Annotated in this window: 200 protein-coding genes, 1 tRNA gene and 18 pseudogenes (2 of these 219 cut by a window edge); 102 read left to right on the forward strand and 117 right to left on the reverse strand. The window is 61.8% G+C overall.

Going from position 1 to position 228,789, the window contains the following annotated elements; genetic code table 11:
• A protein-coding gene (locus tag AACG97_RS15920; RefSeq protein ID WP_197885718.1) for a GNAT family acetyltransferase crosses the window boundary here: on the reverse strand, positions 1–213 show its beginning. Its footprint begins 396 nt before the window's first position; the window shows 213 of its 609 coding nt (coding positions 1–213); it begins with the start codon at positions 211–213; its stop codon lies beyond the left edge, outside the window.
• Between the two features lies 1 nt (position 214).
• Complete coding sequence (locus AACG97_RS15925; RefSeq protein ID WP_023103882.1) at positions 215–622, reverse strand: ketosteroid isomerase-related protein; 408 nt, start codon at positions 620–622, stop codon at positions 215–217.
• Positions 623–776: 154 nt separating this feature from the next.
• Here AACG97_RS15925 and AACG97_RS15930 point away from each other — a divergent pair, with 154 nt between their 5' ends.
• Positions 777–1,682: a LysR family transcriptional regulator gene (locus AACG97_RS15930; protein ID WP_197885717.1), complete on the forward strand. Its 906-nt coding sequence runs from the start codon at positions 777–779 to the stop codon at positions 1,680–1,682.
• Between the two features lie 242 nt (positions 1,683–1,924).
• On the opposite strand, the pseudogene AACG97_RS15935 reads toward AACG97_RS15930, so the two are convergent.
• From AACG97_RS15935 to AACG97_RS15945, 3 pseudogenes are all read right to left on the reverse strand, one after another.
• Positions 1,925–2,165: pseudogene (locus AACG97_RS15935) on the reverse strand (acetaldehyde dehydrogenase); the annotation flags it as partial.
• A gap of 85 nt (positions 2,166–2,250) precedes the next feature.
• Positions 2,251–3,138, reverse strand: a pseudogene (locus AACG97_RS15940) (LysR family transcriptional regulator).
• 57 nt (positions 3,139–3,195) lie between these two features.
• A pseudogene (locus AACG97_RS15945) lies at positions 3,196–4,298 on the reverse strand (IS5 family transposase).
• Positions 4,299–4,424: 126 nt separating this feature from the next.
• Between AACG97_RS15945 and AACG97_RS15950 the strand changes: the two are divergent.
• From AACG97_RS15950 to AACG97_RS15965, 4 genes and pseudogenes are all read left to right on the forward strand, one after another.
• Positions 4,425–4,550 (forward strand): hypothetical protein, encoded by a 126-nt coding sequence (locus AACG97_RS15950; RefSeq protein ID WP_263975076.1) that lies wholly within the window; start codon positions 4,425–4,427, stop codon positions 4,548–4,550.
• Positions 4,551–4,710: 160 nt separating this feature from the next.
• Positions 4,711–5,850: a glutathione-independent formaldehyde dehydrogenase gene (locus AACG97_RS15955; RefSeq protein ID WP_009681502.1), complete on the forward strand. Its 1,140-nt coding sequence runs from the start codon at positions 4,711–4,713 to the stop codon at positions 5,848–5,850.
• Positions 5,847–6,308 (forward strand): annotated as a pseudogene (locus tag AACG97_RS15960) (transposase); the annotation flags it as partial. The gene AACG97_RS15955 and the pseudogene AACG97_RS15960, both read left to right, overlap by 4 nt.
• A 63-nt stretch (positions 6,309–6,371) precedes the next feature.
• A protein-coding gene (locus AACG97_RS15965; protein ID WP_197885610.1) for an IS3 family transposase occupies positions 6,372–7,522 on the forward strand; the annotation gives its coding sequence in 2 pieces (ribosomal slippage) (positions 6,372–6,606 and positions 6,606–7,522; 1,152 coding nt in all).
• Between the two features lie 96 nt (positions 7,523–7,618).
• On the opposite strand, the gene AACG97_RS15970 is transcribed toward AACG97_RS15965, so the two are convergent.
• From AACG97_RS15970 to AACG97_RS15985, 4 genes and pseudogenes are all read right to left on the reverse strand, one after another.
• Positions 7,619–9,064 (reverse strand): NAD-dependent succinate-semialdehyde dehydrogenase, encoded by a 1,446-nt coding sequence (locus AACG97_RS15970; protein ID WP_023662275.1) that lies wholly within the window; start codon positions 9,062–9,064, stop codon positions 7,619–7,621.
• Positions 9,065–9,436: 372 nt separating this feature from the next.
• Positions 9,437–10,415 (reverse strand): annotated as a pseudogene (locus AACG97_RS15975) (IS5-like element ISPst5 family transposase).
• 216 nt (positions 10,416–10,631) lie between these two features.
• Positions 10,632–11,951, reverse strand: coding sequence for an MFS transporter (locus tag AACG97_RS15980; protein ID WP_060546732.1), 1,320 nt, complete (start codon positions 11,949–11,951; stop codon positions 10,632–10,634).
• Between the two features lie 202 nt (positions 11,952–12,153).
• Positions 12,154–12,948: a phytanoyl-CoA dioxygenase family protein gene (locus AACG97_RS15985; protein WP_197885609.1), complete on the reverse strand. Its 795-nt coding sequence runs from the start codon at positions 12,946–12,948 to the stop codon at positions 12,154–12,156.
• Between the two features lie 103 nt (positions 12,949–13,051).
• Between AACG97_RS15985 and AACG97_RS15990 the strand changes: the two genes are divergently transcribed.
• A complete protein-coding gene (locus AACG97_RS15990) occupies positions 13,052–13,945 on the forward strand; it encodes a LysR family transcriptional regulator (protein WP_197885608.1) in 894 nt (297 codons plus the stop codon).
• 145 nt (positions 13,946–14,090) lie between these two features.
• Here AACG97_RS15990 and AACG97_RS15995 read toward each other — a convergent pair.
• Positions 14,091–15,069 (reverse strand): annotated as a pseudogene (locus AACG97_RS15995) (IS5-like element ISPst5 family transposase).
• A gap of 149 nt (positions 15,070–15,218) precedes the next feature.
• On the opposite strand from AACG97_RS15995, the pseudogene AACG97_RS16000 reads away from it, so the two are divergent.
• Positions 15,219–16,310 (forward strand): annotated as a pseudogene (locus AACG97_RS16000) (IS630 family transposase).
• 345 nt (positions 16,311–16,655) lie between these two features.
• On the opposite strand, the gene AACG97_RS16005 reads toward AACG97_RS16000, so the two are convergent.
• From AACG97_RS16005 to AACG97_RS16035, 7 genes and pseudogenes are all read right to left on the reverse strand, one after another.
• Positions 16,656–17,585 carry an electron transfer flavoprotein subunit alpha/FixB family protein gene (locus tag AACG97_RS16005; RefSeq protein ID WP_197885606.1) on the reverse strand — a complete coding sequence of 310 codons (930 nt, stop codon included), beginning with the start codon at positions 17,583–17,585 and terminating at the stop codon, positions 16,656–16,658.
• A gap of 2 nt (positions 17,586–17,587) precedes the next feature.
• Positions 17,588–18,337, reverse strand: a complete 750-nt coding sequence (locus tag AACG97_RS16010) for an electron transfer flavoprotein subunit beta/FixA family protein (protein ID WP_086976056.1) — start codon at positions 18,335–18,337, stop codon at positions 17,588–17,590.
• A gap of 121 nt (positions 18,338–18,458) precedes the next feature.
• On the reverse strand, positions 18,459–19,121 hold the full coding sequence (locus AACG97_RS16015) for a 3-oxoacid CoA-transferase subunit B (protein WP_086976163.1): 663 nt from the start codon (positions 19,119–19,121) through the stop codon (positions 18,459–18,461).
• 15 nt (positions 19,122–19,136) lie between these two features.
• Complete coding sequence (locus tag AACG97_RS16020; RefSeq protein ID WP_197885605.1) at positions 19,137–19,796, reverse strand: 3-oxoacid CoA-transferase subunit A; 660 nt, start codon at positions 19,794–19,796, stop codon at positions 19,137–19,139.
• Between the two features lie 63 nt (positions 19,797–19,859).
• Positions 19,860–21,167 carry an OprD family porin gene (locus tag AACG97_RS16025; protein ID WP_086976165.1) on the reverse strand — a complete coding sequence of 436 codons (1,308 nt, stop codon included), beginning with the start codon at positions 21,165–21,167 and terminating at the stop codon, positions 19,860–19,862.
• A gap of 126 nt (positions 21,168–21,293) precedes the next feature.
• The gene (locus tag AACG97_RS16030; RefSeq protein ID WP_046482474.1) at positions 21,294–22,118 is read right to left on the reverse strand and encodes an HpcH/HpaI aldolase/citrate lyase family protein; all 825 of its coding nucleotides are present in this window, start codon (positions 22,116–22,118) and stop codon (positions 21,294–21,296) included.
• Between the two features lie 88 nt (positions 22,119–22,206).
• Positions 22,207–22,290: pseudogene (locus AACG97_RS16035) on the reverse strand (hypothetical protein); the annotation flags it as partial.
• Between the two features lie 46 nt (positions 22,291–22,336).
• Here AACG97_RS16035 and AACG97_RS16040 point away from each other — a divergent pair.
• The 7 genes from AACG97_RS16040 to AACG97_RS16070 all read left to right on the forward strand — a co-directional run bounded on the left by AACG97_RS16040 (position 22,337) and on the right by AACG97_RS16070 (position 27,159).
• The gene (locus AACG97_RS16040) at positions 22,337–23,305 is read left to right on the forward strand and encodes a DUF932 domain-containing protein (protein WP_086976060.1); all 969 of its coding nucleotides are present in this window, start codon (positions 22,337–22,339) and stop codon (positions 23,303–23,305) included.
• A 79-nt stretch (positions 23,306–23,384) separates the two neighbouring features.
• Entirely contained in the window at positions 23,385–24,389 is a 1,005-nt protein-coding gene (locus AACG97_RS16045; protein WP_024947377.1) for a YqaJ viral recombinase family nuclease, read from the forward strand.
• 90 nt (positions 24,390–24,479) lie between these two features.
• Positions 24,480–25,430, forward strand: a complete 951-nt coding sequence (locus AACG97_RS16050; RefSeq protein ID WP_024947378.1) for a recombination directionality factor — start codon at positions 24,480–24,482, stop codon at positions 25,428–25,430.
• Positions 25,402–25,899: a RadC family protein gene (gene radC, locus AACG97_RS16055; RefSeq protein WP_024947379.1), complete on the forward strand. Its 498-nt coding sequence runs from the start codon at positions 25,402–25,404 to the stop codon at positions 25,897–25,899. The genes AACG97_RS16050 and radC overlap by 29 nt, the downstream gene beginning before the upstream one ends.
• 9 nt (positions 25,900–25,908) lie before the next feature.
• Entirely contained in the window at positions 25,909–26,088 is a 180-nt protein-coding gene (locus AACG97_RS16060) for a hypothetical protein (protein WP_197885604.1), read from the forward strand.
• Positions 26,037–26,348: an SDR family oxidoreductase gene (locus AACG97_RS16065; RefSeq protein ID WP_171949058.1), complete on the forward strand. Its 312-nt coding sequence runs from the start codon at positions 26,037–26,039 to the stop codon at positions 26,346–26,348. The genes AACG97_RS16060 and AACG97_RS16065 overlap by 52 nt, the downstream gene beginning before the upstream one ends.
• A 400-nt stretch (positions 26,349–26,748) precedes the next feature.
• Positions 26,749–27,159: a VOC family protein gene (locus AACG97_RS16070; protein ID WP_060709358.1), complete on the forward strand. Its 411-nt coding sequence runs from the start codon at positions 26,749–26,751 to the stop codon at positions 27,157–27,159.
• A 316-nt stretch (positions 27,160–27,475) separates the two neighbouring features.
• Here AACG97_RS16070 and AACG97_RS16075 read toward each other — a convergent pair whose 3' ends face one another.
• The 9 genes from AACG97_RS16075 to AACG97_RS16115 all read right to left on the reverse strand — a co-directional run bounded on the left by AACG97_RS16075 (position 27,476) and on the right by AACG97_RS16115 (position 37,640).
• Entirely contained in the window at positions 27,476–28,225 is a 750-nt protein-coding gene (locus AACG97_RS16075) for a fumarylacetoacetate hydrolase family protein (protein ID WP_071535535.1), read from the reverse strand.
• Positions 28,222–29,658 (reverse strand): dihydropyrimidinase, encoded by a 1,437-nt coding sequence (gene hydA, locus AACG97_RS16080; RefSeq protein WP_086976062.1) that lies wholly within the window; start codon positions 29,656–29,658, stop codon positions 28,222–28,224. The genes AACG97_RS16075 and hydA overlap by 4 nt, the downstream gene beginning before the upstream one ends.
• 154 nt (positions 29,659–29,812) lie before the next feature.
• The gene (locus AACG97_RS16085) at positions 29,813–30,574 is read right to left on the reverse strand and encodes an SDR family NAD(P)-dependent oxidoreductase (RefSeq protein WP_019751962.1); all 762 of its coding nucleotides are present in this window, start codon (positions 30,572–30,574) and stop codon (positions 29,813–29,815) included.
• The gene (locus AACG97_RS16090) at positions 30,567–31,490 is read right to left on the reverse strand and encodes an allantoinase PuuE (protein WP_176393844.1); all 924 of its coding nucleotides are present in this window, start codon (positions 31,488–31,490) and stop codon (positions 30,567–30,569) included. The genes AACG97_RS16085 and AACG97_RS16090 overlap by 8 nt, the downstream gene beginning before the upstream one ends.
• The gene (locus tag AACG97_RS16095; RefSeq protein WP_197885603.1) at positions 31,487–32,443 is read right to left on the reverse strand and encodes an NAD-dependent epimerase/dehydratase family protein; all 957 of its coding nucleotides are present in this window, start codon (positions 32,441–32,443) and stop codon (positions 31,487–31,489) included. The genes AACG97_RS16090 and AACG97_RS16095 overlap by 4 nt, the downstream gene beginning before the upstream one ends.
• On the reverse strand, positions 32,440–34,098 hold the full coding sequence (locus tag AACG97_RS16100; protein WP_197885602.1) for an ATP-binding cassette domain-containing protein: 1,659 nt from the start codon (positions 34,096–34,098) through the stop codon (positions 32,440–32,442). Before AACG97_RS16100 ends, AACG97_RS16095 begins: the two co-directional genes overlap by 4 nt.
• On the reverse strand, positions 34,095–34,940 hold the full coding sequence (locus AACG97_RS16105) for an ABC transporter permease (RefSeq protein WP_086976071.1): 846 nt from the start codon (positions 34,938–34,940) through the stop codon (positions 34,095–34,097). The genes AACG97_RS16100 and AACG97_RS16105 overlap by 4 nt, the downstream gene beginning before the upstream one ends.
• Positions 34,937–35,977, reverse strand: coding sequence for an ABC transporter permease (locus AACG97_RS16110; protein WP_017736610.1), 1,041 nt, complete (start codon positions 35,975–35,977; stop codon positions 34,937–34,939). The genes AACG97_RS16105 and AACG97_RS16110 overlap by 4 nt, the downstream gene beginning before the upstream one ends.
• 67 nt (positions 35,978–36,044) lie before the next feature.
• A complete protein-coding gene (locus AACG97_RS16115) occupies positions 36,045–37,640 on the reverse strand; it encodes an ABC transporter substrate-binding protein (protein ID WP_019751968.1) in 1,596 nt (531 codons plus the stop codon).
• 474 nt (positions 37,641–38,114) lie between these two features.
• On the opposite strand from AACG97_RS16115, the gene AACG97_RS16120 reads away from it, so the two are divergent.
• On the forward strand, positions 38,115–38,846 hold the full coding sequence (locus AACG97_RS16120; RefSeq protein ID WP_225786236.1) for a GntR family transcriptional regulator: 732 nt from the start codon (positions 38,115–38,117) through the stop codon (positions 38,844–38,846).
• Here the strand turns inward: AACG97_RS16120 and AACG97_RS16125 are convergent.
• The 4 genes from AACG97_RS16125 to AACG97_RS16140 form a co-directional block, all read right to left on the reverse strand.
• Positions 38,774–39,784, reverse strand: coding sequence for a hypothetical protein (locus AACG97_RS16125; RefSeq protein ID WP_225786237.1), 1,011 nt, complete (start codon positions 39,782–39,784; stop codon positions 38,774–38,776). The two genes, AACG97_RS16120 and AACG97_RS16125, sit on opposite strands and share 73 nt — an antisense overlap.
• A gap of 99 nt (positions 39,785–39,883) precedes the next feature.
• Positions 39,884–40,582: an inovirus Gp2 family protein gene (locus AACG97_RS16130; protein WP_197885616.1), complete on the reverse strand. Its 699-nt coding sequence runs from the start codon at positions 40,580–40,582 to the stop codon at positions 39,884–39,886.
• Positions 40,583–41,065: 483 nt separating this feature from the next.
• Positions 41,066–41,296, reverse strand: a complete 231-nt coding sequence (locus tag AACG97_RS16135) for a helix-turn-helix transcriptional regulator (protein ID WP_086976073.1) — start codon at positions 41,294–41,296, stop codon at positions 41,066–41,068.
• Between the two features lie 53 nt (positions 41,297–41,349).
• Complete coding sequence (locus tag AACG97_RS16140) at positions 41,350–42,726, reverse strand: hypothetical protein (RefSeq protein ID WP_197886436.1); 1,377 nt, start codon at positions 42,724–42,726, stop codon at positions 41,350–41,352.
• Positions 42,727–42,885: 159 nt separating this feature from the next.
• Between AACG97_RS16140 and AACG97_RS16145 the strand changes: the two genes are divergently transcribed.
• The gene (locus AACG97_RS16145; RefSeq protein ID WP_086976077.1) at positions 42,886–43,539 is read left to right on the forward strand and encodes a hypothetical protein; all 654 of its coding nucleotides are present in this window, start codon (positions 42,886–42,888) and stop codon (positions 43,537–43,539) included.
• Positions 43,540–43,661: 122 nt separating this feature from the next.
• Here the strand turns inward: AACG97_RS16145 and AACG97_RS16150 are convergent.
• The 12 genes and pseudogenes from AACG97_RS16150 to AACG97_RS16205 all read right to left on the reverse strand — a co-directional run bounded on the left by AACG97_RS16150 (position 43,662) and on the right by AACG97_RS16205 (position 54,668).
• A pseudogene (locus AACG97_RS16150) lies at positions 43,662–43,968 on the reverse strand (type II toxin-antitoxin system RelE/ParE family toxin).
• Positions 43,965–44,180 (reverse strand): ribbon-helix-helix domain-containing protein, encoded by a 216-nt coding sequence (locus AACG97_RS16155; protein WP_086976081.1) that lies wholly within the window; start codon positions 44,178–44,180, stop codon positions 43,965–43,967. Before AACG97_RS16155 ends, AACG97_RS16150 begins: the two are co-directional and overlap by 4 nt.
• A 529-nt stretch (positions 44,181–44,709) precedes the next feature.
• Positions 44,710–44,799, reverse strand: a tRNA-OTHER gene (locus tag AACG97_RS16160).
• Between the two features lie 480 nt (positions 44,800–45,279).
• The gene (locus AACG97_RS16165) at positions 45,280–45,486 is read right to left on the reverse strand and encodes a hypothetical protein (RefSeq protein WP_225786238.1); all 207 of its coding nucleotides are present in this window, start codon (positions 45,484–45,486) and stop codon (positions 45,280–45,282) included.
• Between the two features lie 13 nt (positions 45,487–45,499).
• Entirely contained in the window at positions 45,500–45,709 is a 210-nt protein-coding gene (locus AACG97_RS16170; RefSeq protein ID WP_081951370.1) for a hypothetical protein, read from the reverse strand.
• Positions 45,710–46,311: 602 nt separating this feature from the next.
• Positions 46,312–46,896 carry a TetR/AcrR family transcriptional regulator gene (locus tag AACG97_RS16175; RefSeq protein WP_047149901.1) on the reverse strand — a complete coding sequence of 195 codons (585 nt, stop codon included), beginning with the start codon at positions 46,894–46,896 and terminating at the stop codon, positions 46,312–46,314.
• 106 nt (positions 46,897–47,002) lie between these two features.
• Positions 47,003–48,013: an alpha/beta fold hydrolase gene (locus tag AACG97_RS16180; RefSeq protein WP_197886434.1), complete on the reverse strand. Its 1,011-nt coding sequence runs from the start codon at positions 48,011–48,013 to the stop codon at positions 47,003–47,005.
• Between the two features lie 69 nt (positions 48,014–48,082).
• Entirely contained in the window at positions 48,083–50,422 is a 2,340-nt protein-coding gene (locus tag AACG97_RS16185; RefSeq protein WP_197886433.1) for a membrane-bound PQQ-dependent dehydrogenase, glucose/quinate/shikimate family, read from the reverse strand.
• A 130-nt stretch (positions 50,423–50,552) separates the two neighbouring features.
• Positions 50,553–51,767, reverse strand: coding sequence for an MFS transporter (locus AACG97_RS16190; RefSeq protein WP_225786239.1), 1,215 nt, complete (start codon positions 51,765–51,767; stop codon positions 50,553–50,555).
• A 188-nt stretch (positions 51,768–51,955) separates the two neighbouring features.
• The gene (locus tag AACG97_RS16195) at positions 51,956–52,675 is read right to left on the reverse strand and encodes a 4'-phosphopantetheinyl transferase family protein (protein WP_225786240.1); all 720 of its coding nucleotides are present in this window, start codon (positions 52,673–52,675) and stop codon (positions 51,956–51,958) included.
• Entirely contained in the window at positions 52,675–54,369 is a 1,695-nt protein-coding gene (locus AACG97_RS16200) for an aldehyde dehydrogenase family protein (RefSeq protein WP_197885286.1), read from the reverse strand. Before AACG97_RS16200 ends, AACG97_RS16195 begins: the two co-directional genes overlap by 1 nt.
• Entirely contained in the window at positions 54,366–54,668 is a 303-nt protein-coding gene (locus tag AACG97_RS16205; RefSeq protein WP_197885287.1) for a hypothetical protein, read from the reverse strand. Before AACG97_RS16205 ends, AACG97_RS16200 begins: the two co-directional genes overlap by 4 nt.
• 164 nt (positions 54,669–54,832) lie before the next feature.
• Here AACG97_RS16205 and AACG97_RS16210 point away from each other — a divergent pair.
• Positions 54,833–54,988, forward strand: a pseudogene (locus tag AACG97_RS16210) (type II toxin-antitoxin system PrlF family antitoxin); the annotation flags it as partial.
• A pseudogene (locus AACG97_RS16215) lies at positions 54,988–55,323 on the forward strand (type II toxin-antitoxin system YhaV family toxin); the annotation flags it as partial. The pseudogenes AACG97_RS16210 and AACG97_RS16215, both read left to right, overlap by 1 nt.
• A 188-nt stretch (positions 55,324–55,511) precedes the next feature.
• Here the strand turns inward: AACG97_RS16215 and AACG97_RS16220 are convergent.
• Positions 55,512–56,453: an AraC-like ligand-binding domain-containing protein gene (locus AACG97_RS16220; protein ID WP_115294276.1), complete on the reverse strand. Its 942-nt coding sequence runs from the start codon at positions 56,451–56,453 to the stop codon at positions 55,512–55,514.
• A 354-nt stretch (positions 56,454–56,807) separates the two neighbouring features.
• Between AACG97_RS16220 and AACG97_RS16225 the strand changes: the two genes are divergently transcribed.
• The 10 genes and pseudogenes from AACG97_RS16225 to AACG97_RS28090 form a co-directional block, all read left to right on the forward strand.
• Positions 56,808–56,981: a hypothetical protein gene (locus AACG97_RS16225; protein ID WP_225786241.1), complete on the forward strand. Its 174-nt coding sequence runs from the start codon at positions 56,808–56,810 to the stop codon at positions 56,979–56,981.
• Positions 56,981–58,039, forward strand: coding sequence for an aliphatic aldoxime dehydratase (gene oxdA, locus AACG97_RS16230; RefSeq protein ID WP_115294275.1), 1,059 nt, complete (start codon positions 56,981–56,983; stop codon positions 58,037–58,039). Before AACG97_RS16225 ends, oxdA begins: the two co-directional genes overlap by 1 nt.
• 92 nt (positions 58,040–58,131) lie before the next feature.
• Entirely contained in the window at positions 58,132–58,998 is an 867-nt protein-coding gene (locus AACG97_RS16235; RefSeq protein WP_009685492.1) for a transporter, read from the forward strand.
• A 38-nt stretch (positions 58,999–59,036) separates the two neighbouring features.
• Positions 59,037–59,561 carry a group I truncated hemoglobin gene (locus tag AACG97_RS16240; RefSeq protein WP_009685493.1) on the forward strand — a complete coding sequence of 175 codons (525 nt, stop codon included), beginning with the start codon at positions 59,037–59,039 and terminating at the stop codon, positions 59,559–59,561.
• Positions 59,562–59,730: 169 nt separating this feature from the next.
• Positions 59,731–61,245 (forward strand): amidase, encoded by a 1,515-nt coding sequence (locus AACG97_RS16245; protein ID WP_197885290.1) that lies wholly within the window; start codon positions 59,731–59,733, stop codon positions 61,243–61,245.
• 74 nt (positions 61,246–61,319) lie between these two features.
• Positions 61,320–61,901 (forward strand): nitrile hydratase subunit alpha, encoded by a 582-nt coding sequence (gene nthA, locus AACG97_RS16250; protein WP_009685495.1) that lies wholly within the window; start codon positions 61,320–61,322, stop codon positions 61,899–61,901.
• A gap of 40 nt (positions 61,902–61,941) precedes the next feature.
• The gene (gene nthB, locus AACG97_RS16255) at positions 61,942–62,604 is read left to right on the forward strand and encodes a nitrile hydratase subunit beta (protein WP_009685496.1); all 663 of its coding nucleotides are present in this window, start codon (positions 61,942–61,944) and stop codon (positions 62,602–62,604) included.
• Positions 62,601–63,890 (forward strand): GTP-binding protein, encoded by a 1,290-nt coding sequence (locus AACG97_RS16260; protein WP_197885292.1) that lies wholly within the window; start codon positions 62,601–62,603, stop codon positions 63,888–63,890. The genes nthB and AACG97_RS16260 overlap by 4 nt, the downstream gene beginning before the upstream one ends.
• Positions 63,877–64,875, forward strand: a pseudogene (locus AACG97_RS16265) (PAS domain-containing protein); the annotation flags it as partial. The gene AACG97_RS16260 and the pseudogene AACG97_RS16265, both read left to right, overlap by 14 nt.
• 30 nt (positions 64,876–64,905) lie before the next feature.
• Positions 64,906–65,163, forward strand: a pseudogene (locus AACG97_RS28090) (methyl-accepting chemotaxis protein); the annotation flags it as partial.
• A 77-nt stretch (positions 65,164–65,240) separates the two neighbouring features.
• On the opposite strand, the gene AACG97_RS16270 reads toward AACG97_RS28090, so the two are convergent.
• A complete protein-coding gene (locus tag AACG97_RS16270) occupies positions 65,241–65,351 on the reverse strand; it encodes an AraC family transcriptional regulator (RefSeq protein WP_318782797.1) in 111 nt (36 codons plus the stop codon).
• An 801-nt stretch (positions 65,352–66,152) separates the two neighbouring features.
• Between AACG97_RS16270 and AACG97_RS16275 the strand changes: the two are divergent.
• Both AACG97_RS16275 and AACG97_RS16280 read left to right on the forward strand, forming a co-directional pair.
• Positions 66,153–66,338: pseudogene (locus tag AACG97_RS16275) on the forward strand (type II toxin-antitoxin system PrlF family antitoxin); the annotation flags it as partial.
• Positions 66,338–66,460: pseudogene (locus AACG97_RS16280) on the forward strand (toxin YhaV); the annotation flags it as partial. The pseudogenes AACG97_RS16275 and AACG97_RS16280, both read left to right, overlap by 1 nt.
• Positions 66,461–66,462: 2 nt before the next feature.
• Here AACG97_RS16280 and AACG97_RS16285 read toward each other — a convergent pair.
• Positions 66,463–66,912, reverse strand: a complete 450-nt coding sequence (locus tag AACG97_RS16285; protein ID WP_144188497.1) for a winged helix-turn-helix transcriptional regulator — start codon at positions 66,910–66,912, stop codon at positions 66,463–66,465.
• 98 nt (positions 66,913–67,010) lie between these two features.
• Between AACG97_RS16285 and AACG97_RS16290 the strand changes: the two genes are divergently transcribed.
• From AACG97_RS16290 to AACG97_RS16305, 4 genes and pseudogenes are all read left to right on the forward strand, one after another.
• The gene (locus AACG97_RS16290; RefSeq protein WP_197885294.1) at positions 67,011–67,952 is read left to right on the forward strand and encodes an aromatic alcohol reductase; all 942 of its coding nucleotides are present in this window, start codon (positions 67,011–67,013) and stop codon (positions 67,950–67,952) included.
• 174 nt (positions 67,953–68,126) lie between these two features.
• Positions 68,127–69,470, forward strand: a complete 1,344-nt coding sequence (locus tag AACG97_RS16295) for a chloride channel protein (protein ID WP_225786242.1) — start codon at positions 68,127–68,129, stop codon at positions 69,468–69,470.
• A 223-nt stretch (positions 69,471–69,693) separates the two neighbouring features.
• Positions 69,694–70,272: pseudogene (locus AACG97_RS16300) on the forward strand (GNAT family N-acetyltransferase); the annotation flags it as partial.
• A gap of 27 nt (positions 70,273–70,299) precedes the next feature.
• Complete coding sequence (locus AACG97_RS16305) at positions 70,300–70,659, forward strand: cupin domain-containing protein (RefSeq protein ID WP_177433779.1); 360 nt, start codon at positions 70,300–70,302, stop codon at positions 70,657–70,659.
• A gap of 31 nt (positions 70,660–70,690) precedes the next feature.
• Here AACG97_RS16305 and AACG97_RS16310 read toward each other — a convergent pair whose 3' ends face one another.
• From AACG97_RS16310 to AACG97_RS16320, 3 genes and pseudogenes are all read right to left on the reverse strand, one after another.
• Positions 70,691–71,107 carry a DUF6691 family protein gene (locus AACG97_RS16310; protein WP_115294269.1) on the reverse strand — a complete coding sequence of 139 codons (417 nt, stop codon included), beginning with the start codon at positions 71,105–71,107 and terminating at the stop codon, positions 70,691–70,693.
• A 1-nt stretch (position 71,108) separates the two neighbouring features.
• On the reverse strand, positions 71,109–71,534 hold the full coding sequence (locus tag AACG97_RS16315; protein ID WP_054889761.1) for a YeeE/YedE family protein: 426 nt from the start codon (positions 71,532–71,534) through the stop codon (positions 71,109–71,111).
• A gap of 147 nt (positions 71,535–71,681) precedes the next feature.
• A pseudogene (locus tag AACG97_RS16320) lies at positions 71,682–72,158 on the reverse strand (universal stress protein); the annotation flags it as partial.
• A gap of 309 nt (positions 72,159–72,467) precedes the next feature.
• Between AACG97_RS16320 and AACG97_RS16325 the strand changes: the two are divergent.
• Positions 72,468–72,704: a hypothetical protein gene (locus AACG97_RS16325; protein WP_115294268.1), complete on the forward strand. Its 237-nt coding sequence runs from the start codon at positions 72,468–72,470 to the stop codon at positions 72,702–72,704.
• 338 nt (positions 72,705–73,042) lie between these two features.
• Here AACG97_RS16325 and AACG97_RS16330 read toward each other — a convergent pair whose 3' ends face one another.
• The gene (locus tag AACG97_RS16330; RefSeq protein ID WP_029885619.1) at positions 73,043–74,590 is read right to left on the reverse strand and encodes a sensor histidine kinase; all 1,548 of its coding nucleotides are present in this window, start codon (positions 74,588–74,590) and stop codon (positions 73,043–73,045) included.
• A 248-nt stretch (positions 74,591–74,838) separates the two neighbouring features.
• Positions 74,839–75,021, reverse strand: coding sequence for a hypothetical protein (locus AACG97_RS16335; RefSeq protein WP_009685512.1), 183 nt, complete (start codon positions 75,019–75,021; stop codon positions 74,839–74,841).
• A gap of 368 nt (positions 75,022–75,389) precedes the next feature.
• Here AACG97_RS16335 and AACG97_RS16340 point away from each other — a divergent pair, with 368 nt between their 5' ends.
• Together AACG97_RS16340 and AACG97_RS16345 are read left to right on the forward strand one after the other, a co-directional pair.
• Positions 75,390–76,397, forward strand: a complete 1,008-nt coding sequence (locus tag AACG97_RS16340) for a zinc-binding alcohol dehydrogenase family protein (RefSeq protein WP_115294267.1) — start codon at positions 75,390–75,392, stop codon at positions 76,395–76,397.
• 139 nt (positions 76,398–76,536) lie between these two features.
• Positions 76,537–77,394: an SDR family oxidoreductase gene (locus AACG97_RS16345; protein WP_009685514.1), complete on the forward strand. Its 858-nt coding sequence runs from the start codon at positions 76,537–76,539 to the stop codon at positions 77,392–77,394.
• Between the two features lie 28 nt (positions 77,395–77,422).
• On the opposite strand, the gene AACG97_RS16350 is transcribed toward AACG97_RS16345, so the two are convergent.
• Both AACG97_RS16350 and AACG97_RS16355 read right to left on the reverse strand, forming a co-directional pair.
• Positions 77,423–79,495 (reverse strand): hybrid sensor histidine kinase/response regulator, encoded by a 2,073-nt coding sequence (locus AACG97_RS16350; protein ID WP_178097511.1) that lies wholly within the window; start codon positions 79,493–79,495, stop codon positions 77,423–77,425.
• 206 nt (positions 79,496–79,701) lie between these two features.
• On the reverse strand, positions 79,702–81,300 hold the full coding sequence (locus tag AACG97_RS16355; protein WP_197885297.1) for a histidine kinase famiy protein: 1,599 nt from the start codon (positions 81,298–81,300) through the stop codon (positions 79,702–79,704).
• A 212-nt stretch (positions 81,301–81,512) separates the two neighbouring features.
• Between AACG97_RS16355 and AACG97_RS16360 the strand changes: the two genes are divergently transcribed.
• Entirely contained in the window at positions 81,513–82,736 is a 1,224-nt protein-coding gene (locus tag AACG97_RS16360; RefSeq protein WP_029885622.1) for a zinc-dependent alcohol dehydrogenase, read from the forward strand.
• A 27-nt stretch (positions 82,737–82,763) separates the two neighbouring features.
• Here AACG97_RS16360 and AACG97_RS16365 read toward each other — a convergent pair whose 3' ends face one another.
• The 3 genes from AACG97_RS16365 to AACG97_RS16375 form a co-directional block, all read right to left on the reverse strand.
• A complete protein-coding gene (locus AACG97_RS16365) occupies positions 82,764–83,288 on the reverse strand; it encodes a hypothetical protein (protein WP_115294265.1) in 525 nt (174 codons plus the stop codon).
• 59 nt (positions 83,289–83,347) lie between these two features.
• The gene (locus AACG97_RS16370; RefSeq protein ID WP_009685520.1) at positions 83,348–83,506 is read right to left on the reverse strand and encodes a hypothetical protein; all 159 of its coding nucleotides are present in this window, start codon (positions 83,504–83,506) and stop codon (positions 83,348–83,350) included.
• 119 nt (positions 83,507–83,625) lie between these two features.
• On the reverse strand, positions 83,626–83,922 hold the full coding sequence (locus tag AACG97_RS16375) for a DUF6555 family protein (RefSeq protein ID WP_009685521.1): 297 nt from the start codon (positions 83,920–83,922) through the stop codon (positions 83,626–83,628).
• A 188-nt stretch (positions 83,923–84,110) separates the two neighbouring features.
• On the opposite strand from AACG97_RS16375, the gene AACG97_RS16380 reads away from it, so the two are divergent.
• The gene (locus AACG97_RS16380) at positions 84,111–84,575 is read left to right on the forward strand and encodes a hemerythrin domain-containing protein (protein WP_009685522.1); all 465 of its coding nucleotides are present in this window, start codon (positions 84,111–84,113) and stop codon (positions 84,573–84,575) included.
• Between the two features lie 41 nt (positions 84,576–84,616).
• Here AACG97_RS16380 and AACG97_RS16385 read toward each other — a convergent pair whose 3' ends face one another.
• Together AACG97_RS16385 and AACG97_RS16390 are read right to left on the reverse strand one after the other, a co-directional pair.
• On the reverse strand, positions 84,617–85,726 hold the full coding sequence (locus tag AACG97_RS16385) for a Gfo/Idh/MocA family protein (protein WP_115294264.1): 1,110 nt from the start codon (positions 85,724–85,726) through the stop codon (positions 84,617–84,619).
• A gap of 138 nt (positions 85,727–85,864) precedes the next feature.
• Positions 85,865–86,089, reverse strand: coding sequence for a hypothetical protein (locus AACG97_RS16390; protein ID WP_009685524.1), 225 nt, complete (start codon positions 86,087–86,089; stop codon positions 85,865–85,867).
• A gap of 193 nt (positions 86,090–86,282) precedes the next feature.
• On the opposite strand from AACG97_RS16390, the gene AACG97_RS16395 reads away from it, so the two are divergent.
• The 3 genes from AACG97_RS16395 (at position 86,283) to AACG97_RS16405 (ending at position 88,763) form a co-directional block, all read left to right on the forward strand.
• Positions 86,283–86,426, forward strand: coding sequence for a hypothetical protein (locus AACG97_RS16395; RefSeq protein WP_158622665.1), 144 nt, complete (start codon positions 86,283–86,285; stop codon positions 86,424–86,426).
• A 91-nt stretch (positions 86,427–86,517) separates the two neighbouring features.
• Positions 86,518–86,859, forward strand: a complete 342-nt coding sequence (locus AACG97_RS16400; RefSeq protein ID WP_064314493.1) for a hypothetical protein — start codon at positions 86,518–86,520, stop codon at positions 86,857–86,859.
• Positions 86,860–86,975: 116 nt separating this feature from the next.
• Positions 86,976–88,763 carry a thiamine pyrophosphate-requiring protein gene (locus AACG97_RS16405; protein WP_125854262.1) on the forward strand — a complete coding sequence of 596 codons (1,788 nt, stop codon included), beginning with the start codon at positions 86,976–86,978 and terminating at the stop codon, positions 88,761–88,763.
• Positions 88,764–88,841: 78 nt separating this feature from the next.
• On the opposite strand, the gene xth is transcribed toward AACG97_RS16405, so the two are convergent.
• From xth to AACG97_RS16420, 3 genes are all read right to left on the reverse strand, one after another.
• A complete protein-coding gene (xth, locus tag AACG97_RS16410) occupies positions 88,842–89,636 on the reverse strand; it encodes an exodeoxyribonuclease III (protein WP_009685527.1) in 795 nt (264 codons plus the stop codon).
• Positions 89,633–89,875 carry a hypothetical protein gene (locus AACG97_RS16415; protein WP_009685528.1) on the reverse strand — a complete coding sequence of 81 codons (243 nt, stop codon included), beginning with the start codon at positions 89,873–89,875 and terminating at the stop codon, positions 89,633–89,635. Before AACG97_RS16415 ends, xth begins: the two co-directional genes overlap by 4 nt.
• A gap of 178 nt (positions 89,876–90,053) precedes the next feature.
• On the reverse strand, positions 90,054–90,326 hold the full coding sequence (locus AACG97_RS16420; protein WP_047149911.1) for a PepSY domain-containing protein: 273 nt from the start codon (positions 90,324–90,326) through the stop codon (positions 90,054–90,056).
• Positions 90,327–90,504: 178 nt separating this feature from the next.
• Here AACG97_RS16420 and AACG97_RS16425 point away from each other — a divergent pair, with 178 nt between their 5' ends.
• Entirely contained in the window at positions 90,505–91,044 is a 540-nt protein-coding gene (locus tag AACG97_RS16425) for a type 1 glutamine amidotransferase domain-containing protein (protein WP_197885299.1), read from the forward strand.
• A gap of 73 nt (positions 91,045–91,117) precedes the next feature.
• Here the strand turns inward: AACG97_RS16425 and AACG97_RS16430 are convergent, their stop codons facing one another.
• Positions 91,118–92,005 carry a MerR family transcriptional regulator gene (locus AACG97_RS16430; RefSeq protein ID WP_197885300.1) on the reverse strand — a complete coding sequence of 296 codons (888 nt, stop codon included), beginning with the start codon at positions 92,003–92,005 and terminating at the stop codon, positions 91,118–91,120.
• Positions 92,006–92,158: 153 nt separating this feature from the next.
• Between AACG97_RS16430 and AACG97_RS16435 the strand changes: the two genes are divergently transcribed.
• From AACG97_RS16435 to AACG97_RS16465, 7 genes are all read left to right on the forward strand, one after another.
• Complete coding sequence (locus AACG97_RS16435; protein ID WP_125854260.1) at positions 92,159–92,605, forward strand: PAS domain-containing protein; 447 nt, start codon at positions 92,159–92,161, stop codon at positions 92,603–92,605.
• Positions 92,606–92,705: 100 nt separating this feature from the next.
• Positions 92,706–93,128 carry a nuclear transport factor 2 family protein gene (locus AACG97_RS16440; RefSeq protein ID WP_009685533.1) on the forward strand — a complete coding sequence of 141 codons (423 nt, stop codon included), beginning with the start codon at positions 92,706–92,708 and terminating at the stop codon, positions 93,126–93,128.
• Positions 93,125–93,877: an SDR family NAD(P)-dependent oxidoreductase gene (locus AACG97_RS16445; RefSeq protein WP_009685534.1), complete on the forward strand. Its 753-nt coding sequence runs from the start codon at positions 93,125–93,127 to the stop codon at positions 93,875–93,877. Before AACG97_RS16440 ends, AACG97_RS16445 begins: the two co-directional genes overlap by 4 nt.
• A 3-nt stretch (positions 93,878–93,880) precedes the next feature.
• On the forward strand, positions 93,881–95,128 hold the full coding sequence (locus AACG97_RS16450; protein ID WP_232554966.1) for an NAD(P)/FAD-dependent oxidoreductase: 1,248 nt from the start codon (positions 93,881–93,883) through the stop codon (positions 95,126–95,128).
• Positions 95,125–95,934 carry a DUF1365 domain-containing protein gene (locus AACG97_RS16455; RefSeq protein ID WP_225786245.1) on the forward strand — a complete coding sequence of 270 codons (810 nt, stop codon included), beginning with the start codon at positions 95,125–95,127 and terminating at the stop codon, positions 95,932–95,934. The genes AACG97_RS16450 and AACG97_RS16455 overlap by 4 nt, the downstream gene beginning before the upstream one ends.
• Positions 95,909–97,171, forward strand: coding sequence for an SAM-dependent methyltransferase (locus AACG97_RS16460; protein ID WP_029887146.1), 1,263 nt, complete (start codon positions 95,909–95,911; stop codon positions 97,169–97,171). The genes AACG97_RS16455 and AACG97_RS16460 overlap by 26 nt, the downstream gene beginning before the upstream one ends.
• Complete coding sequence (locus tag AACG97_RS16465; RefSeq protein WP_033690927.1) at positions 97,171–97,659, forward strand: DUF2878 domain-containing protein; 489 nt, start codon at positions 97,171–97,173, stop codon at positions 97,657–97,659. Before AACG97_RS16460 ends, AACG97_RS16465 begins: the two co-directional genes overlap by 1 nt.
• On the opposite strand, the gene AACG97_RS16470 is transcribed toward AACG97_RS16465, so the two are convergent.
• The 12 genes from AACG97_RS16470 to AACG97_RS16525 form a co-directional block, all read right to left on the reverse strand.
• Positions 97,600–97,779, reverse strand: a complete 180-nt coding sequence (locus AACG97_RS16470) for a DUF2256 domain-containing protein (RefSeq protein WP_009685540.1) — start codon at positions 97,777–97,779, stop codon at positions 97,600–97,602. The two genes, AACG97_RS16465 and AACG97_RS16470, sit on opposite strands and share 60 nt — an antisense overlap.
• On the reverse strand, positions 97,776–99,302 hold the full coding sequence (locus AACG97_RS16475; protein WP_009685541.1) for a cryptochrome/photolyase family protein: 1,527 nt from the start codon (positions 99,300–99,302) through the stop codon (positions 97,776–97,778). The genes AACG97_RS16470 and AACG97_RS16475 overlap by 4 nt, the downstream gene beginning before the upstream one ends.
• Positions 99,303–99,310: 8 nt before the next feature.
• Entirely contained in the window at positions 99,311–99,616 is a 306-nt protein-coding gene (locus AACG97_RS16480; protein WP_009685542.1) for a DUF6482 family protein, read from the reverse strand.
• Positions 99,613–100,155, reverse strand: coding sequence for a DUF3833 domain-containing protein (locus tag AACG97_RS16485; RefSeq protein WP_029887143.1), 543 nt, complete (start codon positions 100,153–100,155; stop codon positions 99,613–99,615). Before AACG97_RS16485 ends, AACG97_RS16480 begins: the two co-directional genes overlap by 4 nt.
• 1 nt (position 100,156) lies before the next feature.
• Positions 100,157–100,699, reverse strand: a complete 543-nt coding sequence (locus tag AACG97_RS16490; protein WP_029887142.1) for a chalcone isomerase family protein — start codon at positions 100,697–100,699, stop codon at positions 100,157–100,159.
• A gap of 83 nt (positions 100,700–100,782) precedes the next feature.
• Positions 100,783–102,147 carry a sensor histidine kinase gene (locus tag AACG97_RS16495; protein WP_033690926.1) on the reverse strand — a complete coding sequence of 455 codons (1,365 nt, stop codon included), beginning with the start codon at positions 102,145–102,147 and terminating at the stop codon, positions 100,783–100,785.
• Positions 102,144–102,806: a response regulator gene (locus AACG97_RS16500; RefSeq protein ID WP_054903833.1), complete on the reverse strand. Its 663-nt coding sequence runs from the start codon at positions 102,804–102,806 to the stop codon at positions 102,144–102,146. Before AACG97_RS16500 ends, AACG97_RS16495 begins: the two co-directional genes overlap by 4 nt.
• Before the next feature lie 2 nt (positions 102,807–102,808).
• Positions 102,809–103,450 carry a hypothetical protein gene (locus AACG97_RS16505; protein WP_029887140.1) on the reverse strand — a complete coding sequence of 214 codons (642 nt, stop codon included), beginning with the start codon at positions 103,448–103,450 and terminating at the stop codon, positions 102,809–102,811.
• Entirely contained in the window at positions 103,447–104,253 is an 807-nt protein-coding gene (locus AACG97_RS16510; RefSeq protein WP_115294255.1) for an SDR family oxidoreductase, read from the reverse strand. Before AACG97_RS16510 ends, AACG97_RS16505 begins: the two co-directional genes overlap by 4 nt.
• Positions 104,240–104,920, reverse strand: coding sequence for a TenA family transcriptional regulator (locus AACG97_RS16515; protein WP_115294254.1), 681 nt, complete (start codon positions 104,918–104,920; stop codon positions 104,240–104,242). The genes AACG97_RS16510 and AACG97_RS16515 overlap by 14 nt, the downstream gene beginning before the upstream one ends.
• Positions 104,921–104,928: 8 nt before the next feature.
• Positions 104,929–106,380, reverse strand: a complete 1,452-nt coding sequence (locus AACG97_RS16520) for an AMP-binding protein (RefSeq protein WP_125854254.1) — start codon at positions 106,378–106,380, stop codon at positions 104,929–104,931.
• Entirely contained in the window at positions 106,370–107,047 is a 678-nt protein-coding gene (locus tag AACG97_RS16525) for a thermostable hemolysin (RefSeq protein ID WP_125854253.1), read from the reverse strand. Before AACG97_RS16525 ends, AACG97_RS16520 begins: the two co-directional genes overlap by 11 nt.
• 168 nt (positions 107,048–107,215) lie before the next feature.
• Between AACG97_RS16525 and AACG97_RS16530 the strand changes: the two genes are divergently transcribed.
• The gene (locus AACG97_RS16530; RefSeq protein ID WP_225786246.1) at positions 107,216–108,271 is read left to right on the forward strand and encodes a HEAT repeat domain-containing protein; all 1,056 of its coding nucleotides are present in this window, start codon (positions 107,216–107,218) and stop codon (positions 108,269–108,271) included.
• 78 nt (positions 108,272–108,349) lie between these two features.
• Positions 108,350–109,966, forward strand: a complete 1,617-nt coding sequence (locus AACG97_RS16535; protein ID WP_125854251.1) for an ATP-binding protein — start codon at positions 108,350–108,352, stop codon at positions 109,964–109,966.
• A gap of 5 nt (positions 109,967–109,971) precedes the next feature.
• Here the strand turns inward: AACG97_RS16535 and AACG97_RS16540 are convergent, their stop codons facing one another.
• Entirely contained in the window at positions 109,972–112,044 is a 2,073-nt protein-coding gene (locus AACG97_RS16540) for a hybrid sensor histidine kinase/response regulator (RefSeq protein WP_232554965.1), read from the reverse strand.
• A 240-nt stretch (positions 112,045–112,284) separates the two neighbouring features.
• On the opposite strand from AACG97_RS16540, the gene AACG97_RS16545 reads away from it, so the two are divergent.
• A complete protein-coding gene (locus AACG97_RS16545; RefSeq protein WP_197885685.1) occupies positions 112,285–113,091 on the forward strand; it encodes a CSS-motif domain-containing protein in 807 nt (268 codons plus the stop codon).
• A gap of 22 nt (positions 113,092–113,113) precedes the next feature.
• On the opposite strand, the gene hppD is transcribed toward AACG97_RS16545, so the two are convergent.
• Positions 113,114–114,190 carry a 4-hydroxyphenylpyruvate dioxygenase gene (gene hppD / locus AACG97_RS16550; protein WP_115294249.1) on the reverse strand — a complete coding sequence of 359 codons (1,077 nt, stop codon included), beginning with the start codon at positions 114,188–114,190 and terminating at the stop codon, positions 113,114–113,116.
• A 311-nt stretch (positions 114,191–114,501) separates the two neighbouring features.
• Here hppD and AACG97_RS16555 point away from each other — a divergent pair, with 311 nt between their 5' ends.
• The gene (locus tag AACG97_RS16555) at positions 114,502–116,088 is read left to right on the forward strand and encodes an EAL domain-containing protein (protein ID WP_197885684.1); all 1,587 of its coding nucleotides are present in this window, start codon (positions 114,502–114,504) and stop codon (positions 116,086–116,088) included.
• Positions 116,089–116,121: 33 nt separating this feature from the next.
• On the forward strand, positions 116,122–117,009 hold the full coding sequence (gene rarD, locus AACG97_RS16560; RefSeq protein ID WP_009685559.1) for an EamA family transporter RarD: 888 nt from the start codon (positions 116,122–116,124) through the stop codon (positions 117,007–117,009).
• Here rarD and AACG97_RS16565 read toward each other — a convergent pair.
• A complete protein-coding gene (locus AACG97_RS16565) occupies positions 116,972–118,543 on the reverse strand; it encodes a TerC family protein (protein ID WP_054903822.1) in 1,572 nt (523 codons plus the stop codon). The genes rarD and AACG97_RS16565 overlap by 38 nt on opposite strands.
• A gap of 309 nt (positions 118,544–118,852) precedes the next feature.
• Here AACG97_RS16565 and AACG97_RS16570 point away from each other — a divergent pair, with 309 nt between their 5' ends.
• Positions 118,853–119,434, forward strand: a complete 582-nt coding sequence (locus AACG97_RS16570; protein ID WP_197885683.1) for a LysE family translocator — start codon at positions 118,853–118,855, stop codon at positions 119,432–119,434.
• 37 nt (positions 119,435–119,471) lie between these two features.
• Here the strand turns inward: AACG97_RS16570 and AACG97_RS16575 are convergent, their stop codons facing one another.
• From AACG97_RS16575 to AACG97_RS16585, 3 genes are all read right to left on the reverse strand, one after another.
• Positions 119,472–120,272 carry an AraC family transcriptional regulator gene (locus tag AACG97_RS16575; RefSeq protein ID WP_009685562.1) on the reverse strand — a complete coding sequence of 267 codons (801 nt, stop codon included), beginning with the start codon at positions 120,270–120,272 and terminating at the stop codon, positions 119,472–119,474.
• Between the two features lie 38 nt (positions 120,273–120,310).
• Positions 120,311–121,429, reverse strand: a complete 1,119-nt coding sequence (locus AACG97_RS16580; RefSeq protein WP_125854249.1) for a glycosyltransferase 61 family protein — start codon at positions 121,427–121,429, stop codon at positions 120,311–120,313.
• Positions 121,430–121,500: 71 nt separating this feature from the next.
• Positions 121,501–122,655 (reverse strand): hypothetical protein, encoded by a 1,155-nt coding sequence (locus AACG97_RS16585; protein WP_009685564.1) that lies wholly within the window; start codon positions 122,653–122,655, stop codon positions 121,501–121,503.
• Positions 122,656–122,978: 323 nt separating this feature from the next.
• Between AACG97_RS16585 and AACG97_RS16590 the strand changes: the two genes are divergently transcribed.
• From AACG97_RS16590 to AACG97_RS16605, 4 genes are all read left to right on the forward strand, one after another.
• On the forward strand, positions 122,979–126,803 hold the full coding sequence (locus tag AACG97_RS16590; RefSeq protein WP_197885682.1) for a leucine-rich repeat domain-containing protein: 3,825 nt from the start codon (positions 122,979–122,981) through the stop codon (positions 126,801–126,803).
• A gap of 144 nt (positions 126,804–126,947) precedes the next feature.
• Positions 126,948–128,567 (forward strand): NADP-dependent glyceraldehyde-3-phosphate dehydrogenase, encoded by a 1,620-nt coding sequence (locus tag AACG97_RS16595; RefSeq protein WP_029887123.1) that lies wholly within the window; start codon positions 126,948–126,950, stop codon positions 128,565–128,567.
• Between the two features lie 155 nt (positions 128,568–128,722).
• A complete protein-coding gene (locus AACG97_RS16600; RefSeq protein ID WP_225786249.1) occupies positions 128,723–129,904 on the forward strand; it encodes a hypothetical protein in 1,182 nt (393 codons plus the stop codon).
• 99 nt (positions 129,905–130,003) lie between these two features.
• Positions 130,004–132,772, forward strand: a complete 2,769-nt coding sequence (locus tag AACG97_RS16605) for an amino acid adenylation domain-containing protein (RefSeq protein ID WP_225786250.1) — start codon at positions 130,004–130,006, stop codon at positions 132,770–132,772.
• On the opposite strand, the gene AACG97_RS16610 is transcribed toward AACG97_RS16605, so the two are convergent.
• Positions 132,769–133,248: an isochorismatase family protein gene (locus AACG97_RS16610; RefSeq protein ID WP_009685570.1), complete on the reverse strand. Its 480-nt coding sequence runs from the start codon at positions 133,246–133,248 to the stop codon at positions 132,769–132,771. The genes AACG97_RS16605 and AACG97_RS16610 overlap by 4 nt on opposite strands.
• Before the next feature lie 177 nt (positions 133,249–133,425).
• On the opposite strand from AACG97_RS16610, the gene AACG97_RS16615 reads away from it, so the two are divergent.
• Both AACG97_RS16615 and AACG97_RS16620 read left to right on the forward strand, forming a co-directional pair.
• Positions 133,426–134,289 (forward strand): sensor domain-containing diguanylate cyclase, encoded by an 864-nt coding sequence (locus AACG97_RS16615; RefSeq protein ID WP_115294242.1) that lies wholly within the window; start codon positions 133,426–133,428, stop codon positions 134,287–134,289.
• Between the two features lie 6 nt (positions 134,290–134,295).
• Positions 134,296–134,970 carry a class I SAM-dependent methyltransferase gene (locus tag AACG97_RS16620; protein WP_197885679.1) on the forward strand — a complete coding sequence of 225 codons (675 nt, stop codon included), beginning with the start codon at positions 134,296–134,298 and terminating at the stop codon, positions 134,968–134,970.
• 63 nt (positions 134,971–135,033) lie between these two features.
• Here AACG97_RS16620 and quiC read toward each other — a convergent pair whose 3' ends face one another.
• Positions 135,034–136,941 (reverse strand): 3-dehydroshikimate dehydratase QuiC, encoded by a 1,908-nt coding sequence (gene quiC / locus AACG97_RS16625; RefSeq protein WP_009685572.1) that lies wholly within the window; start codon positions 136,939–136,941, stop codon positions 135,034–135,036.
• A 291-nt stretch (positions 136,942–137,232) separates the two neighbouring features.
• Between quiC and AACG97_RS16630 the strand changes: the two genes are divergently transcribed.
• Positions 137,233–138,606: an MFS transporter gene (locus AACG97_RS16630; protein ID WP_054881118.1), complete on the forward strand. Its 1,374-nt coding sequence runs from the start codon at positions 137,233–137,235 to the stop codon at positions 138,604–138,606.
• Between the two features lie 33 nt (positions 138,607–138,639).
• Here AACG97_RS16630 and AACG97_RS16635 read toward each other — a convergent pair whose 3' ends face one another.
• From AACG97_RS16635 to tam, 4 genes are all read right to left on the reverse strand, one after another.
• On the reverse strand, positions 138,640–140,052 hold the full coding sequence (locus tag AACG97_RS16635; RefSeq protein WP_125854244.1) for a DOPA decarboxylase: 1,413 nt from the start codon (positions 140,050–140,052) through the stop codon (positions 138,640–138,642).
• 164 nt (positions 140,053–140,216) lie between these two features.
• Positions 140,217–141,161 carry a LysR family transcriptional regulator gene (locus AACG97_RS16640; protein WP_054903811.1) on the reverse strand — a complete coding sequence of 315 codons (945 nt, stop codon included), beginning with the start codon at positions 141,159–141,161 and terminating at the stop codon, positions 140,217–140,219.
• Between the two features lie 115 nt (positions 141,162–141,276).
• Positions 141,277–141,987, reverse strand: coding sequence for a YebC/PmpR family DNA-binding transcriptional regulator (locus AACG97_RS16645; RefSeq protein WP_009685578.1), 711 nt, complete (start codon positions 141,985–141,987; stop codon positions 141,277–141,279).
• Between the two features lie 153 nt (positions 141,988–142,140).
• A complete protein-coding gene (tam, locus tag AACG97_RS16650) occupies positions 142,141–142,917 on the reverse strand; it encodes a trans-aconitate 2-methyltransferase (RefSeq protein ID WP_115294240.1) in 777 nt (258 codons plus the stop codon).
• A 111-nt stretch (positions 142,918–143,028) separates the two neighbouring features.
• Between tam and AACG97_RS16655 the strand changes: the two genes are divergently transcribed.
• On the forward strand, positions 143,029–143,208 hold the full coding sequence (locus AACG97_RS16655) for a hypothetical protein (protein ID WP_009685580.1): 180 nt from the start codon (positions 143,029–143,031) through the stop codon (positions 143,206–143,208).
• A gap of 3 nt (positions 143,209–143,211) precedes the next feature.
• Here AACG97_RS16655 and AACG97_RS16660 read toward each other — a convergent pair whose 3' ends face one another.
• A complete protein-coding gene (locus AACG97_RS16660; protein ID WP_225786252.1) occupies positions 143,212–144,624 on the reverse strand; it encodes an amino acid permease in 1,413 nt (470 codons plus the stop codon).
• Positions 144,625–144,949: 325 nt separating this feature from the next.
• Here AACG97_RS16660 and AACG97_RS16665 point away from each other — a divergent pair, with 325 nt between their 5' ends.
• A complete protein-coding gene (locus AACG97_RS16665; protein ID WP_054881119.1) occupies positions 144,950–146,374 on the forward strand; it encodes an aminotransferase-like domain-containing protein in 1,425 nt (474 codons plus the stop codon).
• A gap of 440 nt (positions 146,375–146,814) precedes the next feature.
• Here AACG97_RS16665 and AACG97_RS16670 read toward each other — a convergent pair whose 3' ends face one another.
• From AACG97_RS16670 to AACG97_RS16680, 3 genes are read right to left on the reverse strand one after another with little or no spacing between them, the layout of a single operon-like run.
• Positions 146,815–147,837, reverse strand: a complete 1,023-nt coding sequence (locus AACG97_RS16670; protein ID WP_047150259.1) for a histone deacetylase family protein — start codon at positions 147,835–147,837, stop codon at positions 146,815–146,817.
• Positions 147,837–149,078, reverse strand: a complete 1,242-nt coding sequence (locus AACG97_RS16675) for a Zn-dependent hydrolase (protein ID WP_115294239.1) — start codon at positions 149,076–149,078, stop codon at positions 147,837–147,839. The genes AACG97_RS16670 and AACG97_RS16675 overlap by 1 nt, the downstream gene beginning before the upstream one ends.
• A gap of 30 nt (positions 149,079–149,108) precedes the next feature.
• On the reverse strand, positions 149,109–150,413 hold the full coding sequence (locus tag AACG97_RS16680) for an MFS transporter (RefSeq protein ID WP_009685588.1): 1,305 nt from the start codon (positions 150,411–150,413) through the stop codon (positions 149,109–149,111).
• A gap of 172 nt (positions 150,414–150,585) precedes the next feature.
• On the opposite strand from AACG97_RS16680, the gene AACG97_RS16685 reads away from it, so the two are divergent.
• Positions 150,586–151,494, forward strand: a complete 909-nt coding sequence (locus AACG97_RS16685; protein WP_009685589.1) for a LysR family transcriptional regulator — start codon at positions 150,586–150,588, stop codon at positions 151,492–151,494.
• Between the two features lie 160 nt (positions 151,495–151,654).
• A complete protein-coding gene (locus tag AACG97_RS16690) occupies positions 151,655–152,197 on the forward strand; it encodes a WYL domain-containing protein (RefSeq protein ID WP_009685590.1) in 543 nt (180 codons plus the stop codon).
• A 15-nt stretch (positions 152,198–152,212) separates the two neighbouring features.
• Here the strand turns inward: AACG97_RS16690 and AACG97_RS16695 are convergent, their stop codons facing one another.
• Positions 152,213–153,094, reverse strand: a complete 882-nt coding sequence (locus tag AACG97_RS16695; protein ID WP_009685591.1) for a LysR family transcriptional regulator — start codon at positions 153,092–153,094, stop codon at positions 152,213–152,215.
• A gap of 191 nt (positions 153,095–153,285) precedes the next feature.
• On the opposite strand from AACG97_RS16695, the gene argC reads away from it, so the two are divergent.
• Both argC and AACG97_RS16705 read left to right on the forward strand, forming a co-directional pair.
• On the forward strand, positions 153,286–154,227 hold the full coding sequence (argC, locus tag AACG97_RS16700) for an N-acetyl-gamma-glutamyl-phosphate reductase (RefSeq protein ID WP_009685592.1): 942 nt from the start codon (positions 153,286–153,288) through the stop codon (positions 154,225–154,227).
• Between the two features lie 81 nt (positions 154,228–154,308).
• Positions 154,309–154,995, forward strand: a complete 687-nt coding sequence (locus tag AACG97_RS16705; protein ID WP_009685593.1) for a GNAT family N-acetyltransferase — start codon at positions 154,309–154,311, stop codon at positions 154,993–154,995.
• Positions 154,996–155,055: 60 nt separating this feature from the next.
• Here AACG97_RS16705 and AACG97_RS16710 read toward each other — a convergent pair whose 3' ends face one another.
• The 5 genes from AACG97_RS16710 to AACG97_RS16730 all read right to left on the reverse strand — a co-directional run bounded on the left by AACG97_RS16710 (position 155,056) and on the right by AACG97_RS16730 (position 159,544).
• Positions 155,056–155,811 (reverse strand): ABC transporter permease, encoded by a 756-nt coding sequence (locus tag AACG97_RS16710; protein ID WP_009685594.1) that lies wholly within the window; start codon positions 155,809–155,811, stop codon positions 155,056–155,058.
• Positions 155,811–157,016, reverse strand: coding sequence for an ABC transporter substrate-binding protein (locus AACG97_RS16715; protein ID WP_144188543.1), 1,206 nt, complete (start codon positions 157,014–157,016; stop codon positions 155,811–155,813). Before AACG97_RS16715 ends, AACG97_RS16710 begins: the two co-directional genes overlap by 1 nt.
• A complete protein-coding gene (locus tag AACG97_RS16720) occupies positions 157,003–157,824 on the reverse strand; it encodes an ABC transporter ATP-binding protein (protein ID WP_225786253.1) in 822 nt (273 codons plus the stop codon). The genes AACG97_RS16715 and AACG97_RS16720 overlap by 14 nt, the downstream gene beginning before the upstream one ends.
• Positions 157,821–158,885: an acyl-CoA dehydrogenase family protein gene (locus AACG97_RS16725; protein WP_197886322.1), complete on the reverse strand. Its 1,065-nt coding sequence runs from the start codon at positions 158,883–158,885 to the stop codon at positions 157,821–157,823. The genes AACG97_RS16720 and AACG97_RS16725 overlap by 4 nt, the downstream gene beginning before the upstream one ends.
• Before the next feature lie 98 nt (positions 158,886–158,983).
• Positions 158,984–159,544: a carboxymuconolactone decarboxylase family protein gene (locus AACG97_RS16730; protein ID WP_009685599.1), complete on the reverse strand. Its 561-nt coding sequence runs from the start codon at positions 159,542–159,544 to the stop codon at positions 158,984–158,986.
• A 101-nt stretch (positions 159,545–159,645) separates the two neighbouring features.
• Here AACG97_RS16730 and AACG97_RS16735 point away from each other — a divergent pair, with 101 nt between their 5' ends.
• Together AACG97_RS16735 and AACG97_RS16740 are read left to right on the forward strand one after the other, a co-directional pair.
• Positions 159,646–160,557: an AraC family transcriptional regulator gene (locus AACG97_RS16735; protein WP_009685600.1), complete on the forward strand. Its 912-nt coding sequence runs from the start codon at positions 159,646–159,648 to the stop codon at positions 160,555–160,557.
• A gap of 276 nt (positions 160,558–160,833) precedes the next feature.
• Positions 160,834–162,459, forward strand: a complete 1,626-nt coding sequence (locus AACG97_RS16740; RefSeq protein ID WP_033690930.1) for a methyl-accepting chemotaxis protein — start codon at positions 160,834–160,836, stop codon at positions 162,457–162,459.
• A 447-nt stretch (positions 162,460–162,906) separates the two neighbouring features.
• Here the strand turns inward: AACG97_RS16740 and AACG97_RS16745 are convergent, their stop codons facing one another.
• Positions 162,907–164,313: a purine-cytosine permease family protein gene (locus tag AACG97_RS16745; protein ID WP_064314766.1), complete on the reverse strand. Its 1,407-nt coding sequence runs from the start codon at positions 164,311–164,313 to the stop codon at positions 162,907–162,909.
• 316 nt (positions 164,314–164,629) lie between these two features.
• Between AACG97_RS16745 and AACG97_RS16750 the strand changes: the two genes are divergently transcribed.
• The 10 genes from AACG97_RS16750 (at position 164,630) to AACG97_RS16795 (ending at position 173,654) form a co-directional block, all read left to right on the forward strand.
• A complete protein-coding gene (locus AACG97_RS16750) occupies positions 164,630–165,115 on the forward strand; it encodes a flavin reductase family protein (RefSeq protein WP_009683734.1) in 486 nt (161 codons plus the stop codon).
• Positions 165,116–165,189: 74 nt separating this feature from the next.
• On the forward strand, positions 165,190–166,230 hold the full coding sequence (locus tag AACG97_RS16755; protein ID WP_009683733.1) for an LLM class flavin-dependent oxidoreductase: 1,041 nt from the start codon (positions 165,190–165,192) through the stop codon (positions 166,228–166,230).
• A gap of 274 nt (positions 166,231–166,504) precedes the next feature.
• Positions 166,505–167,101, forward strand: coding sequence for an amino acid synthesis family protein (locus AACG97_RS16760; protein ID WP_029613156.1), 597 nt, complete (start codon positions 166,505–166,507; stop codon positions 167,099–167,101).
• A 68-nt stretch (positions 167,102–167,169) separates the two neighbouring features.
• Positions 167,170–168,003 (forward strand): alpha/beta fold hydrolase, encoded by an 834-nt coding sequence (locus AACG97_RS16765; protein WP_115294232.1) that lies wholly within the window; start codon positions 167,170–167,172, stop codon positions 168,001–168,003.
• On the forward strand, positions 168,000–169,481 hold the full coding sequence (locus AACG97_RS16770) for an aldehyde dehydrogenase (RefSeq protein ID WP_054912259.1): 1,482 nt from the start codon (positions 168,000–168,002) through the stop codon (positions 169,479–169,481). The genes AACG97_RS16765 and AACG97_RS16770 overlap by 4 nt, the downstream gene beginning before the upstream one ends.
• 13 nt (positions 169,482–169,494) lie before the next feature.
• On the forward strand, positions 169,495–169,980 hold the full coding sequence (locus AACG97_RS16775) for a flavin reductase family protein (RefSeq protein ID WP_047150252.1): 486 nt from the start codon (positions 169,495–169,497) through the stop codon (positions 169,978–169,980).
• A 151-nt stretch (positions 169,981–170,131) separates the two neighbouring features.
• Positions 170,132–170,521, forward strand: coding sequence for a carboxymuconolactone decarboxylase family protein (locus AACG97_RS16780; protein WP_009683727.1), 390 nt, complete (start codon positions 170,132–170,134; stop codon positions 170,519–170,521).
• A 90-nt stretch (positions 170,522–170,611) separates the two neighbouring features.
• The gene (locus AACG97_RS16785) at positions 170,612–171,358 is read left to right on the forward strand and encodes a GntR family transcriptional regulator (protein WP_009683726.1); all 747 of its coding nucleotides are present in this window, start codon (positions 170,612–170,614) and stop codon (positions 171,356–171,358) included.
• Between the two features lie 22 nt (positions 171,359–171,380).
• Positions 171,381–171,944 carry an NUDIX hydrolase gene (locus AACG97_RS16790; protein WP_054905968.1) on the forward strand — a complete coding sequence of 188 codons (564 nt, stop codon included), beginning with the start codon at positions 171,381–171,383 and terminating at the stop codon, positions 171,942–171,944.
• Between the two features lie 297 nt (positions 171,945–172,241).
• A complete protein-coding gene (locus AACG97_RS16795; RefSeq protein WP_115294231.1) occupies positions 172,242–173,654 on the forward strand; it encodes a purine-cytosine permease family protein in 1,413 nt (470 codons plus the stop codon).
• 138 nt (positions 173,655–173,792) lie between these two features.
• Here the strand turns inward: AACG97_RS16795 and AACG97_RS16800 are convergent, their stop codons facing one another.
• Entirely contained in the window at positions 173,793–174,497 is a 705-nt protein-coding gene (locus AACG97_RS16800) for an NUDIX hydrolase (RefSeq protein WP_047150249.1), read from the reverse strand.
• 138 nt (positions 174,498–174,635) lie between these two features.
• Here AACG97_RS16800 and AACG97_RS16805 point away from each other — a divergent pair, with 138 nt between their 5' ends.
• On the forward strand, positions 174,636–175,286 hold the full coding sequence (locus tag AACG97_RS16805) for an isochorismatase family protein (RefSeq protein ID WP_009683721.1): 651 nt from the start codon (positions 174,636–174,638) through the stop codon (positions 175,284–175,286).
• Positions 175,283–176,482, forward strand: coding sequence for a nicotinate phosphoribosyltransferase (gene pncB, locus AACG97_RS16810; RefSeq protein ID WP_054905965.1), 1,200 nt, complete (start codon positions 175,283–175,285; stop codon positions 176,480–176,482). Before AACG97_RS16805 ends, pncB begins: the two co-directional genes overlap by 4 nt.
• A gap of 164 nt (positions 176,483–176,646) precedes the next feature.
• Here pncB and AACG97_RS16815 read toward each other — a convergent pair whose 3' ends face one another.
• The 3 genes and pseudogenes from AACG97_RS16815 to AACG97_RS16825 form a co-directional block, all read right to left on the reverse strand.
• Positions 176,647–177,909: an OprD family porin gene (locus AACG97_RS16815; RefSeq protein WP_115294230.1), complete on the reverse strand. Its 1,263-nt coding sequence runs from the start codon at positions 177,907–177,909 to the stop codon at positions 176,647–176,649.
• Between the two features lie 96 nt (positions 177,910–178,005).
• Positions 178,006–179,358: pseudogene (locus tag AACG97_RS16820) on the reverse strand (MFS transporter).
• 758 nt (positions 179,359–180,116) lie between these two features.
• A complete protein-coding gene (locus AACG97_RS16825) occupies positions 180,117–180,989 on the reverse strand; it encodes a LysR family transcriptional regulator (protein WP_115294228.1) in 873 nt (290 codons plus the stop codon).
• Between the two features lie 110 nt (positions 180,990–181,099).
• Between AACG97_RS16825 and AACG97_RS16830 the strand changes: the two genes are divergently transcribed.
• Positions 181,100–182,161 (forward strand): YeiH family protein, encoded by a 1,062-nt coding sequence (locus AACG97_RS16830; protein WP_115294227.1) that lies wholly within the window; start codon positions 181,100–181,102, stop codon positions 182,159–182,161.
• 127 nt (positions 182,162–182,288) lie between these two features.
• Positions 182,289–183,662: a nucleotide 5'-monophosphate nucleosidase PpnN gene (ppnN, locus tag AACG97_RS16835; protein ID WP_054913755.1), complete on the forward strand. Its 1,374-nt coding sequence runs from the start codon at positions 182,289–182,291 to the stop codon at positions 183,660–183,662.
• A 444-nt stretch (positions 183,663–184,106) separates the two neighbouring features.
• Here the strand turns inward: ppnN and AACG97_RS16840 are convergent, their stop codons facing one another.
• A complete protein-coding gene (locus AACG97_RS16840) occupies positions 184,107–185,252 on the reverse strand; it encodes a GGDEF domain-containing protein (RefSeq protein ID WP_197885743.1) in 1,146 nt (381 codons plus the stop codon).
• A gap of 291 nt (positions 185,253–185,543) precedes the next feature.
• Positions 185,544–186,872 (reverse strand): CDP-diacylglycerol--serine O-phosphatidyltransferase, encoded by a 1,329-nt coding sequence (pssA, locus tag AACG97_RS16845; protein WP_144188556.1) that lies wholly within the window; start codon positions 186,870–186,872, stop codon positions 185,544–185,546.
• Positions 186,873–187,052: 180 nt separating this feature from the next.
• On the opposite strand from pssA, the gene AACG97_RS16850 reads away from it, so the two are divergent.
• Positions 187,053–188,060, forward strand: a complete 1,008-nt coding sequence (locus AACG97_RS16850; RefSeq protein ID WP_115294224.1) for a GlxA family transcriptional regulator — start codon at positions 187,053–187,055, stop codon at positions 188,058–188,060.
• Positions 188,061–188,118: 58 nt separating this feature from the next.
• On the opposite strand, the gene AACG97_RS16855 is transcribed toward AACG97_RS16850, so the two are convergent.
• The 3 genes from AACG97_RS16855 to katG all read right to left on the reverse strand — a co-directional run bounded on the left by AACG97_RS16855 (position 188,119) and on the right by katG (position 193,221).
• Positions 188,119–189,453, reverse strand: a complete 1,335-nt coding sequence (locus AACG97_RS16855; protein ID WP_115294223.1) for an MFS transporter — start codon at positions 189,451–189,453, stop codon at positions 188,119–188,121.
• A 141-nt stretch (positions 189,454–189,594) separates the two neighbouring features.
• On the reverse strand, positions 189,595–190,806 hold the full coding sequence (locus tag AACG97_RS16860; protein ID WP_029886918.1) for a M24 family metallopeptidase: 1,212 nt from the start codon (positions 190,804–190,806) through the stop codon (positions 189,595–189,597).
• Positions 190,807–190,962: 156 nt separating this feature from the next.
• Entirely contained in the window at positions 190,963–193,221 is a 2,259-nt protein-coding gene (gene katG / locus AACG97_RS16865) for a catalase/peroxidase HPI (RefSeq protein ID WP_009682410.1), read from the reverse strand.
• A gap of 363 nt (positions 193,222–193,584) precedes the next feature.
• Here katG and AACG97_RS16870 point away from each other — a divergent pair, with 363 nt between their 5' ends.
• Positions 193,585–194,493 carry a LysR family transcriptional regulator gene (locus AACG97_RS16870; RefSeq protein ID WP_009682409.1) on the forward strand — a complete coding sequence of 303 codons (909 nt, stop codon included), beginning with the start codon at positions 193,585–193,587 and terminating at the stop codon, positions 194,491–194,493.
• 12 nt (positions 194,494–194,505) lie between these two features.
• On the opposite strand, the gene AACG97_RS16875 is transcribed toward AACG97_RS16870, so the two are convergent.
• The gene (locus AACG97_RS16875; RefSeq protein ID WP_029886916.1) at positions 194,506–195,384 is read right to left on the reverse strand and encodes a DMT family transporter; all 879 of its coding nucleotides are present in this window, start codon (positions 195,382–195,384) and stop codon (positions 194,506–194,508) included.
• 247 nt (positions 195,385–195,631) lie between these two features.
• On the opposite strand from AACG97_RS16875, the gene AACG97_RS16880 reads away from it, so the two are divergent.
• A complete protein-coding gene (locus AACG97_RS16880) occupies positions 195,632–196,456 on the forward strand; it encodes an aldo/keto reductase (RefSeq protein ID WP_125855352.1) in 825 nt (274 codons plus the stop codon).
• A 103-nt stretch (positions 196,457–196,559) separates the two neighbouring features.
• Here AACG97_RS16880 and AACG97_RS16885 read toward each other — a convergent pair whose 3' ends face one another.
• From AACG97_RS16885 to AACG97_RS16920, 8 genes are all read right to left on the reverse strand, one after another.
• Positions 196,560–198,050, reverse strand: a complete 1,491-nt coding sequence (locus AACG97_RS16885; protein ID WP_225786257.1) for an efflux transporter outer membrane subunit — start codon at positions 198,048–198,050, stop codon at positions 196,560–196,562.
• The gene (locus AACG97_RS16890; RefSeq protein WP_197885745.1) at positions 198,047–201,154 is read right to left on the reverse strand and encodes an efflux RND transporter permease subunit; all 3,108 of its coding nucleotides are present in this window, start codon (positions 201,152–201,154) and stop codon (positions 198,047–198,049) included. The genes AACG97_RS16885 and AACG97_RS16890 overlap by 4 nt, the downstream gene beginning before the upstream one ends.
• The gene (locus tag AACG97_RS16895) at positions 201,151–204,249 is read right to left on the reverse strand and encodes an MdtB/MuxB family multidrug efflux RND transporter permease subunit (protein ID WP_047149881.1); all 3,099 of its coding nucleotides are present in this window, start codon (positions 204,247–204,249) and stop codon (positions 201,151–201,153) included. Before AACG97_RS16895 ends, AACG97_RS16890 begins: the two co-directional genes overlap by 4 nt.
• On the reverse strand, positions 204,246–205,565 hold the full coding sequence (locus AACG97_RS16900) for an MdtA/MuxA family multidrug efflux RND transporter periplasmic adaptor subunit (protein WP_054905889.1): 1,320 nt from the start codon (positions 205,563–205,565) through the stop codon (positions 204,246–204,248). The genes AACG97_RS16895 and AACG97_RS16900 overlap by 4 nt, the downstream gene beginning before the upstream one ends.
• 539 nt (positions 205,566–206,104) lie before the next feature.
• Positions 206,105–206,605 carry a thiol peroxidase gene (tpx, locus tag AACG97_RS16905; protein ID WP_054881982.1) on the reverse strand — a complete coding sequence of 167 codons (501 nt, stop codon included), beginning with the start codon at positions 206,603–206,605 and terminating at the stop codon, positions 206,105–206,107.
• Positions 206,606–206,814: 209 nt separating this feature from the next.
• Positions 206,815–208,095, reverse strand: coding sequence for a serine/threonine transporter (locus AACG97_RS16910; protein WP_029887942.1), 1,281 nt, complete (start codon positions 208,093–208,095; stop codon positions 206,815–206,817).
• 238 nt (positions 208,096–208,333) lie between these two features.
• Complete coding sequence (locus AACG97_RS16915; protein ID WP_054912301.1) at positions 208,334–209,530, reverse strand: amino acid aminotransferase; 1,197 nt, start codon at positions 209,528–209,530, stop codon at positions 208,334–208,336.
• 530 nt (positions 209,531–210,060) lie between these two features.
• Positions 210,061–211,086, reverse strand: a complete 1,026-nt coding sequence (locus AACG97_RS16920; protein WP_009687028.1) for an Ldh family oxidoreductase — start codon at positions 211,084–211,086, stop codon at positions 210,061–210,063.
• A gap of 142 nt (positions 211,087–211,228) precedes the next feature.
• Between AACG97_RS16920 and AACG97_RS16925 the strand changes: the two genes are divergently transcribed.
• The 11 genes from AACG97_RS16925 (at position 211,229) to AACG97_RS16975 (ending at position 223,822) form a co-directional block, all read left to right on the forward strand.
• Entirely contained in the window at positions 211,229–212,101 is an 873-nt protein-coding gene (locus AACG97_RS16925) for a MurR/RpiR family transcriptional regulator (protein ID WP_197886607.1), read from the forward strand.
• A 22-nt stretch (positions 212,102–212,123) separates the two neighbouring features.
• A complete protein-coding gene (locus AACG97_RS16930; protein WP_009687025.1) occupies positions 212,124–212,876 on the forward strand; it encodes a transporter substrate-binding domain-containing protein in 753 nt (250 codons plus the stop codon).
• A 144-nt stretch (positions 212,877–213,020) separates the two neighbouring features.
• The gene (locus tag AACG97_RS16935; RefSeq protein ID WP_197886606.1) at positions 213,021–213,740 is read left to right on the forward strand and encodes an ABC transporter permease; all 720 of its coding nucleotides are present in this window, start codon (positions 213,021–213,023) and stop codon (positions 213,738–213,740) included.
• Positions 213,737–214,447, forward strand: a complete 711-nt coding sequence (locus AACG97_RS16940) for an ABC transporter permease (RefSeq protein ID WP_009687023.1) — start codon at positions 213,737–213,739, stop codon at positions 214,445–214,447. Before AACG97_RS16935 ends, AACG97_RS16940 begins: the two co-directional genes overlap by 4 nt.
• 16 nt (positions 214,448–214,463) lie before the next feature.
• Positions 214,464–215,708, forward strand: coding sequence for an NAD(P)/FAD-dependent oxidoreductase (locus AACG97_RS16945; protein ID WP_225786258.1), 1,245 nt, complete (start codon positions 214,464–214,466; stop codon positions 215,706–215,708).
• A gap of 21 nt (positions 215,709–215,729) precedes the next feature.
• On the forward strand, positions 215,730–216,512 hold the full coding sequence (locus AACG97_RS16950; protein ID WP_009687020.1) for an amino acid ABC transporter ATP-binding protein: 783 nt from the start codon (positions 215,730–215,732) through the stop codon (positions 216,510–216,512).
• 467 nt (positions 216,513–216,979) lie between these two features.
• Positions 216,980–217,783, forward strand: a complete 804-nt coding sequence (locus AACG97_RS16955; RefSeq protein WP_115294214.1) for a gamma-glutamyl-gamma-aminobutyrate hydrolase family protein — start codon at positions 216,980–216,982, stop codon at positions 217,781–217,783.
• A gap of 387 nt (positions 217,784–218,170) precedes the next feature.
• The gene (kdgD, locus tag AACG97_RS16960; RefSeq protein WP_009687018.1) at positions 218,171–219,082 is read left to right on the forward strand and encodes a 5-dehydro-4-deoxyglucarate dehydratase; all 912 of its coding nucleotides are present in this window, start codon (positions 218,171–218,173) and stop codon (positions 219,080–219,082) included.
• A 104-nt stretch (positions 219,083–219,186) separates the two neighbouring features.
• The gene (locus AACG97_RS16965) at positions 219,187–220,551 is read left to right on the forward strand and encodes an MFS transporter (protein ID WP_115294213.1); all 1,365 of its coding nucleotides are present in this window, start codon (positions 219,187–219,189) and stop codon (positions 220,549–220,551) included.
• Positions 220,552–220,630: 79 nt separating this feature from the next.
• Positions 220,631–222,184 carry a galactarate dehydratase gene (gene garD / locus AACG97_RS16970; RefSeq protein WP_197886567.1) on the forward strand — a complete coding sequence of 518 codons (1,554 nt, stop codon included), beginning with the start codon at positions 220,631–220,633 and terminating at the stop codon, positions 222,182–222,184.
• Between the two features lie 57 nt (positions 222,185–222,241).
• On the forward strand, positions 222,242–223,822 hold the full coding sequence (locus AACG97_RS16975; protein WP_115294212.1) for an aldehyde dehydrogenase (NADP(+)): 1,581 nt from the start codon (positions 222,242–222,244) through the stop codon (positions 223,820–223,822).
• 21 nt (positions 223,823–223,843) lie between these two features.
• On the opposite strand, the gene AACG97_RS16980 is transcribed toward AACG97_RS16975, so the two are convergent.
• Positions 223,844–224,593 (reverse strand): FadR/GntR family transcriptional regulator, encoded by a 750-nt coding sequence (locus AACG97_RS16980; protein WP_009687013.1) that lies wholly within the window; start codon positions 224,591–224,593, stop codon positions 223,844–223,846.
• A 194-nt stretch (positions 224,594–224,787) separates the two neighbouring features.
• Here AACG97_RS16980 and AACG97_RS16985 point away from each other — a divergent pair, with 194 nt between their 5' ends.
• Both AACG97_RS16985 and AACG97_RS16990 read left to right on the forward strand, forming a co-directional pair.
• Entirely contained in the window at positions 224,788–225,438 is a 651-nt protein-coding gene (locus AACG97_RS16985) for a DUF998 domain-containing protein (protein WP_197886566.1), read from the forward strand.
• A gap of 74 nt (positions 225,439–225,512) precedes the next feature.
• Positions 225,513–225,842 carry a hypothetical protein gene (locus tag AACG97_RS16990; RefSeq protein ID WP_047149831.1) on the forward strand — a complete coding sequence of 110 codons (330 nt, stop codon included), beginning with the start codon at positions 225,513–225,515 and terminating at the stop codon, positions 225,840–225,842.
• Between the two features lie 474 nt (positions 225,843–226,316).
• Here the strand turns inward: AACG97_RS16990 and AACG97_RS16995 are convergent, their stop codons facing one another.
• Both AACG97_RS16995 and AACG97_RS17000 read right to left on the reverse strand, forming a co-directional pair.
• Complete coding sequence (locus AACG97_RS16995) at positions 226,317–227,609, reverse strand: PQQ-dependent sugar dehydrogenase (protein ID WP_029885639.1); 1,293 nt, start codon at positions 227,607–227,609, stop codon at positions 226,317–226,319.
• Positions 227,606–228,034: a DUF2231 domain-containing protein gene (locus AACG97_RS17000; protein ID WP_173889746.1), complete on the reverse strand. Its 429-nt coding sequence runs from the start codon at positions 228,032–228,034 to the stop codon at positions 227,606–227,608. Before AACG97_RS17000 ends, AACG97_RS16995 begins: the two co-directional genes overlap by 4 nt.
• 397 nt (positions 228,035–228,431) lie before the next feature.
• Between AACG97_RS17000 and AACG97_RS17005 the strand changes: the two genes are divergently transcribed.
• Positions 228,432–228,789, forward strand: partial view of a histone-like nucleoid-structuring protein, MvaT/MvaU family gene (locus AACG97_RS17005; RefSeq protein ID WP_197885874.1) — the 5' portion only. It continues 56 nt past the right edge of the window; only the first 358 of its 414 coding nucleotides appear in the window; the start codon lies at positions 228,432–228,434; its stop codon lies off the right edge, out of view.

Consider the following 228,789-nt stretch of genomic DNA (forward strand, 5'->3'; position numbering starts at 1 on the left):
CGCACCCACGACCACGTCATCAGCGAGCGCGAGTACCAGCAGGCTGTCTGCCGAACGGGCGTACATAGCGAGGTAGTGCTTCTCGTATTCGGTGTCGCCCTCGTACAGGTAAGGAAAGCTGCGGAAAACGCTCGCCCGCAGGCCTGCCACGGCATCGAACCATTCGGCAATGTCCGGACCACGACGAACCAGCACCTGCACGTCGCTGGTCATTTCAGGCGTCCCCTCCAACCTGTGCGATCCAGTCGCCGAGATTGTAGTAGTTGGTGACACGAGCGATCTTGCCATCGCGGATCTCGAAGAACGCGCCGCCCGGCAGCACGTAGCGCTGGCCCTGGGCTTCCGGCAGCCCGTCGTCCGTGACTTTGTATTCGCCATGCACCACGTACTCCGCGCCTGCACACAGGCCGTCGGCGCTGACCATCACTACGATCCCGCGCAGTTGCTCGCCATAGCAACGGTCCATGCGCTGCAGGAAGGCGCGGAAGGCTTCGCGACCGACCTCACGAGCGCCCTGGTTCAAGTCGTGCGCGACGTCATCGGTCAACATTGACAGCATGGCCTCGCGGTCGCCGCGGTTGAAGGCGTCGTAGTAGGCAGTGATGAGAGTCGCAGCGTTCATTCGCGTTCCTTATTGGGTTGTTCGGAGCGGAGCATTCCGGGGTGTTGTCAGTCTGGGCAACCGCGCCTCCCTTGTATATGGAATTGTTGCGATTTTATAATTCCACAATCTGAAACAATCAACGAACAGCGAAATCGGCCATGAGGCGTGCGTCATGAACAAGGAACTGGAACTACTGCGCATCTTTCGGGTGGCGGCCGAAAGCAGCAGTTTTCGCGATGCGGCCGTCCGGCTGGGGACTTCTCCGCAAGGTGTAACCCGTGCCATCCAGCAACTGGAGCAACACTACGGCGAGGTGTTGTTTCATCGAAGCACGCGCCAGGTGCGCATCACCGCCTTCGGCGAAGGGCTGCTAGACCAAGTGCGCCCCGCATTGGAGCGGTTCGAGGATCTGTGGCGAACGCCTGGCTCCGACCAGCAGGCCACTCTGTCCGGTACGGTTCGCATCACCGCACCGCACAGCTTGGGCACCAGAGCGGTGCTACCGGCACTGGAGCGCGTGGCCGTGCGTCATCCCGGCATCACGCTGGATGTGCGCCTGTCCGATCGCATCAGCAATACGGTTGACGAAGGGATTGACGTCGGGATCAGGGTCGGATTCATGCGCGATAGCCGCTTCGTCGCACGCAAGGCCGCCGACATGAGACTCCCCATCGTTGCCGCTCCGCGCCTGATCAAGAAAGTGGGCGTACCTGCAAAGATCGATGCGCTAAGCAGTCTGCCAGTTACCGTGGGCTTGGATATTAATACCGGCCGTCCCTGGCCTTGGCACTTCAAGGCGGGACGCCAGTGGACACCTACCGCACCCACTCTCGTCGCCGACAATGCCGACATGGAAATGGGAGCGGCGCTGGCCGGGATCGCGTTCGCGCAGCTGGCGGACTACATGGCCGCCCCCTACATTGCCAGCGGGAAGCTCGTGCGAGTGCTGGAGAACGAAGAACCTCCGGCATGGGGGTTGTACGTCTATCGGCCTCAGCGTGGCCCAATTCCGGGAAGGGTTCGAGCGGTATTTGATGAAATGCTGGTCGCCGTTGGATCGTTGCCAGCTTTGCGCTGACACGTCGCAAGACGCTGTAGGGCACACACCTTGGAAAGCGGGGCACTGAGCCTCGGTGGCTCACCCCTCCGGTTGAATGGTAATCCCCCCACTAACCGAACTGGCCAGACTCTTTACTACCAGCATTTATGCAAAGCGAAGCAAATGAACGTGGTTTGAAGAGCACAGGGGAGAATGGTTTTTGTCGGAGACAAACACCATTCGTTGGAACGAAGTCATCAAGATGTGTCTACCGGACGCTTACGGTAGCCCGGCACATAGGCCTGCACAGCGGCGACCATTTCCTCAAATAGAGGCTTCGACGACAGCTTGGCCGGTAGCCTCCGACAGTACGAACACGGTGTCGCGCATCATCAGCGGTGGCTCGATCGGATTCATGATGATCGCCTTGCCGTTAGCTACACCGCCGATCAACTCGATGGCTTTACTGGTGGTTTCGGTGAACTCATCAATGTTGGCGCGGGTGCCGGGACCTGCGGATTTCTGATCGAGGCAGAGTCGCCGAAGAGGTCCGGCCTCTACCAAGGCATCCAGTGCTGCTTGAGATTGTCGCCCATCAGCGATGCGTTTAAACGGGGTGGGCCGCGACCCACTCTTTGAGATGAGCAACAAAACTGAGAACGGTCGGAGCGATGTTTTCTCTTGAAGGGTATACCGCATAGATTCCCACCGGCGGCTCAATGGCCCAATCGGAAAATGCCTCCACCAGCTTTCCTGAATCAAGATCATCTCGTACATGCCAGTCCATCAGCAGCGCTACGCCATGCCCATCTATTGCCATCTGGCGAACCACTTCCCCCAAACTGGATGAAAAACGTTTGCGTATTTTGCATGTTTTATTAACGCCTTCTCGGGACATGGCCCAACTGGAATCTTTTCCCACGATGAGGCCGTCCAGCGTGGTCAAGTCTTTTGGAGAGGTAGGCATACCCTGTTTTTCCCAATAATGGGGGGGCAGCGCAAATCAGACGTCGGGACGAGAAATCCTCTGCGCAATCAGGGATGAATCGGCCATTACTCCGTGCCGAATCGCAAGGTCGGTACCATGGGCGGCCAAATCAACCAGTTGATCTGTCGGGTGTAGATCAACGATAACGCCAGGGTAGCGTTTGAGATAACTGCTCACGACGCTCGATAAATAACCTTGGGCAAATGTCGCAGAAGCGGTTATGCGTAGATGACCGGTAATCTCGATTTTCTGGAAAAATCCTCGCTCGGCCTTTGCGACGCTTTCGAGGATGCTTAGCGCGTGCTGATAAAGCTTCTCACCGTCCGAAGTGGGGCTTAGCTTGCGGGTGGTGCGATTGAAAAGTCTGCGACCAACGCTGTCCTCAAGGGCCAGAAGACGCTTGCTTGCGCCTGCGGCAGTCATCCCCATTCGTTCGGACGCTGCGCGGATGGAACTCTCCTCGAAAACAGCAATAAACAATCGCAATTCATCAATGGAATCCAGCATTTATTACCAACCAAAAGGACCGAAAGATTCAATAATTCTAGGAGGGTGTAGACAAAATCATGTGGTGAGTCGGCGCGCGAGTATTCGTGCCTCGGCCAACCACACCCATGCCTCGCTTACCGCAAAAAGACGGTCGTGGTGCATGATCAGTCGCCGAGCCCTCTCATTCCAGGCATGAGTTCGCTCCACCACCCATCGCTTGGGCATGACCACAAATCCAGCCTGAGCAGGTTCCACGGAAAATAGATCGCCTTGCTCCGAGTGCCATTGCCCTGTTCTTCTGTTGTTCGGCCCACGGATCACTTGAACATCGATCGCGTGCATTTGATGTGTGCGTTGCGCCCATTTTCCTGCATACGCACTATCAACAAAGAGCGTGCCCAGTGACGGATACTTTTCCTTCGAGTAGGCCACCGCATCATCCGCCGCGTCCCGATCCTGAACGCTTGCAGCACTGATACTCACAGCCAGCAGCAGGCCCAACGTATCGACGATCAACTCCGTTTACGGCCCTTCACTTTTTTGCCTGCGTCGTAGCCGCCGTCACCGCCTTGAGGAGAACTGCGGGTCGATTGTGAATCCAGGACAGCCGCTGACGGGCTGTCAGCGCGTTCTTCCCGCTCACGCCATTGAGCCCGCAAGCGATCATGCATTTGCTCGAATTTGCCTTGAGCGCTCCACCGGCGGAAGGTCTTGTAGACATTGTCCCAATGAGGAAAATCGCGGGGTAGCATTCGCCATGAGCACCCCGTGCGTACCACATAGCAACAGGCCTCCAGCAACGTCCGCCGAGAATGAAGCGGCGGCACCCCTCGTCCGCCCTGGCTTTCAAACAGGTCGGCGACCAGTGCCCACTCGGTATCTGTCAAACAACTGGGATATAGCTGTTCCGGCAGTTGGCGTCGGTGGCTTTCATTGTAGCCATACGATTTATTAGGTTCAGGTGACTGAAAACTACCCTTGGCCCGCTGCTTTACACGCGTAATCCCTGCCAGTTTCAACGCTTTTGCAAAGGTGTCGGGATGCGCAGCGATACCGGTTTCGGCAAGGAATACGAGCGCCAACTCGGCTTGGCTGGAATAGGGATGCGCATGAGCGAGCCTCACCAGCACGGGATAGTGCTCGGCGGCAATCGAGCGAGGACGTCCGGTTTTAGGCATGGCTTGAAGGCTACTCAGACAGGGGAGCGGAAGTTTAATTTATTTTGTCTACACCCTCTAGGGAAGGTCTGAAAAAGACTTCCCGAATCTGGTGAATTACGCCGATCCCGCCAGCCGAGTTTTTCCATGAAGCAGATGACCTTCGCCGACGCCGAGTACGCCGGCAAGCGCAAGCAGACCCGTAAGGAATTGTTCCTGATCGAGATGGATCAGGTGGTAGCCATATTGCTTCTATGGCGTTCAACTGTCTAAGTTCGTCACGAGCTGCAAATTCAAGGGCCGCCACGCGCGGGCGACGGCATCACCACTCGTCTGGTCATAGCTCGATTTGTGGAACATACGTTCGTAGAACTAAACAGATATCTCGTAAGCAGACGAAACCACCTCATCGTCGCTTGAACGGGAGAGTCTAATGAAAGCCATCGTTTACAACGGGCCACGCGACGTCAGCGTGCAAAATGTCCCAGACGCCAAGATCGAAAAACCTACCGACGCCGTAGTGCGCATCACCACTACCAATATCTGCGGCTCTGACCTGCATATGTACGAGGGCCGCACCTCGATGGAGACGGGACGTGTTTTCGGTCACGAGAACCTCGGGGAAGTCATCGAAGTCGGCGCCGGCGTAGATCGCATCAAGGTAGGTGATCGCGTCTGTTTGCCATTTAATATCGGCTGCGGTTTCTGCGAAAACTGTGAAAAAGGTTTGACCGGTTTCTGCCTCACGGCCAACCCCGGCAGTGCTGGTGCTGCTTACGGGTTTGCCGATATGGGCTCATACCAGGGTGGTCAAGCAGAACTGCTGCGTGTGCCATATGCGGACTTCAATTGCCTGGTGCTGCCAGAGGATGCGCAAGAGAAAGAAAACGACTACGTCATGCTGTCAGACATATTCCCCACCGGATGGCATGCCACTGAACTGGCTGGCCTGATGCCGGGTGAAAGCATCGCCATTTACGGTGCAGGGCCAGTGGGCCTGATGGCAGCTCATGCCGCGATGATCAAAGGCGCCTCGCAAGTGTTCGTGGTCGACAACCATCCGGATCGATTGAAATTGGCCGCGCAGATGGGGGCCACGCCAATCAACTCCCTGGAGAAAGAGGCGGTTGATCAGATCCTCAACCTGACTCACGGCAAAGGCACTGATCGAGGTTGTGAGTGTGTGGGGTACCAGTGCTGTGACAAACACGGCCATGAGGTCAATCACCTGACGATGAACAACCTGGTAGCTTCCACCAAGGCCACGGGTGGCATCGGCGTCGTCGGGGTGTTTGTTCCTCAGGATCCGGGCGCGAAAAATGAACTGGCGAAGGAAGGTAAAATGGCCTTCGATTTCGGCGCGTTCTGGTTCAAGGGCCAGCAGATACGCACCGGGCAAGCCAACGTCAAAGCCTATAACCGCAGGCTCGCGGAGCTGATCCAGCACGACCGCGCCAAGCCTTCGCAGATCATCTCTCACAGCCTGAAATTGGCGGAAGGGCCCGATGCGTACAAGCATTTCGATGCGCGAGATGAGGGTTGGACAAAGGTCATTCTGAAGCCGGCAGCCTGATCGAACAGCTGTATGGATCTGACGCCCTGACGATATCGCCGGGCGTCAGCCCAAAGACCCGCCTACTCGCGCTTACAGTATGGCCGCTATGTATTTACCGACCACATACCACCTGTCGTCCGCTCGAAATGCGAGCGCGGTTGTTGCGCAAGATGATCAAGGGAAAAATGGTAAGCGTACTGACTTCGATGGTCGACCCGCTGCGCTTTCCGGGTGGGGAGATCGTCGACCTTTACAGTCAACGCTGGGAAATCGAGCTGGGCTATCGGGCGATCAAGCAGAGACTGCTGGGCGGCGAATATACCCTGAGAAGCAAGACGCCAGAGATGATCGCTCAAGAGCTATGGGGTGTGCTGCTAGGCTACAACCTTTTGCGCTACCAGATGGTACTGATGTCCAGGCAGTGTCCCGGTGTGTACCCCTGCGAAATGAGTTTCACTGCCTGCAGTTGGGCCATCTGAATCGCCCCTGGTTTCGTAGACACCTCCAAGCCTCATAATGAGGCCCAAATAGGAGGTGCCATGAGTCGTCAGCGTTACCCCGAAGAGTTCAAGATCGAAGCGGTCAAGCAAATGACCGAGAAAGGCAAACCCGTCGCCGATGTCGCCCAGCGCCTGGGCATGTCCGTACATAGCCTTTACGCCTGGATCAAGGTCTACACCAAGCCCCAAGAGCAGCGTCAGCAAGACGACGATCAGCAGGCCGAATTGCGCAAGCTACGCGCTGAACTCAAGCGCGTGACTGAAGAGCGAGACATCTTAAAAAAGGCCGCCGCGTACTTTGCCAAGGAGTGCGGCTGAAGTACGCCTTCATCAAGAAGCACTCGACTGATTACCCGGTGCGGCGCCTTTGCCAAACCCTCAAGGTGCACCCCAGCGGCTACTACGCCTGGCTGGCCGAGCCTCAATCTGCCCGAGCAAAAGAAGATCAACGTCTGCTTGGCTTGATCAAGCACGCTTGGCTAGAAAGCGGAGGTGTATACGGCTACCGCAAAATTCACGATGACCTACGTGAGCTGGGAGAGGAATGCGGACGAAATCGAGTCGGGCGCTTGATGCAGGCGGAGGGGCTGCGTTCGCAAACGGGCGATCGGCGGCGTCCAGGGTTTTACGGTGGAAAACCAACAGTGGCCTCGCCCAACCACCTCGCGCGGCAGTTCAAGGTCAGTGAGCCGAACAAGGTCTGGGTGACAGATATCACTTACATCCGCACCTATGAAGGATGGCTCTATCTAGCGGTAGTGCTGGATCTGTTCTCACGCCAAGTAATTGGTTGGTCAATGAAGCCAAGGATGTGCAGCGACCTGGCTATCGACGCAATGTTGATGGCTGTGTGGCGACGCAAGCCACAGCAGCAAGTGATGATTCACTCAGATCAAGGTAGTCAGTTCAGTAGCTCAGATTGGCAAAGCTTCTTGAAGGCTAACAATGTAATCAGCAGCATGAGTCGGCGGGGAAACTGCCACGACAATGCCGTAGCCGAGAGCTTTTTCCAACTTTTGAAGCGGGAGCGCATCCGACGAAAGATCTACACAACCCGTGAAGAAGCCCGAAGTGATATTTTCGATTACATCGAAATGTTCTATAACCCTAAACGCCGACACAGCAGTGCTATGCAGCTGTCTCCAATAGAGTATGAGAAACGCTATTTCCTGAGCTTGGAGAGTGTCTAGGAAACCAGGGGCGATTCAGAGAGATACAAGCCTGGACTGCATTGGAGGCTCACAATCGAGCCCCCAACACACGCCGCCTTAGGAAGACGTGAGGTCTCAGGCGGTCATTACGGTGACCGACTTGGTGACCAGGTACGGCTCAAGAGCCTCTGGGCCACCTTCCGAGCCGTAGCCCGAGTCTTTAACACCGCCAAACGGCATTTCAGGAACCGGAGTCGAAGGCTGGTTGATCCAGAGCATGCCCACTTGGAGAGTTTGGGTAAGAAGGTGAACGTTGCGATATGAACGCGTGAAAGCATAACCGCCCAGGCCGAATGGGAGACGGTTGGCCTCAGCTATCGCTTCCTCAATATGATCGAATCCACGTACAGCTGCGATCGGACCAAACGGTTCTTGAGAAAGCACTTCAGCATCCAACGGAACATCTGCTAGAACAGTTGGGGCGAAGAAGTTGCCTGTCGAGCCGATTCGCTCACCACCAGTCGCTACCGTCGCGCCCGATTTACGTGCGTCTTCAACCAAACCTGCGATTGCCTCTACTCGACGAGCATTCGCTAGAGGCCCATAGTTAACTCCATCTTCGAGGCCATTACCGATTTTGAGGCCTTCAGCGTATGCGACCATGCCTTTCACAAAGGCATCTTTGATGCTGTTATGCACCAAGAATCGTGTCGGGGAGATGCACACCTGACCGGCGTTCCGGAATTTAGAGGCGCTTGCCACCTGGATAGCTAACTCCAAATCGGCATCCTCGGCGATGATCACTGGTGCGTGTCCACCCAGCTCCATCGTCGCCCGCTTCATGTGCAGGCCAGCCAGGGCAGCCAACTGTTTACCGATCGCAGTGGAACCGGTGAAGGTGATTTTGCGGATCACTGGGTGCGCGATAAGGTATTTGGAGATCTGGTCGGGGTTACCGTACACCAGACCGATAACTCCCTTTGGTACACCTGCGTCGGCAAATGCACGAATCAGTTCGGCTGGTGAACGCGGGGTCTCTTCAGGAGCCTTCACCACGAAAGAGCAACCTGTTGCCAATGCAGCACAGAGCTTACGAACCACCTGGTTAACCGGGAAATTCCATGGCGTAAAGGCTGCTACCGGGCCAACTGGCTCCTTTACGACAATTTGGCTAGCGTTGATATTGCGAGGAGGAACTACACGACCATAAACGCGACGACCTTCCTCGGCAAACCACTCAATGATATCTGCCGCAGAGTTGACTTCGATACGCGACTCCAGCAATGGTTTGCCCTGCTCTTGAGTCATGTACCGGGCGATCGTTTCGGCCCGCTCCCGAATGATGGAAGCGGCTTTGCGCATGATGGCAGATCGCTCGTATGCAGGTACATTACGCCAGACATCGAATCCAGCCTGTGCCGCATTAACAGCTTGTACAAGGTCACCTTCAGACGCATGGGCAACGGTACCAATTCTCAAACCGGTTGCGGGGCTAACAACATCAATAGTTGATCGACCTTCAGCATCACGCCACTCTCCATTGATGAAAAGTTGAGTATCTGGGTACGTCTCATTAATCATAAATCACCTTTTTAATTGTTAGCTGAGTGCCTAGACCCTTGCGGTATCATGGCATGTGATTCGCGGTGAATCCGCCTAAAAATACACGGCAATCAAGACAGTTTAAAACTGACTCGCAGAATCATTAAAACGACTTTTTTTCCTTCATCCAGTCCTTATCATTGCAAAACCAGGTCTACCCTTATCCTAGAGCCAGCCAAGGATTATCAGATCCACGCAAGCTTTAGGGATGGTCTGAAGTAGTCAGGTATTTCTGGCTGACTCCAGCCCTTGCCGATTTCAAAACGGTAATTCGGCTAAAAAACGATCAAATCATCCCCTCTTTCCGGATTTATAGCCGGCGCGAGCACCTCGCGCCGGCCATTTCCCGCATTACAGACGCACCTCTCCTGCATTCGTCAGCAAATGTCGGCGCGCCATCCACAGGTTCGACAGCGCGAACAGTGTCACCAACTGCGCGGTGTTCTTCGCCAGGCCACGCAAGCGTGTCTTCACGTAGCCGAATTGGCGCTTGATCACCCGGAACGGGTGCTCGACTTTGGCGCGCACCTGGGCCTTGGATTTCTCGATCTTGCGCTTGGCTTTGTACAGCGCACTGCGCTTACTCAGCTTCTTGTACGTACTGCGGCGGGCCGCAATCTGCCAGATCACCCCGGCCTTCATGTTCCGGGCGTTTCTCTACGCCGGTGTAACCCGCGTCGGCGCCGACCCTGTTTTCCTTTCCATGCAGCAGTTTGTCGACCTGGGTAACGTCAGCAACGTTGGCTGCCGTCCCCACCACGCTGTGCACCAGACCTGACTCGGCATCCGCGCCGATGTGAGCCTTCATGCCGAAGTAATACTGATTGCCCTTCTTGGTCTGGTGCATTTGCGGGTCACGCTTACCGTCCTTGTTCTTGGTCGAACTCGGCGCATGGATCAGCGTGGCATCGACGATGGTGCCCTGGCGCAGCGACAGGCCCCGATCGCCCAGGTAACCATTGATCACCGCCAGAATCCCGGCCGCCAACTCGTGCTTCTCCAGCAGGCGACGGAAATTGAGGATGGTGGTTTCGTCGAGAATACGCTCTAGGTTCAGCCCGGCAAACTGGCGCAAGATTGTGGTCTCGTACAGCGCCTCCTCCATCGCCGGATCGCTGTAGCCGAACCAGTTCTGCATCAAATGTACGCGCAGCATCGCCATCAGCTGATACGCCGGACGACCACCTTCACCCTTGGGGTAGTGCGGCTCGATCAGGGCAATCAAACCCTTCCACGGCACCACCTGATCCATCTCGATCAGGAACAACTCTTTGCGGGTCTGCTTGCGCTTGCCGGCGTACTCGGCGTCGGCGAAGGTCATTTGCTTCATCGGGAAACTCGGGCAACGGGATCGGCGTATTTCACCAGATTCGGGAAGTCTTTTTCAGACCATCCTTAGTCCCACTGAGCCCTGATAGGCATAACGACTCGCGGCCTAAGCCAATCAGTACATTGCCCAGCAATTGGGGTATTGCGCAGTTGAGGGCCATCCGTAGCCAAGCCCCGTCGAGCTTGGCTGAGGGGCTCGCTAGGATTCGGTCTTTACCTATGAGTTTTGGGGCGTAGTTGTGCTGACCTCGGGAGTTCGCTCATTGTCGGAAGAGTCGACTCGCTTTCTGACTACCAGGGCATATACCGCCGCCGCGATCAATGCGATGCCTGCGCTGATGAGAAATGCCGTCACAAACGAATGCGTACGGTCCACCACAACCCCTGTGATGAACGGGGCAAACGACCCTCCAAAGTAGCCGCCGAAGTTCTGAATGCTCGCCAGGGAGGCAGACTGATGGCGAGGGACAATAACAGTGACCAGCGCCCAGCTGGCGCCGCAAGCCATCTGAACGAAGAACATGGCCAAGGAAAGGTATGTCATTGCCAGGACCAAGTTAGGCGTGAAGGCGGCTGGCACTGTGAAGGCTGCACCTCCCAAGAGCCCAATGCAGATAGGCCATTTGCGGCTATTGATGGGCGAAGCGCCACGCGCCAGTAGGGCGTCAGCGATGAAGCCGCTCAGCACCATTCCGAGCGTGCCGACCAAGTAGGGGATCGATACAAGCCAGCCAGTATCTGCAAGAGAAAGGTGTCGTTCGCGTTCCAGGTAAGCAGGGAGCCAGGTCAGGTAAAGCCAGAGCATGTAGATGATGCCGGCATTGCCGACGATCATTCCCCAGGTTGTGCTGGACAAAAACAAACGCCGCCACTCTGCCATGGTCAGCTTCTGCTCGCCGATCATGCCAGGCCGCTTATCGTCCAGGTACTCCAGCTCCTCATGGGTCAGATCAACACTTTTCCTGTCCCGGTAAATGATGTACCAGCCGATGGACACCGCGATGCCAAAAGCGCCCATGATCATGAACATTTCACGCCACCCGAAGGTGATGAGTAGGGCGGTCAATATTGGTGGCGCCAGGGCCGGTCCAATTGTGGTGGATGCGATGAAGATACCAGTAGGTCGACCTCTTTCGTGGGTGCCAAACCACTCGCTGACGACCTTCATGCCGGCTGGAAAGTTGGGGGCCTCTCCGACACCGAGCGCGATCCGCGCGATTACAAACTGGGTGAGGTTGGTCACCAGACCGCCACAGAACTGGGCTGTGGACCACACGAACATGCCGAGGCCAAGCATTACCCTGGCTCCCAGCTTGTCCAGCAGAATCCCAACCGGCAGCTGTGAGAATGCATATGCAAATGAGAAAGCGGACAACAGAAGGCCCATCTCGGAGGCCGACAGTCCCAGATCCTGAGAGACTGAGTGGTTTGCGATGGACAGGGTACTCCTGTCTAAGTAGTTAACGACACCGGCTATCAGCAGTAGAGAGATTGCTGTGGTTTGGATTCGCGATAATCTTTTTGTTTTAGTAATCATGTCAGTTCCTTTGTTCTTGATTTGGACATGAGAAATATTGCGCACAAGGCGTTCCAAAAGGTGCCCTTAATGGGCAGCCTTCCTTGGCATGAGGTATCAAGGTAATCAGGTTTAATGGCCCATCCGGTGGGCATTACAACGAGGCGTTGTGCCTGAGGTTTTCTTCAGGGTGAATCATGTCAGGCACAAGCGGTGAGGCGGATTAGCTATTCAGAATATCGTCAGTGCCGACTTCGAGAGTGGTGAAGTTTCTTGCGCGAACGTAATCTGGTCGTGGGTTTTCAACGTCTTTGGGCTTGTTTTGGCTCGCGTTGTAGACGACATATGCTTGCCAGCGGTCCACGCCGGACAGGTTGTGGCCGGATGCATGAACGATATTTGCATCAAAGAACACCACCGTACCAGGCTTCCCAATAATTGGGACTGCCTCTTTGTGGGATGCCAGGATATCCAGCATGGTCGGCTTAGGTACGACGTAGAAGCGATAGCCTGTGGCCTCGTCGAATGCTGGATCCAGCGAGCCAAGCTTGTGGCTGCCAGGGATGAAGTAGAGGCACCCACCCATTTCTGAAGGCTCATCGAGCATGATGAGAGCGGTGGTCATCTGTGGTTCGGCGACACCGTCAATGTGCCATGTGCCAAAATCCTGGTGCCATTGCCACACGGAGCCATCAATGGCCGTCTTCAGGTTGCACTTGGTGTGATAAACGTAAAGATTGGGATCTTCGATGAGTTGCTGCGCTGGTTCCAGCAGTCGTCCACACTTCACCGCAGTTTGGAAAGCTGGAGAAATAGTAGGGCTCTCAGGGTCGTGAACTTTGTAAATAGTCTTGGCGATGCCGCCGTTTTTCTCGCGAACAAGATGGTCGGTATCAATGGTTTGGATTCTGCGAAGTTCACTCTTCATCTTTTTGACTTCTTCTTCGCTAAACAGCGACGGAAGAACAACAAAGCCATTGGTTTTATATTCAGCCAGCTGAGTCTCGGTCAGTTTCATAGCCTATTTTTCCTGTTTTTGGTATGATGGTTCACACTAAACCCAAGGCGATTGGAAGTAAAAGATTAAAAAAGTCGCCTACCAATACCTAGGAGGTACCGTGATGGAGCTTCGTCATTTGCGATATTTTTTGACTGTCGCGAAGCACCTAAACTTCACTAGGGCAGCAGAAGAACTTCATATGGCTCAGCCGCCACTGAGCCGACAGATCAGAGAGCTTGAAGAGGAGATTGGCCTCTCCCTGTTCGAGCGGCGGGCAAGGCGTGTCTACCTATCGCCTGCGGGTGAGGTGTTTGCTGATCGCGCCCGTAAAATTCTTGCGGCGACGGATGCTGCGGTGATCGATTCCCAGCGAGCTGCACGGGGCGAGATCGGTCATATCGCGGTCGGGTTTTTCGAGCACATAGCTTATACGCTGCTTCCGCCTTTGCTACGCGAGTACAAGTCACGACATCCCTCCGTAGCTGTTGAGCTTCGGTGGTTCACGTCAGCTGAGCAACTGGCGGCGCTCGACAGAGGGGACATCGACATTTCCTTCGTGCGCCAGGTACCTGAGCATACGGGCTATCAGAAAAAGCTGGTGATGCAGGAGCCCTTTTACGTAGCGATCGCAGCAGATCACCCATTGGCGAAGCAGAAAAGCATCTCGATCAAGGATTGTGAGGGGCTTCGGGTGATCAACTACAAGCGAAACGTTGCCCCTGATTATCACGACACCATCAATGATCTCTGTGCGCTGGCAGGGTTTAGCCCTTCGCCTGAATACGAAATGGGTCAGATTTACGCATCGCTGGGCCTGGTTAGCTGTGGTTTCGGTGTCACCATCGTTCCCGCATCCGTTCAAGGAACTCAGCTGAACAACGTCGCCTATCGACCGTTGTCTGAGCGGCATGTGAGTAGCGAGCTTTACCTAGTCTGGAAGGACGAAGTCCCTTCCGCAGCGTTGTGCAGTTTCGCTTCCCTCGCGAAAGAAATAGCGCTCGACATCGTGGATTAGGGATGGTCTGAAGTAGTCAGGTATTTCTGGCTGACTCCAGCCCTTGCCGATTTCAAAACGGTAATTCGGCTAAAAAACGATCAAATCATCCCCTCTTTCCGGATTTATAGCCGGCGCGAGCACCTCGCGCCGGCCATTTCCCGCATTACAGACGCACCTCTCCTGCATTCGTCAGCAAATGTCGGCGCGCCATCCACAGGTTCGACAGCGCGAACAGTGTCACCAACTGCGCGGTGTTCTTCGCCAGGCCACGCAAGCGTGTCTTCACGTAGCCGAATTGGCGCTTGATCACCCGGAACGGGTGCTCGACTTTGGCGCGCACCTGGGCCTTGGATTTCTCGATCTTGCGCTTGGCTTTGTACAGCGCACTGCGCTTACTCAGCTTCTTGTACGTACTGCGGCGGGCCGCAATCTGCCAGATCACCCCGGCCTTCATGTTCCGGGCGTTTCTCTACGCCGGTGTAACCCGCGTCGGCGCCGACCCTGTTTTCCTTTCCATGCAGCAGTTTGTCGACCTGGGTAACGTCAGCAACGTTGGCTGCCGTCCCCACCACGCTGTGCACCAGACCTGACTCGGCATCCGCGCCGATGTGAGCCTTCATGCCGAAGTAATACTGATTGCCCTTCTTGGTCTGGTGCATTTGCGGGTCACGCTTACCGTCCTTGTTCTTGGTCGAACTCGGCGCATGGATCAGCGTGGCATCGACGATGGTGCCCTGGCGCAGCGACAGGCCCCGATCGCCCAGGTAACCATTGATCACCGCCAGAATCCCGGCCGCCAACTCGTGCTTCTCCAGCAGGCGACGGAAATTGAGGATGGTGGTTTCGTCGAGAATACGCTCTAGGTTCAGCCCGGCAAACTGGCGCAAGATTGTGGTCTCGTACAGCGCCTCCTCCATCGCCGGATCGCTGTAGCCGAACCAGTTCTGCATCAAATGTACGCGCAGCATCGCCATCAGCTGATACGCCGGACGACCACCTTCACCCTTGGGGTAGTGCGGCTCGATCAGGGCAATCAAACCCTTCCACGGCACCACCTGATCCATCTCGATCAGGAACAACTCTTTGCGGGTCTGCTTGCGCTTGCCGGCGTACTCGGCGTCGGCGAAGGTCATTTGCTTCATCGGGAAACTCGGGCAACGGGATCGGCGTATTTCACCAGATTCGGGAAGTCTTTTTCAGACCATCCCTAGTGTCCTGAGCGGTTAGTTCGATTATCGAAAAACATGTCGATATACTGACCAGACTTCGATCTCACTGAGCAGTAGTGCGCATGGCCAAACCCGCCGCCCCATTCGTTTTAACGCCGTCTGACCAAACCACACTACAAGGCTGGTCGCGGATGGGCTCGCTGGCACAACGTCTCGGGCAGCGGGCCAGAATTCTGCTGTTATTGGCGGATGGATTAACGCCCAAAGACGTCAGCCATCAGCTCCAGGTCTCAGCGCCGGTGGTGTTCAAATGGCGAAAGCGCTATCTGGAGGCGGGTCTTGAGGGCTTGAACGACCTGCCTCGAAGTGGCCAGCCTCGCAAGCTCAGCACTCAAAAAATGAAGGAGATTCTTACCCTGACCACCCAGCGCGTGCCTCGTGAGGCGACGCATTGGAGTGTGCGCTTGATGGCCAAATATGCCGCCGTTACGGCTTGGCAAGTGCGACAAGTCTGGGCCGCTTCCGACCTTAAACCCCATCGTTTGAAAACGTTCAAGATCAGCAACGATCCGCATTTTGCCGATAAGGTCGTCGATGTCGTCGGGCTTTATCTGAACCCGCCGGATAACGCCATCGTGCTGTCGGTTGATTAGAAAACCCAGATCCAGGCACTGGATCGCACACAACCGATGTTGCCGCTACGCCCTGGCCAGATCGAGCGACGCACCCATGATTACAAACGCCATGGCACCGCCAGTCTGTATGCCACTTTTGACATCCTGACCGGCCAGGTTATCGGGCGGATAACCCAACGCCATCGGGCCAAAGAGTTTCTGGCCTTCCTGCGACAGATAGACCGCGCGACGCCCGCAGAGCTTGACCTGCATGTGATTCTGGACAACAGCTCGACGCACAAAACACCGGCCATCAAACAATGGCTGGAGAAGCACCCGCGTTTCAAACTGCACTTCACGCCGACCAGTGCTTCGTGGCTGAACGCCGTGGAAGGCTGGTTCGCGCAGCTGGAAAGGCGAGCACTGTATCGGGGTGTTTTCACCAGCGTGGCCGAACTGAAAGCGGCTATTCGTCAATTTATCGAGGCCCACAATGACCTTTCGGCGAAGCCCTTCAAGTGGAACAAGACGGCTGAATCCATCATTAGCTCTGTGAACAAAGCAAAGCTGGGAGCGATAAAAAATAAGTTATTGAATTAACCGCTTAAGACACTAGTCACGGATAGGCAGCCCTCCAGCCTCACTTGTCTCCCATCATCCATCTCAGCGTGGATATTCTCTTGCGGATGAACCTGCTCGCAAAACACCGCAGCAACGGCAAAAAACAGGCCAAAAGCAGTCTGACTGCTGAATAAAGATTCCCCCGCATACACTCACGCTAAGGATGGTCTGAAAAAGCCCTATCTTCAAAAATTAACCCCAGGAAATACGCGGCCTCCAGACCGATGATTTTCCAAAAAGTGGGCTTTTTCAGAGTTTCCCTAAAGAAATTGAAAGCTGCAGCGGGATTTGAACAGGTGCGCCGCTACAGCAGGTCAATCAGAATCAAGCAGTCAAAACCAGTTCCGGAATGGCTTCGAACAGGTCCGCCACCAGGCCATAATCCGCCACCTGGAAGATTGGCGCTTCTTCGTCCTTGTTGATCGCCACGATCACTTTGGAGTCTTTCATACCGGCCAGGTGCTGGATCGCGCCGGAGATACCGACCGCGATGTACAGCTGTGGAGCAACGATTTTGCCGGTCTGACCGACCTGCATGTCGTTGGGGACGAAACCTGCATCGACCGCGGCCCGCGAAGCACCGACAGCAGCGCCCAGCTTGTCGACCAGGGCGTACAGGTGTTTGAAGTTGTCGCCGTTCTGCATGCCGCGGCCGCCGGAAACGACGATCTTGGCAGCGGTCAGTTCCGGACGATCAGATTTAGCTAGCTCTTCGCCAACGAAGCTGGAAGTGCCAGCGTCGTGGGCCGCCGCCACGGTTTCAAGCGATGCCGAACCACCCTCAGCAGCCACCGGGTCGAAACCGGTAGCACGCACAGTGATCACTTTGACCGCAGCGTTCGACTGAACGGTAGCGATGGCGTTACCGGCGTAGATCGGGCGCTTGAAGGTGTCAGCGTTTTCGACCGTGATGATCTCGGAGATCTGGTCAACGTCCAGCTGAGCGGCAACCCGCGGCAGGATGTTTTTGCCATTGGATGTGGCAGCCGCCAGGATGTGGCTGTAGCCAGCGCCGAGTTCGGCAACTAGCGGCGCTACGTTTTCCGGCAACTGGTGAGCGTAGGCAGCGTTATCGGCCACCAGCACTTTTGCCACGCCAGCGTTTTTCACCGCGGCTTCAGCCACGGCGCCAACGCCCTGACCTGCAACCAGTACGTGCACGTCACCGCCGATTTTGGCAGCAGCGGCCACGGTGTTCAGAGTGGCCGGAGCCACCGCTTTGTTGTCGTGTTCAGCGATTACCAAGATAGTCATGATCAGATTACCTTCGCTTCGTTTTTCAGTTTCTCGACCAGTTCAGCCACCGACTTGACCTTGATACCCGCGCTGCGTGCAGCCGGCGCTTCGACTTTCACGGTCTGGTTGGTGGAGGCGGTGGAAACGCCCAAAGCGTCCGGAGTCAGCACTTCGAGAGGCTTCTTCTTGGCTTTCATGATGTTTGGCAGGGACGCGTAACGCGGCTCGTTCAAACGCAAGTCGGTGGTGACGATGGCCGGCAGTTTCAGGGAAACCGTCTGCGCGCCGCCGTCGACTTCGCGGGTCACGGCAACGCTGTCGCCGCTGATTTCGACTTTGGAGGCGAACGTGCCCTGACCGTAGCCGCTCAATGCCGCGAGCATCTGGCCAGTCTGGTTGTTGTCGCTGTCGATGGCTTGTTTGCCAAGGATTACCAGCAGAGGCTGTTCCTTGTCAACAACAGCTTTGAGCAGCTTGGCAACGGCCAGCGAAGTCAGATCTTCAGCGGATTCGACGAGGATGGCGCGGTCGGCGCCCAGCGCCAGCGCGGTGCGCAGTTGCTCTTGAGCGGTGGACGGGCCGAGGGAGACGACGACGATTTCAGTCGCAACACCTTTTTCTTTCAGGCGTACGGCTTCTTCCACTGCGATTTCGCAGAACGGGTTCATCGACATCTTGACGTTGGCGAGGTCGACGCTGGAATGGTCCGCCTTGACGCGAACTTTCACGTTGTAATCGACCACGCGCTTGATGGCTACAAGGACTTTCATGGCAGGTTCCATTCAATAAAGTTGACACAAGAAAATCAGTGATGGTCACGCTGTTCTATAACACCATGGACCTTAAAATCGGCCAGGCGCCGGTATCCAAGCCGCTCTTCCCCAGGGTAACCTACCGGCTTTGCACCGCTGAAAAATCAAGCCCCAACGCGGTGACTTCTTGTAAGTATTCCGCGCTGACATCATCAGCAAGCTCGACAACTTTTACCTGTCCATCTGCCAATTCGAACGTTGCCAGTTCTGTATAAACTCGGCTGACACAACGCAGGCCCGTCAGGGGATAGGTGCACTCTCGGACAAGCTTGCTCACACCGGTTTTATCCAGATGCTCCATCATCACGAAAACTTTCTTTGCACCGATGGCTAAGTCCATCGCGCCGCCCACACCGGGTATGGCATCAGCTTTACCCGTGTGCCAGTTTGCCAAGTCTCCGGATTGCGAGACTTGAAACGCTCCCAAGACGCAAATATCTATATGCCCGCCCCTCATCATGGCAAATGAATCCGCGTGATGAAAAAACACACTCCCCGGGTCTATTTGTATTGCTTCCTTTCCGGCATTGATCATGTCCCAATCTTCCTCACCCACGGGAGCCGCCTGCCAACGTCCCAATACTCCATTTTCGCTGTGTAGAAAAATTTCCTTATCTCTTGGCAAATGATTCGCCACCAGCGTTGGTAAGCCTATACCAAGGTTCACATAAGCGCCTTCGGGGATATCCCGCGCCACCCGACGCGCAATTTCAATTCTGATATTTTCTTTCAATTTATTAATCTCCACAAAGAAATACTATCTAAGAACAAGGGTTTTAACAAAAATGCCAGGCGTCACGACGACCTCTGGATCCAGTTCCCCGAGTTCATAAATTCGCGCGACCGAAGCAATGGTATGCTTCGAAGCCATTGCCATGACCGGGCCAAAATTGCGGGCGGTTTTGCGGTAGACCAAGTTTCCCCAGCGATCACCGGCTTCTGCATTTATCAAGGCGTAATCGACGTGAATGGGTAACTCAAATACATAGTTCTTTCCGTCTATCTGCTTGGTTTCCTTACCTTCTGCAAGCAAGGTGCCGTAACCTGTGGGGGTGTAGAATCCGCCAATACCACAGCCAGCAGCGCGTAATCTTTCCGCCAGGTTGCCCTGAGGCACCAACTCCAGCTCGATCTTGCCGGCTCGATAAAGTGACTCAAATACATGTGAATGGCTCATACGGGGGAATGAACACAGTATTTTTCGAACTCGACCAGCTTTGAGTAGAGCAGCCAGACCCGTTTCGCCATTGCCAGCATTATTGCTGACAATTGTAAGGTCTTTGGCACCCTGATCGATAAGGGCTTCTATAAGTTCTTCAGGCTGACCCGCACCACCAAAGCCGCCGATGGCAATCACTGATCCATCTTCTATAGCGGCAACTGCCGCCGCCATACTTAACGATATCTTATTAATCATTGAACGCTCCCATTATGAAAATAAAAATTTGGCAGGGCTATGACGCTGCGGAATTTCTGTCTATTACCAAATTTTCAATGAATAAGTGGCTATCAGGCGATTTTCGTTGATGTTGCGGTAGCTGCTGCCAACACCGCTACCGTAGTTGTTGCGAACCATGCTATTGGTCCATTTCAATCCAACGGTTTTCAAAGGGCCTTGCTGGATGACGTAAGCGAATATGATGTCGCGCTCCCATTCTTTACCGTCATTGTCAGAATAGTCAGCCGCTTTGGAAAAGTTATCACCGGACAGATAACGTGCGGTCAACGTGAGTCCGGGAATACCGAGGCCAGCGAAGTCATAGTCGTAACGAGCCTGCCATGATTTTTCATCTTTATTGGCGAAGTCGTTGTACTGCACATAGTTGACCAAGAATGGATCAGTACCGTTGATGAACGCATAACCGGTGTCGCCGCTCATTTTCTGGTAGCCCAGGCCGAACGCGTGAGTACCCAGGCTGTAAGTGAACATGGCATTGAATGCCTGGTTATCGACGTTACTTTGGCCGTCGTTATTGGAGCGGGCGAAGCGAATATCTGACTTCAGCGACTGTTTATCGCCGATGGGAAAGGAATGCTTCAACGTCAAAAAATGCTGGTGATAGACATCATCCAACGCGGCGTAATGATAAGTAGTGCTAAGGGTATCGCCCCACGCGTAACTGCCCCCTAATACATTGAACCCATCCGATTTTACCGAACTGGTGGACGCGTTTACTCCGCGACGGGCACCGCTTGAGAGTTGCATGTCTTCAAAGTCGCTGGAGTTACGATTTTTGACTTGGGTAATACGCAGCGCATCGACGGTCAGATGGTCGACTTCCTGAAAGGTCAATGCGCTGCCGCGAAACGTCTGAGGCACCATGCGACTGTCGCTGTAACCGAGCACAGGGTATCTGGGCAACAGGGTGCCCATCTTCAGCACGCTCTTCGACACACGAGCCTTGGCCGTCAAACCTAGTTTGGAGTATTCGTCCTCGGCTTCCCCGGTTTCCTTGTCGACCAGCGACAGGCCTGTGCTCGGCCGCACTGCATGGCCATTGCGAGCGGCAGTTGCGTTTGAGTCAAGGTTAAGCACCACCATGCCCAGCACATCCACCCCAAAGCCAACCGGCCCCTCGGTAAAGCCGGACTCCATGCGTAAGATGAAGCTTTGTGCCCATTCATTTTGATTGGCGTTGTCGGTATCAGGAAAGTCACGACGGAAGTTAAAGTTGCGCATATCGAGTGACGCCTTGCTTTCCTCGATAAATCCCGACGCGTCAGCCGGCGGAATGATACTGCCTATAATAACCGCTGCGGCGGCCACACTAATTATTGTTTTATTCATCGCTATTTCCACACTCATACCGTTTTGCTTTTGTAGTTATTTATCGGGATGAATCCATGCGCCGACCGGACGCTGATATCGAGCGACGCCTCGGCTGATGCAGTACATACCGGAGGAATAAAATACTTAGTTGCTATTACCGGCCCGCTGCATCACGCATTTGGCGCGAGCTATAACAGGGGCATCCACCATGTTTCCATCCATGACAAATACGCCTTCGCCCAATGCACTGGCCGACAGCACGCGTTTGGCCCAATCCAGTTCTTCCACAGTCGGAATCAGGGTCTCATGCACCACCGAAACCTGCTGGGGATGGATGCACAACAAACCGCCAAAGCCCATGTCACGGATATCCGCAACGCGTCGGGAGAATCCCTCCTGGTCTTGAAAGTTCGGGTATACGCTGTCCAGTGGCGCTGCCAGCCCTGCTAATTTCGAATGCAAAATCACGGCATAACGCACCTGGTCGATGAGCCGCTCAGCGGCTTCAGTACCATTGGCCATGCCTAAATCCAGGCCAAGATCCAGAGCGCCATAAGTCAATCGTTCGACATTCGGCACAGCGGCTATGGCCTGGATATTAGCCAGACCCAGCGCACTTTCTAGCAACGGCCACACCGGTTTTCCAGAACTGGCAACCAGGCGTACTTGGTCGGCAGTTTCTGCCTTCGCCAGCATTATTCCCTTGACGTTTGACAGGCGTTGGCACATTTCCAGCTGCGCTGTGTGCTCTGGGTGACCTGAAGCGTTTATGCGCACCAAAACCTGAACATCCAAATTTGCTTCCAGAAACGCTTGAAGATTAAGTCGAGCTTCTGTCTTCTGCGTTTGCGCCACGGCGTCTTCCAGATCGACGATTACCACATCCGCCCCGGTAGCGATGGCTTTGCTCACGCAGTCCAGTCGTGTGGCCGGGACAAACAGTGCAGTTCGAATGATGGTCGAAGTCATAGGGACGAGTTCCTTGAGTGAAGCCAAACAGGCTCGAAGCGCGAGCCAGGTAGGCCGGGTTAATGAGGCACAGTTTGGGTTTCGGCACTCAAAACGACCGTGGAAGTTCCAGCAGGTGCTCAGCCACATAGGACAAAATCAGGTTGCTCGAGATCGGCGCCACCTGGTACAGAATGCACAGCGCTTTATGCCGGCTATTGCTCAAAGGAATATCTCCCATGGCTCATCAAATCGAACAAATGGCTTATGTTGGAACTACTCCCTGGCACGGCATGGGCAACAATCTGCCGCGCAAACAATCCATTGAAGTCTGGCAGCGCGAAGCCGGTATGAACTGGCAAATCTTGGAAAGCCCTGTGCATTTCAAGTCGGATGCCGTCGGCCACCTGGGTGCCATCCACTCCTTCCCTGAACAGAAGGTCCTCTACCGCTCAGACACCAAGGCACCGCTGTCGGTGGTCTCGCAGCGCTATCACACGGTGCAGCCCCGAGAGGTGCTCGAATTTTATCGTGACCTCACCGAGGTTTCTGGCTACGAGTTGGAAACGGCTGGCATACTCAAGGGCGGTCGCAAGTTCTGGGCGCTGGCGCGTACCGGGCAAGGCGTGGCGCTCAAGGGCAACGACCAGGTGAATGGCTATCTACTGCTGGCGACGTCCTGCGACGGCACCCTGGCCACCACCGCCACGCCGACCACCGTGCGCGTGGTGTGCAACAACACCCTGACCATAGCCCTGGACGGCACCAGTCGGGCGATCAAGGTGCCGCACAACACTCGCTTCGATCCCAAGGCCGTGAAGAAGCAACTCGGTATCGCCGTCTCGCAATGGGACGACTTTATGTACCGCATGCGCACGCTGGCCGAGCGCAAGGTCCAGTGGCATGAGGCACTGGGGTTCCTTATGAATGTGCTATGCGAGACCAGCCCGACCGGCGCTCTGCCGGAGCAACTGCCCAACGAACGCGCTCTGCGAAAGATACAGGAGCTTTATGAAGGCCGTGGTCGCGGTAGCCAGCTGGACTCGGCACGCGGCACCGCCTGGGGCTTGCTCAATGCCGTGACCGAGTACGTCGATCACGAGCGCCGGGCACGCAGCACGGAGTATCGCCTCGACTCTGCATGGTTCGGCCAAGGCGCCCAGATCAAGCAACGCGCCTTGGATACAGCCCTGCAACTGGTTGCCTGACCTTTTACCAACCCCACCCCATAACGCCCGACCCGCTTCGTTGCAGGTCGGGCGTTTCTATTTCTGCAAGGTGAATGCTATGAAAGCCACTTCATTGAATCGCAACATCAGCAAGCCTCGTCCGGCTCTGCGCTTGGTAAGCACCAAGGAACTGCCACGCGAGGACTGGCTGCAGATCCGCAAGCAAGGCATCGGCAGCTCTGATGCGGCCGCTGCCGTGGGTCTCAACCCCTATAAATCGCAGCTGGAACTCTGGATGGAGAAGACAGGCCGCGATGCCGGTATGCCCAAGGCTGATCCTCTGGATGAGGAAAGCCCGATGTACTGGGGCAACGTGCTGGAGCCCATCGTGGCCTGGCATTACAGCAAGCGCACGAAGAACAAGGTACGGCGCATAAACGCTGTGCTGCAGCATCCTGATCCGGAGTTGCCCTGGATGCTGGCCAACATCGACCGTGAGATTATCGGGGCCGACGATGTGCAGATCCTCGAATGCAAGACAGCCGGCATAAACGGGGCACGCCTCTGGAAAGAGGGCGTGCCGGAGTATGTGCAGCTGCAGGTGATGCACCAGCTCGCGGTCACCGGCAAGCAGGCGGCAGATGTGGCGGTGCTGCTGGGTGGTCAGACACTGGAGATCCACCGCATCGAACGAGACGAGCAGATGATCGCTCGTCTGATCGAGCTGGAGCGGCAGTTCTGGCACTACGTGGAAACTGATACGCCGCCACCGGCCGATGGCACGGCTTCGGCTGATTCAGCGCTGCGCAGCCTCTACCCGGAGGACAACGGCCAGGTCATCGACTTCAGCCAGCATGCTGGTCTATCAGCGGCTTACATCGAGCTGAAAGCTGTGCGTCAGTCGATTGCCGACAAGGAAAAACGCGAGTCTGAGCTCAAGCAGATGCTGCAGCAGGCCATGGGCGATGCAAGTCGGGCGGAGTTCTCCAGCGGCTATGTCAGCTGGCGCAAGGCCAAGGACAGTATCGGCCTCGATGTCACGCAGTTGCTCAAGGACAAGCCCTACCTGCAAGCCAAGTACCCACTGCTGAAACCAGGTGCACGGCGCTTCTTGGTCGGCTGAAACCGAACTCTTCCATCCCCTCCATCCCCTTGGCAGTCCATGCAGTTCGCGCTGCGTGGCTGGCCTTTTTTCATTTTCAGGAGACTCACCATGCTCAAAGGTCTGGCTATTACCCCGCCTGTACTCGGGCGGATTTCCATCGGCAAGGTCATCGAGAAGAACGGCAAACGCCTGCCGGAGAAGGATGACCAATTCACTATCACGTCACAGGTGCAGGGTAAGGACGGCTGGCTGCTGCACCCGCTCAATGACGAGCTGCGCCAGGGCAAGGACGACAAGCTGCGCAGCATTCCGGTACGCCTGCTGTTCAACGAACCGGAGCTGAATTTTCGCGCCGACTACACCTTGTTCGACCGCCAGTCCGGACGCCCGCTATGCGTGGGCAATGGCGAGACCTGCAAGCGCGTCACTCAGGACGGCATGCAGTCGCTGCCCTGCCCTTCGCCGGATGCCTGCCCGCTGGCCAAAGGTAATGCCTGCAGGCCCTACGGCCGGCTGAACGTGGTCATTGGTGATGACGATCCGCTGGGTAGCTTCGCGTTCCGTACCACCGGTTTCAACAGCATCCGCACCCTCGCCGCCCGGCTGCATTACTTCCAGGCCATCTCGGGCAATCGCCTGGCGTGCCTGCCGCTGGAGTTGCGACTACGCGGAAAGTCCACCCGGCAAAGCCACGGGACGCCGATCTTCTACGTCGACCTGACGGTACGCGGCGGTATGGAGATGACGGAGGCGCTGCAGGCCGCCAAAGAGCTCAATGCACAGCGGCAAGCAGCAGGATTCGATCAGGCCGCCTTGGATGAAGCGGCGCAGCGTGGCTTTGGCAACGGGGCTTTCGAGGACAGCGAGGAAGATGCTGGTGCCGTCGCCGAGGAGTTCTACCCCGCCGAAGAAACCTCATCTTCAGCCACCACCACTCCCCAACGCTCGGCGAAAACCAGCCTGGCCGAGAAGCTGGACGCGCAAGCCCAACGCCATATCCCACCGACCGATCACCATCAAGGAGCCCAGCATGCGCCTGCACAAGCTGAAGGCCAGTGAATCGACCGGCACCTACCTGGTCGAGTCGCCGGTCACCGAAACCGACATCCTGCTGATGGCCCGGCAGTTGGCGAATCTGCGTCTGCGCCGAGGGCGCGCACTGACCTCACCGAAGGAAGTGTTCAGCCACCTGCAGGCGCTGCTGGGCGATTACGAGCATGAAGTCTTCGCCCTGCTTCTGCTCGACAGCCGGCATCGGGTGATCGTCTTTCACGAACTGTTCCGGGGCACCCTGGACAGCGCCAGCGTCTATCCCCGGGAAGTCGTCAAGGCTGCCCTGGAGCACAACGCCGCGGCAACCGTGCTGGTCCACAACTACCCTTCCGGTGATCCGGAACCCAGCCAATCAGATCTCACCCTGACTCACAAACTGCAGGAGGCCCTGAACCTGGTCGGGGCACGAACCCTGGACCATATCGTGGTGGGCCACGAGGGCTGCGTATCGCTGGCGGAACAGGGCTACCTGTAAGGAGGCTGCATGAAGCTACTACGGATCTTTGCCGCCGTGTTCATGTTCGCCGGCATCCTCGCGGGCTGCCTGACCCTTCTGCTGCTGGTACTTCTGATGGTGCGCTTTCCACCACTGCTGATTGCCGTGGTGCTGGCATGCTGGATCGTCAATCGGTTGCTGAAATCTTCACGAGGAGCACCTCGGTAAGCGGCATAATCAGTATGGGCAGTCGCAAGGCTGCCCATACTGGAACAGGAGTATTTTCTTTTTTCCCCTGTTCATCGGGCAATGCTGAATTTCTGGCAGTGTTTGACCAAGCCTCGCAGCCTTATGACGAACAGAGAACCCTGGGCCGCATCGGCCAAGCAGACGAGATTGGGGCCGCCGTGCTCTTCCTGGTGAGCGATGCGTCGAGCTACGTCAACGGCGCCGAACTGTTCGCGGACGGCGGCGCCTCTCAGACCTGAGCAGGCCACCAACCATTCGCTCCGGTTAACGCCGCCCCTTAGGTGGATTTCTAAGGAAGCTGCATCGGTGTAGTGCTAGTGCGGATGCTGGACCGTCGCCGTGGTGTCGTGTTGCCGGTGCGGGTATACGTAGAGCCTCCAGGCGGAACCCCGGTAGCGTGTAAGGACTGACGCAAAGGGATCAGCAGATAGGCCATGCTCTAGGTGCCGCTGCGTACACATACATTCTTGGCACCGAACAAGTTCATTTGCTGGATCGGCCGCGACCTTTGCTATGGCGGCATTGTCCTCACGCTGGCCGGCGACGTTGCTTCTGGCGACCTTGGGAGACGGACCAATGCGGCGCCCGCGGCCAATGTGAGCTTGACCTACCTAACTTCAACTTCCTTAGGACACTCTGATGGATGAATTTTCTGGTTCGTTAATCGATCATCTGGGTATTGGTGTTTCGGACATTTCACATGCTCGCGCCTTCTACGAACAAGCGCTGAAGCCGCTGGGGATTACACTCCTCGCGAGCATAGAAGCCACCCCTCCGCAATCAGCTTCTCGGAGATTGGGCTTCGGCTCTTCTGGCAAGCCATTTCTCTGGGTGCATGCCACCACCTCCCCTAGCATCGGGGCGCATATAACTTTGATCGCCCAGAGTCATGAGGCAGTCGACGCGTTCCATGCGGCCGGGCTGGTCGCTGGGGGTCAAGACAACGGAGCGCCAGGAATCAGGTCCCATTACCACGCCGGATATTACGCGGCCTATGTGCTAGGCCCTGATGAGGTAAATCTGGAAGCCGTCCGCCAAGCATCAGATTGAGAGCTTCAGCTACGAACGAAGTAGCTGCCCGGGGCGTTATCGTTGATTCCAGAAAATTCGGCTTGATGCGCACCGACTAATCGGCCATTTCCTGCAAAGACTCAGCTATCTGAGTCCCTGTTTTAGGGTTTTGTCGGGGCGTTTTTTCCCACGCCGACAGAATTGAACTGTCGGAAACCAGAGGCTGGCTTACCCTTTACCTTCAGAACCTCTCGCGCAGCATCGCCATCAGATTGCGCGGTTCGCCATAACTCCTCGCATTCCATAAACGCCATGTTTCAACGCTCTCAGGGCGGGTGGCAGCTTCAAGTCGCCTCTAAGCGGGTCCTGTTGAGAGCAATACCTCTCCTAATTCTGGAAATTTAATTTTCACATTTGCGACTGGCGGGGCCCAAAAAAGGCCTGTCCAGCTTCCTGTGGCGATCAGATCACCAGCCCTCAAGGGCCGGTTCTGCGATGCAGCATGCCTCGCCAACCACGGCAGCGAGGCCAGTGGATCAGTGAAGGGATGGCTTCCAACATCAACTATCTGCAGCCGCCCATCCACCCAGACCTCGACTGCCTGCTGCGACCAGTTTGCCGGAGGCTGAGTCGCTTCGCCCAGCACCAATGCGCGGTTGAGTTGCTGATCAGCCAGGCGAAGCAAGGGATGCGCCTGCTCTCCCTGTTGAAAGCGGGTATCACACAGCTCGATCCCGACATGCCATGCATCAATCGCTTCATAGGCTGCTGCATGATCGGAATCGCCATCGACATCTCGCCCAAGTCGCACGATCAGCTCACCTTCGATGCCGAAACGGCTGCAATAGCCCTCAGGGACCGCCCAACCCGATAAATGAATGGAGTGGCTCGGCACGCGCGCAGTGCTGACCAGCCTTCCAGGGCTGCCGCCAAGCTTCCACGCAGTCTCCGACGAGTCACCGAACCAGCCAAGCTCGGCGGCGACAAGTTCCTGAACCTGGTAAGCATCGGCTTCAGTCAGCAAACCAAGCCCGTCATATGGCACATTACGCCGCTGTCGCCATGCGCGGACCAATGCCGCCGCTACCTGGGTCGCGCCGTTCATAGCGGCAGTTCATGCGGGCGACGACGAGTTTGAGCGGGAGCAGGCTTCTGGCACGGTAAAAACTTCCCGCGGCCCGCGGCGCCTCTTGGTTCGCCGTCCCAAACGACCTCTCCTCGTGCCAGCGTTATGGCCGGCCATGCACTCAACTGCATACCTTCATAGGGGGTGTAATCCACATTGTGGTGCAGCATGTCGTTGGTAATGCGTACTGGCTCACCTTCGTTCCAGATGACCAGGTCAGCATCGGCGCCAATTGCGACGCTGCCTTTGCGTGGGTACAAACCATACATTTTTGCGGCATTGGTGGATGTGAGTGCGACGAAACTCTGCGGGGTAATCCGGCCTTTGCGAACACCTTCGGACCAGAGAAGCGCCATTCGCGTTTCGATCCCAGGAATACCATTGGCGACTTGTTCAAACGTCGGGCTTTCACCATGGGCTTTTTTACCGTCGTGGCCTTCGTACCGGAACGGCGCATGGTCCGATGAAAACACCTCGAATGAACCATTTTCCAGGCCGTCCCAGATGACCTGCTGGTTGGCAGGATCGCGCGGTGGTGGGCTGCAGATGCATTTCGCGCCTTCAAAGCTGTCGTCGCATCCGAGCGAAGCCGCCGTCAGGAACAGATACTGAGGACAGGTCTCGGCGTAGACCTTCAGGCCTTTGCTCTGCGCCCAGCGAATCTGCTCGACTGCGTCACGACCAGACACATGGACGATCAGAATTGGCACATCCACCAACTCGGCCAATGCAATCGCTCGATGCGTGGCCTCACGCTCAACCAGCATGGGCCGGGACGTGGCGTGATAACGGGGCGCGTCCAGGCCTGCAGCCAGCAGGCGCTCGGTAAGCCAGGCGATGCAATCGCTGTTCTCGGCATGCAACATCACCATGGCTCCTTCCCGACGTGCCACCGACAGCGTCTCGAGAATTTCCCGGTCACCGAGCTTCAACGCGTCGTAGGTCATGTAGATCTTGAACGAGGTATAGCCCTCGGCAATCAGAGCGGGCAACTCCCGTTGCAGCACATCAGGCGTGGGGTCAGTCACGATAAGGTGGAATGCGTAATCGATCACCGGCTTGTCGCCAACTCGCCGATGGTAGTCCTCGACAGCGGCACGCAAACTCTCGCCTTTCTGCTGGCAGGCAAAGGGAATGACCGTGGTAGTGCCACCGCAGGCGGCAGATACGGTGCCACTGTAGAAGTCGTCCGCCATGACAGAACCGTCGCCGGTCGGCTGATCCAGGTGCACATGGCTATCGACGCCCCCCGGCGTAACGTGCCGCCCCGCCGCGTCAATCTCTTTCAATCCAGTGGGCAAGTCAGTCGCCAGTGAAACAATTTGTCCATCACGAATGCCGATGTCGCAGGTAAAAATGTCAGCGGCTGTAACCACGCGGGCATTACGGATAACAGTGTCCAGAATTTGCATATCAACCTCTTTCAAGCAGGAGCCAGCCACCGTTATTCCGGGCGTAGCAAGCCACGCCCGGGTGCTCGAAGCGTTCGAACCTACGGGTGGTATCTGGAATCACGGGTTCACATTGCGTCGCTCGAATGCCATGCCTCGCGCGCGCATTACGTAGTCAGAGCATTACATCGCCGCCATTGGGGGACAGTGTTTGCCCGGCATAAAATGCGCCAGCGCTCGAAGCCAGGAGCAAAGCGGTAGGTGCGATTTCATCTACCTGGCCGAAGCGCCCCACCGGCAACTGTGCTTTCTTGGCCTCAAGCCATTGCGCGCTGTGATTGCGCAACAAGTCGGTATCGACCGGCCCCGGCGCAATCGCGTTGACCATCACATTGTGTGGCGCACCCTCATAAGCCAGTGCTCGGGTAAACCCCACCACCCCGGCCTTCGCCGCACAATAATGCGCCAGCCCTGGCGCGCCCTTGTATGCCAGTTGTGAAGCAACGTTGATGACGCGGCCATACTGGCGTTCGAGCATCCCGGCGAAAAAGGCGTGAGTGACCAGCATCGTCCCGCGCAGATTTATCCCGATGATACGATCCCAATCCTGATCATCGGTCTTGGCAAATGGACGGTCGCCGCCACCCACACCGGCCGAATTGACCACGATGTCGACCTGCCCCAAACGCTCCTGCGCCCAGGTGCAGAAACGGTTTACCGCCGCCGGATCAGAGACGTCGCATTCGCTGGCGTGTAGTTCAAGGCCTCGCGAGCGCACGCGATTCTGGAACGCCTCGGCATTCTGATGATCTGCCACATGGCAAATGGCAACTTCTGCACCATGCTCCAGAAACAATTGCGCAATCGCCGCACCGATTCCCCTGCTTGCGCCGGTGATAACAGCCTTGCGGCCCGAAAGATCAAACACGTTACTCATGACCGACTCCCAGTGTTCCAGCGGGATGGACGCTCTGCCAGTGGTTGGCAATATCGATGCGTCGAGTGATCCATACGTCAGGGAAACTCAAAACGTAATCGAGGAATCGCTCCAATGCAGCTGCCCGGGCCGGATGCCCCACCAAGCGCAGGTGCAGACCGACCGACATCATCTTGGGTTGGGTTTCTCCTTCCTTGTAGAGCATGTCGAACGCATCTTTGAGGAAGCTGAACCATTGGCTTCCGGTACTGACGCCAGCGGCGAACTGTCCGTCGTTGTTGGTTAACGAATACGGGATGATCAGGTGGGGTTTGCCGCTTACCTGGGTCCAGAACGGTAACTCGTCCCCGTAGTAATCCGAGTCGTAGGTGAACCCGCCCTCCTCGACCAGCAGCCGACGGGTGTTGACGCTCGGGGAGTAGCGGCAATACCAACCCTGGGGCCGAACGCCCGTTGTACGCTCAAGGGATTCCACCGCTTTACGGATGTGCTCGCGCTCCTGTTCCTCGCTGAGCTGGTAGTGCTGGATCCACCGCCAGCCGTGGGAGCACACATCGAAGCCCGATTCGCGGATGGCTTCACAGGCATCCGGATTACGCTCCAGGGCGAGCGCGCAGCCATAGATGGTCGCTGGCAGGGAACGCTCCTGGAACAGGCGCATCACCCGCCAGAAACCCACTCGGCTGCCATATTCGAATAGCCCTTCAGCGGCCAGATCCCGGCCCTTTACACCGGTATTGAGGCCGCTGCTTTCGGTGAACCACGTTTCGCTACTGTCCTCGCCGTCCTGAATGGACGGCTCCGAGCCTTCCTCATAGTTCATGACGAAATTCAGTGCGAGTCGGGCGCCCCCGGGCCATTTAGGATCAGGAGGATTACGGCCATAGCCGACAAAATCTCGTTGAAGATCACTCATGCTTTCTGCACCTCGAAACTATGAGGAAGGTGAGTCGATTCCAGCCAGCGCGCGTACGCTTGAATGCCGTCATCAAGGGATATTTTTGGCACGTAACCCAGGTCACGGCGCGCCGCATCAATACTGAATTTCTGCTGGAATTCATCGACAGGATCCGCGCCCGGCTCAAGGACGATATCGGCACCGGGAAAGATAGTGCGCACGACCTGCGCGATCTCTTCAAGCGTTACACGGGTGTCGCCGGTGACGTTGTAGGTGGTGCGTGGCAGCACGGGGGCATCCAGCGCACAAAGCAAGCCCTGAACGGCGTCTTCAACGTGAATGAATTGCCTGGGGAAGTCCGCTCCGAAAGACATTCGGGTGGCGCGCCTGGCCAAGGCATCTTCAATCATCTTACGAATCACACAGTCAGTGGTTCTCCCCGGGCCGTAGACCCAGGACAGTCGAACACTCGCCGCAGACAGCCCATACTGTTCGGCGTAGGCCGTGGTGATGTACTCGGAAGAAACCTTGCTGGCACCGTAGAGGCTGCCTGGCTTGAGTAAAACGTCTTCGTAAACGGGACCCGACTCGACCACCCCATAAGCACTGGTCGAGGAGCAATACACAAAGCGCCGAACAGCGTGAACACGCGCCAACTCAAGTACGTTGGCGGTACCGACAATGTTCACTTGCACCATCGAATACGGCGCATCACGCGCCACCATTGGCCCGGAAAACGCACCGCAATGAATGATGGAATCGATTCCATCCAGAGCGATGGCATGCAGGCGATGGATATCGCCAAGGTCGCACGCTGTGATCTTGACCCCCTCCTGGGTGACCGAGGCGAGCCGATCCAGTGCCAGCACCGGTCGGCCCTGCTCGACCAGACGACGCACCACCTGGCGACCTACCAACCCTGCCGCTCCGGTGACCAATACCGGTTTGCTTATCGATTGATCGAAACTCATGCGCGCAGCTCCGCCTGTGGGGCGCGCATTGGCGCCTCTTCTCGGACCTCGATAGGCAGTTCGGCCTCGAGCAGCTTGCGGGTATAGGCCTCCTTCGGATTGGCAAAAATCTCCTCCGTCGGGCCTTGCTCGATGATCTTGCCGTGGCGCATCACGGCAACGTAATGCGCCAATGACCGGACTGAGTTCAAATCATGGGTAATGAACAGCGCCGACAGCCCCATACGCTTTTGCAAATCCCGCACAAGGTCGATGATCTGCGCTCGAACCCGAATGTCGAGTGCCGTTGTCGGCTCATCGAAAATCACAAAATCAGGATTGACCGCCAAGGCCCTGGCCACGCCTACGCGCTTCTGCTCGCCGGCCGTCAGCTCATGGGGGTAAACATCTGCCTTGGCCCTGGATATGCCAACCAGATCGAGCAACTCCAAAACCCGCGCCTGTTTGGCCGCGCGGGTCAGCGGTGCGCCCAACTTGAGAGGCTCGGCAACGAGATCGCGCACCCGCCACCTGGGGTTAAGCGCCACATAAGGCTCCTGGAACACCATCTGCATCCGCCGGCGCACGTTTCTGAACTGCTTATCAGAGAGGGTCAGTGTTTCCTGGCCATCGAACCGGATCGAGCCCGAGTCCGATTGCAGTAAACGAACCAGGCATTGGCCGGTCGTGGTTTTGCCGGATCCGCTTTCCCCAACCAGGGCCAAGGTCTCCCCTTTGCGGATGGTCAGCGACACATGGTCTACCGCGCGAACCGGCTCAGTGGAGCCCTCCACATGGAACAACTTCACCAGGTTCGTGACCTCTAGCAGCGGTGCAGCCTCGGCGCCGGGTTGTGCCGGCTGGCCATCCATCGGCAACGGACGTACACGGGCTGCCTCCAGCAACTCCCGGCTATAGGGATGCTGAGGACCATCGTTAAGAAAAGAGCGGATGGTGGTGAGCTCCATCAAACGCCCGGATTTCATGATGCCGACCCGATCGCAGTAGCTGGCCACCATGCCGAGGTCATGGGTAATCAGAACAACCGCCAGCCCAAGCTCACGCCCTTTTTTCACTAGCAGGTCCAGCACCTGCAGTTGGATCGTTGCATCAAGCCCCAGGGTCGCATCATCGGCGAGCAGAATTTTCGGTTGTGCGATCAACGCCATGGCGATTACCACCCGCTGCGCCATACCACCGGAAAGCTCATGCGGGTAGGCGTGCGCTCTTTTCTCAGGATTCACAATTCCGACTTGCTCAAACAGGCGAATTGACTCCTGCCATGCGTCTTTTTTGTTGATCCCTCGATGGGCCCGAAGAACTCTGGCGATTTGCTCGCCCACCTTCACTACCGGGTCCAGCAACGATTTAGCGTTGGTTCCGATCAGCGCAACCTCGCCGCCTCGATAGCCGCGTCTTTGCTGCGGTGTCATCGTGGAAATCGCGTGCCCGTTGACCCGTATCTCGCCGTCAACAATGCATCCGTCGCCTGGCAGCATGTCGATAATGGCGCGCGCAAGAAGCGACTTTCCTGCACCTGTCTCACCAACAATGCCGAGAATCTCCCCCTTCTTCAGCGAGAAACTCACTTCCTGTAAGGCAGGCGGCATTGATCGGTCCGAAAACCCGACGCTGATGTTGCGTACCTCAAGTAAGGGTTCGTTGGTGTTTGTCATGAGGAGCTCCTTGTCTGCGGGTCGAACAGTTGCTTGGCCGCGTCTCCGAGAAGCGCAAACGTCAGTACTGAAAAAACGATGGCGAGCCCTGGAAACAGCGCGACCCACCAGATACCCAGGATCATTTGCTGCGCGCCGTTGCTGACCATCAGACCCCATTCCGGAGTAGGCATGCGCACGCCGGCACCGACGAAGGACAGGCCCGCCGTCAGCAGAATGGCCATGCCGATGCTGATGGATATCTGCACGATGGCAGGCGTCAACGCATTTGGCAGGATGTGCTGGAACATGATTGCGCTGTCCGCGGCACCACTGCATCTGGCCGCGGCAATAAACGGACGATCACGCAGCGACAAGACTTCAGCCCGGATCAGCCGGGCGAAGACCGGTGTGAAAAGTACGGCCAGCACAATGGCAACGTTCCATATTTCCTGGCCCATGACGGACACCAGCACCATGCCCAGCACAAACACAGGAAATGACTGGATAAAGTCAAAAAAACGCATCGCCAGGGAGCTGCCCCAGCCTTTGTAGTAGCCAATGGCGAGCCCGAGTGGAACGCCAATGACAAAGGCGATGGCCACGGCGGTCACGCTGATCAGAAGGTTGATTCGGGTCGCGAAAATGACACGGGAAAAAATGTCCATGCCGGACACATCGGTGCCGAAAAAATGAATCAACGATGGCTCTTGCAGTGCATTTATCGGATCAGCGGTTTCCGGCGAGTAAGGGGCAATCCATGGCGCAAAGATGATCGCCACAAACTGAATAGCCAGCAGCACCAGGCCGATGATCAAGGTTGCCTTGCCGGCAACGCTACGCTGTGCAGATAGCGGTCTCATACTTCAATCCTCGGATCAGCAATGCCGTACAGAACATCTACGACGGTGTAAACGATGAGAATGAAAGCGGCAGCGACCAGCACAAATCCCTGTAACGCGGGGTAATCGCTGTTCATGACAGCGGATACCGCGTACTGCCCGAGGCCGCCCCAGGCGAAAATCGTTTCAACCAGAACCGCCGCGCCCAGCAGAAAACCGAAGAGAAAACCGACCATGGTGATGATCGGTGGCAGGCTGTTGCGCATCGCGATCCGAACCAACTGCCATTCAGAAAGACCGCTCGCCCGTGCATGACGAATGAACTCGCTGCGGTAGTTATCGGCGAAAACAATCTGGGTCATCTTCATCAACGCGCCGGCGTTGACGATGGTCAGCGTAAGCACCGGCAACCACAGGCGGCCGACAGCCGAGGCGAATGCGGCGGTATCACCGGCAAGCAACGTGTCTATGGTCAGAAACCCGGTAACGGCTGGCGGCGCAGTGAGTATCGGGTCCAGCCTGCCGAACGGTGCGGGAGCAATGCCGGCGACATTGAACAGAAAGTAGATGAGCAGCAGACCCACCCAGAAGTCAGGCACCGCGCCCGCCGCCAGGCCGTAGACCTTGCTGAACCGATTGATCATTCCGTTGGGCTTGGTCACTGCAACAACCGCAAGCACCACGCTCACCATGATCGTCAGAATCATTGCGTAGGTAATCAGCTCGAGCGTTGCCGGCACCCGGTCGAGCAAATCAACGGCCACAGGGTTGGAGGTGAACATCGACGTTCCCAGGTCACCGTGAACGACCGTTGAAAGGTAGCTCGTGAACTGCGACCAGATGCTGCCGTTGAGGCCCAGCCGCTCGCGCAGGCTCAGAATCTGCTCGGGCGTGGCCATATTGCCTAGCATCAGCAGGGCCGGGTCACCAGGCAGTAAACGAATCAGCAGAAACGTGGCAAGCAGCACGCCAAACATCTGCGGAACAAGAATAGTCAGCCTGGCCAGTACGATACGTAGTGGGCGAGGCAGCGACCGCAATGAATTGCTAAGTCTCATACTGGTTTCCTTGCAAGTAGTCTTGCGCAGCTAGCGGGGCAAAGCACCACCCCGCTGCTGGCTCTACTTATTTCTTGTAGAGGTCGTACCAACTGTTGCTGTTGGGCGTGTACCAACTGAAACCAGCGACATTGGCGCGGGTGGCCAGTTGGTAGCCTGGATTCATCAAAAACACCCAAGGCGCCTCGTCCACAACAATTTGCTGGACGCGCTTCATGCCAGCATCCCTCGCCGCCTCGTCCGTGCTCGACAACGCGTCGTTGATCAGCTTGTCGACTTCGGCATTGTTGAATTTCGGGTAGTTGATAAGTGAGGCGCTGTTAAGCCAGAGATTCGCCACATAAGCCGCATCGGGGACAATGGCCATGTCGCGGAAGAAATACATGGGGATCGTGCCCTTGGAGTACTTCTCCACCAGCGTCGAGGCGGGCAACTTCACCAGTTCCACGTCAACGTTGGCGCGGGCGAACGCGGTCTTGAGGATGACGGCAATCTCTTCCTCGATCTGATCACCGGTACGGTAGCCAAGCTGGGTTTTGAAGCCCGATTCCTGGCCCGCCTCTTTCAACAGTGCCTTGGCCTTCTCCACATCCTGGGTGTACGTGAAATATTCATCGGTATAGGACGGATAGATTTCAGAGATCGGGCTCTTGGTTGCCCGTGCCTTGCCGTAATACACCGCCTTCAGAATATCTTCGCGCGGCACCAGATAATTCAACGCCTGGCGAACCTTGGGGTTATCGAACGGAGGTGTGGTGTTGTTCATTTCAACGCGGTGAATGTAGTTGCCAAACACCTGCCAAATCTTCAGCTGAGGATTCTTCTCCAGCATCGCCAGCTCACGTGGCGAAAGCCATTCGGCTACATCCACGGCCCCAGCTTGCAGTGCTGCCAGGCGGTTGGCCGATGTCGGCATTTCGCGGAATATGATTTTCGAAAGACGCGGCACGCCCCGGTAATAATTCGGGTTGGCTTCGTACACCACCTCCTGGCCTGACTGGAATTTCGTCACCTGATAGGGCGCGAACGAGGCCGAGTGAGTGGCCAGCCAACTGGATGCGTAAGGGTCGTCACTGGTGACGTTCTTGCGGGCAGCAGTGGCGTCCAGAATGCCGAGGTCATTGTTGACCCAGATTCGCTCGATCAGCGGAGAGGTCTTGGGCAAGGTGACCGTGACGGTCATTTCATCCTGCTTCTTGAACGCTTCTTCAAAGGATTTGATGCCGAGGATCTGGCTCATGTACCAGCGGAAATTCGCGTTCTTGTTCCAGCCCCTTTCGAACGACCACATCACATCGTCGGCGGACAGGGTGTTGCCCGCTGCGCTCTTGACGCCACTGCGCAAATGAAAGGTGATCGAGGTTTTGTCGTCTGCCACCGTCCAGCTTTCAGCCAGCGCCCCCACCAGCTTGTCGAAGTTTTCCACCTGCACACCGTCGACGACCTTGGTGTCGTAGGCCAGCAGGCGCTCGTAGATGTTGCGCTTGGCTTCGTGGGTGGCTTCGGTCGGCGGATATTCCTGATCGAGCGACTCAGGCGTGCGAGGGCCTGCAACCACCAGGATGGCGCTCGCATTCTGGGCAAATGCATTCGGAGCAACAGCCCCACCAAGTAGCGAAACGACTGCCAGCGCCTGCGCAGCGGGCCTCAGAAGGAACCGCATTATTTTCGTATTCATAGGATGGGATTTTTTGTTGGAGGTGATTGAGTAAGCCCTTCTCAAATACGAAGACGTGATGCCAATAAACTTATGGCTCACCTCCCCCGCTCTAGAATGGCTGTCTATGGCTTGGGCAGTGAGAGAATCGATAGCTGACATGCGGCCCCAAGATTGTTGCTAAACAATTTGAAATTGTGACAATCACATAGCAATCCATGTGCCATCGGTGTGACAAAACCTCGTTCCCGGTTTGAACGTCAATGACAATAGTCTTACAGGCCCCGAAATCAGGAACTTCACGATGTGCAATGGGGTAAGCCAACAGCCAGTCAAGCACCAACCAACCCTGGCCGAGCTCTTGCTCACTCTCGGTGCGCCCCCATGATTCGTGGTCATTCGAGGTGCACATTTGAACAATCCCAGGTAATTCTGTGACAATCGCCAATTCTTTGGTAACAAACCATGCAGACGGCACCCATGCTCATCGACGACTCACCCACAGCACGTCCTCGCAAAGCCGGCACTACTGGCCAGATTCTTGGAACAGCCGAGAAACGCGACACCATTTATGAACGCATCCTGAATGCGGTGATGGAACACCGGCTCATCCCTGGTACCAAGCTTGTGGAGGAGAAGCTTGCCAGCGTATTTGAGGTCAACCGCACCCGCATTCGCGAAGTGCTCGCCCGGCTCGCACATGAAGGTGTTGTCACCACGATTCCCAACCGTGGCGCGTTCGTAGCCAGTCCGTCTGTAGAGGAAGCTCGGCATATATTTAACGCACGCAGGATTCTGGAGCCGGCGCTAATTCGGACACTCGTAGCGCACGCGGGTGAAAACCAGATCACTCAACTCTATGACCATGTGGCCCTAGAGCGCGCTGCTCGGGAAAACAATGACAAGCGCGCGGTTATTCGCTTGTCTGGAGAGTTCCACCTACGGATCGCAGAAATGGTCGGCAGTCCCCCACTTTTGAAACTTATGCGAGAGCTGTCTTCGCTGACCTGTCTGATCATCCTGTTGTACGACGCGCCCAATGTGCCGGCATGCCCAAACCATGAGCATCTTGAGATCGTGAACGCTATCAAGTCAGGCGAAACTGAGGAGGCGGTCAGGCTCGTGATAGAGCACCTGAATCACATCGAGAACACGCTGGATCTTTCGATAGGGGAAGAACAGGAAGTGGATCTGGACGAAATCTTCGGTTGAACGGTACGAAATTGGGAAGATATTCCGAACCCCTCCTTGCAGAGCATTAAGGTCCATCCCACAACGGTGTTTGCCGCTCCTTCGACACCCGGTTCTAGCTGGTAACGGCATTCAGGGTCGAAGCAGAACCAGTCGATGAAATCTTCGTAGTCGATCCGCTCTTGGGTGGCCCCGATCAAAAGGGCTAAAGACTCAAGATTTTGACGACATTTCACCACGTCAGAATTGCTGGATCCGGGAAAGATAATCGGTGACAGGTGCCGTTTCAGCGATTGTCCGAGTCGTGATTCGCTCAGGCGGAAATCGTCTTCCGAGCAAGCACGGAGCTTGTTCAGAATAATGCGGTTGTAGACCTTCCACTGCTGACCGGAGCGATCAGCGGGCACATCTTCCGCAAAGGCCTCATAGGCCAGAACACTGAGGTAGGAAAACAGCTCCAGCAGCGATAAATGCTCAAGCTGTTTTTCGGCACTGGCAATCAGTTCATCAAAGGGCTTGAGCTGATCAAGCAATCGATCACAGACACCGAAGAATACTTGCCAGTCATCTCCTGTGAGCGCCGCACGCAGGGCAAGCCAGAGGGGCGACTGGGCACGCTCAAACAGCTTCGAGTAGCGAATCACCCATCTGAGGGTTTCCGGGTTATGGCTGGCAAAGTGCAATAGCAGCTCGATGCTGACTGCATTATCGAAATGCAGCACCCGGCTGAGTGCCAGGCTAGCGAGCTCGGATTGAGCAACCGCATCCGCATCAAGCCAAAACGAGGCCGTTACCAGGCCTTGTGCACGCTCAAGTGCTGACTGGTTCTTACCAGCCGGGCGCTGGTCGAGGAAATGATGCAGGCTCTCATCAAGAGCACGGCCCTTACTGAGCTCTGACTGATTCCGTTCGTATACCGACTGGTAATGCCGTCGGCAGCGCTCTCCATTTTCCGTCATCCCGCAGCGCTCTCGTCAGCATTCTATTCCTGGCCGGAGCCTAAACCATCGGCCGGCCAGGATTCCATGGGCATGACACTACTGCGCAGTAGGTAGCCACTACCCTCGGCTAGTGCCGAATCCCCGCTGACGATCCCCGTAGGACTTGGTCGCTTTCTTACACAGGTAGCTAGCCCGGTAGAACAGATCATCCAGCTCATCGCCCTTGCCTTGACGCTTTACTCGATCGATCAGGTACTCAGCATTCTTCGGGATGTGCACCAGCCCCGTCATCAGGTCGACTGGTAGCCCCAGCGCACCTGCCCAGGACTCCTCGATACGGCTGATCATGTTCACCCGGTCTGACCCCAGACGCCCGATGGTATAGTAGGCATCGCGGTTCAATAGGATCAGCAAGTGATAATGTTGCCGGCCGGCCTGACCGATCTCTCTCGACCAGACATACCGTACTTTGCAACCGCGCGAGCAGCCACGCTCAGCCACCCGCTCCTGGTGGTACTGGATCTTCTTTGTAAACGATTCGAAGAAGCGGCTGATGACCTGGTTCGTATAGGCGTAGTCGGGTAGCTCGACACCCTGAGGCAGGCGGAGATCCACCCTGTAGGCCAAGACCCTCGGATACTCAGCCAATGCCAGGTCGATAGTGCGCTGGAGATCAGACAGGTACTCCCGAATAAAGGGGCCTACTTCGCTCTGTATGGGAAAGCCCTCGAAGGTATCCCCGTAGTGCAGATGGAGGTTGGTATTGTCAGGGTGACGGAGTGGGTAGCGTGGGGTGGGTTCGGTATCGTTGAGCATGGTTATGACCTCTCGTTGGTTGAGTTTCATAACCAGTGCCTGCTGTGTACTTTTTAACCGTTACCTGTCCTCGCCTGATCCGTTGGTTGGTCCCTCTGGATACGCTGTAGTGTTGGCCTCTCAGGTGGTGGATCAGTGTCCGACTCTCTGTGTAGGTTAGTGAAGGCTGCTACTCGGTTAGGCCTGAACCCTTCGGGTGGTAATAGCTAGTAAAAGCATATTACCCACACCGCAACTGACCGCTCCGACTGGCTCGGGAAAATCCACCCCGCTCACCAAGCCACAGCGTCAGTATTTGCTGAAACCGTATTCCGGAAAAAAACCAGACCCAGTGCCATGAGGATCAATGCCTAGCCAGCGTCTGCCGGAACGATGGGAGCAATATCGCTCCGACTTTCTGAAGATCGTCGACCCGCCCAGAATCAGACTGCTGGCATAAGCGCCATGACCAGCCGTAGCCAGTCATGGCGCAGAAGATCATTTCTAGCTAGCCGCACTCAGATGGCCGGTGGCACGCACTCGTGCTCCCTCAGCCAGATCACGATCCTCGATCCGTGCCAAGATCCAGTCGTGCACCTCGCTTTCCACCCAGCCGACACAGCGGTCGCCCAGCGAGACCGGCTTCGGGAAGGTGCCTTCCGAAATGTACTTGTAGATGGTAGACCGGGCCAGGCCAGTCGAATCGATTACTTCTTTCAGGCGGATGATCCTCATGAACGGGCTCCTCGTATTCGTTCAGAGGATTGGCGGGGGTAGTAAAATTTGAACTACTTCATTAGCAACCGCTTGGCCGGGTAAGACGCGAGCCCGTAGTGAATCCGCGTAACCAGGTCCATATCAGCCTCTCCACTGTACGACTCGGGGTTAACGACACCGGGCCTTTCCTCCAGCAACACCGTGCACTCGGACAGCCACTCCGGAGGTGGCCGCAATAGCACCGTAATGATCGAATATCCCGTGCCCTGTAAAACCGGCAGTATGCTCAAGCCTCCCGAATCGAACTCGATCCAATCTGCCTGCCCGAATCTTGACCTGTAATCCCGAGCAATCTTCAGCACCTCGCCGTGAAAATATCTGATGATAGCTTTCCAATCTTTGTCAGCATCGTCCTGGCCACCTTCGGGCATGGATGACTTTCGCAAGGCTCCCTCGATCCTTTCTCGAACCCAGCCACCGTCGACAAAACCTTTTGTTCCGAGCTCACGCCAGTGACGAGCAAGCAATTCGGATGCATATTGCAGGAGCATGAATTGAAGAAGCCTGAACACCACTCCCCTCTGTCCAGCAAGAAAGCGGATCACAGCCAAGGGTGTTTCAGTTCGTACCCCGCTGCCATGTTTGCTTACGCGAAGAACATCTCTCCATAGGCTTTCCTCATGTGAGACACGCCTCTCATCTTCCCAGCCCAGTCGATGCACCACGACGGCACAGTTTCGCTTCAATCCAAATGCTGGATGGTTCAGGTTGAGAAAATAGGTACTCGAGATCTTCCCAGCCCTGAAAACCGAGCTTGATGCTCCCGGCACGTAGGTACGAATCAGCCCCACTGCCAGCAACCGCTTGAGCCGATGTTTCAAACTCTCGGCATCGAGCCCCGTCAGTCGGATTAACTCCAGATTGCTTACCCCGGTCACCTGCCCGAAGCTATCAGCACGCACCAATAACGTTCCCAGCAGCAATCGGTTGGATGCACTCAAGCGGCCGCGGGCGCCTGGCGGCGCCGGACTTCCAACCTTGCTCAGCGCCGCACTCTTCGCTTCAGTCTTGGACACTGCTCCCAGCATCTCTACTGTCAGATCGTCTCCAGAGAACAGTCGCTCAAGGAGCTTGGCGTGTTCCCGATATGAGCTTTTCTTTTCCGCCAGCAGCGCAAGCTCTGCGGCATCGATCCGGTAAGTGACTGCCGGTCGCCCCCGCCCCACCCCTCTCGACAGTCGGCATATCGCACCGCAAGAAACGAGCTCGACGAGGGCGCCGCTCACCATCCGCTCCGAGACATGGAGCCATTTGGCCATTGCCTTGGCATTGCCGGGAATCGTGTCAGCACCATCGCGCAAAGCACGGCAAGCCATTGCTTCCAGCAGAAACCTTGCCTCTACCCCACAACCCGTCAGACTCACGCTCATGCAATCGATAATCAGCAAAGCTTAAATCCTTCGACAAATAAATAACAGTTTATACACCCTGTACAAAATATCATAAATAAATATATAACAAACGCTTAACGTTACCGTAACGCCACAAAAACCATTGCAGGATGCCCATAACAGGATTACAAAGAAGGCATCTAGACAGAGGGTGGAATGGTGACTGAGGACAATACGACTTGGCTGCGCCGAAACGAGTGGGAGTGGGCGGAAGCCTATTTGCGCAAGCGCGCCCCCAGAGACATCTTCCTGGGTCGATTCGACAACCCGGGCTACGCCAGAACGACACAGATCATCAAGGATATCGAACAGACCACGGAAGGAATAAAACTGATCGAGCGCTTGAAGAACGCTCTACGACAGCGTAGATACCGCTCGCCGAGCAACGGCAGGAAGGCATGCACCTTCTCCCTTCCGACCAAGACCGTGACGAGGCTCCGCCATCTGGCCAACAAGCACGATCAACCGGAAACCTCGATAGTCGCTGCACTCATCGATGGCCTGTACGACATGACCAAGACGCAGCAGGCGCGGGAAGAGCAGTTGAAGAAAACTGCCCAAATCGAGCGACAAATAGCCAACCAAGCGAAGTCCCTGCTCAAGGCCCAGTTGGAAGAGGCTATGAAGCACCTGGAACGCCAAGTCGAGCTTGTCGTCATGTGGGAACTGTCTCTGGAGGCAGCTCAACCTCCTTTCGAAGGTGATGAAACGCAAGCGCGACTCGAGGTAGAGAAAAGGATGAAGGGCGTTCAAAGAGAACTACGCATCATTGCAACCAAGCACGCGCTTACCAGTGAAAGGCTGATCTGACCTTCTGCACCGCCCACCCGATCACAAATGGGTAGATATAGCCTATTAAGCTGTGCTGAACCCAGCGATGGCCTTTATAGATGACCGTCTGCTTGCAGCTAATGAGAGAGGCTTTCCATCAATCATCCAGGAATGTCCCTCACCCCATGTAAAACGCGCCATACATCGACATGGTCAACGCGCTCAACGTAGAAAACCAGATAGGGATAGCGCTTCCGCAGCCAGTAGAGCAACCTTGACAAATCCAGCTCATGAACGTACCGAGGTATGCCCGAGGCCGGGTGGCGGCTGATGTGGATGTAGGCATTTTCCAGGGCATCGATAAAACCGAGTGCAGCCTGCTCGGCCTGCTCACCAAGGTAATAGCTGATAGCGTCTTCTACGTCTTGATTGGCAAGAGCCCAAAGAAATGACGGGCTTGGCCCTCATCCTTGAGCCTTAAGAATCTTGGCGCGTAGAGATTCGAAATAGTCACCATCCGCAGGCGCAACTGGGCCTGATTCAGCGCCAGCCAGTAGCAAGCCTCGCAGATGCTGCCGATCCTGATCCTTGCGAATCAGCTCTCGCACATATTCACTACTGGTGCTGTAGCCTCGCTGACTGACCTGATCATCGAAAAAGGACTTGAGAGCATCTGGCAGAGTCCGTGCTTGACAAAATCCGCCAAATCATAACCCTCCAGCCCTGCCTCGCCAGTTACTCGACTCGATAAATCATACAAAACCGCCATCACAAGGCATTTACTTCAAGTGGGTACAAACATGGGTAGAAAAACAATCACCCACAAAAAAGCCCCGTTTTCAGGGGCCTTAATGAGAAATTTGGCGGAAGCGTAGAGATTCGAACCCGAAAGCTGCCCACGCAGAACACCAGCCGATTACTTCACGTCCCTCCTATGCATGTCCGGCCACCGACTACGCCGGCGTTTAACCGTCCTCCCACCGCACAGCCCCGACAACGATTTACCCTCTGGCGAAGCGGGCTAAGCGATATCAAATCTCGGACCGTAGGAGAACGGACGTTATCGGGCCGCTCGAGTCGAAGGCGCCGCGTAAGCAGACTGCTGGTTATCGGTGGGGTAAAAAGTGGGGTAAAAAGACAGACGAAGAAAAACAGTGGCCCATAAAAAAATCCAGTCACCGCTAAGTGACTGGATTTCTTGGAGTTTTTTGGTCGGGACGGAGTGATTCGAACACTCGACCCCTTGCACCCCATGCAAGGATGAGGGAGCAAAGACCAATTACCCTGATCGCCGCCCCAAATCAGTGAGGACAAGGTGCTCTCAAAATTCCCAAGTTGCACAACATCTAGCGGTGCGCACCCTCCCATGCGCGCTTTGCGGAGCACAGACAGACTCCCTTGGAACTCTATGGATCTATAACTGGAGCGGGAAGACAGTCTCGAACTCAGGGACGCGTTATTGCAAATGTTATGCTCCATCAAGCCCCGCCATAGCTGTTCCTCGAGAGCCTTCAGGTAGCTAAAGGATAGCGACGGGGCCCAGAGTGAGCGTCTGCTATCGACCCATAGCGGCCGGTGGGCACAACCGCAATCTCTGTGGGAGCGGGTTTACCCGCGAACACCGGCATAGCCGGTGCCATCCACCGCGGCGCTTGCTTCGCGGGTGAACCCGCTCCCACAGGTTGCGTGTCGGCCTTACTTAATCCGTTATTCTCCAATGTCCGCCATGGGTCGAAAGCAGACATTCACAGGACGTACAATCTCCCGCGTAAGTGCCAATCAGTGAGTGGTTCCGCCACCACGGCCAAAAGCTCTCATTTGGTAGTCAGTTACAGCTTGGAACAGAGACTCAGCTATCACGCGTAATCTTTCCACCTCTATTGCAGGCGCGCGAGCATCCTGAGCTTCGTGGTACCGGCGCATTGCCTCAACTGCCTCCGTGTAGGCTGGGTGGTTGGGCGGCAAAATCTTAGACTGCTTGGGCATCAGTGCCTCGATGTCAGTGAATCGATTCAGACGGACTGCCGGCTTCCAGCAACTGGAAATCCACTACCGCATGATAAAGAAAGTCGGCCAACACTCTAAGCCGCTCAACTGTCTCTCGAGATGCCCCGCTATCTTGGGCGTGCTGATGCGCCCTTATCGCAACAAGGGCTTCGCGTAGTAGCGGCTCGCCGGCTTTGGCCGTGCCTTCCAAGGTTCGCTTCATGCTCCGACCATTCTGTTCTGTTCAGCCATTATAGGGTTATCGCAAGAGATTGAGCGCCGCTTTCGTTCCGGCTTTCTCGCCATGGAGGTACACTTAAGCTCAAGGTGATCCACCTTAACCGCTGTCAGAAATCGCCATTCTCGATCACGCATCCTGCTGGGGGTATCGCGGGTATTTTTGGGGGTACATTTATGGTTTTTCGACCCTGAAATACCGCTCTAGAGCCATGTCCAAATGTTCTTCGGGGATCCCAATAGTTTGGGAATGGGTTCCACAGAGATCCAGAAATTACAATAAATTCATTAGCTTAACTTAAACTCAAGCCCAATGCCGCCCGTCGTATTCCGCCGATTTCCAACGCGTCTGCGGGTTTTTGGGTACTTTTTCTGTTTCGAAAAAAGTACCCGCACATCACGACTTCCCTCCCTACGCCCGGACTGCGGCGAAAACTCAGCGATGCTTTCCTGCGCGCCATTGCCGAACCCGGCAAGTACGCTGATGGCGGGGGCGCTGTCGACTGGCCACTAGGTACCACAGAACAAAAAACGATTGCAGCCCGGAACAAAGATGGGGATGTCTACCTGGCCGTAGCTTTGAACGAGTCACCTTACCAGCAAGCCATCCAGTAACAAACTCAACGCCACTCCACCCTCGGCCAGGCGTGCCTGGCCCTCTTCGGCCTCGGCGATCCAAAACGCAGCCTCGGCCAGGCTGCCGTAGATCAGTGACGCCAGGGCATGCGGGTTGACAGGCACGACAATGCCCTGCTCTATCAGGTTGGCGATCAGGTGTTGCAGCGAGTCCACGCAATGGCGTTGCGCATCCGGCGACGCACCGCCCAGCACCGCCCGGGCGTCACGCAGGACGATGCGCTGGATCGGTGGTTCGACGGCCATTTCGAGGTAGGCGTGGCAGCGCCGGCAGAAACCCTCCCAGGCATCTTCGGCGCTGTCGGTGATCGCTCGCAAGCGTGCGTCCATTTCAGCGTCGAGTTCCGCCACCACGGCCGCCAGCAAGCCTTGCTTGTCGCCAAAGTGGTGATAGAGCGCCCCCCGCGTGAGCTGAACCTGGGCAGTCAGGTCATCCATCGAGGTCTGCGCATAGCCGCGCTCGCCGAACAGCTGGCGCGCGGTGGCCAGCAAGGTGGCACGGGTTGCTTCCATTTCGGCACGGGTACGGCGAGCCATCCGGCGGTTTCCTTGTTCTGCGGCATGACGGGAGCATCGTCGTCGATGCGATCCCGGCATTCTCACGGCCTGCTGGCGCCGTGACAAGCGCGCCAGCACCGCGGGCTCAACGTGCGAGCAGCTCGCTGATCGCGCGCTCGATCCCCTGGGTATCGGCATCGTTCAGGCCCTCACCGGCCACATGGCCCCAGTCGGACTCAAGCACGCGCAGCTCGGCACGGGCGATGCCGCGAGCCTCCTGCTCGGCATCCAGCACCGGGAAATACAGGTCGCTGGACGACGGCATGATCACCGTGTCGGCCTTGATCGCCGCCAGTGCCTGGTCGATGTTGCCGCGATAGCGCGGGTTGGCACTGATGTCCGCATGCTGCCCCATCCACAGCTGGGCGAGCAGGTCGTTGGCATCACGCTTAAGGAACCAGCCCTCCCAGAAGTCGATCAGGAAGTCCTCGAGCGAGGCATAACCCAGCACCCGCTGGTCCAGGCGTTCACGGTAGAACGCCTGGGAGAAGCCCCAGCCGGCATAGATACGCGCCGCGACCCGCAGGCCACGGTGCGGCGGCTGGTCATAGAAGCCCTGGTCGAAGGCCGGGTCGAGTTCGATCGCGGCCCGCACGCTGTCGAAGAATACCTGGAAGTGCCGCGACGTCCGTGCAGCGCTCTGGAAGGTGAACAGCCGTTCGACCTGGTCAGGATAGGCCGCCGCCCACTCGAACGCCTGGGAACCGCCCAGCGACCAACCGATGGCCAGGCGGATCTTGCCGATGCCGAAGCGTTCGCTCAGCAAGCGCTGCTGCTGGATCACGTTGTCATGCACGGTGATGCGCGGGAAGCGATTGCCGTTGTGCGGCGCCGGCGTGTTGCTGGGGGAACTGGACACACCATTGCCGAACGCGTCAGGCACGACAATGAAGTACTTGTTCGGGTCCAGAGCCCGGCCTTCGCCGATCAGCCACGCGGTGTCGTCATGGGTGGCGGCGAACGACGTCGGGTAGACGATGACATTGTCCTTTGCGGCATTGAGTTCACCGTAGGTCTGGTAGGCCAGCCTGGCTTGGCGCAGGCACCGGCCGGACTGCAGCTGGATGTCACCCAGTTCGAAAATTTCTGCGTTCATGAATCGCGCTCCCTCGGCCAGGCCGAGTGCAAGGGTCGAATGGGGCCGACTGCCGGCCCCGGTTATCGGTCAGGGCAGGCGGTAGGCGATGACGTAGTCGCCACGCGCCTTGCCGGGGCCTTGGGCGCCGCCAGCGGTCACCACCACATACTGGCGCCCGCTGCGGTTGCCCTGGTAGCTGATAGGGGTAGCCTGGCTGCCGACGGGCAGTCGGCCCTTCCACAGCACATGACCGGTGCGGCTGTCCATGGCCCGCAGGTAGTGGTCCATGGAGCCTGAGAAGAACACCAGCCCTCCCTGGGTGACCAGCGGCCCGCCCATGGTGGGCATGCCGATGGGCATCGCCAGCCCCGGCAGCCCTCCAGGCAGCGGCGTATCCTCGGTGCTGCCCATGGGCACCTGCCAAGCGATCTGCCCTGAGTTCAGGTCGATCGCGGTCAGGGTCCCGTAGGGCGGGGCGATGCAAGGCACGCCCAACGGCGAGGTGAACATGCCGTGGATGACGCCATAGGGTGCGCCGCGCTGCTCGGCATAGTTGCCCGATGCGCCGGTGGGGTTGTAGCCGGCCGCCAGGGCCTTCTCGTGTTCGATGAACTGTGCCCAGTGGGCGATGCGGATGTCATTGACCAGCAACAGGCCAGAGGCTTCGTCGACCGCGCCACCGCCCCAGTTGATGCCGCCGTAGTAGCCGGGGTACATCAGGCTCTTGCGGGTGCTCAGCGGGGTAAAGTCACCGACGTAGTGCATCCGCTTGAACTGGATACGGCAGTACAACTGGTCGAGGGCGGTCATGCCCCACATGCGTTGTTCGGTCAGGGGCGCATATCCCAGCGACACACTGGAGTACGGCTGTTGTGGCGCCGGCCGCTGGCCAGCGGGCGCGCCCTCGGCACTGACCGTGCGCGACTCGACCGGGAAGACTGGCCGGCCATCGCGCCGGTCGAGCACGAAGACCTGGCCGGTCTTGGTCAGCACGATGACAACGGGGGTGGTATCGCCATTGCCGGTGGGCAAGTCGTGGAGGATGGGCTGAGCGGCCACGTCGTAGTCGTGCAGGTCATGATTAACCGTCCTGAAGTGCCAGCGGTCGATCCCGGTGCGCACGTCGATAGCGACCACCGAGGCATTGTAGGTTTCGGCCGCCAGGGAACGGTCCGCGCCCCAGAAGTCAGGGGTCTGGTTACCCGTAGGCACGTAGATCAGGCCGAGCGCCGGGTCGTAGGACGCAGTCCCCCAGAAGTTGGGCGTCTCATCCGGGTAGACTTGCCCCGCCGGCAGCGGTTTCCCGCGCTTCGGTGCGGCGGGGTCCCAGGCCCAGACCAGCTTGCCTGTGCGCACATCCCAGCCGCGCACCACACCTGAAGGTTCACCACGAGCGGCCCAGTCCTGCATACGTGCGCCGGTGACGATCACGTCGCCTGCCACCAGGGGTGCCGATGTCGGGTAATAGGAAGCCTTGGCCGGTTCGCTCAGCCCCGTGAGCAGGTTGACCTGGCCATTCTCGCCAAACCCAGGGCACACCGCGCCGCTGTGTGCGTCCAGCGTGATCAAGCGGGCGTCGAGGGTGGTCAGCACGATGCGCGTGCGGCACAGGGCCTCGCTTTTTTCCACCTCGCCGGCGGGCGCTTGCCAGGACGCCAGGCCACGGCAACGCTGCCATTCCTTCGACTGGGCCTGGGGGTCGTAGGCCCATTTCTGCTCACCGCTCTCGGCGTCGACCGCTACCACCTTGCTGTAGGGCGTGCAGACATACAGCAGCTCGCCGAGCTTGATCGGCGTACCCTGGAACGCGGCCTCGCCAACGGGCAGGTCACCGGTGCGGTATTGCCAGGCCACTTCCAGGCCGGCGACGTTCGAGGTATCGATCTCGCTCAGCGCGGAATAGCGGCTGCCACGCGTGTTCTGGCCGTATTGTGGCCAGTCGGGGTCGCCCGCCTCAAGGGAGGGTTCGCCCGGCGCCGCCTGCGCCACTTCCACGCCAGGCAGCGCAGCGCTCCCCGGATGCGGCTGGAAAGCGCCCAGCCCACCGACCAGCAGCACACCGAGCAACACCGGCAGCAGCCGGTTGCGCACGGCGCGCGCCCCAGCCAAGCCTGCGGTGTCGCGAAGTTGCGGGTAACAGGCGGTGACGATGCACGCCACCACCAGGAACATCGCCACCCGCGGCACCCATTGCCAGTAATCGAGGCCTACTTCCCACCAGGCCCATGCCACGCTTACGGCCAGCAGCGCCAGGCTGACACCCAGCGCGTAGCGGCGCTGCCGCCACAGCCCCAGGGCGACGGCGCCCAGCATCAGCCCAGCCAAGGCATAGAACCCGCTGCCGCCCAGCATCAGCAACCATACGCCGCCAACCAGCAGCGTCACGCCGATCAGCGCCACGCCGCCCGACAGTGTGCGGGTGAACATCCGTGTACCCCTCATGCCCTCTCCCCAATTCTGTAAAGACCTTCCAGGCGCGAGCACGCCTCTCCTGCGACGGGAGACGTGCACGTACATGGTGTGGAACGCCCGGGCGTGACGCCGCCCGGGCCGTGCGTCATTTTGCGCCGTTGGCCTGGGCGGCCAGCGCTTCGGGCTTGTGCCCGCCCATGCCCAGCGCCAGCAGCAACCCCAGTGCGGCCAGGCCGGCCGCCAGCCACAGGTTGGTGGTCAGGCCCAGGCCATCGACGGTCTGCCCGCCTGCCCAGGACCCCAGCGAAATGCCGACGTTGAATACGCCGACGTACAGTGCCGTGGCAATTTCCACCGCGGCGGGCGCCGCCTTCATCATCCAGGTCATCAGACCCACCGACACCCCGCCGTAGGCAAGCCCCCAGGCCAACAGCACCAGGCTGCCACCGAACTGATTGGCACCGATGCCGAGAAACAGCAGCGGGGTCAGCAGCAGCCCGACGGCGATGGCCACCAGGGTGAGCGTGGTGCGTCGCGCAGCGATGATGCCGGCCAGGAAATTGCCGATGATGCCGGCGATGCCATAGGCGAACAGCAAGGCGCCGATCCACTGCGGGTCGAAACCGGATACCGAGAGCAGTAATGGGCGCACGAACGTGAACGCCATGAAGTGCCCGGCCACCAGCAACAGGGTCAGTGCCAGGCCCGCCTGAAGCTTGCGATTGCCCAGTTGCTCGGCGAACTGGCGCAGTGTCACCGAGCCGTGCACCGGCAATGACGGGATGACCGCTAGGTGAATCAGCAACACCAGGGCACTGAGTATCGCCATGCTGCCGAACGCCCAACGCCAGCCAGCGAAGTCACCGATCAGCGCCCCCAGCGGCACGCCCAGCACCGAGGCGGCCGCCACCCCACCGAAAATGATCGAAGTGGCCAGGCCGATCGATTGCCCAGGTACCAGGCGTGCGGCCAGGCCGCCGGCAATGGCCCAGATCCCGCCCATGCAGAACCCGACCAGCACCCGCGCGGCCAACATCCAGGCCATGCTCGACGCCAACGCCGAGGCGACATTGGCGACCACCAGCAAGCCCAGCAGGCCGCAGAGAATCCAGCGGCGGTCCAGATTGCCCGCGGCCATCACCACCAGCGGTGCGAAGAAGGCCGCCAGCAAGGCTGGCAAGGTGATCATCAGGCCAGCGGTGCCCGTCGTGGTACCCAGCGTTTCGGCGATGGTGGTCAGCAGGCCGACCGGCAGCATTTCAGTGGTGACCACGGAGAACGTGGCGAGCCCGACGGCCGCGACCGCCAGCCAGGGGTGGCGGACGTTCGGTGCACTGGCGGTGTTTTCAGATGCGCTCATGATTGCAGATCCCTTGAATGAAAATCAGGCGTCGCCGATGACTCGAGGCCCGGTGGCGCCCACGGATGATTCGAACTTCCCTGCGACAAGGCGTAGGTGCCCTGCCGGCATCATACATACAGGATGTATGTAAAAAGACACTACCACGCCTCCCAGGCCCCTACAACAGCCCACCCGTCGGACGTTGCTCAGCCAGCGCGCGGTCGCGTCGACGCCGCGTGGTCGATGGTCAGCAGCATGTACAGCGTCTCGCCCTGCACGGCCCAGCTACCGTGAAACACATGGCCATCGGAAAACCTTTCGCCCAGGCGCTGCGAACGCAGCGCCAGCTCGAAACGCCCTTGGTCGTCCCAGTCGGTCAATTGCGCTTCGTCCATTTCCAGCTCCACGTGGCAAAGCGGAAATACTGCCTTGTAGAAGGCTTCCTTGGCACTGAAGCACAGGTAGAAGAACCGCAGCGCCTCGTCACCCCGCATCCGCTGGAAACGCTCGCGTTCCTCCGGGTGCATGGCATGCTCGGCCATCTCGGACAATTCCGGGTAGCCGACCATGTCCTCGATATCGATGCCCAGGCCAAGACACAGCCCGGCATCGGCCACGCACGCCAGCGCCAGCTTCCGGGTGTGCGATATCGACCCCACGGTGCCCAGCGGAAAACGCGCGTAACGATAAGGCCGGGCAATCGGCAACCAACCCTGCTCATGGCCCAGCGCCCCCAGCGCCGCCGCCGCACACACCCTGCCACCGGCGAACTCGCGCCGGCGGGGCGCCAGTGCCGGGCCCAGCCAGCGAGCGTCATGCAACACCGCGTCACACGGCGTGCAGTAGCCCTCCAGGTCCAGGGCGAACAGCGCCAGCCCCGCCGGGGGCGGCCCCCGGAATGGCCAGACCGGCTGCGCCTCACGCATCACAACAGCTTCCTCTGCTCGGTCATGCGCAATCGGGCGTGGTAGTAGCCCGGCGCGCCATAGGTGACATTGGCCGCGGCCCCTGTGCCGCCACCATGGATATCGGTGAACACTGCGCACTGGCTGATGTAGAAGTTCTTGCAGAAGTTGATCGACAGCAGCGCCCCCATCTCCTGCGAAACCTGGCGCAGCGCATGCTCCACCCCGGCATCGACGGTATACAGGCCAAGGCCCAATGCGCCATGGTGCTGACCAATGACGCGCAGTTCCGCAAGCAGGGCCCGCAGGTCAGGCGGCTGGACCAGGAACGACACCGGCCCGCGGATTTCCCGGCCATAGTGTTCGACGCTGCTGGCAAAGCCCTGGCGCACGGCAATCAGTGAAGGCGTGACGATGCAGGCGCGTGGGTAATCGGGGTCCTGTACAGCTTCGGCGCGGCGCAGCACACGGGCGAAACGGGCGCCTTCACAGGTGCGGATCTCGGCCAGGCTCTGCGCGTCCAGCAATGCCCCGAGCAGCTCGCGGGCACTGGGGAAGCGCGCCAGCACCTGCTCCACCCGCTCGACCAGGTCACGTTCGAACTGCGCCACCGACACCACGCCGTCCGCCAGGCGTATGCCTTCAGGCAGCACGTACAAGGTCTGTGGCGAGGTGCACAGCTGCGCCGAAAACGAGCACAAGCCAAAGGCCAGATTCTCGAGCATGCCGTCGTAGTCGTGGGTCGAATGCAGGAACACCGGCGTCTGGGCGCTTTGCTGGGTCATCACCCGCGCCTGCCAGGCATGCTGGCGCAGCCAGCTGCCGAACTCCGCCGCGCCCATGTAGTCGATCAGTCGCACGTCGGGGTGCAGCGCCGCCTGCCGATAGGCGGCCGGGTCGTCGCTGTGGAACAGGTTGACGATGTCATGGGGCACACCGACCTGCGCACAGGCCGCCTTCAGTGCCTTGACCGTCAGGGCCATCGGCAACACCGCCTGGTCATGGCCGACGACCACCACCGGGCAACCCGCCGCGAGCGAAGCGAACAACCCGGGATAAGCGCCCCAGGTCGGCACCACCCGTCCGGCGTAGACCAGCGACAGGCCCACCGGCATGGTCGCGAACTGGCGTGACAGGCGTTGGCTGGCGCCCTGCCCCACCACCAGCTCTGCCTCGAACCCGCCACTCAGTTCGCGAGCCGCCGCCAGCACCTGGGCCACCGACTCCAGCGCACGTGCCTGGGCGTGCACCGCATTGGCGTGAAACCCCATGAACAGGCCATGCCCACTGGTGTGCATGCCGACATGGGCAAACAGGAAGGTATCCTCGTGCAGGCGGGTGATGACCTCGCACAGCAAGGCACAACGCAGGCCGATATCGAGCTGCTGCCACTTGCGCTTGGCCGCCTCGGCCCGGCACGCCAGCAGCGGGAATGCTTCGACCCGGTAGCGGATACCCAGCTCGAAGCCGTAGGGCGAGCGTTCGCCACCTGCCCAGCGCGGGTCCACGTCGGCCGGCACCTGCGGGGTGACGTGGAACGGCGCGTCGAGCAGGCGCCTGAAACGGCTCTCGCCTTGCTCTATCTGTGCACTGTCGTAGTCGCCCAGCTCATCGGAAAACGGGCTGAACGGCTGCCGTGTGCGCACGGCCTCGATGGCCGCCTCCAGCAGTGGCCCATGTTGCGCCTGCCAGGCCTTGAGCTTGCGCGCGTTCATGCGGCGCCGTCCGTTTCCACGGCAGTGGCAAAGGCTTTGCGGCCCGGCATCTGCGCACTGAACAAGGCATCCAGCTCGCGTGCGCCCTGGGTGCGCGCCATGCGCACGAACTCGGCGGCGTCCGCACCGACGCAGTAGTGCGTGTCAGGCGCCGCGCAGCTCAAGACCTCGAGGATGACCTGGGCGAAATCTTCCTCGCTTGTGGTCGCCTGGCTTGCCAGCGCCTCGCTGGCTTCGAGAAACGCACCGAACGACGGCCCGTAGATGCTTCGAAACGGACACTGACCCGGATGAAGCATTTCGCCGAATTAGCGGGCTGGGCAAGCTTGGGTGAGGAATTGTTCGAGGCAGGGTTTAGTGTCGAACAGGAAGCGCCTTAGGGTCTGTACGCAATCCCGAGAAACCTATCATATCCTTGGAAGTGGTGTAACTCATCCTGCGGCGCTATTGAGCGTCCTCCCCGCCTGCCATCGTTGCGTTCCTGGGTTTGCTGGAGGCTGATATCCGAAGCGGACGCAACCTCACTACCCTGTCGGAAGGCTTGGCGCAAACCATGCTCGCCAACGCAAATCGCTCCGTTAACCTGGACGAAGATATCGACGGTGAGGTCGCGATCTGATGCTACGACATGGCTGGACACTGTTGTTCCATGAAGGTGTGACTTTACAGCTACGCAAATTGCAAGAAGCCGCCGCCCGAGCCGAGCAGAACGACCCGCAAGGTTTTGAGAGCAACGCCAACGTGAAGCTGTTTCGGGCATTGAGCCATCTGATCATGGAGGCTGTACCGGCCGACCCGGGCCGTGATGAGTTCCGCCAAGGCAACACGCTGGGCACTGCCTAACGGCATTGGCGCCGAGCAAAAATCGGCAGGCGCTTTCCGCTGTTCTTTAGCTACGACTCAAGATCCAAGGTCATCGTCTATGCACGGGTCAACGACGAAAATACCCTACGGAGATCCCGATAGCTTGTGACTGACTTCCACTGAGATCCATAAGTCTCTGCAGCGAGCCGCAATCTGCAAGAGCACCAGCCTTGTGTCAGGCTCCGCCCACTTCTCCTCGGCGGTATAGCCCAACCTGGCATGACCGAGCTTCAAGGCCGATAATACGCAGCCTGGTCTTTACCTTGAGGGCGCCGGACTTACCCCCTACTCCGCCGCAACAACGAATGCGGCGCTTCTCCAAAAGCCTTCCGAAACGCATGACTGAAATGCGAGAAATCGGAGAACCCGAATTCCAGCGCGGCCTGGGAAACACTTCTTACCTGGCCGCGTTCGATCGCTGCGCGGCTGGCGTTGAGCCGTTCCTTCCAGATTTCGGCGACCGGGGATTTCTGGTGCCGGGCAAACGCCCGGGTGACCGTGCGCGTCGATACGTGGTGGGCCACGGCAATCGACTCGATCGACAGTTCCGGTTCGGTCAGGTGCCGCTGGATGTAGTTCATGATCCGCCCGTAAAGGTCCAGCTCTTGATGGGTGGTCTTGAGGTCCTGCAGCTCCAGGCTGAGCACTAGCAAGTCGATGATGGTACTGGAGTAGCGCCGGGAGATGCTTTCGTTCTGCAGCAACGCGGCGGAACTGGCGGCCTGGCCGATCATCTGCCGTAGCGGAATCACTCCGGGGCGGGACTCGTCCAGCACCCGCGCGGTGAGGTCGGCGATGCCTGGCAGGCGCTGCGAGAGCAGCGGTCGGGGGATGCGGATCAGGTGGTTTTCGGTACCACCCAGGCTGAAGCGGAACGGTTGGGATGCGTCGTAAAGAAACACACTGCCGGTCGTCAGGCTGGCCTTGCGCGTGTGTTGTTCGATTTCGCCGTAACCGTCGAGGGTGAAACCCAGCCAGATATCTTCGGCTGGATCGCCGCGCAGGTGTTGCTCGGAACGCACCCAGTGGTGCAGTGGCGAAGACAGGGTGGTGATGTCCAGGGGGCCAATTCCGTGGACCTGTAGCGCACCCTCGAAATTGCTCTGCAACGAGGGTTTGCTGTCCGCCGACAGGCAATGCCGGCAGACCACTTCCCGCCAGTAGTCGAAGCGACGGGCTGGCGAAACGGTAAGGGTGGAATAGTGATTGGTCTCAGCCATGATGGCGCTCACCTTGATGCTACTACTTGAGGAACGAAGCACTGTTACCGAGGTTGCGACAGGCAATATCCACGCCAGCGCGACTCACTGGCGCGGGCCGTGGCCAACCCGGCCTGCGGTGTGGATGCCGCGGCGGCGTCCATCGCAAAAGCCCCTCTTGCGTCTGCCCATTCCGGGGCAAAAACCCATTTTATCCCTGTGCATTGCACCATCGCGGTTCGTGTCCTGGCGGGTATTTTCGCGCTGTCTTTACCAACCAAACGGTTGTCCTGACCAACAAAGCGACGCTGTTGTGGCGTACCTAACGTTGACCTCACGGCATTTCCAGCAACCTGCGCCGATGAGGTAAAGCCCATGCGAGTTCAACAACAACAACAACGAATGGTCGACGAGTTCAGGTGGCTGCATATGCGCGACCTGGCGCCCGAAGAGTTTTTGTCGTGGCTGATCGAGTGGGGAACGTGCGCGTTGCGTGCCCGTGGTAATGCCGAGCGTGTGCCCGAAGCCAAAATAACAAGGAGCCTGTGATGGAGTCCGCAATCGACAAACACCTCAAGTGCCCGCGCACCTTGTCGCGCCGGGTGCCTGACGATTACCAGCCGCCGTTCCCGATGTGGGTCGGTCGCGCTGACGCGCAGTTGACCCAGGTGGTGATGGCCTACCTGGGTGTGCAGTATCACGGCGATGGCCAGCGCGAGCGGGCCTTGCAGGCGCTGCGCGAGATCGTCGCCAGCTTCAGCTTGGCCGACGGCCCGCTGACCCACGACCTGACGCACCATGTCGATAGCAGCGGCTACGACAACCTGATGGTGGTGGGCTACTGGAAAGACGCCAGGGCGTATTGCCGCTGGATGCGCTCGGCCGAGGTGGATGGCTGGTGGAGTTCGCCGCAACGCTTGAGCGATGGCCTGGGTTACTACCGCGAGATCAGTGCGCCGCGGGCCGAGCAGTTCGAGACCTTGTATGCATTCCAGAGCGATCTGCCCGGGGTCGGGGCGGTCATGGGCAGCATCAGCGGCGAGATCGAGGAGCACGGTTACTGGGGCTCGATGCGCGACCGCTTCCCGGTGTCGCAAACCGACTGGATGAACCCGGACGGCGAGCTGCGGGTGGTGTCCGGCGACCCGGTCAAGGGCGGGCGGGTGGTGGTGGTCGGCCACGACAATATCGCCTTGATTCGCTCGGGCCAGGACTGGGCCGCGGCTGACCAGGCCGAGCGCTCGCTGTACCTGGACGAGATCCTGCCGACCTTGCAGGACGGCATGGATTTCCTGCGCGATAACGGCCAGGCGTTGGGCTGCTACAGCAACCGCTTCGTGCGCAATATCGATGCGGACGGCAACCTGCTCGACAAGAGCTACAACATCGGTCACTGGCGCTCGGTGGAAAAACTCGAACGCTGGGCGGAATCCCATCCGACCCATCTGCGTATCTTCGTCACCTTCTTCCGGGTGGCCGCGGGGCTGCAGAAGTTGCGGCTCTACCACGAAGTGTCGGTGTCGGATGCGAGCAGCCAGGTGTTCGAATACATCAACTGCCACCCGCACACCGGCATGTTGCGCGACGCCCAAGCAAGCGCCAACTAACCAACGAACTCCACGTTTAGCCCTGCACCTGTCGTTGTTACGACAGCGGGGCTCTTTTTGCCCGCGTTTTACCACCAAGAAGGACTTGGGTCATGAAACAACTCCGTTACCTGATGCTTGCGGCGGCCGTGCCGTGCCTGTCTGCGCAGGCAGTTGAAGTTTCGCCGGGGGATTATGAAGTGCTGCCGGCGGATAAAACCATCGGTGTAGTCTATTACCAGCATTCCACTACCGACAGTGCCTACGCCCAGGGCCACAAGGTCAGCTCCGACTTCAACCTGACCTCCAATGTCGGCATCCTGCGTTTGCTGCACGTCTTTAAATTGACCGACCGGCTGACCATCGAGCCGCAGTTCCTGCTGCCGTTCGGCCATGTTTCCAGCGGCGGTGACGCCTCGGCCCTGGGCAGCGCCAGCGGCATCGGCGACCTCATTCTCACCGCGCCGCTCAAGTACCGCCTCAACGAGGCCAACGACACGGTCGGCGCCACGGTCTACCTGGTCGCACCTACCGGCAACTACGACCGCAAGGACGCGCTGAACCTGGGCGAGAACCGCTGGAAAGTGGATCTTCAGGCCGCGTACATCAAGCACTTCGGCGAGAAGTGGGCGCTCGACCTGGTGGGCGATGCGATCTGGTATGGCGACAACGACGACTTCGGCGCCAACTCGGTACGCCGCGAACAGGAGACGTCCTACGCCGCGCAACTGATGGGGCGCTACATCATCGACCCGGGTACGTCCTTGGCAGTCGGTTTTGGCCACACCTGGGGTGGGGAAAACCGGATAGACGGCACCTCCCAGGATGACCGCGGCAAAACCACCAACTTCCGCCTAACCGCCACCAAGTTCTTTACCACCCAGGACCAGTTGCAGATGCAGCTGGGGCGTGACCTCGCGGTAGAAAACGGGCCGAAGGAAAACTTCCGACTGAACCTCAGGTACGTCCGGGTCTTTTAACCGCCTGCACATTCCCAGCTGAAACGGAGCATTCGAACATGACTGAGCCAAACGCTTCCACCGAGCAACAACCTTCGCTGTATACCCGCCTGGGTGGCTACGACGCCATTTACCAGTTCGCCGGCGCGGTATTGCGCAAGACCATGGCCCACCCGGCGATCGGCCATATCTGGGCGCATATGTCCGAGTCGACCTTCCAGAAGGAACACATCAACTTCGTCGATTTCCTCGCGCAACACTGGGGCGGCAGCGCCAAATACCGCGGGCGGGACATGGTCACCGCACACCGCGGCATGGGGCTGACCGAGGTGCACTGGCAAGCCACGCTGGATTGCCTGGAGGAGTGCTACAACGACTACAACCTGGCGCCGGAGCTGCGCAAGGAGGTCAACGATTTCCTGGTCAAGTTCAAGCCCGCCGTGATCGGCAGCCCGTCCTACCGCGACGTGGTGCTGGCCAACCCGACGATGGACCCGGCCAAGGGCATGAATAGCGTCGGCGTGGTCTGGCCCGCACGCGGCGATGCGGCCGGGCAGGCCGGGGTGCCCAAGCTGGAGCAGTAGGCCTGCGACCTGGCGCAACGCAGTCCTGCTCAACACAGCGACTGTCCTGCTCAACCAAGTCGGCTCCCCGCGCTGGCGCTAGGTTAGTACCAGGCCCAACCGCGGCGAGCCCACGAACCGCTAATTGCCGGCCCCTTGGCCCGGCACCGGAAAGGAAAAAGGACACCCCATGGCCATCACCCGCCCGACGCTCGAACAACTGCAGGCGCTCGCCAGCCGCCTGCACATGCAACTGACGCCCGAGCAAGCCAGCGAGTACCTGGCGCTAATGCAGGGCAGCCTCGACGCCTACGACCTGGTCGATGAGCTGCCGGACTTCACGCCGCTGGTGCGCTACGAGCGCACGGCGGGTTATCGCCCTTCCAGCGTGGAAAACCCGCTGAACGCTTGGTACTACCGCACCGAGGTGATGGGCGCCAGCAGCGGCATACTGCTCGGCAGGACGGTCGCGCTCAAGGACAACATCTCGCTGGCAGGCGTGCCGATGATGAACGGCGCCTCGCCACTGGCCGGTTTCGTGCCATCGTTCGACGCCACCGTGGTGACGCGCCTGCTCGACGCAGGGGTAACGATTCTCGGCAAAGCCACCTGCGAACACTATTGCCTGTCTGGCGCCAGCCACACCTCCGACCCGGCGCCCGTGTACAACCCGTTGCGCCCCGGCTTCAGTACCGGCGGCTCGTCGTCGGGCAGCGCGGCGCTGGTCGCGGCGGGCGAAGTTGACCTGGCGGTGGGCGGTGACCAGGGCGGGTCGGTGCGTATTCCTGCGGCCTGGTGTGGCATCTACGGCATGAAGCCGACCTTCGGGCTGGTGCCCTATACCGGGGTAATGGCCATCGAGGCCACCTTCGACCATGTCGGCCCGATGACCCGCAGCGTGCGCGACAACGCACTGATGCTCGAAGTGATGGCCGGTACCGACGGGCTTGACCCGCGCCAGGGCGCGCCGGAGGTCGATAGCTACAGCGACTACCTTGGGCGCGGTGTCGGCGGGCTGCGTATCGGCATCCTCCAGGAAGGTTTCCAACTCGCCAACCTTGATCCGCGGGTGGCCGAAACGGTCCGCGGCGCCATCGCCCGGCTCGAGGCGTTGGGCGCGGTGGTCGAGGAGGTGTCGGTGCCCGAGCACACGCTGGCGGGCACGTTGTGGAACCCGATCGGCTGCGAAGGCCTGACCATGCAGATGATGCACGGCAACGGCGCGGGCTTTAACTGGAAGGGCCTGTACGACGTCGGCCTGCTCGACAAGCAGGCCGGCTGGCGGACCCAGGCCGACGCCCTGTCGCCTTCGCTCAAGCTGTGCATGCTGGTTGGCCAGTTCGGCCTGGAGCACTACCACGGCCGTTACTACGCCAAGGCCCAGAACCTCGCGCGCTTTGCCCGGGCCGGCTACGACAAGGCACTGCAGCGCTACGACCTGCTGGTGATGCCGACCGTGCCCATCGTCGCCCAGCCGCTGCCCACGCCGGATTGCTCGATCACCGAGAATGTCTCGCGGGCACTGGAGATGCTCGGCAACACCGCCGCACAGGACATCACCGGCCACCCGGCCATGTCCATCCCCTGTGGCCTGGTCGACGGCCTGCCGGTCGGGCTGATGCTGGTCGGCAAGCATTACGCCGAAGGCACGATCTACCGGGCCGCGGCAGCCTTCGAAAACGCAGTGGACTGGCGCACGCTGTAGGCGCTGCGCCCCTGCAAAAACAACCAAAACAGCAATAACCACCGATAACCGTGTCGAACGAGAGGAGTAATCCCATGACGGCAACCTCAACCCCTGGCGAGCGGGCGCGGGCACTGTTTGCAGTGCTCAAGAACAAGGACCTCATTCCCGAGGGCTACATCGAACAGCTCACCGAACTCATGGAACATGGCTGGAGCCCGGAAAACGGCGCGCGCATCGTCGCCAGGGCCTGGGTCGACCCGCAGTTCCGCGAACTGCTGCTCAAGGACGGTACCGCCGCCTGCGCCCAGTTCGGTTTCACCGGCCCGCAAGGCGAATACATCGTCGCCCTGGAAGACACCCCGCAGGTCAAGAACGTGATCGTCTGCAGCCTGTGCTCCTGCACCAACTGGCCGGTGCTGGGCCTGCCGCCGGAGTGGTACAAGGGCTTCGAGTTCCGTGCGCGGCTGGTCCGGGAGGGGCGTACGGTACTGCGCGAGCTGGGCACCGAGTTGCCCGACGACGTGCTGGTGAAGGTCTGGGACACCAGCGCCGAAAGCCGTTACCTGGTGCTGCCGCAACGGCCCGCGGGCTCGGAGGACATGAGCGAAGAGCAGTTGCGGCAACTGGTCACCAAGGACGTGCTTATCGGTGTCGCCGTGCCCCGGGTTGGCTGAGCCGGTCCACCCACTTCATTCACCTTCCGGAGTATTCAATATGGATGGCTTCCACGATCTCGGCGGTTTCCAGGGCTTTGGCAAAGTGCCCCATCGCATCAACAGCCTGAGCTACAAGCAGGTATTCAAGCAGGACTGGGAACACCTGGCCTACAGCCTGATGTTCATCGGCGCCGATCACATGAAGAAGTTCAGCGTCGACGAAATACGTCACGCGGTCGAACGCATTGATGTGCGCCAGCATGTCGGTACCGAGTACTACGAGCGTTATGTGATCGCCACCGCCACGTTGCTGGTCGAGACCGGCGTCATCACCCAGGCCGAACTGGATGAGGCGCTGGGCTCGCACTTCAAGCTGGCCAACCCCGCCCACGCGAAAGGGCGCGCGGCGATCACCGGGCGAGCGCCTTTCGAAGTGGGCGACCGGGTCATCGTGCGCGATGAATACGTGGCCGGGCATGTGCGCATGCCGGGGTATGTGCGCGGCAAGCAAGGCGTGGTGCTGCACCGCACCACCGAACAGTGGCCGTTCCCGGATGCGATCGGGCATGGCGACCAGAGCGCTGCGCACCAACCGACCTACCATGTCGAGTTTCGCGTGCGCGACCTGTGGGGCGATGCCGCAGACGATGGGCGGGTGGTGGTAGACCTGTTCGAAAGCTACCTGGACAAGGTCGAAGGTTCGGGAGCGGCGCGCCCATGAGCAATAGCGCCCAGGCGGGCCGACTGCCGGTGACGGTCCTTTCGGGCTTCCTCGGCGCAGGCAAGACGACTTTGCTCAACCATATCCTGCGCAACCGCCAGGACCTGAAGGTGGCGGTTATCGTCAACGACATGAGCGAGGTCAACATCGATGCCTCCGAGGTGCAGCGCGAGGTTGCGCTGCACCGTGGCGAGGATGAATTGATCGAGATGAGCAACGGCTGTATCTGTTGCACCCTGCGCGCCGACCTGCTCGAGCAGATCAGCGCGCTGGCGCGCCAGCAGCGCTTCGATTACCTGTTGATCGAGTCCACCGGGATTTCCGAGCCGATGCCGGTCGCCGAGACCTTTGCCTTTCTCGACACCAACGGCTTCAGCCTTAGCGAGCTGGCGCGCCTGGATACCCTGGTGACGGTGGTCGATGCCAGCCAGTTCATGGCCTTGCTCGACTCGGCCGAAACCGTCGCCCGTGCCGACGCCACGACCGATACCCCCAGGCGCCCACTGGCCGATCTGCTGATCGAGCAGGTCGAGTACGCCAATGTGATCCTGGTCAACAAGTGCGACCTGGTCGATGAGGCCGGCTACCAGGCGTTGCGGGCGATTCTGGCCGGACTCAATCCGGGGGCGCAGATCCTGCCGATGGTCGCCGGCAACGTAGCGCTGTCGAGCATCCTTGGCACCGGACTGTTCGATCTGCCCAGCCTTGCCGGAGCACCTGGCTGGATGAAGCAGATGGACGCGCACGACACGCCGGTAGCCGAGTCGGACACCTATGGCGTGGTCTCGTGGGTGTTTCGCGAGCGCGCCCCGTTCCATCCGCAACGCTTGCTCGAGTTTCTTGCCCGTCCCTGGCGCAACGGTCGGTTGCTGCGCAGCAAAGGCTATTTCTGGCTCGCCAGTCGCCACCGCGAAACCGCACTGCTGGTACACAGCGGCAAGCAATTCCAGTGGGATTACGTGGGGCATTGGTGGCGTTTCATCGACCCGTCGCAATGGCCGCAAGACAAATATCGCCTGCAGGGCATCACGGCCAAGTGGGACAGCATCGTCGGTGATTGCCGCCAGGAACTGGTGTTCATCGGCCAGGACCTGGACATCCAGGCGCTGCAACGCGAGCTCGACCACTGTCTGTTGAGCCCACAGGAAATCGCCAGTGGCCCGTCGGCCTGGCCAGCGTTGCCCGGGGCGGCCGACTTCGACAGCCAGGCCTTGTCGATACGGCAGGCGCAGGCACCGTCGGCTGATGCCGCCATACAACCGGAGGTGTCGCATGCTGTTGTTTAATCGCACCAGCCGCTGGGTGTTGGCCCAGCTGGCCGACCGCCTGGAGCAGCCCGACCAGCCGAGCGCGCCGTTGTCTTCGGCCAATCCGCTGTTGCGGCGGATCCTGGCAGGCGTGGAGCGCGTGCTGCAGGAGCGACGGGAACTCAAGGAACAGGCTCGCGCGCTTGCTTCGCAGGTCAGCCAGCTGGAGCAGCGCCTGGCTGAGCGCGAGGCACTCGTGCAGCAACTGGAGGCGCGCTGGACACTGGTCACCCAGGGCGCGGATGAGTTGTTCTGGCAACTGCAGCCAACGACCGCCGCCACCCCGACGCCGGACTGTGCCATACAGTGGACAGGCTCGGCCTCGCTACAGGCGCCACGCCTGGCCCGGTTTGGGCAGTGGAGCGAGCAACTGCACCCTGCCGACCGGCAACCCCACATGCAGGCACTGGCCCGGCACTTGGCCGATCGCAGCGGGCGCACGCCGTTTGCGCTGGACGTGCGTATGAAACCAGCGGCCGGCGGTGACTATCGCTGGTGCCGGATCAGCGGCAGTTCGCAGCGCGACGCCCACGGTGTCGCGGTGGCCACGGCGGGCACCCTGCGCGACATCCACGAGCAGTACCTGCGTATCCAGGAATTGGAGCTGGCCGCTGAACGTTTCGATATTTCCCGCGAGATGCTTCACGACGGCCTATGGGATATCGAAGTGGTGGCGGGCGATCCGGCCAACCCGGGCAACACCATCTGGTGGTCGTCGCAGATGCGCAGGCTGCTGGGCTGCAGCACCGTCGAAGAGTTTCCCAATACCCTGGAAAGCTGGACCTCACGCCTGCATCCCGACGACAGCGCGCGCGCCATTGCAGCCTTCGTCGCCCACGTGGAAGACCACAGCGGCAATACCCCGTTCGATGTGGAATATCGGCTCAAGCACCAGAGCGGCAACTACCGCTGGTTCCGCGGCCGCGGGCAAACCCGCCGGGGTCAGGACGGGGCACCGCTGCGGGTAGTCGGGGCTATCACCGATATCCATGCCCGCCATGAGGAAAGCACCATTCGCGAGGCCCAGGCGCAACAGCACCAGGTGATGCAGGAGACCCTCGCCAAGCTTACCCATATCGTCGCCACCATCCAGGGTATCGCCAGCCAGACCAACCTGCTGGCCTTGAACGCCGCCATCGAGGCAGCGCGGGCAGGTGAAGCCGGACGCGGTTTTGCTGTGGTCGCCGACGAGGTGCGCAAGCTGGCCACGCGCACCAGCCAAGCCACTCAGCAAGCGGCGCAGATGATCGACAACTAACCGAGCGCGATGGACCAATAACGGTGCTTCGTGATCGCTCTACAGCCTCGCGTTGCATCTGTAGCAAAGTATCAACGCAGGGAGGAAAAATACTGGGTAGGCGATTTACCCAGCGCTTTCTTGAACATCGTGATAAAAGCGTTAACAGAGTCATAGCCCAGAATGCCCGCCACACGCTGCACGGATACCCTTCCGCCAATTGACTCAGTGCGATCATCAAATGCAACTGTTGGCGCCAGCGCCCGAAGCTCAGCCCGGTCGTGCTCTCTACCAGCCTTGCCAGCGTTCGTTCGCTGGTTGCAAGCCTAGTGGCCCCCTCGCGCAAAGTGGTTCGGTCACCGGGATCTGCAAAGAGCGCATCTGCGATCTGTTTGATCTTGGGGTTGTCTGATATTGGCAGGTGGGCTCAACGAACAGAAAGCAGGTACGGGCGTTTTCGGTTACGCGGCAACTGTGCGACGTGCCGCCGGGGATCCATACGGCGTGCTGGGGAGGTACAAGCCAGAGTGGCTACTTCTACCTGGGGGACGGCGTGAGCATCAGCCGGCACAGAGCCCCACAAACACTTCCCCATTTGAGCAACCTCCACCGCAGTGAAGCAGTGAAGCAGTGAAAACGTTGCTATGGATATTTGCCTGCGTTGAGTTGCCCTTCGACTGCGATCCAATGCGAACTGATTATCTGGGTCCGGTTAATGGCTGAACTTCAATACAAGCATCCATACATCGCTTGCACAGTTCTCACTACCTGGGCGATCACACAGCCCTAGGGGTTGCGCTGTCGCGCAGAAATCCCAATTCGTAAGCGCCTCGCGGGTTGTATGGGAGCGGGCGTGTCGAGGCGTCGAACAGCCGCGAAGAATCCAACGCGGTAGCTGGCACCGGCTACGCCGGTATTCGCGGCGGTTCGACGCCTCGACATGCCCGCTCCCACAAGCCCCCGCTAAATCAATAAGTTGTGGGTTGTTATGTGAGAGGCGCCGAATCAGCCGCGTAGAGACCACCCATGAAGACCCTGCCATCAGTGCATTCCTGGGTTTGCTGGAGGCTGATATCCGAAGCGGACCCAACCTCACCACCCTACAGGAAGACATGGCGCAAACCATGCTCGCCAACGCAAACCACTCCGTAAACCTGGACGAAGATATCGACGGTGAGGTCGCGCTCTGATGGTGCGACATAGCTGGACACTGTTATTGCATGACGGTGTGACTTTACAGCTACGCAAATTGCAAGAAGCCGCCGCCCAGACCGAGCAGAACGACCCGCAAGGTTTTGAGAGCAACCCTAACGATTATTCCGGATCAAAGCGTGCCGGGGTGGGGATTTGCCAGGCGGGCTTTCTGTCATCTTGACTGTCGAAAGCGCGACGCGCCGCGCGAAATTCCTCAGCGTTTTCGACAACCCACATCCAAACGGGGGACATCCGTACCAACAGTTCCATCCCCAGCGGCGTCAGCTCATATTCGACGCGCGGCGGAATGTCCCCGAACTCCCGTCGAAGCAGTAATCCATCCCGTTGCATGGCGCGGAGCGTTTTGGTCAGCATTCGCTGGGTCACCCCGGTCATCTGCCTTTTTATCTCGGCGTGGCGCATCGAGCCGTACACACCCAAGGCATGCAGGATGCCCAATGACCATCGGCTACCTGCGTGAGCGAGGACTTCCCGCCTGACGCCATCATCCTCTTCTCGGAGCGTTTGGCAGATAGCTTCTGCCTGGCTCAGAGCATCCTGATTAGCCATTTATTCCTCCCAGGTGTCACACGTGTGCCTTCTTACGAGTACGGCTTGGCCATGCCAGCATTCGCTCATTGTACAGGCCTTACACCTCAGGAGAAATCATGATCGAAACAACCCCGCTATCCCCTCAATCCATTCTGGTTCTCGGCGCCGGTGAACTGGGTCTCCCGGTGTTGCGCAACCTCGCGCGAGTGGCCAAACGCGCACCCGGCTCCCAAATTAGCGTTCTTCTCCGGGGCTCGACCATCAACACCCAGGTGCCGGAGAAAAAGGCCGAAATAGACGAGCTTCGGGGGCTGGGCATTCAGATGGTCACTGCGGATCTGGTGAACGATTCAATTGAACACCTAGCAGGCGTGTTCGCCGGGTTCGATACCGTCATAGGCTGTGCCGGCATGGTCGCGGGTCGGGAAACCCCCATGAAGTTGGCAACAGCAGCGCTGAGGTCGGGCGTGAAGCGCTACTTCCCGTGGCAGTTTGGTGTGGATTTCGAAGTGATCGGTCGGGGCAGCCCCCAGGATCTTTTCGATGCTCAACTCGACGTACGCGAGGCGCTTCGCGCGCAAGATAAAACTGAATGGGTAATTATCTCGACGGGCATGTTCACCAGCTTCCTTTTCGAGCCCGTGTTTGAAGTCGTCGATTTCGACAATGACACCGTTAACGCTCTCGGCGGTCTCGAGAACAGCGTGGCGCTGACTACCCCAGACGACATCGGCGCTCTCACGGCGGAAATCGTCTTCTTCGAACCTCGCTTGCGCAACGAGATTGTCTATCTTGCAGGCGACACGGTTTCGTATGGGCAAGTCGCGCACATCCTCGAGCACGCGCTGGGTCGTCCTTTCAAAACCAACGTGTGGACTGTCCCGCACCTGATGGACGAATTGAGAAAAGACCCTACTCATCACATCAAAAAGTACCGTGCTGTATTCGCTCAAGGCAGAGGGGTGGCTTGGCCAAAAGCGGTAACCTTCAACGAACAGCCGGGGATTCCAGTAACCACCGCAGAGCAGTGGGCTCGGGCGAATCTTGCGAGCAAGTGAGCGCGACGACAGAAGCTGGCTTGCGAGAAACGCCTCGGCTCGACAGGGGATGCTGAACGACGAAAAGCCCAAGCCTATCCACACAGCACATCCGATCCCTGCGCCGTATTTGAGTAGGCCAGCCTGCGAAAACACGCCATACTCACGGCTTTACAACTCAGCCATGTGTGGGCAATGTCCGAACCCAGCCGTCCAGTCCCTTCCCTCTTTCGTCATTCACGCTGGCGAGAATGGCGTCAGCGGCTGGCGTTCTGGATCGGGGCGCTGCTGGTAGGGCTGGTTGCACTGGCTTTTGCTTGGCTGGCCGACGAGGCCTTCGCCTCGTTCAAGCGCTTGGTGGTCCGGGCACCCTGGGCTCCCCTGCTGATAACCCCAGTGGGTTTCGCCCTGCTGGCCTATCTGACGCAACGCTGGTTTGAGAATGCCAAAGGCAGTGGTATTCCCCAAGTCATCGCTGCCCTGGAAATACCCTCTCGACGGCTGCGAGCCCGGTTACTCTCGCTCCCTGTGGCTGCCGCACGCATGAGCCTGACTTTGGGCGCGCTGCTGGTCGGAGGCTCGGTTGGCCGCGAAGGCCCCACCGTGCACATCGGCGCGGCTGTGCTCTATACCTTTGGCCGGCGCCTGGGCCTGCATGGCCGGCGAACAATCGCAGGCCTGGTGCTCGCCGGCGGCGCAGCAGGTATCGCAGCGGCCTTCAATACCCCATTGGCGGGCATTGTGTTTGCCATCGAGGAATTGAGCCGCACGTTCGAGCAACGATTTAGCGGGCTGGTGCTCACTGCGGTACTGATCGGCGGCGCCGTCACCCTCGGCTTGATGGGGCATTACGCCTATTTTGGCGAAATCAGCGGTCGTGTGCCGACGGGCTGGGGCTGGAGCGTCGTACCGGCTTGTGCAGTGCTGGGTGGGCTGCTGGGTGGCTTTTACGCCAAGCTTGTGCTGCCAACCGACAAGGGATTGCTAGGCCGCCTATGTGCGGCACGCGGGCGTTATCCCGTGCGTTTCGCTGCGTTCTGTGGGCTGTTGCTGGCCACTTTGGGGCTCGTGTCTGGCAATCATGTATTTGGCACTGGGTACGAAGAAACACGCGCTTTGCTTGAAGGCCAGCCCATCACGGACTCAAGCTTTCTGCTGTGGAAGTTCTTGGCCAATGTCGTTTCCTACCTCTCCGGTATTCCTGGCGGTCTGTTTTCGCCCTCGCTCAGCATAGGTGCGGCATTTGCGCCCGTGTTGGGTTTGATCCCCAGTGTCGACCCGCAAGCATGCGCACTGCTCGGCATGGGTGCCTACCTGGCGGGTGTCACGCGCTCACCACTCACTGCCTCGGTCATCGTGCTTGAACTAACGCACAGCCCGGACCTGGCCATTCCCATGCTGGCAGCGACACTGATGGCCGCCGCCATCTCTGGCTGGGTATCGCCCGTCTCGCTCTATCATGCTCTGGCCAGGCAGATCATCGACAAGCTGCAGGTTCCGGCGCCGGCCGTTTCCAAACCTGGCGCTCGCGAGCAGTGAATAATCCTGCTTTTCCCGCCTGATGACACGCGCCTGGGACTCGAGCATCCGGGCCGAAAAATTGGTGTTGGCCAAGGTCCTGACCAGCGGATGCACCCAAGTGCATGTTCGTACCGTCGCGCATTGTGCCGACAGTGTTCGCCTGGAGCATCATGCCCGCCTTGCAAAGCACCTACCCTCCCCCGGTCAACGGTGTAAACCCGCCACCCCGCCACCCGATCCCATGGAAGCCCTGGACATGCTTACCCACTTCAGACCTGCCGAGGCCTCGGACGCGCCCGATATCGCGCGCTTCTTTCAACTGACATCAGAAGGCATGGCCGATTACATATGGAGCAAGCTGGCCGCGCCGGGAGAAGCATTGCTGAGTGTGGGCGCGGCTCGCTATGCCAGGGAACAGGGCGATTTTTCATACAGGAATTGCCTGATGGCCACCTGCGAAGGTCGCGTCATCGGCATGATGCACAGCTATGCACTGCATGCGGCCCCTGACCGGCAGGTCGAGACAGACCCGGTACTCGCGCCTTACGCCGACATGGAAATACCCGACACCCTGTACATCTCCAGCCTGGCCCTGGATGAGGCCTGGCGCAGCCAGGGCCTGGGCGTGCAGTTCCTTCGCCACGCCCAGCAACGCGCCGAGGACCTCGGCTTGCAGGGCCTGTGCCTGATCGACTACGCGGAAAACCACGGTGCACGGCGCTTCTACGAACGCCATGGCTTCAAGATCGTGAAAACCTGCCAGATCGTGCCGCACCCGATGCTCGCCGTCACCGGCGAAGCCTATTTAATGTATCGCCCTAACCCCCAACCCGCACGAGAAATAACCATGACCCAGAAACTGACCGTGTTCCGCGAAATGGATATCCAACCGGTGCGCGACCTGCCCTTCTTCGAAGAGGTGGTGGAAGGCGACCCGCACACGCTGACGTCCAAGTACTACCACGATGAACCGCAAGGTCGTATTTCCGGCGAATGGGAGGCCAGTACCGGAGCGTGGCGTATCGACTACAAAGTCTGGGAATTCTGCCATGTGTTGAGCGGGCGCTGCGTGATCGAGCTCGACGGCTGTGCGCCGGCCACCCTCGCCGCTGGCGACACGTTCATCATCGAGCCCGGCGCCAAAGGCAAGTGGACTGTGCTGGAGGACATGAAAAAGAACTTCGTGATCCTCGTGCCCGCAAACTAGTCGGCGCAGGCGCGTGGGCGCGCCTGTCAATTCAGCGGCGTGACGCTTCCACGGCGCTGAATACCAGCATGCCCACGAGCATGGCCGCCACGAACAGCCAGGCTTGCCAGTAGCCGCCAACCAGCAGCACCAGTGCCGGGCCCGGGCAGATGCCAGCGATCCCCCAACCGACCCCAAACATGAGGCTGCCGCCCACCAGCCGCCGGTCGATGTCGCGCCGCGTCGGCAACTGCATCCGGCCACCCAGCAACGCCACGCTGTGCTGCCGCGCCCAGGTCATGGGCAGCAAAGCGATGCCGATGGCGCCAACCATGACCACCGCCAGCGAGGCATCCCAGCGCCCGGCCAGGTCGAGAAACCCGAGCACTTTCGCGGGGTTTGCCATGCCGGATAGCAACAACCCCAGGCCGAACAACACGCCAGCCAGAAAACCACTGAGCCGCTGCATGTCAGTTACCTGCCAGCACATGACGAAGGATATAGACGGTGGCAAACCCGGCCACCATGAAACTCAGCGTTGCTACTGCCGAGCGCGGCGACAATCGGGAAAGGCCACACACACCATGGCCGCTGGTGCAGCCTGCGGCGTAACGGGTGCCGAGGCCGACCAGCAGCCCGGCGACCACCAGCCACCCGGGCGAAACCGTAAAGTGCGCGGGCGGCAGGGCCGTAAACAGTTGCCACAGCAACGGCGCGGCGAGGATGCCGAGCAGGAACGACGCTTTCTCGCCACGCCCCTCTCCGCCACGTTGCAGCAACGACCCGAGCAGGCCGCTAATACCCGCGATACGCCCATTGGCCACGGCAAACAGCGCAGCAGCCAGGCCAATCAAGGCGCCGCCTGCCAGCGCCGTCCAAGGGGTGAAATCGTTCATGCACAGCGCCTCGAAGAATGCCACGTAAGGGAAACACCGACGTCGACATTATGGCATTGCTGGCAGGCAGCCTCCATTGACGGTCGCGAACAGTGCCTGTGCCAACGCACCGCAGGTGCTGTCGTGCAGCCCATCACAACTGCCAAGTCAACCTTGAGAACGCTCGGGCGAGATCACCAGCACACTGGACGACACGCGGTGCAGTACCCGTTCGGCCGTACTGCCAATGAACCAGCCAATACCGCGGTGGTGATAGCTGCCCATCACCAGCACGTCGGTGTCATGGTTGTCCATGAACAGGGCCAGCGCCTTGGCCGGGTCACCGATGCGCATATGGCGGTGCTCGGCCGCTATGCCGTTGCGCTCGGCCAGCGCCTGGAAGGCATCGCTCTGGGCTTCATGAAGTGTGTGCGCCAAGTTGGAGTCGAACAGGAAGGCGTGTTCCCGACTACCGTCGGCGTCCAGGTACATCGAGCCCAGGTCGTAGGCATAGAGCAACTCGATTTGCGCATTGCACTGCAAGGCCAGTTTCAGCGCCTCGCTGATGATCTGGTCATTGAAACCCTCGATCTGACCCTCTGGCCTGGACAAGTCCACCGCCGCCAGGATGGTGCGGGGCCATGCTCGGCAGACTTGACGTTTGTCAACTGACGCGCTCACGACAACGGCATTCATCCCAACGCGGGTATTTGACGCAGATCAACCGGTTGCCGGACGCCAGTCACAACCTGACCCCATCGCAACGCCCTCACCCGTCAGGCAAGGTATCGTCAACCTGCGCGGCAGCCTGGTGGAAACACTCGACATGCCGGCTCTGCTGGCCCTGGAGAAAGGCGAGCCTGCCAATGGAAGACTGCAAGCCCTGACCGTGCCATGCTAGATACGCTGATGGCAGTAGCGCCGCTGCTGCGCAATCGATAGAGGTTCACTAGCATGGACGACCCACTCGCCAAACTCGACCACTACATCGAAACCCTCGGCCCCATCGCCGATGCCCTCGAGCAGCAGGTTGGCCCCTGCCCCGGTACGCGCCCAGCGCTGATCGCGTGGCTGATGGAATGGAAGGGCAGCCACCCGGCACACAGTAAAATCGAGGCTGATCCGCCCTGCTTGCCTGCCAGCCTGAAAGCGGCCTACCGCCAATGGGCGAAACTGCAGGCCAGCGAATAAAGGTAATCAGCCCGCTTAGCGATTGCCGCAGGCCGCTGCGCACGGAGCATTGCGAGGTTACCTGCGGTCGCACGCTGCTGGAGACCGATGGCGACCTCAGCCAGTATCTGTACCCTGCCGAGGTCACCCGCCCGGGCTTGTCAGTACTGCCCGCCGAACACCGGCCCGAATACAGCTCGCCGCCTGCGGCCGGGCTATACAGCTGCGTAGGCTGGGGATTTGCGACCTACCATGAGGCTGAAGATACGCGCTGCTGCGAACGTTGTGGCCATGGCGTCTGGTCGCCGGCCCTGGACGCCTTGCCCAGCCGATAAGGCAGGCTGCCAAAGCCGGCAAGGCTAGAGCTTGAAGCGGACATGAATACAGCTCTTGCTGGCCTGGCGGTCGATGGTCACCGCGGCGCTACCATACCCGGAATAGCTTTTGACCAAGCGCATACCCAGGCCGGTGCCCGTCGGCTTGGGGTAGTTGTCCGGGAAGCCATCGCCTTCATCGCGAACGGTGAGCAATGCATGGTCGCCTGCATGCTTGACCAGCACCTCAATGGTGCCTTTGCCGTACTTGAGCGCGTTGGTGATCAGCTCGGAGATGACCAGGCCCAGGGGCGCCATACGCTCAGGCGGCAGCACGAAATCATCTGCCTCCAGAACGATCTTGCGGTCTGCCAAGGCCTTGCCCAGATCGCCGAGCAATGCATTCAGATATTCTTCAGCATGCACGCCTTGGTCTTCAGCGGTCTGGTACAGCCGCTCGTGAACACTGGCAATGGTGACTACCCGGCCAGCCGCGGTTTCAAGCTGCAGCTTGACCGCCGCGTCGGCTGCCAGGTTTGCCTGCAGCAGCAGCAGTGTGTTCACCAGGTGCAAACTGTTCTTGACCCGATGATGAATCTCCTCCAGATAGAGGTCGCTGCGGTCTTGCCTGGTGTTCTGCGCCTCGATCAGGGACAGCAGTTGGGCCTCGTACTGATGCCGTGCGGTGATGTCGCGCGAAACGGCGATCACTCGCTCAACCTGGCCATTCACGCCCATGATCGGCGCCACCGTCACATCCCACCATTTCGGCTCAGTAGCCGATAACGGGCAATACGCTTCGAACCGAATGGTCTCGCCAGCGCCGACTTTACACAGCGCCTCCCACACAATCGACCTCGATTCCTCTGGCCACAGCTCATGCCAGCGCTGGCCTGTGACTTCGGCAGCGCTGGTGTTCATGAAGGTCAGGCCAGCTTCGTTCATGAATTCGATGTGCCCGTCGGCAGACATGATCTCCACCCAGTCAGGGCTGGCATTGAGGATCGTCTCGGAATAGGGGTCGGGGTGAGGCGCCTCGACCCCTGCGGCAATCCGTTCGGCAGCCAGTGAAATGACGGTAGCGATCCCTTCCAGGAACACCAGGTCGCTTTCCACGAAATCCTCACCATTGCTGCTGTCGGCCTCAAGCACGCCGAATGGGCCGAGTACACCGCGAATCGGTACATTGATCGCGCGCTCGATACCGTATTTTTTCAGCAGCTCAGGGGTGCGGAACCTATTTTCCATGCCCAGATGGTTCGACAGTACCGGCCTGTAGGTGGCCAGCGCATACCCTGCCGGGCTGGCTTCATCTGCACCCACGGTAGCCCTGCCGATGTCTGCAGCATCCCAGCCAACCCCATGGGACAGGACGAAACCGTCGCCGTCCAATTCAGGCTGGAGCACCTTGGCGTAGCGCGTATTCATGCCCTCGGCAACCACTTCACAGGCGCGCGTCAGCAGCAGGTCGAGTTCTGTGACCTGCAACGACACCACGCCAAACTCGACAACCAGCTCATGTTGTCGGTGAAGGCGTGCATGGGTTCGATTCAAGGCTGCACGGATCGTTTCGTCCGTAGGTAGCTGCTGCATAGGGTTCCCTTTGTAGTGTGCAGGAACGCGTCCAGCCTCCATACGCGGCGAAGGCGGTTCGCTTACCGCCCTCCTACGATAGCCGCTAATCGATGTACGCGCGCCAGTGCTCGCCCCGCTGCGCCAGCGTAGGGCTGGACTTCAATGGTCACTTTACGCGGTAAATTCAGGGGGCGGTGCATATTATGACGAGGCGTGCAGCAGCGCTGTGCCTGTTCAGCCGGTGGGTGGCGCCCCCTGCAGCGTTGCTACAGCTCATACGGGGTGGCCATGGGCCGCGTAGCACGCTGGCTCAAACCTTCTACTGCGGTAACCCGGGCAATTTCAATACCATTGCGCACGATGACAACCACCGTGCCATAGATGACTTGTTCGAGGATGTACTCAAGGCTGGTCTGGGCTTCGGACAGGTCATATTTGACGTGGTGCACGATGGCGTTCCTTTTGGGAGGTTCGATTGGGGTGAGATTCACCCCGCAGGCAAGCGGCCCGTGTAAGGCCACATGCTGGTCAATATGATGATGCGCCCGCCGGGGAATGTGCTGCCTAAAAACGCCACCGCCGAAAAGATTTTCGATTGTTTATTCTGATTCTCCAGAATTTGCACATTATCTATTCATGTAAGTGAATGCCTGATCACTTCACAGCCCCATCAGGGCAAGCGCAAACCGGGGCCGGGTCGCGAGGCCCTCAATGCATTTTCACGCCTGCAGAGAAAGTCTTGCTTCATGCAGGCTGTTTTTCCAATCAATTGAAATGCTTAGCCTGCACCCACTTTCCCAGCCTCTGGATACAACCCATGAAAGCCGTCGTCTATACCCAACCCGGTTTGCCCATTCAGGACCCACAGTCGCTCTACGACACAGAATTGCCCGCGCCCCAGGCGGGTGCCAGGGATCTGCTGGTCGAGGTCAAGGCCATTGCGGTAAACCCGGTCGATACGAAAATACGGGCAAGCCGTGGCGGCCAACAGCCACAGGTGCTTGGCTGGGACGCTGTCGGGGTTGTGCGCGAGGTGGGCCCTGAAGTGACGTTGTTCAGACCCGGCGACGAAGTGTTCTACGCCGGCGCCATCGACCGCCCGGGCAGCTACAGCGAGCTGCATGTTGTTGACGAGCGTATCGTCGGGCACAAGCCCCGTAGTTTGAATAACGCTGATGCTGCGGCGTTGCCGTTGACCTCCATCACCGCCTGGGAGTTGCTGTTCGACCGCCTGGGCATTGCAGAGCAGGCTGGCCAAGGGCAAAGCCTGCTGGTGGTCGGCGCTGCCGGCGGGGTGGGTTCCATCCTGATCCAGCTTGCCAGCAAGCTTACCCAATTGACGGTGATCGGTACCGCCTCCAGGGCTGAAAGCCAACAGTGGATCGAGGAACTGGGTGCGGATCATGTCATCGACCACACCCGGCCGATCGCCGCTCAGCTTGCAGCGCATGAACTCGAGTGCGTGGATTATGTGATCAGCCTGACGCACACCGATACCTACCTGGGCCAATTGGTAGAAGTGCTTCGCCCACAAGGCAAGCTGGCGCTGATCGACGATCCGGCGCAGCTGGATGTCGTGCCCCTCAAACGCAAGTCACTGTCGCTGCATTGGGAGCTCATGTTCACCCGCTCGCTGTACCAGACCGACGACATGATCAAGCAACATCATCTGCTCGAACGTGTCTCCAGCCTGGTCGACAAGGGCGTGCTGCGGACAACCCTGGGCGAGCACTTCGGTGCAATCAATGCCGAGAACCTCCGGCGTGCGCACGCCGTCATCGAGAGCGGCAGGGCCCGGGGCAAGATCGTGCTGGAAAGCTTCTGACCGGAGCGCGAAGCAATCGCGCCTTGGTTCACGAGCAGGGGTGGCACCGCTCGTCGCTTCCTCGGCGCATTGGAACCAACGCGCAGGTACCAGCCTCCTCGAACGGGTATGAGCATTCTCAACTGCAGGAGCTTTTACCATGCGCGACTACCCTACCCCGCCGTTCCCGTCTCAACCGCAGAGCGTTCCTGGTACGCAGCGCAAGATGGAGCCATACCCGGATTGCGGCGAGCAGTCCTATACCGGCCATGGCCGGCTTGCAGGCAAGATCGCCCTGATTACAGGGGCCGACAGTGGCATCGGCCGGGCGGTGGCCATCGCTTATGCCCGGGAAGGTGCAGATGTTGCCATCAGCTACCTCGACGAGCATGAGGATGCGCAGGAAACCGCACGCTGGGTCGAGGCGGCAGGCCGCCAATGCCTGCTGCTGCCTGGTGACCTGGCGCACAAGCAACACTGCCAGGCCATCGTGGCCAAGACCGTCGAGCGGTTTGGCCGCATCGATGTCCTGGTGAACAATGCCGCGTTCCAGATGGCCCACGAAACCCTGGAGGAAATTGACGATGATGAATGGGTGAAAACCTTCGATATCAACATCACCGCCATTTTCCGCATTTGCAAGGCGGCGTTGCCTTCCATGCCCAAGGGCAGCTCGATCATCAATACCAGTTCGGTGAACTCCGACGACCCCTCCCCCAGCTTGCTGCCGTATGCGGCGACCAAAGGTGCCATCGCCAACTTCACGGCCGGCCTGGCGCAGTTGCTGGGCAAAAAGGGCATTCGCGTGAACAGCGTAGCCCCGGGGCCCATCTGGACCCCGTTGATTCCGGCGACCATGCCCGATGAGGCGGTCCGGAACTTCGGCTCCGGCTACCCCATGGGGCGCCCTGGGCAACCCGTCGAGGTTGCGCCGATCTACGTGCTGCTGGCATCTGACGAAGCCAGCTACATCAGCGGGTCGCGCTATGCCGTGACAGGTGGTAAACCGATTCTTTGAGGGCAGAGCCGCCCTGCCAACCCCGGCATTATCCTTCGGGCTGCGCGCCCAGCATGGCATGTACCCTGGCCACCAGTTCGTCTACGGCGAAAGGCTTGGTCAGTAAAGCCGATGGGTCGCGCAGAAGCTCGTGCTCGAACAATGCCGGGTTGGTGAAACCCGTCATGAAGATAACGGGCAGCGCCTTGCGAATCTGGCGGCTGGACGACGCCATCTGAAGACCGTCAATGCCGCCAGGCAGCCCGACATCCGTTACCAGCAAATCGATGCGTGTGTCGGAAGACAACAGCTGCAAGCCCGCCTGGCTATCCGCCGCCTCGATGACCGTACACCCCAAACCGCCGAGCACATCACTGACGAACAGGCGCACGGAGGGTTCATCGTCAACGACCAGTACAGTACGGTCAGACCATCGGCCACACAGGCCATGCTCGAGTGCTGCACGGCCCGCCAACTGCGGCTGGCCCCTCTCTGCCGGCAGGGACAATTCAACCCGCGTCCCTACCCCCTCCTCAGAACTGATCCTTACCTGGCCACCCGATTGCTTGGCAAAACCGTAGACCATCGACAAGCCCAGCCCAGTGCCTTCGCCTATCGACTTGGTGGTGAAGAACGGCTCGCACGCCTTGGCGAGCGTATCTGCACACATGCCCATGCCGTTGTCGTTGACGCTGATGGTCAGGTACTCGCCTGGCTGCAGTTCGGCATCCAGCCCAGGGCCTGCCTCCAAGGTATGGTTGGCCGTGGCGATCGTGATCGTGCCAGGCTTCTGCGCCAGGGCATCGCGGGCATTGATGCAAAGGTTCAACAGGGAGTTTTCGACCTGTACCGGGTCAACCAGGCACGTGGCCAACTGCGCGTTCAGATTGACCTTGAGGGCAATCGACGGTCCGACCGTGCGGCTGATAAGGTCCTTCAAACCCTCGACCAGCTCATTGACATCGGTGCGCACGGGCAGCAACGGCTGCCGACGGGAAAACGCCAGTAACCGGTGGGTCAACGCTGCGGCCTTCTGCGCTGCCCGGTGCGCGACTTCGAGGTAGCGCTCAACGTCTGCAGTGCGCCCAGCCTTGCCGCGCATCCGGGCAAGGTCAAGGCTGCCAATGATGCCTGCCAGCAGGTTGTTGAAATCGTGGGCGATGCCACCAGTGAGCTGACCGATGGCTTCCATTTTTTGCGCCTGGCGCAGTGCCTCCTGCGCCGCCTCACGCTCGGCAACCGCTTCGCAGACCCGCTTTTCCAGCGTGCGGTTCAGCTCCAGCAGTTCAGCTTCCGCCTGCTTGCGCCCGGAAACGTCAATCGATGAGCCGATCAGGCCGATGATCTGCCCGGCTTCATCGACCAGCGGGGCCTTGACTGATAACCAAGTGGTTGCCGAGCCATCGGGCATGTCGACCCGCTCTTCAACCTGCACGGTCTTGCCGCTGCCCATCACCAGCCGATCCGTTTCCATCACCTGGCGCGCCTGGTCCTTGTCTTCCAGGAACTCCAGGTCGGTCTTGCCCAGGTAGAATTCGGGCGGTTTGCCAATCAGCTGCGTCGCGCCGTGGTTGGCAATCAGCATCCTGCCGTCGAGATCCTTGGCGTAGACCACGCCCGGCACGGCGGCCGTGAATGTGCGCAACAGCGCCGAGACCCGATCGCGTTCCGCTTCGGCGGCCCTGCGCGCTTCGATGTCCATGAGCACACCCGGGAACCGCACGGCTCGCCCGCTATGGTCCAGCTCGGCATGGCCGTTGGCTTCGATCCAGTGGTAGACACCCTCCTCGTTACGCACGCGGTATTCACAGCGAAACGCTCCGCCGTTGGCCACTGCCCGCTGGATATCCTGATGCACCCGCTCACGGTCATCGGGGTAAATCGCCGAAAACGCTTCAGCCAAGGGGATGCCGGCCTGACACTGCTGCGCAGGAATGCCGAACGAACGGGAGAAACGCTCGTCTGCAGTGACCCGATCGTTGGGAATATCCCAGACCCAAGTACCGACGATAGCGGCTGCCTCCAGCACAAGTCGCAATTTTTCCGAGGAATCATCTGCAATAGAGAGTAATTCAGAACGGGTATTCAATGCCGACGGTGCGGCAACCCCCTCTTTATTCATGATTCACCTCTGTGGGAGCGTCATAATCCTGGCAATGTCGGCAGCCGCTGCTCACCGACATGTGACGCTGGTACAGGTCACGGACCAGGCTGTAGACGAAGGTGTACAGAGCCTATGACCCTAGCGCAAGTGTTGGACCACAAGCAGGTGCAAACAATTCAATAACTTGCAAGGGCTTGCTCAGTCGTGCAGCCGCTGGCCGCGGCTCAGGTGACGCCGGTAGGCCCATCCAGCACCTGCCTGACCCGCCGTGCCAGGTCATGGGGCTGGCAAGGCTTGGATATCACCTCGAACTCCGAGCCGCCGATGTCGGTGCGCTCGATCGAATTTTCAGCATAGCCAGTCGTGAGCAATACCTTGATCTGCGGTTGCAGCCTGCGCACCTCCCGGGCAAGCATGACGCCGTTCATGCCGCCTGGCATGATCAGGTCGGTGAACAACAGGTCGTAGCGCTCGCCAGCCTGGATAAGCTTCAACGCTTCCCGCGCATTGAGCACCATGTCGGCTGCGTAGCCGTAGTCCTCGAGCACCATTTTTGCCAGCTCTGCCACATCCGGCCGGTCTTCCACGATGAGGATACGCTCTGAGCCCCCACTGCGTTCGGCGGTCTTCACGGCGGGCTGCTGGACGACCTTGGCGTCGTCGACGGGGAAGTACAGGCGCAGGGTCGTGCCTTCCCCCTCTTCGGTGTAGATGCGCGCAGCACCCCCGGATTGCCTGGCGAAGCCGTAGACCATCGACAGGCCCAGCCCCGAGCCCTTGCCCTCTTCCTTGGTGGTGAAAAACGGGTCCATGACGCGGTCACGGATGCTGGCCGGCATGCCTATACCATTGTCGGTCACGGACAGGCTGACATAGTTGCCGGGCAAAAGGCCGTCGAAGGAATGGTTGATGTCGGTGACCAGCACATTGCGGGTTTCAATGAACACGTGCGGGCGCTTGCGCCCTATCAGCGCGTCGCGCGCGTTCATGAAGATATTGAGCAGTGCCACTTCGGCCTGCGTGGGGTCGATGCGGCAATTGTGCAGGTCGGCCTCGAAGTCGAACTCCACCAGAACATCGGCGCCGAAGGTCCGCTCCATCATGGGCCGCAGGTCCTCGACCAGGTGGTTGAGGTTGAGCACGCGCCCATGCAGTTTCTGCTTGCGGGCGAAGGCCAGCAACTGCTTGGTCAGCGTGCTGGCGCGCTCCACCGCCGTCTGCGCGTGCCCCACACTGCGGCGGATGCGATTGAGGTCGACCTGAGTCTTGTCAGCCTCATTGGCGATCAGCCCCAGGTACCCACCCATCACCTGCAACAGGTTGTTGAAATCGTGGGCGATGCCGCCGGTAAGTTGGCCCAGCGCCTCCATTTTCTGGGCCTGGCGCAAGGCGTCCTCGGCATCGCGACGGCGACTGACGTCCAGTTGCGAGGCAAAGTGATAAATCAGGTCGCCGCGCTCATTGAAGATCGGCGAGATGAACAGCGCGTTCCAGAAGCTGGAGCCATCCTTGCGGTAATTGAGAATTTCCGTGGCGATATCCACACGCTGTTCGATGCTCTCACGCAAGGTTGCGACCACCTCGGTATCGGTTTCCGGGCCTTGCAGGAACCGGCAATTGCGCCCGAGGATCTCTGCCAGCTCATAGCCGGTCATGTCGAGGAACGCCCGGTTGGCGAAAATGATGGGGTTATCGTCACGGTTGGGATCGGTGACGATCATGGGCATCCGCGTGGTTTCCACGGCCGCGAAGAACATGTCGTGGGGCAGCTCGGAAATATCCCCTGAAGCCTGGTTACTGACGCGGGCCTTTTTACTGCTCACGGAAAACTCCTCGATCATTACCGATGCAGGTCCAATCTGGACAACGACAGCGGGCAGATTGCTCAATGCAGACAGCAGCGCTGCCGGGCCTGCGCTGCCGGCGCATGTGGCCCACCGAATTTGCCAATAAATTGCCGTTTCTGAACATTGCCGACTTGCCGAGTTCCCCGGCATGGACCATCTTGAAAGCAGCCACCGCAGGAGTCGTATCCATGAGAGCACTGACTTACCACGGGCCACAGGACGTTCGCGTCGACAATGTTCCGGATCCCATCCTCGAGCACGACGACGACGTCATCTTGCGAGTCACCGCCACAGCCATTTGCGGTTCTGACTTGCACCTGTACCACGGCAGGATTCCGGAGACCGAAGCTGGCGACATTTTCGGCCACGAATTCATGGGCATCGTCGAAGAAACCGGGCGCGGGGTTACCCACTTGCAGGTCGGTGACCGCGTGGTGATCCCGTTCGTGATCGCCTGTGGTAGCTGCTTCTTCTGCCAGCTCGACCAGTTCGCCGCCTGCGAAACCACCAACCGAGGCCGCGGCGCCATCGTCAACAAGAAAAGCATCCCACCCGGCGCCGCCCTGTTCGGTTACAGCCACCTCTACGGTGGCGTGCCCGGCGGCCAGGCCGAGTATGTGCGCGTGCCGAAGGCCAATGTCGGCCCGTTCAAGGTGCCGACGGCACTGTCCGACGACAAGGTGTTGTTCCTCTCCGATATCCTGCCCACCGCCTGGCAGGCGGTTACCAACGCCCAGGTGGGCCAGGGTTCGACGCTGGCGATCTACGGTGCCGGGCCGGTCGGGCTGCTGAGTGCCGCCTGTGCGCGGATGCTGGGCGCCCAGACCATCTTCATGGTCGATGCCAACCAGCACCGCCTGGCCTTCGCCCACGACACCTATGGCGTAGTGCCGATCAATATCGAGGACGACGACGACCCGGCCGACAGCATCATCCGCCTCACCCCGGGTATGCGTGGGGTAGATGCCGTGATTGACGCGGTGGGTTTCGAAGCCAAAGGCAGTACCGCCGAAGCGGTGTTGACCGCACTGAAGATCGAGGGCAGTAACGGCAAGGCGCTGCGCCAGAGCATTGCCGCTGTACGCCGCGGGGGCATCGTCAGTGTGCCGGGGGTATACGCCGGGTACGTACACGGGTTCATGTTCGGCGATGCCTTCGACAAAGGCCTGACCTTCAAGATGGGCCAGACCCATGTGCAGAAGTTCCTGCCCGAACTGCTCACCTGTATCGAGAACGGGCGCCTGCAACCCGAACTCATCGTGACCCATCGCATGGCCCTGGAGGAGGCGGCCTTCGCCTACAAGATGTTCGATCAGAAGAGCCACGACTGCCGCAAGGTCATACTGGTTCCAGGTGCTGCGCCAAGTAACCTGGCCGCGAGCGTTGGCACAGGGTTACCACGCCATCGTTGAGGCGAGGTCTGCTACCGGCGGCGTTGCTCAGGCCAGCTGGATGAACACCGCATAGGCACCCAGGATCAGCCAGAACACCAGGAATATCCACGGTGTACGCAGCGAGAACAACAGCGACTTACGGTGCCCGGCCTGTGATGTTTCCGTCTCACTGAACAGAGGCGACTCGTCATAGGCCAGGCCCATCAACGGCTCGCTGCGCAGCAAATGGCTCTGTTTGAGTTGCCAGTGCTCGATGATGCGATAGGCCGCGCGGATACCGGGCCAGGCATTGAGCGAGCTGAGTATGCCAAGCAGGGCCAGAAACGGCGGCACCATCAGGGTGAACATTTCGCCCCAGCTCTGGTTGAGGTTACCCATCGATGACACGAACGCGATGACCAGAAATGACTGTGCGGCCAGGTAGGCGTCGGTGCGGTTGGCAAGAATACTGGTCTCATACTGGATTTCACCGCGATAGAAATCCAGCCGCTCCTTGGGTGAGCCGAACATATGGGCGTTGTGCGCGCTGACCTCATGCTCCGGCGTGGTGGGGGTTATGATGCGCGGCACAGGTCGGCTCCTGATGGGTGAGATCTAATGAACCCTGGCGGTTGCAAGCACGCCCAGCCTCAGGCGCCGTGCTCACCCTTCTCGCGCGCTTCCTTCTGGGCGGTGGAGTCATGCGAAGTGCCCCCGGAGCCATCCGGGCGCTGGGCATCGTTGTCGCGCTCCTGTTCGCCGGTGGTTTCGGCCTGCTCGGTGGCTTTGTCCTTCTCTGACGCTGTCATGGTGCTTATCCTCTGCTGTGTGGTGGTAATGAGGGCCGGTAACATGAATCTGTAGCCCCCGACGAAGTTAAGCGAGTCTTGCCAAAGCAGGATCAACGGCAGGCGGCGTGCAGGCGGTATCAGCTTTTGCCCGGCCCGCCATTCGAGAACTTCTTCACATCAATGGGCTGGGCAACGAACTCCGGGCCATCCCCCGAGGCGCGCCAGCGCACATTCCCGATGCCATAGCGCTCAGCCATGGGGCGGCTGACCTTCTTGATCGTGTGCTGGCCAAAGCGGGGAATGATTCCTACGCCTGCATCACAGCTCGCCCAGTGCCAGGCCTCGGCGTTGTCCATACGCCCCAGGCGGATAATGAAGGTGCGGAATTCACCGTGAAGCTCATACTCGATCACATACAACTGCTGCCCTGCCATTGGACTCTCCTCCATCGATTCAGGTTAATGGAGTGAACCGACGCTAGAAAATTCAGAAATTTTTGACCACTTGGTCATTCCCCTGCTCAGTATGCCGGTTCGCTGATCAACCGCATTGAACCTTGCCGCTTGCCGCTGGCTCAACACTTCGCGACCGTGACCTTTTTCCCGCCTATGAGGGGTACCACATGAACGCAATCGAACTGTTGATCCAGGACCACCAGTTGGTGAAGAAACTGCTCGAAGAACTGTCCTCGACTACCGAGCGCGCGGTAAAGAAGCGTGCCGAGCTGCTTGCACGGATCAAGCAGGAAGTCGACATCCACACGGCCCTGGAAGAAGAGATCCTGTACCCGGCGATCAAGCAGGCCGGTGGCAAGGAAGAGGCCAAGATGTATTACGAGGCCAAAGAGGAACACCGCACTGTCGACTCGCTGGTCATCCCGGACTTGCTGCACACCGAAACCGGCACTGTAGAGTTCGCCGGCAGGGTCAAAGTGATGAAGGAGCTGCTCGAACACCATATTGAGGAGGAAGAAAGCGAGCTGTTCCCCACTGCCCGGAAGCTGTTGGGCAAGCAGGAGCTGGAGGAAATGGGGCTGGCCATGGAGGCGCAGAAGAAATTGCTCAAGGAAGAGCAGCGAGCGGCCTGACCTTGGCCTGCGCGCCCTCCCCGGGCGCGCAGCCACCGGCTTTATTCAGTAGGCGATTCAGTGTTGATCATCGGTGCCGCCTCTGCCAGCGCAAAGGCCCGGCGTTGCTCACGCCGACGGGCAAACGCACGCGCAGGCAACGGCTCCAGGCGCTGTGGCTGGCCAGTCAGCAAGGCGCGCTCGATTGCCGCCACCACCCGCACGTCGCGCCAGCCTTCCTCACCGTCAGGTTCCGGCATTTCGTTGCGCAGAATGCAGTCGGAGAAATAAGCGGTCTCCCCGGCAAACTGGTCGACAATCGGGTTGACGTGCACACGCGTTTCGCCACCGATCGTGGCACGGTAACTGATAGCGACCCCTTCCCCGTAGCCGAAGCAAGGCGAAGCTTCGATCTCGCCTTCTGTACCCAACAGCTGGAAGCGTTCGGTGTCTGGCAACGTGTAGCTGACGGTGAACTGCGCCAGCCGCTCTTCGGGAAAGCGCAGGCTCACAGTGACCGTGTCCCAGGTTTGCAGGGTGCTGCCCGGCGAGTGGACCCCCGCCGCGCTGACCTCGATCGGTTCGGCATTGAACAACTGGCGGACCATGTTCAGCGGATAAGGGCCCATGTCGGGCACCGGCCCGGCAGCAAAACCGTTCTGTGCCCGGTGGTTGCCAGGTTTGACCCGTTGGGTGAAGGTTGAGGTAAACAACCGCGGGTCGCCGAAATGGCCTGCATGCACACGCTCGATCATGTCCAGCGTGCCAGGCTCGCAGTGCAAGCGGTAGGCAATCATCAGCTTTGCCCCCGAGCGGTTCGCCGCCTCGATCATCGCTTTGCAATCCGCCTCGCTGGTGCCCATCGGCTTTTCCAGCAGCACGTGGATACCGGCCTCCAGTGCGGGGATCACAAATTCGCGATGGCGGAAATTAGGTGTAGCAACATACACCGCGTCCACCTCACCGGCGCTTAACAGCGTCGCATACTCCTCGTAGGCATAGGCTTTGAGCCTATATTGGGCGGCCAGGTGAGCAGCCTTCTGCGCATCGCCGGTGACCAGTGCGGTGATTACCGAGTTGTCGGTCTGGCCGATGCCGGGCATGAACGCGCCTTGGGAAATCGAACCACCGGCCACTACGCCATAGCGGATCTTGCCTGCTGCGGTAGGCATTGAGCTGTTCCTTTTCATCGGGATGGTTGAGCGCTTGAGCCATCAATTCGGGCGAGCCGATGGGTGGAGAAAATCCAGATATCGGCCTGCCCCAGGGCTGGATACGTGGTCCTGATCAGAACCGTGACGTGCGTTTGATCATTCGCGCAGCTTTCCATCGACCTGCGCCAACTGCCGCTTGATGGCCTCGGTTTCTGCTTCCTGCTCTTTGATGGACGTGGGCGTAATCACCTTGTCAACCGCTTCGGTCTTGGGGTCGGGTTTCTCGAGCACAGGCCCAGGCACCTGCTCGCCACGTTGTGCCTCTTCCGAGGAAACGGGGCGTGGAACCTTGTCGCCGGTCTTGCCATCGGTGTGTTTCATGAGTTTCTCCTCAGCTACGTCAGGTGTATTCAGAAGAGCATGCAGGCTGGCAAAAGTTTGATTTGCCTTCCCTCAAGGCCAAGCGCCGGCGTTGCCGAATGGTCAGTTCGTGTACCCATGGGCAGATTGAATGGAACGGTCAACGCGGCCACACCGCCTAACGCCGTACCCACTCACCCACAGGAGAACCACCATGATCGACCCTTCTCATCCCGACCCCTATGTTGACGAGATACCCCACAACCCCGGCGAGCCGGTACCCGAACCCGAGCCACCGAGGCAGGCGCCCGATTGGCCGGAAGACCAGGTTCCGCCTGAGGAACAGTCCGACGGTTGAATCCAGCGTTGCGCCATCCGTCGGCAGCAACGCACGGGAGGTGCGCTGACCAGGACCAAATAAAGGTGATCAACCTCGATGGAGACTCACCATGAAGACTCACAAGCCCCACACGCTGTTTTTGGCGCTATGCCTTGGAGCCAGTGCGCCGCTGGCCCTGGCCGCCACCGACATGAATAACCAGCGTGCCCCTGCTACCCACACGGATGACAGCGGCCACATGAACGGCAACGGCGGCGCTACCGGGTCCGGCACACCAAGCGATGGCATGGGTACCGGCGCCGGCGGTACCGACAGCAATGACACGGATAAAACAGGTGGAGATGGCACCACCCAGGGCTCGGGTAGTGGCGGGACAGGGAACGGCACCGGAATGGGTCAGGGTGGCGGATCTGGCACAGGTGGCAGCGGCGGGAATGGCGCCGGTGGTTGAGCCAGCCAGCCGTAGCGCGGTATGTGCCCACTCGGGTGGCCCGCGCGCACTCACTTGAAACTTTACCGCCAGCTGCTCAGTCCAGACCCCTATCGATCACGCCTAGGGGGAACATGATGAGCAGCACAGTAGGTGACTTTCTGGTGGAGCGTCTGCACCAATGGGGTGTGCGGCGTATTTTTGGCTACCCTGGCGACGGTATCAACGGGGTGTTCGGTGCCTTGCGGCGGGCTGAGGGCAAGATCCAGTTCGTGCAGGCACGGCATGAGGAAATGGCCGCATTCATGGCCAGTGCACACGCCAAGTTCACCGGTGAACTTGGCGTGTGCATCGCAACTTCCGGCCCAGGCGCTTCGCACCTGCTGACGGGCTTGTATGACGCGCGCATGGATCACCAGCCGGTTCTGGCGATTGTCGGCCAGCAGGCGCGCGCCGCGCTCGGCGGGCACTATCAGCAGGAGCTCGACCTGGTGTCGATGTTCAAGGACGTTGCCGGGGCCTTCGTGCAGCAGGCGTCAACGCCAGCGCAAGTGCGGCACCTGCTTGACCGCGCGGTACGCACTGCCGTCGGCGAGCGCCGGGTTACCGCTGTCATTCTCCCCAACGACTTGCAGGACCTGCCCTATGAGGACCCACCGCGTGCCCACGGCACCGTGCACTCCGGCGTTGGCTACAGCAAGCCCAAGGTGGTGCCGTTCGCAGCCGACCTGCAGCGCGCCGCAGAGGTGTTGAACGCGGGGCGCAAGGTGGCGATACTGGTGGGAGCAGGCGCGCTGCAGGCCAGCGAACAGGTGATGGCGGTGGCTGAAGCACTGGGTGCTGGCGTGGCCAAGGCGCTGTTGGGCAAGGCGGTATTGCCCGACGACCTGCCGTGGGTGACCGGGGCGATAGGCCTGCTAGGCACCGAGCCCAGTGCGCACCTGATGAACGAATGCGACACTTTGCTGATGATCGGTTCCGGCTTCCCCTACGCCGAATTCATGCCCAAGGAAGGCCAGGCCCGTGGCGTGCAGATCGACCTGCAGCCGGACATGCTCAGCTTGCGCTACCCGATGGAAGTCAACTTGGTGGGGGATGCCAGCGAAACACTGCAGGCCCTGCTGCCGCTACTGGAGCACAAGACCGATCGGCGCTGGCGGGCCAAGGTCGAAGGCTGGCGCGGCAAGTGGGACAAGACCTTGGCCAAGCGGGCCATGGCCAAGGCAGACCCCATCAACCCGCAGCGGGTCGTGCACGAACTCTCCCCGCGCCTGCCCGACCATGCCATTGTCACCAGCGACTCGGGTTCCTGCGCCAACTGGTATGCCCGCGACCTCATGGTGCGCCAAGGCATGCAGTGTTCGTTGTCAGGGGGCCTGGCGAGCATGGGCGCGGCGGTACCTTATGCCATCGCCGCCAAGTTCGCCCACCCGCAGCGTGGCGTGGTCGCGCTGGTAGGTGACGGCGCGATGCAGATGAGCAACCTGGCCGAGCTGATTACCGTTGCCAAGTACTGGCAGCAATGGGACAACCCCCAGTGGATCTGCGCGGTGTTCAACAACGAAGACCTCAACCAGGTCACCTGGGAACAACGGGTCATGGAAGGCGACCCGAAGTTCGAGGCTTCACAGTCAATTCCGGATGTGCCTTATCACCTGTTCGCCATCTCCATCGGCCTGCAGGGTATCTACGTGGAGCGGGAGGCGGATATCGCCGACGCGTGGGAGCGGGCGCTGGCGGCTGACCGGCCTGTGCTGATCGAGTTCAAGACCGACCCGAATGTGCCTCCCCTGCCCCCACACATCAAGTTGGAGCAGGCCAAGAACTTCGCCAGCAGCCTGCTCAAGGGCGACCCTGACCAGGCCGGGGTCATCGTGCAGGCGGCCAAACAGGTGCTCAGCTCGGTGCTGCCGGGCAAGAAGTAACGCACCACGTGACTGCGCTACCGGAATGGGCCTCGGCTGTTCCGGTAGCCACCGAGGCAGAGCGCTTTGCCCGTTGCCTCAGTTGCGGCGGCGGCCGCCCAATTCGACCCACACAGGGGCGTGATCGCTGGCCTTGGCCTCATTGCGCACCCAGGCATCTACCCCCGCCCCTTTCAGGTAAGGGGAGAGCTCGCGGTTGAGCAGCAGGTGGTCGATGCGCAGCCCGGCGTTACGCGCCCAGTGGTTGCGGAAGTAATCCCAGAAGGTGTACACGCGCTCGTCCGGGTACAGGTGGCGAACGGCATCCGTCCAACCTTGCGTCAGCAGATGCTCGAAACAGGCACGGGACTCTGGCTGCAACAAGGCATCCTTGAGCCAGGAACGTGTGTCGTAAATGTCCAGGTCCGTGGGCACCACGTTGAAATCACCCGCCAGGAGCGCTGGGTGCCCATTGGCATAGAGCGTTCGCGCATGCTGGATCAGGCATTCGAACCAGCGCAACTTGTAATCGAATTTCGGCCCAGGCTGCGGATTACCGTTGGGCAGATACAAGCACCCGACCAGCACCCCATGCGCCGCTGCTTCCAGGTAACGGCTCTGGGTGTCGTCCTCCATGCCTGGCAGGCCACGGCGCACCTCCAGCGGCTCGCTGTCACGCGCCAGAATGGCCACGCCGTTCCAGGCGGGCTGGCCCTGATAAACACAGCCGTAACCTGCCGCTTCAATTTCCTGGCGCGGAAACTTGTTATCGGCGGCCTTCAACTCCTGCAGGCAGGCGATGTCGGGCCGTTCGCGCTTCAACCACTCCAGCAACGCAGGCAAGCGACTGCTGATGCCATTGATGTTGAACGTGGCGATGCGGAGGTTTTTCATGCGTCAGGGTCATTCACGTGGGCCTGAACTGCGTCTTCCAGCGCTCGCACATGGGCTTCGTCGGCCAGTGCCTTGAGCGCCAGCCAGTCGTCCCAGTCGAGTGTGCCATCGTCGCGCAGTGCCTCGGCGGTGCGCAGCAGTTCATGGTGGTAGGCGTCTGGCGATTCGCTGCGGTAACTGACGTCGTCGTACTGCGCGTACCACGCTGCCAGCTCGGGAATGCTGCGTTCGATACTCATGGCGCTGCCCTCGCTCAATCATTATGGGTGAGAGCACCTCGAGCGCGCGATGTTCAGTCCGGGTGCATCGGCGGTAGAGCGCGGCCGGTCACTGCGCAACAGAACGGCGCAGGAACCGGCCCCAAAAAAAACCCGTGCTCCAGGCACGGGCCGCTCAGTGAGCAACACCCGCTCTGGATCAGTTATCCAGTTCGTCCTTGACGACCTTGCCGTCGCGCGGATCGACCTTGAACTCGTACTGCTTGCCATCGGCTTTGATGCCCTCACCTTCCCAATGGCCGTCATCGGCCTCGATCTTGGTGATTTGCGTGTAGCCAGCGCCCTTCAGCGTCGCTTCCGCCTGGTCTTTGCTCACCTTCCAGTCAGCACCAGGCTGGTCCGCCCACGCCGCCGTACTGCCTAGCGCGGTCGCCAGCGCCAGGCCAGTGAACAGTCGAGTCATCGTCTTCATCGCCAACATCCTTTTTCATGAAAGTTAGCGGTACGACTGGCGGCCGCACCTCAGCGTTCAGTTTTGTTTCGGGGGCATGGATGCGATGTCATCAGCCAGCACCGCCGGTGAATTGCGTTGGAACTTCGCGGCGGGACGATGGCCTCTTTCTCAGGCCTATCGAAAACGGAGAATCACGATGTACGACAAACTGAATGGCAAACGCGTGGCATTCCTGGTGACTGACGGTTTTGAACAGGTCGAGTTGACCGGCCCACGTGAAGCCCTGGAACAAAAAGGCGCGGTGGTCGATATCCTGAGCGAAAAGGACGGCACGGTACGCGGCTGGAACCATGACAAACCGGCTGACGAGTTTACCGTGGATGCCACCTTCGAGAGGGCGCAGGTGGACCTGTACGACGCCATTGTGTTGCCGGGCGGGGTGCAGAACTCCGATACCATCCGCCTGATCGAGGGCGCGCAAGCGCTGGTGAAAAGCCACGCTGCGGCAAACAAGCCACTGGCAGTGATCTGCCACGGGGCCTGGCTGCTGATATCGGCGGGCCTGGTAAAGGGCAAGCGGATGACCAGCTACCAGACCTTGCAGGACGATATTCGCAACGCCGGGGGCGAGTGGGTGGATGAGAAGGTGGTGGTAGACGGCCACCTGATCAGCAGCCGCAAGCCGGACGATATCCCGACCTTCAACGATCAGTTGATCAAAGCACTGAGCGAATGAACCGCGTCAGCCAAGGCAGGCTGAGGTCGCGTTGATGCTGTGAGTTTTGCGCACCCGGTCATGCAGCGGGTGCTCAAAGCTCCAACCGGCCTGCCAGCAAGGCACTCAGCACCCCGGCAAGGTCATCGCCCTGTTCATCCAGCAGCCGCAAGGGTATGCCTTGCAAGACCGATTGTGACCCGGCGAGGTCCGCACCGACCAACGCCAGCGGGCACGCGACATCCATCTGCAAGGCGCGCAGCTGGCGGGCCAGTGTTGCGCTCACCGAGCCCTGTACGGCAATCACCAACGCTGCAGGCTGCACGGCGGCGCAGACCAGCGCCAGCTCTTCCAGTGGCTGATCACAGCCAAGCACGTCAATGCGCTGTTGCTCGCTGCTCAGCAACAGACCGGTGCACAGCAACTGCGCTTCAGCATGCCCTTCAGTGCCCGCCATTATCACGCGCGGCGCATTGGCCTGGTTCATCTGCAGGCGCATCAGTAGGCGCGCACGCAAGAAATTATCGAAGAACACCCATTGGCTGCGTTGGCCGAAGGCTCGCCCGGCGGCCAGTCGCTGCCAGACCGGCATCAGCACTTCGCGCAGCACCGTCGCCTTGGGCAACAACGTGAACAGCTGGCCATGCAGCGCATCCAGCGCTTGGGCATCGAACGCCTGGGTAGCACGCAGCAGCGCTGCGCGCCATTCGGCAAAGGCCGAATCCGACTGCACGGCGGCTTTCGGCTGGGCGGCGAGGCGCTCACCGACCTTGCTGATCGGCAGCCCATGGTTGGTCCAGTGCAGAATGTCGCGGATACGCTGCACGTCCTCGGCCGTGTACAGCCGGTGACCACCGTCGGTGCGCTGCGGGCGGAGCAAGCCATGGCGCCGCTCCCAGGCGCGCAGGGTCACCGGGTTGATGCCCGTCAGGGTGACCACATCGCGCATGGGCAGCAGGTCGGCTTGAGTAGTATCAGTCATTGCACGGGTCGTCCGGGAAGTGCCCCATTCTAAACCGATACACACCTTCTGCGCAGTGCCGAACTGGGTCATCATGCAGCAAACTGCGCGCGAAGCCCTGCACAGAGGCTACGCTGCGCTTACTGAACATGACATTTGCGTAGGTAGCGCTACATGATCACTGCAAAACTCCTGCAACTGATGGTCGAGCAATCCAACGACGGCATCGTCGTAGCCGAGCAGGAAGGCGAAGACAGCATCCTCATCTATGCCAACACAGCTTTCGAGCAACTGACGGGCTACCAGGCCAGGGACATCCTGTACCAGGACTGCCGCTTCTTGCAGGGCGCCGACCATGACCAGGAAGCCGTACAGCGCATCCGCGAGGCGATTCGTGACGGCAAGCCGTGCCGGGAAGTCCTGCGCAACTACCGCAAGGATGGCAGCCCGTTCTGGAACGAATTGTCCATCAGCCCAGTGTTCAACCAGGCGGATCAACTAACCTACTACATCGGCATTCAGCACGATGTTTCCCGGCAGGTAGAGGCCGAGGCGCGGATCAAGGCGCTGGAAGCCGAGGTCGCTGAACTGCGGCAGCAGTTGGCGCAACGCGAAAGCTGAAATAGCTATACAAAAACTTTGACTTGTACAATTTTTGTCGTAGGCTTCGAGTATACCTGTACAACAATCGGGTGTTGTACAGGATTGTCCGGAGCCGAGCATGTCCGCTTACCTGCAGCAGTTCGCCGAACGCTTTGCCCACCTTGACGTGGACAGCCTCGATTCACTGAACACCCTGTACAGCGAAGACGTTGTCTTCCGCGACCCCCTGCATCAAATTCACGGGCTCGACGCCCTGCAGGCCTATTTCGCCCAGTTGTACGCCAATGCCCGCGATATCCGCTATGCCTTCGCCGCGGCGGACGAGGTGCTACCTGGCCAGGGTTACCTGCGCTGGACCCTCGAGTTTCGTCACCCACGGCTGGCACGGGGCGAACCGATAACGGTGCAAGGCTGCAGTTTTCTGCAGTGGCGTGACCGCGTCCATTTTCACCAGGATTTCTTCGACGCCGGCGCCCTGTTGTATGAGCACGTTCCACTGATGGGCGGGGCCATTCGCTGGCTCAAAGGCAGGCTGGCATGAGCCGCTGCTGGTTGACAGGCGCTAGCAGCGGCCTTGGCGCAGCCCTTGCGCAAGCGCTGCTGGAACAAGGGCACCAGGTCGCGTTGGGTGGCCGTCGCAGCCAGGCACTGCTGCCGTTGGCCGAGCGGTATCCGGGGCAGGTGCTGTTGGCCGAGGGCGACATTGCCGACGCTGCACAAGTGGCACAGATGGCCGCCCGCATCGAGCAAGCCTGGGGTGGGCTGGACATGGCGGTCTTCAATGCAGGCACTTGTGAATACCTGGAGCCCGGCCACTTCGACCCGGCGCTTGTCGAACGCGTGGTACGCACCAACCTGCTGGGCGTGAGCAACTGCCTGGCCGCCGCCCTGCCCTTGCTGCGGGCAGGCGTGCGCCCGCACCTGGTGGTGGTCGGCAGTTCGGTAACCTGGCTGGCCTTGCCGCGTGCCGGAGCCTACGGGGCGTCCAAGGCAGCCGTGCGTTACCTGGTGGAGTCGCAGCGGATCGACTTGGCACGCGAGGGTATCGACGTGACGTTGGTCAGCCCGGGCTTTGTCGATACGCCGTTGACCCGCCGCAACGACTTCCCCATGCCGCAACTGTGGTCTGCCGAGCGCGCGGCACAACATATTGCCAAGCGCTTGCCCCGGCGCCCGCTTGAAATCAACTTCCCAAGCCTTTTCACCTGGGGCCTGCGTGTGCTCGGGGCCCTGCCCCCGCGTCTGCGCCTGGCCCTGGGCCTGCGCTTGGCCCGCCACGAACAGGACTGACCCATGCGCATCGCCATTATTGGAAGCGGCATTGCCGGCCTCACCTGTGCCTACCTGCTCTCCCGTCGCCACGCGGTCACGGTGTTCGAAGCCGCGAGCTGGGTCGGCGGCCACACCCACACCGTGGACGTGGACTGGGCAGGCGAGCGCTATGCCATCGATACTGGCTTCATCGTGTTCAACGACTGGACCTACCCGAACTTCATTCGTTTGCTCGAGCAACTGGATGTGGGCTCACAACCCACGCAGATGAGCTTCTCCGTAAACGACCCACTCAGCGGCCTGGAATACAACGGTCATAGCCTCGACACCCTGTTCGCACAACGCAGCAACCTGCTGTCACCGGGTTTCTGGGGGATGCTGCGCGAAATCCTGCGCTTCAACCGGCAGGCTATCGCCGACCTGGATGCAGGGCGCATAGACGATCACACCACGCTGGGCAGCTATCTTCAGGCGCAAGGCTACGGGCAACGTTTTGTCGATCACTACGTGGTGCCCATGGGCTCGGCGATCTGGTCGATGTCCCGGGCCGACATGCTGGCTTTTCCGTTGCAGTTCTTCGTGCGCTTTTGCCGCAACCACGGCCTGCTGTCGGTCAGTAAGCGGCCGCAATGGCGGGTGATAGAAGGTGGTTCACGCAGCTATATCGGCCCGCTGAGCCGGCGGTTTGCCGAACAGGTACGGCTTGACTGCAAGGTTCACCGGGTCGACCGAGACCAGGATGGGGTGACCCTGCACAGCGCTGCCGGCACCGAGCGCTTCGACAAAGTGGTATTCGCCTGTCACAGCGACCAGGCCCTTGCCCTGCTGCAGGCACCGAGTACACAGGAGCAGGCAGTACTGGGCGCCATCGGCTACGCCGACAATGATGTGGTGCTGCACACCGACACCCGCCTGCTGCCCCGCCGGCGCAAAGCCTGGGCCAGTTGGAACTACCGCCTGGCCGGCGACGGTCAGGCACCGGCCGCGCTGACCTACAACATGAATATCCTGCAAGGCCTGCAGGCGCCGGTGACGTTCTGCGTGAGCCTGAACCAGACCGCCCTGGTCGACCCCGCCCAGATCATCGCCCGCTTCAGTTACGCCCACCCGCAATACAGCCTGGCGGCGCTGGCCGCACAGGCCCGGCATGCGCAGCTGCAAGGCGGTCAGCACAGCTATTTCTGCGGGGCCTACTGGGGCAACGGCTTTCACGAGGACGGCGTCACCAGCGCGCTGCAGGTGGCCAGCCATTTTGGGGAACAGCTATGAACAGCGGTCTGTGCCTGGGCTGGCTCAGCCACCGGCGCCTGAGCCCGCGGCCGCACGCCTTCCGCTACCGGGTCGGCATGTTCTACCTGGACCTGGACGAGCAAGCCTGGCTGATGACCCTGTCGCGCTGGCTACGGCGCTCGCGCCTGGCGCCGCTGAGCTTCCGTGAAACCGATTACCTGCCGGCCTTTACCGGCCAAGGGCAATCGCTGGCCGGCGCCGCGCGGCGGTTGGTGGGCCGGGCCACGGGCCAGGTGCCGGAAGGACCGGTACGCCTGCTGACCCAGCTGCGTTGCTGGGGACTGGCGTTCAACCCGGTGAGTTTCTACTTCTGCCACGACCGCGATGGGCACCTGGCGGCAATCCTGCTGGAAGTACGCAACACCCCTTGGCGAGAGCGCTTCCACTATGTGCTGCCCGTACAGGGCGGGCTGGCGCAGCCGTTCGCGGTGAACAAGGCCTTTCACGTGTCGCCGTTCATGCCGCTGGACATGGACTACCGCTTGCGCTTCCACCTCGACGAGAGCCGGGTGCGCATCCACATGGAAAACTGGCAAAGCGGCCACAAGGTCTTCGAAGCCGACCTGGCACTACGGCGCCAACCCTTGGACCGCCCCGCCTTGCACCGCTACATCCTGGCCTTCCCCTGGATGAGCCTGCGCACCCTGACGGGCATCTACTGGCAAGCCCTGCGCCTGTTCTGCAAGCGCACGCCTATTCACGACCACACCGCCAGCCAGGCTGACCTGGCACTTGGCCAACCTTGCGAGGACTCCGATCATGTCGAATCCCACCCTGAGCGTTAGCAAGTCAGCAGGCATCGCCCCTTGGTTGGGCGCGCTGGCGCGCAACGCTGTGCTGGCACAGCTGGGCAAGTTGCGCCATGGCCACCTGCGTGTGCTCTGCCATGGGCAACAATGGGCCTTCGGTGATGCCGCCAGTGCCCTGCAGGCGGAGGTGGAAATTCTCGATGATGCTGCCTGGAACCTGCTGGCGAGCAATGGTTCGATCGGTGCCGGTGAGGGTTATATCCATGGTTACTGGCGCAGCCCGGACCTGGCCCTGGTCACGCGGTTGTTCGTCGCCAACCTTGAGGTGCTCGACGCCCTGGAAGGGGGCCTGGCGCGGTTGGGCCGGCCCGCCCTGCGCCTGCTGCACCGGCTCAACCGCAACAGCAAGCGCGGTGCGCGACGCAACATACTGGCCCACTATGACTTGGGCAACGCACTGTTCGAACAGCTGCTGGACCCGACCATGATGTACTCGGCTGCCCAGTTCGAGCACCCCGACCAACCCCTTGAACAGGCCCAGCTTCGCAAGCTGCAACGCATCTGCGAAAAGCTTGAACTGGGCCCGGAAGACCACCTGCTGGAGATCGGCACTGGCTGGGGCAGCCTTGCCATCCATGCGGCCAGCCATCATGGTTGCCGGGTCACCACCACCACCCTGTCACAGGCCCAGTACAGCCATACCCTGCAACGGGTCAAAGACCTGGGGCTGGAGCGGCAGATCACGGTGCTGCAGGAGGACTATCGCGACCTGCGCGGGACATTCGACAAACTGGTGTCGATCGAGATGATCGAGGCTGTAGGCCACCGCTACCTGCCCACGTACTTCCGCCAGTGTGGAGCGTTGCTCAAGCCCGATGGCCTGATGCTGATCCAGGCGATCACCATTCGCGACCAGCGCTATGCTCAGGCACGGCGCTCGGTGGACTTCATCCAGCGCTATATTTTCCCCGGCGGCGCCCTGCCCTCGCTCAGCGTGCTGGTCGATACGGCCAGCCGCCAGACCGCGCTGAACCTGGTTCACATGGAGGATTTCGGTGTCGACTATGCCCTGACGCTGCGGCACTGGCACGACAACCTGAAGCAGTCGCGCGCCGCGCTCGCGGCGTTGGGTTATGACGAGACGTTCCAGCGCCTGTGGGAGTTTTATCTGTGCTACTGCCAGGGCGGCTTCGAAGAGCGTGCCATTGGCGTGGCGCAGCTGTTGTGGGCGGCGCCGAACGCGCGTCGCGCGCCACTGCCTGTACCAGCGTGATGGTTACCCGCGGCCAGATTGCCAATGCGCTGTGGCTGCAATTGGGCTGGTGGTTGTGCATATGGGGTGCCAGCACACCTGGGGTGCTGGTGCTGTTACCTGTGGGCCTGGCGCTACACCTGTGGACATGCACACAGCCGCGGGCAGAAGCGTGGGCGCTGTTACGCGTAACCCTGGTTGGCTGCCTGCTGGACAGCCTGCTTGGCAGTTTTGGCGTATTTGATTTTCATGCCTGGCCGTTACCCTTGTGGCTGGCATCGATGTGGTTGGTGCTGGCCAGCGGTTTGCGCCACAGCCTGGCCTGGGCTGGTCGGCCGTTTTTGCGCGGTGCCGTGGTCGGCGCGGTTGCCGGCCCCCTGGCATATCTGGGCGGCGCCAGGCTGGCCGATGTCGCGCTGCCCCTGGGGCCTTTGGCAACCACCCTGGTTCTAGTGCCGATCTGGGCCTTGGCCCTGCCCTTGCTGGTGCGCCTGGCCGCGTGGCGCTGATCGGCGACAGCGCTCGGAACAATAGCGCACCTCGTCCCAGCAACGCGCCCAGCGCTTGCGCCAGGTGAATGGCCGGCCACACACCACGCACACCTTGCTTGGCAGGTTTTGCTTCTTCACAGCGGCCTGCCTGCATCCAGCTCGGCGAGCAACTGCTCGCCACGTTGCCACACACCATCACGGCGCGCGGCAGCCATGCGGTCGAGGTTGCGGTAGACCATTGCCAGGCGCGGGTTGGCTGACAGGCGTTGACGGTGGCGGATAAGAAAATGCCAGTACAGCGCATTGAACGGGCAGGCATCGGCTTCCACCACCTTGTCTACCCGATAGCTGCAGGCCTTGCAGTGGTCGGACATCCGCTGGATGTAACGCCCACTGGCGCAATACGGTTTGGAGCCCAGGTAGCCACCGTCGGCATGCATCACCATGCCAAGCGTGTTGGGCAGTTCGACCCAGTCGAACGCGTCGATGTAAACCGCCAGGTACCATTCACAGATGGCGGCAGGCGCGATGCCTGCCAACAGCGCAAAGTTGCCGGTCACCATCAGCCGCTGCACGTGGTGCGCATACCCAAGCCGCAGCGTTTGCCCTATCGCTTGCGCCATGCAGCGCATGCGGGTGTTGCCGGTCCAGTAGAACTCGGGCAAGGCGCGGGCGTTGCCGAAGTGGTTCAATGTGGCGTAGTCGGGCATGCGCAGCCAATACACACCGCGGACATATTCACGCCAACCGATCAGTTGGCGGATGAAGCCTTCGGCGGCGTTGAGCGGCACCCTGCCTTCGCGCCAAGCCTGTTGCACGTCTTCGCACAACTGCCGCACATCGAGCAAGCCTATGTTCAGGGCCGCGCTGATGCGTGAATGGAAAAGATACGGCTCACCTTCGGCCATGGCGTCCTGGTAGTCACCGAATGCCGCCAGACCGAAGTCGAGAAAATGCTGCCACAGCTCACCCGCCTGCTGCTGGGTGACGGGGTACTCGAACCCGTCTATCTCGCCATAATGGTCGCCGAAGCGCTGGCGTACCAGCGCCATCACCGCCAGGGTAATGGCATCGGGCGTGAAGCGCGCCGCGAACGGAGCGCCCAGGTTGCGAGGCAGTGGTTTACGGTTTTCACTGTCGAAGTTCCAGGCGCCCCCGGCAGGGCTGCCGTCGGGCTCCAGCAGCAGGCCGCACCGCTTGCGCATACCGCGATAGAAATGCTCCATGCGCAACTGCCGGCGACCCTCTGCCCAGCGCGCGAACGCCTCACGCGAGCACAGAAAGCGGGTGTCGCGGTGCCATGTCAAGGGCAGCCCGGACTCGCGCAACCCGTGCTCGAGCCTCCACTCGCCACATTCGGTGAGGTCGATCTGCGCCGCGCCAAGCCGTTCGCGCCAGCGGCGCAGCTCACCGACGATGGTGCCGCTGTTGTCGCTGTCATCGATCGGTACGTAGTGCACTTGCCAGCCGCGCTCGCGCAGCGCCTGGGCAAAGTGGCGCATGGCGCTGAAAATGAGCACGATCTTTTGCGGGTGATGGGGCACATAGCGCGCCTCGCCCTCCACCTCTGCCATCAGGATAGCGTCGTGGGCAGGGTCCAGTGCCTTGAGGCTTGGCAGCTCCAGCGATAACTGGTCACCCAGCACCAGACCCAGGCGCACGGGGCGGCCTACCACTGGCTGGCCAGTGTAATCGGCACGCGCAACGGTGCAATGGGGCCGTCGCGTTGCCCGCACATCTCATCATGCACCAACTGCTGCACCAGCACGCATGGCACCTCGGCCATGTCAGCCAGCAAATCGCGCAGTTCGGTAGTGGAGCGCAGGCGCACAGGCTGCCCCTGCGCATCGCTCAAGGTAACCGGGCCGGTTGCGGTCATGGCACGCAATACGTAGAAGCCGCCTTCCAGCGAAAGCACTTCAAGCTCTTCGATTTCGCCAGCATCCACGTGCTGGGCCAATGCATTCAGGTTCATGGCGTAGCCTCCGGCAGGCGGCGGAAGAACAGCGTGATCTGGCCGATCTCCACACCTAGTTTGCTCATGCTCGAGCGGTTGATCAGCGTGTCGTCATCCATCAGGTACATCCAGTCGTCCAGGTCCACCTCCCAGTGCTTGCCGTCCACCGGCAAGTCCAGCCGGTAGCGCCAGCGCAGCGCATTGCCCGCCACTTCGCCACGGGCCTCGCCGATCACGTCGCCGGCCGTGCCACGCCAGCGCCCAGGCCCGTCCGGCACCAAGGTCCAAGTGCGCTGTTGGCGCGTGCCGTCGCTGTACACGAAGTGCTCGTCGAGAATCAGCCGCTCACCTTCCCGGCGGCTGTCGATGCGCACATGAAACCGCTTGACCACCTCGCCGGAACGCTTCTGGAACATGCCCCAGGCCTGAACCGGCCGGGAGAAGAACGCCGCCAGGTCGAGCTTGGGTTGCTCACCGGCATAATGCTCGACCCCCACGTTGCCGCAACTGCCCAACAGCAGGCAGCCAACCAGTAACAGCGCTTTGCCAACGTTCATGTCACGGCTCTCCATCGGTGCCGGCCAGCCCGAGCAAGCGCTGCCGTAATTGTGGGTCCCTGGCATTCGGGCCGAGCCAGATGGCGAAGAATGCCCGGGCAAAGACAGGGTCGGTGATTTCGCGGCTGAGTTTGCCGTCAACGTAAAAACGGCAGCCTTGGCCCGGCAGGTAAACACCTGTTATGCGCATGCCAGGGCGTACGTCGACGAATGCCTGTTGCAGCAGCGCGGTCAGTTGCGCGCTGCGTTGCGCCGTCATGCTGCCCCCGTCGAGCCTGCGCATTTCTGCAAGGCTGGCTTCGACCAAAGTGTCTCTGGACAGCGAGCGGTGGTAACGCAGCTCCAGCGCGAACGGCTCATCCCAGCGCTGCACGGGGCCGGCCGCCCACAGCCGCGCACTGTACAAACGCAGGCCCCACCAGCTGAAATCGCCTTCACCCAGCCGTTGTGCGGCCGGCACATCCGAGCGCCAGTCCGCCACAGCCGCCGTGGCCAGAGCGGTCAGCAACAGACACAGGGATGTGAATCGGGCTGGGACTGCCATGCTGGCCTCGGCTGCCATGACCAATATTGTACAAACATAGCACCTTGTACAGGTTTGTCACCCTCAATGTACAGCTTTTTGCATCAGTTAAAAGGCAGCCGCAGGGTTGCTGCCAAGCCCCCGCTCGGTCGGTTCTCAAGGTGAACATGCCCGCCCAGGCGGTCAATGATGGTGGCGACAATGGACAGCCCCAGCCCGGCACCGTTGGGGCTGTTACGGCTGTAGAAGCGCTCGAACACGCGCGCTATGTCAGCCGGCTCGATACCTGGCCCTTCATCCTCCACGATCAGCTCGAAACGGTTTTCCAGGCGCCTGAGCAGTACGCTGATGCGCCCTCCCGGGGGCGAGTGCTCGACGGCGTTGGAAACCAGGTTCTGGAACGCGATGGTCAACGCACCGGCGTCGATGCCCAGGTGGTGATCACCCTCACCAATATCCAGCGATGGCTCCAGGCCGCGGTCGAGTATCCAGGGAGTCAGCTCGGCCATGGTGTCGGTGACCACCTCACCCAGGTCGACCTTGACCGCGGCGTGCTGGCCCAGGCGCGGCTCGACACGGGCCAGGGTCAGCAACTGGTTGACCACCCGGGTCAGCCGGTCCACACCGCCAATCAGAAAGCCCAGCGCCTTGCGCCGTTCGGCCTCGCTCGCGGCCTCGAGTGCGTTCTGGGCATGCAGGCGCAACACCGCCAGCGGCGTGCGCATCTCATGGGCCGCGTCGGCAATGAAGCGGTGTTCGCGCCGCAACATGTCTTCGATCTGCGCCAGCAGGCGGTTGATGGCCGCTTGCATGGGTTCCAGCTCCGAGGGCAATGGCGCCAGGCGCAAGGGTTCGAGTGAATCGGCGTGGCGTGCGCGAATGACCGTGGCCATGTTCTGCAAGGGGCGCAGCCCCCAGCCGATCGCGACCCAGACCAGCAACACCAGGGCCAGGCTGCCGAGCAGGAAGGGGAACAAGGTATGGCGCACGATCCGGTCGATCAGGTCGTAGCGCACATCATCACGTTCACCCACCCAGATGACCCAGTGCTTTTCCGGCACCGGTAACACGAAGCCGCGCCATTGCCGGTCACCACTGGAAAAGTCGTAAAACCCAGGTTCGGACGGCGGCAGCGACAGCTGCGGGGCACTGGGTGTATGCACCAGCAATACGCCCCCCTCACCCCATACCTGGAATGCCAGCTTGCTTTCGTAGGGGTGGCCAACCCGATGGTGGCCGGCCTGGGCCAAGGCGTCGTTGAACGCCTGGTACATGGCCTCGCGCGAGCCGCCCTGGACCGGCAGGCTCATGACCCCCTGCAGCAGGCGGGCATTCTGCGCCAGGTGGGCGTCGTACACTTCGTTGATCTCATGGCGACTGTCATGATAGTTGTACAGTGTCAGCAGGCCGGTCCCCAGCAGCAACAGCAGCATGACCCGCCACAACGTCCTTCGCCGCAACGAGGTCATGCCTTGCCCTCGACCAGGTAGCCAATGCCCCGCACCGTGCGGATCAGGCCGTTGTTGAGCTTTTTGCGCAGGTGGTAGATGTGCACTTCCAGGGTATTGCTCTCGGGCTCTTCATCCCAGCCATACAGCAGCTGGGTCAGGCGTTCGCGGGTGAACACCTTGCCCGGCTGCGCCAGCAATTCATGCAGCAAGCGGTACTCCTTGGGGGTCAGTATCACTTCCAGCCCTTGGTAATGTACCTGCTGGGTAGCGGGGTCGAGCATGACCCCGGCATGCTCGATCAATACCTTGGCACGCCCGGCGCTGCGCCTGAGCAATGCCCGCAAGCGGGCCTTCAGCTCGTTGAGGTCGAACGGCTTGATCAGGTAGTCGTCAGCGCCAGCATCCAGCCCGGCGATGCGATCATCCAGGGCGTCCCGCGCGGTGAGGATCAGTACCGGCAAGCTATTGCCAGCGCCTCTCACGCGCCGCAGTACCTCGATGCCATCCAGGCGCGGCAAGCCCAGGTCCAGGATGGCCAGGTCGAATGTTTCATGCAGCAGCGCGTGCACGCCATTCTGGCCGTCGCGCAACCAGTCGAGCGTATAACCCTCCTGGCGCAAGCCATCGCAGATTCCCTCCCCCAGTGCGGTATCGTCCTCAACCAGCAGTAGCCGCATGTTCAGTCCTGTTTGTCCTTGATTGCCTTGAGTAAAGCCGCGATATCCGCCCGCCGGCCTTGGTCCGCCAGCTCACGCCCCGGCCGCGGCGGCGCCTGCATGGCCTTGTGCAAGGCAGCAGTGGCTTCAGCGTAGCGCTTTTGCCGGTACAAGTGGTCGGCCCAGAAATAGTTGCTGTCGATGCCGTTGGGGTTGATCTTCAGGGCTTCGCGCAACAGCTGGTCCGCCTTGTCGCCGTCACCGAACCCTATCGGCCAGCCCGGCACCTGGTCGTAAAGCGTGCCAAGGCTGGTATAGGCCGAGCCCTGCAGGGCATCAGGGTCCAGCTTCATGGCCTGCTCCAGGCTGGCCTTGGCTGACTTGACCTTGCCCAGCGCACCGAGCCCACCCACGGCGCCAGCCCAGCTGCTGTTGATGATGCCTTCCCAGATCAGCGGCTCGGGGGTGCCGGGGTGCTGCCTGACGAATGCCGCCGCCTCACCGGACAACTTCTCGAAAGCATCGGCACGCTGGGCCTTGGGCGTCTGATACTGGATTTGTGCCCAACGCTGTTGCAGCGCGCTGAGCTGCTGGTTTCCGGCTGGGTCCAGTGCCCAGGTGAACGGGGTGAACGCCAGCAGGCTGACGAAGGCCAGTCGCTTCATTTGCTCGACTCCTTGATATGGCCGCCAATGTAGCGGCGAATGACAGGCAATTGCTTGCGCAGGGCACGGTCGACCACCCCTGGCAACATGCCGTTGATGCGTACGAAGAGCTTTTCCGGCCACCCCAGGTACAGCTCGCTGCGCTCCGACTGGACGGCTACGAGCACGGCGCGGGCGACATCGGCCGGGTCGTCCATGCCGACCTTCAGCGCCTGGTTGAGCGCGGTGGCGGCGCTGCTGTTCATGGTGGTGCGGGTGGCACGCGGGGCGGCATACAGCACATTCACCGAGGTATCGGCCAACTCACGGCGCAACGCCTCGGAAAAACCGCGCAGGGCGAACTTGCTGGCACAGTAGGTGGCGTAGCCGGGGTAGCCGATCGAGCCGTAAGTGGAACCGACATTCACCACCAGCGCCTTGGGTTGCTCGCGCAGCAGGGGCAGGCAGGCACGGGTCAGCTGCAGGGGCGCCTTGATGTTGATGTCGAGCAATTCATCCAGCGCGTACTCGTCCAACTGGTCCAGCAAGGCAAAACGGTTTACACCGGCGGCATTGATCAGCACATTGACCCCGCCCATTTCACGGGCGCGGCTGACCACCTGTTCACGCCCGGTCGGCGTACGCAGGTCGGCCGTTTGCCAACGCAGGCGCTCAGGGTAGCGGTTCATCAGCCCCGCCAGCTTACCCATGTGCCGGCTTACCGCCAGGACCCGGGCACCGGCTGCACACAATTGCTCGGCCAGTTCCAGGCCGATGCCGCCACTGGCCCCGGTCAGCACCACCACCGACTCATGCAAGCGCATGCTGCACCTCGGCATGCTCAGTGCGTGGCAAACCTTCGAACATGGCGGTATACAGCTGGTACACCACCTTGGCGGCGTGCAGCACCGCCTGCTGGTCGGCCACGTCGTCCAGCCGGTCCATCAGGCTTTTGTAGGTGACCATGTGGTCCTGGTCCAGCGCGCCGTGGGAACTGAGGTAGCTGAAGGCCTGGTTGGGCAACCCGAGGGTGCTCTGGATCGCCCCGGCAGCATGAGTGGCCAGGGCGATGCTGGTGCCCTCCAGCACGTTGACCATGCCGAACAACCCCACCGGGTTGCCCCGTGCGATAAGGTCGTACAGATAGGCAACCATCAACTCGATGGGCAAGGCAGGCCGGCCGTCGCGTACCGCCTCCCAGTCACCGCCACAGGCCTTGATATCGTTGAGGATCCACTGCTCGTGGCCGTACTCCTCCTGGATGTACTCGCACACCGCGCCGCGCAACCACTCCAGCCGCGCCGGCAGCCGCGCGCCGCACGCCATCATCAGCGGTACGGTATGGCGCACGTGGTAATAGGCCTGGGTGAGGAAGGCGATGTAGCTGGCCCGGCTGACCTGGCCGGCCAGCGCCTCGCGAATGACCGGCACGGCGAACAAAGCCTGACGTTCGTAGCTGGTTTGCAGCTGCAGGGTGTCGAAAAATGACATGGTAGACCTCATGAAGGAATGTCGGACAACAAAGATTGATAACGCTGCAGGATCGCCTCACGGCGTGGGCGGCCATTGGCGGTCAGGGTGTGCTCGGCGACCGAGAATGGCGCTGGCAAACGCCGCCAGGCATGCACCCTGGCGTAGTCGGGCAAACTGGCATTACTGTGCTGCACGGCCTGCTCGATAGCCGCGTCCGTGGTGCCCGGGGCGAGCGGCCAGAGCAAGGCCACGTTGCGCGGCATGCCCTCGCCATGAACGAACGCCTGGGCGATCACCCCGCTCTGGGTCAGCTCGGCTTCTACCCATTCAGGGTTGACGTTGCGCCCGAAGCTGGTGATGAACTGGTGTTTCTTGCGCCCGTTCAGGTGCAGGTAGCCTTCATCATCGAAAAAGCCCAGGTCGCCGGTGGCCCACCACGCGGTTTGGCTGGGCGTGTCGCCCAGATAGCCAAGCAGCAGGGTCCCGGCAACCAGCACCTCACCGTCTTCGGCGATACGCACCTGCACATGCGGCAATGGCCGGCCGACACTGCCCGGGCGCACCGCACCGGGGCGGTTCAGCGCCACCACAGAGGCACATTCCGACAGCCCGTAGCCCTCGAATACCGGCAAGCCTACGGCCTCGGCCCGCGCCAGCAGGCTGGGCGCCACACGGGCGCCACCCACCGCAACGAAACGCAGCATGCCAACCCCCATCAGCCCGCGCTCGATTGCCGTGACCAGCCCCAGCAGCAGTTGCGGAACCAGAATCAGGCTTTGTGCGCCGCTCAAGGCGATGGCCCCGAGCAGCCGCTTGAAATCGACCTGGCTGGCCCCCCCCATGCCCAACTGGGCCTGTGGGTACAGCATGACACTGGCCCCTGCCAGCAAGGCGGCGTAAACGCCCAGGTTCTCCAGCAACACGCCCAGCGGAAGCACAGCGAGGTAGCGCCGAGGCTGCGTAGGCCGGCTGGCCTGTTCCAGTTCGTGTGCGACCCGCAACATGGCCTGCGCGCTCAGGCACACGCCTTTGGGGTTGCCGGTACTGCCAGAGGTGTAGGTGACCTTGGCGGTGCCTTCAGGCAGGGCCACCGCAGGCAGCGCTGGCCGCGACCAGAAGCCGTGCTGGTCGACGAAACCCAGCCGCCCGAGCAAGCTCTCCCAGGCGGGCGGGCCGAGCACCAGGCTGGCGCCGCTCTGTTGCAGGCAATGCTCCAACTGGGTTGGGCTGAAGAAGGTGGGCACCGTCACGCAGGCGCGCCCCGAGACCAGCGCGGCCAGGTCCCACAACAGCAGTTCGGGACCGTTATCCAGCCCCAGCACCAGCACACCGGCCTGACGCTGGCGCAGGGCCTCGGCACGCTGTAGCACCTCGGCAAGCAACTGCTTGTAGGTGTAGCGTGCACTGGCCCCTTCCAGCGCGGGCGCATCACCATTGGCCAGTAATGCCTGCCAGAAACGTTCAAGTTCAAGCGGCATGGCCGGTCTCCTCGTCCAGCACCGGAAAGCCCAGGCGGCGAAACACACCAGCGCTACGCAGCAAGTCGAAGCCTTGGCCGATTTCGCCCGCGTACACCTGCGGATGCTGGGCGTAATAGCTGCCCCATTGCGCAACGGGCTCGTCCAGGCGTGCCGGGTCGGCCTGCGCCAGCACGGTAGGTGCCAGGCCCAGGCGCTGGAAACTGTTGATCAAGGTGGAGGCACCGGTGAACGCCACCCACTTCAGCCCGCGGGTGGCAAGCAGCCAGGTCACGGCGGTGATCATGATGCGTGCGCTGCCGGCGCTCAGCGACGCCAGGTTGCCGACCTCGACCATGCACTCGCGCGCAACGGGCAGGCTGGTCAGTCGCGAAATCGCCGTTTCCAGGGGGACGTCCAGGTAATGCTCGAGAAACAACGGCCCACTGCTGGCCGGGCGCAGACCCGCCGCCGCAATCAAGTGCCCATGGCTATCCCGCAATGCCAACAATTCGGGCAAGTAGTGGTGCACATCAGCGTGGTGAACTTCAGCGAAACAGCGATGAATGAAGTGCTCGAGTTCTTCCCGGTCAGGGTCGCCCGGCAGGTGCAGGGACAAACAGCCGTGATGCGCTGCATGGGTGCCTATCGGCAGTGGAAGCAGGCTGCTCCACAGGGTATGGGTCATGGGACTCCCCCCTAATGAATGGGTTGAGCGAAGTATCAGTGACGAATCTGAAGGGAATCTGAAGCTGGCTGAACAAACGCCGGGAAACCGAAGGGGCGATAGCCAAGCCGTTGCTTTTATCTATCGCCTGGCCCAAGCTCAGCCCTTCTTGCCGCCATGGACCCCACGATGCCCAGACGCAACCGCTACATGATCGCCGTGCTGCTGTTGATCCTGGTATCGGCGCTGTTCGGGTACCTGTGGCGCGATACCCCGCCAGCCCAGCCGGCCTTGCCGGCGCATAGCTATGCCAAGGCCCTGCGCCAGGCCCACGACGGTCGGCCTGGCGCTGCCAGGGTGCTTTACCAGCAGTTGCAACGCACCGACTTGCCCGCCATCCGGCGCGCAGCCCTGTACGCCGAGCTGCCCAACTACCCTTCGCCACTGGCCTTGAAAATCGCCCGGCAAGACCTGGAACACGCCGAGCCACTGGTGCGCCGTGCCGCCATCGCAGGTATCCGCCGGCTGCTGCCTGCCGCGCAGCGCAGCCTGGTGCTTGGCCCGCTGCTGGACGATGACGACCAAAGCGTGCGCTTCGCTGCCGTGGACGCCTTGCTTGGCCTTTCCCCGGATGACATAGGCCTGTATTTCGGCCCGCTGCAGGCGGCCCTGGAGCAATACCAGCAAGCGCTGGCGCAACAACCCGAGGAAGCAGACGCGCAAGTGCACCTGGCGCGCTTGTATATGCACGAAAATGACTACACCCAAGCTGCGGTAGCCCTGCAACGTGCATTGACCGTCGCCCCAGACAATCTCGATGCGCTAGCCACCCAGGTGCGCCTGCTGGAACGTCAAGGCCAGCACGATGCCTCACGCCAGGTGCTCGGCAAGGCATTGGCCCTGAGCCCGGACTCGGCCTTCCTGCAATACCAGCTGGGGCGCTGGCTGATCCGCCACCAGCAACGTGAGTACGCCTTGCTGGCACTGTCCCGCGCGGTTGAACTGGACCCGGACAACGTCGATTACCGCTATACCCTGGCGGTGACCCTGCATGCGCTGGAGCAAGTTGATGCGGCGCAGAAGCAGCTGGAAACCGTGCTCAGCCAGCAACCGGCCAACCGTCGCGCGCGGGTGTTGCTGATCCAGTACTGGAAAGAATCCGGCCAACTTCAGAACGTGCAGGTGCTGCTGGCCGAGCTGGAGCAGCAAAACCCGGATGACCCCGCCCTGCAGCAAGGCCTCTAGGCCTGCCTGAAACCTGTTGAACCCTGAGCCTGTGCCCAGGGTCCAGTGGTTATCAGGCCACTCTGCAGGAGAATTGCCTTGGCCAGTTCGTTGGCGCTGGATGAACGTGCGTTGATCCTCGCCCCACCGCCGTTGGCGGCGCAAACCTCGCACCTGCTGTCGGCGGCCGGCATCGATTGCCTGTGTGCCACCGACTTGGGGCACCTGCATGCACGCCTGGCAGAAGGCGCCGGCCTGGCGATCATCGCCGAGCAGGTGTTCAACGCAGGCCCTAGTGCCCTGCTGCAGGCCTTTATCGACCAGCAACCGCACTGGTCGGATCTGCCCATCGTGCTGGTGACCCAGGGTGCATGGTCGGCCAGCCGCGTGCACAATCACCCGGTCGGCAACCTTACCCTGCTGGTGCCCCCTTTCGGCGACGACCAACTGCTGCACATGACCCAGTCCGCGCTGCGCCACAGGCGTCGGCAATACCTGACCCGCGACCAGCTCAAAAACCTGCAGCAGCGGCTGGATAACGGGCTCGCCCAGCCTGATGAGCCGACGGAGCGCTACGCCCAGGCCCGCTTCCAGGCGCGCAAGATGGAAGCTATCGGCCAACTCGCTGGCGGCGTGGCCCACGATTTCAACAACCTGCTCACCAGTATTGGCGGCAGTTTCGAGCTGATCGACCGGCGCCTCAAGCAAGGCCGCGCCGACGGCCTGGACAGTGTGTTGCGCCTGGGCCGCGAAGCAGTGTCACGCGCCGCCCGCCTGACCCACCGTCTACTGGCCTTCTCATGCAGGCAGTCGTTGCACAGCCGATGCGTCAACCTGCACACCCTGTTGCAGACCAAGCAGCTGAAGGCTCAACTCAAGCCTGGGATAAAGCTGCAGGTGAGCATCGCCAAAGGCCTGTGGAACGCGGAAGCTGACGACCAGCAATTGCGCGAGGCCCTCGACAATCTGATCCTCAATGCCTGTGAAGCCATGCCCAGCGGTGGCCTGCTGCGAATCGAGGCAACCAACCAGCCTATCTACAGCAGCCCCATGGCCGACGGCCCCCTGACCGCTGGCGATTACCTGCGCCTGAGCGTGATCGATAACGGCCAGGGCATGGCGCCAAGCACACTGGAGCACGCATTCGAACCCTTCTTCAGCACCAAAGCGACCAGCCAAGGCATCGGCCTGGGCTTGTCGATGGTGTACGGGTTCAGCAAGCAATCCCATGGCCATGTCACCCTGCACAGCCAAATTGGCAAGGGCACGCGGGTAGACCTGTACCTGCCGCGTCACATCGACCAGGCACCCTCGCCCGCCCAACCGCTGGTACCTGCGCAAGCGACACACGGCTACCGGGTGCTGTTGGTCGAGGACGACCTGCATGTTCGCGAACTGCTGTGCCAGGCCCTGCGTGACAATGGCTTCACGTGCCTGAGTGCGGCCAACGCCGAGGAGGGGCTTGAGGTGCTACGCGCCTCGCAACCCATCGACCTGCTGATCAGCGACGTAGGTTTACCCGGCATGAACGGTCGGCAACTGGCGGAGATTGCACGTAGCTTGCGCCCCCGGTTACCGGTGCTGTTCATTACCGGCTATGCGGAAACCGCGATGGCGCGCGAGGGCTTTCTGGGGTGCGATATGCACCTGATCTGCAAGCCATTCGAACTGCGACAGCTGCAGGAACAGGTGGCCGTGATCCTTGGCCAACCCTGAGGGGCTCACTGTTCAAGCATGCGCAACGCCTGGTCTGCCAGGTCTGCCAGCGAAAACGGCTTGTTCATCAACGCAGTGCCAGGCTGTTCGAGCAACTGGGGCTCCACCGGTTGCCCCGCATAGCCTGTGATGAACAGGATGTTCTGCTGTGGCAGTTGCATGCGCATGGCCTTGGCCACCTGGCGCCCGCTGAAGCCGCCCGGCAAACCGATATCGGTGATCACCAGGTCGAACGGACCGTCATGGCGAAACCGCTCCAATGCGGTATTGGCGTCGCTTGCGTCAACCACCTGGAAACCGCGCTCAACCAGGTATTCACGCATCACCGCGCGCAGATTGAGTTCGTCATCCACCAGCAGCAGCCGCTCACCCTGGGCCATGCGTTGCGTCCTTTGCACCGGTTTGCACTCATCAGGAAGCGGCTCGAACGTTCTGGGGAACAACATCGACACCTTGGTCCCCTGGTTCGGCGCAGACTCGATCCACGCATAGCCCCCCGACTGGCCGACAAAACCGTAGACCATCGACAGCCCCAGGCCGGAGCCACGGCCGATGGGCTTGGTGGTGAAAAAAGGCTCGAACGCCTTGGCGATTTCCGCAGCCGCCATGCCGTGGCCATCGTCCTCAACATGCAAGGCCACATAGTCACCCGGCGGCAGCCCGTTCTCGTCCGGGAACGCCGCGATCAAGCGTTCGTTGACGCTGCGGATCGTGACGTTGCCCCGCTCCAGGCACGCCTCGCGGGCGTTGGTACACAGGTTGATCAATGCATTTTCGAGCTGGGTGACATCCAGGTTGACCACCCACGGGGCGACGTCCAGTTGCCAGTGCAAGCACAACTCCGGACCCAAGGTCCTGCGCAACAACGGCTCGCACAGGCGCAACTGCCGGTTGAAATCCAGCGGCTTTGGCGCCAAGGGTTGGTGGCGGGAAAAGGCCAGCAAACGGTGGGTCAGCTCCATGGCCCGCATCACCGAATCGCGGGCAACATCCACATAAGCACCGATCCGCTCCGGGCGCCCCTCCTGGAGGCGGCGCTGGAGCAGCTCAAGGCTACCGCCGATACCAGAAAGCAGGTTATTCAACTCATGGCCCATGCCCCCGGCCAGTTGCCCCACGACTTCCATCCGTTCAGTGTTGCGCATCAGCGCTTCGGACTGGCGCGCCGCCTCTTCGCGGTCCTCGCTGATATCCTGGCCGACTACGGTGAGCAAGCGCCCATCGAAGCGCGCGCTCCAGCGGAAGGTATGGTAATGCCCATCGCGGTGCCGCAAGCGGGTCTCGATCGGGTCTGCGCTGCTGGCTTGCAGTAACGCCGACACCACCACCTGCACCTCGGTCCGATCTGCCGGGTGCACCAGTTCCAGTACCGACACCCCCTGGATCTGCTGTTCGTCCCAACCCAGCACCCGGTGCCAGGCGGGGTTGGCGGCATGCACCTTCAGCTCCGGGGTAACCCTCATCATCGCATCGCGTGACATCTGCCAGATCTGCTCGCGCTCCAGCACATGCCGCTCGATCTGCTGCTCGAAGCCTTGCGCCTGCTCGCGCCAATGCCGGTGTGCCTCGACGCTGGCAGTGGTCTCGATCACCGTGTGCAGAAAGCCCGCGACATTGCCTTGCTCATCGTGCAGGGGCGCGTAACCGAATGCGCACCAGAGGGGCTCGCCGCATGGGTCACTGCCGATGCGCAAGGGAGGGTCCTCGACAAAGCTCGACTGCCCTTCCAGGGCCTTGAAAACCCACGGCCCCACTGTCGGCCAGATTTCGTGCCACAGTGTATCGAACGCCTGGCCGAGCCCATCCGCAGCGCCGCCGCGCAATGCATGGTAGGCATCATTGTGCACCACCGTCAGGTCTGGCCCCCAGACCACGGCACAGGGGAACGGCGACAGGTGCATCATATCCACCGCGATGCGCAACGAAGCCGGCCAGCGCGGCAGCGGCCCTAGCGAGGTGCGGCTCCAGTCCAGCTGCACGATCCGGTCGTCAACCGGCCTGCGGGCTGCGGCAGCAGGCGGGTGAAGGCGGATCTGTGGCTCAAGGCCAAGTGATGATTTTTTGGCGACCAATGTCATGGCTCCAGCATGGCCAAGGGGACTGCGGGTAATGCTATTGAAGTTAGCACAGCACGTTCGGCCCACCATGGCGGAGTTCAAGGTGCTGGCCCGGCCGGCAGGCCGATAGGGCTTACGCAGGTTTGCGCAATTACTGTCACGCGCGCTTTCTTCGGCCTACAGCCGAACGACCATCGAAGACCTAGGCTTTGGGCTCGGCTGTTCAACTGGAACAGCGTTGCAGCGGAGCGCAATAGGTCTATGTCGTACATCGTCAACGCCGGGCGTAGCATGCTGGAGTTGCTGTTGCTCATCGTGGTGGGGCTGGTACCCGTGGTATCCGGGTTGCTGGTGATGATCCTGCAACTGCAAACGAAACTTGCGGAGAATGCGGCTGTTTCCGTGAAGGAAGCGGTTTACAGTGTCGATCAGGCATTCAACCGCATGCAGGAAACCGCGTTGCGTTCACTGCCGCTGGCCGGGCAGCCTTGTGCCAGCGCCCTGAACACCTTGCAGGATCATGTCACCAGCCTGTCCATGCTCAGGTCCCTCACGCTGGTAGAGGGCGAGCAGGCCTATTGCAGTACCACGCCGGACCCGCTGGAGGATTTGACCGCATTTGCCACGTCTGGCCGCCAGGTGGAGATTTCCTATGGGCTCGCCGACACCCGCCGCAAACTGCTGGTGAACCTGTATACGGCCGACAATAATCAGGGTGTCATTGTCACGGCGTATGCCTCGCAGCTTCGCAGCGAGCTGGACGCTTTCCAGGACGGGTTGACGCTGCTGCTGGAATTCGACGACCGCTACCTGTGGAGTGGCGGCGACAGCCGCGCCGGCGCCCGCCCCTCGCAGGACGAGTTTTCGACCAGCATGCTTTCGCAGAAATACGGCTACCGGGTCGTAGGCGGCTATGCCGAAGGTTTCACCGCGCGGGAGATTCGCCAGTCGATGCGCCAGACCCTGCCCTCCTTGCTACTGGTGGGGGTTCTGACCGCCTCGGTGGTTTTCCTGGCGCTGATGAAAGGGCGCGCGAGCAGGCGTAGCCGCGCCGCCGAAGGGACATGACGGCGGCGCCACTACCAGCGTGTCAGTCGGTGCTCAGCACGCCGCGACGCACCTGGTCACGCTCGATGGATTCGAACAGGGCCTTGAAGTTGCCTTCACCAAACCCGTCGTCGCCTTTACGCTGGATGAACTCGAAGAACACCGGCCCGAGCAGGGTTTCCGAGAAGATCTGCAGCAGCAGGCGCTTGTCTTCCGGCTGCGAGGCACCATCGAGCAGGATACCCCGCGCCTGCAACTGATCGACCGGCTCACCATGGCCGGGCAGGCGCTCTTCGAGCATTTCGTAATAGGTTTGTGGCGGCGCCGTCATGAAGCGCATGCCGAACCCCTTCAGCGCGTCCCAGGTCTTGAGCAGGTCATCGGTCAGGAAGGCAACGTGCTGGATGCCCTCACCGTTGAACTGCATCAGGAACTCCTCGATCTGCCCGGCGCCCTTGGACGACTCTTCGTTGAGCGGAATGCGGATCATGCCATCCGGGGCGGTCATCGCCTTGGAGGTCAGGCCGGTGTACTCACCCTTGATGTCGAAGTAGCGGATTTCACGGAAGTTGAACAGCTTCTCGTAGAAGCCCGCCCAGTAGGCCATGCGCCCACGGTAAACGTTGTGGGTGAGGTGGTCGATGACCTTGAGGCCGGCACCGACCGGGTGGCGGTCGACACCCTCGATGAAGTTGAAGTCGATGTCGTAGATCGAGCTGCCTTCCTCGAAACGGTCGATCAGGTACAGCGGCGCACCGCCAATGCCCTTGATCGCCGGCAGGCGCAGTTCCATCGGGCCAGTTTCGATTTCTACCGGCTGCGCGCCCAGCTCCAGCGCACGGGCATAGGCCTCATGGGCATTGCGCACACGGAAGGCCATGCCACATACCGATGGGCCATGCTCCGCGGCAAAATACGACGCGAGGCTTTTGGGTTCGTTGTTCAGAATCAGGTTGATGCCACCCTGCCGATACAGGTGCACATTCTTGGAGCGGTGGGTCGCGACCTTGGTGAAGCCCAGCATCTGGAATACCGGCTCCAGTACGCCAGGGGCCGGGGCCGCCAGTTCGATGAATTCGAAGCCCATCAGGCCCATTGGATTTTCGAAGATATCAGCCATGTTCGTGTCCTCATCTGCAGCTAAAAATTAATGATTGCGTGGGATGCGGAACAGAAATGGCGGGGCACACGGGATACCTCGCACGCTGCGGGCGAGGAAGTCACCAATGATCAGCTTGAACCCATGGTATGTCATATGGACCCATTCTCGGCGGGCTTGATCCTTCGGCACTGAAGGACCTTATTGTTTTATTCGTAAACCGATTCTACATTGCGTAAATGCCTTTGTCGCGTTTTTGTTAAGGCCCCTGCCCGACTAACGGCTATGCTCTGTTAACCCTTCAGCGTAGCCTTTCAACGTAGCCACCCAGCATGCCCCTTACAGCCAAACGCCGCAGCGTCTTCAGCTGGCGCACCCTGTTACCGCTGGTGGTCGGTATGGTGCCGGTAGTGAGCGGCCTGGCGATCATGCACTGGCAGATCGAACGGGAAATGAAGGCCAGCAGCCACACCACCACGCAGCAGGTGCTCGGCCATATCGAACATATCCTCGACAACCTGTCGAGCGCCGCCGACAGCTTGCTGGCGCACACCGATGTCCCCTGCGAGCAAGCCCAGTTGCTGCTGCGCACCCAGGTCACGCGCAACGCCTTCGTGCGCTCCACCAACCTGTTCAGGCACAACAGCATTTATTGCACGTCGCTGCTCGGCGCATTCGATGAGCCAGTCAACCCCGCCGACTATGTCGATGGCAAACTGTGGCTGATGGATGGCAACTCGGTCACCCCCGGTCACCCACTGTTGGTGTACAGGGCCAGCCAAGGGGACCACGGTGCGATCAGCACGGTCGACGGCGATCACCTGCTGACGGCGCTGCGCCTGATAGGCGCCGACGAAGCGCTGTACATCCGCGTCGGCGACGCCTGGATGGGCAAGGACGGCATCGTGCACCATGGCCAGCCGCCGCTCGCTGATCACGCCAATGTGCAGCTGGCCTCCACGCGTTATCCGCTGAGCGTACAGGGCGGGTACAGCGCCGCCGAGCAAAGCCGGCTGTGGCGCAGCCATTACCCTGCCCTGCTCGGCATGCTGCTGGTGCTGGGCGTGATCGCCGGCCTGGTAAGCCACTGGCAGGTGCGCCGCGCCAACTCACCCCGCGCCGAGCTGAGGCGGGCGCTGGAGGCCGACGAATTCCTGCCGTACTTCCAGCCGGTGGTGCGCAAGGGTGATTACCGTTGGGCCGGCGTCGAAGTGTTGATGCGCTGGAACCACCCTCAAGAGGGGCTGGTACGCCCAGACCTGTTCATCCCCTACGCAGAGCACAGCGGGCAGATCGTAGCCATGACCCGGGCACTGATGATGCACACTGCGCAAGCCCTGGCGCCCTATGCAACGCTGCTGGAGGACGGCTTCCACGTCGGCATCAACATCACGGCCGACCACTGCCGCGACCTGACTTTGCTGGAGGACTGCCGCACGTTCCTGCAGCACTTTCCCCCAGGCCGGGTAGTGCTGACCCTGGAGCTGACCGAGCGCAAGCTCATCGAACCCACGCCCGTGGCGCTCGAGCTGTTCGAAAAGCTCGATGCCATGGGGGTGAAGATCGCACTGGACGACTTTGGTACCGGCCAGTCCAGCCTCAACTACCTGCTTCAGTTCAAGGTCGATTACCTGAAGATCGACCAGCGCTTCGTGGCCATGATCGGTGCCGATGCGCTGTCGGTGCATATCCTGGAAACCATCATCGAATTGTCAGCCAAACTGGGCCTGGGCATTGTCGCCGAAGGCGTGGAAACCGAAACGCAGCGCGATTACCTGGCTAGCCATGGCGTGGACTATCAGCAAGGCTACCTGTTCGCCAGGCCCATGCCTGCACAGCAGTTTCTCGAAGCGCTGGCCACCCGCCCCGGCGCCTCGCGGTTGCCGCAAGCCGCGCCCCCTGAGATCATTGGCGGCTGACCTAACCGCTCCACTCCTGTATTCGAGGCATTCGTGTCAAAAGGCATTGTTTCATCCGTCGTGGCGTCCTGCATGTTCGCCGTGATGTACTTCTATACCTCGTTGCTCAGGCCACTCGATGGCGAAGAGATATTCGGCTGGCGCACGCTGCTGACCTTGCCCTGCCTGACCTTGTTCATGGTGGTTTCGAAAGACTGGAAACGCGTCGGCCAATTGCTGGGGCGCGTGCGCCGCACGCCGGTGCTACTGCTCGGCATGCTCGGCACTTCGTGGCTGATGGGGGTGCAATTGTGGCTGTTCCTGTGGGCGCCCCTGCACGGGCGCAGCCTGGAAGTGTCGATGGGCTACTTCCTGCTGCCACTGGCCATGGTCCTGACCGGGCGGCTGGTGTACGGCGAGCGCCTGTCACGCCTGCAGGCAGTAGCCGTGGCCTGCGCCGCACTGGGTGTGGGCCACGAACTCTACCAGCATGGCAGTTTCGCCTGGGAAACCTTGGTGGTGGTGACCGGCTACCCCGTCTATTTCGTACTGCGCCGGCGCTGCGGCACCGACCACCTCGGTGGCTTGTGGTGCGACATGTGCCTGCTGCTGCCCTGGGCGCTGTATTTCGTGATGCAGGGGCCGCTTTCCAGCGCTGACCTACAGGCGCACCCAGGGTTGTATGCGCTGATTCCGCTGCTGGGGGCGATCAGCGCCTGCGCCCTGATCGCCTACGTGCTGGCCAGCCGCTTGTTGCCGTTCAGCCTGTTCGGCCTGCTCAGCTACGTCGAGCCCGTGCTGCTGGTGGGCGTGGCGTTGCTGCTGGGCGAAACCATCGGCCCAGACCAGTGGTTGACATACCTGCCGATCTGGGCCGCCGTGCTGGTGCTGGTGCTCGAAGGCTTCAAGCACCTGCTGCGTCAGCGTCGCCGTTCGGTGTAAGGCGCACCTGCCTTACCCGCCGTTCTTCGATCGCCTCCACGGTCAGCGTCCAGCCATTCCAGCGCAACTGATCACCCACCATTGGCAGGCGGTCGAGCAGGCTCATCACCAGCCCGGCGAGGGTCTGATAGTCCTCGGTGGCCCGGGCGCTGAAGCCGGTACGCGCCTGCACCTGGCTGAGGTTCAAGGCACCACTGACCACGAAACCCTCACCTTCCTGCACGATGCCAGGGCCGTCAACCTCGCTGGCATCCGGCAGTTCGCCAGCGATCGACTCCAGGATGTCGGTCATGGTCAGCAGGCCGGTGAAGTCACCGAACTCGTTGACCACGAAGGCAATGTGCGTGGACTGGCCGCGCATCTGCTCCAGGGCGTTGAGGATACTGAAGCTTTCCAGCAGGTTCAGCGGCACCCGTGCCATGCCTTCCAGGTCGGGCTGGTTACCCGACAGCACCTCCTTGAGCAGCTCTTTCTTGTGCACGAAGCCCAACGGCTCGTCGATTCGGCCGCCGCGTATCAGCGGCAGGCGCGAATACGGCGAGTTGGCCAAGGCCTGGGCAATGGCCTCGGGCGGCTGCGCCAGGTCAATCACATCGACCTCGGTACGTGCGGTCATCACCGTGCGAATCGGCCGCTCGGCCAGGTTCAGCACGCCGCTGATCATCACCCGCTCGCGACGGTCGAACAGCACCTGCTCTTCGCCACCCTCGACCAGGTCGGCGATTTCCTCGCCCACCTCGTCAGCTTCGACGCGGCGGCCGCCCAGCAGGCGCAGCACGGCATGCGCAGTGCGCTCACGCAGCGGCTTGTGCTGCTGCAGGCTGCGCTTGCGCCGGGCACGCGCCAGCTGGTTGAACAGCTCGATCAGGATCGAGAAGCCAATGGCCGCGTACAGATAGCCTTTGGGTATGTGGAAGCCCAGGCCTTCGGCGGTCAGGCTGAAACCGATCATCATCAGGAAGCCCAGGCACAGCATGATGACCGTGGGGTGGGCGTTGACGAAGCGGGTCAGCGGCTTGCTGGCAACGATCATGATGCCGATCGAGAAAATCACCGCGATCATCATCACCGACAGGTGCTCGACCATACCCACCGCAGTGATCACGGCGTCCAGCGAGAACACCGCATCCAGCACCACGATTTGCGCGACGATTGGCCAGAACGCAGCATGACGCAAGGTGCCGCTGGCTTGGGTCACATGCCCTTCCAGGCGTTCATGCAACTCCATGGTGGCCTTGAACAACAGGAACACACCACCGAACAGCATGATCAGGTCACGGCCAGAGAAGCTCTTGCCGAACACCTCGAACAGCGGTGCCGTGAGGGTGACCATCCAGGAAATGCTGGCCAGCAGGCCCAGACGCATGATCAGCGCCAGGCTCAGACCAATGACCCGGGCACGGTCGCGTTGATGCGGGGGCAGCTTGTCCGCCAGGATGGCGATGAACACCAGGTTGTCGATACCCAGCACCAGCTCGAGGACGATAAGCGTCAACAGGCCTAGCCAGGCCGTAGGATCGGCTAGCCATTCCATTAGCGGGTACTCACGAGGGCAGCGTCACGAGGACGGGGAAGGTTTGGCCAGGACGGCCACGAACTGGGGGGCTCCGCGAAGGTGCTCATATAGACCTTGATAACAATTAGGGAGAATGATGCTACAAGGACATCAGGATTGTCCGACAGCGTAAAACTATTACAAAACCTGTAACAGGCCGGCGGGCGGAATGAGGCCGGCCGCTGGGCGCGCATTTCGACGGGTCGCCTGGTGCGGGTACTTTTGTTCAATACACCCCACCCCGTGACCGGCCAGCATAGCCGCCTCACAACAAAATGGATCTCCTTCATGAGCTTGTCCCTCTCCATGGCCGCCTTCGCACTGGCGGCCTCCATCTCCCCCGGCCCGGTCAACATCGTCGCGCTTGGCAGCGGTGCCCGTCATGGCCTGCGGGCCAGCCTGGGCCATGTGACCGGCGCCACGCTGGGCTTCTGTGTGTTGCTGGTGCTGGTCGGCCTGGGCCTGCACCAACTGCTGGTGCGCTGGCCGGTGCTGGGGCTGCTGTTGCACTGGGGCTGTGTGGCGTTTCTGCTGTACATGGCATGGAAACTGGCCAGTGACAGCGGCGAGCTGGGCAGCACGCACCCCGAGCAGGCACCGTCGGCCTGGCACGGCGCCGCCATGCAGTGGCTCAACCCCAAGGCCTGGTTGGCAGCGGTGGCCGGGGTTGGCGCCTACACGGGCGGCGAGCAGCAGCTGCTGTGGCTGTTCACCTGGATCTACGGGCCTATCTGTTTCGTTTCGGTAGCGTGCTGGGCCTGGGCCGGCAGCGTTATCCGCCAGTACCTGGGCAACCCGCGGCATATGCGCCTGCTCAACCGAGGGTTGGCCGTGCTGCTGGTCGGCAGTGCGCTTTACCTGGTGATCTGAGACCGACCCGGCCCCGCCTTTGGCGGCAGACGCTGGCCTATGCAGGCGTGCGCGCGCGGGTGCCAGCATTGCGGTAATGCCCCGGTGTTGCCGCCAGGTGCTGCTTGAAGGCGCGCTGCAGGTGCGCCTGGTCGGCGAAACCGGCTGCTTGTGCCACCTCGGCGATAGCCCGCCCTTGGCGCAGCTGCGCCCGCGCCAGTTGCACGCGCTGGTCGAGCAGATAGCCGTGGGGGGTCAGCCCGAAATGCTGGCCAAACGCCCGGATCAGGTAGGAACGCGAAAGGCCACAGGCAGCACAGATATCCTCAAGCCGCAGTGCATCGCAGCGATGGGCACGGATGAACGCGGCTGCGGCCTCCAGCCGTGGGTTACGCACTTCGGCGGCCTGCGCACTGCCCTGCAGCAGGGCGGGCAATTCGCGGAACAGCGTGGCCAGGCGCGCCTCGCGGTCCGGCACACTGGCATCGAACAGCTCGGCAAAAGCCTGCAACAGCCGCTGGTACAGCACGGCAGAGGTGCTGAGTGTCTGCACCGGCAAGGTGAACCCCAGCGCCTGCAGCCACGGCCAGTCGACGAACAGCATCAGATAGGACCACGGCTCCCCTGCAATCGGGTTGCAGGTATGCACGACGCCAGGGTTCATCAGGACGGTAGTGCCCGCCGCAACCTCATGGCGCTGATCGCCATTGAGGTAGGTGCTACGCCCACCGGTGATCACCCCAATGGAAAAGCTTTCATGAGAATGCGCGGCGTAGCACACCTGGCGCCCGTCGCCTACCTTGCGGGCCTCGACAAAGGGTAGCGCAGGGTCGCGCCAGAACCGTGATACCTCGATCATTGCCATCCCCAGTTGCCGTGTGCCTGGATACTACACAGTTATTGCGGGAACAGGTCCAGAGTGCGTTCCACTTCACCGATATCGACCCTGAACCCGTCGCCCTCCGGCAGACCGACCACGAAGCCGAAGTGCTGCTGATCACGGTCGGTCAGGTACTTGTAGTAGCTGACGAAGCGGTTCGGCGGCTGCAGCGTCAGCAGGCAGCCGCCGGGCTGCAGCACATTCACGCCATGCACCAGTTGGCTGCCCTCCACGCCAATCACCACCTTGGCCCCGGCGCAGGCGGCGATGATGCTCGGCACATCCGACTTGAGCGGGTTGACGATGCGAAAACCCCGAGTAACCCGCAGGTGCTCGGCAAGCGCCAGCTCGTTGCGCAGCAGGCGCAGGTCACCATCACCGCCGCGCAGCAGGAACACACCCGGGTGCGGCGCATGGGCGACATGCGCCAACAGCTTGTCGCCCATGGCACGGTAGCGGGCATGCCGGCTGCGGTTGTTGCTCTGATCGTCGAACAGCACCAGCTCCCGGAAAAACGCACTGCGCAGGCGCAGCGGCTGCATGTCCAACCAGTCTTCGTAGGCCGGTGCCTGGGTGAACAAGGGGTACCTGGCCGACGGTGCCGTGGTCACCGGCACGCCCTCGTTGCAGGCCAGCGCATACGTGGGGCAATCCTCCATCAGCCAGGTGCCGAACCATGAATTGCCATTCTGCGTGCAGTAGATGGCAGCGCGGTCGATTTCATGGTCCACCGCAATGCGCGGAAAGGTGTTCGGCTTCTGCGACAGCCAGTGGCTGGCCTTACCCTTGTACAACGCCCCGTCGACCAGCCATACATCCTTGATCAGGTAGCCACGGGTCGGCCCTTGCAGCGCACTGATGCCACCCTCCATGGTGCGCGCCGGGTGCACGTAGGGGTAGAACCGCTTGCCTTCCCATCCGGTGACCCGCTCCAACTGCCCCGGCAGGTAAATGGCCGGTGGCGACACCGTGGTCTCGCCCGGGGCGATGTCCCAACTTTTGCTGGCAAGGCTCTTGACGTCGATTGGCGGGGTTCTGCCCAACCGTTTGCGGGCGATGTAACGGTAGGCAGCCAGGGTCCAGCTGCGTGGCGCAGCGGCCGGCGAAGCATTGAACTGCGAGATATCGCTTGTCATGAAGCGTCCCCCTTGATGGCGAGGTTCAGCGCATGGCGCAATAGGATGACTCAACGCATCCATGCGCCCCTTCAACTGCACATGACGCGCTGCATGATGGGGGGTGACTGCTGGTTGGCGTAGCGGTTGCGCAGGGCTTGCACGAAGGTTTCGCCAGTGGCGTTGTCGCCGTAGAGGTAGATCTTGTGCAGGCCGCCGAACACCATCTCATGGTAACGGCTGGCAACTTCGTCATCGCTGGGGCCTGCTGGCAGGCCCAGGTGCAGGGTCAGTTTGTCGCCTTCCATTGCAAACATGGGCGTGTCCCACAGAAACTTCGCCGTACCGGTCTTTGGCAGCCGCACGAACAGGTAAGCATGGTTGCCCAACGAATCGATGTCGCCCCCACGCCGCCGCTTCCACTTCAGCAAGCCGTCGTCCGGGCGCGCCAGGCACAGGCCGATGTCGTAATAATCGAAGCCGTGTTCCAGGGCCCATTCCAGGGCCATGAAGGTGGTGATCGAGTTCACTTCGCGCAACTTCCTGGCGTCTGAAAACACCGCTTCGCAATAGCCGAAGCGCAAGGTGCTCCAGTAACGCTTGCCATCGCGCACCACCTCGCAACCGAGGTGGCAGCCGATAACCTCATCGCCGCAGGTAATCAGGTCGAGCCGCCCGACACTCTGGGCAATGCGGAACACTTCGTCGGTGGGAAACTGCGCCGCATGGATGCCCTGCCTGGCAGTCGCGTACGGCCGCAACAGCTCACGGTCGGCCATGGCAATTTCGTCATCGGCAAGTGCCTGACGCATCTGGTAAAGCGGGCGGTTCTTGCGAATGCTGCGCCGCAGTTCACTGTCGTAGCGCGCGGTGATGTCTTCCAGGGGGCGCCCCAGTGGCACCACGGCGCTCAGATAGTGCGGCACCGACAGCGCGCCAGTAGTGGGCATTTCGCTGATCAGCACCACATGGTCGGCAGGTGCGCTGGCACTGGCGCTTTCCACGATCGCCGCACTGCCCTGCCCCTTGCCGCCAATCAGCAGCTTGGCCATTTCCCGTTGGTGCTTGCGGCCGATGTAAAGGATCTCGTAAGGGCTTTCCTGTTGCAGCCGAAACCTGGCAACTTCCCAGCGCCACAAACAGGCGCGCGCCATCACCTCACGCACTTGGCTGCCCAACTGTCTGATTTCGTAACGGGTGGAGGGCGATATGAATTTTCGCGCCGCTGCGGTCAAGGTCGCTTTCATTTCTTCTTCCACGTCCTTTGAAGTGCCAGGGTGTATCGGAACAAGACAGATAAACAGCGGAAAAACATCTAACGCATTGATATTCAAAGGTTAGGCCGCACATTAACTTCACATTCAGTAACAATTTAAGGTGGGCGAAATCACTTTGGCAAGTGGCACTTGGCTGGTATTTGTCTGAATTATTCTGGCGTCAAATTTCCTGCCGCCACTGCGTTTAGTTGCAACAGATTGCTATAAGCGTGCCGACATCACGATAACCGGTTACCACTTCGCTATCGATAACTGGCGTTTGATGCCTTCTTTGCATAAAGAGGTGCATCATCATGATAGGCAACAATCCACACCACGCCCTGCTCGCGGCACAACTGCCGCATTGGGCACGCTGTGCCAGCCCCGGGCAATGGGGCGCTTTACAGGCCAGTCAAAATGCCCCGTGGCAGTTGCAGGACTGGTTCGACAATGCCGCACCCGACCTGCGCGAGGCGGTTTGCGCCAGCCAGAACCAGTTGCTGCATGCGCAAGCGGCCTTGGCAAAGGCGCTTAAAGGGCTCAAGCAGATCAGTGAGTTTGCCGAACCACTGCTAAAAGGCCGCCTGGCAGAACATGGGCTGGACACGCCCTTGCTCCATACCCAACTACTGCGGGTCGAGCATGATTGGCATTGGCTGGGGCTGCGTCATCTTTACAGCCATCGTCGCGATAGCCTGCTGCAGGCTGCCCTGCAGAACTTCGCCGATGATGAAACCTTCACACCCGAAAGTGCCATTGCCCTGGGTAGTGATATACAGGTGGTTGCAGTTGAAGTACCCGGCACGGTACCGATTGGCATGCAAGCGCCCCCAGCACACTTCACCCTGCGGTCCGAGCGCTACCTGGTGAAGCGCCTGCCGCTGGCACCCCAGGCATTCGCGGCGCTGTGCCGGGCGCTGGACCTGGGCGGCACCTACCAGACCCACCTGGACCAGCAGCTGGCCCGGCCCGAAACCCGGGCACTGGCTGTGCGCGCGCAGCAAGCACGCTTGCGCCTGGCCGCCGACCTGGCCTACCTGCGGCACCTGCTGGACGGGGCCTCACGGGACGAAATCCAGCGGCTGCTGCAAGGGCACCCCGTGCAATGTTGGCAGCTGGCGCTGTTCGGCATCACCCTGCACGAGGTCATGCTGATCGATGCCGGCGCGCACGGGCTGGTGTTGCATATGCCGGGCCACGAACCGGCCCTGCACCCGTGCAGTGACCTGGCGGCGGTGCACGCCACACTGGCAACCCTGCTGGTGGAACCCGCTGAACGCCAGGCATTCGCCGCCTACATCCGGCAGGATGAACAGTCGCACTTCTTCGACATGCTGCAGCAGAACCTGGATGCGGCCGGCAACACCGCCCTCGACCGCCCATGGCCACGCGCAGCGCAGGCTGACCTGCGCCTGACCCGCCAGGCGATCACGAGCGAACCGTTCGGCTACTACCATGACCAGTATCTGCTGCGCCTCAAGCATGAGGCCAGCCTGCTGGCCGTGCCCACCGCAGCAGCGGACGCCAGCGCCAGGGCCAGGCGGCTCGAAGCGTGGGAAAACCTGGGCTGGGACGCGCTCAATGCCGCCGCATTCTTCGTGCCCGGTGTCGGCACCTTGATGCTGGCGGTGACCGCCTGCCAGCTGCTGGGTGAAGCGGTGGAAGGCTATGAGGACTGGCAAGCAGGCGACCGCCAGCTGGCCCTGCGACACCTCGAAGCGATTGGCCTGAACCTGGCCCTGCTCGGTGGCTTCGTGGCGGCGGGCCAGGCGCTGCCCAAACTGTTCGACAGCCCCTTGATGGACAGCTTGCAGGAGGTGCGCAGCAATGATGGGCGCTACCGGCTGTGGAACCAGGACCTGGCACCTTACCGCAGTGACGTGCAACTGCCGGCCGACGTGCATGCCAATGCCCAGGGCCAGTACCTGCATGAGGGGCGCCTGTTCATCCGGATGGACCGCCACCTCTACGAACAACGCTTCGATGACGCCCGGCAACAATGGCGCATCGTTCATCCGCAAGCAGCCGAAGCCTGGGAGCCGCCACTGGAGCACAACACCCAAGGCGCCTGGCGCGGCGAACACGAGCAACCCGGTGATTGGGCGCTGGAGACAAGCGTACGCCGCCTGGGCGAGGCCTACGCCGCCTTTACCCCAGAGCAGGTCGAACAAGCCGGCCGCATCTGCGGCATCGACAGCGAGCAGCTGCGCCAGGTGCATGTCGAAGGGCTGCCACCGCCCCCGCTGCTGCTCGACACCCTGCAACGCCTGAATGCGCAAGCCGCGGTGCAGGCCCTTGGCGACAGCGCACCGCCTGGGCTTTTCCAGCATCTTTACGAGGGTAATGGCGCGGTAGCGCCGGCGGTGCAGCAGTTGCTCGACACCTACCCACGGCTAACGTCCACCCTGGCCCGGCGCATGCTGATGCGCTTGAACGCCGCCGACACCGCTGCCTGGCAAGCGCATGGCAAGCTCCCTGCGTGGTTTGGCATGCAGCTGCAACAGCTGGACAGTGAATTGCCACTGGTGCGTGCCCTCGAGGGTGTGGTGCAACCGGCGTTTGTCAACGACGACAGCGAACGGCTGTTGTTCAGTGCACTCGACGCTCTGCCAGGCTGGCCCCGCGACCTGAGCCTGCAACTGCGCGCAGCCAGCCCTCAAGGGCCGCTGCTGGCACGGGTTGGCAGTGAACACGCCGGCAGGCAAAGCCGGGTCATCAAGTCGGCCGAAGGCTACGAAGCTGACCTGGGTCAGCGGCCGGCCCCGGCAAAACGGGATCGGGACCTTTGCCGTGCGGTGGCGCAGGCGCTGCCAGCGCATGCCCGGCAATCCCTGGGTACGGCTGCCGACGGCAATGCCTTACGCGAGCACCTGCTGGGCTGGGTTGCCGAACACCGACAGACCCTGCCACAGCGCCTGTGGGGGCCGCGGGCCGTGCGGCCCAGGCCAACGGGTGGCTTGCGCGGCGGTCGCCCGCTGGCGCCGCTTGCGCCTGAGCCCCGGCAAACCGGTTCGGTAGAAGGCGCTTATCGGCGGATCTACCCCAATGCCAGCGATGCCGAAATCCAGGCCTGGCTGGGCCATGACGAGGACGAGCCATTGGCCGACGACCTGAGCTCGACCACCCAACGCCTGCGCGATCTGCACCAGCGCCTGCAAGACCTGCGCGGCGACCTGCAACGCTGGGTGCAGGCAGACCCTGCGCGCGCAGCGCAGCGCCAGCCCGCGGTACGCCCATTGGTCAACGCCTGGCGGCGCCTTTCAACCCTGCCTTTTGCCGCCACGGGGCGCATGTACAGCCTTGAGCTTTCCGGCCTGGGGCTGAACGACGAGGACCTGGCAAGCCTGGCGCTGCCGGATGATTTCGCTCATATCGAGCATCTTTCGCTCAGCCAGAACAGTGAGTTGAGCCACCTGCCGGCAACGCTTGCGCAGCGCTTCCCCAACCTCAGGCGCCTGATGCTGTCGGATTGCCGCTTCGACCGTGTACCGCGCCTGCCACAGCCGTGGCAATTGCACTGGCTGGACCTGGACAGCAACCGCATTACCTGGGATGCCAGCGCCCAGCGAACACTGGACCGCTACACGCGGCTGGTGCAACTGGACCTGTCGGACAACCCGCTGATCAGCGCACCGGACCTGCGCAATCTCGCGCAACTGAAAACCTTGTTCCTGTCCGGTTGCAGCCTCGTCGAGTTGCCGCAAGGCCTGGACCAGATCAGCGAACCGTTCGTGCTGGACCTGGCTTCCAACCAGTTCCAGCACCTGCCTGCAAACTTCGCGGTCACCCGGCCTGTCGCCGATGCCTTGCGCCTTGAAAGCGAGTGGCTGGGCGCGCCCGTGCGGGCTCAGATCGATGCCTACAACGCCGCGCACCAGGTCGACCTGCTGGTCAGCGAAAGCGACTACCTGGATTTCTTCGACGAAACAGGCCCCGACGAAGCGGCGCTGTGGCAGCGCCTGCCGCTGCCGTACCGCCGTGACCTCAGAGCATTGCTGGACATGGAGCCATTCCAGTCTCAACCGCAGCATGCACGCGTGGAGTTCTGGCGACGGCTGGCCGTGCTCGACGCCGATCCGGCGCTGCGCCAGCAAGGCCTGATGCGCCCGGCCCAGGCACTGTTCACCCTGGCGCTCTGAGCAATCCGCAGCGCCTGGTCGAACAACCAGGCGCTGCGCTCACGGGTGTACCACACTGGTGTTTTTCCCGGCGCCGGTGCATGCTCAGTGCTGAAGCGATTCACCTGGCTTGAAATCCGCCCTGTAACGTGAGGTGCAGTAACCATGGACCGTCTGCTCGATTCACTCTTCCCCACCGCCGATAGCATCCCGGAAACCTGGCGCCTGGGGGGCCCACTGGAACAACGCGAATACCTGGTCAACGGGCAACTGCGACGCTGGGAAGGCCCGCTGGCCACGGTGCGCAGCCCCGTGTGGCTCAAGCAGGGTGACGAGGAACAGCAGGTCATACTGGGCAGCGCACCCTTGCTCGATGCCGATACCGCCCTCACCGCCCTCGATGCCGCCGTGCAGGCCTACGACAAGGGCCGTGGCGCCTGGCCGAACATGCGGGTGGCCGAGCGTATCCAGCACGTGGAGACCTTCCTCGCCCGTATGCGCGAACAGCGCCAGGCGGTGGTCAAGTTGCTGATGTGGGAGATCGGCAAGAACCTCAAGGACTCGGAAAAGGAATTCGACCGTACCTGCGACTACATCGTCGATACCATCAACGCCCTCAAAGACCTCGACCGCCGCTCCAGCCGCTTCGAACTGGAACAAGGCACGCTGGGCCAGATCCGCCGGGCCCCGCTTGGCGTGGCGCTGTGCATGGGCCCCTACAACTACCCGCTGAACGAAACCTTCACCACGCTGATCCCGGCGCTGATCATGGGTAACACCGTGGTGTTCAAACCGGCCAAGTTCGGCGTGCTGCTGATCCGCCCGCTGCTCGAAGCGTTCCGCGACAGCTTCCCGCCTGGGGTGATCAACGTCATCTACGGGCGCGGCCGCGAAACGGTCAGCGCACTGATGGCCAGTGGCAAGGTCGACGTGTTCGCCTTCATCGGCACGCACAAGGCTGCCAGCGACCTGAAAAAACTGCACCCACGCCCGCACCGCCTGCGCGCGGCCCTGGGCCTGGATGCCAAGAACCCGGGCATCGTGCTGCCGCAGGTCGACCTCGACAACGCGGTCGAAGAAGCGGTGACCGGTGCGCTGTCATTCAACGGCCAGCGCTGCACGGCACTGAAGATCCTGTTTGTGCACGAGGACGTGGTCGAGGCCTTCCTCGACAAGTTCCAGCGCAAGCTGGCCGCGCTCAAGCCCGGCATGCCGTGGGAACCTGGGGTGGCCCTGACACCCCTGCCCGAACCCGGCAAGGTCGACTACCTCGACGGCCTGGTCGCCGATGCCAGGGCCAAGGGCGCCCAGGTACTCAACGAAGGCGGCGGCCACAGCCGCGGCTCGTTCTTCTTCCCGGCGCTGTTGTACCCGGTCAACCACAGCATGCGGGTGTACCACGAAGAACAGTTCGGCCCGCTGGTACCGGTGGTGCCCTACCGCGACCTGCAAACGGTGATCGACTATGTGCTGGACTCTGACTACGGCCAGCAACTGAGCCTGTTCGGCAACGACCCGCAGACCATCGGCAGCCTGGTCGATATATTCGCCAACCAGGTCGGGCGCATCAACATCAACGCGCAATGCCAGCGTGGCCCTGACACCTACCCGTTCAACGGCCGCAAGAACAGCGCCGAAGGCACGTTGTCGGTGGATGATGCCTTGCGGGTATTCTCGATCCGTACCTTGGTCGCCACACGCTTCCAGGACGCCAACAAGGAACTGATCAGCGACATCATTCGCAATCGCCAGTCCAGTTTCCTGACCACGGACTACATCTTCTGACCGCTCGCTTTTGCGCCTGCATGACCGATTCCCGGCAACAGGGCACCGTACCGGTGCCCATTGCCCAGGAGCATCGACTCGGCGGTAACCGAGCGGCCAGTTGAAAGCGGCAGCGCTTTGCTTGAAGCTTGAGGCTCGTAGCTTGGAGCTGCTTCATGCGAATCATCGACAAAACCGCGACCCAGGTGCGCAGCCTGACCCCCGCCGAAGAAGAGCTGCTGGTCGGCTTTGCCACCGGCACCCTGGGCGGCCCGCGCCTGCTGCAGGCCAACCAGCTGCTGATGAACGTGCGCAATGCCAACCAGTGGCTGGCCTGCGATTGCCGTAACGACGCCTTGCCGGTGCTCAATGTCACGCTCAATGGCAACACCGGCACGTTGTTCCTGAAGAACAACCCGGGGACCGCCGAGCATGCGCCCGGTTGCCCCTTCAGCAAAGACGAGCGCGAAGCCGCCGAGCGCGAAAACGACCCCGCGCCACCCGCCGCCTGGCTGCCACCCGACACGCCCCTGCGCCTGATTGGCGACTTCCGTGCCGGCGGCCCTGGCGAGGGTGGCGAAGGCAGCGAGCGACGCGCACAGCAGCGCCTGCTGGCGCTGTTGCTGACCTGGATTGAGACCAGTGGCCTGAACCTGTATGCCACGCACCTGAAGAAGGACCTGACCGGGCAGTTTGCCGAACTGCGCAGCGTGGCAAGCCGCTACCCGCTGCTGGAGCGGGTGCCGGCCAGCAACTACCTGGAAACCCGCCTGGACATGAAGCACATGATGATGCTCAAGGCGCGGTTGCGCGAAGCCAAGGTGTTCGGCAACCACCGCCGGCACGGCCTGTTGCTTGACTGCGTCGATAAGATCAAGGGTCGCAAGCTGTTCAACAACCGCAACGAAGACGGGTTCGATTTCCAGGGGCATCACTTGTACTGGGGCGGCAGCCGCACCAGCGGACCGCTGCTGGCACTGATGCTGTACTCGCCGACCAGTGCCGGCAGCCACTACTACGAGCTGATCCATGTGGCCAGCGTACCCGTGCTGTCCCGCGCCCACCTGTTCCCCGTGTACCGCGACGAGGAGCGCGAGCCGCTCAAGGCGTTGGTGTCGCTGGTCGACTGGATGGCCAGCAAGGGTGTGAAAGTGCAGATGCGCCGGCCGGTGATCGGCGGCGCGCTGGCAGACGAGTTGGTGATGACCTCGGATCAGGACCGGGTATTGTCGATATCGCTCCTGGAGCAACCGCTGGGCACCGAGCCGGACGCGGAGAACTTCAAGCGCTACGCCGATTTCAAGAGCCCGGAAACCTTCCGCAAGTTCGTTGCCGGGTTCTTCATGCGCGAACGCTGAACATCGCCTGTTGTTCGCACCCATTGGCGCCATGGGCCAGCCTGCACTAGCGTTGTGCTACCAGCCAGGCAAAACGTTCATGCGGAGCCCCAACCCATCATGCCGGACCTGCGCCCGAACCCGACGCTGTGCCTGCAGTACCGTGCCGAGCAGCCTATTCACCAAGCCTTCCTGCAACAGGCTGAGCGTTGCCCCGAAGCCCCTGCAATCATCACCGCGCACAGGCTTTGCACATACGCCCAGCTGGCGCAGATCAGCCAAGGTATCGCTGCGTATTTGCTGGAAAAAACCTTCAATAGCGACGACCGTGTGCTGATTGTTGCCGAGCGGGGCGCGGCACTGGTCTACGCCATGCTTGGCTGCCTGCGCGCCGGGCGGGCGTTCAGCGTGGCCGATGCGGCCTACCCTGCCGCCCGCCTGCAGCAGCTCGCCAGCAGCTTGGCACCTCGGGTAGTCCTGCGCTGTGGCCAGGCACACGTCGAAGCCGCAGACGCCTGCGTGGTAACTGTGCCCCAGGACCCGGTCGAGGCACTGCATGCCTTTGACCGGCCAACGGCGCAACTGCCCGCGGTCAGCGCAGGGCAACCGGCCTACATCACCTTCACCTCGGGCAGCACCGGCGAGCCCAAGGCGATCGTTACCCATCACGCGCCGCTGGTGCACTTCATCGACTGGCATGTGCACCAGCACGGGCTGACCCAGGCGGATACGTTCTCGCTACTGTCCGGCCTCGGCCACGACCCGGTTTACCGCGATGTGTTCACGCCACTGTCGCTGGGCGCCAGCATTGCCTGCCCGGCCCAGGCCAGCCTTACCGACCCTGCACAGCTGGCCAGCTGGATTGCGTTGCACCGCGTCAGCGTCGTTCACCTCACCCCACCGCTGGGCAAGCTGATCGAGACCGGCGCGCAGCTGCAGGGCCAGCTGTTCAGGCAACTGCGTTACCTGTTCTGGGGCGGCGATGCACTCAGCCCGGCGCTGTACCAGCAAATGCGTGCCGTGGCGCCGAATGCCGTCAACGTAAATTTCTATGGCACCACCGAAACCCCGCAAGCCATGGCGTACCACACGCTCGACCCGACCGCGGAACAGGCCCGGGTGCCCCTGGGCAAAGGCATCGCCGATGCGCAACTGCTGGTCGTGAACGCGGCCGGGCAACTGGTGGGCGAAGGTGAAACCGGCGAAATCCTGATCCGCAGCCCCTATCTGTCCCTTGGCTATTGGGGCGACCCGGCGCTGACCGAAGCCAGGTTCATCACCAACCCGTTCACCGGGCTGGCCAGCGACCGCTGCTACCGCACTGGCGACCTGGGCACTTACCTGGCCGATGGCAGTGCCTGTTTCCTCGGCCGGGCTGACGGCCAGGTGAAAGTGCGGGGGCACCGCGTGGAACTGGCGGAGATAGAAAACACCATCAGCCGCCTGCCTGCCGTCCGGCAGTGCGTAGTACTGGCCAACCATGACCACCCATTGCCCCGCCTGATTGCCTACTGCGTGTTGCATCAGCCAGGCAGCGCCGACGACCTGCGCCTGGCTGTCGCCCGCCAGTTGCCGGACTACATGGTGCCGGCACTGTTCATCTTCGTGCAGGCCATACCGCTCACCCCGAACGGCAAGGTCGACAAACGCGCCCTGCCCGCCCCGGTTCAAGCGCCGACCAGCCAACCCTCGTCAGCGCTGGCCGAGAAGCTGTGCAGCGAGTGGGCACGAATACTGCGGGTGCCGCGCCTGGACCCACGCTTGAGCTTTGTCGAGCTGGGCGGTGACTCGCTTTCATTCGTACAGGCCTCGAGGGTGCTCGAGCGGTTGATCGGCCACCTGCCAGACCGTTGGGAAAGCCTGCCGGTCAACCGGCTGGCCGAGCTCAGCGCACCGCATGAAGGCGGGTGGCGGGTCATGGAAATGCCGGTGTTCGTGCGTATGCTCGCCATCATCCTGATCGTGGTCGGCCACCTCAGCGGCATGACCCCTTGGCCCATCGTGGGCGAAACGTCGGTACTGTTCCTGGTCTCTGGCATCAGCCTGGCGCGTTTCCAGTTCAAGGCCATTGAAACCCGGGGGGATGCACGCACACTGCTGCCGTCCCTGGCCGCCATCGTGGTGCCGACCGTGCTGTATACCGCGCTGCTGCAACTGGTGTTCGACCGGGTGCACTGGCAATCGCTGCTGTTGGTGTCCAACTGGTTTGCGACCGGCGAGGTTGGCCTGTTCAACTACTGGTATATCGAAGTGCTGGTGCAGATGATCGTGATCATTGGCCTGGTGCTGTCGAGCAAGCGGGTACGCCAGGCCGTCAACGCCGCCCCGTTCCGCTGGCTGATCCTGGCTGCCTGTACGCTGGTAGCGGTGGATGTGTTACTCGACCGCTGGGTGTTCGACGCCAGTGGCCTGCTGCACCGGGTGCCGCAACACTTCCTGGCGGTGATGGTGCTGGGCATGGCCGTGCACCATGCCGATACCCCCGCACGCAAAGCGTTGGCCAGCGCGGTAGCGGTGCTGGTGGTTGCAGAACTGGACCTGATGGCGGTGGCCGGTATTGGCTGGCAGGCCGTCACCCACTACGTCGATATTGCCCTGCCGGCGATGCTGGCGCTGATCTGGCTGCGCGCAGTCCCCGTACCGGCCTGGCTGGCACGTGCGGGTGCGGTGATTGCTTCGGCCACCCTGTTCATCTACCTGACGCACTTCCAGTTCCAGTCGGTGGCGGACCGTATCGCCCCCTACCTGCTGTTCGAGGTTGCCTTGGCCATCGCCGGGGGCGTGGCCGTGAGTGTCGCGTGGAATACGAGCACGCGCTGGCTGCTCAGCCGCTGGCGGGCTGGCCGAAAAACGCGCGGGGACGATGACGGGGTGCAACGCGTGACCTAGCCCGCCAGTTCCGCCAGGACTTCAGCCGACGTGGTGACCTGGCGGAAGTGGTGCTGCCATAGTTCGATGCCAAGCTTGCCGGAACGGTCCAGCGAGGAGCCGACCGTCATGTCGGTGACCAGGGTAGGCATCAGCCCGGCATCGAACAGGGCAAAGCCGGCGGCCAGCACACAGGTTTCGGTCTGCAGGCCACACACCAGCACGCGCTCCACGCCCATTTGCCGAATGTACGCGATCGCTTCGGCGCTTTGCCCGTAACCATGCTTGACGAACACCTGGTCAGCCTCCACCAGGCTTTCGTCCTCTGCCGCCGGGTGCCAGCCAAGCTGGCGCGCAAACGGCGTGACCCGCTCGTCGTGCAGTTCGACCGAGGCTACGGTAGGAATATTGGCTGACAACCGACGCAGCCCATCGACCAGCCACTCTGGCGGGCTGAAGGTGGACTGGACATCGACGATTAACAACACCTGGCGCATGGGCGAATTCCGGCACGGGCAAAAGCGCGGAGTATACCGCGCCTGCACGGCCGCGGTGGCTGCCCACGCCTGGCTGGCGCTCAGGCACGGCCAAACCACCCTGCAGAGGCTTGCCCCCGGTCACATCCGGCGCTGTTTCAGCTATGATCGGGCATCCCGCCGAGGACGCCGTGAACCATGCCCGTAGACCTGCACGCGTTGTACCCCAGGCTGATCCACCTGATGCTCGACACGGTCTTCGTGGTCGACCGGGACAACCAGATCATCTTTGTCAGCGATGCCTGCGAAGCGCTGCTGGGCTACCGGGCATGCGAGCTGGTCGGTACCGCAATTACCGACTACATGCACCCCGAAGACCTGGCAACCACTCGCGCTTCGATCCTGCGGGTCATGAATGGCCAACCGCATTACGACTTCCACAACCGTTACATCCGCAAGGACGGTGGCGTGGTGCATATACTCTGGGCAGCCTGCTGGTCAGATGAGGCTCAGGCCCGCATCGGCGTGGCGCGTGACATTACCGCCCAGCACCAGGCCGAAGCCGAGCTGCGCTTTCTGGCGCATCACGACCCGCTGACCCGGCTGGCCAACCGGGCCATGTTCAACCAACGGCTGGACGCCGCCCTGGCCAGCGCCCGGCGCCATGACCGCCCATTGGCATTGCTGTTTATCGATATCAACGATTTCAAGCAGATCAACGATAACCACGGCCATAGCGTGGGCGACCGGGTACTGTGCACACTGGCCCGGCGCCTGGAAAGTTGCGTAGCGGGCAGCGCGACGGTGGCGCGGATGGGCGGTGACGAGTTCACCGTGCTGTTGCCCGATTGCCCGTCAGCCGAGGTCGTGGCCGCACAGGTGCAGCATATCCTGGCCGTCATGGCCGAGCCGCTGGATGCCGAGTTGACCGGGCTCCAGGCACCTTCCTGCAGCATCGGCATCGCGCGCTTCCCCGAAGACGGCACCGATGCCGACATGCTGCTGCGCCATGCTGACGGCCACATGTACCGGGTCAAACGGCAACGCACCGCGGCAGGCTGAACACAGATGAACAGGCGCGACCCTGAAGACGCTTTGCTCGACAGCTGGCAGCACAATGCCCAGGCCTGGATTGACGCAGTACGCAGCGGCGCCATCGAGAGCCGCCGCGAGGTGACTGACGCCGCCATCCTACTGGCGATATTAGGCCGCCAGCCCAGCCGCGTACTCGACCTTGGCTGCGGAGAAGGCTGGTTGCTGCGCGCGCTGCATGCCCGGGGTATCGAGGCGGTGGGTGTCGATGGTGATCCGGCGCTGGTGGCGGCTGCGCGGGCTGAAGGCGCCGCGCAGGTGCACGTGGCCAGTTATGCGCAGCTGGCTGCTGCACAGGTGCAGGTGGGCAAGGACTATGACCTGGTCTGCGCCAACTTCGCCTTGCTGCACCAGGACATCATCCCGTTGCTGGCCGCGATGGGTGAGTTGCTGGTGCCGGGTGGTGCACTGGTGATGCAGACCCTGCACCCCTGGAGCGTCGCTGAGGGCGACTATCAGGACGGCTGGCGTGAGGAATCGTTTGCCGGGTTCGCCGGGCACTGGCAGGCGATGCCATGGTATTTCCGCACCCTTGGCAGTTGGCTGAACGCGCTGGAGATGGCCGGGTTGCGCCTGGTTGGCCTGCAGGAACCGCAGCACCCGCAACGCGCGGTGCCGCAGTCGCTGCTCCTGGTAGCCGAGCGCCGTTGAAACTGGCGCGGCCTGGTGTCGCCATGGGGCGCATGACGCCCCAGGATCCAGGCCACCGTGTAGTCAGAGCACCGGCTTGCGCACCGCGCCGCTCCGCGCTTTGGCCATGGCCGCCAGGCGCACCGCGACGTTAGCCGCACCGTAGCCGCTATAACCCCCCTTGCGCTGGATGATCTCGAAGAAAAAGCGCTCTTCGAAGGGCTCTGTGTACACATGGAACAGCTCGCCACCCTGGGCGTCGCGGTCATAAAGCACGTTGTAGTAAGCCAACTCGCTGAGGAACTCGTCGTCGAAATCGAAGCGGGCCGCCAGGTCGTCATAGTAGTTCAGCGGAATTTCCAGCAACGGCACCCCGGCCAGCTTGGCGCGCGCCACTTCGCTGAAGATGTCGTCGCAATCAAAGGCAATATGGTGCACCCCGGAACCGCGGTAACTGGACAGCGCATGGGCAATGGCGGTGTTGCGGTTTTCCGAAATGTTCAGCGGCAGGCGCAAGGTGCCGCACTGGCTGCGCAGGGCGCGGCTCTTGACCAGGCCGTACGGGTCGGGCAGCACCACCTCGTCGTCGGCGGCGAAATCGAACAGGCTCTTGTAGAACAACACCCAGCTGTCCAGCGACTCGGCTGGCAGCGCCAGGGCCATGTGGTCGATGCGGCGCAGGCCACCGGTGGCGGTCACGCTCGGGTCCAGGCTGAAGTCGGTGTCATACAGGGTATGCCCGGCGGTGCCCTGCTCTACCAGGTACAACAGGCTGCCATCGGGTGCGCGTACCGCTGGCACCTCGCACTCGTTGGGGCCGACCAGGCCGCGGAACGGCTGGCCACGGTAGGCAGTGGCACGCTTGAGCGCAGCCTGCTGGTCCTTGACCCGCAGCGCTGTGGCGCACAATGACGGGCCATGGGCTTCGAAGAAGTTGTGGCCAAAGGAGTAAGGCTCTGCGTTCAGCACGATGTTGATATCGCCCTGGCGCAGCAGTTGCACTTCCTTGCTGCGGTGCTTGCCCGCTTCGGCAAAGCCCAGCCGTTTCAGCCAACTGCCCAGGCGCGCGCCAACGGCCTCGTCGACCGCAAATTCCAGGAACTCGACGCCGTCATAGCCACTGGCCGCGGGCGGGGTGAACAGTACGCCAGGCTCGATCGGGGTATTTTCCTGTTCCAGGCGCAGCCGGGTTTGCTCTTCCAGGTACAACAACGAGCGCAGGCCGTCGGCGGCATTCTGCCGGGTGGGCGCTGCACGGAACCCGTCATTGAAGATTTCCAGCGACAGCGGGCCACGGTAGCCGGTGGCCAGGATCGGCGCGAGGAAGCCGGCCATGTCCATTTCGCCTTGCCCCGGGAAGCAGCGGAAGTGGCGGCTCCACTCCAGCACGTCCATCGCCAGGATCGGTGCGTCAGCCATCTGTACGAAGAAAATCTTGTCGCCAGGGATGTCGCGGATCGCGCGCGGGTCGCCCTTCAGCGACAAGGTATGGAAACTGTCGAGGATCACCCCGAGGGCCGGGTGGTCAGCCTGGCGCACCAGGTTCCAGACCTGCTGGTAGGTGTTGACGTGGCGGCCCCAGGCCAGCGCTTCGTAACCGATACGCAGGCCACGCTTGCCAGCATGTTCGGCAAGCAGCCGCAGGTCGTCGACCAGCACCTGTTCATCGCCCAGGGCATCGGCCTGGACGTTGCTGCACACCAGCACCAGGTCAGTACCCAGCTCCTGCATCAGGTCGAACTTGCGCTCGGCGCGGTCCAGGTTTTTCTGCAGGCGGTCGCGGCGGCAGCCTTCGAAATCACGAAACGGCTGGAACAAGGTAATGGCAATACCCAGGTCGGCGCACATCTGCCGCACCTGGCGGGGGCTGCCGGCATAGTAGAGCAAGTCATTTTCGAAGATCTCGACGCCGTCGAAACCGGCGGCGGCGATGGCTTCGAGCTTTTCCGGCAGGGTGCCGCTCAAGGACACGGTAGCGATCGAACGCTGCATGGCGGGAGTTCCTTGTTGTTTGGAAGGTATACAGTGCCAGACAGGCAGAAAGACCTGTCACAGTTTATGGCACGATCGATTATTCGCAGGTAGAGTCGCTGCTTCAATCTCTTTGTACGGAATGGTTAGTTTTGCGTTCGATTATCGCACAAAACCCGTTTTAGCGAATTGCCAGTCAACTGGCCCATGGTCAACATGATCCACAGACGCAGGCACACCGACCGCTGCCTCCTGCCTTGGCAAACACCCCTGGCGGAACCTGCGCAAACAACAATAACAACGGAGACAACGATGGCTCACTCCAGCTCGCAAGCAAAAAAAGCGACCGCCAGTGGATGGATAGGCTCGGCACTCGAGTACTACGACTTTTTCATCTATGCCCAGGCCGCTGCACTGATTTTCCCGCAGATCTTCTTCCCCAATACCGACCCGAAAATGGCCATCATCGCTTCGCTGGCCACCTATGGCGTGGGTTACCTGGCCCGCCCAGTGGGCGCCTTCGTTCTGGGCCACTGGGGTGATACCCGTGGCCGCAAGAACGTGTTGCTGCTGTGCATGTTCCTGATGGGCCTGTCGACCATGGCCGTGGGCCTGCTGCCCACCTACCACGACATCGGCTTCCTGGCACCGGCCTTGCTGGTAGTGCTGCGCCTGATCCAGGGCTTCGCCGTAGCCGGGGAAATCTCCGGCGCCAGTTCGATGATCATGGAGCACGCGCCCTTCGGCAGAAGGGGCTACTACGCCAGCTTCACCCTGCAGGGTGTACAGGCGGGCCAGGTCATGGCAGCGGCGGTCTTCCTGCCACTGGCGTACTTCATGCCCAGCGAGGCCTTCAATGACTGGGGCTGGCGCATTCCCTTCCTGATGAGCGCCATCGTGCTGATCGCCGGTTTCATCATCCGCAAGGAAGTGCATGAAACCCCGGCATTTGTGAAGGAAGAGAAACAGGACAAAGTGGCCAAGTCGCCGATCAGCGAAGCGTTCCGCCACAGCTGGAAGCACATGGTGCTGGTGATGTTCATGGCCCTGATGAACGTGATTCCGGTAGTCGCCACCATCTTCGGTGCGGCCTACGCGGTGCAGCCGGCCTATGGCATCGGCTTCGACAAGAGCGTCTACCTGTGGATCCCCGTGGTCGGCAACATCGTCGCGGTACTGGTGATTCCGTTCGTCGGCAACCTGTCGGACAAGATCGGCCGCCGTCCGACCATGATTGCCGGCTGCCTGGGCTCGGGCTTGCTGGCGTTCGTCTACCTGTATGCGATCAGCATTCAGAACGTGCCACTGGCATTCATCACCTCGATCGTCATGTGGGGCATGGTCTACCAGGGTTACAACGCGGTATTCCCAAGCTTCTACCCTGAGTTGTTCCAAACCCGCTACCGCGTTTCGGCCATGGCCATTGCGCAGAACATCGGCACCATGCTGACTGCCATGTTGCCGGCGCTGTTCGCCCTGGTTGCGCCACCCGGCTCGGACAACATCCCGCTGGTGATCGGTGGGCTGGCGTTCTTCATCACTTGCGTGTGTGCCCTGGCGGCCTACATTGCCCCGGAAACCCATCGCCTGGCGATGGAAGACCTGGGTAACCCGCAGGCCAAGCCGATGGAAAAGGAAGCCTATGAAGCCAGCCGCAAAGGCAGCGTCCAGGCGGTAAGCCACTGACAGGCGCGGGGCCGCAAAGCGGCCCCAGCCATTTCAGCCCTGAACCACGCCCTGCAAGCGCGCCCACAGCCGCTCCACATCGCCCCGCTCGGTCGGCAAGGCGCCGATCGACACCCGTACCATCCAGCGGCCATCCAGCGTCGCCGGGGTCACGTAGGCATCGCCGCTGGCGTTGAGCCGCTGCGCCCAAGCCTGGGTGTACGTGTCCAACGCCTCGCCCTCCAGCCCCTGCGGCCGATGACGAATGCACAAGGTCTGCAACTGCACGGGCGCCAACAGCTCCCAACCTTGCGCAGCGCTGACCTGCCCTGCCAGCCAGCGGGCATTGTCCAGGTCGCGTCGCAGCCGCGCCTGCAACGCTTCCACGCCCTCGCTGCGCAACATGAACCACAGTTTCAACGCGCGGAACCGGCGCCCCAGCGGGATGCCCCAGTCGCGCAGGTTCTTCACCTCGCCATCCACTGCCGACTGCAGGTAGCTGGGGTTGGTGCTCATCACTCGGATCAGGTGCTGCGGGTCACGCACGTAATAGATCGAGCAGTCGAACGCCACGCCCAGCCACTTGTGCGCGTTGACCACCACAGAGTCGGCCAGCTCGATGCCGTCCCACATCCAGCGGCATTCCGGCAGGATCATCGCCGAACCGGCCATGGCCGAGTCGACGTGCAGCCACAGGCCATGGGCCTGGGCAATTTCGCCGATCGGGCGCAGCGGGTCCAGCGCTGTGGTGGTGGTGGTGCCGGTGGTGGCCACGACGGCGCAGGGCTGGTTGCCGGCAGCCAGGTCCTGCTCGATGGCCGCCTGCAAGGCCTGCGGGCGCAGCGCGTAGTGTTCGTCGGTGGGGATCAGGCGAATGTTGTCACGCCCGAAGCCGGCCAGCAGGGCGGCCTTGTCCACCGAGCTGTGGGCGTGGGCACTGACATACACGATCAATGGCTTGGCTTCGGCCTGCAGGCCACCCCGCACCAAAGCGTAATCGGTGGCGCGTTCGCGCGCGCTGATCAACGCCACCAGGGTGCTGGTCGAGGCGGTGTCCTGGATGACCCCGCTCCATTGGCTGGACAAACCCAGCACCTGGCGCAGCCAGTCGAGGGTGGTTTCTTCCAGTTCGCTCAAGGCCGGGCTGGACTGCCATGACAGGCCAAGCACACCCAGGCCGGTACTGAGGAAGTCACCCAGTACCGAGGACAAGGTGCCATTGGAGGGGAAGTAGCCATAGAAGTCAGGGTGCTGCCAGTGGGACAGGCCAGGCATGAGCAGTGCGTTGACGTCGTCGAGAATGGCCTCGAAGGGTTCACCTTGCTGGGGGGCTTGCCCTGGCAAGGCGGCCTTGAGGTAACCGGGTTCGACCTGGGCCATGACCGGGCGCTCGCCCACGGTCTGGCGGTAGTCGGCGATCAGGTCGATCAACTGGTGGCCGTATTGGCGGAATTGTTCGGGGGTCACGCGGGCTCTCCTTTGGGTCATCCGTAGCCTGTTATGGCCCTATCGCAGGCAAGCCAGCGCCCACAGAACAGGACGCTGGCTTGGACAGGGCCAGCACAGGCAACACAATGCCCCCAGTCTAGGCGCCTATACCCAGACGAATAACCCCATGTCACGCATAGTTGCTATGGCAAACGCGCATGCCCACCCTGCACGCCGAACTGCGACTGGCGCCACAACTCGAATACCCGGTTGCGTAACCAGCGGTGCTCGGCCGAGGCCTGCAAACGCTGGTGCCACACCACCCAGTAGCGCTGGCTATGGTCGATAAAGCCCAGCGGCCGCCAAGCCAGGCCATGCAAGCGGCTCAGTTGCCGGGCGATGTGCTCGGGGACGGTGGCCACGGCCTGGCTGCCGGCAACCACCTTGACCGTGGCACAGAAGAACGGCACCTCCAGGCTGACCCGCCGCTGCAGGCCCTGGGCGCGCAGGTGGCGGTCGATGAAGCTGTCCTTGTCGCCGCCACCGGAAATCCGCACGTGCTTGTGCGCCAGGTAGTCCGCCTGGCTGAGGGTGGCTTGCGCCGTCAGCGGATGGTCGCGGCGCATCAGGCACACCGCGCGGTCCTCACCCAGCAGGCGCCCGTGCAGGTTGGGTGGCGACTCGTCGAACAGCGTGGTCGCCAGGTCGATCTCGCCGCTGGCCAGCAAGGCGTACTGGCCGGCCTGCCAGGTGCGGTATTCCAGGGAAACCCCAGGCGCTTCCTGTTCCAGCGCAGCCACCAGCAACGGCAGCATGTGTTCGGCCACGTAGTCCGAGGCAGCCAGGCAGAAGCGCCGTTCGCAGCGGGCCGGGTCGAAGACTGCAGGCTGACGCAGGGCCTGCAGCTCTTCAAGCACTTGCCGCAGGGGCTCGACCAGGGTTTCGGCGTGTTCGCTGAGCACGTAGCCACGGCCTTGGCGGACCAGCAAGGGGTCGCCGAACGCTTCGCGCAGCAGGGCCAGCTGGCGGCTCAGGGCCGGCTGGCTGACGCCGAGGCGCTCGGCAGCGTGGCTGAGGTTCTTCAGCTGCAGCAGGTGGTCGAGGGTGCGCAGGTGGGCGAGGCTGAGGGAGGCGAAGGTGGGGTTCATCGGGTTCGGCTCCGGACCGCTGCGAGGGCTTCGCCCTCGTTTCGCGATACAAGGCCGCGCCTACAGAAGCGGTCTTGCGACGCGATGGGCCGCAAAGCGGCCCCAATTGCACAGATCAGTCGGTCAGACCAACATAAACATTCTGCACATCATCGTTCTCGTCGATCGCTTCGAGGAACGCTTCAACCTCAGCCAGCGCTTCGGCGCTCAGGCTGGCCGCGCTCACCGGGTTTTTCGGGGTATAGCCGATTTTCGCCGAGGTCACGGTGAAGCCATGCTCGGGCAGGGCCTTCTGCACCGCGTCCAGGTCGGTAGTGTCGGTAATGAACAGGGTCGAGCCCTCTTCTTCACCTTCTTCGAAGTCCTGGGCACCGGCTTCGATCGCGGCCATTTCCGGGTCGGCATCGCCTTCGGGGGTGGCTTCGATCAGGCCGACATGGTTGAAGTCCCAGGTCACCGAACCGCTTGCGCCCAGCTGGCCCTTGCGGAAAAGCACGCGGATCTGCGCAACGGTGCGGTTGACGTTGTCGGTGAGGCACTCGACGATCAGCGGCACCTGGTGCGGGGCAAACCCTTCGTAGCTGACGGCATGGTACTGCACGGCCTCGCCGTCCAGGCCAGCGCCTTTCTTGATGGCGCGTTCCAGGGTTTCACGGGTCATCGAGGCTTTCTTGGCCTGGACGATGGCCAGACGCAGGCGCGGGTTCATGTCCGGGTCGGCGCCAGATTTGGCCGCAATCTGAATTTCCTTGGCCAGCTTGCCCATGATCTTGCCCTTGGCATTGGCAGCTGTTTCTCTATGCTTGGCTTTCCACTGTGCGCCCATGTCGACTCTCTTTGTTTCAGCGGCCGGTTCAGGAAGCGACCGGCCAAAAGTGGGTGCAGTTTATACGCCCTCGCGCATGGGTTCGACAAGAAATCTCATCAGCCTCGATCCGCTTGCCTGCCGCCCTGGCAGCCGCCTGGCACTGAACTGCCCCTAGCGGGTAGCGATCACGAACAGCCTCGGGAACGGCAAAAGCACCTTGCCATCGGTGGCCGGCGGATAGTCGCGCTGCATGGCCTGCAGGTACATCTGCAGGAAATCATCCTGCGCCCGCTCATCGAGCCTGGCCAGGTAAGGGCGCAAAGCCGAACCTTTGAACCACTCCACCACCGCCTCGGCGCCGCCCACCAGCGGGTGGTGATAGGTGGTACGCCACACATCGACCCGCGCGCACAGCGGGCTAAGCAGGTCGTAGTAAAAGGCCGCCCCGTGCCGGGGCGGCAGTTGCAGGTCGGCGAACTTCGCGGCCCACGGGCCCTGGCTGGCAATCTCGCGCAATTGCCGGTGGGCCGGCTCATCGAGGTTGTCCGGGGTCTGCACCGCCAGGCTGGCGCCTTCGCTCAACTGGCGCACCAGGTGCGGGTACAGCTTGGCATGCTCGGGCACCCACTGCAGCGAGGCATTGGCAAGGATCAGGTCCTGCGGCTCCGGGGCCGACCAGCCGCTGATGTCGGCAACCACCGTGCGCACCCGGGGGATGCACAGGCGTTTGCGTTCCCGGGCCTTGGCGATCATGTCCGGGTCGCTGTCCAGCGCCATTACCTGGGCATCGGGGTAACGTTGCAGCAGTACCTCGGTGGAGTTGCCAGGGCCGCAACCCAGGTCGGTGGCGTGGCGTACCGGGCGTGACGGCACGGCGGCCAGCAGGTCGCGCACGGCGCGGGTACGTTCGTCTTCGAACAGCGAATACTGGGTGGCGGACCAGGCCATGTGCAGCTCCTCCAGGCGGGTGATAGGTGGAGCATACGCCATGTGGCGGCCGGCGCGTTCGTTGCGGCACACGCAATGAACTGTCTGGCTGGGTGCAGGGTCATCTGCTGTATGCGCAGCCATCTGAAAACCTATATCGCCATTGCCATCCTGGCCCTGATCGCGGCCGCCGCCCTGCTCGGCTCACCGTGGATGAACCAGGGCTTTCACATGCCCGCCGAAAAAACCCAGGCCCAACAACGCGAAACGGCCGGGTCCCCACGGGAGCCGGCCGTTTCCAAGCGCGAGTGACGCTTAGTGCTGCTTGCTGCCAGAGCGGATCTGGTGCACCACACCCATGGCCACCACGATGGCCGCCGCCACACCGGTGGAGATCACCAGGATCTGGTAGTCAGGCATGAAGGCCATGGTGACCAGTGCCGCCACGATGAAGGCGATGACCAGGTAGGTCAGCCAAGGGAACAGCCACATCTTCAGGCGCACTTCCTTGCCCTCGGCGATCAGCTTGCGGCGCATGCGCAGCTGCGAGAAAGCGATCACCAGGTACACCAGCAGGGCAATCATGCCAGTGGTGTTCATCAGGGTTTCCAGCACGTCTTTGGGGCGCAGGGTCTCGCTGAAGTTGATCAGCGCGCAGACCACGGCCACCGCGCACGAACCCATGATCGCGTACACCGGTACACCGGTGCCGGCGCGGGTGATCTTGAAGAACGACGGTGCATCGCCCCGCTGGGCCAGCGAGAACAGCATGCGCGAAGCGGTGTAGTGGCCCGAGATCAGGCAGCTGCTGACCGAGGTCAGTACCACGAAGTTCATCAGCAGTTCGGCGTACGGCACGCCCAGCAGCTCCAGGGTACGGCGGTAGGCGCCATAGCCGGAAACCCCCAGGTGCGGGTCGTTCCACGGTACCAGGCAGACGATCAGGAAGATCGAACTGACGTAGAACAGGCACACCCGCCACACCACCGAGTTGGTCGCCTTGACGATCTGAGCGGCCGGGTCTTTGGCTTCAGAAGCGGCAATGGTGACGATTTCTGCGCCGAGGAAGGCGAACATCACCCCCAGCAAGGCGCCGATGACCGTGGTAATGCCGTTGGGCATGAACCCTTCGGCGGTGAGGTGGCTGATGCCACGCACTTCACCGAATTGCCAGACATTGGTTACCGCAGCGGTACACACGATCAGGAAGCAGACGATCGCGATCACCTTGATCAGGGCGAACCAGAACTCGAACTCACCGTAGTGCTTGACGTTGAAGAAGTTGACGGTGATCAGCAACAGGGTCGTGGCCAGCACGAACACGTTGACGCTCACATCCGGGAAGAACCCATGCAGGATCTTGCCGGCTACGTAAGCTTCCCAGGCCATGAGAATGACCCAGTACCACCAGTACAGCCAGCCAATGGTGAAGCCGGCCCAGCGGCCGATGGCGCGGTCTGCGTAAGTGGAGAACGAGCCGGTATCAGGCGAGGAAGTCGCCATTTCACCCAGCATGCGCATGATCAGCACCACCAGGATGCCGCCTGCCAGATAGGCCAGGACAGCGGCTGGGCCGGCGCTGTGGATCACGCTGCCGGAACCGACGAACAAGGCGCCGCCAATAACCCCGGCGATCGACATCATCGTCAGGTGGCGCGACTTCAGCGAGGCACTGAGCTTGCTCTCGTGCCCGCTTTTCGCGGTGGTGGTAGTGGATGTTGCGTCCATCAGTTGTGTACCCCGTGCTTCTTTTTATCCAAGGAAAACCGTGAAACCCCGATGGCTGGCGGTTTCACCTGTACATCAGTGCTAATGCGGGCAGGATGGTGTGCGCGAACACACGCAGGCCTTCCATGGCGGCCTGCTGACGCGCCCCAGGGCTGGCGCCTGGCGCGAACTGAACATGCTATTGGTGGCGATATCTGACACCTAATGTAAAAATGTCCGACGCAGAGAGCCATGCACAGTGGCATCAAACTCGCACTGCACTGTACAGGTCGCCTATGCAGTACACCCTGCAATTGCCTGGCGATACGCACCCTGAAGGCCCCGAATGCTCGAACTACATCCAGACTCCTCGACCCCGTTGGTGAACCAGATCATCGACGCGCTGCGCGAGCTGATCGATAACCAGACCCTCAAGCCTGGCGCCAAGGTGCCCTCGATTCGCGCCTTTGCCGCGAGCTACTCGGTGAGTACCTTCACCGTGGTCGAGGCATACGATCGCCTGGTGGCCCAGGGCTTGCTGGTGAGCCGGGGCAATGCAGGTTTTTTCGTCAACCGCGCGGCAGCCGAGCTGCTGGATCAGCACAACGCCGAGGCCGACACCAGTCGACCAACGTTCAACTCCGAGTGGTACCTGCAACAGATCTTCGAGATCCGTCAGTTGCCCTACAAACCCGGATGTGGCTGGCTGCCCAACGACTGGATGTACGAAGAGGGCCTGCGCCGTGGCCTGCGCCAGGTGGCTGGCAGCCCGCTGGAACTGTCGGGGTATGGCGACCCCATGGGCCTGCCGGAGCTGCGTGCACTGACCGCGCAGAACCTGCAGCAGGAATTGTCGATAGTGGCCAACCCGGCACAGCTGATGCTGACCCACGGCGCCAGCCAGGCGCTGGACCTGGCCGCACGCACGCTGGTCCGGCCGGGGGACGTGGTACTGGTGGACGACCCGGGCTACCCGAACCTGATGAGCATCTTGCGTACCCAGGGCGCGACGCTGGTCGGCGTCCCGCGTACCCCGGCGGGCTACGACCTGAACCAGTTGGAGCAGTTGCTCGCCCATCACCGCCCGACGGCGTTCTTCACCCAGCCGCATTTGCACAGCCCGACCTGCTCGCGCACCCCGCTGCCGCAGCTGCACCGGCTGTTGCAGCTGGCCAGCCAGCACGGCTTCCGCCTGGTCGAGAACAACCTGTACGCCGACATGGTCGCCGAGCCGCAGCCCTGCCTGGCCAGCCTCGACCACCTGCAGCAGGTGGTGTACGTAGGCAGCTACTCAAAGAGCATTTCGCCCAATGTGCGCGTCGGCTACATGCTGGCCAACCCCGAGCTGATGCAGAAGCTGCTGCAGCTGAAAATGCGTTCGGGCCTGACCACATCGCAGGTGATGGAGCGTGTGGTCTATGCCGCGGTCATCGACGGCCGCTGGCGCAAGCACCTCAAGCGTCTGCGCCAGCGCCTGGCGGAGGCGCATCAGGAAGTTGGCCGGCATCTGCATCGATTGGGCTTCGAATTGTTCATCGAATCCGACGAAGGCATGTACATCTGGACCCGCCATCCGGCGCTCCCGGACAGCGCGGCATTGCTGGACGACGCGCTGGAGAAAGGCATCATGCTCGGGCCTGGGCAGTTGTTCATGGTCGATGCCAAAGCCACCGGCTGGATGCGCTTCAACGTGGCGTTCAGCACCGACCCGGCGATGTGGGAGTTGCTGGAGAAAGTGTTGGTCAAGCATGTGCGTCGGGCTGGGCTTTAAGCCATACCGGTCGTGTGAACTTGAGATCGAGCGCCGCCCGCGCGGCGCATCGCGAGCTGCGCTCGCTCCTACGTTTGTTTCGGGCCAATTATTCCTGTGGGGTTTGCGCGCGAACCATTTGGCGCATGCCTCAATATCGCGCCGTACAAACATGGCGGTCGCGCGCGCCTCTACGTTTGTTTCGGGCCAATTATGCCTGTGGGGTTTGCGCGCGAACCATTTGGCGCATGCCTCAATATCGCGCCGTACAAACATGGCGGTCGCGCGCGCCTCTCCCAGACCTCACTGGCCCGAAACAAACGTAGGAGCGAGCGCAGCTCGCGATGCGCCGCGCGGGCGGCGCTCGATCTAACAGGCGCTGCATATCTTATGGCAACCACCTGTCAGCCCTGATGCGATCCCTGTGGGGTTCATCCCCGAAATAAACAGCCTGGTAGCACTCACCGCCAATCCGCTTTGTCAGCAAAAAACGCCCGAGCATTCGCCTCCAGGCTCTGCAGATGGTACCCGCCCTCCTGAACGATCAGGCATGGCAAGCGCAATGCGCGGATACGCTCGCCCAACACGGCAAAGCCCTCGGTCGTCACCGCCACCTTGCTCTGGGGGTCCAGCTCATAAATGTCGAAGCCCAGCGACAACACCAACACTTGCGCACCAAAATCCTTCACCGCAGCCAGTGCCGTGTCCAGCCGGCTCAGGAAGTCCGCTTCGCTGGCGCCGTGGGGCATCGGCAGGTTCAGGTTGTACCCCTCCCCCTCACCACGGCCGCGCTCGTCCTCGAACCCGGCCACGCCTGGGTAGAAGTTGGTCGGGTCGCCGTGCACCGACACATACAGCACATCGCGCCGGTCGTAGAAGATTTCCTGGATGCCTTGCCCGTGGTGCATGTCGGTGTCGAGCACCGCCACCCGGCTGTAGCGGCCGCGCAAGGCCTGGGCAGCGACGGCAGCGTTGTTGATGTAACAGAAGCCACCCGCCGCATCGAACCGCGCATGGTGCCCCGGAGGCCGGCACAGCGCGTAAGCCGCGGGCTCACCCTCGGCAATGGCCTTGGCGCCAGCGACCGCGCTCTGCGCGGACCAGTAGGCCGAATGCCAGGTACGCTCGCCTACCGGACAACTGCCATCGGCCAGGTAGCGCGCGGCCTGGGCGAGAATGCCACGCAAGGCGTTGGGCTCACGCACGAAGATATTGGACATGACCTCGTCGCCCCAGTCCTCGGGCACTTCCTTCCAGCGCGCATGGGCTTCTTCGAGGAAGGCCAGGTAGGCCTCGCCATGCACCGCCGCCAGCGGCTGCAGGCCAGCATCCTCTGGCTGGCGGATGTCGAAGCCAAGGTCCTTGGCAGCCTGCAACAGGCGCTGGGCGCGCTCGGGCACTTCCTGGGGGGTGCGCATGGCGCCACGCGAGTAGTAGCTGCGCGGGTGATGCAGCAATTGTTCAGGGTGGAAGTAGCAACGCATCAGGCTTCTCCTGGTTCGACACGGCCGGCGCGGGCCAGCACGGCATTGAGCAATACATCGGCACCCTGGCGGGCATCGTCGGGCAGCACATCCTCGGCTTCGTTGTGGCTGAGGCCGCCGATGCAGGGAATGAACACCATCGCCGTCGGGCAATAGCGGGCCAACAGGATGGCATCGTGCCCAGCGCCACTGACGATCGACTGCTGCGCATAACCCAGGGCATCCACCGCTTGCTGAACAGCGGCCACACAGTCCACGTCAAACGGCGTGGCCGGGCTGACCCAGTGCCGCTCGATGCGCACCTGCAAACCGCGCTGGCGGGCGATGGCCTGCAGCGCCAGGGTCAGGTCGCGTTCCATGGCCTCGATGGTTTCATCGCGGTGGTGGCGCAGGTCCACCGTGAATTGCAATACACCGGGAATGGTGTTGCGTGACGACTTGGCGATGGTCAGCTCGCCGACAGTGGTCAGCGCCTCGGGGGCATAGTCTGCCGCCAGCCGCTCGAGCGCCTGAATCATCTGCGCCGCACCGTACAAGGCGTCCTTGCGCAACGGCATCGGCGTGGTGCCGGCGTGCGCGGCCATGCCTTCGACGGTCACATCCAGCCAACGAATAGCCTGACCGCCGCTGACCACACCAATGGCCTTGGCGTTATCTTCAAGGATCGGGCCTTGCTCGATATGCGCTTCAAAATAGGCATCCACCGGCCCGCCCAGCGGCCGCTGGCCAGCGTAACCGGTACGCTGCAACGCGTCGGCGACGCTGATGCCTTGCGCATCGCGTATGGCCAAGGCTTGCTCCAGCGCCAGGGTGCCGGTGAACACGGCCGAACCGAACATCGCCGGGGTAAACCGGGCGCCTTCCTCGTTGGTCCACACCGCGAGCTCCAGCGGCTTGCGGGTGCTGATGCCCAACTCGTCGAGGCGGCGCACCACCTCCAGCCCCGCCAGCACGCCGTAGACACCGTCGAAACGGCCGCCCTCCGGCTGGGTATCCAGGTGGCTGCCGATCATCACCGGGGCGGCATCGGGGTCGGTGCCAGGGCGGCGCGCGAACAGGTTGCCGATGGCATCCACGCTCAGCGTCAGGCCCGCTTCGCGGCACCAGTGGCTGAACAGCTCACGGCCAGCCTTGTCTTCGTCGCTGAGGGCCAGGCGGCAGCTGCCACCGCGTGCGGTGGCGCCGATTTCGGCCATGGCCATCAAGCTCGCCCACAGGCGTTCGCCATTGCTTTTCAACATGTGCAGGTACTCCAGAATGAATCGGTTCGCTCAGGCCAGCTCAAGCTGCTGGCTGCGCGCGTACTGGCGCGCCAGGGCAAGCACGCAGACCAGCGAAAGGGTGGCGATCAGCGTGTAGAACACTGCCATCGGCCACCACTGCCCTGTGAAATGGTGGGCCAGCCAGGTGCCGATCAACGGGGTCAGGCCCCCGGCGATGGCGCCACACACCTGGTAGGCCAGGGAAATGGCGGTATAGCGCACACGGGTGTCGAACATGCCGCTGACGTAGCCTGCGATGACCGCGTAGAACGAGGCCATGCAGGCAGCGGCCAAGGCGATGCCGAGCACGATCAACGGGCCTTGGCCCGAGCTGACCAGGGTGAACATGGGGTAAGGCGAGGCCATGGCCAGCACGGCCACCAAGGCCAGGAAGCGAGTGGCGCCGAGCTTTTCCGACAGCCAGGCAGCCAAGGGCTGTACGCAAAACTGGATGATCGCCACGAAGAACAGGCACTCCAGGATCAGCGAGCGCTCCAGGTGCAACTGCTGTGTGGTGTAGCTGATCATGAAGGTATTGGTGAAGTAGACCCCGGCAATGCCCAGGGTGTTGGCACCGATGCACAGCAACAGCGGGCGCCAGGCGCTGCGCAGCACCTCGAAGACCGGGGCCTGCTCCTTGCGCCGGGCTGTTTCTGCCTGCTCGCGGCTGGCGATGAACTCGGGCGACTCGTTCACCCCCAGGCGAATGGCCAGGCCGACCAACAGCAGCAAGGCGCTGGCCAGGAACGGCACGCGCCAACCCCAGCTCATCAGGTCTTCTTCCGGAAGGCGGGTGACCGCGCCAAAAGCCAGCAGTGACAGAATCAGGCCCGCCGGGCTGCCGAGTTGGGCGAACGAGGCGAAGAAGTTGCGCCGCCCTTTAGGGGCATGCTCGCCGGCCATCAGCACGGCCCCGCCCCACTCGCCGCCCACCGCAATGCCCTGGACGATGCGCAGCAGCACCAGCAGCACCGGCGCGCTGGCGCCGATTTGCGCATAGGTCGGCAACAGGCCGATGCACACCGTGACGATGCCCATCATCAGCAAGGTGATGACCAGCGATTTTTTGCGGCCGATACGGTCGCCCACATGGCCGAAGACGATTCCGCCCAGCGGCCGGGCGAAGAAGCCCACGGCGAAGGTACCAAACGCTGCCATGGTGCTGAACAGGCTGTCATCGGAGGGGAAGAACAAGGCACCGAACACCAGGGCCGCGGCGGTGGCATAGATGTAAAAGTCGTACCATTCGATCATGGTACCGATGAAAGCGGCGGCAGCGGCACGGCGTGGCTGGGCGCAAGTGGCGGGCTTCATGGGGGCTCCTTTGCTTGTTGTTCTGGCAGGAGTGACGGGAATTCACGGTCGCGCTCTGGCGGCGCTTGGCTTGCGGGCCTCGATGCCTGTGATTTATCGGGCCAGGGCTATGATTAGTCAATTTTCTATTTATTATTCCAACTATTAACCCTGCTTATCATAGAGCCTTGCCATGTCTGACCGCCTGCTCAACGACCGCCTCGACTGGAACCTCCTGCGTACCTTCCGCGTCATTGGCCAGGAACTGTCCATCAGCCGCGCCGCTGCCCGCCTGCATCTCACCCAGCCGGCAGTCAGCCAGGCCTTGAAGCGCCTGGAAGAACAGCTTGGCCGCCAACTCATCGCCCGCCGTGGGCCGCGTTTCGTGCTGACCGAAATGGGCGAACAGCTGTTCCAGCTGGCCGGCGAGGTGTACGGGCAGATGTCGCAGATCGGCAGCCTGCTGGCGCAGCCCACCGACGAACTGGTGGGCAAGGTGCGCTTGCTGATGATCAGCCGCATCGTCAGCGACCGCTTCGACGACTTCCTGGCCGACTTCCATCGCCAGCACCCACGGGTGGACCTGGAAATCGACGTGATGCGCAGCTCCGACATCGTCGCAGCTTTGCAAGAGAAAACTGCCAGCGCAGGCTTGAGCTTGAACCGGCGCGCCCAGCCCAGGCTGGAGCAACGGCTGTTCCTGCGCCAGCGTTACGCGTTTTTCTGTGGCAAGCACCATGCACTGTTCGGCCAGGCCGAGGGCGACTTGCAGCGGGAGAACTTCGTCAGCTTCACCAGTGACCAGATTGGCGGCATGTTGTCGCCACTGACCATTTTCCGCGACCAGCAGGGCTTTGCCGGGCGCATCGTGGCCTCGTCACCCAGCCTTGAGGAAGTGCGCCGCCTGGTAATTGCCGGGTTTGGCATCGGCTGCCTGCCCGAGCACGTGGTAGCGCCGGATGTTGCAGCTGGGCTGCTGTGGAAGCTGCACCCGCAGGAGGGCATTGCCGATGTGGACATTCACCTGTTGTGGAACCGGGAGCAGCGCTTCAGCCGGGCCGAACAGGTGTTCATCGAGGGGCTGCAACAGCGCCTTGACTGACCTGCAGCGCCACTACCGGCGCTGCCAAGCGCGCATCGCGCCGGTGGCCTTGGCCGCCTTGTAGTGCAACTTGGATCCGATCAGGGGAAAGGGTATGCTGATACATAGCTAAATGCCATCACCCAGGCCGGCGCGATGCCTGCCTTCAAGGACGAACCCTTTGCCCAGCCACCCTACCCGCCATACCATTGCCCGCCAGTGGCAATTGCTCAAGCTGCTGCCAGGGCGCCACCCGGGCGTGAGCTCCACCCAGTTGCAACGTGCCCTGAGCGGCGTGGGCCACACCACCAGCAAGCGTACCGTAGAGCGCGACCTGGTCGAACTGGCCGCCCTGTTCCCGCTGCAATGCAACAGTAAGGGCATGCCCTATGGCTGGTACTGGCAACCGGGCCTGAGCCTGGAGCAAGCGCACCAGTTGCAACCCGACGCGCTATGCCCGGCGGCCCAGGTGGAGCTGCGCGCCTGGGTCGATGACGCCCTTGCCCGGCGCCTGGAGCAGGCGCCGCTGTCGGCCGACATGCAACTGACCGCGCAAGCCGACGGTGGCGCTGTGCTGGTGGCCACGGTAGACGACAACCGGGCGCTGATGAGCTGGCTACTGTCCCAGGCCGGCGCTATCCGCGTGCAGGCCCCCAAAGCGCTGCGCCTGGCCATGCTGGCGCAATTGCGCCAGAGCCTGGCCCTGCACGAAACGGTTGGTTGAAACCGTTGGCGGGCGCTACTGGCGCAGCCGCTCCAGCGCCTGCAGCACGAACGCGGTAGCGCGCTCCACCTGCCCTTCCCGGCAGGCGATACCCAACTGCCGCCACAGCCCGGGCCGCAGCGGCCGGTGGGCAATGCGCTGATCAAGCTCAGCGGCCTCCCCCTCCTGCGGCAGCAACGTCGCGCCATACCCGGCACCGACCAGCTTCTTGATGGCATCGTTGTAGTTCAGCTCGATACGCGGCTCCGGGTGCAACCCCGCCGCCGCAAACCACTCGTTTGTCACCCGCGACAGCTGGGTAGTGCTGTCATTCAGGATCAGCGCCCGTTGCGCCAGCCACGCCGGCGCGATCTTGGCCGGGGGCTGCCAGTCGGCCGGCACGTAGGCCAGGATCGGGTCGCGCCGCCAGGGTGTTACGGCCAGCCCCTTGACCGCCACCTGCGGCAACGCCACCAGCGCGACATCCAGCGTGCCCTCGCGCAAACGCGCCAGCGACGCTTGCGAAGTGAGCACCTGCACTTGCACATCGATCCCCGGATGCTCCACCCGCAAGGCGGCCAACGCCTGTGGCAGCAGGTGGGCGATGGCCCCGGTCGAGGCCCCCAGGCGTACCCGGCCGCTAAGGCCCTGCACCTGGCGGCGAACTTCGTCCAACGCCAGGTCCGCGTCGGCCAGCAAGCGGCGGGCGCGGGCCAGCAGCGTTTCACCGATGGCCGTGGGCCGTACCTGGCCGCGGGTACGGTTGAGTAACGGGGCGCCGACGCGCGCCTCCAGCTCGGCCACGTGCAGGCTGATGGTGGGCGGCGCCAGGTTGAGCTGGCGAGCCGCCTCGGCAAATGAACCCAGGTCGCTGATGACCACCAGCGTACGCAGGCGGTCGAGGCTGATTTCGCGCATGGTCGCTGCGGCTTCCTCACAAAACAAAGACTGACGGCTGAATGCCAAGGCAGCTTTCAGGGGCAGGTTCACCGCCAAAAGGCCAGCACATCGTTCAGAGAATCTGAATGCGGTGGTCATGATATTCAAATTTTCTTTATAAACGCCACCCGCGAACATAGGCCATCCCCTCCCCAACCCGGACCCCGACCATGCATACCCCTGTTGTCTTCATCGACGGCGACCAAGGCACCACCGGCCTGCAGATCCACGCTCGCCTGCAAGGCCGCAGCGACTTGCGCCTGCTGACCCTGCCCGAAGCCGAACGCAAAGACCCTCAACGGCGTGGCGAGGCGATCAACAGCGCCGACATCGCCCTGCTGTGCCTGCCCGATGCCGCCGCGCGCGAAGCGGTGGCCGCCATCCACAACCCGCAGGTGCGGGTGATCGACGCCAGCTCGGCACACCGCACCAGCCCAGGCTGGGTGTATGGCCTGCCCGAACTGGACCCGCACCAAGCCGAACGCATTGCCCAAAGCAAGCGCGTCAGCAACCCCGGCTGCTACCCCACGGGCGCCATCGCGTTGCTGCGCCCGCTGGTCAAGGCCGGCCTGCTGCCTGCCGATTACCCGCTGAACATCCACGCCATTTCCGGCTACTCCGGCGGCGGCCGCGCGGCGGTAGAACGGCATGAACAGCCCGCTGCCGACAAAGCTCCGGCCTTGCAGCTGTACGGCCTGGACCTGGCGCACAAGCATGTGCCCGAGATCCAGCAGCACGCCGGGCTCTCGGCACGGCCCCTGTTCATGCCTGGCTACGGCGCCTACCGCCAGGGCATCGTGCTGAGCATCCCGCTGCAGTTGCGCCTGCTGCCCGGGCAGGTCAGCGCCGATCAGCTGCAAGCCTGCCTGGAACAGCATTACCAGGGAGCCCGCCATGTTCAGGTAATGCCCCTGCACCAACAAGGTGGCGCGGCCAACCTCGACCCTGAAGCCCTGAACGACAGCAACGACCTGCGCCTGGCGCTGTACGCCAACCCTGAACACGGCCAGGTGCTGCTCACCGCCATCTTCGACAACCTGGGCAAAGGCGCGTCGGGCGCGGCGGTGCAAAACCTGGACTTGATGCTCGGCGCACTACAGGCACGCGGCTGATGGGTCAAAACCGGTTAGACTGTACAGCCCGCGCCCTCCCGGTGCGGGCTGTACAGTCCAACCGCCGGAGCCTGCCCCCCGATGTTCATCCTGAGCCGCCTTGACAGCGTGCCGCCCGAGTCTTTCCAGAACCAGATCCGCGAGCTGGTGATTCACAACGTCGGTGAATTGAGCAGTGTCGCGATCAGTGCAGACAACCCGCTGTACCCGCTGTACCAGTACGGCGTCGGCATGGAGGTGCACCAGTACCTGCAAGCCCTGGACGGCACTCGCGGCCTGGCCGTGGCACTGACCCTGGCACTGGATGCCGATGCGCCTGACCAGTTGTTGGGCTTTGCCTTGTCGCTACCCGCCGAGGACGATGAGCAGGCCTGTGCCCTGGCATTCATGGCCGTACGCGCCAGCCATCGCCGCCAGGGCATCGCCCGGGCGCTGCTGGGCGACCTGCAGGCGCGCCATGCCTGCGTCGAGCTGAACGCCTTCGCCAACCAGGTACCGTGGTTCGAAGCCATGGGTATGCAGGTGGTGGCCGCCAAGGGTCCGCAGGTGCTGATGAGCAGCACCGGCCAGGCCAGCGGAGCACTGATCGGCCGCCTGGACATCGCCCCCATCTACCAGACCGCCGAGGTGCTGCAGATTCATACCTACCTGCTCAACCAGCAAGGCGAAGATGCGATGATCGAAGCGGAGCAGATGCGCGACGAGCGGCTGGACGCGCTGACCGCACAGGCGCAGGAGTGTGTGCGCCAGCGCCAGCACGTGCACTGATCGCACCGTCAAGCACAACGCTCAGGGCCGCACCGCTCAAGCTCGGCGCGGCCCGGCGGCTCAGCCATGCACCCAGCGCCGGTGCAGCCCGCGCGCCAGGGCATCGAGCAGAAAGCCCAGCACACCGATCAACAGCACCATGGCCATCAGCTCGGAGTACGCCAGGCGGTCGCGGGTATCGAGAATGAAATAGCCCAGCCCTGCACTGACGCCCAGCATTTCGCAGGGCACCAGCACGATCCACAAAATCCCGATGGCCAGGCGCACGCCCGTCAGCACATGGCCTATCACCCCCGGCACGATCACCTTGCACAAGGTTTCCCAACGCGTGGCACTCAGGCTGCGGCTTAACTGCAGCCAGCGCGGGTCCAGTTGCCGCACCCCGGCGGCGGTGTTGAGCAGGATCGGCCACAACGCGGCGAACGCCAGCAAAAAGTAGATCGGCTGGTCACCCACGCCCATCAGCATCACCACCACCGGCATCCACGACAACGGCGAGATCATGCGCAGGAACTGGAATGCCGGCGTGGTCGCCGCCTCCAGGTGCCGGTAGCTACCTACCAGCAACCCCAACGGCACACCGATCAGCAACGCCAGCAACAAACCCACCAGGATGCGCTTGAGGCTGACCCAGATATGCCCGTAGACCTCGCCCTGCCCCAACAGCTCGACCAGGCTGGCCAACGTGGCCTGCGGTGCAAACCGGGCCGACAGGCCATCGGCCTGGCCGAACACGGCGACCCCGGCCCACCACAGTGCCAGCAAGCCCAGCAAGCCGGCCAGGCCAAGCCCGGCATGTACCACGTGCGTACGCATCAGACGGCGAACTCCTCGCTGCGCTCGTAGTTGTCGGCTATGCCGAACACCGACGGCCCGCCCACGGCGGCAATGGCGTTACGCACGAAGCGGTCATCCACCAGGTCGCGGGCAGTCTGCGCCGGGTCCAGGCCGGCGAGGAACGCGTGGTCACCTTCGATCAGGGTGTGCTGCAAGCGCTGGACCAGTGCTTCGGTGTAGCTCGGGAACGGGTAAGGCTGGAAATCGATGCGCTTTTCGTCCCACTGCTGGTGGCGAATAGCGCCGCTGGCGATGTAGCCGGCACGGTCCTCGGCCGCCGGGGCAAGGACCTTGGCCAGCACCGCCGGGTCATGGGGCGTGTACTTGTTGGCGCCAGCACGCGACAGCAAGGCTGCTGCTTCGGCGCGGTGGTCGCGGGTCCAGTGCTGGGCCTTGACGATGGCATTGACCACCTTCTGCGACCACTCGGGGCGGTTGTCGAGGTCGTGTTCGTGCATGAACACCACGCAGCAGGCATGGTTGCGCCAGACATCGCCCGTGAAGCGCTGCACGCGGCCAACCTTGAGGTTCTCGGCCAGGGCGTTGAACGGCTCGGCGACGATGTAACCGGCTATGCGCTTGCTGGCCAGGGCCGGTGGCATGTCGGAGGGCGGCAACACCAGCAGGTTCACTTCATTGTCTGCCAATGCCGCATTGGCCGGCTTCGACACCGGTGTCAGGCCGTTGTCGTTGAGCATCTGCTGCAGCACGACGTTATGGATCGAGTACCAGAAGGGTATGGCCACGGTCTTGCCACCCAACTGCTTCATGTCTGTGATGTCGGGGGCGACGGTCAGGCCCGAACCGCCCACGTGGTTCCACGCCACCACCTTGGCCGGCACCTTGCTGGCATAGCGCGCCCACACGGTCATCGGCGACAGCAGGTGAATGACGTTCACCTGACCAGAAATGAACGCCTCGATCACCTGTGCCCAGCTGCGCAGCAATACCGGGCGTTCGGCCTTGATACCCTCGGCTTCGAACAGGCCATTGTTGTGCGCCACCAGCAAGGGCGTGGCGTCGGTGATAGGCAGGTAACCGATACGTACCGGCGCGTCCGGTTCTGCAGCGGCGCGGGCCTGCAGGCTCGACAGCAACGGCAGTGCACCGGCGGCGGTGAGCATGGCGCCCAGCTTGAGAAAATCACGTCGTGAAGACGAGGAACAGCAGTCATCCATGCACATGGGCAGCCTCCGAGGCCTGTGGGGTTGGGGTGGGTTCGACCGTGCGGCTTGCTCGCCGGAGCGTCTTGAGGATTTCGATGCGCAAGGCGCCCAGCTCTTCGACCCGCTGCGTGCGCGGCTGCGGCAGGCCGATCTGCCATTGGCCGAGGATGTGCGCTGGATGGTCGCCCAGCAGCAGCACACGGTCGGACAGCAACAGGGCTTCGTCGATATCGTGGGTGATCAGTACCGCTGCCGTGTTGTGGGTGGCGATCAATTGCAGCAGCAATTGCTGCATGTCGGCACGGGTGACTTCATCCAGTGCGCCGAACGGTTCGTCGAGCAATAGCACTTCGGGCTGCCGTGCCAGGCAACGGGCCAGCGCGGTCCGCTGGGCCATGCCGCCAGACAGCTGCGCCGGGTAGTGGCTGCGGGCATGGCCCAGGCCCACGGCGGCGATAGCGTGGTCGATACGTGCACGGCGTTCGGCAGCCGCCAGCTTGGGCTGGCGAGCGAAGTCCAGGCCGAAGGCGACGTTTTTCTCCAGGCTCAGCCAAGGCAGCAGGCTGGGGTCCTGGAAGGCTACCGCCAGGCGCGGGTGTGGGCCCTGCAGCGGCTCGCCATGCAGCCGCACGCTGCCACCACCCGGCTGCTGCAGGCCGGCCAATACCCGCAACAGGCTGGACTTGCCAACGCCGCTGGGGCCCAGAATGCTCACCACCTCGCCGCGCCCCAGCTGCAGGTCGAACTGCGCCAGCACTTGCTGCCAGCCGCCCTCGCCCGGGTAGCCCAGGCTGACGTCACGGGCTTCGAGCAACATTGCACTCATGCCCCGCCTGCCTGGCGGTGCAGCTCGGCCCGCAGCTGCACCAGGCTGGGCGTGACGATCGGCACGAACGCCGATTCGCGCCAGCGGCGGGCAAAACCTTCGCCATACTCGCTGAGGTAGGCTTTGCCACCACTGGCCTGCAATTCCAGTTGCACCGCGTCGGCGGCACTTTCGGCCAGGGTGATGCGCAGCTTGAACAAGGCCGCCGGTTGTTGCAGGAAGCGGCCATCGAGCAAACCTTGCTTGAGTTCGCTGACGGTATTCTCCAGGCGCTCGCTGAGCACCTGGCGGGCTTCGTCCAGGAATGAGGCACGCCCCTGCAGCTGGGCCTGCACTTCGTCCAGTGCCCGGCGCGCCAGGCCAATGGCCATGCCGCACTGCAACCCCAGGAAGGCAGGGCGTACCTGCGGCAGGAACGCGCGGGCATTGTCGTGCAGCAACCAGTCACGTGCCAGCGGCACCTGGTGGAAGGCCAAGGCAGCGGTGTTGCTCGACTGCAAGCCCATCAGTTGCAAGTCGTCGGAACGTTGCAGGCCCTGGGCATCCGAAGGAATGGCCAGTACGAACGGAGCACCGCCCGCGTCGTCCTCGATGGCCGCCGCTACCACGAACCCACTCTTGCGCAGGTTGGTCACCCAGTGCAGGCGGCCCTCCAGGTGCCAGCCATCGCCCGCCGGGCGGCCGCGCACTTGCAGGGCTTCGATGCCAGAGAGGAACTTCATGGCATTGGACAGGCCGGTGGCACCGGCCAGCTCGCCGGCCAACAGCTGTGGCAGCAAGCGCGCGCGCAGCGGCTGGTTGGGGCTTTGCAACAGGTACTCGATAAAGGCGCGCTGGCCCCAACACACGAAAGCGGCAGCCAGCGAGCGGCTGGCAATGGCAGCGATGGCCTCGACGGCGTCGGTCACCTGCCCGCCCGTACCGCCCAGGGCCGGGTCGACGCCCACGCGCAGCAGTTGCGATTCGGCGATTTGCGCCAGCACGTGCTGCGGCTCGCACAGGCCCCGATCTATGGCCTCGGCATTGGCATCCAGCCACTGTCGAAATGCACAATCCTGCATGGTCTTGCTCCTTTGAGAACGCCGGGCCGCCTGGCGGCCCCTTTGCGGCACATGGCCGCTCCTACAACTACCGCTGTACCGCCGCTAGCAGAGGCAGATCATGCAGTGGGCTGCCAGCGGTACTTGCCAAGCTCGTCATTGAGCGGCGTTTGGGCGAACACATTAGCAAAGTTGCACAGGGTTGCGAGGCTCACGCCAAGAATCACTTCCAGCGCATTGCCTTCGCTGAAGCCGGCATCCCGGAATGCCTGGTACGTGGCCTGGCTCACATTGCCGCGGGTCGCGATCACTTCGCGGGCGAAGGCGGCCAGGGCTTCGTAACGGGCATTGGGCAGCTCGCCGCGGGCCCGCAGGGCATCGACCACCTCCTGCGGCAGCTTGGCCTTGTTCAACGCCACGGCGGTGTGCCCCGCCACACAGAAATCACAGCCATGTTGGGTGGCGGCAATCAGTTGCACCACTTCGCGGTCGGCCAGGCTCAGGTCGGACTTACCATTCAATGCCGAAACGGTCACGTAGGTTTCCAGTGCCGCTGGCGCGTTGGCCAGCACCCCGAGCAGGTTGGGGATGAAGCCCGAATTCTTCTGCGCGTTCTCAAGGAACGGGCGCGCTGCTTCCGGGGCGCTTTCCAGGGTGTGTAAGGTAATGCGCGAGGACATGGAGTGGTCTCCCTGATGGATGTCACTACAGTCTGGTGGTTATAAGAAGTACCCTCCATATTCATCAGTCGCCTTTCCTTGCTCCTGAGTCTTTGCATTAGATGATTTCGTCCGCCGCGCTCGTCGATTGGTTATTAGAAGGTCTGGAGCTGGATGCCAGCCTGTTTCATGTCGGCCGCTACTGTGGCGGCTGGCACGCCAGCACCCAGGGTATGGGCCGTGCCAGCTTCCACTTGGTGGTGCAGGGCGATTGCTGGCTGCACCTCGACGGCCAGGCGCAGCCGGTGTGCCTGAGAAAAGGCGACGCCGTATTCCTGTTGCGCGACCTGGGTTATCGCCTGTCCAGCGACCAGGACGCGGCAGGCGCCTGTGCGCAACCGCGTCAAACCATGCAGGCGCTGGACGGCGACGCCAGCGATGGGGTCGGCCTGGTCTGTGGCTTCTTCCGTTTCCAGTCGGGTTTGTCTTCGCTGATTGTCGAGGGCCTGGCCGACTGGATCCTGCTGCGTGCCGAAGACCCCGCCGGGAGCGCGGCGGGGGCGTTGTTCGGGCTGATCCTGGACGAATGCCAACGCCAAACCGGGCCTTCGCAAACCTTTCTGGAGCGCCTGACGCACTTGCTCTTTCTGTATGCACTGCGCCAGCAAGTGCATGCCGGGCAGCCCCTGGGCGGGCTGATCGCGCTTGCTCGGCAGCCGGCGTTCGCCGGGTTGCTCGAGCAACTGATCGAGCAACCCGGCAAAGCCTGGACACTGGAGAGCATGGCGGCCTGCACCGGGTTGTCGCGCTCGGCTTTCTTCAAACGCTTCAGCGAGCTGGCCGGGCAGTCGCCAGGCCAAGTGCTGCTGGCGTTGCGCATGCGCCATGCTTGCCGGTTGCTGCAGGCGGGCAACACGGTGGAGCAAGTGGGTGCACAGGTGGGGTACCAATCGGTGGCCGCTTTTACCCGGGCCTTCGCCAAGGCAGTGGGCATACAGCCAGGGGCCTACCGGCGGGGCCACGAAGGGCGTTAAGCGGCTCTACTGCGCCGAAAGCCGACTTGCGAGGCGCCACGTTGAAGCTGACTTCCCGGATAAAACTGACAATTTTCCTTGGTTTTATCAGCAGATCCCGTAACTTGAATGTCTGTTCAAGGATGATGGTCATATGGCATCATCGCATCCAAAAACAGTAAAGAGGGTGAGACCTACAAACGACTTTGCGGTGCATCCCGAGCCTGGCGCCACTGCGTTTACACCGGTAGCCGCCTGCGTTCTCGAGGCCTGCACGCCACCATCAAGGAGTACTTCATGCAGTTAAGGAATTTGAAGATCGGCATTCGCGCAGCAAGCGCATTCACCCTGTTGGGCGTTCTGGTGCTGGTGATGGGCCTGATCGCACTTTACGAGACCCGGCAGATGGACAGCGCTACGGACGAGATCCGGGTGACCTGGATGCCGGCAGTGGTAGCCCTCAGTGGAATCAGCACCGACCTGGGCCGCGCCCGCGCCCTTACGTTACGTGCCGCGCTCGACGACAACAGCGATGATCGCAAGCGCAACCTGCAGATGCTGGACAGCATCAACATCGAGCTTTCCAAGGGCTTGAAGCATTACGCTGGCATGGTGGCTGCCACCGATGACCAAAACCTGTTCAACGCTTTCATGACTGCCCATCAGCAGTATTCCGACGTACAGGGGCGTGTGCTGCAGGGGCTCACCAGCGGGCGGATGGACGACGCCAGGCAACTGATCAGCGGGCCGCTGACCCAAAGCGCCGATAGCATGATGCAGGCCATGACCGCGCTGATTGCCTACAACGGCACAAGTGCCGAGCAAGCCTCGCAGCGCAGCAGCGATGTGGCTGACGAAGCGTTCCAGGCGCTGATAGGCGCGCTGTTGGTGATTGTACTGGCGCTTGCCGCCATCGCCACCCTGCTCACCCGCAGTATCGTGCGGCCGTTGGCCGAGGCCGTGGCCGTGGCTGAACGCGTGGCCACCGGCGACCTGACTCGCGAAATACAGGTGGTGGGCCGTGACGAACCGGCCTTGCTGCTGCGCGCGTTGAGCCGCATGCAGACCAGCCTGCGCGATACCATTCGGCAGATAGCCGCCTCGTCCGACCAACTGGCCTCGGCGTCCGAAGAGCTGCACACCGTTACCGAAGACACCAGCCGCGGCTTGCACCAGCAAAGTGCCGAAATCGACCAGGCGGCCACGGCCGTCAACCAGATGACCGCGGCGGTCGAAGAAGTGGCCAACAATGCGGTGAGCACCGCAGACGCCTCCAGAGGTGCCGACCAGACTACCCGCGATGGCCGCGACCGGGTCAACCAGGCGCTGGCCTCCATCCAGCACCTGGTGGCGGACGTGACCGGCACTTCCAGCGAAATCGAACAGCTGGCCAGCAATGCCAACGAGATCAGCCGGGTGCTGGATGTGATCGGTGCAATTGCCGGGCAGACCAACCTGCTGGCGCTCAACGCCGCCATCGAAGCCGCCCGCGCCGGTGAGGCAGGCCGTGGCTTTGCGGTGGTGGCGGACGAAGTTCGTGCCCTCGCCCACCGCACCCAGCAGTCGACGGCCGAAATCGAGCAGATGATTGCCGGGATCCAGAACGGCACCGAGCGCGCGGTGACCGCGATGCACAGCAGCCAGGGGCGTGCCACGGGCACGCTGGAAGTGGCCGAGGGCGCCGGGCAGGCGCTGGAGGTGATTGCCGAAGCGATGGCCTCGATCAACCAGCGTAACCTGGTGATAGCCAGTGCCTCGGAACAACAGGCGCAGGTGGCCCGTGAGGTGGACCGCAACCTGGTGAATATCCGTGACCTGGCCATGCAGACCTCGGCGGGGGCCAACCAGACCAGTGCGGCAGCGCAGGACCTGTCGCGCCTTGCCGTGGACCTGAATGGCATGGTGGCACAGTTCAAGGTCTGATCTGAGATAGCCGGGGCCGCATCGCGGCCCATCGCAGGCAAGCCAGCTCCCACAGGGATCGCCTTAGGGCTGACAGGTGTTTGTCACAAGATATGCAGTGCCTGTGAGATCGAGCGCCGCCCGCGCGGCGCAATCGCGAGCTGCGCTCGCTCCTACGTTTGTTTCGGGCCAATTATTCCTGTGGGATTCGCGCGCGAACGCCTTGGTGCATGCCTCGATATCGCGCCGTACAAACAAGGCGGCCGCGCGCGCCTGTCACAGGCGTTACTGGCCCGAAACAAACGTAGGAGCGAGCGCAGCTCGCGATTGCGCCGCGCGGGCGGCGCTCGATCTCCCTGGCACTGCATATCTTGTGACAAACACCTATCAGCCCTGATGCGTCCCCTGTGGGAGCTGGCTTGCCTGCGATGGGCTGCGAAGCAGCCCTGTTGCAGCCACACGTGACTATCAGTCGTTCACACTCAAAACCCGCCCCGCCTTCTCGCCAGCCTTGCTGCGCGTGGCCAGGCAGTAATACAGCGGCACCGTCACCAGCAAGCCGAACAGCCAGGACAAGTCGGCGCCTTCGACCAGGTTGGAGTACGGCCCGACATACAGCGAGGTATTGGCAAACGGCAGCTGCACCAGGATGCCGCAGGCATAGGCAACGATTGCATGGTGATTGAAGCGGCCATAGATGCCGCCGTCGGCACTGAAGATCGAGGCGATGTCGTACTGGCCCTTCTTGATCAGGTAGAAGTCGATCAGGTTGATCGAGGCCCACGGCACCAGCACCAACAGCAGCGCCAGGATCAGGCCGATGAACTGGCCGATGAAATCTGCCGAGGCGTTCAGCGCGACCATACCGCAGCCCAGCAGTATGACCGAGGCCAGGATCACCCGAACCTTCACGCTGGGGGTCCACTGGGCAACGAAGGTCTGGATTGCAGTCACGATCGACAACACCGCGCCATACAGGTTGAGGGCGTTGTGGCTGATGATGTTGAGCAGGAACAGCACCATCAGGATCGGCCCCAGCCAGCCGGTGGCCTGCTTCACCGCGTCCATCGCATCGGTGCCTTGCGGCACGCACAGCACCGCCACCGCACCAAAGCTGAAGCACAAGATGGTGCCCAGGGTAGCGCCGAAATAAGTCGCCCAGAACGGCTTGGCAATGCCGACTTCACGCGGCAGGTAGCGTGAGTAGTCGGAGGTATACGGCGAGAAGCTGATCTGCCAGATCACACCCAGCGAGACGGTGGCGATGAAGCCCGACAGGTTGAAGGCGCCGCGGCTGAAGAAATCGGCAGGCAGGTCCTGGATGAACATCATGATGAAGCCGGCCAGCAGTGCCGAGCCCATCACCCAGGTGCCGATACGGTTGAGGATGTGGATGAAACGGTAGCCGATCACGCCGATGGCGGTGGCGCTCAAGGCGCCGATCACGATCGCCCCTGGCATCGGCACACTCGGGCTGATGCCGTGGATGGTCTTGCCGGCCAACACGATGTTGGAAATGAAGAAGCCAACATAGATCAACGCCGTGAAGAACACGATCAGCAAGGCGCCATAGCGGCCGAACTGGCCACGGCTCTGCACCATCTGCGGAATGCCCAGCTGCGGTCCCTGCGCAGAGGCCAGGGCGATGACCACGCCCCCGACAAGATGGCCCAGCACGATGGCCACCAGCCCCCACAACAGGTTCAGGTGGAACACCTGTACCACCATGGCACCGGTGACGATCGGCAGTGGCGCAATGTTGGTACTGAACCAGAGGGTGAACAGGTCGCGCGCCTTCCCATGGCGCTCGGCAGGTGGCACATAATCGACCGTGTGATTCTCGACAAACTGGTGTTGCGACGACGGTTGGGACATGGTTTTCAGCTCGAAAGGTCGTTTTTATCGTTGTAAGGAAACCGCATCTAGGCGGCCTCTCAGCTGCGGACCATATTATGGTATTCCAAACTTTTGACAACACTGATCCGCACGAAAAAGCGGCCTCTGTTCTGCTTGAAAAACCCCTTCGACAAACCACCACACCGAGCAAAGCCCCGTATTCCGTGGCTTTTCGCCGCTCATCGTGAAAATGTGCGGCTGAAAATTCTGCTTGCAAAATAGGTATTACGGTATACCATCAGACACATCAACGATAAAAACCGCGGACCACCGCAGCCTTTTAGAGGTAAACCCGATGATCGACGCAACCGTCTACAAGAACGTCCTGGGCTCCTTCCCGTCCGGCGTTACCGTCATCACCACCCTGGACGACGACGGCTCGGTCGTCGGCCTGACCGCCAGCGCATTTTCCTCCCTGTCGATGGAGCCGCCGCTGGTGCTGTTCTGCCCCAACTACAGCTCCGACTCCTACCCGGTACTGATCAAGCAGAAGCGCTTCGCCATTCACCTGCTCTCGGGTGAGCAGCAGGCACACGCCTATGCGTTCGCCAAGAAAGGCAAAGACAAGGCCAACGGTATCGAGTGGACCCTCAGCGAGCTGGGCAACCCGATCCTGGCCGGCGCCACGGCGGTGATCGAGTGCGAGCTGTGGCGCGAATACGAAGGTGGCGACCACGCCATCATGGTCGGCAAGGTGCACAACCTGATCGTTCCAGCCCAGGCGCCGCGGCCGATGGTGTACTGCCGCGGCAAGATGGCCAGCCTGCCGGCCTTGGCCTGAAGCCCATTGTGAATCGAGACAGCTGGCGCCCCCCTGCCTGGCGCCAGCCCCTTTCAAGCGTTGAGGAAAGCCCCATGAAATTTTCGTTGTTCGTACACATGGAACGTTGGGATGAACAGGTCAGCCACCGCCAGTTGTTCGAAGACCTGACCGAACTGACCCTGATGGCCGAAGACGGCGGTTTCAGCACCGTGTGGATCGGCGAACACCACGCCATGGAATACACCATTTCGCCAAGCCCGATGCCATTGCTGGCGTACCTGGCGGCACGCACCGAAAAGATCCGCCTGGGTGCCGGCACCATCATCGCGCCGTTCTGGAACCCGATTCGCGTGGCAGGTGAATGTGCCCTGCTCGACGTGATCAGCAACGGCCGCATGGAAGTGGGCCTGGCCCGTGGCGCGTACCAGTTCGAATTCGACCGCATGGCCGGTGGCATGCCGGCCACCGACGGCGGCAAGGCCCTGCGCGAGATGGTGCCGGTGGTGCGCAAGCTCTGGGAAGGTGACTATGCCCATGACGGCGAAGTCTACAAATTCCCCACTTCCACCAGCGTACCGAAGCCGTTCAACGCTACGCCGCCCATGTGGATCGCCGCCCGCGACCCGGACTCGCACAACTTTGCCGTGGCCAACGGCTGCAACGTCATGGTCACGCCGCTGATGAAGGGCGACGAAGAAGTACTCGACCTGAAGAACAAGTTCCAGGCCGCCCTGGACAACAACCCCGACGTACCGCGCCCGCAATTGATGGTGCTGCGCCACACCCACGTGCACAGCCCGGCCGAGCCGGACGGCTGGAAGGTCGGGGCCCAGGCCATTTCACGCTTCTACCGCACCTTCGATGCCTGGTTCGGCAACAAGACCACCCCGGTCAACGGCTTCCTGGAGCCAAGCCCGGAGTCCAAGTTTGCCGAAGTGCCGGCGTTCCAGCTGGAGAACATCCGCAAGAACACCATGATCGGCACCCCGGAAGAGATCATCGCGCGCATCCGCTATTACCAGGAGCTGGGTGTCGACGAGTTCAGCTTCTGGTGCGACAACAGCCTGCCCCACGCCGAGAAGAAGAAGTCCCTCGAACTGTTCATCAAGGAAGTGGTACCGGCGTTCGCCTGAATTCCCATTGCCTGAAACATTGCGGGACACAGCCCGCTCCCGTAGGCCCATGCGGCTTGCGCGAGCGGGCTTTTTTAGCGGCAAGCTGCAAGCTGCAAGCTGCAAGCTGCAAGCAAAAGCAGATCTGCTTTCGACTTTCGACTTTCGACTTGCAGCTTACGACTTGCAGCCTCCCGTCCCCCCGCAAGAGAAATTTCCACCCCCCTCTTGCACAACAAATATTATGGTATACCATCAGACAACAAGAGCTGATAACCCTCACCAGGAGCCACCCATGAGTTTCGAAATCCGCAAGATCGTCACCTACTCCGAAGAGACCCGCATCGAAGGCGGCAAGGCCACCGACAAGCCGGTGACCATGGTCGGCCTGGCCGTGGTGATCAAGAACCCATGGGCCGGTCGCGGTTTCGTTGAAGATCTGAAGCCGGAAATCCGCGCCAACTGCTCGGAGCTGGGCGCGCTGATGGTCGAGCGCCTGACTGCCGCCATTGGTGGGGCCGACAAGATCGAGGCCTACGGCAAGGCCGCCGTGGTGGGTGCCGATGGCGAAATCGAGCATGCCTCGGCGGTGATCCACACCCTGCGCTTTGGCAACCACTACCGCGAAGCGGTACAGGCCAAGAGCTACCTGAGCTTCACCAACAAACGTGGTGGCCCAGGCACCTCGATCCAGATCCCGATGATGCAGAAAGACGACGAGGGCCTGCGCTCGCACTACATCACCCTGGAGATGCAGATCGAAGACGCACCGCGTGCCGATGAAATCGTCGTGGTGCTGGGCGCTGCCGACGGCGGCCGCCTGCACCCGCGCATCGGCAACCGCTACATCGACCTGGAAGAACTGGCTGCCGAAAAAGCCAGCGCTCAATAACAACAACCAAGACGGGCCGGGGCGTGGCGTGCTTACCCGCCGCGCCCGACCTTCAAGGAGCGCCCTCCATGATTCAGCCTGTCGCTGAACGCACACCTGCCGGCACCAGCTACCTGTCCGTCGGCCAAGGCCAACCCGTGGTACTGATCCACGGCGTGGGCCTGAACAAGGAAATGTGGGGCGGTCAGTTCGTTGGCCTGGCCAACGACTACCGCGTCATCGCCTATGACATGCTCGGCCACGGGCAAAGCCGCGTGCCGGCTGCCGATACGCCGCTGGAAAGCTATGCCGACCAGCTCGCCGAACTGCTTGACCACCTGCAAATCGCCCAGGCCACGGTGATCGGCTTTTCCATGGGCGGCCTGGTTGCCCGGGCCTTTGCCCTCAACTACCCGCAGCGCCTGGCGGCACTGGTGGTTCTCAACAGCGTGTTCAACCGCAGCCCCGAGCAGAGCGCCGGCGTTATCGCCCGCGCCGCCCAGGCCGCAGAGCTGGGCCCCGACGCCAACGTCGACGCCGCCCTCGAGCGCTGGTTCAGCCGTGAATACAAGGCCGCCAACCCGGCCCAGGTCGCCGCTATCCGTCAGGTCCTGGCGAGCAATGACCCGCAGGGCTACCACACCACTTATTCGCTGTTCGCCACCCAGGACATGTACCGCGCCAGCGACCTGGGCAGCATCCAGGTGCCGACACTGATCGCCACCGGCGAGCTCGACTCGGGCTCCACACCGGCCATGACCCGCCAGCTCGCGGCGCGCATCCCGGGTGCGCACAGTGTGGTGCTGGCCGAGCAACGGCATATGATGGCGGTGGAAGCACCGCGTGAAGTCAACAAGATGCTGCTGGACTTCCTCGCGCAAGCCCGCACCCTTACCGAATCCGCCAAGGGGATTGTTGCATGACCCTCGTTCGTTTCCAGATGTGCATCGACGGCCAATGGCGCGATGCCCAGAGCGGCAAGACCTTCGACAGCCTCAACCCGGCCACCGCCCAGGCCTGGGCACAGTTGCCCGATGCCGACGAGGCCGATGTGGAGCTGGCCGTGCAGGCCGCCCAGCGTGCCTTCGACAGCAAGCAGTGGCGCAGCATCACGGCCACCGCGCGCGGCAAGCTGCTGCGTCGCCTGGGTGACCTGATTGCCGAGAACAAAGAGCACCTCGCGCAGCTGGAGAGCCGTGACAACGGCAAGCTGATTCGCGAAACCCGCGGCCAGGTCGGTTACCTGCCCGAGTTCTTCCACTACACCGCCGGCCTGGCCGACAAGCTCGAAGGTGGCACCCTGCCGCTAGACAAGCCCGACCTGTTCGCCTACACCGTGCACGAGCCGATCGGTGTGGTCGCCGGCATCATCCCGTGGAACAGCCCGCTGTACCTTACCGCGATCAAACTGGCCCCGGCCCTGGCGGCCGGCAACACCATCGTGCTCAAGCCGTCCGAGCACGCTTCGGCGACCATCCTGGAGCTGGCCCGCCTGGCCCTGGAAGCCGGCTTCCCGCCGGGTGTCGTCAACGTGGTCACCGGCTACGGTCCAAGCACCGGCGCGGCGCTGACCCGCCACCCGCTGGTGCGCAAGATCGCCTTCACCGGCGGTGCAGCCACTGCCCGCCACGTGGTGCGCAGCAGTGCCGAGAACTTCGCCAAGCTGTCGCTGGAGCTGGGCGGCAAATCGCCGAACATCATCTTCGCCGATGCCGACCTGGACAGCGCCATCAACGGCGCCGTGGCCGGCATTTATGCCGCCTCAGGGCAAAGCTGCGTCGCCGGATCGCGCCTGCTGGTGCAGGACGAGATTTTCGACGAGTTCGTCGAGCGCCTGATTGCCCGCGCCAAGCGCATCCGCATCGGCAACCCGCAGGACGATGCCAGCGAAATGGGCCCGATGGCGACCGCTCAGCAGTTGGCCGTGGTCGAAGGCCTGGTCGCTGCGGCCAAGGCTGAAGGCGCCAAGCTGCACATGGGTGGCAAGCGGGCCGAGGTCGAAGGCGAAGGCTGGTTCTACGAACCGACCCTGTTCGAGTGCGACAGCAACTCGATGACCATCATGCAGGAAGAAGTGTTCGGCCCGGTCGCGGCGGTCATCCGCTTCAAGACCGAGGAGCAGGCGCTGGAAATCGCCAACGACTCGCAGTTCGGCCTGGCGGCCGGTATCTGGACCCGCGACTTGGGCCGCGCCCACCGCCTGGCCCGTGACGTGCGCTCGGGCATCATCTGGGTCAACACCTACCGCGCCGTGTCGGCCATGGCCCCGATCGGCGGTTTCAAGAACAGCGGCTACGGCCGTGAGAGTGGCATCGATTCGGTGCTGGCCTATACCGAGCTGAAGACCGTGTGGATCAACCTGTCCACCGCGCCCATGCCCGACCCGTTTGTGATGCGCTAAGAGGTAGCACGAGATGATCGAACCTGGCATCTACAAAGACGTGATGGGCTCCTTCCCGTCCGGCGTCACGGTTGTCACCACCCTGGACGCCGACGGTGGCATCGTCGGCATCACCGCCAGTGCCTTCAGCGCCCTGTCGATCGACCCGGCGCTGGTGCTGTTCTGCCCCAACTACGCCTCTGACACCTACCCGATCCTGCGCGACAGCAAGCAGTTCGCGATCCACCTGCTGTCGGCCGAGCAAACCGCCGAGGCCTATGCGTTTGCCGGCAAGGGCAAGGACAAGGCCAAGGGCATCGAGTGGCACCTGAGCGAGCTGGGCAACCCGCTGCTGGCGAAGGCCACGGCGATCATCGAGTGCGAACTGTGGCGCGAGTATGACGGCGGGGACCATGCGATCATCGTGGGTGCGGTGAAGAACCTGGTGCTGCCCGAGCAGCCGGTAACGCCGATGGTGTACCACAAGGGCAAGCTGGGCGCCCTGCCGCCTTTGGGCTGATAGACCTTTAAGCCGGTGTTGGCTTCTTCGCGGGCTTGCCCGCTCCCACAGGGACGGCGCAGTTCCCGAGACCTGTGCATGACCTGTGGGAGCGGGCAAGCCCGCGAACAAGCCACCGCCAATGTCCCTGTTTCATTCCGGAGCACTGCGCATGAGCAATGACAAGTACGAGAAAGGCCTGCAAATCCGCACCCAGGTACTGGGCGAAGACTACGTCAACCGCTCGATTCAGAACGCCGACGACTTCACCAAGCCGTTGCAGGAACTGGTCACCGAATACTGCTGGGGCCACGTCTGGGGCCGTGAAGGCCTCTCGCTCAAAGAGCGCAGCATGATAAACTTGGCCATGATTTCCGCGCTCAACCGGCCCCACGAGCTCAAGCTGCACATTCGCGGCGCATTGCGTAATGGCCTGAGCCGTGAACAGATTCGCGAGATCCTGCTCCAGGTCGGCATTTATTGCGGCGTGCCCGCGGCGGTGGACAGCTTCCGCCTGGCCCGCGAAGCGTTCGCTGAAGCCGATGCGGAGCCAACCCGTTAACACCGGGCTGTTCGAACCCACGCAAGGAGCACCCAAGGTTCGTGGTGCTATTGCGGTTGCGGCCGGGCAGCCTCTTTAAGAGCGCACTTGATGAAACGCCAGCCACTCGACGACAGCTTCAAGGTCAACCGCAACCCCGTTACCCTGCGCGAAATCGTGCTAGACAAGCTGCGCGCGGCGATCATGAACTTCCACCTGCTGCCTGGCGACCGCCTGGTCGAACGCGACCTCTGCGACCGCCTTGGGGTCAGCCGTACCTCGGTACGCGAAGCGCTGCGTCACCTGGAATCCGAAGGCCTGGTGGAATTCGCCGACGCCAAGGGCCCACGGGTGGCCATCATCACCCTGGAAGACGCCCGCGACATCTACGAGCTGCGTTGCGTACTCGAAGGCCTGATCGTGCAGTTGTTCACCCTCAACGCCAAGGCCAAGGACATCCGTGCCCTGGAACGCGCGCTGGAGGTCAACCGCGAAGCCTTGGAAGAAGGCGAGTTGCAGCAGGTGCTGGACTCGGTTCAAGGCTTCTACGACGTGCTGCTGGAAGGCTCCGGCAACCAGGTGGCGGCGCAGCAGTTGCGCCAGTTGCAGGCACGCATCAGCTACCTGCGCGCCACCTCGGTGTCGCAGGAAAACCGCCGCGGCGCCAGCAACCGCGAGATGGAAAAGATGGTCGAGGCAATCAAGGGTGGCGACCCGCTGGTTGCCCACCAGGCCTCGGTCGACCATGTGCGTGCGGCTGCCAAGGTAGCCCTGGATTACCTGCGCCAGAAGCAGGAAGACCACGTCAAGGTGCGCGACATCGTCGAGCCCCTGGCGCTGAAGGATCCACGTATTTAACGCCACCCACAGGCCGCTGATCATGCCCAACGCCCCGCGCTACTGCCCGCACTGTACCAAGGAACTGGCCCGGGGCGTTCCTGCAGGTGACACCCACGAACGCCTGCATTGTGGCGGCTGCGGCTACATCCACTACATCAACCCGAAGGTCATCGCCGGCTGCATCATCGAGCGTGACGGCAAGTACCTGCTGTGCCAGCGTGCCATCCCGCCACGCCCCGGCACTTGGACCTTGCCGGCGGGCTTCATGGAGGCTGGCGAGACCACCGAGCAGGCGGCGCTGCGCGAGGTGTGGGAAGAAAGCGGCGTGCGGGCCGACATCATTTCGCCGTACTCGATTTTCAGCGTGCCGAAAATCAGCGAGGTCTACATCATCTTCCGCGCCATCGTGACCGAAGAAACCGGGCAATACGGGTCGGAAACGCTGGCGTACAAGTTCTTCGCACCGGATGAGATCCCTTGGGATCAGATCTACTACCCGGCGATCCGGCAGATTCTCGAACGTTACATCCTGGAGCGGCAGGCTGGGGTGTATGGCATGTACATGGGCAATGACGACACCGGCAAGGTGCACTTCATGCGTTAGCCGGTGCTGGCCCTGTGCCCCAAAAATGCCCGGGTCGCACCAGCAAAGCTCACCCATCACCGCCCACACAACGCGCACCCCCTCTACCCCAAGCCCTTCAGCCAACTGGCACCCTCCTTGCTACCGTCAGCCGCTTAAGCTTTTGTCAGCCTTAGGTTTTTTAAGGCTTAAAGGTACATATTTACTAATTTCCCGTTACCCCAGCGGCCCGCATCATCGCTCCAACAAGAACGCGTCGCCCATCGCCGGCACGCACCCGGGCAGTTGCCAATGCCCTACCTTGCCTTGGAGTCAGTCATGACCAGTGCAGCCAATTCGGCACCCCTCATAGAAAAACACACGATCGGCTATGTGCCACCGCAAGACCGCCATGGAAAGGTAAGGGATCTGTTCACGCTGTGGTTCGGCGGCAACATTGCGCCGTTGCCCATCGTCACCGGCGCGTTGGGCGTGCAGCTGTTTCACCTGAACCTGGTATGGGGCATCGTCGCCATCCTGGTGGGCCACCTGCTCGGTGGCGTGCTGATGGCCCTGCACTCGGCCCAGGGCCCGCAAATGGGCATCCCGCAGATGATCCAGAGCCGTGCCCAGTTCGGTACCTTGGGCGCGCTGCTGGTGGTAGTGATTGCCGGGGTCATGTACATCGGCTTCTTCGCCTCCAACATCGTGCTCGCCGGCAAGTCTTTGCACGGTGTGGTCGAGGCAGTACCGGTGCCGGTCGGCATCGTCATCGGCGCGCTGGGTTCGGGCATCATCGGCATCATCGGCTACCGCTTCATCCACGTCCTCAACCGCATCGGCACCTGGGTGCTGGGTATCGGCATCGTGGTCGGCTTCGGCTATATCTTCACCCATGTGCAGAGCGACGACTTCCTCAGCCGCGGCAGCTTCAACCTGGCCGGCTGGCTGGCCACCGTGTCGCTGGCGGCGCTGTGGCAGATCGCCTTTGCGCCCTACGTGTCGGACTACTCACGCTACCTGCCGGCAGACGTGAAAGTCAGCTCGACCTTCTGGGCCACCTACCTGGGCTCGGCCCTGGGTTCGAGCCTGTCGTTCATCTTCGGCGCCGTGGCGGTACTGGCCATTCCGGCCGGCATGGACACCATGGATGCGGTCAAACTGGCCACCGGGACCCTCGGCCCCGTCATGCTGGTGCTGTTCCTGCTCAGCGTCATCAGCCACAACGCCCTCAACCTGTATGGCGCGGTGCTGTCGATCATCACCCTGGTGCAAACCTTCGCCTACCGCTGGATCCCTACCGCCAAGAGCCGCGCGGTACTGTCGCTGATCGTGCTGTCGGCGTGCTGCGTGGTCGCCGTGTTCGCTTCGGCGGACTTCATTGGCCACTTCGTCGACATGGTGCTGGTGTTGCTGGTGGTGCTGGTGCCGTGGACGGCGATCAACCTCATCGACTTCTATGCCATCCACAAGGGCGACTACGACATCCAGTCGATCTTCCAGGTCGATGGCGGTATCTATGGCCGTTACAACCCGCAGGCTCTGCTCGCTTATGCGGTGGGTATCGTGGTGCAGATCCCGTTCATGAACACGCCGCTGTACGTGGGGCCGATTTCCGAGCACATCAACGGCGCCGACCTGTCGTGGCTGGTAGGGCTGGCGGTGACTTCGCCGCTGTACTGGTGGCTGGCCAGCCGTGACAGTGCTTACCGGCGCCGGCAGCTGAGTGCCAAGCTGGCCATGGGGCACTGAGTTTGCTGCGCCGGCAAATCCCAGCAGATGGTTGTGCACCATCGCTGGGAGCTCCGATGCCGGAAGCTGACCCATACATGACCGAGCACCGCAGGTGGGGCGCTCGGTCGCAGCGCCCCCTGCCCCTCAAGCAGAACTCTACCCTCCCTCCGGCAACAGGCTGCGATCAAACATGAACACCCGCCCACCCAGCGGCGTGTGCTGATACAACTGTTGCGGCCGGCCCAGCCTGGGCTGGTTCTTCTCCCCGGTGTCCTTCACCCACCCCAGCTCACGCAAGCGCTCCAGGCGTTTACGCAGCGAGGTGCTGTTCACCGTCTGCCCCAGGCATGCCTGAACCGCCCCCAGGGCATCGAGCACGGTGAATTTCTCCGCCAGCAGGTACAGCGGCAGGCTGCTGTACACGGTCTTTGCCGCCAGCCGCTCGCGGGCCCGCTCCACCAGCAACGTGTGGTCGAAAGGCAAGAGCACCTTGCGCGCCAACACACTGTCCAGGTCGAAAAACGCCAACTGCTCACCCAAGGCTGCCTGCCCAGGGCCGATCAAGGCGAGGTAATAGGTGCTCAGCGACCAGCCCCGCGGATCGCGAAACGCATTGCCCTCGGTACCCACCTGCTCCATGTAGCACGGCACCAGCCGGGTTTTTTCGCGTAACGCGCGCTCGGCCGCGGCCTCCAGGCTGATGTCAGGGGTTCGACCATTGACGATCACCCCCGGCAACGCCCACTGGCCGGCGTGCGGTTCGCGCTCACGGCGGTGCAACAACACTTGCAGATGCTGCGCATCGGGGGCCAGACGCAGGGTCACGATATCGACACTGGCCAGGACTTCAACTGTACTCACCGGGTTGCTCCTCGTTCACTGGCCTAATAATCCACCAGAGACACTAAGTAAATCAACAAGCAAATCCATAGGGATATACGCTTGACAGACTTAGATCACCAGGTAGATTATGTAGGCAGTCCAGCAAGGAGAACTGCCATGAAAATCGCCAGTTTCGATGTCGATGCGCAGAACGGCTTCACCGGCAACGCGCCGCAGGAACTCCCGGTTCCCGAAGGCCATGAAATTGCGGTTGACCTCAACACCATGGCCCTGCGCGCCGACCTGCGCCTGGGCAGCAAAGATGCCCACCCGGCCAATGCCGCCTGGGTTGTCGCCGACCCGGCGCACATGCTGCAGCCCCTGCAAATGGCCAACGCCGACCTGACCTGGGTCAGCCACTGCGTCCCCGGCACCCCAGGGTTCGAGCTGCTGCCTGGCCTGCCGGCGCCCATCGATTACGACTACTTCGTGTGGAAGGGTGTCGAACCCGACCTACACCCCTACGGCGCCTGCTATCACGACCTCGCCGAACGCCGTTCCACGGGGGTCATCGAATACCTCAAGGTGCAGCAGGTCGGCGCGGTGATCGTCGGCGGCCTGGCCCTGGACTACTGCGTCAAGACCACCGCCCGGCAACTGCGCCAGGCCGGCTTCGAGGTGCTGCTGTACCTACCGGCCTGCCGTGCGCTGACTCAGGCAGGCGCTATCGAGGCGTGCGGCGCCTTGGCCGCCGAAGGGGTCATCCTCTGCGGCGACGAAGCCGCGCTCGACCACCAGCTTGCCCTGATCAAGGAACAACGCCCATGAGCGAAAGTGTTTTCGGCCCCCGCATCATCCAGAACCTGCTGGACACCGACTTCTACAAGATCACCATGATGCAGGCAGTGCTGCACAACTACCCCAACGCCGAGGTGGAATGGGAGTTTCGTTGCCGCAACGACGAAGACTTGTCTCCCTACCTGGCTGAAATCCGCTACCAGGTAGAACAGCTGGCCGAGGTCACGGTGACCCACGACCAGTTGGCCTATCTGGAGAAAATCCCTTTCCTCAAACCGGATTTCATTCGCTTTCTAAGCCTGTTCCGTTTCAACCTGCGCTATGTACAGGTGGGCCTGGACGCCGCCGGGCAACTGGCAGTGCGCGTACGCGGGCCTTGGTTGCATGTGATTCTCTACGAGATCCCGCTGCTGGCGATCATCAGCGAGGTGCGCAACCGCTACCGCTACCGTGACGTGGTGATCGAACAGGTCGGCGAGCGCCTGTACCAGAAGCTCGACTGGCTGAAGGCCGAGGCCAGTGCCGAAGAGCTGGCCGGTTTCCAGTTGGCGGACTTCGGCACGCGCCGGCGCTTCTCCTACCGGGTGCAGGAAGAAGTCGTGCATATCCTCAAGCATGATTTCCCGGGGCGCTTCGTTGGCACCAGCAACGTGCACCTGGCGCGTGAGTTCGAGCTCAAGCCGCTGGGCACCATGGCCCACGAATGGTTTATGGCACACCAGCAGTTGGGCCCGCGCCTGGTCGACAGCCAGGCCGCCGCACTGGAGTGCTGGGTCAGGGAGTACCGAGGGCTGCTCGGCATAGCGTTGACCGACTGCATCACCATGGATGCCTTCCTCGGCGATTTCGACCTGTATTTCGCCAAGCTATTCGATGGCTTGCGGCACGACTCTGGCGATCCACTGGCGTGGGCGGAAAAAGCCATTGCCCATTATGAGCGGCTGGGGATCGACCCAAAGAGCAAGACCCTGATCTTCTCCGATGGGCTGGATTTTGCCAAGGCGCTGGGGCTGTACCGGGCGTTGCATGAACGGATCAATGTGAGCTTCGGCATTGGTACCCAGTTGACGTGCGATATCCCGGGGGTAGCGCCGATGAACATGGTTATCAAGATGACCGCGTGCAATGGGGCGCCGGTGGCGAAAATTTCCGATAGCCCTGGCAAGACCCAGTGCCGGGACGAGAATTTCGTGGCCTATATGAAACACGTTTTCAAGGTGAATTGATGGCGGCTGTGCCGGCTTCATCGCGGGTGATCTTGCGCCCACCAGGCCGGCACTTTCAGTCCACCTGCGGCACCTCCTATCCCCACCCTAGGGAGCTGCCAATAAACCCTCCGGCGGCATAAGCTGAAACGGGCCGACTGATCTGTGCGGCCCGCCTTAACACGTTAGAAATTGAAGGTGTAACGCATGATCAATCGATTTTCATTGGCGCTGTCCGCATAGGTCGATCGGTTCGTAGCGTTACGCCATTGAAAAGAGACGCCTTTGGCTGGGCCACTCTGGATGACATAAGAGAGGTCGGTCACTCGCTCCCACTCTTCACCCTCGCTCCCATTTTGACGAAGTGAAGCGGCTTGGCGGGTTGTTAGCAGAGCAGGATCAATATCATCGCCTTTCGTATATCGAGTGGTGAAAAGCAATCCAGGCACGCCCAACGCGGCGAAGTCATAATCGTATCGGGCGAACCAGACACGCTCGTTGGGCGCAGTGAATGTACTGACCAGCGACTCACCGAACAGGTAGGTATCTGTGCCGTTTATGAACGCAAATGGCGTGTCGCCCCACGCCTTCTGATAGCCGCCCCCGATGATGTGCCCATTTATGCTATAAGCAACGTAGCTACTCAGTGTCCGGTTATCTACGCTACCCAGTTTTTTGGCGCCGGTTTCGCTGGCATCGAAAAAGCGAACATCCGCAATGACATCACCCTTCAAAAACGGCCGACTGACTTTGATTTCGCCGAAGTAGGACTTGTAGAGATCATCAAGTTCGGCGGCGTGCAGGCTAAGCCGCATGTCCTTATCAGCTTTGTAATCGAAGGCAATGTAATTGTAATGGTCAGCTTCGACCGGGGCATAGCCAAATACCGTGAGTGATTCGAAATCGGTAGAGTTACGCTGTTTCACAGCGTTGACCCTTGTGGCCGTAACCGTCAATGCATCAATATCGTTGACCGTCAGAGAACCCCCGCGAAAAACCTGAGGCAACAGGCGACTGTTATTGCTCCAGAGTAAAGGCATCAGAGGACTTAGCCCTCCTACTCTCAACTCAGTCTTGCCTACCCTGGCTTTGGCGGTGGCCACGAATTTTCCATACTCGTCTTCCACGTTTCTGTCGGAATCGAAGGGCAATAGTCCAGATCCCGTTCTGTCAGGGCTAGCGTCAAGCTTGACCCCCAACAAGCCCATAGCGTCGATACCGAAGCCCACGGGGCCTTCTGTGAAGCCGGATTGCAGGTTCAGGATAAAGCCCTGTGCCCACTCATCGCGCTTGGACTGCGCAGCCCCATCATTACGGAAATCGCGATTGTAATAAAAGTTTCGAAGTTCGAGACCACCTTTGAAATCTTCCACGAACGCAGCAGAAACATAAGGCGTCACCAGCAGAGCAGCAGAACAGGCTAATGACTTTTTATTAAAACCACCCATCACAGGCACCCTTATTATTGTTGTATGTTTGTGCATGAGCCGCAGGTCACCCCCATGCAAATGATGAACGTTGACCCCCTGCCTACAGCGCCGACATCAGGTCAGATCGTGTGAAACAATGACCTTGTTCCTCACCACCGTGGAGTCCGCGCGCGACTGGTTGATCAGGGTCACAGCAACAGCACCTACCAGACCGGCAAGGCCGATTGCCATGAAGTTCTGCTCCAGCGGCAAGGCCATCGATACGAGTGCCCCAATCAAAACGGGCGCGACTATCGCTCCGATACGACCGACCCCCGACGCAAAGCCCACACCCGTTGAACGGATGGTGGGGGGGTAAAAATCCCCGGCATACGCATAGGCCAGAAGTTGGGTACCGAGCGTGGAGCCACCCACGATGAACACGACGACGAAGAGCAGTTCAGTAGAACGCGTGTAACCCATTAGCGTGAGTGCAACTGCACCGACCACGTAAAACACCACCAACACCTGCTTGATGCTGAATTTATCGCTGAGCCAGCCACCGAAAAGTGCACCGAATATCGACCCGAGGTTGAACACAATAACGAAATTCAGGGCGGAACCGAGGCTGAAACCCGCCATGGCCATGAGCTTGGTGAGCCATGAGTTGAGCGCATATACCATGAAAAGCCCAGTAATGAACGCCAGTCAGATCATGACGGTGCTGTAGGCACGCCCTTCCTGGAAAAGGCTTCGTACAGGCTTGTCTTGCTCGGCAACAATATGAGGGTTACCGACAAGCGTAGTGTCATCCTTGATCATAAGTTCAGGACGAAGACGACGTGCAATGATTTTCAACTCGTCTTCCCGACCTTGCTTCAACAGGAAGCCGATAGAGTCGGGCATGGTCTTCAATATGAAAGGAATCAAAAAGACTGGTAGGGCTGCTACGTAGAAAACATATTGCCAGCCGTAGCTTTCGATCAGTTGCTTACCCGTGAGCGCTACCAAAATTCCGCCCACCGAATAGCCCGCGAAAACGAGGGTCACCAAGCGGGTGCGAACCTTCATGGGCGAGAACTCTCCCATCTGCGCCGTGCAGATAGGCAACACACCGCCGATCCCCAACCCTGCGATAAAGCGCAGGATGCTAAAGGTTAACGGATTGTCAGTAAAACCGGCGGCAGCAGTGAATAGGCTGAAGAGAGCCACACAGATTGCAATCATCTTTGGCCGACCTATACGGTCTGCCAGCGTCCCCAGGAAAATTGCCCCCAGCATGGTGCCAAACAAGGCTGAGCCAGCCATGACGCCGGCACTGGTTGCGTCAATTTGCATATCAACCATGATGGCTGGCAGTGCTGCCCCCACCACCGCCAAGTCGTAACCATCAATGATCAGTATCAGCACGCACCAAAAAAGAATCAACCCATGAAAGCGATTGAACTTAGACTCTCCGGCCAACGTGAACACATTCAAAGCACTCATACCGTATCTCCTTCAATCTTATTTTTTTCTACTGAAGTGTACTTACGTGTCGCGATCGCAGGCCAATCCAACAGGCTCGACTGTCTGCATGAAACTGCTAGGACTGTCTTTCAGCCCAGGCACAATTTACGCACCCGCCCCATGCCTGAAGCCGAAGTACTTGCGGTAACTACTTTGATAAACGCGAGGTAGCGAGCCAGCACTTGGCGCTGACACGGGCAGGGACATGCTTTCCGGCCACCACAACCACTCAAGTCACGCCTGTTGGTCTCGAACGGTGATGATGGAGAGGCAGAAGTCGAGTTCGCCTAATTCGGGCGTTTGGGAGAGCAATCATTAAAACGGGTGCGGGCAATCAGGCCTTCAAATGTGCAGTGTGTACTGACACCGTGAGAGCCTTCGCCAAAGAGGTCGCTTTGGTCAGCTTGAGCATTGCAATCACAGCGTTCAATACATGCACCCACAGACAACCAGGGCCCACATGTCTGAAGATCAACAACATGCTGATAGCCAAAGCTAGGTAACGCAGGAAAGTAACAAGGCATCACGATGCGTCCCTCTGATTTGTTCTTATTGGGGAGAAGTCGCTGAAGCGTCAGAAAAATAATCGCCTTCGAATGACGTGCGTGACAATGGTAAAAGCGCCCAAAATCTGTGACCGGATTTGCCACTCACGATCGATAACTTCAGAAGGATTGTCCACGCACTTGCAGTGATAGAGCGGTGAGGGGGAGTACCGGTGCGGGCGACGTTTTGTGCTATGCCATGCACAACGCCAGAAACCGCGCCGCCGCCCGCGAGGGCGTAGCGGCGTGCGGCATCAATATGGAAAAACGACGCACCAATGCCTGAGGGCTCACCTGCAAGCGTTGCAAAGCACCGTCCTCGTGGCGTATGGACATGGCTGAAACAAAGCCGATGCCCATGCCGGCACGCACCGCTTCCTTGACCCCCTCCACACCGGCGATTTCCAGCGCCACACGCATGGCTACGCCATCACGGGCGAATGCCCGCTCAACGACCTGCCGCACCCCCGAGCCGCTTTCACGCAACACCAACGGATAGGCCCCCAGCGCCGCCAATGGCTGCTTGTGCGTACCTGCCAGGGGGTGCCCGCGCGGCACGATCGCCACGATTTCGTCCTCGTGCCACGGCGTGGTGTGCGTGCCTAGGGGCAACTCATGGCCGGGCGGCCCCTCGATCAGGGCGATATCAACGCTGTCCAGTGCCGCCACGATCTCCGCCGTGTTGCCATGCGAGGTCGTCACCAGCACTTCCGGGTACTGCCGATGAAAATCGGCAATCAGGTAAGGCAACAGGTAACTGGCGGGCGTAGTGCTGGCGCCAATGCGCAAGGTGCCGCGCTCCAACCCGCGCATGGCCTCGCGCAGGGCTTGGGCCTGGCGGAAGGTATCGCGCAGGCGCTCGGCGTGTGCGAGCAGTTGCTCGCCAGCCGCTGTCAGGCGCACGCCACGACCGGCCCGTTGGTAGAGGGGTTCGCCGAACGCCTCCTGCAGCAGCTTGAGCTGCCCGGAAACCGCAGGCTGCGACAGGTGCAGGGCCTGGGCCGCATGGCTGATGTTGCCATGCTCGGCAACGGTGGCGAATGTTATCAGCTGTTCTGGGGTCATGAACTCAAAATATCAGCAAAGCGGATATCTGCCATCCCAAATTACGATTTTTTATAAGCTTATAACCGGATTAACGTAGGCCTCGTCGAATCATTGCCCGGAGGACTCACATGGCCACGGTACCGTCCCATCCTGCCTACACCCCTACCCTTTCTACCAAAGGGCGGCTCAATGGCATCCTGTTTGTCGCGCTGTTCGCGCTGGCTGTCACGCAACTGGCGGCCATACCCGCCATCGCCAGGCTTGGCATCAGCCCGCTGATTGTCGGCATCGTCGCCGGTGCGCTGTATGGCAACGCGCTGCGTGACGGCGTGCCGGCAAGCTGGGCCGCGGGTATCAATTTTTCCGCTCGCGGCTTGTTACGCATTGCCGTGGCGTTCTTCGGCCTGCGGGTGAGCCTGCAGGAAATTGCCGAGGTAGGCTGGTCGGGGCTAATCGCCTCGCTGCTGGTGGTTGGCAGCACATTGCTGATCGGCCTGTGGTGCGGCATGAAAGTCTTCAAGCTCGACCGCGACACCGCGCTGCTGACGGCCGCCGGTAGCGCCATCTGCGGGGCAGCCGCCGTGCTGGCATTCGAATCGGCGCTGCGCAGCGCCCCGCACAAGAGCGCCATGGCGGTGGGCAGTGTGGTGCTGTTCGGCACCTTGTTGATGTTCGTCTACCCCTTGGCGATCAACGCTGGCTGGCTGCACCTGGACACCTTGGGTGCCGGCCTGCTGCTGGGCGGCACCATCCACGAAGTGGCCCAGGTGGTCGGCGCCGCCAGCAACGTCAGCCCGGAAGTCACCCACATCGCGACCATCGTCAAGATGACCCGAGTCATGCTGCTGGTACCCGTGCTGCTGGTGGTCGGCCTGTGGATCAGCCGTTCGCGCCAGGCTGGCCAGGGCAAAGGCAACGGCCGCATCGCCATGCCCTGGTTCGCCTTCGGCTTCCTCGGCCTGGTGCTGGTGAACTCGCTGCAGGTGCTGCCCGGCAGCGTGACCCAGGCGCTCAACGGCCTGGACACCTTCGCCCTGACCATGGCGATGACCGCGCTGGGCATGGAGACGCGCTTGAGCCAGATTCGTCAGGCCGGGCCACGGGCGCTGGCGACCGGGGCGCTGCTCAACCTGTGGCTGGTTGGCGGCGGCCTGGCAATCACCCTCGGGGTGCAGAAGTTGTTGAGCTGATCGGCAACCGGGCGGCGAAGCAGGCGTAGCGCTGCAAAGGTTTTTCACCGCCCCCCTCGTGGCCGCCCACATTTCTCGGTATGGTGTTGTCCAAGAAGGATGTTTTACCCGCACAGGAAAGACTTAGATGCCTCAACGCCATGTCATCAATGCATCCGTCAGCCCCAAAGGCAGCCTGGAGACGCTGTCACAACGTGAAGTGCAGCAACTGAGTGAAGTCGGTACCGGTAGCCTTTACACCTTGTTCCGCCAGTGCGCCCTGGCCATCCTCAACACCGGCGCCCATGTCGACAACGCCAAGACCATCCTCGAGGCTTACCGGGACTTCGAGGTGCGTATCCACCAACAGGACCGTGGCGTGCGCCTGGAGCTGCAGAATGCCCCGGCCGACGCCTTTGTCGATGGCGAGATGATCGCCAGCACCCGCGAAATGCTGTTCAGCGCCCTGCGCGACATTGTCTACACCGAAAGCGAACTGGCCAGCCAGCGCATCGACCTGGAAAGCTCCCAGGGCATCACTGATTACGTGTTCCACCTGCTGCGCAACGCCCGCACCCTGCGCCCGGGTGTGGAGCCGAAGATGGTGGTGTGTTGGGGCGGCCACTCGATCAGCAGCGAGGAATACCAGTACACCAAGAAGGTCGGGCACGAACTGGGGCTGCGCAAGCTGGACGTGTGCACCGGTTGCGGCCCGGGCGTGATGAAGGGCCCGATGAAGGGCGCGACCATTGCCCATGCCAAGCAGCGCATGCATGGCAGCCGCTACCTGGGCCTGACCGAGCCGGGCATCATCGCTGCCGAGGCGCCCAACCCGATTGTCAACGAACTGGTGATCCTGCCGGACATCGAGAAGCGTCTGGAAGCCTTCGTGCGTGTCGGCCACGGCATCATCATCTTCCCCGGTGGCGCCGGTACGGCAGAGGAATTCCTCTACCTGCTGGGTATCCTCATGCACCCGGACAACCACGACCTGCCATTCCCGGTGGTGCTCACCGGCCCACGCAGTGCCGAACCTTACCTGCAGCAGTTGCATGCCTTTGTCGGTGCCACGCTGGGCGAGGCGGCACACCGCTTGTACGAGATCATCATCGACGACCCGGCAGAAGTTGCCCGGCACATGGTCGACGGGCTCAAGGCGGTGAAGCAGTTCCGCCGCGAGCGCAACGATGCCTTCCACTTCAACTGGTTGCTGAAGATTGAGGAGAGCTTCCAGCGCCCCTTCGACCCTACGCATAAGGCCATGGCAGAACTCGACTTGCGCCGCGATCTGCCACCGCACGAACTGGCGGCCAACCTGCGCCGGGCGTTTTCCGGCATCGTGGCCGGCAACGTCAAGGACAAGGGTATCCGCCTGATCGAGGAGCACGGCCCTTATCAGATTCGTGGCGACAGCGCTGTGCTCGATCCACTGGGGCGGTTGCTGCAGGCGTTCGTCGACCAGCACCGGATGAAGTTGCCCGGCGGGGCGGCGTATGTACCGTGCTATCAGGTCGTGACCTGACAGCGCCTTGCGCTAATGCGCGTCAGTCATGCAACTTGGGGCCGCGTTGCGGCCCATCGCCGGCAAGCCAGCCACAGGGATCGCATCAGGGCTGGCAGGTGTTTGTCAGAAGATATGCAGCGCCTGTTAGAGCGAGCGCCGCCCGCGCGGCGCAATCGCGAGCTGCGCTCGCTCCTACGTTTGTTTCGGGCCAATTATTCCTGTGGGATTTGCGCGCGAACGCCTTGGTGCATGCCTCAATATCGCGCCGTACAAACAAGGCGGCCGCGCGCGCCTGTCACAGGCGTTACTGGCCCGAAACAAACGTAGGAGCGAGCGCAGCTCGCGATTGCGCCGCGCGGGCGGCGCTCGATCTCACAGGCGCTGAAGATGCTCCGGCTACCCTTGCCAGAAACCATAGAATCTCCCACAGGGATCGCCTCAGGGCTGACCAAGGCTGAAGCCTCACTGGCCAACCCCCGCCATCGACCGCTCAACAAAACGAATACTGTCCCGCCCACCCCGCTTGGACTGATACAACGCCACATCACCCTGCTCGATCAGTGCCGCCAGACTCGCCGGCGGCTGGTCGAACAGGTTGGCGCCAATACTGAGCGTCACCGCCTCCGGCGTCGGCACCGTCTTGCCCGCATACAGCTGGAACTGTTCCCGCAAGATCCCACCCAGGTCCAACACCCGCTCATTGCTGGTGCCACTGAGCAATATGACAAACTCGTCCCCGCCCAAACGCGCCGCCAGCGAGCGCTCCGGCAGCACCGTACGGATCATCTCGCTCAGGGCGACCAGCAACCGATCCCCGGCAATATGCCCATGCAAGTCATTGACCAGCTTGAAATTGTCGATGTCGATCAGCAGCAATGCACCAGGCTGGTTTGGGCTGACGTCCTTGAAAAAAGGGGCTGCCCGCACTTCCAGGGCCCGCCGGTTGTACAGCGCGGTCAGCGGGTCGCGTGCCGCCAACCGGGCAATCCGCTCCTCGCGTCGGTAACGCACGGTGCCAGTCATCGACAAGGCAATCAGCATGATCGCCATCGCCCCCTCCACCAGCGAAACCTGAATGATCAGCCCGCCAAACGTGGCCAGGTCGATCAAGGTACCCGGTGCAATCGCAATGATTGCCTTGACCACGTAGAACACACCATGGAGCAACAGCACGTAGCGCAGCTGCACCGCGCCAACGCTCAACGACTTGCCATGCGGCCGCAACAGGAAGCTCGCCTTGAGGGTCAGCGCCGCTACCAGCAACGAGTTGACCATCAACATCACCTTCGACCACTGCGGCCCCACGGGCAACAGCAGCAGGGCGAACCAGACCAGCACGATGACCAGCCAGGCCCGTGACAAACGCTCCTGGGTAAAGCGCAGCACACCCCACAAGAAGAACCCATGGGCCACTACCAGCAAGCCATTGGCGAACCAAATGCCGATGAACAGCAAACCGATCCCGCGCAACAAGGCCAGCATGCAACCGACCGTGATGGTGGCGAAGCCTGCGCTCCAGAACAGTAGCGAGGACTCGCGAACACTGCGCCATTCAATTGCCAAATACAGGGCAGCCGCCGCTGCCAGGGCAACCGAAATGGTCAGCATCGTAGGTGGATCTAGCGCCATATACGCTTTGGCCTATCTGGTTAACAAGGAAAAGGGCGCGATTGTATGCGCTTGTGATGACTTTTCAGAGGGGCCCTGGTCGGGAGCCCCTAAATCATAGCTTAACCGCAGGAACGCCTGCGGCAGCACCGATATCATATTGATATCATCGCAGGCTGAATAGCTGACCTGACGATCAGTCAGCTTCCCTTCATGAGGCCCTCGGTCAGGCCCAGGCGACCATTTCCTTGCGCCAGATCGTTGCGCAACCGCGCCGTGCTTCAGCCGGTGTCACAACACCCGCTTGATCAACGGTTCCAGGCGGCTGTAGCGCAAACGCCGCAGGAACCGGCGCACTTCCTTGGGGTGTTCGGCCTTCACCCCCAGGGCCTCCAGCGAGTCGATCGGCGGCGCGAAATGGCGCAACCCGTCGAGCTCCGCTTCACGCGGCGCCAACCATTGCCCATGCGGGTCGTCGATCAGCAAGCCGTTCTCCAGGTCCAGGTTGAACCCCCGCGGGTTCAGGTTGTTGCCGGTCAGCAGCGAATAACGCTGATCGACCCACACCCCCTTGGCATGGAACGTATGCCCCGGGTCGTTCCAGATGCGCACTTGTAGCTGCCCGCCGGCTATCGCCGCCTGGCGGCGCCGAACGAAGGCGCGCAAGGTGTCCTCGTACAGGTAAGGCAACGCGCCACTGGCGCTGAACGGTTCGCCAGGGGGGATATAGAAGTCGTTCGCTGTGCGGTCGCCGACAATCAACTCAACCCGCACCCCACGCGCCAACGCCTGGTCAAGCTCGCGCATCACGACACGTGGCGGGTTGAAATACGGCGTACTGATGATGATCTGCGCCTGCGCCGCCGCCAGTAATGCGCACACGGCCCGGTTCAACCGGTTGCCTCGGCCCACGCCCAGCAGCGGTATGACCCGCAGGCCCTGCCCTGGCTCAGGGGCCGGGGCCTGATAGGCCATGCGCCGCAACCGCGCGCGCAAGCGCCGGATGTCACCGCGCAGGCTACGGGTAGAAGGTGGCGCCGGCAGATCGAGACGCGGCGTGGCGGCCGGATGCAGCAGGCGCTGCACCAGGTCGGCCATGGCGTCCGCCAGTGCCGGTGACTGGAACAGGTGATAGCGGTCCAGGCGGTAGCGATCGAAACGGTGCAGGTACACGTTGTTCAGGCTGGCACCGGTATAGATCACACAGTCGTCGATGATGCTGCCCTTGAGGTGCAACACCCCAAACAGCTCGCGGGTCTGCACCGGCACCCCATGGATGGCGATCTCCAGCCCGTGCAACTGGCGCTGGGCCTGGTACCAGGCCGCATTGCCCGGTTGATGCCCGGCCCCCAGCAGCCCGCGGCGGGCGCGGAACCAGTCGACCACGACGGTGATTTGCAGGCCTGGGCGCGCGGCCTTGGCCTTGTACAAGGCGTCCAGTACTTCCTGGCCTGCCTCGTCTTCCTGCAGGTACAGGGCCACAATGACAATGCGCCGGGTGGCCATGCCGATACGCTCGAGCAGGCAGGCACGGTAGGCCTTGGCATCGGGCAGCACCTGAATCGACTCAGGTGCGATAGCGTAGCCTGGCAGGCTTGCCAGCAAGGTTTCGGGGTTCACTGACAATCACCTTCTCTATGCGATCACTGTCGGCCCTGCCAACGGGCATGGCCATTCCTGGCCGCTGCGCCCTGGGTGTAAGATCGACCCGGCAACGACCTATAACAACAAGCACCACGCGAGGCCCTGTTTTTCACTGCCCCTGACAAACCACGGCTCAGCTTGCACAGGTACAGCGCAATGGTCCACCCCGTTTCTGCAAACCCGCCGCTTTCAAGTGTAAAGCGTTGTTCGGTCAAGACCTTCGGCTTTCTGATTTTGCCCAATTTCACCACGATCGGCCTGGCATCGGCCGTCGAAACCCTGCGCATGGCCAACCTGGCCGCACATCAAACCTTGTTTCGCAGTGTGTTGATTGCGGCGGATGAGGCACCGGTGGTGGCCAGCAACGGCATGCGCGTACTGCCCGACTACAGCATCGCCAACGCCCCTGCCCTGGACACGCTGCTGGTGGTAGGCGCCAACCCGATCGACCGTGGCCGCGGCAACCGCCCGCTGATCGAATGGCTGCGCCACCTGGCACGGCAACACCTGCCCCTGGGCGGTATCTGCACCGGCAGTTACCTGCTGGCCAGGGCCGAGCTGCTCACCGGCTACCGCTGTACCATCCACTGGGAAGACCTGCCAACCCTGCAAGCGCATTTTCCCGGCATTGTCATCTCCAGCCAGCTGTTCGAGCTGGACCGCGACCGTTATACCTGCTCGGGCGGGGTGGCGGCGATGGACATGATGCTGCAACTGGTAGCCCGCGAGCCCGGTGGCCAGGCTATCGCCGCCAAGGCCGCCGAACTGCTGCTGTGTGATCGCGTGCGTGGCGAGCGCGACCGCCAACGGGTGCCGTTGCGCACCCTGCTCGGCAGTGCCCAGCCCAAACTCACCCAGGTGGTGGCGATCATGGAGGCCAACCTCGAGGAACCGCTGACCCTCGAAGAGCTGGCCAGCCTCAACGAGGTGACCGTGCGCCAGCTCGAAAGGCTGTTCCACAAATACCTGCAACGCACCCCCAGCCAGTACTACCTGGAACTGCGCCTGTCACACGCACGGGAGCTGCTGCTGCGCAGCGATGTGCAGGTGCGCGAAGTGGCGCTGGCGTGCGGGTTCAGTTCGCCAGCGCATTTCTCCAAGAGCTACAGCCGGTTCTTCGGGTTGTCACCACTGGGCGAGCGGCGGCAGGCCTCGTTGCACTGACCGGGGTCATGGGCTAGGTCAGGTTCGCACCCTTTGCGCGATGTGGGGGCCAGGTGATTCAATCTTCCAGCGCAGCGTGGGCTGTTTCCCGGCACATCAGCATGGCCACCAGCGCCACCAGTGCCGCTGCCAGCAAGTAACCCGCCGGCGCCAGTTTGCTGCCGGTCACCTGGATCAGCCAAGTGGCAATGAACGGTGCAGTGCCGCCAAACAGCGCATTGGCCGCATTGAAGCTCAAAGCAAAACCGCTGAAGCGCACCCGCGTGGGAAACAGCTCTGCCAGCAGGCACGGCAAGGTCCCGTCGTTCATCGCCAGCATCGCACCGAACAGAATTTGTATCGCCAGGATCACCAGCAGCGGTTGCCCGTCCAGCAGTCTGAACAGCGGCACTGTCAGGCCAAGGAACAACAGCGATGCCACCACCAGCATGGTTTTGCGTCCAAACAGGTCAGACAGCCGCCCCATCAGGAAAACCAGGCCGATATAGGTGGCCAGCGACACCGTCGACGCAATGAATGAATCCCGCTCGCTCATGCCCATTTCAGTGGACAGATAGGTCGGCATGTAGCTGAGCAGCAAATAGAACGCCACCGCGTTCAGGCACGTAACCCCCATGCCGATAGCCAGGCTGCGGCGATGCTGGCCGAGCAGTTCGCGCAAGGGCGCCGGAGCCATGCCGGCCTTGTTTTCCAGGCGCTGCTCCATTTCCAGGAACTTGGGCGTGTCCTGCAAGCTGATGCGGATATAGCGCCCCACCAGGCCAAATGGCGCCGCCAGCAGGAACGGCAGGCGCCAGCCCCAGGTGTGCAAGGCTTCACTGCTGAGCCCTTCATGCAACAGCGCGACGAACGCTGCCCCAAACAACAGGCCCGCCGCGGTACTGGCCGGCACAATGCTGGTGTACAAGCCACGCCGGCCCGGCGGCGCGTACTCGGCCAGGAACGCTGCTGCACCGGCATACTCACCCGAAGCGGAAAACCCCTGCACCAGGCGAATCAACAACAGCAGCGCCGGCGCCCATAGACCGATCTGGGCGTAACCGGGTAGCAAGCCGATGCAGAAGGTGGACAGCGACATGATCAGAATCGACCACGACAGCGCCGTGCGCCGGCCATACCGGTCGCCGAAATGGCCCCAGACGATGCCGCCCAATGGGCGTACCAGAAACGACAGGGCGAACACTGCAAAGGTTGCCAACAGGCTGGTGGCCTTGTCGGCCTGCGGGAAGAAGGTGGCGGCGATGATGGTGGCCAGGTAGCCATAGGCTGCGTAGTCGAACCATTCGACGAAGTTACCCATGAAACTGGCCCGGGCAGCCCTGCGCAGGGCTTGGCGTTCGGCGCTGTGCGAAACGCCAGCGACGGCGGATGGGTCAAGGGTGGTGCTGGACATGACGGGTACCCCATGGTTGTTCTAATTGGAGGCAGGGTGTGGTGGTCATACGGGATATTGTTGTTGTGTGTAGTGGCTTTGGCGCCGACTCACCGGCGCCCACAGGGCGCTGGCGTGCCGGCGCCAAAGCCGGCATCAGTCTTATTTGCGAATGATGTTGTGCTCCGGCCCATACGGGAACCGGGTGATGTTTTCGGCACCGCTGTCGTTGACGATCAGGATGTCATGCTCGCGATAGCCACCGGCCCCAGGCCGCCCTTCGGGCAGCATGATCATCGGCTCGATCGACACCACCATCCCCGGCTCCAGCACTGTGTCGATGTCTTCACGCAGTTCAAGCCCGGCCTCGCGGCCGTAGTAATGGCTCAAGGTGCCGAATGAGTGGCCATAGCCGAAGGTGCGGTATTGCAGCAGGTCATGGCGCAGGAAAATGTCATTCAGTTCACGGGCAATGTCGCTGCAGCGCATGCCTGGGCGCACCAGTTTCAGCCCGGCTTCGTGCACCTCGACGTTGGCCTGCCATAACCGCAGGTGCGCCTCCGGGCAGTGGTCGAGGAACAGCGTACGCTCCAGTGCGGTGTAGTAGCCGGCGATCATCGGGAAGCAGTTGAGGCTCAGGATCTCCCCCTTGCCGACCCGGCGGCTGGTGACCGGGTTGTGTGCACCGTCGGTGTTGAGCCCGGACTGGAACCAGGTCCAGGTGTCCATCAGTTCGGCATCCGGGAAGCGTCGGGCAATTTCGCGCACCATCGCCTGGGTCGCGTGCAGCGCCACCTCGTACTCTGGCACCTGGTCACGCAGTGCCTCCACCACCGCAGCCCCGCCGATATCGGCTACCTGTGCACCGTGGCGGATCAGCGCCTGTTCCTCGGCCGACTTGATCATGCGCATGCGCATGCAGGGCGCGCCGATATCGACCAGTTCCGCTTTCGGATAGCAGGCCGCGAACTTGGCGTGGTTCTGAAGGTTGAGGTGGTCGTACTCCACCCCGATGCGCGAGGCCAGGGGCAACGCCTGCTGGATCGCGACGAAGTAGTTGTCACGTTGCCAGTCGGTGTAGACGATGTTGTCGGTACCGACCGTACGCCGCCACGGTTGCCCGCCATCGATATTGGCGCTGACCGAGACAACCTTGTCCTGGGTAACGACCAGCGCATAGGGGCGGCCGAACGAGCAATAGAGGAAGTCGCTGTAGTAGTTGACGTTGTGGTACGAGGTGAAAATGGCCGCTTCGATGTCGTGTTCCGCCATGTACGCCCGCAGCCGGGCGTGGCGGGCGGCATATTCCTGGGCAGAAAAGGTCGGCTGCACCTTGTTGCCGTTGCGGATTTTCAGGGTCTTGGGCATTTGCATGGTCGGGTTTCCTTGTCGTTGTGAGCACGCTGTTCAGGCCGGCCGCCTGAGAAGCATTGCAACAGAACCGACAAGGGCACTTTTGTATCTATCCGACCTGGAATTGGCGGGATCGCCAATGGCAAAGGGGGCTGCCCAGCAGCCCCCGCAGGTTCCTCACTTCAGGTCAAAACGGTCCAGTTCCATGACCTTCTCCCAGGCGGCAACGAAATCGCGCGCGAACTTGGCGCCGCCATCACTGCTGCCGTACACCTCGCTCAACGCCCGCAATTGCGCATGCGACCCAAACACCAGGTCGACGCGGCTCGCGCTCCATTTCACCTGCCCGCTCTTGCGGTCGCGGCCTTCGAACGCTTCGTTGTCTGCCGAAGTCGGCTTCCACTCCACGCCCATGTCCAGCAGGTTGCGGAAGAAATCGTTGCTCAGGGTGCCAACCTTGTCGGTGAACACGCCCTGTTGACTCCCCGCATGGTTGGCACCCAACACGCGCAGCCCGCCGATCAGTACGGTCATTTCCGGCGCGGTCAAGGTCAACAGCTGCGCCTTGTCCAGCAACAACTTCTCGGCTTTGACGCTGTAGCGGCCCTTGCTGAAATTTCGGAAACCATCCGCCAGCGGCTCCAGCACGGCGAACGATTCCACGTCGGTCTGTGCCTGCGTAGCATCGGCACGGCCCGGGTGAAACGCCACGCTCAGGTCATGACCGGCGTCCTTGGCGGCCTTCTCCACGGCAGCGGCACCGGCCAGCACGATCAAGTCGGCCAGGGAAATGTGCTTGCCGCTGGCAGCGAACTCGGCCTGGATGTGCTCAAGCGCGGCAACGACCTTGCCGGTGCCCTGGTTGGCCACCCAGTCTTTTTGCGGTGCCAGGCGCAGGCGACCACCGTTGGCACCGCCGCGCTTGTCAGAGCCCCGGAAGGTCGATGCTGCAGCCCAGGCCGTGGCCACCAGCTCGCCCACGCTCAGGCCCGTGGCCAGCACCTTGGCCTTGAGCGCGGAAATGTCCTGCTCGCCCGCCAGCGGGTGGTCGACTGGCGGGATCGGGTCTTGCCACAGCAGCTCTTCATTGGGCATTTCCGGGCCCAAGTAGCGCGCCAGCGGGCCCATGTCGCGGTGGATCAGCTTGTACCAGGCGCGGGCGAAAGCATCTGCCAGTTGCTCAGGGTTGTCCTTGAAGCGCTTGGCGATAGGCCCATAGACCGGGTCGAAGCGCAGCGCCAGGTCGGACGTGAGCATCGACGGCGCGTGGCGTTTGGCCGGGTCGTGGGCATCCGGTACGGTGCCCGCGCCTTTGCCTTCTTTCGGTGTCCACTGGTGGGCACCAGCGGGGCTTTTGGTCAGCTCCCACTCGAAGTCGAACAGGTTGTTCAGGTACTCGTTGCTCCACTTCGTCGGCGTCGAAGTCCAGGTCACTTCAAGGCCGCTGGTGATGGTGTCGCCGCCCTTGCCGGTACCCAACCTGTTGGCCCAGCCCAGGCCCTGCAGTTCCAGCCCAGCGGCTTCCGGCTCGGGGCCGACATTGTCGGCCGGGCCGGCACCGTGGGTCTTGCCGAAGGCATGGCCGCCGGCGATCAGCGCCACGGTTTCTTCATCGTTCATGGCCATGCGGCCAAAGGTTTCACGGATGTCCCTGCCCGAGGCGACCGGGTCGGGGTTGCCCTCCGGCCCTTCCGGGTTCACGTAGATCAGGCCCATCTGCACGGCCGCCAGCGGGTTCTCTAGGTTACGCTCGCCACCGAGGTCTCGGCTTTGTTCCTGCGGGTGCTTGGCGGGCTCTGCCACCAGGTCCCCTTGCCCTGGCGGCTGGGCTTTGACCTGCTCCTTGCCATAGCGGGTATCGCCACCCAGCCAGACCTTTTCCGAGCCCCAGTAGACATCTTCGTCCGGCTCCCACACATCGGCGCGGCCGCCAGAGAAGCCGAAGGTCTTGAAGCCCATCGACTCCAGCGCCACATTGCCCGTGAGCACGATCAGGTCGGCCCAGGAAATCTTGTTGCCATACTTTTGCTTGATCGGCCACAGCAGGCGCCGGGCCTTGTCCAGGCTGACGTTGTCTGGCCAGCTGTTGAGCGGTGCGAATCGTTGCTGGCCAGAGCCTGCGCCACCGCGACCATCGGCAATGCGGTAGGTGCCGGCGCTGTGCCAGGCCATGCGGATGAACAGCGGGCCGTAGTGGCCGAAATCGGCCGGCCACCAGTCCTGCGAATCGGTCATCAACGCGGTCAGGTCTTGCTTCAGGGCCTGGAAATCCAAGCTTTTGAAGGCCTTGGCATAGTCGAAGTCCGGGTCCATCGGGTCAGACTTGGACGAGTGCTGGTGCAGGATTCTGAGGTTGAGCTGGTCAGGCCACCAGTCACGGTTGGTGGTGCCGCCACCTGCGGTTTGATGGAACGGGCATTTCGATTCATTCGACATCTGCGGGTACCTTTAGGTCGATTATCCAGATTTCCGGTCTGTGCCAGATGTTCGCTCAGCCGAGCAGGCGCGCGTGCCATGCCTGATCAGGGGTAAACGGGGGCTCGCGAAGCTGTCACAACGGGTGGGTGCGGTCTTGCACAGGCGTGCTGCCCCCACCGGTGCGCGGAATTCGCGGGGCCAGGAGAAAGACTAGCCGAGCCTGAGCGCAGGTCTAATAGAGCGGCTGTTTGGCCGCGATAGGTTGGCTCTTTCAGCGCCGCAGCGTCAGCCACCAAGCCGCCGGCACATCCATACAAGGCACGACGCGGCGGCCCATGCTTCAATACAGCGCAAAACCCTTAGTTCCGGAACCCAAGCCTCATGAACCGCAACGACCTGCGCCGCGTCGACATGAACCTGCTGGTGCTGTTCGAAGCCTTGATGATCGAACGCAACCTCACCCGCGTTGGTGAAAAGCTGTTCATCACCCAGTCCACCGTCAGCGCCGCCCTCGCCCGCCTGCGCGAACTGTTCGACGACCCCCTGCTGATCCGCAGCGGGCGCGCCATGGAGCCCACGCCACGGGCGATGCAGATCTTCGCGGAGCTGGGCCCGGCCATGGATGTAATTTCCGCGGCCATCAGCCGCGCCCGCGAGTTCGACCCGGCCAGCAGTTGCAACGTCTTCCGCCTGGGGCTGTCGGACGATGCCGAGTTCGGCCTGTTTCCGGCCTTGCTGCAGGCCCTGCGTGAAGAAGCGCCGGACATCAGCGTGGTGGTCCGGCGGGCCAACTTTCTGTTGATGCCGGGCTTGCTGGCCAGCGGCGAGATCTCGGTGGGGGTAAGTTACACCACCGACCTGCCGGCAACCGCCAAGCGCCGCAAGCTGCGCGATATCGGCGTGCGGGTGCTGCGCGCCGACGATCGGCCGGGGCCGCTGACACTCGACGAATACTGTGCCCGGCCGCATGTGATGGTATCGTTTTCCGGTGACATGAGCGGCAACATCGACCTCGACCTGGCGCGGATCGGTCGATCCCGCAAAGTGGTGCTGGCCGTGCCGCAGTTCGGCAGCCTGCGCGCCCTGCTGCGCAACACCGAACTGATCGCCACGGTACCTGACTACGCTGCCTGTGCACTGGTCGAAGACAGTTGTCTACGCGCCGACCCTGCACCGTTCGAGATCACCGAGGCCGAGCTGTCGATGGTCTGGAGTGGCGCCCAGGACAACGACCCGGCCGAGCGCTGGCTGCGCGAGCGCATCATGCAGTTCATGGCCAGCCAGCCTTGACGATGGCCAGGCTTACTTGCCCCGCTGCATCCACGCCGCCCCCAGGCCGCTGAGGCAGATCACCGCGATACCCACCAGGCTCAAGGTATCCGGTACCTGGCTGTACACCACCAAGCCAAGCAAGCCGGCGAACACGATCTGGCAATAGCTGAACGGTGCCAGCAACGCGGGTGCCGCATGGCGGAATGCCTGGGTCAGCAACAGGTGCGCGGTCATGCCGAAACCGCCCAGCGCCAACATCAGCAAGGCATGGTCCCAGCGCGGCACTTGCCAGAAGAACGGCACCAGCGCACTCATCGCCAGCGTATTGCACAGCCCCGCATAGAAGTTGCTGGTGGTGGGGCTGTCATGCGCGGCCAGAATACGCGTCAGCAACTGATAGAAGCAGAAGCCCAACGCCGAGCCGAACGGGTACAGAATCGCCGGGGTGAACATGGCCCCACCCGGGTGCACCACCACCAGCACGCCGATGAAACCCAGCACCACCGCCACCCACTGCGCCACGGTAACCCGCTCTTTGAGCAATGGCGCCGACAGTGCGGTGACCAGCACCGGGGCCAGGAAGTTGACCGCCGTTGCCTCGGCCAGCGGCAGGTACTGCAAGCCCGTGGTGAACAGCAGGCTGGTGCTCAGCAGGCTCAGGGCACGCAGGGTCTGCAACAGCGGGCGGCGGGTACGCAGGACGTTCAGGCCGGCCTTGGGCAGGAAAATGCCGGCCATCAGCAGGGTATGCACCACATAGCGCGCCCATACCACCATCACGATCGGGTACAGGCCGCCGAGGAATTTGGACAAGGCATCGTGGCTGGCGAACAGGAACGTCGCAACCACCACCAGGGCGATGCCACGCAAGGGTTTGTTGACGCCGGACAACGGTGTACTGGAACTCATGGCTCTCTCGATGACGACGCCGCCATAGGCCGCGCCAGGGGGATGACCGCGCAGGCGGAGCCTGGCGGATGCAACAGCTGGGATTCTAGAAGAGATGCCGCAACATAAGGAAGTTCATTTGCCCCAGGCCGGGGCCGAACGCATTTTCCGTTCGCTGATCGACCACTTTGCGCGCCGCGCGCATGGCCCGTGCCGCAGTGATCATCGACCATGGAGCCTCACCCGGCACACTGTACAAGGAATTGACATGCAAAGGCTCACAACCTGTAACGGCCTGAAACTGCCTGCCCTGGGCCTGGGCACCTGGCCAATGACCGGCAGCGCGTGCACCCAGGCCGTGCGCCAGGCACTGGAGTTAGGGTACCGGCACATCGACACCGCCACCGCCTACGAGAACGAAGCCGCCGTCGGCCAGGCCCTGCGCGACAGCGACGTCCCGCGCGAGCAGGTCCACCTGACCACCAAAGTCTGGTGGGACCGGCTGCAACCCAAGGCCATGCGCGCGTCGCTGGAAGCCAGCCTGCGGGCACTGGGTACCGAGCAGGTGGACCTGTTCCATATTCACTGGCCCGGCCAGCATGAAGACCTGGCCCGCAGTATCGAGACCTTGGTGGCCCTGCGTGAAGAAGGCAAGGCACGCCACATTGGTGTGGCCAACTTCCCCTTGGGCTTGCTACGCGAGGTCGTGGAACAGCACGGGGCGCCGTTGTCGGCGATCCAGGTGGAGTACCACGTGCTGCTCGGCCAGCAGCCGCTGCTCGATTACGCCCGTAGCCATGATCTGCTGCTCACCGCCTATACCCCGCTGGCCCGCGGCCAGGCGGCGGCGCACCCGGTGATCCAGGCGATTGCCGGCAAGCACGGCGTACTGCCCAGCCAGGTGGCGCTCAAATGGTTACTGGACCAGGACGGTGTGGCGGCGATCCCCAAGGCCAGCAGCCGCGAAAACCAGTTGGCCAACCTGGCGGCGCTGAACGTGCAACTGGATGACGAGGACCGCGCTGCGATTGCCGAACTACCGAAAGACCAGCGAGTGGTCAGCCCGCCCTTTGCCCCGGACTGGAATAGCTGACCGGGGGCCGCGCCGGTGGCGCTCAGTGCCGGGCGCCACTCACCAGGTAATTGAGCAATGCGGGCTCGTCTGCCAGGTCAATGGCCCGCACTGGGCGGTGCCGTCAATCCTGCTCGGCAAACGCCTGCCCGGCATCCCAGCCACCGCCTAGCGCGGCCACCAGTTGCACACTGGCCACCAGGCGCCCTTGCAGCAGGTTCAGCACACTGCGCTCGTTACTCAGCGCCGTGGCCTGCACGTTGACAACGTCCAGGTAACCGATCAAGCCTGCGCGGTACTGGTTTTCGGTCAGGCGCAGCGACTCACGGGCGGCATCCAGCGCCTCCTGGCGCACCACCGCTTCATCACCGTAGACCTTCAACTGCACCAGCAGGTTTTCCACTTCCTTGAAGCTGTCCAGCACGGTCTGCCGGTACTGCGCCACGGTCTGGTCATAAACTGCCACGGTGCGGTCAACCTCGGCGCTGCGCTTGCCGGCGTCGAACAGGGTCAGCGCCAGTTGCGGCCCCACCGACCAGTAGCGGTTGGGCAATTCGATCCAGTTGTTGAAACTGCTGCTGGAATACCCCCCATTCATGCTCAGGCTGAGGTCGGGGAAGTACGCCGCCCGCGCCACGCCGATATTGGCGTTGGCAGCCATTACATTGCGCTCGGCCGCAGCAATGTCTGGCCGACGCTCGAGCAATTGCGAAGGCAGTGACACCGGAATGCGCGGCAGCGCGGGGATAGCCTTGCTGTCGGCCAGGTTGAAGTCGGCCGGAGGCTTGCCCAGCAACACCGCAATGGCGTTCTCGAACTGCGCACGCTGCCAGATCAGGTCGATCAGGTCAGCCTGGGTGCTTTTCAGCTGGGTGCGCGCCTGGGCAACCGCATCGGGGCCGGCAACGCCGGCGCGGTACTGGTTTTCATTCATCCGCAACGAACGCTGGTAAGCGGCCACGGTCGCCTCGAGCAAGCGCTTCTGCTCGTCGAGCACCCGCAGTTGCAGGTAGTTCTGCACCAGTTCCGACTGCTGGCTCAAGCGGATCGAGGCGAGGTCGGCGAGGCTGGCTTGGGCACTGGCCTGGTTGGCACTCAGGGTTTCCCGCAACTTGCCCCACAGGTCGATTTCCCAGCTCACGCCCAACTGCGCATTGTAGGTGTCGCGTATGCCGCTGCTGTTGTTGGACAGGCTGGAGCTGGAGCTGCCAGTACCCTGCGCCGAGCGGTTCTTGCTGGCGCTCAGGTCAAGGCTGGGGAACAGCGACGCACGGCTGCTGCGCACCAGCGCCTGGGCCTGGCGGTACTGGGCTTCGGACTGCGCCACGGTCTGGTTGCTGCGGTTCAATTCCTCGACCAGCGCATTGAGCCCGGCGTCGCCATAGATTTCCCACCAGGCGCCACGGGCGATGGCATCGGACGGTGTGGCCTGGGTCCAGCCCTCGGCGTGTTTGAACTGCGCCGCCGGGCTGTCCAGCGCCGGGCGCTGGTAGTCCGGGCTCAGGGTGCAGGCACTGAGCATGGCCACGCACAACCCGGCGCTGAGCAGGCGCGAGCCACGCCCGCGGGTCAACGCCTGCAGGCCACGATGCAGTGGGGAGTGGGCAAATGTCATAGCGGGGTTTCCATGGCGGCGTCGGTGCGCACACCGCGCCAACGGTTGAAGCGGTGGCGCAGGCGGTCGAGGTACAGATAGACCACCGGCGTCGTGTAAAGGGTCAGGATCTGGCTGAACACCAGGCCACCGATGATGGTCAGGCCCAGCGGCTGGCGCATTTCGGCGCCTTCGGCCTGGCTCAGCAGCAGCGGCAAGGCACCGAGGATGGCCGCCAAGGTGGTCATCAGGATGGGCCGCAGGCGCAGCAGGCACGCGCGGCGAATCGACTCCTCCGGAGACAGCCCCTGATGACGCTCAAGCTGCAGGGCCAGGTCGATCATCAGGATGGCGTTCTTCTTCACCACGCCAATCAGCAGGAACAACCCCAGCAGCGAAATCAGGCTGAACTCGCCACCGGTCAGGTACAGCGCCAGCAAGGCACCGACGCCGGCCGACGGCAACGTGGAGAGAATGGTCAGCGGGTGAATGTAGCTTTCATACAGAATACCCAGCACCAGGTACATCAGCAGCAATGCACCCAGGATCATGAACGGCTGGCCCTGCTGGGTCTTGGCAAAGGCATCGGCGCTGCCGCCGAGCTTGGCGATCACCCCCTCCGGCAGGCCCAGGGTCGCCACTGCCCGCTCTACCGCGGCCAGGGCCTGGTCGGGGCTATAGCCTTCGGCAATGTCGAAGGCGATGTCTTCGGCAGCGAACTGGCCTTCGTGGCTGACCCTGTCGTTGGCCAGGGTATTTTCGTAGTGGGCGATGGTCGACAACGGCACCCGGGCACCGTCCGCGGTGATCACCTGCACTTGTTCGAGGGTGCTGGGGTCCCAGGCGTATTTCGGGTTGATTTCCAGCACCACCTGGTACTGGTTGAGGCTGTCGTAGATGGTGGAAATCTGGCGCTGGCTGTAGGCGTTGTTCAGCACCGTGGTGACCATGTCCATGTCGATCCCCAGCCGCTTGGCCTGGTCGCGGTCCACCACCAGCGTCACCTGCTGGGTGCCACCCCCATCGCGGGCGTCGATGGCAGTCAGCTGCGGCAGCGCGCGCAGCGCCGCGACCACCTTCGGGAACCACTCGCGCAACGCCGCCAGGTCGCCGCTTTGCAGGGTGTACAGGTACTGCGACGAGGTCTGGTCACGCCCGCCACCCCCCAATTGCAGGTCCTGGTCGGCCATCAGGAACAGCCGCCCACCCGGCACCTTGGGCATCTCTTTGCGCAGGCGCTCGATCACTTTTTGCGCGTCCAGCTTGCGCTCGCTGATCGGCTTCAGGCGCACCAGTATCATGGCGTTGTTGGTACCGCTGTTGCCGCCGATGAAGCCGGCAACGCTCTGCACCGCAGGGTCGGCGAGCAAGGCGCGACGGTAGGTTTCCATCTTCGGCTGCATCACGCTGAACGACAGGCCATCGTCACCGCGGATAAAGCCCATCAGTTGGCCGGTGTCCTGCTGGGGCATCAGCGTCTTGGGCACCACCACGTACAACGCGATATTCAGGCCAATGGTTGCCAGCAGACTGAACAGGGTCAGGCGCTTGTGGCGCAGGGCCCAACCCAGGCTGCGGTCATAGGCGTCGACCATGCGCAGGTGGAGCTTGTCGCTCCAGCGTTGCAGGCGCGTCTGCTCGGCGTTGTGCGGCCTGAGCCAGCGCGCGCAGAGCATCGGCGTAAGGGTCAACGACACCACCAGCGACACGATGATGGCCGCCGCCAAAGTGATGGAAAATTCCTGGAACAGGTTGCGCACGATGCCGCCCATGAACAGGATGGAAACGAACACCGCCACCAGCGAGACGTTCATCGACAGCAAGGTGAAGCCGACTTCCTTGGCACCCAGGAAGGCCGCCTTCATGGGTGGCTGGCCGTCTTCGATGTGCCGGGAAATGTTCTCCAGCACCACGATGGCATCGTCCACCACCAGGCCGGTGGCAAGGATCAGCGCCATCAATGACAGGTTGTTGAGCGAAAAACCACACAGGTACATGACAGCGAAAGTACCCACCAGCGATACCGGCACCGCCAGGCTGGGGATCAACGAGGCGCGCAGGCTGCCGAGGAACAGGTAGACCACCAGGATCACCAGCACCACCGCGATCAGCAGGGTGTGCTCGGCCTCCTTGAGGCTGGCATTGATGACCGGCGACCGGTCCATGGCCACGTTCAGTTGCACGCTGGCGGGCAGCAGCGACTGCAGGGCCGGCAGCTGCGCCTTGATCTGCCCGACCGTCTCGATGATGTTGGCGCCAGCCTGGCGGTTGACCACCAGCAGCACTGCCGACTGGTCATTGAAGAAGCCACTGTTGTAGCGGTTTTCGACCCCGTCGGTAATCGCAGCCACGTCGGACAGACGCAGAATGGTCCCGTTCTGCTGGCGAATGACGATGGGCTCGTAGTCCTTGGCCTTCTCCAACTGGTCATTGGCGCGCACCTGCCAGTTGCGCTCGGCGTCTTCGACAAAGCCCATGGGCCGGCGCTGGTTGGCGTTGGCCACCGCGGTGCGCACTTCATCCAGTGACAGGCCGTACTGGTTGAGCAATTGCGGTTCGACGGCAATGCGCACCGCCGGCAACGAACTACCGCCGATCTGCACCTCCCCTACCCCGGACACCTGGGCCAGGCTCTGCGCCAGAATGGTGTCGGCCAGGTCGTACAGCTGCCCCTTCTGCAACACGTCCGAGGTCAGCGAAAGCACCATGACCGGCGCCTGCGATGGATTGATCTTCTTGTAGGTAGGCATGCTGCGCATGCCGCTGGGCAGCAGGTTGCGGGTGGCATTGATGGCCGCCTGCACTTCACGCGCCGCACCGTCGATATCACGGCCTATCTCGAAACCGATGATCACCCGCGTCGAGCCCTGGTTGGAGCTGCTGGTCAGGGTGGTCACGCCGGCGATGCTGCCCAGCTTGCGCTCCAGTGGCGTGGCCACGGTAGAGGCCATGACCTCGGGGCTGGCACCGGCCAGGTTGGCCGACACCACGATCACCGGGAAATCCATTTCCGGCAGTGGCGCAACCGGCAGCAGCTTGAAGCTGACCCCACCCAGCAGCATGATCGCCAGGCTCAGAAGCATCGTCGCCACCGGGCGACGAATGAACGGCCCCGACAGATTCATGCTTCGGCCTGCTTCGCGCTATCGGCCGGGCGCCAGCGGCGCGCCAGGCGGTCGAAGTACAGGTAGATGACCGGAGTGGTGAACAACGTCAGCACCTGGCTGACCAGCAAGCCACCGACCATCACCAGGCCCAGCGGCTGTCGCAGCTCGGCGCCGGAGCCTGTGGCCAGCATCAGTGGCACGGCCCCGAACAGCGCCGCCAGGGTGGTCATCAGGATTGGCCGGAAGCGCAACAGCGCCGCCTGGTAGATGGCGTCCCGGGGGCTCATGCCTTGATGCCGTTCGGCTTCGAGGGCGAAGTCGATCATCATGATCGCGTTCTTCTTGACAATACCGATCAGCAGGATGATGCCGATGATCGCGATCATGCCCAGGTCGTTGCCGCTGATGAGCAAGGCCAGCAAGGCACCGACGGCCGCCGACGGCAGCGTCGAGAGGATGGTCACCGGGTGGATGTAGCTCTCGTACAGCACGCCCAGCACGATGTACATGGTGACCACCGCTGCCAGAATCAGCAGCAAGGTGCTCGAAAGCGAGGCCTGGAAGGCCTCCGCCGCCCCCTGGAAGCGGGTTTGCACCCCCAGCGGCATGCCGATGTCCTGCTGTACCTGCTCGATCACCTGCACCGCTTCACCCAGTGACGCGCCATGGGCCAGGTTGAAAGACAGGGTCACGGCCGGGAACTGGCCAATGTGCGAGATCGCCAACTGGGCCTGGCGCTGCTCGATGCGCGCCAATGCCGACAGGCGTACCTGGCCGCCATCGGCAGCCTTGACGTGGACCGACTCCAGCGCCTGCGGGCCGATGACCGCGGCATCTTTGGCCTGCAGCACCACACGGTACTGGCTGGCCTGGGTGTAGATGGTCGAGATCTGCCGCTGGCCAAACGCGTCGTACAAGGCGTTGGTGACCTGCGACACGGTGATGCCCAAACGGCTGGCCATGTCGCGGTCGATGACCAGGTACACCTGCAGGCCTTTGTCCTGCAGGTCACTGGCCACATCGGCCAGCTCGGGGCGCTGCTGCAGCGCCTGCACCAGTGTGCCGCTCCATTGCGCCAACAGGTCGGCATCGGGCGACGACAGGCTGAACTGGTACTGGGTGCGGCTGACGCGGTCTTCGATGCTCAGGTCCTGCACCGGCTGCATGAACAGGCGAATGCCCACCAAACGGTCGACTTGTGGCTGCAGCCGGCTGATCACTTCGCTGGCCGTGACGTCGCGTTCGCCGTGGGGCTTGAGGTTGATCAGCAAGCGGCCGCTGTTGAGCGTGGCGTTGTCACCATCGACACCAATATAGGACGACAGGCTTTGTACGGCCGGGTCCTGCAGGATCACCTTGCTCAAGGCCTGCTGGCGCTCGCTCATGGCGGCGAACGAAGTGGACTGCGGCGCTTCGGAGATGCCCTGGATGACCCCGGTGTCCTGCACCGGGAAGAAGCCCTTGGGCACCACCATGTAGAGGAACACCGTCAACCCCAGGCTTGCCACCGCCACCAGCAACGTCAGCGGCTGGTGCCTGAGCACCCATTGCAGGGCGCTGCCGTAGTGTTTGATCAGCCAGTCGATCCAGGCGCCACTGGCACGGTAGAACCGGCCCTGCTCTTCTTCCTTGGGTTCACGTTTGAGCAGGCGCGCGCACATCATTGGCGTCAGGGTCAGCGACACCACCAGGGAAATCAGGATGGCCACCGCCAGGGTGATGGCGAACTCGCGGAACAGGCGGCCGACCACGTCGGCCATGAACAGCAGCGGGATCAGTACCGCAATCAGCGAGAACGTCAGCGATATCAGGGTGAAGCCAATTTGCCGGGCGCCCTTGAGCGCGGCCTGCATGGGCGTTTCGCCCTCTTCGATATGGCGGGAAATGTTCTCCAGCATGACGATGGCGTCGTCGACCACGAAGCCGGTGGCGATGGTCAGCGCCATCAGCGTGAGGTTGTTGACCGAGAAGCCGGCCAGGTACATCACGCCGAAGGTGCCGATCAGCGACAGCGGTACCGCGATGGACGGAATGAGGGTGGCGCTGGCCCGGCGCAGGAAGACGAACGTGACCATGACCACCAGCACGATGGCGATCAGCAGTTCGTGCTGGACATCCTTGACCGCGGCACGGATGGTCTGGGTACGATCGGTGAGCACCGACACATCCAGGCCCGCAGGCAGGTTGTCGGTGATCGACGGCAGCAGCGCCTTGATGCGGTCTACCACTTCGATCACGTTGGCACCCGGCTGGCGCTGGATGTTCAGCAGTACCGCATGGTTTTCGTTGGCCCAGGCTGCCAGGCGCTCGTTCTCGGCACCGTCGACGATTTCGGCCACGTCCTTCAGGCGCAGCGGCGCACCGTTGTTATAGGCCAGGATCAGGTTGGCGTATTCCTCGGGGGAGCGCAGCTGGTCGTTGGCGTCGAGCATCGACACGCGGGTTGGCCCGTCGAAGTTACCCTTGGGCTGGTTGACGTTGGACGCGCCGATCAGCGTGCGGACATCTTCAAGGTTCAGGCCATTGGCCGCCAAGGCATCGACATTGACCTTGATCCGCACCGCCTGGCGCTGGCCCCCGGCGATGCTCACCATGCCCACGCCGCTGATCTGCGCAAGCTTCTGCGCCACCCGGGTATCGACCAGGTCGTTGAGCTTGGGCAGCGGCATGGTCTTGCTGGAAATGGCCAAGGTCAGTACCGGCGTGTCGGCCGGGTTGACCTTGTTGTACACCGGCGGCGCCGGCAGGTCGCTGGGCAGCAGGTTGCTGGCGGCGTTGATCGCGGCCTGTACCTGCTGCTCGGCAACGTCCATGTTCATGTCCAGGTTGAAACGCAGGGTGAGCACCGATGCGCCGCCGGAGCTGGTCGAGGCCATTTGCTCAAGCCCGGGCATCTGGCCGAACTGGCGCTCCAGCGGCGCGGTCACCGCGCTGGTCATGACCTCCGGGCTGGCGCCGGGGTACAGGGTCATGACGCGGATGGTCGGGTAGTCCACCTGCGGCAAGGCAGAAACCGGCAGCAGCTTGTAGGCGATCAGGCCGGCCAGCACGATGGCCAGCATGCTCAGCGTGGTGGCGACCGGCCGCAGGATGAACAGGCGCGAGAGGTTCATGCGCCCGCCTTGCCTGCTGCGGCACCAGGCTGCGCTTGCCCTGGCTGGCCCTCACCGGCATCTGCCGACCCTTTGGCATCCTGGCCCTGCAGTTTCTGGCCTGGGGTAGTCGGCACCTGCGAGCTGTTTTCGACCACCTCGACCTTGGTGCCCTCGCGCAGGCGGTCGGTACCTTCCAGTACCAGGCGGTCGCCGGCCTTCAGGCCATCGAGGATGACGCTGTGCTCGCCATCACTGGCACCGACCTTGAGCTTGCGTACATTGACCGTGCTCTGGTCGTTGACGACGTAGGCGAACGTGCCGTCGTTACCGAACTGAATGGCTGCCGCCGGGGCCATGACCACCTGCTTGAGGGTGTCGGCCAGCAGACGCACGTTGACGAACTGGTTGGGGAACAGGGCCAGGTCCTTGTTCTCGAAGCGGCCCTTGAATTTCAGGGTGCCGGTGGTGGTGTCGATCTGGTTGTCGATACTGGCCAGTACCCCCTTGGACTGCAGCTTGCTGTCACTGCGGTCCCAGGCCTCGACCGGCAGGCTGGCGCCGCTGCGGTAACGCTGCAGCACGGTGTCCAGTTCGGTTTCCGGCAAGGTGAAGGCAACGCTGATGGGCTCGGTCTGGGTGATGACCACCAGGGCATTGGTGTCGTTGGCCGCTACCAGGTTCCCCAGATCGAGCTGGCGCAGGCCCACCCGGCCGTTGATCGGGGCGCGGATCTGGGTGAACTCCAGGTTTAGCCGGGCATCGTTGACTTGCGCCTGGTTGGTCTTGACCAGGCCCTGAAACTGCGCCACCTGGGCCTCGGCCGTGTCGAGGGTCTGCTTGGCGATACTGTCTTCGGCGTACAAGCCTTTGTAGCGGGCCAGGTCGACCTGGGCGTTCTTCAACTGCGCCTGGTTCTGTGCCAGCGTGCCTTCGGCCTGCTGCAGCGCGATCCGGTAGGTGCGCGGGTCGATTTCGGCGAGCAGGTCGCCGGCCTTGACCTGCTGGCCTTCCTTGAAGTGGATTTTGACCAGCTCGCCTGCCACGCGGCTGCGCACGTTGACGGTGTTGGTCGCAGTCACTGTACCCAGCGCCTTGTAATACAGCGGGAAGTCACCCACGGTCACGGGTTCGACGCGCACAGGCACCGGATCGGTTGAACCACCGAAGCCCGGGCGGCCGCCCATGCCCATGCCTTTGCCACCACGCCCGCCGCTGGCGTCCTTATGCCCAGGCGTTGCTGCAGGCCACAGCCACCAGGCCAGCGCAGCCACCAGCAGCAAGATCAGCAGGCCGAGCAGCCAGCGACGAGGGGAACGGGAATTGGACGCTTGCATGGGTTGAACGAACCTTGTTCGGAATGACGGCTTGGGGAGGGTGAACGATAAGCACTGGCATCGTTTTAGCAAAGGGCCTTTACCAGAGGTTTACCTTTGGCTGACGTTGCCAAGATGCGGAATTTTAAATGAAAACGGCCCGGAACGTGTTCCAGGCCGTTACAGGGTGTTGCTTGGAGCGCGCTGAGGGCTGCGGGGCTCCACAGAACGAGCGCCGCCCGCGCGGCGCATCGCGAGCTGCGCTCGCTCCTACGTTTGTTTCGGGCCAGTATTGCCTGGGCCAGGCGCGCGCGACCGCCTTGTTCGCACGGCGCTATATCGAGCCATGCCCCAAGGCGTTCGCGCGCAAATCACACAGGCATAATTGGCGCGAAACAAACGTAGGAGCGAGCGCAGCTCGCGATGCGCCGCGCGGGCGGCGCTCGATCTCACAAGCGCTAAAGATGCCACGGCGAGCACTGACAACCCTGCAGAGCAGAGCTGCACTCTTTCCTACAGGGCTATCACAACATCAAAGCGCTCCGCGACAGGCGCGCTGCTTACTTCAGTACCGCCAGTGCAGCCTCGTAGTCCGGTTCTTCAGCGATTTCGCCGACCAGCTCGCTGTGCAGCACTTTATCGTTCTCGTCCAGCACCACCACGGCGCGGGCGGCCAGGCCAGCCAGCGGGCCATCGGCGATGGCCACGCCGTAGTTTTCGAGGAACTCGCGGCCGCGCAGGGTCGACAGGTTCTTCACGTTCTCCAGGCCCTCGGCGCCGCAGAAACGTGCCTGCGCAAACGGCAGGTCGGCGGAGATGCACAGCACCACGGTGTTGGCTACATCGTTGGCCTGGGCGTTGAACTTGCGCACCGAAGTGGCACAGGTTGGGGTGTCGACGCTCGGGAAGATGTTCAGCACCTTGCGCTTGCCGGCGTAGTCTTTCAGCGACTTGTCAGCCAGGCCTTCACCCACCAGGGAAAAAGCCGGAGCCTGGGCGCCGGCCTGTGGCAGGTTGCCGTTGACCTGAACCGGGTTGCCTTTGAGAGTCACTTGAGCCATGACGAAATCCTTATGCGGGGTTTGAAAAGGACACCGAGTTAAGCATGAAGGCGGCCGAGTGCCTATGGGGGCGGGTGAATTTGTTCTATTCCCGGATAATGTTTGTGAACAAACTTCCGGCTTTCTCGCCGCTTGCCGGGTGAGTTTAACGCGCAAAAAAACCCGGGCGGCGCCAGCCAACCCGGGCTTGTTTCATAGTCAGCCGTGACTCAGCCCAGCAGGCCGTACACCACCGAAGTCAGCGCAACCAGGCCAACCACCACCACGAATACGTTGGACGCCGCGCCGCTGTACTTGCGCATGGACGGTACACGGCGAATGGCGTACATCGGCATCAGGAACAGCAGCACCGCAAGGATCGGGCCGCCGAGCGATTCGATCATGCCGAGGATGCTCGGGTTGAGGGTGGCGACGATCCAGCACACTACCAGCATCAACCCTGCAACCACCCGGTCCAGGGCCTTGGCGCCCGGGCGTGCGCCGGTCTTGGCGATAATGCCCTTGAGGCCTTCACTGGCACCGATGTAGTGGCCGAGGAACGACTTGGCGATGGCTACGAAGGCAATCAGCGGCGCGGCGAACGCGATGGTCGGGTTGCTGAAGTGGTTGGCCAGGTACGACAGGATCGATAGGTTCTGCGCCTTGGCTTCAGCCAGCTGCGCGCTGCTCAGGGTCAGCACGCAACTGAACACGAAGAACAGCACCATCACCACCATCAACAGGTGGGCACGGCGCAGAATCTGCCCGCTGCGCTCATCGGCGTGGTCGCCGTAGCGGCGTTTCTGGTCCACGGCGAAGGCCGAAATGATCGGCGAGTGGTTGAAGGAAAACACCATCACCGGAATGGCCAGCCACAAGGTGTGCAGGAAGGCCGAGGCCGGTGGCACCTGGGTGGCGCTATCGAGGATACCGCCAGTCCAGTGCGGCACCAGATACAGGCCCAGCAGCGCCAGGGCAACGATGAACGGGTATACCAGCAGGCTCATGACCTTGACCGTGGCCTGCTCGCCGCAGCGCACGATGGCCAGCAGGCCAAGAATCAGCACGAACGACAGCATGGCCCGTGGCGGTGGCTGCAGGTGCAACTGGTGCTCGATGAAGCTGGACACGGTGTTGGTCAGCGCCACGCTGTAGATCAGCAGGATCGGGAAGATGGCGAAGAAGTACAGCACGGTGATCGAGGTGCCCGCAGTGCTGCCGAAATGCTCCTTGACCACCTCGGTGATATCACCACCGGTGCGCCCGGAAAGCACGAAACGGGTCAACCCACGGTGGGCGAAATAGGTCATCGGGAATGCCAGCACGGCCAGGACCAGCAGCGGCCAGAAGCCGCCAAGGCCGGCGTTGATCGGCAGGAAAAGGGTGCCAGCACCGATGGCGGTGCCGAACAGGCCCAGCATCCAGGTGGTGTCGTGCCGCGCCCAGTTACCGAGGGTGGCGGGGGTCGATTCTGCAAAGCGTTGTTCAACGCTTGGGGCCTGCTCATTCATTCCGGGTGAAGCTCCACTCGCAAGACTGCAACAGGCTGAGAATGGCGAAACAGTGCGTTCGCCCAACTCAACCGGAAAAGAGGGGCGCGATTGTGCACGGAAAGGTTGCACTTGCGAAGCCCTTTTCCGAGGGGCGGTTGCACTTGTCTTTACAAGTGGCAGGCATCGCGGGTGTTGCGCGGTGGATGCAGGAGCTGCCTTGCAGCGCGAACGGGGTGCTCAGCACCCCGATGCAGGGTTACTTCTGCACGGCAGCAAACGCCTCGGCTACCCGTTGAAGGTTGGCTGGGCGCAGGCCGGACATGCACACGCGGCCGCTATCGATCAGGTACACGCCAAATTCGTCGCGCAGGCGGCGGACCTGCTCGACGCTGAAGCCGGTGTAGCTGAACATGCCACGCTGTCGCAGGAAGAACTGGAAGTCCTGGCCTGGAAGCAGCACGGCCAGGGCATCGACCAGCGCCTGGCGCATATCCAGAATGCGCTTGCGCATCACTTCGACTTCCTCGGCCCACTGGGCATTCAGGCCGGCATCGCCGAGCACCCCAGCCACCAGTTGGGCACCGAAGTTGGGCGGGCTGGAATAGTTGCGGCGCACGGTGGCCTTGAGCTGGCCCAGCACGCTCTGTGCGGTGGCCGCGTCGTCGCACACCACTGACAAGCCACCGACCCGCTCGCCATACAGCGAGAAGATTTTCGAGAACGAGTTGCTGACCAGGCACGGTACGCCGGCACGGGCCATTTCGCGGATGGCGTAGGCGTCTTCGACCAGGCCCTCGGCAAAGCCCTGGTAGGCGATGTCGAGGAACGGGATCAACTGGCGGGCCTTGACCACTTCGACCACCTGCTGCCACTGGTTCTGGGCCAGGTCGGCACCGGTCGGGTTATGGCAGCACGGGTGCAGCAGGACCACGCTATTGGCCGGCAGCGCTTGCAGGGTGGCCAGCATGCCGTCGAAGTCGACGCCGCGAGTGGCCTGATCGAAGTACGGGTAGGTGTGCACCTTGAAGCCGGCACCCTCGAAGATGGCGCGGTGGTTGTCCCAGGTCGGGTTGCTGACCCAGACTTCCGACTGCGGGAAGTAGCGCTTGAGGAAGTCGGCGCCGACCTTCAACGCCCCAGAGCCACCCACGGTCTGCACCGTGGCCACGCGCCCACCCGTCACGGCCGGGTGATCGGCGCCGAACAGCAGCGCCTGAATCGCCTGACGGTAGCTGGCGAGGCCTTCCATAGGCAGGTACAGGGACGCTTCATGGTCCTGGCCGGCGATGCGCTTTTCCACCGCATCCACCGCCGCCAATTGCGGCACCACGCCGGCCTCATCGTAATACAGGCCGATGCTCAGGTTGACCTTGTCGGCGCGCGGGTCGGCCTTGAAAGTTTCCATCAACGAGAGGATCGGGTCGCCGGCATAGGCATCGACATGTTTGAACACAGCGTGCAGCTCCTTGGATCAGGACAGTACGAAAAGTCAGCCCTGAGCATACCCGCACACACGGCTCAGGAACATCCACTAATGTGCAAGGTTGTCTATGCAACATTGCATGGCCAGGGTTTTATGCTGGCAGTGATGGCCTAATCGCCGGCAAGCCAGCCACAGGGATCGCATCAGGGCTGGCAGGTGTTTGTCAGAAGATATGCAGCGCCTGTTAGAGCGAGCGCCGCCCGCGCGGCGCATCGCGAGCTGCGCTCGCTCCTACGTTTGTTTCGGGCCAATTATTCCTGTGGGATTCGCGCGCGAACGCCTTGGTGCATGCCTCAATATCGCGCCGTACAAACAAGGCGGCCGCGTGCGCCTGTCACAGGCGTTACTGGCCCGAAACAAACGTAGGAGCGAGCGCAGCTCGCGATTGCGCCGCGCGGGCGGCGCTCGATCTCACTGGCGTTGAAGATGCTACGGCTACCCTTGCCACAAACCCTAGAATCTCCCACTGCGGGAGCTGGCCTGCCGGCGATTAGGCCGGATCAACCAAGCAACGCTTTCAGGTCTTGCAATTCCTGCTCGGTCAGCGCCACCCCCTCCTCGTCTGCCACCTCGCGCTCGCGGTAACGCCGTTCACCCGGCATGCGCGTCAACCCTGCCGCCTGCATCTGCTCCACCAGATCGCGGCTGCGCTGGGCAAAACGCTCGCCCTCGGCCTTGCTCGGGTCGATGACGATGATCAGTTGCCCGGTCCATGGCGTTTTCGCCCCCGGGTGCTCCGCCCAGTCGAATTCCCAGGAGAAGTGCCCGCCTGTCAGCGCCGCCGCCAGCAATTCGACCATCATCGACAGCGCCGAACCCTTGTGCCCGCCAAATGGCAGCAAAGCACCGCCCTCGAGAATCGCCTTGGGCTCGGTGGTTGGTTCGCCATTGGCATCGACACCCATGCCTTCGGGAAGCGGCTGGCCGGCACGCGCGGCAATCTGCACGTCGCCGTGGGCCATGGCGCTGGTGGCCATGTCGAAGACGATCGGGTCATGCCCGGCGCAGGGTGCTGCAAAGGCGATAGGGTTGGTGCCGAACAGAGGCTTGCGGGCCCCATGCGGCACCACGCAGGTCATGCTGTTGACCACGCTGAGGGCTACCAGGCCCTCTTCAGCGAACGGCTCCACGTCTGGCCACAAGGCGGCGAAATGGTGCGAGTTGTGGATCGCCAGCACGGCAATGCCGGCGTTGCGCGCCTTGGCCACCAACAGGTCGCGGGCCGCCGCCAGTGCGGGCTGGGCGAACCCGCCAGCGGCATCGACGCTGACATAGCCGGCGGCAAGGTCACTGACCTTGGCCACGGCCCGCCCATCGACCCAGCCGCTGTTCAGCGTGGACACGTATCCCGGCATGCGGAACACCCCATGGCTATGGGCACCATCGCGCTGGGCGCTCGCACAATTGTGGGCCAGCACCCTGGCCACGCTGTCGCTGCAGCCATGGCGCTGGAAGATAGCCTGCAGCAGGCCTTGCAGCTCGGTAAACGGCACGCGCACGACGGTGCCGGTGGACGGTGCGGACATCTGAAGCTCCTTGTTGATTTTGGAGTGGCTACAGCGTTGCAACGGCAAAACTTTCCCGCGAGTGACAGCTATCTGTCAAATGTTGACTTAATGGCAGAAAACATTCATTTTCTTCCCAAGCCTTACCTTCTGGAGCCCCAGCATGAGCCAACCGATCAAGCAACGCCTGGAAGCCAGCCTCGACGGGGCCGCAGCGTCAGGCCGCAAGATCGCCACCTACATGCTCGCCAACCTGCACGAACTGCCGTTCCAGACCTCGGCCAGCATCGCCGCCAAGCTGGGCGTCAGCGAATCCAGTGTCGGGCGGTTTTGCCGCTCCCTGGGTTATGCCCACCTCAAGGCACTTAAGCAAGACCTGCAGAGCGACCTGGGCGATGGCCCGTGGCTGGTGGGCGACCGCTTGCACGATTACCGCCAGCGCCAGGACGCCAGCGACAACGGCGGCAGCCTGGAACTGGAAATGGCCGCCCTGGTGCGCGTGCACGAGTACCGCCAAGGCCCGGCCTGGCACAACGTGGCCCAACGCCTGGCGAGCAAGCGCCGGGTCTTTGTTGCAGGTTTTCAGACCGAGCGCGGCCTGGCCATGTGCATGGGCCACTTGCTGCAATACCTGCGCGATGGGGTGCAACTGGTCGACCTCAGTGCCGGGCACTTTGCCGACGTGCTGCTCGGTAACGCCGCAGACAGCGCCCTGGTGGTGTTCGAGGCGCGCCGTTATTCCCGCCATGCCCTGTTGCTGTGTCAAAAGGCGCGCGAGGCGGGCATGGCGGTCACCTTGGTGACCGACACTTTCTGTGACTGGGCCGATGCCAACGCCGACGAGGTGTTCCGCATACCCACCGAATTCAATCTGTTCTGGGAATCCACCTCGGCCATGCTGTCGTGGGTACACCTGATGGTCAACGAGGTCTGCAAGAAACTCGGGCCGGATGTTGAAAAGCGCTTGGAAGCAACTGCCGCTCTACATAACGAGTTCGTCGGCTACACCACGTGGTCGGCGGGCAAACAACAATAGCAAGAGTGCAATGAGGTGCGAGATGAACAAGTCCATGGCCTTGCTGGGTGCGTGCGCCCTGCTGCTGGCGGGTGCTGCCAGTGCCGAAACCCTGCGCTTCGCCACCGAGGGTGCCTACCCGCCGTTCAACTATGTCGACGCCGATAACCAGTTGCATGGCTTCGACGTCGACATTACCCATGCCCTGTGCGAACAGATGAAGGTCGAGTGCACGCTGGTGGCTCAGGACTGGGAAGGCATCATCCCGGCGCTGATGGCGCGCAAGTACGACGCTGTGGTGGCCTCGATGATCGACACCGAGGAACGGCGCAAGAAAATTGCCTTCACCGACCATTACTACCGTACCCCGTTGACCGTGGCCGTGGCCAAGGACAGCAAGATCACCGATGCTCAAACCCACTTCGACGGCTACACGGTTGGCGCCCAGTCGTCGTCTACCCAGGCCATTTATGCCGAGGACGTTTACGCCAAGGCCGGCGCTGACGTGAAGCTGTACCCGACCATGGACGAAGCCAACGCGGACCTGGCCGCCGGCCGCCTCGACGGGGTGATTGCCGACAAATTTCCGCTTCAGGAATGGATCAGCAAGAACGGCGGTGACTGCTGCAAGATTCTGGGTGATGTAGCCAACACCAAGGCCGATGCCGCCATTGCCGTGCGCAAGGATGATGAAGCCTTGCGCCAACGCCTGAACACCGCGTTGCAACAGATCGTGGCCAACGGCACCTATCAGAAGATCGCCAGCAAATACTTTGCATTCGATATCTACAACTGATCTCAAGCCCTCATTGCCTGACCGGGCCCTATCGCCGGCAAGCCAGCTCCCACAGGTTGCCCACGGACCTGAAGAACAGCGGTTTACCTGTGCGAGCTGGCTTGCCGGCGATGAGGCCGGTGAGGTCAACACAAGGTGTTCGTCATGCTCGATCAATTGTCCTTGCTGTCCTTGGCCAGCGGTGGCTGGGGCCAGGCGCTGCTGGCCGGCGCGCTGGTCACTGTGTCACTGGCCCTGGCCTGCCTGCCCATCGGCCTGCCGCTGGGCCTGGTAGTCGCCCTGGCGGCCCGCTCGCGCAAACGCCTGCCACGGGCCTGGGCCACCACGTTTTCCACCGTGTTCCGCGGCTTGCCCGAGCTGCTGACACTGCTGATCATTTATTACGGCTGCCAGATCGCCGCGCAGAAGGTCCTTGCCGCCCTGGGCTATGAAGGTGAGTTCCTGATCAATACCTTCGTGGCCGCCATGATCGCGTTCAGCCTGGTGTTCGCCGCATTTTCCAGCGAGATCTGGCTGGCCGCTTTCAGGACCTTGCCCAAAGGCCAGTGGGAGGCCTGTTCGGCCTTGGGGCTGAGCAAACGCACCGGGTTCTTCAAGGTGCTGCTGCCGCAGTTGACCCGCATTGCCCTGCCCGGCTTGTCCAACAACTGGCTGTCGTTGCTCAAGGACACCTCGCTGGTGTCGACCATCTCGCTGGTCGACCTGATGCGCCAGACCAACCTGGCCGTCAGCGTGACCAAAGAGCCCATGTTCTTCTATGGCGTGGCGTGCCTGGGCTACTTGCTGTTCGCGGCATTGTCCGGGCGCGTGTTCGCCTACATCGAGCGGCGGAGCAACCGCCACCTGCAAGGAGCGCGCGCATGAGCCTCGACCAATTGCTGGCGCTGGTGCTCGACCCTGACCTGCTGGAGCGTTACGGCCCGCGCTTTGTCGACGGCCTGCTGGTCACTGCCAAGCTGGTCGCCATTTCCTTCAGCCTGGGCGCGCTGCTGGGCCTGCTGCTGGCGCTGGCGCGCCTGTCGCACAACCTGCTGTTGCAACGCCTGGCGGCAGGTTATGTGTACTTCTTCCGCGGCTCGCCATTGCTGGCCCAGTTGTTCCTGCTGTACTACGGCCTGGGCTCGTTCAAGAGCTTCTGGCAGGAAGTGGGCCTGTGGTGGTTCTTCCGCGAGGCGTGGTTCTGCACCTTGCTGGCGTTCACCTTGAACACCGCCGCCTACCAGGCCGAGATCTTCCGCGGCAGCCTGATGGCCGTCGCCCCGGGCCAGTATGAGGCGGCGCGGGCCTTGAACCTGAAGCGCTCGACGACCTTCTTCAAGGTGATCCTGCCGCAGTCGCTGCTGGTTGCCATCGGCCCGCTGGGCAACGAATTGATCCTGATGATCAAAGCCAGCGCCATTGCCTCGCTGGTGACCATCTACGACCTGATGGGCGTGACCAAACTGGCCTTTTCGCGCAGCTTCGACTTCCAGATCTACCTGTGGGCCGCAGTGCTCTACCTGGTGATCGTCGAGGTGGTGCGGCGCCTGCTGAAACACCTGGAAGCCCGCCTGGGCCGCCACCTGAACTGACCGAAGGATACGTTCCATGCATTGCCAGACCTTAGTCCTGGGCGCCGGCATCGTCGGCGTCAGCACCGCCCTGCACTTGCAAGCCCGCGGGCGCCAGGTGGTACTGCTCGACCGCGACGAACCGGGCAGCGGTACCAGCCACGGCAACGCCGGGCTGATCGAGCGCTCCAGCGTCATCCCCTATGCCTTCCCACGGCAACTGGGCGCCCTGCTGCGCTATGCCCTGAACCGTCAGCCCGACGTGCGCTACAGCCTGGCGCATCTGCCCAAGGCGGCACCGTGGCTGTGGCGCTACTGGCGCCAGTCCGCCCCCGGGCGCCTGGCAGGTGCCGCCGCCGATATGCTGCCATTGGTGCAGCGCTGCGTGGAGGAACACGACGTGCTGATCGCAGCTGCCGGCCTGCAAGGGCTGGTGCAGGCCAAAGGCTGGATCGAGGTGTTCCGCGATCCGACGCTGTTCAGCCAGGCCAAGGCCGATGCCATAGGCCTGAGCCGTTACGGCCTGCAGTTCGAAATACTGGAATGCGGCCAGTTGCAGGCTCGCGAACACCAGCTGGATGCCACCGTGGTCGGCGGCATCCACTGGCTTGACCCGAAAACCGTCAACAACCCCGGCGCCCTCACCCGTGGTTATGCAGCCTTGTTCCAGCAACGCGGCGGGCAGTTCCTGCATGGCGATGCGCGCAGCCTGCGTCAGCACCACGGCAAGTGGCAGGTCGACAGCCGCCGCGGCCCGATCACTGCCGACGAGGTTGTCGCCTGCCTGGGCCCCCAGTCGGCCGACCTGTTCAGCGGCCTGGGCTACCGGATACCGCTGGCGATCAAGCGCGGCTATCACATGCACTACGGCACCCGTGGCGGCGCGCAACTGGAGCACGCGATCTGCGACACCCAGGGCGGTTATGTGCTGGCACCGATGGCGCGCAGCGTGCGCTTGACCACCGGTATCGAGTTCGATGCCGCCAATGCGCCCGCCAACCAGATCCAGCTGGACCGTTGCGAAGCCTTGGCGCGCAAGCTGTTCCCCGCGCTGGGCGAGCGCCTGGACGACGCACCGTGGCTGGGGCGGCGCCCGTGCCTGCCCGACATGCGCCCGGTCATTGGCCCGGCGCCACGCCACCCGGGGCTGTGGTTCAACTTTGGCCACGCCCACCATGGCCTCACCCTGGGCCCGGTCAGCGGCCGCCTGCTGGCCGAACTGGTGACCGGGGAACGCCCCTTCACCGACCCCGCGCCTTACAGCGCAACCCGTTTCGACTGACCCCCGCGGGAGCACAACACGATGACCGCACTCTTGAGCCATGCCACCGCTACCCCTGAAACCGACCCGCGCCCGGTGCTGATCCGCATCGAAGGCTTGAACAAGCACTACGGGGCGTTCCATGTCTTGCGCGACATCGACCTGCAGGTACGCGAAGGCGAACGTATCGTCCTGTGCGGGCCTTCCGGCTCGGGCAAGTCGACGCTGATCCGCTGCATCAACCGCCTGGAAATCGCCCAGCAGGGCACTATCGAGGTCGCCGGCGTCGACCTTGCGACCAACACCCGGGAGGCGGCGCAGGTACGCAGCGACATTGGCATGGTGTTTCAGCACTTCAACCTGTTCCCGCACATGAGCGTGCTCGACAACTGCCTGCTCGCCCCCACGAGCGTGCGTGGGCTATCGCGCAAGGATGCCGAGGAGCGGGCGCGCATGTACCTGACCAAAGTGGGCATCGCAAGCCAAGCGCACAAGTACCCCAGCCAGTTGTCCGGCGGGCAGCAGCAGCGCGTGGCAATTGCCCGCGCGCTGTGCATGAAACCGCGGATCATGCTGTTCGACGAGCCTACGTCGGCACTGGACCCTGAAATGGTCGCTGAAGTGCTGGATGTGCTGGTGCAACTGGCCGGCACGGGCATGACCATGCTTTGCGTCACCCACGAAATGGGCTTTGCCCGGCAGGTGGCCGAGCGGGTGCTGTTCCTGGAGGGTGGGCAGATCATCGAGGACAGCCCGCCGCAGGTGTTCTTCAACCACCCGCGCACCGAGCGGGCCAAGGGGTTCCTGGCGCAGATCCTGCACTGAGTGCAGACCTGTCACTGAACGTGTGGGAGCGGCCTTGTGTCGCGAAAGGGCCGCAAAGCGGCCCCCGGTTTTTCAGCACTGCTGCCTATATTGCCGGGGCTGCTGTGCAGCCCTTTCGCGACACAAGGCCGCTCCCACAACGACCTCGTTGACTTCAAGCCACCTATTTCATTGCACGGCTGCAAAGACCCGACTGCGTCGTTAAATATTATTGACCGAACCTCCCGCCAAACCCACGCCGCCACAGGCCCGCATCGGTTCAACCCACCCAAAACCGGCGCATTTCCCGCCTTGCAGCCCCTTTCAGTCGTTTGACATATCGAACGGCTCTGGCAAGCTATCTACAGGCCCCGACCGGCATCGTCAGCTCGACGAGCCGGCAGTGCTCGGGGCTCCAGGCGCCACTCAGAGCCCCGCGCCGTGCGCCTGCACAACAACGACAGGTCGAACCTGTCCCAAGGTGACATATGTCCAACAGCAACATTGGCAACAAGCAACCTTCCCTGCGCAAACCCGTCGTCCTGATGACCATGGGCAGCCAAGAGCGCAAAGGCCATGACTACCAGGTCATGACCCACAAATACATCACCCCGCTGGTCGAGTTCGCCGATTGTGTTCCGGTGCTGGTGCCCACCTGCTGCGGCATTGACGACCTCGAGACCTATCTGGACATGGCCGACGGCGTTTACCTGACCGGCGCTGGCAGCAACATCGACCCGGCGCTGTACGGCCAGGAAAACCAGACCCCAGGCAAAGGCCAGGACAAGAACCGCGACCTGTTCGACATTCCGCTGGTCAAGGCGGCGCTCAAGCGTGGCCTGCCCATCTTCGGCATCTGCCGGGGCATGCAGGAAATCAACGTGGCGCTGGGTGGCGACATCTACCAGAAGGTGTACGCCGAACCGGGTTTCAATGACCACCGGGAAAACCCGGAAGACCCGGTCGAAGTGCAGTACGCCCAGGTTCACAGCGTGAAGATCAAGCCAGGCAGCTGGCTGCGCGACACTTTGGGTTGCGACGAAATCCGCGTCAACTCGCTGCACGGCCAGGGCCTGCACACGCTCGGCGCCGGCATCGAGGCCATCGCGCATGCGGAAGACGGCCTGGTCGAGGCCATTCATGCGCCAAGCATTTCGCCGTTCCTGTTCGCCGTGCAATGGCACCCAGAATGGCAAGCCGCGCAGAACCCCGACTCGATCAAGATCTTCCAGGCGTTCGGTGACGCGTGCCGCGCCCAGGTTCGCAAGGCGCAGGTCAAGCGCGCTGCCTGACCTACAGTTTCCCCTGCTTTGATCGCGGGGCGGCGCAAGGCCGCCCCCGCCTCCCCCGGTCACCCTCTGCTGGTCCCAGAATATCTGCCGTGGAATCGGGCGGCGGGTTTTTGCCTGTCTTTGCGATCGTTTTTTTCGTTTGGCCTTGAGAGATACGATGACTACCGGGTGGTGGTCGTCGGTTTTTCAGCGCCTGTGAGATCGAGCGCCGCGCGGGCGGCGCTCGATCTGCAACCCACCACACATATCGAGGCGGGCACCCGGAGGCGTACACCCTCGCGAAAAACAAAATTCCAAGAAAGCACTGGTCATCCCCGAGGTTGTACGATAACTTACCTCCAACGCAAAACAACACCTCCACCCAAGCGCCACAGGATGCCAACAAAAATGAACCCACAAGAACTCAAATCCATCCTCTCCCACGGCCTGCTGTCTTTCCCGGTCACCGACTTCAACGCCCAGGGCGACTTCAACCCGGCGGGCTACATCAAGCGCCTGGAGTGGCTGGCCCCCTATGGCGCCAGTGCCCTGTTCGCCGCCGGTGGTACGGGTGAGTTCTTCTCCCTGGCTGCCAGCGAATACAGCCAGGTCATCAAGACCGCAGTCGATACCTGCGCCACTTCGGTACCGATCCTCGCCGGCGTGGGTGGCTCCACCCGCCAGGCCATCGAATATGCGCAAGAAGCCGAGCGCCTGGGCGCCAAGGGCCTGCTGCTGCTGCCGCACTACCTGACCGAAGCCAGCCAGGACGGTGTTGCCGCCCACGTGGAAGCCGTGTGCAAGTCGGTGAAGATCGGCGTGGTGGTGTACAACCGCAATGTCTGCCGCCTCAACGCCAACCTGCTGGAAAAACTGGCCGAACGCTGCCCTAACCTGATCGGCTACAAGGACGGCCTGGGTGATATCGAGCTGATGGTGTCGATCCGCCGCCGCCTGGGTGATCGCTTCAGCTACCTGGGTGGCCTGCCAACCGCCGAAGTGTATGCTGCTGCCTACAAGGCCCTTGGCGTGCCGGTCTACTCCTCGGCAGTGTTCAACTTTGTGCCGAAGACAGCGATGGACTTCTACAACGCCATCGCCCGCGACGACCACGCTGCCGTGGCCAAGCTGATCGATGATTTCTTCCTGCCCTACCTGGACATCCGCAACCGCAAGGCTGGCTACGCCGTGAGCATCGTCAAGGCCGGCGCCAAGCTGGCCGGTTACGACGCAGGCCCGGTGCGTACCCCGCTGACCGACCTCACCGCCGAAGAGTACGAAATGCTCGCCGCGCTGATGGACAAGATGGGCCCGCAGTAAGCGCTGCTTGCGGCCTGCCATATGCCGCGCCCGGAGTGGGCCTGCCCCGCTCCGGTTACCATTCGTGAGCCCGCACAAAAATAACTAGTGGGAGTACAACCAGCATGCAAGCGACTAAAAAGACGCATGTGCGCTACCTGATCCTGTTCATGCTGTTCCTGGTGACCACGATCAACTATGCCGACCGCGCGACCATTGCAATCGCAGGCTCCAGCCTGCAGAAAGACCTCGGCATTGACGCCGTAACCCTCGGTTATATCTTCTCCGCGTTCGGATGGGCTTACGTGGCTGGCCAGATTCCGGGTGGCTGGCTGCTCGACCGCTTCGGTTCCAAGAACGTCTACGCCTTCAGCATCTTCACCTGGTCGCTGTTCACTCTGTTGCAGGGCTTTGTCGGCGGCCTTCCGGTTGCCTGGGCAGTCGTGACCCTGTTCACCTTGCGCTTCCTCGTCGGCTTTGCCGAAGCCCCGTCGTTCCCGGGTAACGCCCGTATCGTCGCGGCCTGGTTCCCGACCCAGGAACGCGGTACCGCCTCGGCCATCTTCAACTCCGCGCAGTACTTCGCCACCGCCCTGTTCGCACCGATCATGGGTTGGATCGTGTTCAGCTTCGGCTGGGAGCACGTGTTCGTGGTGATGGGGGCGCTGGGCATCATCTTCTCGATGGTGTGGCTGAGGACCATCTACAACCCGCGCCAGCATCCACGCATCAGCCCGGCCGAGCTCGAACACATCGAGCAGAACGGCGGCCTGGTCGACATGGACCACAAGCGCGGCAACGATGGCCCGAAATGGGGTTACATCAAGCAGCTGCTGACCAGCCGCATGCTGCTGGGCGTGTACCTGGGCCAGTATTGCATCAACGCCATCACCTATTTCTTCCTGACCTGGTTCCCGGTGTACCTGGTGCAGGAACGCGGCATGACCATCCTCAAGGCCGGCTTCATCGCCTCGCTGCCGGCGGTATGCGGCTTTATCGGCGGCGTGCTGGGTGGGGTGATCTCGGACTGGCTGCTGCGCCGTGGCAACTCGTTGACCTTCTCGCGCAAGCTGCCGATCGTCTGCGGCCTGATGTTGTCGACCACCATGGTGTTCTGCAACTACGTAGACGCCGAGTGGATGGTCGTCGGTTTCATGACCCTGGCTTTCTTTGGCAAAGGCATCGGCGCGCTGGGCTGGGCGGTAGTGGCAGACACCTCGCCGAAGCAGATCGCCGGCCTGTCGGGCGGCCTGTTCAACACCTTCGGCAACATCGCCTCGATCACTACGCCTATCGTCATCGGCTACATCATCAGCGCCACGGGTTCGTTCAAGTGGGCCCTGGTCTACGTAGGCGCCAACGCCCTGGTAGCGGTGTTCAGCTACCTGGTGATCGTTGGCCCGATCAAGCGTATCGAACTGCGCGACGACGCGCCGAGGCCACAGGCTGAGCCTGCTGCCAACGGCGAACTGGCCAGCTCGCGCCATTGAGTGACACGCCCGCCCCGGCTCTTTCGGTGCGGGCGGATGTACAAAAAAAGCCTGAGAACCTGACAAGTAGGGCCCAAACATGCAGTTGATCGAACATTCCGACTCGCCCCGCTACGTGCGCCTGCACGACGATGACAACGTCGTGGTCGTGGTCAATGACGGCGGCCTGGGCGAAGGTGCCCGTTTTGCCGACGGCCTGACCCTGGTCGAGGGCGTACCGCAAAGCCACAAGGTTGCCACCGTGACCATCGCCAAGGGCGAGCCGGTGCGCCGCTACGGGCAAATCATCGGTTATGCGCTGGAAGACCTGCGCCAGGGCAGCTGGGTACAGGAAAGCCAGCTGGCCATGCCCGCTGCCCCGGAACTGGACAGCCTGCCACGCTGCGATGCCGTGCCACAGCCGCTGCCGCCACTGGAAGGTTTCACCTTCGAAGGCTACCGCAACGCCGACGGCACGGTCGGCACGCGCAATATCCTTGGCATCACCACCACCGTGCAGTGCGTGACCGGCGTGCTGGAGCACGCGGTCAAGCGCATCCGCAGCGAACTGCTGCCCCAATACCCCAACGTCGATGACGTGGTAGCCATCACCCACAGCTACGGCTGCGGCGTGGCCATCAACGCCCGCGACGCCTATATCCCGATCCGCACCGTGCGCAACCTGGCGCGCAACCCCAACCTGGGCGGCGAAGCGCTGGTCATCAGCCTGGGCTGCGAAAAGCTGCAGGCCGGCCAGGTGATGCACGACAACGACCCGTCGGTAGATCTCAGCGACCCGTGGCTGTACCGCCTGCAGGACGCCAGCCTGGGCTTTGTGGAAATGATCGAGCAGATCATGGCGCTGGCCGAAACCCGCCTGAAGAAACTCGACCAGCGTCGACGCGAAAGCGTACCGGCCAGCGAGCTGATCCTGGGCATGCAGTGCGGTGGCAGCGACGCCTTTTCGGGCATTACCGCCAACCCGGCGCTGGGTTATGCCGCCGACCTGCTGGTACGTGCCGGTGCCACCGTGCTGTTCTCGGAAGTGACCGAGGTTCGCGACGCCATCTACATGCTGACTTCGCGCGCGCAAAACCAGGCGGTGGCCGACGCGCTGGTCAGCGAAATGGACTGGTATGACCGCTACCTGCAGCAAGGCGCCGCCGACCGCAGCGCCAATACCACACCGGGCAACAAGAAAGGCGGCCTGTCGAACATCGTCGAAAAGTCGCTGGGTTCGATCGTCAAGTCCGGCAGCGGGGCCATCCAGGGCGTGCTTGGCCCAGGCGAGCGGGTCAAGGGCAAGGGGCTGATCTTTTGCGCCACCCCGGCCAGCGACTTTGTCTGTGGCACCCTGCAACTGGCCGCAGGCATGAACCTTCATGTCTTCACCACGGGCCGCGGCACGCCGTATGGCCTGGCCATGGCGCCCGTGGTCAAGGTGTGCACCCGCAGCGAGCTGGCGCAGCGCTGGCCCGACTTGATCGACATCGACGCCGGACGCATCGCCAGCGGCCGCGCGACCATCGAGGAATTGGGCTGGGAGCTGTTCCACTACTACCTCGACGTCGCCAGTGGCCGCAAGCAGACCTGGGCCGAGCAGCACCGCTTGCACAACGACATCACCCTGTTCAATCCGGCGCCAATTACCTGATGCCCTGGGCAGGCTCGCCCAGCACTCTTCATTCAGCCACCCTCACAGGAGCACCCCATGCCTGAAATCCTCGGCCACAACTTCATCGCCGGCCAGCGCAGCGCCGCTGGCGCACAGCGCCTGCAGAGCCTGGACGCCAGCACTGGCGAAGCCCTGCCGTACAACTTTGCCCAGGCTACCGAGGGCGAAGTCGACCAAGCCGCCAAAGCCGCGGCCGCCGCTTTCGCCGAATTCCGCCAACTAGCCCCGGCGCGCCGCGCCGAATTTCTGGATGCCATCGCTGCCGAACTGGACGAGCTGGACGATGCCTTCATCGCTATCGTCTGCCGCGAAACCGCACTGCCCGCCGCACGTATCCAGGGTGAGCGCGGCCGTACCAGCGGCCAAATGCGCCTGTTCGCCCAGGTGTTGCGCCGTGGCGACTACCTTGGCGCACGCATCGACCTCGCTCTGCCCGAACGCCAGCCACTGCCACGCGTGGACCTGCGCCAGATGCGCATTGGCGTTGGCCCGGTCGCGGTGTTCGGCGCCAGTAACTTCCCGCTGGCGTTCTCCACCGCAGGTGGCGACACCGCCGCGGCGCTGGCCGCCGGCTGCCCGGTGGTGTTCAAGGCGCACAGCGGCCACATGGCAACCGCCGACCTGGTCGGCTGCGCCATCACCCGGGCAGCCGAGCGTACCGGCATGCCCAATGGGGTGTTCAACATGGTGTTCGGTGGCGGCGTGGGCGAGTGGCTGGTCAAGCACCCGGCCATCCAGGCCGTGGGTTTCACCGGTTCGCTGAAAGGCGGCGACGCCCTGTGCCGCATGGCCGCAGAGCGCCCCCGGCCGATTCCGGTGTTCGCCGAGATGTCCAGCATCAACCCGGTGATCATCCTGCCGGGCGCCCTGGCCAAGCGTGGCGACGCCATCGCCCGTGAGCTGGCCGGTTCGGTGTGCCTGGGCGCAGGGCAGTTCTGCACCAACCCGGGCCTGGTCATCGGGCTGCAATCGCCACCGTACAGCCAGCTGTTGGCTGAGCTGGGTCAGCACCTGGGCCAGCAGGCCGGCCAGGTCATGCTCAACGCCGGCGGCCTGCGCAGTTATGTCGCTGGCCTGGAGCACCTGCACGCCCATGCCGGTATCGAGCACCTGGCCGGCCAGGCACAGCACGGCAGCCAGGCCCACGCCCAGCTGTTCAAGGCCGATGCCCGGTTGCTGGTCGAGTCCGACCCATTGCTGCAGGAGGAAGTGTTCGGCCCCACCACCGTGGCCGTGGAAGTTCAGGATAACGACCAGTTGCGCGCTGCCGTGCTTGGCCTGCGCGGCCAGCTGACCGCCACACTGATCGGCGAGCCTGAGGACTTTGAAGCCTTTGCCTGGCTGGTACCACTGCTGGAAGAGAAAGTCGGGCGGATTCTGCTCAATGGTTACCCGACAGGTGTCGAGGTATGCGACGCCATGGTCCACGGCGGGCCGTACCCGGCAACTTCCGACGCCCGCGGAACCTCGGTCGGCACCCTGGCTATCGACCGCTTCCTGCGCCCGGTGTGCTACCAGAACTATCCGCAGGCGCTGTTGCCCGAGGCCCTGCGTGACAGCAACCCGCTGGGGCTGCGGCGGTTGGTGAATGGGCAGTGGCGCGACGGGGCGATCTGACGCCCCTTTGCGGCACGGGCCTCAAGCCCCTTGCGCCTCAGCCTCTTCATGCACCTGACGCAAACGCTCACGGCTATTGCTCAGGTGCATGCGCATGGCCATTTTGGCCCCTTCGCTGTCTCGCCGTGCAATGGCTTCATAGATGGCTTCATGCTCATGGCGCAGCCGGCTCATGTAATGGGCCTGGTCATCACGCGCCAACCGCGCTGAATTCAACCGGGTCCGGGGGATGATGCTGGTGCCCAGGTGGTTGAGGATGTCGGCGAAGTAATGGTTGCCACTGGCCTGGGCAATGCGCAGGTGAAACTGGAAGTCGGCCGACACCGCATCGGTGGCGTGGGCCGCCCCCTCGTTCAGCTCATCCAGCGCCGCGCGCATGCCGGCCAGCTCGTCATCGCTGCGGCGTTGTGCGGCAAGCCCTGCCGATTCGATCTCCAGCGCAATGCGCAACTCCAGCACCGCCAGCACCTCACGCAGGGTAACGACGGTAGCCGGGTCGATCCGGAAGCCCCCGGTCGCCGGCGCATCCAGCACGAACGTACCGATGCCGTGGCGGGTTTCCACCTGCCCGGCGGCTTGCAGCCGCGAAATGGCCTCACGCACCACCGTGCGGCTGACGCCCTCTTCAACCATGATCTGCGATTCGGTCGGCAGCTTGTCGCCGCGCTTGAGCTGGCCGCTGCGAATACGCTCGGTCAGCACCGTAACCAGTTCCTGGGCCAGACTGCGTGGCTTGCGCCGGGTCCTTGCCTGTACCTGCTGCTCTGTCATCGCCCTGTGTTTCACCTTGAAAGACAGCGCTTATCATAGCGCAAGCAGTTGTACGATCACATATGCCGCGTGCGGATTTCATTGCCTGCCTGGGGCTGCACCTACCCGACAACACCTGGAAGTGCTGGCACAGAGCCTGCGCTGCAAGATACTGTGCGTTTCCACCTCATGCATCCATGGAAGGAACTGCCCGTATGAAAACCTTTGACCGCCTTTTGCTGGGCTGCGGCTTACTGATCCCCTTGTGGCTGTTGGCCGGGGTCTGGCTCACTGCACTGGCGTACCCCGGCTACGACCATTTCCAACAAGCCATGAGCCAGCTCGGCGCGGTTGGCTCGCCCGTGCAGCGCTGGTCGCCATGGGTCAACAATTATCCTCTCGCGGTCTTGTTCATCTTGTTTGCCTTTGGCCTCGCGCGGCGCTGGCACGGCTCGAAGGTGGCGTTGTCGAGTGCAGCTCTGGTATTGGTGCACGGCCTCGGTAGCCTGGGCACAGGCTGGTTCGCTTGCGACCCAGGCTGCGCTCCGGCGCAACCTTCCAGCTCACAGCTGCTGCACAACTTGTCGGGGTTGCTGATGTTCCTTTCACTGACCCTGGCGAGCGCCCTGTGGGCGTGGCTAGGGACGCGTCTGGCCGGCAGCCAGGCCGTCGCGCTGCTGTCCGCCACCAGCCTGATACTGGCCATCGTCACCGTCGCACTCATGGCCCAGGCGGCACAAAGCGGGCAACTGTTCGGCCTGTACCAGCGCCTCAACTACGGGGTGTCGGTACTGTGGATCGCCTGCCTTGCCTGGGCTAGCCTGCGCAACCCGGCTGCTGGGTCATTGCACAGGCCCACCCGCTGACGGCAATTTGCTGGCCCCCCACCTTTGCAAGTGAGGGCAAACTTCGTTCCCCTTCAATTGCTTAGGACAGCAATATGCGAGTACTTCTAGCTACGATGGCCGGCTGCCTGCTCGCCACATTCGCTTTCGGCGCCCAGGCCAGGGCACTCAGCCAGAATGATCGCCACACCTGCCAGTGGGGTGCGCAAATAGCCGGTGAAGCCCAGCAAGCCAAGCTTGCCGGGGTCACCCTGTACGCTACGCGCAAGAAGCTTCAGGTGCGAAAGTTCGCCAAACCGTGGATGCGCATGACCGCCTTCGGCATTACTGAACAAACCTATAACAGCCGCTCCAGGCTCAAGCCTGCGGCAATTCGGCAGACCTATTACGAGCAGTGCGTGCACCATGCAGTTGCGAAGAGATAGGTGTTTTATTTCAGGCGGTTATGGATTAAAGCTAAAGCATTTCATGCGCCGTACTTGTGAGAGATTCTATGGTTCCTGGCAAGGGTAGCCGGAGCATCTTCAGCGCCTGTGAGATCGAGCGCCGCCCGCGCGGCGCAATCGCGAGCTGCGCTCGCTCCTACGTTTGTTTCGGGCCAGTAACGCCTGTGACAGGGGCGCGCGGCCGCCTTGTTTGTACGGCGCGATATTGAGGCATGCACCAAGGGGTTCGCGCGCGAATCCCATAGGAATAATTGGCCCGAAACAAACGTAGGAGCGAGCGCAGCTCGCGATTGCGCCGCGCGGGCGGCGCTCGATCTCACAGGCGCTGCCATACCTTGTGGCAAACACCTGTCAGCCCTAAGGCGATCCCTGTGGGAGCTGGCTTGCCGGCGATGGGCCGCAACGCGGCCCCCGCCTTTCGCGATGAGTGGCCGCACGCGAAGCCGGCCACCTTCACCGATTGCGAGTAACCCGCCACACGGTATTGGCCAGGTCATCCGCAATGATCAAAGCACCGCGCGGGTCCACCGTCACCCCCACCGGGCGACCGCGGGTCTTGCCATCTTCACCCCGGAAACCCGTCGCGAAGTCAATCGGTTCCCCAGCCGGCTTGCCATTGCTGAACGGCACGAAGATGACCTTGTAGCCCACCGGGTTCGGCCGGTTCCAACTGCCGTGCTCGCCCACGAATACCCCGTCAGCAAAACCCTCCCCCATGGCCGGGATGGAGAAGTCCACCCCCAGTGCCGCCACGTGCGAGCCCAGGCTGTAGTCGGGTTTGATCGCCGCGGCGACCTTGTCCGGGGCCTGCGGCCTTACCCGCTCATCGACGTTCTGCCCCCAGTAGCTGTAGGGCCAGCCGTAGAAGCCGCCGTCACGCACCGAGGTGAGGTAGTCAGGCACCAAATCAGGCCCCAACTCATCGCGCTCGTTGACCACTGTCCACAACTGCCCGGTCTGCGGCTCAATGGTCAGTGCGGTGGGGTTGCGCAGGCCTGTGGCGTAAGGCCGGTGCGCGCCGGTTTCGGCATCCACCTGCCAGACCATGGCGCGGTCGATCTCCACTTCCAGGCCGCGCTCGGTGATATTGCTGTTCGAGCCGATGCCCACATACAGGTAGCGCCCATCGGGGCTGATCGTCAGCGCCTTGGTCCAGTGGTGGTTGATCTGCGATGGCAGGTCGGTGACCTTGGTCGGCGGGCCGTCGGCCTTGGTCTGGCCTTCGGTGTAGTTGAAGCGCACCAGGGCGTCCTGGTTGGCCACGTACAACTTGCCGTCGGCAAAAGCCAGGCCATACGGCGCGTTGAGGTTTTCCGCGAATACCGTCTGCACCTCGTACTTGCCGTCGCCGTCGGCATCGCGCAGCAAGGTCAGGCGGTTACCGCCTTTGACTTGGGTGTTGCCCTTGGCCTTGATCTGGCTGGCAATCACATCCTTGGGCTTGAGCTTGGCCGCGCTGCCGCCCCTGCCTTCGGCCACCAGGATGTCGCCATTGGGCAATACCAGGCTCTGGCGCGGGATCTTCAGGTCGGTGGCAATGGCCGTGACACTGTAGCCTTCGGGAACGGTCGGTTTCTGCTCACCCCAGGCCACCGGCTGAGCGATCTTCATGCTCGGCAACAAGCCACGTTGTGGCTCGGGCAAGCGCGGGTCCGGGCCATGGGCCTGCGTAGGCTCGCCATCGCCACCACAGGCACTCAACAGCAGCGCCACACTCAATACACTCAACGCGTGCAAGGGCTTCATGCTTCACCTCCAGAACGCAGGTTGCTCAGGCCGGTCCAGGCTGCGGCCAACGCCAGTACGCTCACGACCACCGACAGCACCAGCCCTGCCGGCATCACCGCCCAGGCGTCCTTGGCATGCTCGAAGGCATTGATCAGGCCAAGCACCCAGGTCACCAGCAGCAGCACGAAGTACAGCGTCGGGCGACCGCCTTTGCGCTCGGCGCGGATCAGGTTGGCCAAGGCAAACAGCAGCGCCAGCCCGCAGAACACCAAAGCCCCGGCGATCAGCCAGGCGGCGAAGTTGCTCCACTGGATCTGGTAGCTGTTGTAGTAGGCAATATCGCTCAGCAGGGCGCCGAGGAACAACGGCACACTGCCGGCCAAGAGCAGGGCGTGCAGCGGGCTGGGGGTGCGCCGGTATAGAGTGTGGTCGGATGTGGTCACGGTGCCTCCTTTTCATTCAGTGACCCAGGCTGACGGGGGGCCATCAGCCGTGCGCAGGATGCGCCTAGCAAAGGAGCCCTGCGCATCGCCGATAGTTCACCGCTTCGCTGCAATGAAACATCTTGTAAGAACCGATCCCCCCAGCGTGCACACCATTGGGCTCAAGCAACCAGCAGCGCCTCAGCAGATGCCCTGACAGGCAAAACCCCAGGCATTCATTGATTAAAGTTATTGAAGGCAACCGCTGTAGGAAGTTACTGACAACCCAACTTAGAACTGAACTTTCGTACAACCCAACAACGAAGAATGCCCTGCAAAAATCTCAAATTATTTCCCCACTTGCGTTGCTCTGACCGGCGCGCTAACACTGGTGCCATCACGCACTGGAGGAAGCCCCATGTCTCATCTTGCCCAGTTCCGCGCCCTCGAATGGCTACTCGCCAACAAGGAAGACCAACTTCAGTTCATCAAGGTTGACCCCCAACTTCGCCGCGAGCTGGAATTCGAAAGCAAACTGCACGACCTGCTGGCCGAATATCAATTCGGCTTAAGGCAGGTGCTGAGCATCATGGCACCTGAGCAGCGCCACACGTTCGACCTGTTCACCCGGCAACCCCACGCACTGGTTTCACCGACCGGTTTCCGGGCGCGGCTCAGCAAGTTTTATCAAAACCCCTATACCGGTGAAGTCGTCGAAGCCAAGAGCACCTTGCACAAGACCTTGCGCCAGTGGATCAGACAGTACAGCCGCGCCG

Origin of the sequence: Pseudomonas sp. Nvir (assembly GCF_963778085.1) — a bacterium.
Lineage (GTDB): Bacteria > Pseudomonadota > Gammaproteobacteria > Pseudomonadales > Pseudomonadaceae > Aquipseudomonas > Aquipseudomonas juntendi.

Excerpts from the sequence above, each read along its gene's own strand:
- AACG97_RS15925 (WP_023103882.1), bottom strand. The coding sequence starts at position 622 with ATGAACGCTGCGACTCTCATCACTGCCTACTACGACGCCTTCAACCGC.
- AACG97_RS15930 (WP_197885717.1), top strand. The coding sequence starts at position 777 with ATGAACAAGGAACTGGAACTACTGCGCATCTTTCGGGTGGCGGCCGAA.
- AACG97_RS15950 (WP_263975076.1), top strand. The coding sequence starts at position 4,425 with ATGAAGCAGATGACCTTCGCCGACGCCGAGTACGCCGGCAAGCGCAAG.
- AACG97_RS15955 (WP_009681502.1), top strand. The coding sequence starts at position 4,711 with ATGAAAGCCATCGTTTACAACGGGCCACGCGACGTCAGCGTGCAAAAT.
- AACG97_RS15970 (WP_023662275.1), bottom strand. The coding sequence starts at position 9,064 with ATGATTAATGAGACGTACCCAGATACTCAACTTTTCATCAATGGAGAG.
- AACG97_RS15980 (WP_060546732.1), bottom strand. The coding sequence starts at position 11,951 with ATGATTACTAAAACAAAAAGATTATCGCGAATCCAAACCACAGCAATC.
- AACG97_RS15985 (WP_197885609.1), bottom strand. The coding sequence starts at position 12,948 with ATGAAACTGACCGAGACTCAGCTGGCTGAATATAAAACCAATGGCTTT.
- AACG97_RS15990 (WP_197885608.1), top strand. The coding sequence starts at position 13,052 with ATGGAGCTTCGTCATTTGCGATATTTTTTGACTGTCGCGAAGCACCTA.
- AACG97_RS16005 (WP_197885606.1), bottom strand. The coding sequence starts at position 17,585 with ATGACTATCTTGGTAATCGCTGAACACGACAACAAAGCGGTGGCTCCG.
- AACG97_RS16010 (WP_086976056.1), bottom strand. The coding sequence starts at position 18,337 with ATGAAAGTCCTTGTAGCCATCAAGCGCGTGGTCGATTACAACGTGAAA.
- AACG97_RS16020 (WP_197885605.1), bottom strand. The coding sequence starts at position 19,796 with ATGATTAATAAGATATCGTTAAGTATGGCGGCGGCAGTTGCCGCTATA.
- AACG97_RS16025 (WP_086976165.1), bottom strand. The coding sequence starts at position 21,167 with ATGAATAAAACAATAATTAGTGTGGCCGCCGCAGCGGTTATTATAGGC.
- AACG97_RS16030 (WP_046482474.1), bottom strand. The coding sequence starts at position 22,118 with ATGACTTCGACCATCATTCGAACTGCACTGTTTGTCCCGGCCACACGA.
- AACG97_RS16040 (WP_086976060.1), top strand. The coding sequence starts at position 22,337 with ATGGCTCATCAAATCGAACAAATGGCTTATGTTGGAACTACTCCCTGG.
- AACG97_RS16045 (WP_024947377.1), top strand. The coding sequence starts at position 23,385 with ATGAAAGCCACTTCATTGAATCGCAACATCAGCAAGCCTCGTCCGGCT.
- AACG97_RS16050 (WP_024947378.1), top strand. The coding sequence starts at position 24,480 with ATGCTCAAAGGTCTGGCTATTACCCCGCCTGTACTCGGGCGGATTTCC.
- radC (WP_024947379.1), top strand. The coding sequence starts at position 25,402 with ATGCGCCTGCACAAGCTGAAGGCCAGTGAATCGACCGGCACCTACCTG.
- AACG97_RS16060 (WP_197885604.1), top strand. The coding sequence starts at position 25,909 with ATGAAGCTACTACGGATCTTTGCCGCCGTGTTCATGTTCGCCGGCATC.
- AACG97_RS16065 (WP_171949058.1), top strand. The coding sequence starts at position 26,037 with ATGCTGGATCGTCAATCGGTTGCTGAAATCTTCACGAGGAGCACCTCG.
- AACG97_RS16070 (WP_060709358.1), top strand. The coding sequence starts at position 26,749 with ATGGATGAATTTTCTGGTTCGTTAATCGATCATCTGGGTATTGGTGTT.
- AACG97_RS16075 (WP_071535535.1), bottom strand. The coding sequence starts at position 28,225 with ATGAACGGCGCGACCCAGGTAGCGGCGGCATTGGTCCGCGCATGGCGA.
- hydA (WP_086976062.1), bottom strand. The coding sequence starts at position 29,658 with ATGCAAATTCTGGACACTGTTATCCGTAATGCCCGCGTGGTTACAGCC.
- AACG97_RS16085 (WP_019751962.1), bottom strand. The coding sequence starts at position 30,574 with ATGAGTAACGTGTTTGATCTTTCGGGCCGCAAGGCTGTTATCACCGGC.
- AACG97_RS16090 (WP_176393844.1), bottom strand. The coding sequence starts at position 31,490 with ATGAGTGATCTTCAACGAGATTTTGTCGGCTATGGCCGTAATCCTCCT.
- AACG97_RS16095 (WP_197885603.1), bottom strand. The coding sequence starts at position 32,443 with ATGAGTTTCGATCAATCGATAAGCAAACCGGTATTGGTCACCGGAGCG.
- AACG97_RS16100 (WP_197885602.1), bottom strand. The coding sequence starts at position 34,098 with ATGACAAACACCAACGAACCCTTACTTGAGGTACGCAACATCAGCGTC.
- AACG97_RS16105 (WP_086976071.1), bottom strand. The coding sequence starts at position 34,940 with ATGAGACCGCTATCTGCACAGCGTAGCGTTGCCGGCAAGGCAACCTTG.
- AACG97_RS16110 (WP_017736610.1), bottom strand. The coding sequence starts at position 35,977 with ATGAGACTTAGCAATTCATTGCGGTCGCTGCCTCGCCCACTACGTATC.
- AACG97_RS16115 (WP_019751968.1), bottom strand. The coding sequence starts at position 37,640 with ATGCGGTTCCTTCTGAGGCCCGCTGCGCAGGCGCTGGCAGTCGTTTCG.
- AACG97_RS16120 (WP_225786236.1), top strand. The coding sequence starts at position 38,115 with ATGCTCATCGACGACTCACCCACAGCACGTCCTCGCAAAGCCGGCACT.
- AACG97_RS16125 (WP_225786237.1), bottom strand. The coding sequence starts at position 39,784 with ATGACGGAAAATGGAGAGCGCTGCCGACGGCATTACCAGTCGGTATAC.
- AACG97_RS16130 (WP_197885616.1), bottom strand. The coding sequence starts at position 40,582 with ATGCTCAACGATACCGAACCCACCCCACGCTACCCACTCCGTCACCCT.
- AACG97_RS16135 (WP_086976073.1), bottom strand. The coding sequence starts at position 41,296 with ATGAGGATCATCCGCCTGAAAGAAGTAATCGATTCGACTGGCCTGGCC.
- AACG97_RS16145 (WP_086976077.1), top strand. The coding sequence starts at position 42,886 with ATGGTGACTGAGGACAATACGACTTGGCTGCGCCGAAACGAGTGGGAG.
- AACG97_RS16165 (WP_225786238.1), bottom strand. The coding sequence starts at position 45,486 with ATGCCCAAGCAGTCTAAGATTTTGCCGCCCAACCACCCAGCCTACACG.
- AACG97_RS16170 (WP_081951370.1), bottom strand. The coding sequence starts at position 45,709 with ATGAAGCGAACCTTGGAAGGCACGGCCAAAGCCGGCGAGCCGCTACTA.
- AACG97_RS16175 (WP_047149901.1), bottom strand. The coding sequence starts at position 46,896 with ATGGCTCGCCGTACCCGTGCCGAAATGGAAGCAACCCGTGCCACCTTG.
- AACG97_RS16180 (WP_197886434.1), bottom strand. The coding sequence starts at position 48,013 with ATGAACGCAGAAATTTTCGAACTGGGTGACATCCAGCTGCAGTCCGGC.
- AACG97_RS16185 (WP_197886433.1), bottom strand. The coding sequence starts at position 50,422 with ATGTTCACCCGCACACTGTCGGGCGGCGTGGCGCTGATCGGCGTGACG.
- AACG97_RS16190 (WP_225786239.1), bottom strand. The coding sequence starts at position 51,767 with ATGAGCGCATCTGAAAACACCGCCAGTGCACCGAACGTCCGCCACCCC.
- AACG97_RS16195 (WP_225786240.1), bottom strand. The coding sequence starts at position 52,675 with ATGCGTGAGGCGCAGCCGGTCTGGCCATTCCGGGGGCCGCCCCCGGCG.
- AACG97_RS16200 (WP_197885286.1), bottom strand. The coding sequence starts at position 54,369 with ATGAACGCGCGCAAGCTCAAGGCCTGGCAGGCGCAACATGGGCCACTG.
- AACG97_RS16205 (WP_197885287.1), bottom strand. The coding sequence starts at position 54,668 with ATGCTTCATCCGGGTCAGTGTCCGTTTCGAAGCATCTACGGGCCGTCG.
- AACG97_RS16220 (WP_115294276.1), bottom strand. The coding sequence starts at position 56,453 with ATGGCTGAGACCAATCACTATTCCACCCTTACCGTTTCGCCAGCCCGT.
- AACG97_RS16225 (WP_225786241.1), top strand. The coding sequence starts at position 56,808 with ATGCGAGTTCAACAACAACAACAACGAATGGTCGACGAGTTCAGGTGG.
- oxdA (WP_115294275.1), top strand. The coding sequence starts at position 56,981 with ATGGAGTCCGCAATCGACAAACACCTCAAGTGCCCGCGCACCTTGTCG.
- AACG97_RS16235 (WP_009685492.1), top strand. The coding sequence starts at position 58,132 with ATGAAACAACTCCGTTACCTGATGCTTGCGGCGGCCGTGCCGTGCCTG.
- AACG97_RS16240 (WP_009685493.1), top strand. The coding sequence starts at position 59,037 with ATGACTGAGCCAAACGCTTCCACCGAGCAACAACCTTCGCTGTATACC.
- AACG97_RS16245 (WP_197885290.1), top strand. The coding sequence starts at position 59,731 with ATGGCCATCACCCGCCCGACGCTCGAACAACTGCAGGCGCTCGCCAGC.
- nthA (WP_009685495.1), top strand. The coding sequence starts at position 61,320 with ATGACGGCAACCTCAACCCCTGGCGAGCGGGCGCGGGCACTGTTTGCA.
- nthB (WP_009685496.1), top strand. The coding sequence starts at position 61,942 with ATGGATGGCTTCCACGATCTCGGCGGTTTCCAGGGCTTTGGCAAAGTG.
- AACG97_RS16260 (WP_197885292.1), top strand. The coding sequence starts at position 62,601 with ATGAGCAATAGCGCCCAGGCGGGCCGACTGCCGGTGACGGTCCTTTCG.
- AACG97_RS16285 (WP_144188497.1), bottom strand. The coding sequence starts at position 66,912 with ATGGCTAATCAGGATGCTCTGAGCCAGGCAGAAGCTATCTGCCAAACG.
- AACG97_RS16290 (WP_197885294.1), top strand. The coding sequence starts at position 67,011 with ATGATCGAAACAACCCCGCTATCCCCTCAATCCATTCTGGTTCTCGGC.
- AACG97_RS16295 (WP_225786242.1), top strand. The coding sequence starts at position 68,127 with ATGTCCGAACCCAGCCGTCCAGTCCCTTCCCTCTTTCGTCATTCACGC.
- AACG97_RS16305 (WP_177433779.1), top strand. The coding sequence starts at position 70,300 with ATGACCCAGAAACTGACCGTGTTCCGCGAAATGGATATCCAACCGGTG.
- AACG97_RS16310 (WP_115294269.1), bottom strand. The coding sequence starts at position 71,107 with ATGCAGCGGCTCAGTGGTTTTCTGGCTGGCGTGTTGTTCGGCCTGGGG.
- AACG97_RS16315 (WP_054889761.1), bottom strand. The coding sequence starts at position 71,534 with ATGAACGATTTCACCCCTTGGACGGCGCTGGCAGGCGGCGCCTTGATT.
- AACG97_RS16325 (WP_115294268.1), top strand. The coding sequence starts at position 72,468 with ATGGACGACCCACTCGCCAAACTCGACCACTACATCGAAACCCTCGGC.
- AACG97_RS16330 (WP_029885619.1), bottom strand. The coding sequence starts at position 74,590 with ATGCAGCAGCTACCTACGGACGAAACGATCCGTGCAGCCTTGAATCGA.
- AACG97_RS16340 (WP_115294267.1), top strand. The coding sequence starts at position 75,390 with ATGAAAGCCGTCGTCTATACCCAACCCGGTTTGCCCATTCAGGACCCA.
- AACG97_RS16345 (WP_009685514.1), top strand. The coding sequence starts at position 76,537 with ATGCGCGACTACCCTACCCCGCCGTTCCCGTCTCAACCGCAGAGCGTT.
- AACG97_RS16350 (WP_178097511.1), bottom strand. The coding sequence starts at position 79,495 with ATGAATAAAGAGGGGGTTGCCGCACCGTCGGCATTGAATACCCGTTCT.
- AACG97_RS16360 (WP_029885622.1), top strand. The coding sequence starts at position 81,513 with ATGAGAGCACTGACTTACCACGGGCCACAGGACGTTCGCGTCGACAAT.
- AACG97_RS16370 (WP_009685520.1), bottom strand. The coding sequence starts at position 83,506 with ATGACAGCGTCAGAGAAGGACAAAGCCACCGAGCAGGCCGAAACCACC.
- AACG97_RS16375 (WP_009685521.1), bottom strand. The coding sequence starts at position 83,922 with ATGGCAGGGCAGCAGTTGTATGTGATCGAGTATGAGCTTCACGGTGAA.
- AACG97_RS16380 (WP_009685522.1), top strand. The coding sequence starts at position 84,111 with ATGAACGCAATCGAACTGTTGATCCAGGACCACCAGTTGGTGAAGAAA.
- AACG97_RS16385 (WP_115294264.1), bottom strand. The coding sequence starts at position 85,726 with ATGCCTACCGCAGCAGGCAAGATCCGCTATGGCGTAGTGGCCGGTGGT.
- AACG97_RS16390 (WP_009685524.1), bottom strand. The coding sequence starts at position 86,089 with ATGAAACACACCGATGGCAAGACCGGCGACAAGGTTCCACGCCCCGTT.
- AACG97_RS16395 (WP_158622665.1), top strand. The coding sequence starts at position 86,283 with ATGATCGACCCTTCTCATCCCGACCCCTATGTTGACGAGATACCCCAC.
- AACG97_RS16400 (WP_064314493.1), top strand. The coding sequence starts at position 86,518 with ATGAAGACTCACAAGCCCCACACGCTGTTTTTGGCGCTATGCCTTGGA.
- AACG97_RS16405 (WP_125854262.1), top strand. The coding sequence starts at position 86,976 with ATGAGCAGCACAGTAGGTGACTTTCTGGTGGAGCGTCTGCACCAATGG.
- xth (WP_009685527.1), bottom strand. The coding sequence starts at position 89,636 with ATGAAAAACCTCCGCATCGCCACGTTCAACATCAATGGCATCAGCAGT.
- AACG97_RS16415 (WP_009685528.1), bottom strand. The coding sequence starts at position 89,875 with ATGAGTATCGAACGCAGCATTCCCGAGCTGGCAGCGTGGTACGCGCAG.
- AACG97_RS16420 (WP_047149911.1), bottom strand. The coding sequence starts at position 90,326 with ATGAAGACGATGACTCGACTGTTCACTGGCCTGGCGCTGGCGACCGCG.
- AACG97_RS16425 (WP_197885299.1), top strand. The coding sequence starts at position 90,505 with ATGTACGACAAACTGAATGGCAAACGCGTGGCATTCCTGGTGACTGAC.
- AACG97_RS16430 (WP_197885300.1), bottom strand. The coding sequence starts at position 92,005 with ATGACTGATACTACTCAAGCCGACCTGCTGCCCATGCGCGATGTGGTC.
- AACG97_RS16435 (WP_125854260.1), top strand. The coding sequence starts at position 92,159 with ATGATCACTGCAAAACTCCTGCAACTGATGGTCGAGCAATCCAACGAC.
- AACG97_RS16440 (WP_009685533.1), top strand. The coding sequence starts at position 92,706 with ATGTCCGCTTACCTGCAGCAGTTCGCCGAACGCTTTGCCCACCTTGAC.
- AACG97_RS16445 (WP_009685534.1), top strand. The coding sequence starts at position 93,125 with ATGAGCCGCTGCTGGTTGACAGGCGCTAGCAGCGGCCTTGGCGCAGCC.
- AACG97_RS16450 (WP_232554966.1), top strand. The coding sequence starts at position 93,881 with ATGCGCATCGCCATTATTGGAAGCGGCATTGCCGGCCTCACCTGTGCC.
- AACG97_RS16455 (WP_225786245.1), top strand. The coding sequence starts at position 95,125 with ATGAACAGCGGTCTGTGCCTGGGCTGGCTCAGCCACCGGCGCCTGAGC.
- AACG97_RS16460 (WP_029887146.1), top strand. The coding sequence starts at position 95,909 with ATGTCGAATCCCACCCTGAGCGTTAGCAAGTCAGCAGGCATCGCCCCT.
- AACG97_RS16465 (WP_033690927.1), top strand. The coding sequence starts at position 97,171 with ATGGTTACCCGCGGCCAGATTGCCAATGCGCTGTGGCTGCAATTGGGC.
- AACG97_RS16480 (WP_009685542.1), bottom strand. The coding sequence starts at position 99,616 with ATGAACCTGAATGCATTGGCCCAGCACGTGGATGCTGGCGAAATCGAA.
- AACG97_RS16485 (WP_029887143.1), bottom strand. The coding sequence starts at position 100,155 with ATGAACGTTGGCAAAGCGCTGTTACTGGTTGGCTGCCTGCTGTTGGGC.
- AACG97_RS16490 (WP_029887142.1), bottom strand. The coding sequence starts at position 100,699 with ATGGCAGTCCCAGCCCGATTCACATCCCTGTGTCTGTTGCTGACCGCT.
- AACG97_RS16495 (WP_033690926.1), bottom strand. The coding sequence starts at position 102,147 with ATGACCTCGTTGCGGCGAAGGACGTTGTGGCGGGTCATGCTGCTGTTG.
- AACG97_RS16500 (WP_054903833.1), bottom strand. The coding sequence starts at position 102,806 with ATGCGGCTACTGCTGGTTGAGGACGATACCGCACTGGGGGAGGGAATC.
- AACG97_RS16505 (WP_029887140.1), bottom strand. The coding sequence starts at position 103,450 with ATGAAGCGACTGGCCTTCGTCAGCCTGCTGGCGTTCACCCCGTTCACC.
- AACG97_RS16510 (WP_115294255.1), bottom strand. The coding sequence starts at position 104,253 with ATGCGCTTGCATGAGTCGGTGGTGGTGCTGACCGGGGCCAGTGGCGGC.
- AACG97_RS16515 (WP_115294254.1), bottom strand. The coding sequence starts at position 104,920 with ATGTCATTTTTCGACACCCTGCAGCTGCAAACCAGCTACGAACGTCAG.
- AACG97_RS16520 (WP_125854254.1), bottom strand. The coding sequence starts at position 106,380 with ATGCCGCTTGAACTTGAACGTTTCTGGCAGGCATTACTGGCCAATGGT.
- AACG97_RS16525 (WP_125854253.1), bottom strand. The coding sequence starts at position 107,047 with ATGACCCATACCCTGTGGAGCAGCCTGCTTCCACTGCCGATAGGCACC.
- AACG97_RS16530 (WP_225786246.1), top strand. The coding sequence starts at position 107,216 with ATGCCCAGACGCAACCGCTACATGATCGCCGTGCTGCTGTTGATCCTG.
- AACG97_RS16540 (WP_232554965.1), bottom strand. The coding sequence starts at position 112,044 with ATGACATTGGTCGCCAAAAAATCATCACTTGGCCTTGAGCCACAGATC.
- AACG97_RS16545 (WP_197885685.1), top strand. The coding sequence starts at position 112,285 with ATGTCGTACATCGTCAACGCCGGGCGTAGCATGCTGGAGTTGCTGTTG.
- hppD (WP_115294249.1), bottom strand. The coding sequence starts at position 114,190 with ATGGCTGATATCTTCGAAAATCCAATGGGCCTGATGGGCTTCGAATTC.
- AACG97_RS16555 (WP_197885684.1), top strand. The coding sequence starts at position 114,502 with ATGCCCCTTACAGCCAAACGCCGCAGCGTCTTCAGCTGGCGCACCCTG.
- AACG97_RS16565 (WP_054903822.1), bottom strand. The coding sequence starts at position 118,543 with ATGGAATGGCTAGCCGATCCTACGGCCTGGCTAGGCCTGTTGACGCTT.
- AACG97_RS16570 (WP_197885683.1), top strand. The coding sequence starts at position 118,853 with ATGAGCTTGTCCCTCTCCATGGCCGCCTTCGCACTGGCGGCCTCCATC.
- AACG97_RS16575 (WP_009685562.1), bottom strand. The coding sequence starts at position 120,272 with ATGATCGAGGTATCACGGTTCTGGCGCGACCCTGCGCTACCCTTTGTC.
- AACG97_RS16580 (WP_125854249.1), bottom strand. The coding sequence starts at position 121,429 with ATGACAAGCGATATCTCGCAGTTCAATGCTTCGCCGGCCGCTGCGCCA.
- AACG97_RS16585 (WP_009685564.1), bottom strand. The coding sequence starts at position 122,655 with ATGAAAGCGACCTTGACCGCAGCGGCGCGAAAATTCATATCGCCCTCC.
- AACG97_RS16590 (WP_197885682.1), top strand. The coding sequence starts at position 122,979 with ATGATAGGCAACAATCCACACCACGCCCTGCTCGCGGCACAACTGCCG.
- AACG97_RS16595 (WP_029887123.1), top strand. The coding sequence starts at position 126,948 with ATGGACCGTCTGCTCGATTCACTCTTCCCCACCGCCGATAGCATCCCG.
- AACG97_RS16600 (WP_225786249.1), top strand. The coding sequence starts at position 128,723 with ATGCGAATCATCGACAAAACCGCGACCCAGGTGCGCAGCCTGACCCCC.
- AACG97_RS16605 (WP_225786250.1), top strand. The coding sequence starts at position 130,004 with ATGCCGGACCTGCGCCCGAACCCGACGCTGTGCCTGCAGTACCGTGCC.
- AACG97_RS16610 (WP_009685570.1), bottom strand. The coding sequence starts at position 133,248 with ATGCGCCAGGTGTTGTTAATCGTCGATGTCCAGTCCACCTTCAGCCCG.
- AACG97_RS16615 (WP_115294242.1), top strand. The coding sequence starts at position 133,426 with ATGCCCGTAGACCTGCACGCGTTGTACCCCAGGCTGATCCACCTGATG.
- AACG97_RS16620 (WP_197885679.1), top strand. The coding sequence starts at position 134,296 with ATGAACAGGCGCGACCCTGAAGACGCTTTGCTCGACAGCTGGCAGCAC.
- quiC (WP_009685572.1), bottom strand. The coding sequence starts at position 136,941 with ATGCAGCGTTCGATCGCTACCGTGTCCTTGAGCGGCACCCTGCCGGAA.
- AACG97_RS16630 (WP_054881118.1), top strand. The coding sequence starts at position 137,233 with ATGGCTCACTCCAGCTCGCAAGCAAAAAAAGCGACCGCCAGTGGATGG.
- AACG97_RS16640 (WP_054903811.1), bottom strand. The coding sequence starts at position 141,161 with ATGAACCCCACCTTCGCCTCCCTCAGCCTCGCCCACCTGCGCACCCTC.
- AACG97_RS16645 (WP_009685578.1), bottom strand. The coding sequence starts at position 141,987 with ATGGGCGCACAGTGGAAAGCCAAGCATAGAGAAACAGCTGCCAATGCC.
- tam (WP_115294240.1), bottom strand. The coding sequence starts at position 142,917 with ATGGCCTGGTCCGCCACCCAGTATTCGCTGTTCGAAGACGAACGTACC.
- AACG97_RS16655 (WP_009685580.1), top strand. The coding sequence starts at position 143,029 with ATGCGCAGCCATCTGAAAACCTATATCGCCATTGCCATCCTGGCCCTG.
- AACG97_RS16660 (WP_225786252.1), bottom strand. The coding sequence starts at position 144,624 with ATGGACGCAACATCCACTACCACCACCGCGAAAAGCGGGCACGAGAGC.
- AACG97_RS16665 (WP_054881119.1), top strand. The coding sequence starts at position 144,950 with ATGCTCGAACTACATCCAGACTCCTCGACCCCGTTGGTGAACCAGATC.
- AACG97_RS16670 (WP_047150259.1), bottom strand. The coding sequence starts at position 147,837 with ATGCGTTGCTACTTCCACCCTGAACAATTGCTGCATCACCCGCGCAGC.
- AACG97_RS16675 (WP_115294239.1), bottom strand. The coding sequence starts at position 149,078 with ATGTTGAAAAGCAATGGCGAACGCCTGTGGGCGAGCTTGATGGCCATG.
- AACG97_RS16680 (WP_009685588.1), bottom strand. The coding sequence starts at position 150,413 with ATGAAGCCCGCCACTTGCGCCCAGCCACGCCGTGCCGCTGCCGCCGCT.
- AACG97_RS16685 (WP_009685589.1), top strand. The coding sequence starts at position 150,586 with ATGTCTGACCGCCTGCTCAACGACCGCCTCGACTGGAACCTCCTGCGT.
- AACG97_RS16695 (WP_009685591.1), bottom strand. The coding sequence starts at position 153,094 with ATGCGCGAAATCAGCCTCGACCGCCTGCGTACGCTGGTGGTCATCAGC.
- argC (WP_009685592.1), top strand. The coding sequence starts at position 153,286 with ATGCATACCCCTGTTGTCTTCATCGACGGCGACCAAGGCACCACCGGC.
- AACG97_RS16705 (WP_009685593.1), top strand. The coding sequence starts at position 154,309 with ATGTTCATCCTGAGCCGCCTTGACAGCGTGCCGCCCGAGTCTTTCCAG.
- AACG97_RS16710 (WP_009685594.1), bottom strand. The coding sequence starts at position 155,811 with ATGCGTACGCACGTGGTACATGCCGGGCTTGGCCTGGCCGGCTTGCTG.
- AACG97_RS16715 (WP_144188543.1), bottom strand. The coding sequence starts at position 157,016 with ATGTGCATGGATGACTGCTGTTCCTCGTCTTCACGACGTGATTTTCTC.
- AACG97_RS16720 (WP_225786253.1), bottom strand. The coding sequence starts at position 157,824 with ATGAGTGCAATGTTGCTCGAAGCCCGTGACGTCAGCCTGGGCTACCCG.
- AACG97_RS16725 (WP_197886322.1), bottom strand. The coding sequence starts at position 158,885 with ATGCAGGATTGTGCATTTCGACAGTGGCTGGATGCCAATGCCGAGGCC.
- AACG97_RS16730 (WP_009685599.1), bottom strand. The coding sequence starts at position 159,544 with ATGTCCTCGCGCATTACCTTACACACCCTGGAAAGCGCCCCGGAAGCA.
- AACG97_RS16735 (WP_009685600.1), top strand. The coding sequence starts at position 159,646 with ATGATTTCGTCCGCCGCGCTCGTCGATTGGTTATTAGAAGGTCTGGAG.
- AACG97_RS16740 (WP_033690930.1), top strand. The coding sequence starts at position 160,834 with ATGCAGTTAAGGAATTTGAAGATCGGCATTCGCGCAGCAAGCGCATTC.
- AACG97_RS16745 (WP_064314766.1), bottom strand. The coding sequence starts at position 164,313 with ATGTCCCAACCGTCGTCGCAACACCAGTTTGTCGAGAATCACACGGTC.
- AACG97_RS16750 (WP_009683734.1), top strand. The coding sequence starts at position 164,630 with ATGATCGACGCAACCGTCTACAAGAACGTCCTGGGCTCCTTCCCGTCC.
- AACG97_RS16755 (WP_009683733.1), top strand. The coding sequence starts at position 165,190 with ATGAAATTTTCGTTGTTCGTACACATGGAACGTTGGGATGAACAGGTC.
- AACG97_RS16760 (WP_029613156.1), top strand. The coding sequence starts at position 166,505 with ATGAGTTTCGAAATCCGCAAGATCGTCACCTACTCCGAAGAGACCCGC.
- AACG97_RS16765 (WP_115294232.1), top strand. The coding sequence starts at position 167,170 with ATGATTCAGCCTGTCGCTGAACGCACACCTGCCGGCACCAGCTACCTG.
- AACG97_RS16770 (WP_054912259.1), top strand. The coding sequence starts at position 168,000 with ATGACCCTCGTTCGTTTCCAGATGTGCATCGACGGCCAATGGCGCGAT.
- AACG97_RS16775 (WP_047150252.1), top strand. The coding sequence starts at position 169,495 with ATGATCGAACCTGGCATCTACAAAGACGTGATGGGCTCCTTCCCGTCC.
- AACG97_RS16780 (WP_009683727.1), top strand. The coding sequence starts at position 170,132 with ATGAGCAATGACAAGTACGAGAAAGGCCTGCAAATCCGCACCCAGGTA.
- AACG97_RS16785 (WP_009683726.1), top strand. The coding sequence starts at position 170,612 with ATGAAACGCCAGCCACTCGACGACAGCTTCAAGGTCAACCGCAACCCC.
- AACG97_RS16790 (WP_054905968.1), top strand. The coding sequence starts at position 171,381 with ATGCCCAACGCCCCGCGCTACTGCCCGCACTGTACCAAGGAACTGGCC.
- AACG97_RS16795 (WP_115294231.1), top strand. The coding sequence starts at position 172,242 with ATGACCAGTGCAGCCAATTCGGCACCCCTCATAGAAAAACACACGATC.
- AACG97_RS16805 (WP_009683721.1), top strand. The coding sequence starts at position 174,636 with ATGAAAATCGCCAGTTTCGATGTCGATGCGCAGAACGGCTTCACCGGC.
- pncB (WP_054905965.1), top strand. The coding sequence starts at position 175,283 with ATGAGCGAAAGTGTTTTCGGCCCCCGCATCATCCAGAACCTGCTGGAC.
- AACG97_RS16815 (WP_115294230.1), bottom strand. The coding sequence starts at position 177,909 with ATGGGTGGTTTTAATAAAAAGTCATTAGCCTGTTCTGCTGCTCTGCTG.
- AACG97_RS16825 (WP_115294228.1), bottom strand. The coding sequence starts at position 180,989 with ATGACCCCAGAACAGCTGATAACATTCGCCACCGTTGCCGAGCATGGC.
- AACG97_RS16830 (WP_115294227.1), top strand. The coding sequence starts at position 181,100 with ATGGCCACGGTACCGTCCCATCCTGCCTACACCCCTACCCTTTCTACC.
- ppnN (WP_054913755.1), top strand. The coding sequence starts at position 182,289 with ATGCCTCAACGCCATGTCATCAATGCATCCGTCAGCCCCAAAGGCAGC.
- AACG97_RS16840 (WP_197885743.1), bottom strand. The coding sequence starts at position 185,252 with ATGCTGACCATTTCGGTTGCCCTGGCAGCGGCGGCTGCCCTGTATTTG.
- AACG97_RS16850 (WP_115294224.1), top strand. The coding sequence starts at position 187,053 with ATGGTCCACCCCGTTTCTGCAAACCCGCCGCTTTCAAGTGTAAAGCGT.
- AACG97_RS16855 (WP_115294223.1), bottom strand. The coding sequence starts at position 189,453 with ATGTCCAGCACCACCCTTGACCCATCCGCCGTCGCTGGCGTTTCGCAC.
- AACG97_RS16860 (WP_029886918.1), bottom strand. The coding sequence starts at position 190,806 with ATGCAAATGCCCAAGACCCTGAAAATCCGCAACGGCAACAAGGTGCAG.
- katG (WP_009682410.1), bottom strand. The coding sequence starts at position 193,221 with ATGTCGAATGAATCGAAATGCCCGTTCCATCAAACCGCAGGTGGCGGC.
- AACG97_RS16870 (WP_009682409.1), top strand. The coding sequence starts at position 193,585 with ATGAACCGCAACGACCTGCGCCGCGTCGACATGAACCTGCTGGTGCTG.
- AACG97_RS16875 (WP_029886916.1), bottom strand. The coding sequence starts at position 195,384 with ATGAGTTCCAGTACACCGTTGTCCGGCGTCAACAAACCCTTGCGTGGC.
- AACG97_RS16880 (WP_125855352.1), top strand. The coding sequence starts at position 195,632 with ATGCAAAGGCTCACAACCTGTAACGGCCTGAAACTGCCTGCCCTGGGC.
- AACG97_RS16885 (WP_225786257.1), bottom strand. The coding sequence starts at position 198,050 with ATGACATTTGCCCACTCCCCACTGCATCGTGGCCTGCAGGCGTTGACC.
- AACG97_RS16890 (WP_197885745.1), bottom strand. The coding sequence starts at position 201,154 with ATGAATCTGTCGGGGCCGTTCATTCGTCGCCCGGTGGCGACGATGCTT.
- AACG97_RS16895 (WP_047149881.1), bottom strand. The coding sequence starts at position 204,249 with ATGAACCTCTCGCGCCTGTTCATCCTGCGGCCGGTCGCCACCACGCTG.
- AACG97_RS16900 (WP_054905889.1), bottom strand. The coding sequence starts at position 205,565 with ATGCAAGCGTCCAATTCCCGTTCCCCTCGTCGCTGGCTGCTCGGCCTG.
- tpx (WP_054881982.1), bottom strand. The coding sequence starts at position 206,605 with ATGGCTCAAGTGACTCTCAAAGGCAACCCGGTTCAGGTCAACGGCAAC.
- AACG97_RS16910 (WP_029887942.1), bottom strand. The coding sequence starts at position 208,095 with ATGAATGAGCAGGCCCCAAGCGTTGAACAACGCTTTGCAGAATCGACC.
- AACG97_RS16920 (WP_009687028.1), bottom strand. The coding sequence starts at position 211,086 with ATGTCCGCACCGTCCACCGGCACCGTCGTGCGCGTGCCGTTTACCGAG.
- AACG97_RS16925 (WP_197886607.1), top strand. The coding sequence starts at position 211,229 with ATGAGCCAACCGATCAAGCAACGCCTGGAAGCCAGCCTCGACGGGGCC.
- AACG97_RS16930 (WP_009687025.1), top strand. The coding sequence starts at position 212,124 with ATGAACAAGTCCATGGCCTTGCTGGGTGCGTGCGCCCTGCTGCTGGCG.
- AACG97_RS16935 (WP_197886606.1), top strand. The coding sequence starts at position 213,021 with ATGCTCGATCAATTGTCCTTGCTGTCCTTGGCCAGCGGTGGCTGGGGC.
- AACG97_RS16940 (WP_009687023.1), top strand. The coding sequence starts at position 213,737 with ATGAGCCTCGACCAATTGCTGGCGCTGGTGCTCGACCCTGACCTGCTG.
- AACG97_RS16945 (WP_225786258.1), top strand. The coding sequence starts at position 214,464 with ATGCATTGCCAGACCTTAGTCCTGGGCGCCGGCATCGTCGGCGTCAGC.
- AACG97_RS16950 (WP_009687020.1), top strand. The coding sequence starts at position 215,730 with ATGACCGCACTCTTGAGCCATGCCACCGCTACCCCTGAAACCGACCCG.
- AACG97_RS16955 (WP_115294214.1), top strand. The coding sequence starts at position 216,980 with ATGTCCAACAGCAACATTGGCAACAAGCAACCTTCCCTGCGCAAACCC.
- kdgD (WP_009687018.1), top strand. The coding sequence starts at position 218,171 with ATGAACCCACAAGAACTCAAATCCATCCTCTCCCACGGCCTGCTGTCT.
- AACG97_RS16965 (WP_115294213.1), top strand. The coding sequence starts at position 219,187 with ATGCAAGCGACTAAAAAGACGCATGTGCGCTACCTGATCCTGTTCATG.
- garD (WP_197886567.1), top strand. The coding sequence starts at position 220,631 with ATGCAGTTGATCGAACATTCCGACTCGCCCCGCTACGTGCGCCTGCAC.
- AACG97_RS16975 (WP_115294212.1), top strand. The coding sequence starts at position 222,242 with ATGCCTGAAATCCTCGGCCACAACTTCATCGCCGGCCAGCGCAGCGCC.
- AACG97_RS16980 (WP_009687013.1), bottom strand. The coding sequence starts at position 224,593 with ATGACAGAGCAGCAGGTACAGGCAAGGACCCGGCGCAAGCCACGCAGT.
- AACG97_RS16985 (WP_197886566.1), top strand. The coding sequence starts at position 224,788 with ATGAAAACCTTTGACCGCCTTTTGCTGGGCTGCGGCTTACTGATCCCC.
- AACG97_RS16990 (WP_047149831.1), top strand. The coding sequence starts at position 225,513 with ATGCGAGTACTTCTAGCTACGATGGCCGGCTGCCTGCTCGCCACATTC.
- AACG97_RS16995 (WP_029885639.1), bottom strand. The coding sequence starts at position 227,609 with ATGAAGCCCTTGCACGCGTTGAGTGTATTGAGTGTGGCGCTGCTGTTG.